The organism is Psychrobacter sp. JB193, from assembly GCF_002285555.1.
GTDB classification, from domain to species: Bacteria; Pseudomonadota; Gammaproteobacteria; order Pseudomonadales; family Moraxellaceae; genus Psychrobacter; species Psychrobacter alimentarius.
The window spans coordinates 461,374-692,059 of sequence record NZ_NRGY01000002.1; the positions used below are offsets into that span (position 1 = coordinate 461,374).

Here is a 230,686-nt window from a genome sequence, read left to right on the forward strand (position 1 = left end):
GTACTTAAATACACATGGCCTGACAGCTCTGTAATAATGGGGGTATTTTCAATAATATCCATCACAGGCCCTTTGATAAAACTAAAATTCAGGTGCTTGTTTTGACTCAGTAGCTCTTTATTGAGGCTGATGAGCATCTCTTGTCCTGTCAGATCAATGTGATTGACCGCTGACATAATCAGAACAATCTCATGGGCGTCTGGATACTGGCGAGTGGCTTGGACGACGCGGTGATGGACAGACTCACTATTACCAAAAAAGATACTCTCATCGATACGTAACATCAATAGGTTGCTAAAGGTCACCACGTTATGGCGGTTAATGTTGCGAAAATGACCAGTCCCTGCCAATTGACCAACAATGGCAACGTGTGGCTTGCTTGATTGCCAAATTAAGCTTGCAAAAGACACCATAAGACCGATGACCAAACCTGTATTGAGACCAAATATCAATACTCCCACGAATGCTGACATAAAGCTTGCGGCATCTAGGCGATCACGTTGCCATGCTGCCTGTAAGGTTGCCACATCAATCAAGCTGATGATAGAAGCCATGATGGTGGCGCCCAATAAAGCATAGGGCAGCGGTGACAGTGCATTACCAAAAGCAATCAAAGCGGCGATCATGACTACCACCGTCACTAGACTTGCCACTGGTGTTTTGGCACCTGAATCTGAATTGATGGCCGTTCGCGAAAATCCGCCAGCGACGGCAAAGCTTTGGAAAAATCCACCTGCCATGTTGGCCAGCCCCAAGCCGGTCAGCTCACGATTGGCATCAAAGGCTTCACCGCGCAGGCGTGCATAATTGTTGGCAACCGAGCTGCTTGAAACAAAGATAATCAAAGCCATTAGCCCTGCACCAGGTAACAAATCTAGCACTTCATCGAAGTTTGGTACATAAGGTAAAGTAAAGCTAGGTAGGCCTTGCGGAATACTACCAATAGTCGCCACGCCTTTTATGGACCAATGCAGGCCGATGCTCAGGACGATGGCAATGACCAATAGGATAAGTGGAAATAAGCGCTCGGCCCATTTGGCATAGGATGATGACAGCCAAGATTGCCACACCCATTTACTACCGTAGCGGTTGGCAACCAAGAGCATAAAAGCGATCACACCGATTAAGAGTGTCAGCGGATGCAGCTGGCGCGCATACATCTGCATACTTGATAAATAACCGATTAAGCCATTGCCTGCGATCGGAATAGCCGTCACGTATTTTAACTGACTGATAAAAATCAATACGGCAGCGCCACTAATAAAACCAGCAGATACCCCGCGACTGATGAATTGCATGATCCAGCCAAGCTTGAGCCGACCTGCCAACCACAATAGCGTACCGACCATCAATGACAGCAAACCTGCCATGAGTGCATATTGCTGAACACCTTGTGATGCATAAGGGTGCAAACTACTGGCAGTCATAATAGCAGTGATCGCAACAGGCCCGACTGCTTGAACGCTACTTGAGCCGATCCAAGCATAAACAGTCACCGGTACGATTGCTGCATACAGCCCATAAACAGGTGGCAATCCTGCCAGTACTGCATAACCTAAGCTTTGGGGAATGACCAACACGCCAACCACCAAGCCTGCGATAATATCAGTTGGCAGGGTAGAGGGTTGGTACTGGCGCAACCAAGCAGGAATCAGACGAGCCAATATAGAAGGCATAATAATATGTCATCACAATAAAAAATGAATTACGTTCAAACCTTAAGTAAACAAGCTATTCAGCTGTTTTGGCACAAAAGCGTTCGTATAATAACTGTAGCACTGCAAACGCATCATCACTGGCGATGCTATAGTAAACCTGCTTACCATCGCGGCGAGTCTTGACGAGCTCATCTTTACGTAAGATACCCAGTTGCTGTGATAAGCTTGGTTGACCAACACCGACTAAGTTCTCAAGCTCACTGACACAAAATTCACCTTGCGTCAGCTGACATAAAAGCAATAAGCGATCAGGGTGCGATAGTGATTTTAGTAATTGGCTGGCTTGCATCGAGGCCTTTCGCATTTGTTCAGAGAGGTCTTTAGGGACGGTATCTGCTGCGTTGGTCAGTATGTTATCTCTAGTGCCATTAGTGGATTTGCTCAATGCTGAAGTAGAAGTAGACAGAGTGAGCTCCTTATGTATAGTATAAAATGTCAGGTTTGTGGATAAAATATATTTAATTATCAATGATATTCAGTGTGACAGCAAGTTATTGTTTTTTACATTATATAAATTGATAAAATGTTTATTGGTGGTTATATTGGTCTGTATAAAGAAAAAGAGTAGGGCAAATAATCTCGATCAAAATCCTATATCATACAGAATACGCTCTTAAAAATTAATATATCGTTTAAAAATAGAGAGGCTGCCATGCAAGTTCATTCTTTCTTACATAGTGACACAGAAACCTACACTCATGTACTCGCGGATACTCAGCAGCAAGTTTGTGCGCTTATCGATCCTGTATTGGATTTCGATGTGAAGTCAGGCCATACCAGCTCCATAAGTGTGGATGAGGTTATCGATTTTGTGCGTGAACAAGGTTGGGAGCTGCTCTACATCATAGAGACCCATGCCCATGCTGATCATTTATCAGCGGCCATGCATGTCAAAGAGGCGCTCGGTGGGCAACTGGTCATCGGTCAGCATATCACTGAAGTGCAAAAAACATTCAAGAAAATTTTTAATTTTGATACCAGTTTTCGTACTGATGCAAGCCAATTTGATATTTTGACCAATGATGGTGATACATTGAAGGTTGGTGATATCCTCATCACAGTGATGCATGTGCCTGGGCATACACAGGCTGATACTGCTTATATAGCGGCTGATGAAGAAAAAACTGTGGTCTTCGTCGGAGACACTTTATTTGCTCCTGACGTAGGGACGGCTCGTTGTGATTTTCCAGGCGGTGATGCCAAAACCCTTTATCAATCCATCCAAAAGCTATTGGCACTGCCAGACGATACGATAATATATCTGTGTCATGACTATCCAAGTGCAGGTCGCAAGCACTGTCCGACGACCACAGTCGCTGCGCAAAAACTGGAAAATATTCATGTCAAAGACGGTATCAATGAAGCAGAGTTTGTGCAGATGCGTGAGCGCCGCGATGCGACTTTGGAGATGCCTCGCTTAATTATTCCAGCGGTACAAATCAATATTGATGCAGGTCACTTACCAAAGCCAGAAGCCAATGGCGTGCGTTATCTAAAAGTACCACTCAACGCCCTTTGATAGGACGTTTGGAGTCAATAGCCATTATATTTGTAGGAGAAACCCCCAATGAGTGAACAAAACGTGCATTTGGTATGCCCACATTGCCAAGCAACCAACCGTGTACCTATGGCAAGACTCAGTGCGACACCGAATTGTGGTAAATGTGGTCAGACCTTACTGACAGGTAATCCTCACGAGTTGAATGCACAAACGGTCAATAAGATTATTCAAAAAAATGAGGTACTGACCATCGTTGATTTTTGGGCAAGCTGGTGTCAACCCTGTCTTATGATGGCACCGCAGTTCAAAGCCGCTGCCAGTCAATTGCCGCAAGTGGTCTTTGCTAAAATACAAACCGATAAATATGAGCAAGCCGCCGCACCTTACAATATTCGTAGCTTGCCAACCATGGTTGCTTTTAAACATGGTAAAGAAGTCGCGCGACAGTCAGGTGCCCTGCCTAGTGACCAAATTGTCCAATGGGTACGCAGTCTCAGGGCTTAGCGCTACATTCATCTTTATAAGCCTGAATACTATAAGTACTATAAGCGTAGACAGTATCCATTAAAAAAGCCAATACATAATCACTGTATTGGCTTTTTATATATTGGTTCTGCGGTAATAACAGCCAATAGCGCTTGAAACCCTATGGAGAAACAACGCTAGAAGGCTACACGATTATAGCAATTATTCACCATAAATCTTAATGCCATTGGCAAAGCTACAACGTTGAATACGAGCAGATTGAACGATTGCATCGCGCTCACCATATAGTCTTGATAGTTTGACATCGCGAGCTTTGGTGTCGTTGCTTTTGCCAACGCCAAAGCTGATATTGGGTGAAATACCCCAACGTCCTGCCGATACCCCAACACCGACACCTGACGTCGATAGCGTTGAGCGCTCATTGTTTGCATCCGCTACATAGCGATTGACGCGAGTGTATTCTTGGTTCAATGCTTGACAGTCATAATTTTGATACGTACTAGGTGGTACGTATTGAGGCGTGACATTACCTGTGGACGCACAGCCTGAGAGACCGAAAACGCCAGCTATTGCCAGTAATGCCCCTGTAGTAAGAGTTTTCATAGCGCCTCCATTAGGCTTCATGTGTAGTTGCATTCAGTTAAGACAGCAAAAATGATGTGATTAAGACATTGAGAATATATCGATTACTGAGTGGTTTTCAATTCTATCAGTGTGACGATTTGTGCCGCTTTGTACTATCTCATTTTCAAAATACTGTTTGATTATCAAAATAAGTTTTCAGGCTTGGTAAAAGCCAATATCACGATTCCGATATATGCCACAGCAGCAATGAGAATGCCTGTTTTTCTTTGACCAGAAGTAGCATGAGGATTAAAGGCTTTTACACTAGCGCTAATCGCCGCAATAAGTAAAACAATTTTGGCAAACACCCACTGTATGGGTGCATTGGCACTCATCAGCTGCATGAGCATGACTGCCCCTGAGACAATAACGAGCGCATAGACAATATGATTGGCAATCTTGATTGCTCGCGGCGCTTGTCTGTTGGCACCCAAGACCAAAGCGCTTTGATATAAAAACAACACAATGGCCAGTACCGCCATGAGCATGTGTAAATGTTTCATTGGATAGGACTTCCTCTAAAAATATGGTGTTCAAGGGTAGCAATAATGTCTTAGGACTATTTGATTAAAACACCGTTTTTAAGCTTTCTTTAAACTTTGTTTTGTCCGGCGCATAATGGACTAGTAGGGCTCTGACCTTGCCACTCTGTCGGTGTATAGGCATGGATAGCCAAGGCATGTACATGACCACCTTGTGATGTCAAAAGGGCATTCACCAAACCATATACTAACTGATGACGAGCAACCAAGCGCTTGCCTTCAAAAGCCTCACTAACCACAGTCAGCTTAAAGTGACTCTCTTTACCTTCAAAATAACCAGCATGATTCATAGATTCATTGATCAGCTCTAGATGTTGTGGTTGCAACGCTTGTAGCTCAGCGTCAAGGGCATCGGCAGTTGGAGTGTTACTCATAATGGTCCTTCAATATAGTTTGCTAAATGAGGTTAGACAATCTGTGATTGATATATGTCAGTTATTATAGCAGACGTCATAAGTATTAGGAGTCGTTGTCACCTCCGTCAGATACCTAAGCGTGCATACAAGACATAAAAAAGCAGAGCACCATCTATAAATGGCGCTCTGCTAGCATTATTTAACAATTTCTAAGGATGTCGATTAACGACGTGCCTTTTGGTATAACGGCATCACTTTAGGCATGAGTGACTGCAAGTTGGCGATACGGTTGCTGCTGGCAGGGTGAGTGCTTAAGAACTCTGGTGGCTCGCCTTGGCTGGCACGCTGCATTTTTTGCCATAAGGTTACAGCCGCTTGTGGGTTGTAGCCTGCACGTGCCATTAGCTCTAGACCGATTTGGTCTGCTTCCGCTTCTTGTGTACGGCTGTGAGGACGACTTAACCCTAAGTCACCCGCGACATTGGCCAGATCAGCTTGACCTTGCGACAAACCAAAGATACTGGCTGCGACACCGATACCTGTTTGTGTAGCGTATTGGCGTGACAGACGCTCACGTGAGTGCTCACGCAGCGCATGTGACATCTCATGACCCATAATCGCTGCAATCTCATCATCAGTCAGATTCAAGCGATCAATGATGCCTGAATAGAACATGATCTTACCGCCTGGCAATACGAACGCGTTTAGCTCATTGGACTTAATGGTATGTACTTCCCATTGCCATTTTGCAGCATCTGGACGATAGACACCAACTTGACCGACCAAACGATTGGCGATGTTTTTCAAACGATTTAGCTGGGCGGTGTTGGTATCGAGTACACGCTTTGCTCTGGCTTCTTGTATCGTCTTGGCATAGCTTTGTGCTGATAGTTGCAATACTTGCTCACTTGAGACCAAAAGTAGCTGCTGGCGATCAACGCCCACAGCGCCAGTACTGGTTGTGCTTGAACAACCTGTCAATGTCAGTGCCGACAATGAAGCGGCCATCACAGTGGTGGTTAGTAATTTTTTCATGATAAGAATCCTCGCTATAAATAATAAAATAAGTTAGACAAAAGGGCGATACAGGCAGTAGATAAAAAGGCAGTCTTTTATTAATGTTTTACTTGCTCTTATCAATCTACCGATACGGTAAAATTTTACCTCAACCGCTATTGCCCATGAGTATAATAATGTTAACAAGCCAAATCCAAGGCAGGAATAGTAACAACGCACCATAGGATTGTAAGTGACGGATAAGAACTTAATCAAAATGCGGTCTTTTTTATGTTTATCGAAAGGATTGATTAGACGGAAGCATCAAGTAATGTCTGAGAAAACCTTTAGGCTTAAATAATGAGATACAATTGAGCGTCAGCTTTGTTATGATGATAAAATAATTGAACAATAATAGATGTTATTAAATCAATCAGTTATGCTGGATGCTCTTATAAATTGGCCATGAAGCTCAAAATATTTCAAATTAATTTTGAAAAAGGTGTTGACACTCTCAGAATATTTGATAGAATAGCCAGCCTATCGAGACGTAGTAGTTGTTAAAAACACTATGATTTGATACTAAGCGGGAATAGCTCAGTGGTAGAGCATAACCTTGCCAAGGTTGGGGTCGAGAGTTCGAATCTCTTTTCCCGCTCCAAATATGGCTTGAAAAAGCACTAAAATCCTCATTTCTTATATTAGAAATGAGGATTTTTTTTGTGCGTAAAATTTAATTGAGTCTGCTGAATTATTATAAAACTAACGTCACAATATCTTGCTTAACCTCTCTAAGTTATTCTCACATTACCATGTTCATCAGCATTTTTTAAGTTTCGTTCCTCTATTCAGTGATCTTGTTTAATTCTATCTTTTCTCTAAAAACTCAACGTATCAGTTTTAGGTAAATATAAGCTTTATACATCTCATAGAAATAAAGTCATTTCTGTAGACCGCTACCTTTGTATTTTATCCTCAAAAATTATGAATCACACGACCAATTTGATCATCATTCAAACGGTTAATGAGTGCTTTTTTTACAAGCAGTGAATAATTATTCATAGCCTTTTTTCGTGTTTCAGTACCTCATAATTTCCTATCATTGTTCATACGATATGGTTTGAAAAGCAGTCTTTTTTCAACCTCAAAAATTTGCTTTTTACAGGGTCAATCTAAGTCATTACTGAAGATACTCGTAAGTTTCCTACTCAATGGTTGTTATTTGTTCATGAGTGGTCATGACCCTTCCGCTTTTACTCTATTAAATACAATATAATGACCGCAGCTACAATGAATACGTTTTATTTACGTGTACGATATATTTTTTGTACCAAAAAAAACAATTGAATAAGATTATTTCACTATTATAACTGGCTTACATTTGCAGTAATACTTTTAAGAATAGCTAACAAATTCTTGCAGGATTTATTTGTTCAGTGCCATGTAAAAATAGTGAAAAATGAGCGTATTCTTACAACAAAAATTTTATTCAAATACAAACCCACTAATAGGAAAGTTATGTCAAATATTAACGAAGCTTTAGAAGAATTGATGACCCTTGATGGCGCGATGGGCGGCTGCATTGTTGACTATATGTCAGGTATGGTATTAGGTATGACTGGCGGCGGTGTTGACTTAGAGTTGGCAGCAGCAGGTAACTCACAAGTGGTAAAAGCGAAAGTAGCTACTATGAAGTCGCTAGATATCAAAGGCGAAATTGAAGACATGTTGATTACACTAGAGTCTCAATTACACATCATTCGTCCAACAGCCAAGCACGAAGATTTGTTCATTTACTTGGTACTTGATAAAGCCAAAGCGAACTTAGCGCTAGCACGTCGTAAAGTACAAGCAGTAGAAAATAAACTAGAAGTATAATCTGCTGGACATTGTTTAAGCTCATGACGAGTCTGTCTAACGAGTACTCCTGATTATTCTCAAATAAAAGCAGCAATAAGGGTCTATTTGTCATGTATCTATCATGCATGACGATGACCTGACTGTGGACAGCTATCGCCGTTTGGTTACGCTTTAAATGTCTTATTAATTGGTGGCAAAATGAAATGTATTGCATATATCAGCAGAACACCTACAAGTGATCGTAGCGTTCGTATGCCTACTGGATTATCAGACATCATCAGCGTCTCTCGCAAGCATAATCCACAATCGCAAATCACTGGCATTATCTCGTATCGAGAAGGGCAGTATCTGCAAATAATTGAAGGGCCTTATGCTGAAGTTGACAAGTTGATGGCCAAAATAGCAGCCGATCCTAGACATGAAGATCTTTGGGTTTTTCTTGATGGGCCTGTGGAGAAACGTAGCTTTGACAGTTGGGCGGTTAATGTCTTTGATTTTGTCGATCAAAATGCTTTGCTCAATACTTTCGTTGAAAATCATATGTCGGTTTTGACAGGTTTTGATGACTATCAAAAAAGTCGTATTCAACCCTTTATCGACATAAAGCAATCTGACGCTGTGCTTGAAAAGCATTATGAAGATAAAGATCTTAGATTGTTGGCTTGGCCTGATTTGAACACAGTCAGTCAGCCTCAATTGGTGATGAACCTGTGCATTAAATTGACCAAAAAACCTTATCCATTCAATGCATTGGTTAATAGTGGTGAATTTGGGGCGCCACATGAAGTCACACAAATGATCAGAGCATTTGACCAGTCGGGCTTATTGAGTATTACTGAATCAGAGCCAGTGAAAGAACAAATCGTTGTTGAAAAAAAGCCTAATAAATTTTATGGTGCCATCAAAAAATTCTTAGGGATGAGGTAAAAAATTGAATTATCAAAAGCTAGCTATCATTGGTGAGGTCGGCGCTGGAAAGACGCAGCTGGTCAAGACACTCAGTGAGATCAGTCCTATTGAAACAGAAGCGAAATCCAGTATCGATATTGGTAAAGAGTTCACCACAGTGGGTATTGATTACGGGCGAATCACCCTTTCTGAGGATATGGCTTTGGGTATCTATGGTGTACCAGGTCAAGAGCGGTTTTCTTTTTTGTGGGAGTTTGTCAATCAATCGCTATGGGGATTGCTCATTTTGATCAAGCATGGTGAGACGCCTGACTATGCCAATTTAGACAAGTTACTGCATTTCTTTGCGCCAGAAAAAAACCAAACCACTTGTATTGTAGGTATCACCCATTGTGAAGGTGCGGACAAGCAAAGCGTCATCGCGCTGGGTCAAGAAATTAGAGTGATGCTGATGCAGCATAATGTGGTCGCGCCCGTGATCAATACAGATCCTAGAAGCAAAGAGTCCGCTGTGTCTCTTCTGTCTTTATTTAATACTCTTAACAACCAAGATTGATGTTCGATATGACTACACCAAACGAAAAATCACCTGCAAAAATCGCATTGTTACGTCACATGAAAGCGTTATGTGAAGCCAACAGAGAAATTATATTGGCAAGCCTTTGTACGACAGATGGGTTTCCTATCAGCTGCTTTTCTATCAGCGATCTGAGCAATCAAGCCGATAAGTTTGCAGCGATGAGTAGTACGCTGTCTGCTCTCAGTGATTCATCTGCGACGCAAATGAAGCAAGGCAAATGCGACATCACGATCGTTGAAGCGACTTCTGGCAACATTTTATTTGTCAAAACAGACTATATCGGTAAGCCATGTGTATTGACGGTGGTTGCACAAAACAGAATGACCTTGGCAGAAGCCAGATACAAAACCAAAAAACTGATGGGCGAAATCGCTGCTATTAGCGAGTAGCGTCCTCACTGAGGCTAGTGTGACATGCTCAACTGGCGCATCAGAAATCATCCCAGTATGGATTGTCACCGAAACGCTCAGCAATAGAGTCAATCAAATAACGGCAACGCTGCGATAAAAACCGGTTTTTTGGATAAACGGCATAGGCATTGAGTGTCGGCAGCTGGTACTGCTGGAGAATGGGCACCAGCTCGCCACGTGCCAATCTTTGATAGGCGATAAAGGTTGGTATAAACGTAATACCATGACCTTTCACTGCCAAATCGACCAAAAACTCACCATTGGTGGCTTTGATTTTGGCATGAATCGTATGGTTATGCTTTTTCCCTTGCGCATCCGTCAGCTCAAGATTGCTGGTCTTGCCCAGACCATATTGCAAAAACTCATGATTGTCTAACGCTTCTAGGGTCTCAGGTGTCCCCATTCTTTTTAGGTAATCGGGGCTGGCGCAAAGCGCGTAACGAATCAATGCAAGACGCTTGGCTTGATAGCTCGAATCTTGCAACTTTTTGATACGGATGGCCAATTCATACCCTTCTTCAATTAGGTCAACATGCCGATCCGAAAAATCCAGCTCAAAATCCAGATTGGGATGCTGGCTGGCGTATTCATCAATCACGTCGTTCAGATGCATAAGGCCAAAGGTCAAAGGTGCGGTTATCTTCAGCGTGCCCTCAACACGTGTGGGTGCGCCACTGGTTTGCTCGTTCAGCGCATCAACGGCACTTAAGATATTGTTCACTTTTTGGTAATACTGCTCACCCGCTTGAGTCAGGTGAGATTGCCGCGTGGTTCTGCTAATAAGCTGACTGCCTAAACGCGTTTCTAACTCTTTGAGACGGCGACTGATGGCAGATTTGGCAATATTTAATTGTTCAGCCGCTTTAGTAATACTCCCTGCTTCCACGATGCGCACGAACATCGCCATATCTTCTAACTGCCCCATCTTAATCGCCTCGTAATTGTTCTAAAATTGAGAACATATATTTGTAATTATTGCTGTTTATCCATTTATAGTCAACGCTTATACTGCCATCATTCTTAACACAATATCTCATCAACACTATTTTTGGACAAACATAATGGACAAATTACAATCATTGAGTGCCCCCATTGGTCGTCTGCTTTTATCGATGATTTTTATTTTTTCAGGTTTTAATAAGATAACAGGATATACAGCAACTCAAGGCTATATGGAGTCAATGGGTGTACCGGGTATGCTATTACCATTAGTCATTGCGCTTGAGCTATTCGGTGGTATTGCGATTTTGCTTGGATTTAAAGCGCGTCTGATTGCGGTGTTGTTTGTTGGATTTAATATTGTCTCAGCGCTTTTGTTTCATCAGTTCTGGATTGATGCCTCACAGATGAATCCGTTTATGAAAAACATTGCCATAGCAGGTGGTTTTCTGATGATTTTTGCTCATGGCCCAGGTGCTTACTCGATAGATAATAGTCATGCTCGCAAAAGCTCAGTATAGTAATTCTAAATAAAAAAGATACGACAATCATGATCTATTGCCAACGATATATTTTCGTAGCCTCTGTCTGCGAAGGCGCAGCAAGCAAGAAAATATGACGTTGGCAGGGCTATATTTATTTTATAGTGAATTGACTATAGTAATCCTCAAACAATACAACAAGCGTTTTATCATCTTATATAAGGAGGCATCATGAGCACACCAATGAAAATTGCCCTAATAATCGGCAGCTTGCGCAAAGCGTCAATCAATCGCAAGTTTGCAGCATATATTGCATCGCAAATGCCAAAGAATGTCATGGTTGAAGAGGTGCATATTGCAGATTTGCCGCTTTATAATCAAGATTATGATGATACAACGATAGACAGCTATGAGCGTGTTCGTCAGCAATTAAAAGCCGCTGATGCGGTATTGATTGTCACACCAGAGCACAATCGTACGATACCCGCCGCACTCAAGAACGTGATTGATATTGTTTCTCGTCCGTATAAAGACAGTGTTTGGCGCGATAAAAAGGTAGCCGTCATGACAGCGTCGCCAAGCAATTATGGCGGTATCAATAGCGGGCTTGATGTACATAAAAGCATGCAAATGCTATCTGCAAAAATGATGATTCACCCAGAAGTGTATCTGAGCCGCGCGACTGAAAGCTTAAACGACGATGGTAGCGTCACTGAACGAACCCAACAATATCTGCAAAAATTTGTTAATGATTTGGTTGCATTCGTAGGAAGTAATGGTGCCTAACTCAATGTCTGACCAAACGCAGGACAGTAACCAATTTCAAGATAAGGGTCGGTCGCCGCCGAGTTTTTGGCAACGCTACCGAGCGCCTGTGCTATTGACTATCGTTGGTGGTGCGATTGATACCATTGGTTTTATCGCCTTATTTGGATTTTTTACAGCGCATGTCACAGGGAACTTGGTGATGGCAGGGAGTGGACTGGTCAAAGGTGAGGATGGCTTATGGATTAAGCTGGCGGCCTTGCCATTATTTGTATTGACCGTGGTGGTGACCAAGACTTTTGTTGATAAGAGTAAAAAACGAAAACTGATATTAAGTCATCTGTTTCTTGCCGAAGCCTTCTTTTTGACCGCATTTATGATTGCAGGTTTGTATTATCAACCTTTTGTAGGGGCGGGTAGTCTTACAGTCGCACTCACAGGTGGGTTGGGTCTGATTGCACTTGCCATACGCAATACGGCAAGTAAGACACTGATCAAACATATGAGTCCAACGGTGCTAATGACAGGTAATACCACGCAGCTTGGTATCAATTTGACCGATTATATCAACAACCGCACACCTGAAAATGCCAAAAAACTGGGTCATAGCTCAGCATTGGTATTTAGCTTTTTGATTGGCGCATTGGTCGGCGCGCTTTTATATCTTGAGCTAAGCTTTTGGGCAGTGGGATTATTCGTATTACCAGTACTGTATTTGGCTGTCTTGGCACGTGATGAAGCGTTTTTGAGCCATGTTGGCTAGGGCGTTCCATGATTCAATCAGTTAAAAGACAAAATTAAGGGTTAAATAGCATCCTTTTAAAAAAACGCCGTGTCGTAAAGATACGGCGTTTTTTTGTCTCTTAAATAGTTAGATTAAGGAGCGGCATTATGAAAGACAGAGTTGTCTTGGTATTGTGGATGCTTGTCGATGTAGGCTCTGACATACGGACAAATAGGTTTTACCCTTAAATGTTTAGCTGCCGCTTCATCTAAGATGGACCTAACCAGATAACTTGCGATGCCTCGCCCACTAAGCTCCTTTGCAACCTCAGTATGAAGATAGGCAATGCCTTTTTCGCCCTGACTGGTGGTAAAAAACTCATAATCTTCGAAGGCGAGATATCCATCAACGTGGATCTCGAAACGCTTTTGTGCTGTATTGTCTATCAGCTCATGGTTCAATTCATTCGGCATAGTTATATTCCTTTATGTAGATTAGATTAAGTATATAGATAAGAGCAAGTCAACCTTTTAGCGACTTAATTAGGCGTGGTAACTTCGTATACTGATTGCTCATTAAGATTATATGACGTTATGCATAGACAAATTGTTCTAAAAATAAGAATAGTTATTTGCATTAATGCTTATTTATCTGCCTGTGCTCAACAATTATAATAGGTTCATTGTTTAGGCAAGGTCATTAATGAATTGTCATATAAGATTAAATTACTGATAAATAAGGATATATCATGAAAAATATCTATCATGCAGCAGATTCTCGTGGCGATGCTAATCATGGCTGGCTTAAAAGCAAGCACACCTTTAGCTTTGCCAATTATCATAATCCTGCACGTATGGGTTTTGGGGTTTTACGTGTCATTAATGATGATTTTGTCATCGGTGGCCAAGGCTTCGGTAAGCATTCACACCGCGACATGGAAATCATCAGTATTCCATTGTCTGGCAAGCTTGGTCATGGTGACAATATCGGCAATGAAGGCATTATTGAGACAGGCGAAATCCAAGTGATGTCAGCAGGTACAGGCATCACTCATAGCGAGATGAATGGCGATGCCAACGAACCTGTGAAGTTTTTACAGATTTGGGTCATCCCTAACAAAATGAACGTCAATCCTCGTTATCAGCAGATCCGTATGGATGACATCATGCAACCAAACGAGTTTAACCAAGTTTTGTCACCGAATGCGGAAGATGCTGGTGTGTGGATTCATCAAAACGCTTGGTTCAGCATGGGTGATTTCGATAAAGGCGTGACGCGGACTTATCACATAAAGGATGCAAATAACGGTGCTTATATTTTTGTCATCAGTGGTAAGGTAGTGGTCAATGGTCAGACTTTGAACACCCGCGATGGTCTTGGTATTTCAGATACTGTCGACTTCACTATGGAAGTAGAAGAAGATGCCAAGGTCTTGGTCATGGATGTGCCGATGTCGTTCTAGGTTGGTTGTATCAAAACGCTAGCATCGTCGTTTATTAAAGATCATTTGAGCACTATTAATTAAGCACTATGACGCAAATACTCATTGCATATTGAGAGGTGAATAATGACAATTAAAACCTTAGAGCCAAGGTTGGCAAGTGTTGGTGGTATCCCTATTGCTCGATTATTACCCAACAAAGGCAATCAACCAATTGGTGCTTGGTGCTTTTTGGATCATGCTGGCCCTGCTGAGTTTGGTGATGATGAGTTAGGTATGCAAGTGGGTCGTCATCCGCATATTAATTTGCAAACCTTTAGTTGGATGCTAAATGGCGAAGTACTGCACAAAGACAGTTTGGGAAATGAGCAAGTCATCACCAAAAACCAAGTCAATGTTATGACCGCAGGTACAGGATTGACGCAAGGCATCAGCCATACCGAGCAAAGCGTCTTTCCAGACACGGGTGGCTCACCAGATGCCGCGCGAGGTCTGAGTATGGTGCAGCTATGGATTGCGCTACCAACCGATCAAAAAATCGAGCGTAGCTTCCATCATTATCCCAAATTGCCTACGTGGCGTGAGGGTGGTGCCGAGATGATCCTCACCACAGGCAGTTATGTCAGTGTGACAGGGGAGCATTATCAAGCACCGACCATACAGTACTCAAAAATGATCGGCATTGATGTGAGATTTTTGGAAGATAGTGACGTCACGCTCAATCTAGAACACGGCTTTGAGTATGGTATCTTGGTCACAGAAGGGCAGATCGAATCTGAAGGCAAAGTATGCGAAAAAGATCAATTGTTTCGCTTCCACGATTCGGATGTGGCCAATAACCGCAGTATCAGACTGTCGGCAAAAAAAGGCACCCGGTTGATGTTTATCGGTGGTGAGCCACTCAACAATAAGGTGCTGCTATGGTGGAACTTTGTAGCCGATAACAAGCAAGAGCTCGAACAGTCTATTATTGACTGGAATAATGGTCATGAACGGTTCGGAGAGGTGGATTCTATGATGAAGCGCCTACCTTCACCAGAACTGCCTAAAGGCTTCAAAGGGTAGTATCAAAAAATAGTATCGTAAATTGCATTTGTTAATTTAACTATCTCATATTCGTATTTGATTAAGTTTTTTTACAAAAAAGAGATATGGGTTTGGGTCAATTACTCCCATAATGAAGCAAATTACAAATGAAGAAAATCAAAAGTACCGTTTAAAGTAACGTGTTAGTCCTATTGATTAACCAGATTTATATCAACAATGTGGAGAAGTATTATGTCAGATTTAAAAACATTACAGCAATTGGCTGAAAAACGTCGCTCAATCTATGCGTTAAATGATCAACTACCCGTGTCTAATGAAGAGGTCGTTCAGGTCGTTGAGCATGCTATTTTGCACACACCATCATCGTTCAACTCACAATCAACGCGTATCGTTGTTTTGTTTGGCGATGACCATAATAAACTATGGGACATGACAGAAGAGACGTTACGTGTCATCGTTGGTGATGAAGAGGCATTCAAATCAACCAAAGAGAAAATTGCTGGTTTTAGAAACGGCGCTGGTACGGTCTTGTTTTTTGAGGATCAAGCGGTTGTCAGAGGCATGCAAGAAGCGGCGCCGCTTTATGCAGAAAACTTCCCAATTTGGTCAACGCAAACCAATGCCATGCATCAGTATGTGATCTGGACAGCATTGGCCAGTATAGAAGTCGGCGCGAATTTACAGCATTACAATCCTGTCATCGATGAAAGAGTGGCTAATGCTTGGAACGTTGATGAAAACTGGGAATTGAAAGCACAAATGGTATTTGGCGGTATTGAGCAACCAGCAGGCGACAAATCATTCAAACCTGTTGAAGAGCGTCTAAAAGTATTTGGTGCGTAATAAAACAAATTGATATAAAAAAAGCGTCGCTCAATGGTTGAGTGGCGCTTTTTTTTATCTAACAACCAACAATAACTACGGTTTGGAGCGCATCAAGCTATTGGCGACCCATGCAGGACCAATCAATAAGAACTGTAAATCTTCAAAGAATGAAGGCTTCTTACCTTCAATTTTATGACCAATAAACTGTCCAATCCAAGCCACGATAAAAATACCTGCCCAGACTTTAAATCCCCATGGTAGTAATGCCATCACTGATAGACAAATTAAGATAAACATACCCATCGCTAAAAAAAGCGGCGTAGATAAGCGCATATAAAACAAGAGTACTAAGGCGCTTAGAACTAAGGTGAACCAGACAGAAAGCGACATACCCATACCCAACAAACTGACAAAGATGGTGGGAACACACAGCCAATGGATTTTTTTGTTGACTAAGTTTTGATGACTGACTGCGTACTCACTGAGCCACTGTTCAAGTGTGCGTTTAGACACTCGTTGTTGACGATTGCGAGACATACTAACCTCCTTGTTAGCCATTGATATGATGAACAGATATTGATTACCATGTCGGTAATCAAACAGTCCTTGGTATCATTTGTAGCATTAATTGAGTATGTCTGCCATTTTATCTAGTAGACGGCACAGTCAAATCTAACCGTACCGCTCAACTTGCTACTCAAATCCAAACGCGTTTTTCTTTAAGTAACCCTTTAACCTTGCTCGCTGCGCTGCCATTCATAAAGACCGATGAAGGCGTTGATTTGATAAATCATGGTTTGAATGGCAAAAATATAATTGCCAGACATGAGGTTGACGATAAGCCAAACAAAATTCACGATGATCCATAACCACCAGTTAAACGAGTAGCGCAAAATCATCGCGGCCTGTGCTGTGATTGAAAGCACAAACGCAATCACATTGATCCAAAAAAAAGAAATGAATCCTAAAAATTTACTGTTATCGTCTTCGACTACCGCATAGCCGTAGCTTGCCAATAAGCTATTGACCGTTGGGAAAAGCGCCAGACCAAGAATAATAAACACAGCAGTGATCAACCAAACTGCTTTGTTGGCAGATTTGGGTATCATGTCACCGTCAGGATCGGTGTGTTTTGACCAATAAAAAATCCCATAAACGTGGGTAAAAAAGTTAAACAAAGGGGCGAGCATTAAACCAACTGCGCCTGAGGTGGCTTGTACCACCACTTCGCCTGCCGTGGCTGCCATCCCAAGACCATTACCCATGACATTTTTGCGAAACGACAGCGAGACCACGCAGACCAATCCGACAAAAGAGACGCCTAAATAGAACATATCAAGTGCGGTGTGGTCGGTGGTGAGCCAAAATCCTGCGGACAAAGCAATAACACCGCAAATGAACCAAATAACAATCCATTGCATAGCCCATTTGCCGGTGATGTTGTCCAATAACTGAATACGCATAGCGCTCTTCCCTAAAAATGAATGTCGATGATTGCCTAATACTAATGAAATCATATAAAAATGAGAGACATTAGTAGTAAGCAATTACCCATGACCTGTTATATTTTTAATTGATTGTCTGGTCGAATATATTTTATGTTTTTTTACCATAGATATGCTGATCAATAAACAGCAATGCTTGCTGGTAGCGCGCATCATAATCAGGCTGGTCGATCATGTGCGGCGCGATATTATGACGCGCAAAGATGTCTACTAAGCGCTGCTCAAAGCGTCCTCGCGCCTCGGGTGTACCCAAAGAGCGCATGCCATCGTCAATCCATGGCGTATTGTTGTCTAGCATAATAGTATGGTCTAAACGGAACTCATCAATACAAGCGGCCACAAACGGATGAGTACGACCTTCATACTCTTCACAGAAAGCTTGTGTGGTCACAAAATCCGTGTCAACGATGGTAACAGGTGCCGTCGCACAGGATTTTGCTTCTCTAATGGCTTGGGAATGATTGAGCACAATAGGGGCATAGTCACTGTACTGCAATCCAACCTCACTACCACCCAAATCTGTACCGACATACAAGCGACCCATCTCAAGTGCAAAGCTGGCACCATAATGATTGGCCAGTTTATGTACTAATGTGGTTTTGCCTGAGCTTTCGCCGCCAACGATGGTGATTGTTTTTGTGTAGTCACCGCGTACTTGTGGGTGCAGTGCTGACCAATGTGCGATAGGATTTTGGGCAATAGCGAGAGTGTCAAACTCAGGTTGTGCTGACGTAGCAACAATCTTCATTGCTAGTGGTGCTTGCTGCTGTGTTGGACTATGAACCAATGGATTGTTGTCCGCCAAAAACAATGCGGTCTCGATGGGTAAGGACAATGTGTCGAGTAAGTGTTGCAACTGAGTACTGCTAGTCGCTGTATCAAAGCTACTATTAGCAAAATACTCATGACAGGGCAGTTCGCTCTCATCTGTAGTGTGAATCTGAATAAATGGCAAATCTGCGCAAGCCATCTGTAGCCAGCGTGCTTTGTCCTGCAAGGTGATGTTAAAATTTGGATGAGGAGAGGGGGTTGTCGTAATGACAATATGCAAGGTTTTTGCCTGCCCTGATGCCTCTAGTATGCTGCGCATGTGTCCTAAATGCAGTGGCTCAAATTGTCCAATCATCAATCCAGTATCATACATAATTATCCTCACTCTAGGCTTATATAGCCTTATTATTATCGATCTTATTAATAAATTATTTTGTTTAAGCTGTTTAACAGCATGGTATAAAGGTTCGAGGGGATTTACAGGTAGGTTATTGTAAATATGACTTAAATTTTGTCTTTATCAGAGAAGTTTTTTTATAACCAAATAAGCAGTTAAGCTATGATGTTTTTATGGACTCATAGCGCATTAAAACGAGAGCCATGTGTTGGATTTGGCTTGTGAATAATAGAGAGTAATGTGTAAGATGGTAAGATTTGAGAAACAAACCTTTAGCTGAAACATTTTGAAATAATTATTTAAAATCAGGGGTTTATGAGGATATATGATAGGTTGAAGCAAGTTTGAGTATCATAAACTCACAAAGGACTTCTATACTATCAACAGATAAATAAAAAATGATTGATATAATTATTCATAAGTTAAGCAGATTAACTGTTTTTAATATTCAACATAAATCCTAAATGGATAAAATTAAAAAAATACAAGTCACAAAATATAATTTATAGAGAGGTATTTGGTTTGGCTAAGTTAGCAAAATTACATCGTTCTCAGAACAATAAGATGATCGCTGGTGTTATGGGCGGTATAGCAGAATATGCAGGCTGGTCACCCACTTGGGTAAGATTGCTGTTTGTGGTTATATCTTCACTAAGTGCGGCAGTACCCGGGATTTTGATCTATATTATATTGTGGATCATTATGCCAAAGGCCAATAGTCAGTCTTACCAATAAGGCAGATTTATTGTAAGAATAGATTTGTTATAAGCACTTCAAGACTAGTTAGGTAAGATCAGTTAAATAGTACGACCAATTGATAAGCAAAGTGATACCAAGGTTAGACTCCAAAAAACAAAAAGCCTGACTCATCAGGATACCAGCGATAGACTTTTCCTCCTGCCCAGATGCTCACGCATTTGGGTATTTTTTTGTTTGTGACTTTTGATGACCTCAACATCAGTTTATTACGGCAAATTGAGCTCTTAGATAGACATTTATGGATACAATGCAAATTTAGTTGACGTAAATATGGATAAAACAGTCAATTTTTAGTAAGGTGAGCAGGCAAATAGAGTCGTTGCCAAATAGGCGATACGAGTGCTATCAACGGTTTATTTAATCATACTCATTCCACAGTGGCTTTACTATGAAAACCCAAACTATGACATCCGAAGCGACAACCCCAATGATACAAGAAAAAGACCCTCAACCGATGACCTTTCAAGATTTAATTCTAACGTTACAGAATTTTTGGGCTGATAAAGGCTGTGTGATTTTGCAGCCCTATGACATGGAAGTCGGTGCCGGTACTTTTCATACTGCAACGTTTTTGCGCTCATTAGGTCCTGAGCGCTGGAACGCCGCTTATGTGCAGCCATCACGTCGCCCAACCGATGGTCGCTATGGTGATAACCCAAACCGTCTACAGCATTATTATCAGTTTCAAGTGGTACTCAAGCCCAATCCGCCTAATATTCAAGAGCTGTATTTGGATTCATTGAGAGCCATTGGTATTGATCCATTGGTGCATGATGTCCGTTTCGTTGAAGACAACTGGGAGTCGCCAACGCTTGGTGCATGGGGTCTTGGTTGGGAGATTTGGCTAAACGGTATGGAAGTGACTCAGTTTACGTATTTCCAGCAAGTAGGCGGCATTGAGTGTTTCCCTGTCACCGGCGAGATTACTTACGGTCTTGAGCGCCTAGCGATGTATGTACAAGGCGTCGATAGCGTTTATGATTTGGTATGGGCAGATGGCGAGTTTGGCCGTGTCACTTATGGCGATGTTTTTCATCAAAACGAAGTGGAGCAGTCGACCTATAACTTTGAGCACGCCGATGTGCCAATGATGGGTGAGATGTTTGACTTTTATGAGCAACAAGCGGATAAGTTGGTTGATGCAGGCTTGCCATTACCTGCTTATGAGATGGTACTAAAAGCGTCACATGCCTTTAACTTACTTGATGCCCGCGGTGCGATTTCAGTCACTGAGCGTCAGCGCTTTATCTTGCGCGTACGTACGCTCGCCCGTAAGGTCGCTTTTGGTTATGTTGAGGCTCGTGCCAAACTTGGTTTCCCATTAGCCGATGAAGCCCATCGTCAAGAAGCGATCGATAAGTATTTGCCAAAAGAAAAGACAGACGCTGCAAACGCCAACAATACTCAAACGACTAACGACAATAAATAGGAGCATCCCATGAGTACTATTCTATTTGAACTGGGGTGTGAAGAGCTACCTCCAAAAAGCTTAAAGCCACTACGTGACGCGCTACAAGCGAGCGTCACTGAGCAATTACGCGAAGCAGAAATCAGCTTTGATAGCATCAAATCATTTGCCGCGCCGCGTCGTTTGGCGATTCAGATTCAAGGCATTAGTGACAAGCAGCCAGATCGTACGGAACAAAAACGCGGGCCTGCCATCAAAGCCGCGTTTGATGGTGATGGCAATCCAACCCGTGCTGCCATGGGTTTTGCTAAAGGCTTAGGCATTGAGGCTAGTGAGCTGATTACTATTAATACCGATAAAGGCGATTATGTAGGCTTTGAGCAAACCATCCATGGTCAAGCCATAACAGAGCTATTGCCTACTATTTTTCAAACCGCGCTTGATAACCTGCCGATTGCAAAACGCATGCGCTCGGGTGCCAGCCGTAATGAGTTCGTTCGTCCCGTCCAGTGGGCGGTGTTGATGCAAGATGATGCAGTTATTCATGCCATTATCCAAGGCCACCAAACAGGTGCGCAAACTCGTGGTCATCGCTTCCATAGCCCTGATTATCATGACATTGCCCACGCCAATGATTATGAATCGTTGCTAGAGGGTTTAAAGGTTGTGGCAGACTTTGATAAGCGCCAAACGCTGATCAAAAACCAAGTCAAAACTTTGGCAGATGAGGTTAATTCCGATGCTATCGTCCCGCAAGACTTGTTAGACGAAGTAACGGCCTTGGTTGATTTTCCAATTGCCCTACGAGCAAGCTTTGAGACACGTTTTTTACAAGTGCCCCAAGAAGCGCTGATCTCGACCATGCAAGCGGACCAAAAGTATTTTTGTTTGACCGATAAAGCAGGCAAGTTGCAACCGTACTTTATTTTTATTACCAATATCATGTCTCAAGATCCGAACCAGATCATCGAAGGTAATGAAAAGGTCGTACGTCCGCGTTTGGCTGATGCCGAGTTCTTCTTTTTACAAGATCAAAAGCAGCCACTGTTTGCACTCACAGAAAGCCTAAAAACCCGAGTATTCCAAGATAAACTCGGTACAATTTGGGACAAGTCTGAGCGTATTGCTAAGTTATCTGCGTTTATTGCCACTTTGCTGCAGCAGCAAGGTCACGACATCAGTGTTGATGAAGCCGTACGTGCTGCTATGTTGTCCAAAGCCGATTTGGCAAGCTCATTGGTAGGCGAATATCCTGAGTTGCAGGGTATCGCTGGTACATACTATGCGCGTTTGGATGGTGAGACAGAAGCCGTTGCCGCCAGTTTGGAAGAACAATATTTGCCTAAGTTTAGTGGTGATGTCTTACCGCAAACGCCAATTGGTATTTGTTTAGCTCTAGCAGACCGTTTGGATACCTTGGTCGGTATTTTTGCGATTGATCAAGCGCCTACTGGGTCAAAAGATCCGTTTAGCTTACGTCGCTCAGCCATTGGTATTTTGCGTATTTTGATTGAAAAACAACTACCCATCAATCTGGTGGCATTGGTTGAGCAAGCAATCAAAGGCTATAGTGACACTAACGGAGGCAGTAAAATTGCCAAAATGGGCGACACCTTCACCCAAGTTATGGCATTCTTAAACTCGCGCTATCGTGCGATGTATACAGAGCAAAGCGTTAGTGTTGATACTATTCAGGCAGTGCAAGCGATTAATCCGCATATGCCGCTTGATTTTGATCAACGTATTCGTGCGGTTCAAGCATTCAGCACGCTGTCACAAGCATCGATGTTGGCGGATTCTAACAAACGCGTTGCTAATATATTGGCCAAATCAGAAGTAAGTGTTTCTGATACGGTTGATGAGACGCTGTTGACCGAGCCTGCCGAACAAAACTTGTATGGAAGCGTACGCCAAGCACAGACAGCAGTTACGCCATTGCTTGAGCAAGCAGACTATACTCAGGTATTGCAAACGCTTGCCAGTTTGGATGAGCCACTGACCGAGTTTTTTGACAATGTCATGGTCAATAGTGAAGATGAGGCACTAAAAAACAATCGCTTGGCATTATTGAAGCAGGTTCGTGCGTTATTCTTAACGGTGGCTGATATCAGTGAGTTGCAGTTGTAATCCTTTAAAAACGCTGCGTTAATCATCAAGTGGTATTTCAAAAGAACTGGTCCTTTGTGGCCAGTTTTTTGATACAGGCTATGACAATAAATGGCTCGTAAAGGTGATAAATCATTAAACTCTCTACTGGTCTCATCATTATACTGTCATCCTTATTAATGGTTACGCTATACTATTAGGACGTTTTGCAGAAGGGTCAATCAAATGATTTCTGTTACTCATAAACGTTTATTCATCGTCAAAGGAGCACTGCCGTGTTTGCCGTTATTATCATCATTCTCGTTATCTGGGCTTCAATGTGGGCATTCTATAAATTTATGTATCCACGTCCTCCCAAGAGCATGATGCCAAAAGAAGGTGATGTGATCACACCGCGGCAGTGTAACTTCTGTGGTAACAGTTTGGCTGAATATCGCGGTGTCCTAGAAACCAATCCAAGTTTGGCGCCAGAGGATGAAAGCGATAGCAAGGTTGATACTCATAAACCTCTCTTCTTTTGCAATTATGAGCATCAAGCAGATTTTCATGCTGGTAAGGTTTACAATCCCCATGCGTAGATGATGTGTTTATGCGCTAGATGATTGTATAAGTATAAAAAAAGCGCTTAGCTGTCGTGAGCTAGGCGCTTATCTGTTAGAGACTGACTATTCGCTTATAAACTGACTGTCCGCTTATAAAATGGATTGAGCGTCTTTTAGGATTTTATTAAGTAAAGCGTCAGATCGGCTGCTTTCTTGCAAACGATCTTCATCATCTCTTTGATTGGCGTGAATTTTTTCATACAAGTTTAAGCAGCATAATACCAAGAGGTTTTCTTGACTGAGACTGGGTGCGTCTTTTCTGAGCTCTTGCGCATAGTCATTAATATAAAAAACTGCTGAACGCAGCTCTTCTTGCTCATGCACAGGACAATAGATAGGGTAAGTAACGCCCGCAATCGAAATATCGACTTTTTTGATTTGAGGCTCAGGGGTATTATTAGTATTGGGTTTAGACTGGGCTGAGACGGTTGTGGAGCCAGCTCCAGTTGCCGCGATCTTTTGTGATTTTGGGTCAGTAGAGCGTGTTTGGTTGGCGGCTAGCTTTTCTTCTGAAGATTTGGGGTGGTTATTGGTCATGATAAATCCTACAATGTCTGGTCAGTAAAATGAGTAATATAAGATATTACTAGGATGAATGGACTGGCTAACCTTCTGCTTGGTCAATACGTGTTAAGCGTTTCAAGACAACTTGCGTTCGCTCAGCGGCCAATTGATTTTTCTTTTGTAAGTCACTATTTTGCTGTTTAATATCGTGATACTGCTGTTTCAATTCTTTGTTATGCTGCTGCAGCTCATTGTTTTGTTGTTTTAATTCGCTGATCTGTTTTTGCAGCTTGTCTTGCTCTTCACCAATCATATGATGCGCTTCTGCAAGATTTTGATAGCGCTTGTCGAGATCATTCAATTGTTTTTTGGCACCGTCACGTTCCGTATGGCTCGTATTGAGCTTGTTTTGTAGTGCGGTCAGCTCTTGGGTATTGGTGACTGGATTTTGTTTGATGCTGCTAAGTTCAGCACTGACAAGCTGATACTGCTTTTTTATGTCGAGTATCGTTTTTTCTAATAGTTTAAGTTGATCATACATAGTCAGTTTTTATCCTTAACAAGTAAGCGTGAATGAATTTTGTTCTCTGCGTTTAATAATGCCATAGGTGACCGCATAATATCTATATCAACAAAGTAATTACACGTATTAGGCTTGGCCTTTTTATATTTATTAGGCGCGCTTTTGTCAGTGACAGGGTACAGCGTCTATTTTCTGTTTTTTAAGCAATAACCACTCATTAGGATATCTATTATGAATGACAATATTTCTGGCTGGAATACTTGGCTGACCGCTTTTGACGACTGGACTGATGTATCTATCAGTGAGGTACATGGCTTGATGACAGGGCTTATGACAGCTTGTAATGCCCCTGATGAAGCAACATGGGCGAAGGTGTTTGAGGAGCTGAGCTTTGCGTCACTACCAGAGGCTGCATTGACCTTGTTGACAGAAGAAGCAGAGGACACTGTATTCCAGCTTAAAGACAAAGATGATGCCTATTCTTATATGCCGCTTATACCGGATGATGAACACGATTTATACGAGCGTGTGATAGCGTTGAAACAGTGGGCGAACGGTTTTATGACTGGTTTTGGCATTACCGACTGTAGCCTCACGAGTGAGGAAAACGAGATGCTATCCGACTTGGCAAAAATTGGTGCCATTCGCCTTGAGGATGACGAAGATTTTGAAGGTGGTGAAGAGTCTTACTTGTACCTCTACGAATTTGCACGTATGGTACCTGTCAGCTTTGCAACTCGTAAGCGCAAACCTGTCAAAGAGATTGCACTTATCTCTGGGCTTGCCATTAATGCCAAAACGACCAAAGAGTTACAAGCAGAAGGCAAATTACCAAAACCAATGCCACCGGTTATTGATATCATGAATCAAAACAATCCATCGTAAATGATGTTATATAGTCAAGCTAAAATAGAAAATAGACGTCAGATAGCTCTTTGCTGAGGCAAAGTTTGCGCGCTTTGAGCGCCAACGTGTTTATAAGTGTTATCTCGGCATCGCTATATGTTTTTTGACGTATATTGACGATAGAATAAAAATAGTAATTTGCGATAAAAGAATAAAAGGAGATAAGGATGATAACTGATCATGACATGCCACATCTGCGCCGCTGCGTAGCGCTGGCTGCCGACGCTCTAGAAGCAGGCGATGAGCCGTTTGGTAGTGTATTGGTTGATGGCGACGGTCAGGTTTTATGTGAGGATCGTAACCGCGCTAACACGGTGGATCCAACTTATCATCCTGAAATCGCTGTAGCAAAATGGGCGGCGCAACACATGACAGTTGCTGCGAGGGCAAAAGCGGTGGTGTATACCTCAGGCGAACACTGTGCAATGTGTGCAGCAGCTCATGCATGGGCAGGTCTTGGACGTATTGTATACGTCAGTTCCTCAAAACAGCTGACCGAATGGATGATGGAGATGAATGTAAAATCCACATCACCTATTAATACTTTTTCTATTCAAGACATTGCGCCAAATATAACTGTATCAGGCCCTGTCGCTGGCTTGGATAAAGAGATAAAAGCATTGCAACAGCGCGCGCTCCAAAGAAGTTAAATTTTTTATCTTATATCGTGATAAGGATATTTTATGACTACAAACAACAGTAATGATAACAGTCAAACCCCGTCCGATACTGCTTATCCCAATCAGAGTCTTGACTGGCTCACGCGTTTGATTGGTTTTGATACGGTCAGTCGCCATTCAAACTTGGCACTTATTGAAGACGTGCAAGCCTACTGTAAGCAATTGGGCCTTGCGGTGGATTTGACTTTTAATGAGGCCAAAAACAAAGCCAATCTATTTGTGACCGTACCCGCTGGTAAAAACGCTGATCAAGTAAATAATGGGCTGGTGCTCTCAGGGCATACGGATGTGGTGCCAATCGATGGTCAAGACTGGACGTCAGAGCCGTTTACTGCAACGATTCGTGGCGACAAGCTCTACGGACGCGGCGCTTGTGATATGAAAGGCTTTATCGCTTGTGCTTTAACACTATTGCCGCAAGCCGTGCAATTATCAAACAGTGGAAAACTACGTCGTCCCTTGCATCTGGCATTGTCGTTCGATGAAGAAGTTGGCTGTTTGGGCGCGCCACTCATACTGGCAGACTTAAAAGCCCGCGGTATTACGCCTGATTATTGTATCGTTGGTGAGCCGACCAACATGGCGATGGTGGTGGCACATAAAGGCATTGCGGTTTATCGTTGCCGTGTGCATGGTAAGTCTGCCCATTCATCCTTGACGATGCAAGGGGTCAATGCCATCAGTTACGCCAGCCGCTTGATTGGCTACGTGGATACGTTGGCAGAAGAGATAAGCGGTCGCGATGACAATGATGCGCTGTTTGATGTGCCTTATTCGACCTTATCCGTTGGTACCATACGAGGCGGTACAGCAACCAATATTGTACCCAACTTGTGCGAGTTCACCTTTGACTATCGTAACCTGCCGCACATGACGCAAGACGATATTTTAGTACCTATTCAAGCGAAGGTTGCAGAGCTCAGCGCACAGATGCAAGCCCGTGCTCCAGAGACGGGCATCGAGCTGGTGCAAGAAGAAAGTGTGCCAGCCATGACCGACAATGATAGCGCTGAGCTGCAAGCGTTGATAGCGGCATTAACTGGAGATGACGAGCGTCATAAAGTGGCTTATGCAACTGAGGGCGGTCAATTTACCAATGCTGGTATTCCAACGATTATTTGTGGGCCGGGTAGTATTGAACAGGCGCATAAGGCAGATGAGTATGTGGCACTGAGCGAAATAGAACGTTGTGACGAATTTTTGCAAAAACTATTAGACAGTTGCACCATCAGGTAGTCTATAAAAATGCCAAACATATGTATATAATATGCATAAGTAAAAGAAATACCGTCTTAATGGCGGTATTTCTTTTTTGGCGATGTGGCTGTTCGTATAAGAACCATTTATATATAACAAAGTAGGGGTTAGCTGATGTCTTGGCATCTGTTTGCAGTATTTTTCGCAAGTACGTTTTTGATTTCCGCGACCCCAGGTCCCAATATGCTACTGGCATTTCAGTACGGCATGAACTATGGTGTGAAGCGAACGTTATGGACGCTGGCAGGTTTGAGCCTTGGACTGTTTGTTTTGTTACTGTCAACGCTGCTCGGATTGGATGTGATCAGTCGTCAATCGCCATGGCTGCTCACGATTATCAAAGCCGTGGGCGCGGCATACTTGATTTATTTGGGTATCAGTTCATGGCGTGATGCGGGCGATGGCAGCCTAATGAGCGATGCTAAAGAGCTAAGTGCAGAGGTAGAGGCCGACTATGCTGCTTCTGAGGGTGCACCTACTAGACCGCAGCTACGTTCTCTCTCTAGCGCTGCCGTGCAAGTAGGTCCCAGTAATCTTACTTTGTTTCGTACGGGTGTTTGGGTCTCTCTATCTAACCCAAAAGCGATTTTGTTCTTTGCAGCCTTTTTCCCTAAGTTTATTAATTTTAGTGCGCCACTATGGCCACAATATATTCTACTGACCATTGGGCTGTTCATGAGTGAGACCATTTGGCAGATCGTATATACCTTGGGTGGCAAAAAGCTAGTAAGTTGGCTCGATGTGGGTGGTCGCTTAGCATGGTTAAATCGTGGTTGCGGCGTCATTTTTGTATTGATTGCAGCCGCTTTGTTAGCTGACGTCATAAAAGATTTTACGATGTAAAAGATATGATTGTTATTTATTTTTTATATTAAAGAAACTTCCTAAAACATTAATATGAAATTGATACTAAATTAATAGTTGACATTGATTTTTAAATCGTTATTATAATCGCATTGATTTATAGGTTTTTATATCGAATAAATCACATCAATCAATTTGCTTTTGTCGCCCTGACATTAGCCATAACCTATGGAGGAATCATCGTGTCCTATATAACTGTTAAGACGTTTTTAAAGATTGAATGTATGAAAAGCATGACAGCAATGATGACTTCTAAAAGGTTTGGCTAAGCCTATAGATCAGTTATTTATTGATACTTTATAATTTAGTGTCTCTAAACAACCTTCTATATCTATTCGTGTTATCCTTCTTTTAAGTTATCTGTGTTGTATGGTTATTTGACTATACTAGGCATTCTGCTGTTTATTGCTTGTCTAACATTTCTCTTTACTGTCTATCAAAAGATAAGCTATGTGAAAACTTAGCTAATGTCTGTCTGCGTGTATGTTGTACACATAGCATCTATGCGGTCATTTTTGGTACGGTAATGTCTTTATTAAAACGTCCATTATAAATTAGCCATGAATTTTTATTGATTTTTAATTAATAAAAATACGGTTTTTTATTGCCTATCATTTCTTAATTGTCGATTTTTCTTATTAAACATTGAGTTTAATTGAGACGGATAAGTAATGTCTAAAGAATTAAATAGGTGAATTAAAAAATATATGGTTTTAAAAATAAAAAATGGAAAAAAAATGAGCATTCAATTAGTATTAAATAAGAATAGCAAACATGGCGTCCCTGTCAAAATATACACCACCGATGTTGAACAAGGTGCCATGCAGCAACTACGCAACTTGGCCCAGTTAGAATTTGTACATTCGCACATTGCTGTCATGCCTGATGTCCATGTTGGCAAAGGTGCTACTGTTGGCAGTGTGATTCCGACCAAATCTGCCATTATACCTGCGGCAGTCGGTGTAGATATTGGCTGTGGTATGAATGCGGTACGATTGTCGCTGACAGCAAGTGATTTGCCTGACAGTCTAAAGTCACTGCGCTTGGTGGTCGAGCAGCAAGTACCTGTTGGCTTTAATATGCATAAGCAAATCCAAGCCAAAAACTCGACGCTTGATCCGCTTGGCAAACGACTGAAACCTATTACCGATAAGCATCCAGGTTTACTCAAAATGCTAAAAGGCTTTGATCGTACGTGGGCCAAGCAGCTGGGTACGCTTGGCGGTGGTAATCATTTCATTGAGCTGTGTTTGGATGAAAACAACGATGTTTGGGTCATGCTGCATTCTGGTAGTCGCGGTATTGGCAACTGTATCGGCCGCTATTTTATCAATCTGGCCAAAAAAGAGCGCCAATCACGCTTTGGTCATGTGCCTGATCGTGATTTGTCGTATTTTGCTGAGGGCTCTGACAGCTTTGCTGATTATGTTGAGGCGGTCGGCTGGGCGCAGGATTACGCGCTAGAGAACCGCCGCGAGATGATGCGGTTGGTGATTAAGGCGTTGCAATCGCCGCAAGCAGGACTGCCACGATTTCAGCTGACCAAAGAAGCCATCAATTGCCATCACAACTACGTCAATGAAGAGGTGCATTTTGGCGAGCAGGTTTATGTGACCCGTAAAGGCGCGATTAGTGCTTACGCAGGTGAGCTTGGCATCATCCCTGGCTCTATGGGCGCAAAATCTTTTATCGTCCGTGGTCTTGGCGCGGCAGAATCGTTTTGCTCATGTTCACACGGGGCAGGTCGGCAGATGAGCCGAGGTAAAGCGGTGCGCGCGTTCACCATTAATGAGCTAAAAGAGCAAACGGATGGCGTCGAATGTCGCAAAGACAAAGGCGTCATCGATGAGATACCGGGCGCGTACAAAGACATTGATGAAGTGATGGCCAACCAACGAGACTTGGTTGAAGTGGTGCATACGCTCAAGCAAGTCATGTGTATTAAAGGCTAATACTAAGCCTGCAAATCATCTTAGCGTCGTCAAACTTGCTTCATGTAATGGACGTACAATTTGCGCTCGTTTTTCTTCACTAATATGGTTTTTGGCATTTGCATTTAAAAAGAATTATAGAATAGGTAATCATATGAGCTTAAAACAAACGTTAAAAAAGGCCAAACAGATTGAGCGGCATTTAGAACAGCAAGCTGAGTCAGGTGCACAGCATTCGATAGTCGTAGTGAAGCCTCGCAATTATTTGGCGCTGAATCCGCTACTCAAAAAAGGCGGTATCCATGAAAAAGAGGACATTGACATCGTCCGCAAAAAGCGTCGTCGTGAGACCAAGCAGCAGCTACGGCAGACGGACTGGTTAGCAAAATAGGAGCGAAAAAATTTTATGAGTTACGCGTTATGATGTTGTTTATTCACTTTAAGAAGCGTACGGTTCTATCATAGTAATATTATAAAAAAGAGTTAGCGTGGCTGGGGTAAATTTTTTACCGCCTCTGTCAGCGTAGACACAGCAAGCAAGGAAAATTTGTATCAGTCACACGTTTAAACTCATATAACTGTTATTCGTATAACCGTTTTATTTTTAGACGACGTTATTTACGATCAAGATTGAACAAATATAAAGGAGGATTTTATGAGATTACTTAATAAAGTGGCACTGGTCACGGGTGCTGCACAAGGCATTGGCAAAGCGATTGCTGAGATTTTTGTTAAAGAAGGCGCAACGGTTATATTTAGTGATATCAATGATGACAAAGGGCAGCGTGCTTGTAATGATATCAATATCAAGCGTCAACAGTGGGGCGAGTCAAAACCAGCACAATATATGCATCTGGATGTTTCAAACGAGAGCGATTGGCAACAAGCTGAGCAGGCTATTAAACAAAAATACCAAGGCTTAGATATCTTAGTTAATAATGCGGGTATTACAGGGTTTTTAGAAACCACAGGCGCTCATGACCCTGAACATTTGGATATGGCAAGCTGGCGTAAGGTGCATCAAGTCAACCTAGATGGCGTGGCGCTAGGATGTAAGGCAGCTATTGCTTTGATGAAAAATCGTTCAACCGATAAAAATAGCAACTCCAGTATCATTAATATCTCCTCACGCTCAGGTATGGTCGGCATTCCGTTAGCAGCTGCTTATGCTTCAAGCAAGGCTGGGGTCAGAAATCATAGTAAATCCGTCGCCTTATATTGCGCGCAAAATGGTTATGATATTCGCTGTAACTCCATTCATCCCGCCGCTATCTATACACCGATGTGGGATGCGATGTTGGGAGAAGGCAATGATCGAGAAGATGCGATTAAGGCAATTAGCAAGGATATCCCGCTCGGTTATATGGGCGATGTCATGGACGTGGCTTATGCCGCGCTCTATTTGGCAAGTGATGAGTCAAAATATGTGACAGGCACTGAGCTGACGATTGATGGTGGTATCTTGGCTGGAAGTACAGCTGCTCCGGCTCAATCAGATTAATGTCATATGGTTTGTAAACCTTAACAAAAAAGGCCGCTCACGATAATTGTGAACGGCCTTTTTGTATTAACTGGTCACTCTAGGGTAAGGGTTACGCCAATACCTCGATTAGCTCACCCTTCACCATATGCGGGCTGACAAAATCAGTAATACGCACGCTGACGATCTTACCGAGTAGCTCATTCATTTGCTCCTCATCGTATGGGAACATAACCGTGCGCGTGTTATCTGCCGTCCCAATTAAGCAATCAGGATGGCGATTGGCGATTTGTTCGACCAAGACGCGCGTGGTAGTACCAACCATCTCATGGGTTTTAGCCAATGTCGAATCAACGATGACCTTTTGAAATTCAGCCAAACGCGCTTTTTTGGTAGTGAAACTGACATCATCCGGCAGCTCTGCCGCTGGCGTGCCTGGACGTTTAGAATAAATAAAGCTATAAGAGTGATCGAAGTTCAACTCTTTTGCCAAGTTCAACGTGTCTTGGAAGTCTTTCTCAGTCTCACCAGGGAAACCAATGATAAAGTCGCTCGACAAATGGATGTCAGGGCGAATGGCCTTAAGTTTGTTGATCTGGTCAATATAAACATCGATGGTGTGGTTACGCTTCATCGCTGCCAAGATAGCGTTTGAGCCGCTTTGTACCGGCAGATGCAAATGTGATACCAGCTCTGGCAACTGCGCATAAGCGTCAATGATGTCATCGGTGAACTCAAGCGGGTGGCTTGTGGTATAACGAATACGTTCAACACCATCGACATGCGACACATAATGCAGTAGCTCAGCGAAACGGCAAATGCTGCCATCGTCTTTTTCGCCGCGATAGCCATTGACGTTTTGTCCCAATAGGTTGATCTCTCGGATACCTTGAGCGGCAAGGCTGTCAATCTCAGCCAATACGTCATCAAGCGGACGCGACAATTCTTCACCGCGCGTATAAGGCACTACGCAAAATGAGCAGTATTTCGAGCAGCCTTCCATAATGGAAACAAAGGCCTTATAGCCTTCTACTCTTGGTTCTGGTAAGAAGTCGAATTTTTCAATACTTGGGAAAGATACGTCGATAGTACCGATACGGTTCTTTGGCGATATATTACGCTGCTCATTTGATTGATCATATAGCTCTGGCAGGCGGTGTAAGGTTTGTGGGCCAAATACCATATCGACATAAGGCGCCCGTTTTTGAATATTGTCGCCTTCTTGCGATGCCACACAGCCACCGACACCGATGACGAGATCAGGACGTTTTTCTTTTAGTTTGCGCCAGCGACCCAGTTCTGAAAAAACTTTTTCTTGTGCTTTTTCACGAATAGAGCAAGTGTTCATCAGCAGAACGTCTGCTTCATCAATATTGTGTGTCACTTCCATGCCGTGCGAGTCACCAAGCACATCAAGCATTTTACCAGAGTCATAAACGTTCATCTGGCAACCTTGGGTGGTTACAAAGACTTTTTTGGTGGTCGTTTGCGTGACAGGCGATTGGGCTGAACTTGCTTCTTTGAGTGCAGTGGCAGCTGGCGCAGCAGCAGTTGTGTTAGCAACAGCGGCGTCATTAATGCGGGGATTAAATACAGTAACACTCATAAGGGAAAGTCCATAATTAACTAAAATATAGCGAGATAGCGGATTAACAAGTGGCGTATTTTATCACAACCCTCTACCAATGTGAAAAATTAGCGTACACAATTGGCCATCAATGTGATGGATTAATTATAACAGTATCAATTGTTTACTGAGCTTCATATCACTTTTGGTAAAAATCGTCTCTGCTATCACTTCTATGTTACACCGCGCTATCGTATTTATTAACAAAAGGTAAAGGTGATGGTTGCAAGTGCAACGAGTATAGTATGATGAGTATCATCACCATAGCGGTATCTGGCAAATCACCGTTTACACATTGTAGAGATATAATAAAGAGAGACAATATGACGAAGTTGCGCGTTGCTTATGGCATTAAGGATAGAGAGATTACCAATCAAAAGGATTGTTCAAAGCGTCTCAACGTAAGTACACTGCGTTTCAGCGCACTGAGCTTGGCAACGGCAATGAGCACACTCGGATTGTCACAAGTGGCTTGTGCAGAGCTGACATGGGGCGATGAAGAAACCTATCAGCCCGAAACCAGTTATCAATCAGAAAGCTATCAGCAAAATACTGGGTATCAACAAGACAATGGTGCAAGCTCATTTACGGCAGCTGCTATTGCAGCCGATCGTGGTGATGTGAACGCGCTTTATAATTATGAACAACAAATGAGTGGTGGATTGTTTGCCATGTATCCGACGTACTGGCGCATGAATCAAGATCTCAATTCACAAAGCTCAGCAGCTGTTTCGCAGTTCGTGCGTCAATATCCAGATACAGTGATGGCAGAAAAACTGGTAGCTGATTTTGCCGAGACCAAAGCGGGATCCAATGATTATGCTTCGGTGCGTCAAGTAGCTAATTTGATCACCAATGCTGATGCGAGCGAGCGCTGTGCAGTAGGACTTGGCTTTAATAATGGCGGTGATACCATGCGCGCTATGGCTGCAAAGTCTGAAGTGTGGCTTACCACCAAAAAGCAGCCGGCCCTATGCGATCAGTTGGCCATGGAGATGAATAATAACGCACTGATTAGCAATCAAGATAGAGCTGCTCGTCTCAAACGCATGCTGCGTATAGGTAAGACAGGAGATATCATGGCATTGTCATCGCGCCTTGGTACACCGATTGCCTATTCAGCATTAAGTGAGATTCAGCTGAACCCGTCGTCTTATTTTAGCCGTTTTAGTCGTGAACCTGCTAGCCAAGCCAACCAGTATTTATATCTCTATGCGCTAGGGCGTCTGGCTGATAAATCTTATCGCGAAGCAGCAATGCAATTGGATTTTGATGTTAAGCAAGACAATCAGCGTTCAGCCAGACTGTTGAATGATGACACGCGCCGTTATGCTTATCGCATCATTGGTGTCAAGCGTATGAATTATAATACCGATGATGGCTTTAATGTTGAGGCAGTTGATTGGTTCCGTAATAGCTTGGACGAAGACTTTAATTTTGAAGAAGCAGAAGACTACGCTCAAGCCGCGATTCGTTTTAGTCGCTGGGATGATGTGGTCGAAGCCATATCTAGAATGGATGCTGAGACGCAAAAACAAAGTCAATGGCAGTATTGGCTTGCCCGTGCTTATGAGCAATCAAGTAACACCAACAAACGCAATACTGCCAAGAAGATGTATCAGAACATTGCAAAAGGCAATGATTACTATGGTCTGATGGCAAAAGATAAAATCGGTCAACGTTTTGATGCCAATCGTTTGGGCGGTAATAACTTACCAAACGTTAGCCCTGCCGACCGTGCGCGTGTCATGCAAGATGCGCACTTTGCCCGTGCTTTTGCTTTGTACAATGCTGATGTTAGTCGTGCCTATGCCAATCGTGAATGGAACTGGGCGGTGAAGCAGGCACGAGACAAGCGCGATGACAATTTATTGATTGCGGCTGCTCGTCAAGCCTATGATATGGGCTGGCTTGACCGTGCAATCTATGCCATTGATAACACGGATAGCGTTAATAGTTTGGCCTTGTCTCACCCGATGCCGCATCAAGATGCAGTCGTGCGTTATAGCCAATCTGCAGGTATTGACCCAGCATGGGCTTATGGCATTATGCGCCAAGAGAGTCGTTTTGTGACCTCAGCGCGCTCAAACGTTGGTGCTAGTGGTCTGATGCAAGTAATGCCTGACACAGCAAAATATATTGCCCGCAACTTGGGTGAGACTTATAGTGCCAGTCGCGCCAATAGTGGTGATACTAACATCCGTTATGGTACTTGGTATATGGGCGATATCTTTGGCAAGTTGAGCCGTCAACCCGTATTGGCGACGGCAGGCTATAATGCAGGACCCAATAATGCCAAGCGCTGGCAGCCTGAGTATGGCTCATTGGCTTCGGATCAATACGTTGAGACGATTGCGTTCCCTGAAACCCGTAATTACGTAAAACATGTGATGGAGAATGCGACTATTTATAGCAGTCTCTTAGGCAATGGTCAACCAATCAGCCAGCGTATGGGTACAGTGCCTGCTTCGTATTAGGGCACTCATACCTTATTAAAATAGCTTTATTAAAGTAGGTTTGTATCAATCAAAAAAGCCATTAGCGAGTACTTGTTAATGGCTTTTTTATATGCAAAGTTAACCTCTAATATGCATGCGTTTTGCTTTGATAAATAACAGATTGGATTTGATAGAATAAGCTAAATAACTTATGCCTTCTGCAGTCTTTAGCGACTGTTTACGTTTCTGCTATAGAATAAAAAAAACGTTTTGTTACCATTGCATCAATCTATACCCATAAAAGGGTAGCCATATTTTTTGTTAGCTATAAGCTTGGTTTATACGCATTGATAGTGTGGATGCTACGACCTAAGCGATAGTCCTTGTCTTATCATTGCTAGATGCCTTCAGCCCTTATGATCAAAAAATATTTTAATCTGTGCACAGTAACAAAAATCGGTCTTCGTCCATCTACTCAGATGCAGGTACGTTCGCCAGTAAATAAGGTAAAAAATCAAGGCCAACTGATGGCGCACTCTACCCTTGAGCGCGTCAGTCAATATCATAAGCGTGTGATAAAGATGAAAGCGCCTAGCAATATTCAGACGACGGTAAGTATTGGCGCATTTTTGATACTACAAAGTATAATGCTTCTGCCAGCACAAGCGGCCAGTGCGGTAAAAACAGGGCAGCGTGTGTTGATGATTGAAATGACGCCCGCGCTTTGTAGTATTCAGCCGACGCGTGCCCGTATGCGTCAGTGTCTTGAAGGTTATTCACTCAATGTATCTGGTCTAGATATGGGTTATGGAGAGCGTTGCGGACGGGGTAGTGAGCCTCGTCTGACGCCATTACAACTAAAAGTCGTCAACCGTGTGATGCCTGATACCACGGTACGCAGCCAAGCGTGGCAACGTTATGGTGTTTGTAGTCCGCTTAGTGCCAGCAGTTATTTTCGCCAAATAACCAACTATGCAGGTGCGTTAAAACTGCCTTCTGAGTTGAACACGGGTAACAGTTATACCGTCTCTAAATCACGCTTTATCAGTCAAATGACTCGTCTCAATAGCGGTATGTCTGCTGCTAGCATTGATCTGATTTGTCAAGCAGGTAGCCGACGCCAGTTAACCTTAACGGATATTCATGTTTGCTACGATGGTAATGACTTCGGTACGTGTCAAAATGTGGTGGATAACTGTGGTAGCAAATTTGTCATTTCAGGTGGCAAATAGTTTTATCCACATCTTTTAAACATAATTTTAATCCTGCTTCTTGCGATGTTTTTGACTTTCTTCTCTAATCGTATTTCTAATGTTTTTTAGCGTATATTCAAATTTTAAATCAAGGAACATTACCTCTATAAGTAGATTTTTTCATTCTTCTTTATAGGCGTCTAATGCCAACCCCTTGATTGCTATCATATTCTTTCCGTATAAAATGTAACAATATAATCAGTGGTAGGTGTCTGATTGTCTCTAGACGATTTGCTGAACGAAGTGCTACACTAGCTCTCGGTTTATGGCTGCCACTATGCAGCAAACAAGTCGATATCTAAAATGATAATCGCACATTCTATAATCATAATTAGGGAGTATTCCATGTCAATGAAACAGCCTTTACGTGTTGCCGTCACTGGTGCCGCTGGTAATATCAGCTACGCGATGCTATTTCGTATTGCATCTGGCGAGATGCTAGGTAAAGATCAGCCAGTTATTTTGCAATTGCTTGAAATCACACCAGCTCTTGACGCCCTAAAGGGTGTGGTTATGGAATTGGAAGATTGTGCTTTCCCATTGTTGGCAGGCGTTGTTCAAACTGATGATGCGACTGTTGCATTCAAAGATATCGATTATGCATTACTGGTTGGCGCACGTCCTCGTGGCCCAGGTATGGAACGTAAAGATTTGCTAGAAGCCAACGCTGCGATTTTCTCAGCACAGGGTAAAGCATTGAATGACGTTGCAAGCCGCGACGTAAAAGTATTGGTTGTGGGTAACCCTGCCAACACTAACGCACTGATCGCTCAGCGTAATGCACCAGATCTTGATCCACGTAACTTCACGGCAATGACGCGTTTGGATCATAATCGTGCGATGGCTCAGTTGGCTGAAAAAACTGACAGCACTGTCAACGACGTTAAAAATATGACAATCTGGGGCAACCATTCCTCTACTCAGTATCCAGACCTAACAGCTTGTACTGTTAACGGTAAGCCAGCGCTAGATTTGGTTGATCGTGACTGGTACGAAAACACTTATATCCCAGACGTACAACAGCGCGGTGCAGCAATCATTAAAGCTCGTGGTGCTTCGTCTGCCGCTTCTGCTGCCAACGCTGCTATCGCACACATGCGTACGTGGGCACTAGGTACCGATGAAAACGATTGGGTGTCTATGGGTGTTTACTCAAACGGCGAATATGGTATTGCGGAAGGCCTCATTTACTCATTCCCTTGCACCTGTAGCAATGGTGATTGGTCTATCGTAGACGGCGTTGATGTGTCATCAGACTTCTCAAAAGAGAAAATGAAAGCCACTGAACAAGAGCTTAGCGAAGAGCGTGATGCAGTAGCGCATCTACTTCCATAAGTAGAAAAAACGCGACAAGTATAAAAAGCCCTCTGAAATATGAGGGCTTTTTTACGTCTGTTCGATACGCAGTAATTGATTGTGTTTTCATATGAAGATTTTTTTAGTTGAACACAATTGATAACCTTAAATGAACGTTGATTAACAGCTTTTAAGACAAAGCTTGCTACAATCAATGAGGTAATTTTAATAATAAGCACTGTTAACCCTGTGCCATCTAAGGAGAAAAATATGTTGGGTGAACCTGAATATAGTATGAACGATTTATTTGCACAATTAGGATTGGAAAGCTCTGACGCCGCTATTGATAGCTTTATTGAAAAAAACCAATTAGCAAAAGAAGAAGAGTTGATAGAGTCCACCATTTGGAACGACAATCAACGCGCTTTCTTAAAGGAAGAGTGGAACAAAGATGCAGCATGGGTAGAGACCATCGATGAGTTGAATGTACGTCTACATCCAGACGCCTAAAAACCAATCGATAAATCAGTTATTAAAAAACCCACACGCTATTTTAGCGGTGGGTTTTTTTATGGATATAAGATAGATGCTTATTTATAAGTCGGTTCAAGAGTTATTTAAACAGCGTTATTGCTGTGAGCGCCACTCAAGCAAATCTACCACATCTTGCTGGATACCTGCTTTGAGCGCATCGAGGCCATCATAGTGGCGCTCGCCATGTAAATAATGCAGGAAGCGTACCTGCAAGGTCAAGCCATATAAATCTGCTTGTAACTCTGGGAAATGTACTTCAAGACGCCAGTTGAGCGCTTTGTCGACAGAAGGTCTGGTGCCAATATTAGCAGTACCAAATAAGCTGTTTGGGCGTAATCCGGCAACGCCTGTTTTACCAACATGCGCTGCTGTGATTAAGCCATCAGGAATCACTTGTCCCTTGTCATCAAGGCTGACAACATCGACAGCAAAGATACCATGCAAGGCAGGTTTTAGACGGTCAAGCTCAATATTGGCCGTGGGAAAGTTCATGGTACGACCTATTTTATCGCCATCAACGACCATTCCTGTAATACTATACTCGCGTCCCAATAAAGCGTTGGCTGCTTTTAAGTCACCTGCTAATAACAAATCACGAATACGGGTGGAGCTAATGCGCGCCGCTTTGCCATCGATATCCGTAATCGTATGCAAGTTAGTCACATGCAAGCCATATTCGCGCAAAAACTGACTGTCGCCGGTTCGATCATGACCGAATCGAAAGTCATCGCCCAATACCAGCGCTTTAACGTTTAAACGCAGTGCTAAAATATCGGCAAACGCCTGCGCTGATAGCGAGCGAAAGTCAGTATCAAAGCCAGCTACGATTAAGGTTTCCACCCCATACTCTGCTAGTAATGATTGCTTTTCTGCAAGGCTAGTAAGGCGGGCAGGTGCTGTATGCGGGGCAAAAAATTCGCGCGGTTGTGGCTCAAATATCATGACTGCTGCGCCAAGATTTTGCGCATCGGCAATGTCACGAACTTGAGTTAGCATCGCTTGGTGACCAAGATGAACACCATCGAAATTGCCGATAGTAAGTACGCAGGGCGCAAGGTCTACTGGGCTAGTATTTGCAGGCAAAACACTTGGCGACGCAATCAGTTGCTCAAGAAAATAGGTGTTCATAAATTTTCAGCTATGATAGATAAGACCGGATAAAAAACACAATCAGACCAAGTAATACAATCAGACTAAGTATTGATGTGTCTAAAGCCAGCCATTATAAAGTAAAATGACTATACTAACATCCTATAGTCTATTCACCAGATAAGTATAAGGGGATCAATCCCATTGTCTCAAAATAATGAGCGGCTCTTGTGATGACTGTGAGGATAAATTAGCCGTATTTAGTAAGTAATGATAAATAATGCCATTCATTATGGAGATGTTATGTCCAATATTGCTTTGAACGTTAAACCTTCTAAACTATCGATAAATAAGCCTGATGACCCCTTTATCGTCCAACGCGCAAGTAAAGACGATTTACCAGAAATCTTAGCTATCTATAACCAAAGTATTGCTGGCAAACAGGCCACCGCCAATCTTGCACCAGTGACGTGTGAAGAGCGTATGGATTGGTTTGAAGAGCATTTAAACAGTGCAACGCGTCCTATTTACATCGTTAGAGCTGAGACAAACAACAGTGATAATACAGGCTTTAAAGCGTTATCGCCCATCGTTGCTTGGGGAAGTTTTAGCGATCTTTATGCTCGTACGGCTTATCATATCAGCACCGAAATCAGTATTTACTTAAATAAAGCAAATCATGGTCAAGGGCTGGGTAGTGCGTTGACAAGTTGGATGCTTACACAAGCGCCAAGCCTTGGTATTCATAATGTTATTGCCTTGATATTTGCTCATAATCAACCAAGCTTAGGACTGTTTCGAAAGCTTGGTTTTGAGCAATGGGGATACATGCCCAAGGTTTGCGACATGCAAGGCTTCATCGCTGATGTGGTTATGCTTGGCAAAGCTGTAGCGTCAAGTACGGAAACCGCAAACACTATAATGCTAGATACGGCAGTGCCAGACGCTATAATTTCAACTACTACAATTTTAGATACGGTAACAGTAGCTAAGGCAATGTCAGACACAAACGGCGAAACCCTTTAGCCTAAAATCTTCCACTGACCATCAATTTTCTGTAACTCGTAAGTTAAGGGGGCAGGTTCACTTTGTCCCCTTAACATCAACTCGCCTACGATGGTGGCACGAGTTTTATCTTCATTATAAGTAGTATCAGTGATGGTGACCCCCTCGACTGTTTGCTCAAAAGCCGATTGAGTCTTGGCAAGCTCTTCCTCAAAGTTTGCCATATCTACTTTGTAATATCCTGCAGATTTTTTGATGTCACCTTGATACAGGCTGTCTAGTGCTTGCTTGACTGTATCCTCTGGCGTACCCGCTTGAGTCGGATTGGTGACCAAGCTTTTCTGCTTATTGGTAGCGGTCAACGGCTGGGTGTCATCAGTCATAGTTTGCTCTGTCGCGTTATCTGCGACTGTTTCATTGGCTGTCGCATCAGTATCGACCCCATCCGTCTGAGTAGAGCTTGCTTCTGAGGTACTAGCAGATGAGGCATCCTCGGTAGTACTGACTGCGTTTGCGCTGTCTGTCTCTGCGTTATCGTTATTGCTACAACCACTTAAAAGTAGTCCAGTGCTCAGAATGCCAGTCGCACATAAGATTGGCAGTCGCTGTAAGCTAAACAGTTTCATTGTCATATCGAACCTCAATTTTCAGTTATGCATCAATACTCGATTATGACAATTATTTGCCTGATAAGGTGTCAATTCTCATACTAAGCTTGTTTTGGTTTCGTAAGCCAATCAGTCTCTTAATCAGCTTACTTGCTGTTATCCGTGTTTGAGATGGCGCGGACGGAAACCCGTCGACAACAGTACTACTCCGTACACCAGTGCGCCCACCGCACACATTATAAGTAGTGCCGCTATACGTCGCCATTGGGCATCGTCAGTTGGGAAGAAGGGTAGCATGACATAAAGTACAGCGACCATGGCACTCGTTGAGATGGCAAACTGGGTAAACAGTTTTTTCCAATGAGGACCGAAGCGAAAAATTTCGCGCTTATGCAAGAAGTAATACAGCAAGCCTGCGTTGACAAATGATGCCCCTGTGGTTGCTAATGCCAAACCGCCATGTAAAGGTATCTCTAAGAAGTAAAATATACCGATAAAGATGACACTAAAGATCATGTTGGCAAAGACAGATATGATGCCGATTTTTACAGGCGTTCTGGTATCTTGACGCGCAAAAAAGGCGGGCGCAAAGATTTTTATCAGCATAAACCCTAGGATGCCACCTGCCATACTGCGTAATGCCAATGAACTCATTTGTGCATCACGTAAAGTAAATTCACCCCGTAAGAATAGCGCTTGCATCAGCACATCTGACAGGATAAATAGCGCAGCCGAAGCAGGCACGCCCACCAATATGATTAAGCGCGCTGCCCAATCAATGGTTTTCTTAAAGCTGACATCGTCTTTTTGAGCCTCACTTTTGGACAGACTTGGCAAAATAACGGTACCAATTGCCACACCAATCAGACCTAATGGTAACTCACTCATACGCTCGGCCGCATAGAGCCAAGAAACCGAACCGCCAATCATCAATGACGCAAAAATCGTATTTAGCATTAAATTGATTTGAGTGACAGAGACACCAAAAATAGCAGGCAGCATGAGCTTTAGGATACGGCGAACGCCTTCATGCTGAAAATCAACCTTTGGCGCAACCAGTAGCTTTTGTTGCCATAACTGCGGTAGTTGGATTAATAGCTGGAGCAAACCTGCGATGGCAACGGCATAGCCAAGCGCCATAATGGGAGTATCAAACATGGGGGCAAAAATTAGCGCGCCACCAATCATACATAAGTTCAATAGCACAGGCGCAAACGCTGGAGCGGCAAACCGTCCATAGCTTTGCAAGATACCACTTGCAAACGCGGTCATAGAAATAAATAGCAAGTAAGGAAAGGTCAAGCGTAGCAATTCAGCGGTAATGGCGAATTTATCAGGTTGGTCGGCAAAGCCTGGGGCAAACAAAGTCACCACCCAAGGCGCGATCAGAATGACCACCACGGTCAGCATAGAGAGAATCAGTAGCAGCGCACCTGACGTCCGACTGACTAAGATCTGTACCTGCTGTAAGTTGTATTTTTCTTTATATTCTGACAAGACAGGGACGAAAGCTTGGCTAAAGGCGCCTTCTGCAAACAGACGTCGCAAAAAATTGGGTATCTTGAAGGCAACCAAAAAGGCATCCATCAGACCACCCGCGCCAAAGACACCTAGCAATACGACATCGCGTACCAGACCTAAAATACGAGACAACATGGTCATACTGCTGACCACCATGGTTGAACGAAATAACCGACTTTTTGCCATGAGAACCTATTTTGCTAATTTGTTTGTCAATGGTTGTTTGCTGCGTGACTGCGACCGAAAAACTGACGAATTATAGCACTTTCATCATGGAGATAAATGGATTGGATGTGGAAATGATTAGCGCCCAGTTTGGGGTTTATTCGTTCGAGTTTTTGGCTATCAAATCACGCAACCTTGGCCACTCAAAATAATCACCAGGATCTGTTTTGCGCCCTGATGCGATATCGCTATGACCCGTCAGATGTCGCCGTGTTTTAGGGTATGCCTGATATATAGCCAAAATAACGTGGGCAAGCGTCTCGTATTGCGTATTGGTAAAGGACACAAAATCTGACCCTTCAAGTTCAATACCGATGCTATAATTATTACAGTCAGGTCGACCAAGATAGCTTGATCTACCTGCATGCCACGCGCGTTCTTCAAAGCTTACAAACTGAGTGATTGCCCCATCACGCTCAATAAATAGATGAGCCGATACTTCTGCGCCTCGAATGGTTTGAAAATAAGGGTGAGCATTCCAATCCAATTGATTGGTAAATAACGCTTTAACATAGTGCATGTCATTGGCATTGCATGCGCCAAACTCATTGGGTGGTAAGCTGATATTATGAATAACAATGGTGTCAATGCTCGTTTCTGTCGGTCTGTTATTCTGGTTCGGTGAGGCAAGCCAAGTGGCCGCTGATAATCTACCAGCGCTAATCGTCATTGGTGATGCTAAGGACATAACGTTCTCTTTTAATAAGTAGTAAACAAGTACCGTGTTGATGCTTTTATTTGATGGACTTGTATAAAAAAATCCGCATGATCTATCGGTTAAAATGGTCAAGGTTGAAGCGGTTTTCAAAATAGTTATATTAGTGATTTATTCAATCCAGCCATTTAGAAAATACGATTACCCAAACTCCTAATTGCGCAAGCAGCGTGTGAATCATAACGTGCGAGGTTTTACCCCATGTCTATAAAACCTATCTTTTCGTCGGTAAATTGTACCTTAACCAAAATTGGTCAGCGAGCACGTTTGCCAGTTGCTATCGCAGGGGTTTTACTTTCTGCTCAATCACAAGCTTTTTTACCGACTCCGCTATCAATAATGACCACAGGGGAGCTCGCAGATGAATCCACTCTTGAGTCGGTAACCGCGCCACAAAAGAATGTAGTCATTGCTAAGGCTGTTGTCCCGTCGTCTAGTAACGTTCAAACAGACGCTCAAAAGTCACTCACTAGCGCAGCGGAATCATTGCTAACTGACTGGCGCACACAGGTGAAAACAGAAAATCTGGCACAGCATACAACATGGCGACGTTTATTGTATTTTTATGATGGTCAAAATCGCGCTCTTACTAAAAAGAAAACAGAGAGCTTGATTGATGACCCAAGCTTCTTTTTAAGTGAGCGTGGTCAACAGGATTCAGGCGCAGAATTGGATGCCATGCTGGTCGCGCTTGCACAAGAATTGACACAGTCTTCTACTACTAATGACAAACGAGCTAACACCCAAGCAAACCGCTCCATTTCATGTCGTTTTCCAGCACGAGTCGCTTGGTTAAAAAATGTATTAACCATTGATGATGCGAGCCTATCAGCTGAATGTCCAGAGCTGGACGAATGGACACAGAAGCTTGCTCCCGAACAGCTGTCGATTATGTTTGCGCAAGAGTATTTGGACAATCCCACCTCGGCTTTTGCTCATACTTTATTGCGTATTGACTCAAAAGCAAGTGTGGCTGATCCAAGTCAAATCCATCATGCTTATGCGCTCAATTATACGGTGGGTGGCAATCCAGCAGACAGTTTTCCTGTGTATGCAGTCAAATCTATGATTGGTGGCTATGACAGTATCATCGAAATAGATCCTTATCCTGAAAGATTTGCCAAATATATACAAGATGATGAGCGTGATGCTTGGACTTATCAATTGAATCTGACACCAAGCGAGGTGCAGCAAATCATCAGGCATGTTTGGGAAACCAAAGACTTGGAATTGCCGTATTACTTCGCTACCGATAATTGTGCGTCTGAGATTCTACGTCTCATCGACGTGGTGCGACCGCAGCAACATTTATTGAGTCAACTGCCTTATGTAGTCGTGCCATCAGATGTGGTGCAATTATTAAATAAGGAAAGTCTACTTGGCAGCACCAATTATACCCCTGCCGATAGCACGTTACGTCAAGCCCAGCTCAATGAGGTGAAGCAGCAGCGTGACCAACTGGGCTATCACAATAGTGCAAAACAAATGATCAATGAGATTAAATCGGCGCAGCTCAACCCAGTGTCAAGTATGTCAGATAATAAACAGACATTGCTACCGCGTTCCATTGCGGTATCGGATAACAACCCAATAGACAGACACCCGTTGCAACTTGGTTATGTAGGTATGGGTCAACGCGGCGATAATAACTATATCGATATTGGTGTGCGGGCAGGCTACCATGATACCCTCGATCGTCCATCAGGATTTCCGCAGTTTTTTGACTTAGAAGGTGCTGCTGCCACCTTACGCTTATATGATAAAGACGACTACTCCTCAAGTCATCGTGACTCTCAGCCAAAAAGCGTGGTCTTGCAAAATGTAACCTTGATTCGCGGCCGCTCTTTTAATCCAATCAATTCTGCCAAAAAAGGCAAGACATGGGGCGCAACAATAGAGGCGACACGTGTCAACGATGGCTCACAAAAAAATGGGACAGATCATTTGGTGGGTAGTGTGGGTTATGAGTCAGGTTGGTCTTGGGCGTTTGGCACACCAAAAGCAAATACAGGTGAGATGCCGCCACAGCTATGCTATACCTTTTTGTCAGGAACCGCACAAACAGGGCGAGGTCTCAATAAAGGCTTTCGCGTCGGTACAGGTATCAATGCTGGATGCCGCTACCAGATTAACAATCAGTTACGTGCGCAGGCTGAATTGCAACTGCCATATTGGTATCATGGCAACAGTAACGAATCCGACGTTCGAGGGCATTACTGGCAGCCGATATCGACGTTAGGGTTGCAGTACGATATCGATAAAAAACAAGCACTGCGTATCAATGCCAGCTATGACTGGCAAGATCGCGTCGCTGATCATGACGATGTACAACTCTCGTATAGACGATACTTTTAGACGTTTGGCTTTTATAGTCGATAATAAATGAAGTTGATACACGATATTATGACGCGAGACTGGTACAAACCTTCCTTGCTGTGCCTGCGCAGACAGGGGCTGCAAAAAATTTATCTCAGTCTCGCTGATACTCTTCTATGTTGATTTGACTATAAATATTTGGCAAAGGTAAGGATGCAGGATGAGCACTCAAAAATTTCTGATTATTGGCCAAGGTGATATTGGCTTACCAGTGACCAATAAACTGGCGCAAAACAATAAAAGCGTCACTGGATTGGCACGTGGTGAGCGTCATCAGTATGATTTGGATGATAAAGCAACATTTATGCAAGTCGATGCATCAACGCTTACTGCTGAGCAATTGCAGGGCTTTACTCATATTGCCATTATTGTGACGCCTGATGAATATTCTGCCAGCGGCTATCACAATAGCTATTTGGCCATCAATCAGCATTTAGCACAACTTAGTGAGACACTTACTGAGCTTGAGCGCATTGTTTTTATCTCGTCAACCGGCGTTTACGGACAAGATAATGGTGAATGGATTGATGAACATACGGTGCCTTTGACACCTAAGCGTGAAGCGTCAAAAGTTATCCTACAAGCAGAACAAATATTACAACAAGGTTTTGGGGATAAGGCGATTATCATTCGTCCCAGCGGTATTTATGGCCGCGCGCGTCTCATGCGCTTGCGTAAGGCCAAAGAGTCACAAAAAGAGCCAGTAGCAGCAGAGCACTGGAGCAACCGTATTATGGATCGTGATTTGGTCACTATCATTACCAATGTATTGACGTGCGATGCACCAAGACCTATTTATCTCGCGACTGATTATAGGCCAGTCACGACTTTTGAGCTGACCACTTGGCTCAGCAAACAGATGGATGAAATACCGCCTACTATCGATCAGACAAAAACAGCTGTCACAGGAAAACGCTTACACAGCAACATTCCATTAGCTTGGCTGGATTATCCTGATTGGCAAGTAGGTTACCGTGATATTTTGCACTATCAAGCATAAAGTAAGTCTAAACTCGGTCCAGTGTGAGTGTTCGGTTTGCTTCGTTTTAAATTTTATTTTTTAGAGAGATTTCATGACTCAGCCTTCTACTTCTGACAATCGCATGCCTCATGCTGACTTTTTTGCAGAAGGCATTAAGCCCGTAGAAGATGAGCGGTCTTGTCTTTTAGCCGATAACAGCTCACCTGCGATTGTACATCCTAATTTTGATCCTGCTCAGTCGCCCGTCGATCCTGCCAGACCGTTAACAGATATCCCTGAACCGACGCGACGACTCAATGAGCAGTTGCGCAGGCTTTATGGGCACTCGGTACGGTTTTATCAGCCTAGTGAAGATAGCTTATCCAAATGGGGGTTGATCGCGTCAGAGGCGTTGTCTGAGCATTTGTCGCTGTTAAAAGCAGCGCACCTTATCGATTTGCCAGCCAGTTTTTATCAAAATCACAGTGAGCAGCCACTATTATCGCCCCTACATGACATGACATTGTTGGATATGTCGGACATACAGCAGGCGCTTCGGGCGTATCCAAAACTGCATCGCTACGGTTTTACCTTGAATGATTTACCAACTGAGGTGGCTGAAATTACAGATAAGCATACTAGCGTTACATCTACCTCTTTACGGGTGCTGACCAAACGTTATAATCCAGATGAGCTGCTCAATAGTCTTTACGCGGATGATTGGCAAGTCATTTTACAGCCACAAGTGTTTGAGACGGGTGAGGGCAGTTTGGCGACTGACATTATGGCTTGTAGCGCTGCCGTGCATGCTTTAAAGCAATGTGGTACGCGTAAAAGTATCAATGACCGTTATAGTGCAGCACAACTTTGTCAACACATACGCAGTTATGTCCTTAGCCAAATCACTCTTGAACCTGCGCAGCGTCATGCGTACCGCCAAATACGAATTTTTGTAGGACATGTTATCGTTGCTGCCTGTCATTTGGGCTGGGATATACAAGTCAGTGCGGATGACCAATGCTATTTCAATGTGTCATCGCGCAATGGCTTGTTGACTCGTTATCCCAATATGCAAGATTATGACATCAATGGTTGGTCAAGCTGATGAGTAATGCGTACAATAACGCAAATTTTTTGCCCTTCTTTTTGCTAATAGGAATGCCATAATGCCAAACACTCAACATTCTCTAAACCCAGACTTTTCTTCTCATGCTTTTATTCAGCTGGCTTTAGACAATCAAGTTTTAAAATTTGGTGAATTTGTACTCAAGTCTGGTCGTATCAGTCCTTATTTTTTTAATGCCGGTCTGCTTGCCACAGGTGAGATGTTGTCGTTATTAGCACGCGGTTATGCAGATGCCTTAGCTGAGCAAATAACTACGAATGAGGGTACTAATCAGCAAGAGCTGGTTATTTTTGGGGCAGCGTACAAAGGTATTCCCTTTGTGGCAGCAACTGCACAAGCACTATGGCTGCATCATGGTATCAATGCCAAGTGGGGTTATAACCGTAAAGAAGCCAAAACCCATGGTGAAGGGGGTAATTTGGTTGGTGCTGATGTCAGTGGCAAAGCCGTCTGGATACTTGATGACGTGATTACCGCAGGTACAGCCATGCGCGAAGTGGTCGAGATTTTAGAGCAAGCAGGCGCAAGTGTTGCGGGTATTATCGTAGCGCTTGATCGTAAAGAAAAGGGTCAGGCTGAGCATTCGGCGATTCAAGAGCTTGCCACGACATTACAAGTGCCTGTGCGTGCTTTGGTCGATATCGATGACTTAATCAGTTATTTGGCAGACGAACATAGTCAGCATAAAGATGCGACACAACTTGCAAAAATGCAGCATTATCGTGAGCAGTACGGCGTATAGTTTGTTGTAGAACGTTTTTATAGGCGACGGCTAGAAGCTGGCAGAACGATCGTGTTAACTGAGTCGCATATATTTGTCTATTTATCATACAACGTAAGTGAGCCTTACCATGAGTCAAGAAAATCAAAAAAAATCCCTAAAAATACTTATTATCATGGATCCAATCGAGCGGGTTAATTATAAAAAAGACACCAGCTTAGCGATGATGTGGGCCGCTCAAGATCGTGGTCACAGTCTGGGTTACTGTCAGATTCATGATTTGTGGTTGAATCGTGGCGAGCTGATGGTGGATACGCAGCCTGTCACCGTCAAACGCGACCCGCAAGATTTTTATACACTAGGTGATAAGTCAACGGGTTTGGTTAGCGACTATGACGTGATTTTGATGCGTAAAGATCCACCTTTTGACATGCGCTTCATTTATGCCACGTATATGCTTGATCATGCCAAAGCGGCAGGTGTGCTAGTGGTCAATGACCCACAAGCGATTCGAGACTGTAATGAGAAATTGTTTGCCACGTGGTTTAGCGATTATATGAGCCCAACGATTGTGACCAGCAAGCAGGCGCATATTCGTCAGTTTATCACCGAGCAACAAGATGTCATCGTCAAGCCATTGGATGGTATGGGCGGTACGGGTATCTTCCGCTTGACCGCTGATAGCCCCAATATTGGCGTGACGCTTGAGATGCTAACGGAGCTTGAAACTCTACCAATCATGGCGCAGCGTTATTTGCCAGAAATCAAAGAAGGCGATAAGCGTGTATTAATCGTCGATGGCGTCGTGATAGATTATAGCTTGGCTCGTATTCCAACCAAAGGCGAGACGCGTGGTAATCTCGCTGCTGGTGGTAGCGGTGTTGCCATGCCTTTGACTGATATTGAGCGCCAAGTGGCAGAAGTGGTAGCCCCCATTGTAAAAGAAAAAGGTCTGATGTTCGTCGGTTTGGATTTAATCGGTGGCCGAATTACTGAAATCAATGTCACCAGTCCGACTTGTGTGCGTGAGATTGACGATCAGTGCGGCACTGACATTGCAACAGACTTTATCATGGCAATCGAAAATAAAATGGCAATTTAAGCCAAATAGCAATGATAGAGTAATTTATCGCTAAGGGATGTGCACAATGGCTAGAAATGATTGTGCTAAGATATTTGGTTATGACGCTTTATTTCAAACATTGTTGGGGTAGAATTTCTGAGCGTCTTGGAAATTGTTAAGACTGATTAATCAAAGCCAAGTCGCGATTGTTCACGGCTTGGATTTTTGTTGTCAACCATGCATAAAGTGCTGTATATCAGCCGATGATTTACTCTATACTATGCGAGTTTTTGTAGGGCCCTTATTCGCCGAGATGTCAGAAGAGTAGGGGATAATAAGTTATTCATATTAATACAGAAAAGACAGGCAGGCGTTCATGAATACACCGCATATATTAATGATGGCTGCTGGCACAGGCGGACACGTGTTTCCAGCGTTGGCCGTGAGTGAAGAGCTTGTCAAACGCGGTGCTGTCATTCATTGGCTCGGAACGCCGCATGGGATGGAAAATGGTCTGGTCGAACCGACAGGTTATCGCTTTCATGCCATCGATATGCAAGGGCTGCGCGGCAAAGGTGTTGGGCGCTTGTTGAAACTGCCAATGACGTTGTTATCAGCCACGATGGCGACGATCAGAATCATCCGTAGCAATCAGATTGATGTGGTGGTTGGTTTTGGTGGTTACGTGACAGCGCCTGGTGGTATCGCGGCTCGCCTCACAAAGACACCACTGATTATCCATGAACAAAATGCCATTGCTGGCATGAGCAATCGTTACTTATCAAAAATCGCCACCAAAGTATTGCAAGCGTTTGAGCATACCTTTGCTCATAGTGAGCTGGATTCAAAAGTTGAAACAGTAGGCAATCCTGTGCGTAATACTATTACGGGTGTCGATGAGCCTAGCGTTCGTTATGATGTGAATGATACATCGCCCCTGAAACTGCTGGTCGTTGGTGGTTCGCTTGGTGCTCAAGCATTGAATGATACTGTACCAAAAGCGCTGGCATTGATAGAGCGTCCTTTTGAAGTGCGCCATCAATGTGGACGTAATAATGAGGCTGCGACACAAGCGGCTTATGATGCGCAGGATTTGAGTCAGCATAAATGCGTGGTCCAGCCCTTTATCAATGACATGGCCGCTGCTTATAATTGGGCAGATATGATTGTTTGCAGAGCAGGGGCATTGACCGTTACTGAAATTCAAAACGTTGGTATGGCTGCTATCTTTGTGCCCCTGCCGCACGCCGTTGATGATCATCAAACGGCGAATGCGCGCACATTAACCATGCATGATGCCGCGATTTTATTACCGCAATCTGAGCTAACACCGCAGCGTTTGAGCGACGAGCTGAGTCAACTGAATCGTCATACCTGTTTGGAGATGGCGAAAAAAGGTCATGCCCTTGCCAATCGTCATGCCAGTAAGCATGTTGCTGATATTATTTGGCAAACCCTATAGCTCGGATGTTTTGCTATTCATGGGGGTCATAACCCATTATTTTGATTTACTAAATTTTATTCGATTTTAACTTATTTGTCTTCAATAAAGAGAACCCTTATGTCTACCCCAGCAAAAGCTCTACCCAAGCGTTTGATTGAAATACCAGAGATGCGCCGCATTCAGCATTTGCATTTTATTGGTATTGGCGGTTCGGGTATGTGTGGAATTGCTGAGGTAATGAATAATCAGGGTTATCAAGTGAGCGGTTCTGATATCAGTGATAGCTTAGTGACCAGACGTCTCGCGCAAATCGGTATCAAGATATCCATCGGTCACGATTCTAAAAACATTGCCAATGCCGATGTCATCGTTGTGTCTTCAGCAATCGATCGTAGCAATCCTGAAGTAAAAGCAGCACTCGAAGCGCGTCTACCAGTCGTACGCCGTGCAGATATGCTTGGCGAATTGATGCGCTATCGCCATGGTATTGCGGTTGCTGGCGCGCATGGTAAAACTACCACAACCAGTTTGCTGACTACGATGATGGCAGAAGGGCAGCTTGATCCGACATATGTGATTGGCGGTAAATTGAATGCTTCTGGCAAAAATGCTGCGCTTGGTAGTAGCCGTTTTTTGGTGGCAGAAGCCGACGAATCTGATGCGTCTTTCTTATCGTTGCGTCCGATGGCCGCGATTGTGACCAACATCGACCAAGATCATATGGAAACCTATGGCAACAGCTTTGACAAATTAAAAGCGGCTTATATTCAGTTTTTACACAATATGCCATTTTATGGTTTGGCGGTGGTCTGCGGTGATGATCCTGATTTATATGCCATGATTGATGATATTGGTCGCCCTGTACTTACTTTTGGTCTAGAACCATTTAATGATGTACAGGCAGTCGACTTGGTAACTGAGGGAACCAAGACACACTTTACCGTATTGCGTCGTGATCGTGATCCTTTACGTTTGACGCTCAACATTCCTGGTACGCACAACGTTTACAATGCGCTTGCTGCGATTACCATGGCGACTGACGAAGGCGTAGATGATGAGGCTATCAAACGCGCTCTGCAGAAATTCCAAGGAGTTGGACGCCGCTTTGAGCAACATGCTTGTGTGGACATAGATGATGGCAATGTCTTATTGATTGACGATTATGGTCATCATCCAAAAGAGGTGGATGCGACCATCAAGGCGGCACGTCAAAGTTTCCCTGACCGCCGATTGGTCATGTTGTTTCAACCGCATCGTTACAGCCGTACACGTGACTGTTATGATGATTTTGTCGAAGTATTGTCAAGCGTTGATGAGCTACTATTATTAGAAGTATATTCGGCTGGTGAAAGTCCAATTACAGGGGCTGATACGAAGTCATTGGCACGTAGTATTCGCTTACGCGGGGAAGTGGAGCCAACGATTATAGATAAAGATAATTTGGCACCTGTGATGCAGCGTTTATTAAAATCCAATGACATGCTTATTACCCAAGGTGCTGGTAACATAGGGCAGATAGCCATCGATTTGGCTGCCAACAATCTCTATATTCAATAAGCTAAAAGACTTTTAGGAACTATCCCCATGACAACGAGTAACGCGCAAAAAAACGTAAACCATGATAATCAATCTAATAGTAATACAGACACGCATATCACACAGGATGCTGCTCTAAACACTGCCAACCACAATGGCAAGAGTGCGAGCCAGTTTGGTAAAGTGGCAGTGGTCTATGGCGGTAGTAGTAACGAACGTAGCGTGTCTTTAGATAGTGGTGCAGCAGTATTGCAGTCGCTACAAAATCAAGGAATTGACGCGACTCATTTTGATCCTAAGGATCAAGATATCACTGAATTACGTGCGTATGATCGCGTATTCAATGTACTGCATGGTCGTGGTGGCGAAGATGGTTTGCTACAAGGCGTGTTGCAATGGTTTGATATTCCACAAACAGGTTCAGGTATTTTAGCTTCTGCATTAGGTATGGATAAAGTACGTACCAAACAGCTATGGCAAGGATGCGGCCTATCAACTGCGCCATTTTCATTGTTGACAGCAGATACTGATTGGCAGCAAGTGGTCAACACGCTTGGGCTGCCCCTAATCATCAAGCCTGTACATGAAGGCTCTAGTATTGGTATGACAAAAGTCAATCATCTCGACGAGCTTCCTGCTGCCTATGCAACAGCGGTACAGTGCGGGGATGCCGTGATGGCAGAGCGCTGGATCACGGGACGAGAATTCACGATTGTTATTATCGATGACGAAGCTTACCCCGTCATTCGTCTTGAACCGGCTGATATCACAAACTTCTACGATTTTGATGCTAAGTATAACCGTAACGATACCAGTTACTATATTCCATGTGGATTGAATGAAGCAGATGAAAAGCATCTACAAGCTTTGAGTCTTGCAGCCTTTCGCGCGGTTGATGCAAAAGGTTGGGGCCGTATTGATGCCATGCAAGATGAAGCAGGCAACTTTTGGCTGCTTGAAATCAATACTGTACCGGGTATGACCAGTCATAGCTTGGTTCCGATGGCAGCTAAAGCCCGCGGCATGGATTTTGACTCTCTGTGCTGGCACATTTTGGCGCAAACACTATAGTTAAGGTTTAAGGTAACTCGTTTACTGTACTAAAAGGCGGCTCATTGAATCAGTTTTACTGAAAAAGACGAACGGTAGAACGGCTTAAAAAAGAAGATACCATAAAGAACCCCATGGCATCCTTAATGGTATCTTTAAATGCAATGATTTATAGTGCATCAATGTGTCGCTAGAGCTGCTATAACACAGCTTCGTGTAAACTTGTGTAAATTCACCGTCACTACGCAGTGTTAGGCTATTGTTTAACCATAAAATACGTTAATATTGTAATTATTGGTCTGTTTTAGTGATATTTATGTTTTATATGAATACTGTTCATAAGTTCTTCATACATTGAGAAAAATGTTACGTTTGAATCAGTATAGCGGTATCATTTATGCCGTTTTTATCAAAGACTTTGATAACATATTGAATCAATAGGCTGCTGCAAAAAAATACTGCATACTTATATCAATAACCTGCATAACTGGTTTATGCAATTACAGAGGCAAAGGTCGTTATGGCTCAAACTGTCAACGAAATAACTGACTTGATGAGTGATAAAACCCGTCGCCCAAAATCTAAGTTTCAAGTACCAACCACACTTAAGTACTTCTTTATGGTGTTAGTGTTAGGATTACTTGTATTGATACTGATGATGGGTGGGAAAGCATTACGTGATGCACCTCCTGCTGCTATTTATGTTAGTAATAAAGGTTTGACAAGTGCAGAGTACCAATCATTGCAGCAAGTCATGGATCAGCAAAAGGTCAGTAGTTTTTTTACCTCTGATTTACAGGCCTTAAGAGACATTGCGACAGGTTTGGCTTGGGTAGATCAGGTCAGTGTTTCTCGTGACTGGCAGCGTGGTATTGTAATTACTGCATTGCCTAAACAAGCGGTAGCCAATTTTGGTACAGAGCGTTTGGTCGATGCAAAAGGGGTTGTTTTTATCCCTGCAGATGATAAAGATCTGACGCAAGAGCAATTTGCTACTTTACAGGGCGAGCTGACACAAGCCCCTGTTATCATGCAGCAAATGCAACAAGTTAATGACTGGTATGCACCGCTTGGTATTCAAGTAGAAGATATTATCTTGTCACCAAGAATGACATGGTTAATTCGATTTGATAATGGATTGCGTGTCATCGTTGATAATGAAAATACCGCACAAAAACTACTGAATTTAAGTCAGCTGCTTGGCAATCAATTAAAAAATCGTCGCGATGACATACAGTCTGTAGATTTGCGTTATAAGAATGGCTTTACCATTGCTTGGAATATGAATCAGCCACAGACTGATGAATCACAGTAGTAGATAGCAAAAATCAGGCATGTAGCAAAGAAAAAGTGCATTTTGATTTGAGCAATTTTGATAGTAATTAGTATTGAACACACAACATCATAGCGTGTTGATAGCGCTTTTTTTAATGATTTAATGGGAACGTCATTCGGTTTCCTGTTTAGCGATAATTTGTCTGGTAACATGAAAAATACTGAAAATCTAGTTGTTGTCCATTTAAGTGCCACGGCAGTTTATGTCGTTATCGGCAACGTTGTCTCTGCAAAAGACATTCGTATTTTAGGCGTAGGGCAGGTTAAAAACAGCGATTTTTATCAAGGTCAAATAAAGCATCGTGAACGACTGCAAGGCGCTATTAAGCAAGCAATACAAGAAGCAGAAGACACTGCTAACTGCCGTGTACATAGCGTGTGGTTGACACTTGCTGCGCCTGAATTGTCTAGTAAAAATAGCGCAGGTGAAGTCCGTGTAGAGGATGAAGTTGTCCGTGCCAAGGATATGGTACAAGCATTATCCAATGCCAAATCTCGTGATTTACCATCAGATTATTATCTCATGCATTGCTGTCAGCAAGGTATTTACGTCGATGATCAAGACTTTATGGTCGATGATGCAATCGAGATGATGGCACACAATATCACTGTCATGTATCACTTAATGATGATGCCAGTGTCTAGTCGTCAGAATATCCAAAAATTACTGCAAAGCTGCGATGTTGGTATCGATCATATCGTGTTTGATGCAGTGACAAGTGCTGAATACAGCTTGATGAGCGATGAGCGCTTGCAAGGAGTTTGTTTGGTTGATATCGGTGCCAGCACCACTAGCATTTGTGTGTACAAAGAAAATAAGCTGATTTTTACGCATTGTATCGCCACAGGCAGTCATGAAGTGACAATGGATATTTCAGCCGACTTCGGTATCTCAATGATTGAAGCAGAAAAGCTTAAAAAGACCCATGGTACAGTTGATATCAATAGCGTCGATCCGAGCTCATTCTTTCTTTTTAAGCCGCAAGGCTCAAACGATGAGATCAATATTGGTGTCTATAACTTAGCACGCATCATTGAAGCACGTTATGTCCAGATATTTACTGAGGTGGCTCGTCAATTGCATGACGCCGACCTGATAGGATATATTGATAAAGGTATCGTATTATCTGGCGGCGGTAGCATGATTAAAGGTATGGTCCCCTTTGCCAAAAAGCTGCTCAAAATGCCAGTGGTATTGACCAATACTCATCCTGCAATCAGTGCTTACAATCATTTTGATAACGATGAATCCTTTAAACAGCTTAATATTCAAGTAAATGATCGCGCTTATCAGACAGCATTTGGTACACTACTCTATAGTCAGAGTGAGCAGTTCCGCCGCAGTGAAAAAAGTGAGCCTGAAGCGATTCAGAAAAACCGAGTGACAGGGGTTTTTCAAAGTGCAGGACAACGTTTTGCGAGCGTACTGAAAAAAATATTGTAGTCGTGTTTTATATTTTTAAATGTTTAGAAGATTGACCCCTTGCAAAATGCATTGAAATAATCTGATCTAAAGATAATGTAATATTGAAAGTAATGCCTTGATCGGTGATGACATATTTTGTCTAAACTGTATGGTTTAATCCATAGCCCTGTTTTATTTAAATACATTTATATATATAGTGTGTCGATAGCGCAACTCATGAGTGCGTTACCACGTATCGACCATTACGCTATTTGCAACTGGAGAATCTTTTTTATGTCAAAATACACCATGCCAGATGATAACCAGCTTCAAAATAACGGCCAAGCGAGCTTCACTGTATTCGGTGTGGGTGGTGGTGGCGGTAATGCGGTTGAGCATATGGTACAACAAGGAATTAGGGGTGTAACCTTTGTCTGTGCTAATACGGATAAACAAGCGCTTGATCGTTTAACTGCGCCGCACAAATTACAACTTGGTGCAAAAACAAATCGTGGTCTTGGTGCAGGGGCAAACCCAGAAGTAGGACGTGAAGCGGCAGAGAGCGAAGAAGAAGCTATCCGTGCCTTACTTGAGCATTCCGATATGGTATTTATCACCGCAGGTATGGGTGGAGGTACAGGTACAGGTGCTGCGCCAGTGGTTGCTCGTATTGCTAAAGAAATGGAAGTTTTGACCGTTGCAGTAGTGACCACACCTTTCAAATTTGAAGGCGGCAAACGTATCAAAGCTGCTAAAGCGGGTATTGAGCAGTTGACCAACTTTGTGGATTCTATCATTACGATTCCAAATGATAAGTTGATGAGTGTCTACGGTAATATCTCTATGCAAGACGCTTTCAAAAAAGCGGATGATGTTTTACTGCACGCCGTTCAGGGTATTGCCGAAACCATCGCTAGCGAAGGTATGATTAACATCGATTTTAATGATATTCGTACGGCAATGACGGCTAAAGGTCATGCAATGATGGGTATTGGTCGTGCAAGCGGTGATGACCGTGCGCGTCAAGCGACTGAAAAAGCCATCAGATCACCACTACTTGACGATTTGCGTTTGGAAAATGCCAAAGGTCTATTGGTCAACGTGATTTCCTCTGAATCATTATCTTTGGATGAAATGAGTAAAATCAGTGCCATAGTCGAAGAAATTACTGATATTGATGACGCTCATATTTTCTATGGTTCTGTGATTGATGAAAAAATGGGAGATGACTTGCACGTGACAGTTATCGCCACTGGTTTAACGTTAGATGAAAATGCTGGTCAAGAACCAGAAGTGGTGGAGCAACCAGTTCCATCGGTTAATAGCACCCAACCTGTCGATCCTAACGTACATACTAGTGCGCTAAACAGTCAAAAACAAGCACAAGCCCAAATTTACCAAGATACCGCAGCACGTTCGAACGCACCTCAAGAGCAGCCTAAAACAAAAACCAACAGTATTCAAGATTATTTAAAGCGTCAACAAAATAAGTAATTCTTATAGAGACACCAAGTATTTTGAACTAAAAAGCCAGCGCTGAGTCGCTGGCTTTTTCATGCTTATAAATAGTAGATAGCATGAAAATTGTCATCAAATGGACATATCTGATGATTTTATTGCATAAAATGTTTCGAAAAGTTGGATATTTATACAAAGAAACATAAATGCTAAGCGCCATAAATCATGAATATATATGACGATAAGTGTTATCAATCAAGGAGATAAGCAAATTAAAGAGTATTAGCTATAGCGAAATGGGGGTAGGTAATGATACACTATGGCAATTGTAACAAAATATGTGAGAAGACAGCCATGAACCAAAGAACCCTAAAAACTGCGATTGCTGTTACAGGTACAGGTCTCCATAGTGGTCAGCCTGTTAACTTAGAGTTTTATCCGCAGCCAGTGGATACTGGTATTGTTTTCGAGCGCTCTGATATCGAAGGCAGTCAGCCAATCCCAGCCAGTGCCTTTTTAGTACAAGATACTATGATGTCGTCAAATCTTGTATTTGGCGGTACTCGTGTCGGCACTGTCGAGCACCTTTTGAGCGCGATTGCTGGACTTGGCATAGATAACCTCTTGATTCGTGTTTCTGCCTCAGAAATACCAATCATGGATGGTAGCGCTGCACCTTTTGTTGGATTGTTACTTGAAGCAGGGTTGTGTGAGCAAGAAGCTGCTAAAAAGTTCATTAGAATTGTTCGGCCTGTACGTGTAAAAGTGGATGATAAATGGGCAGAACTGCGTCCTTATGACGGTTTTGAGCTAAATTTTGAAATCGATTTTGATCATCCCGCTATTGATAAAAACTTTCAGCACGCTCAGCTGCAGTTTTCTACACAAAACTTTATTGAACAATTAAGCTCAGCACGTACCTTTGGTTTTTTGCGTGATATTGAGGCAATGCGCCAAAACAACTTGGCGTTAGGCGGTAGCATGGACAATGCAATCGTCATCGATGAAGCAAACGTATTAAATGAAGAAGGCTTACGCTTCAATGATGAGTTTGTCCGTCACAAAATTTTGGATGCTTTGGGAGATTTATATTTAATCGGTTATCCAATTTTGGGTCGCTTTAATGCTTATAAGTCTGGTCATGCACTAAATAATTTATTGGTGCGTGAAATACTATCTGACCATGATAATTTTGAAATTGTAACTTTTGATGACAATGTAACTTGTCCTATCAAGTATTCACCTTTAGAAGATTTAGCTGTTGAAGGATGAATACAGGAATATACACGAAGTATCGAAACATTTACGCAATATTACATGATCGGGCTATAATTACATTCCTATAATATTCTATTTTTTGAATATATTGTTCGGGTTATTTCGAAAATTATACTTCAGAGTAGAGAATACAAAAGCTGTAGATGGTTTTCAAATCATCTATTGGTAGCATTCATGATACGAATGATGCCAATAGATGATTTTTTTTATTTGTGATATTACAAAACCCCAGCGTTACTCGTTGATTTTCACGATTTTATTTACATAACTTTACATTAGGAAGTTATGATTTTTAATCATTTATTAAGCGTAAAAGGGCTTTTTTGAGATTTTCATCAGTGGTGACATGCTCTGCGGCCTGTGATATAGTCCGCTTTGTGTTTTGGCTAAGGGCCTGATTTTCATTGATTTCAAGAGTTTTTGATTTAGTCATTGATAATGACGATGACTGTTGAATTGAATGATTATGAGTGGAAGTTTTAGCAATTACGACGCGAATTTGTTTGAGTTGTTTAAATGTAATTGATTGCTCTGTTAACACTCGCAAATAAGCACTCTGTAAATAGCGGATATGATTAGCAGCTGTTACAGAGCCAACACTGAGTATGAGTTGCTCAGGAGTAAATCCTACAACCCAACAGGTACTAAGGATTTCTTCAGGTAGACAATCTACCAGTAGCTCTTTTATCTCAGCGGTCATTTTTGTATATAGCCGCATATTGTCAGCAAGAGTTTGTGGTAGCGCACTACCAGCAAAAGCTTGATGATCGATAAGCTTAGCAAGCCGATTAGGCTGTTTTTTTGACATCGCAATGACTCATCTAATAGGTGACAACGTCGATAGACATGCTAAAAGCAATATATAACAAACGATTTACGAGATATCTGACTAGCCTAAGGTAATAAACGCTAGTCACTATAGAAAAAAGAGTGGGCTGTTGTAACAAGGATTTTATCATGTTTATTTTATGATTATATCCTCTAAATTAATTGATGCTTTGTCATGGATGACGAGCGGTCTTGTATTAACAATAGGTAGTAAATTTATGAAACAAGCTTTATTGCTTTTGTCAGTATTGGGAATGGGTATAGCACAGACGAGTGGTGCTGTCGAAACCACCTTTCAACCGAATAATACCTTGAGTCATACCATCACAAATATTTCTGCTTCTGCGAACTACGGTTCTAGTCGTAATATCTATAGCACCAACAGTGGCGCTCATGTATATAGCAACGATGAGATCAGCCAAGCTATTGATAATCTAAGCGCCCATGCTAAGCAAAAAGAATACCAGCTTGCCTCGCTAACCAGCCGTTTGTCTTATGAGCAGCGTCAGCAACAAGCCAGCCGCACCCCTGATAGTAACTCTGCCCCTGCTATTGCAGCAGCAAATGCCGCACGAGTTGCCCTATCTAGAAGTTCTGGTTACTGCGCACGCTACGTACGTAAAGCGCTACAATCAGCCGGTTACGAATTTACGCCTAATCCATCCGCTTATCAGTACGCCTCACGTGGCACTTTGGCCCAAGCAGGCTTCACTAAGATCAGTAACGATATGCAACCACAAGTTGGTGATGTCGTTGTCTTTAACCGCACCTCAAGCCGTCCTCATGGTCATATCCAAATTTTTGATGGCAATACATGGGTGTCTGACTTCCGTCAAAACAGCATCAATCCTTATAGTGGCTCTCATAGCTATACTACATGGCGTGATTCGCAGTACGTTGACGATGCGTCAGACCGTGGTATCTATCTTGCTATGGCGGACAAATAATCAGTTAAATAGCTCTTTAATTCGACCAGTTTCTCCAGGCCTAGTAATGTTTTCGACATTACTAGGCTTTTTTTATTTGAAGTAACGATGTGTGATAGAAGGGAAATTGAAAAAAGATTCTGTGCCTATTGATAAGTAAGGTAATCAAGCGGAAAAAATATGATTAACCTTTAAATTTAGACCAATAATGACGATTATGAAAATCAGGTGGTGAAACATGGCGCGGGGCAAAATATAAAGCCGTCTTATTAAACTTTAAAATAACGCAAGGATGTATGTATTCAACCACCGTGTTATTCAATGCATATTGTTGCTTGGGTAATTGATTCAAAAGTATGCTAAAACGTCGTTCATAACTTGGAATGGTAGAGGCTAACGATGATTTGGTAGATAAAGAGGTATCAACTGGTGAGCGCTGCTGCAAAGACTTATCCTCCCAATAAATGCCTATACGCTCGTGTCTATCCATATGGTACAAAGGGTCAGGCGGCAGTGTTGAAGGGTTGCGATAACTTTCAAACCGATATAGCGCATAACGACCATCTGGACTGGCGTTGATTTCGATATAAGACTCTGCATTTTTTGCGTAGTCGACTTCATTTTTGGCTAAACTGCCTGTAATAAAACATTCAAGGCACGTTTCTTCCCAAAGATAATCAGAGAAGCCTATTTGCTTGGTCTGCCATGCCGGCCAGTTAAGTTTGGCGGCCAAAAAAGGTGTGGGTACGGTAATATAATACGTGAGTTGTAAATGCAATGTTGGTCGTTGCACAATTTCGGCAGTTACTTGAATGCCGATACGACGGAGTTCGTCCACGGCTACCCCGATTTGCTGGGCATCATTGACCAACGTATCAGTGGCCACACAAAGGGTAAAGGTTTGGCTCATAATCTGATCATACTCAAGAACATCAATGAGAAAAAACGACTTATCTTATAACGAGAAACGCTAAGATAAGCTCGCTGTGAAAAATACATATTATAAAAGCCGCGAGCATGATGCAGCGCGGCTTTTAGGTACTATCGTAATGATTTGAATAATAACTCAGCAATCACAGTAGAAATTTATTCAAACCAAGCTTGTCGTTACAAACTACTGAGCGTGACGTGCCAAATTAGACAGTTTTGGGTTGGCATGCGGATTTTTACGCAGTAACAACGCCATACGACCGATTGAGTGAATCAAAGTTGCATTCGCAGCTGCGGCAAGCTCTGCACCAATGACATCACGCTCTTCTTTAGTACCGGCAGGCAGTTTTACTTTAATGAGTTCATGATCTGACAAAGCGCGATCAATCTCCTCTGCGATAGTCGGTGTGACACCTTTATTGCCAATCATGACAATAGGTTTAAGCTCGTGACCAATGCCTCGTAGGCGTTTGATGGTAGCGTTATCGAGTTCCATAGAATTTCCAAAGGTTGGTAAAAAATAAAAGATGATGCTATTGAGCGCAATTAGTGACTATTATAGATAATCTGAGGGCATCTTGCATGATATCAGCAGGATTTTGCACGATTTTACGTGATGAAAATGTTAAACTGAATATTTGGTCACATTATAAACGCTATGCTCTTATAAAGCAGTGTTTTCCCCAATAGAATTTGACCAATTTAAAGTCATCAGATAAATCAATCGCTCAATGAATGGCATATCTAAAATAATTGAGCTGATATCCCATATATTTACTGTCAAAAGTCGTTTTTGACCAATGTACTACTTGACCACGATAGAGTGGTTAATTAACAAAGAGTAGTGTTGGTAAAGCAAGAGGAGCAGGTGTTTTGGCCACGCGTATTGAAAATAAAAAACTGTCAAAAAGTAGTAGTGCTTGGATGAAGGAGCATATTGACGATCATTATGTGCAAAAGGCTCAAAAAGATGGTTACCGCGCTCGTGCCGCCTACAAGTTGTTAGAAATTAATGAAAAAACCAATTTGATTAAAAAGGGCATGACAGTGGTAGATTTGGGGAGTGCACCTGGTAGTTGGTCACAAGTAGCCAGCCAGCTGGTGGGTGAAAAAGGTGTTTTGATTGCCTCTGATATTTTACCCATGGATGCCCTGGCTGATGTAACGTTCATTCAAGGAGACTTTCGTGAGGCTGACGTGTTTGACACGATTATGGCTGAGGTTGGTGATAGGCAAGTTGATGTGGTATTGTCAGATATGGCACCTAACACAGCAGGCAATAGTGCTATCGATCAGCCAAGAATGATGTACTTATGTGAGTTGGCTGTGGAATTTGCTTTGGCAACCTTACCACAAGGTGGCGCGCTTATTATGAAAGTGTTTCAAGGTGAAGGGATGCAAGAATTACGCAAGCAAATGCAGAATGATTTTAGTAAAATTCGTAGTATCAAACCTGGTGCTTCTCGCCCTCGTTCAAAAGAGATGTTTTGGATCGCTATCAAATAGGTTTAAATTCAATAGGTTGTCGTCAAAACAAGCCAAAAAATGAGTTGCCACAACATATACATTATCAATGTTTAAAACCGCTACAATCGTTAACTGAATAAAAGAAAAACTTGCTTGAATTATTCAGGCTAGCACCACATATCATGGTATATTAACTTTGTTTCAAACATATGTTTTAAGCAAAGTCGTCTGATAATAAGCGCTTAATACGTTTATCTGTGATAGATTTATATAACATGAGTTCTGATATTTTTATTAAAGATAAGTAATACGTTTATAGACGTCACGTGTTTAGTAAACACACCAATAAGTAAGGGATGGGAATAACTAGTGAGCGACATGGTAAAAAATACCTTATTGTGGCTGGTGGTAATCGGCGTTTTGGTGCTGGTGTTCAGTGGTTTTGATCAATCATCTGAGCCAGATAGCCTTAACTACTCTGAGTTTGTGACCGCTGTGTCAGAAAAACAAGTAGCCAGTGTGGAAATCGATGGCGAGCAGATCACCGGCGAGAAGAAAAATGGTTCCTCTTTTGAAACCATTAGACCAGCTGTGACTGATGACCAGTTGATGCCAATTCTACGTGAAAATCAAGTCGAGGTTCAAGGAACGGCACCGAAGCGTCAAAGCGTGTTAATGCAGTTACTGATAGCAAGTTTCCCAATTCTTTTGATTATTGGTTTGTTCTTATTCTTCATGCGTAATATGCAAGGCGGCGCTGGCGGTAAAGGCGGTGGCCCTATGAGCTTTGGTAAGTCAAAAGCTAAAATGTTGACTGAAGATCAAATCAAGGTCAATTTTGGAGACGTTGCTGGTTGTGAAGAAGCCAAAGAAGAAGTGGTTGAAGTAGTAGACTTCTTACGCGATCCTGACAAATTTACCAAGCTTGGTGCGACTATTCCGCGTGGTATTTTGATGGTAGGCCCACCAGGTACTGGTAAAACGCTATTGGCCAGAGCCATTGCTGGTGAAGCCAAAGTACCGTTCTTTTCGATTTCAGGTTCTGATTTCGTAGAAATGTTTGTTGGTGTGGGTGCTTCACGTGTACGTGATATGTTTGAACAGGCGAAGAAAAGTGCACCTTGTATTATCTTCATCGATGAGATTGATGCGGTTGGTCGTCATCGTGGTTCTGGAACAGGCGGTGGTAACGATGAGCGTGAGCAAACTTTAAACCAGCTATTGGTTGAGATGGACGGTTTTGAAGGTAACGAAGGCGTTATCATCATTGCTGCGACCAACCGTGCAGACGTACTTGATAAAGCGCTATTACGCCCAGGTCGTTTCGATCGTCAAGTACAAGTGGGGTTGCCTGACATCAAAGGTCGTGAGCAAATTCTAAAAGTACATTTGAGAAAATTGCCAAATACGATTAGTGTAGATGCAAGCTCTCTTGCCCGTGGCACACCAGGATTTAGTGGCGCACAGCTTGCTAACCTTGTGAACGAAGCGGCACTGTTTGCAGCACGTCGTAATAAGACCAGCGTTGACATGAATGATTTTGAAGATGCAAAAGACAAGCTCTATATGGGTCCTGAACGCAAATCTATGGTGATTCGCGAAGAAGAACGCCGAGCGACTGCATATCATGAAGCAGGTCATGCATTGGTTGCGGAGTTATTACCAGGGACTGATCCTGTGCATAAAGTCACTATCATGCCGCGCGGTTTTGCTCTTGGTGTCACATGGCAGCTACCAGAGCACGATCAAACCAGTATGTATAAGTCAAAAATGCTGAGCGATATTGCTATTTTATTTGGTGGCCGTATTGCAGAAGAGGTCTTTATTCATCAGATGTCTACTGGTGCTTCTAATGATTTTGAACGAGCAACCAAGATGGCGCGTGCAATGGTCACTAAGTATGGTATGTCAGACGCACTTGGTATCATGGTTTATGAAGACGATGACAGCTCGCAAGGCTACTTTGGTGGTAGCCGTACGATTTCAGAGGCTACTCAACAAAAGGTAGATGATGAAGTACGCCGTATGCTGGAAGAGCAGTACGATATTGCGCGTGAATTGATTGAAGGTAATCAAGAAAAAATGCATGCGATGGTTGATGCCTTGATGAAATGGGAAACCATTGATCGCGATCAGCTTCAAGATATCTTGGCAGGTGAGGAGCCTCGTCCACCAAGAGTGTATCAACACAACGAAGTGAACTTGTCAAAAAACGATGTGAAAACGTCTGGTTCAACGCCACCACCATTGCCAGCGATGTAGCTTGTAATTGGTGAATGACTCTTAAAGAAGCCCTTTTTAGTAAAGGGCTTTTTTATTGGCATCATTTTATGAAGGATTTAGGACAGAGTAAGATTTACTGGTATCATTAGCATAGAAATTACTTACTGAAATATATTTATAATGGATTGATGATGTCATTATTCGAGTCGCTACCAAAATATGAAATATCTGGTCGCAATAAAACGTTAGATTTGTCCCAGCCCCATGTTATGGGCATACTTAATGTCACGCCAGACTCATTTTCAGATGGCGGACAATTCACTGCTATTGATAAAGCAGTGGCTCATTGTCAGCAGATGATAGCAGACGGCGCGACTATCATTGATATTGGCGGTGAATCTACTCGTCCCAATGCTAATATCGTGGCTACTAATGATGAAATACAACGTGTTGTGCCCGTGGTTCAAGCCATCAGACAACATTGTGGCGACGAGGTTTGGTTATCTGTCGATACCAGTAACCCAGCAGTAATGCAGGCAGCGTTCGATGCTAGTGCAGACATTTGGAATGATGTGAGAGCACTCAAGCGTGAAGGCGCTGTAGCATTAGCTGCTAAGCTAGACATACCTGTGATGCTCATGCACATGCGCGGTGAGCCAACAACCATGAATGATCTTGCGCAATATACAGATGTGGTTCAAGAAGTAACGGTAGAGCTGGCGGCACGCATTGAAAAAGTAACTAGTCTTGGTGTGAAACGCGAAAATATCATTATCGATCCAGGCTTTGGCTTTGCTAAGGATTACGAGCATCATTGTGCACTGTTGAAACACCTCGATGAATTAAAGCCATTAGGGTTGCCTATGATGTTTGGTATTTCACGTAAGCGCTTTTTAGCGGAAGTATTGACCAAAAGTGGTGCTGGTTCAGTGATAACAACACAAGCGGTAGAGCGTGATGCTATTGGAACGGCAGCAGGAATTTTTGCGATACAACAAGGTGCCTGTATCATTCGTACTCACAACGTGTTTATGATGCAGCAAGCAGTAGCGTTGTGGCATCAGTTGTCCGAGTATCACGAAAGCTGACCTTACTTTTGATGCTGAATACTATTAGCCGATATCGTAAGTGTTTACTTTGCCTACGTGATGGTCAAAGTTCCTAACCAACCCTGAGTTTTAATATTCTGTAAATATCCAACATCTTATTATACTTAATACCAATCATAACCTAAACAAATGAGAGTGCTTTGATGACCATAACATCTCAACCAGAACCCACCAACGAACAACGCCGTATTATTTATCAAGCACGTCGTGGCTTAAAAGAATTGGATTTTTATATTGATCCTTATGTGAAAGAACTATACCTAACAGCAGATCCAGCTGAGCAAGAAATATTTGCACAAATGCTAACGCATGAAGATCCTGATTTATTGGATTATTTTACCAACCAAAATCGTCCAGACGATGATGCCATGTGGGCATTGGTAAATAAAATTAAAACCTGGCGTCATACCAAAGACTTAACGTAGTTATACGTCTTTTATTTATAATTGAATCGTGATGTACTATTGCCAGATTGCCAGATTGCCAGTGGTAAGTGCTACCTAGCTCATTGGCTTCACTTTTTATTAGCCCTTAATTATGACTTTGACACCTTCCTTACGCATTGATACAGCCATTCAGCCGACTAGCTCGTTGCGCTTTCTGCTATATGGTGGGCTAGGCAGTATAATGGGGCTGCTAGCATGGCTTGCCCCTTTAGTCTTATGGCAGTATGTGTGTCTACTAATAGTCACTACAGCCGTGACACTCTATCTGGCACTATCACGGCCTATACCACTGCATGTTAGCCAACCACCGCTTAGCCAACGTATTAATAAACACTGGCAATTGCTCATCAGAACAAGTCGTGGTGATGAGCTGTGGCAATCACAATTGGTTGCTGTCCATGGTTATCGATGGGCCGTGAGTCTGGAGCTTATTATCGTAGAGCCTTATAGACGCCCGCTATCAATTACTATCTTTCGCGATCAAGTAAGCGTCAATCAATGGCGTGAGCTGGGTGTTTTAGCCAATATAAGTACTAATAAAATCTAACGCTCAACTCTTCTGTCTCTTTACAACTTCACTCCTTCTTGCGTGAGCTTACGAAGCCCTACATGTCATAACAAAATACCTATCTTGAAGTTAAAAGAGATTTGTTATATTGCATGAGAAGAATACAGCAGATAAACCAGCGTTCTTAGTCGCTGAAGAGCTAGTTATTGACTAGAGATGAATGTTGTAAAGCAAATTTATGGTTTGTCTGTAACAAATACTAGAATAAACAAAGGAGTAGAAAATGAGTTTATTAGGGAATTTAGTGAGCCAAGTTGCCCGCAGCGCGATGAACCCAGAAGACGCACAGCGTAACCCAGTAAACCAACATACCAACGCACGTCGCACTGGAGGTCTTGGTGATATATTGGGTAGTGTATTAGGAGGTGGCAGTCAAGCAGGTGGGTACAATCCTCGACAATACGACCGTCAACCTGATAATAGTTTTGGTTTGGACGATATCATAGGTAGTATTACTGGTAGTAATCAGCGCGGTGGCGTAAGCTCAGGTGCAGGTGGTCTGGGAGATATCTTAGGCAGTGTACTTGGTGGTCAACGCAATAGAGGCGGCTTTGGCGGCAAAGGGATGCTTATTGCTATGCTGATGCCGATGGTACTCACTTGGATTAAAAATAATGGCGGTGTGAGCGGTGCCTTATCAAAAATTACTGGTATGGGATACGATAATCAAGCGCGATCTTGGATGAGTAATCAAGAAGACAATGACAATCTTGATCCAAATGAGGTCAGTCGATTCTTCGATGAAGGTGAGATTCAACAAGTTGCTGCTAATACTGGTGCCAATGAGACAGAAGTGCGTCAAGGTCTTGCTGAGTTGCTTCCCGAGGTGATGAATCAGTTAACGCCTAATGGCAACTTGGATAACGAAACGGAAGCGAATGATGAAATTGATCAAATTATGAGCCAACTGTCTAATCGATTAGGTACTTTAAAATAGTTTCCTGTTTTTAAATCTATCAATATCAGTCAAAAATGCAATGAGAAGAGTACATCTGATGATGTGCTCTTTTTTATTGTTTATCTGCTTGTAGCTTATTTAGAAAAAATATCACTATATATTTATTTTATTCTAAATAAATATATTAAAATAGGTAAACAATAACACAAGAACTAGATAAATCTTATAATATGGTTAAGGAGAGTGCTCATTTCTTGATTTGTGGCCACAGTTATCTTGAGACCATGCTATTAATGGTAAAGGTGCGCTGATCTGATAATCCAATGATCTTATAAGGATACTTAATAATGCCATTCAAGCCCATCCAAGCCGCTATTGCTATCTTAGTTGGTCTGATCATTTGGTTTGTCATTCCAGTTCCGACTGGTGTCACACCAGAAGCATGGCATATGCTGGCACTATTTATTGCTACCATTGTGGCCATTATAGGCAAAGCATTACCCATTGGCGCAATTGCTATTATTGCTGTGACCCTAGTAGCACTCACAGGCGTAACGAGTGATAGTCCAAAACAAGCTATTAGCGATGCATTATCAAGCTATTCAAGTCCTTTAATTTGGCTAATTGGTATTGCTATCATGATATCGCGTGGCTTGATAAAAACTGGCTTGGGTCGGCGTATTGCTTATTATTTTATTTCTATTTTTGGTAAAAAAACCATCGGAGTGGCTTACTCTTTAACAGCCGCTGAACTGATAGTAGCGCCCATTACACCCTCTAATACAGCACGAGGCGGCGGTATTATTCATCCCATTATGAAATCCATCGCACAGAGCTTTCATTCAACTCCCGAGGACGGCACGCAAAACAAGATTGGTCGCTACTTGGCTATGGTTAATTATCACGCCAATCCTATTACTTCTGGTATGTTTATTACCGCTACTGCTCCTAATCCATTAGTTGTAGAACTAGTGAATAAAGCCACAGGTGGTGATATTCAGCTATCTTGGACAACATGGGCGCTCGCGATGTTTGTACCTGGGATGCTCTGTTTGGTGGTGATGCCACTGGTTATCTATATTATCTATCCGCCCGATGTCAAAGTGACGCCTGATGCGAAAGACTTTGCAAAGGATAATTTAGCCGAAATGGGACAAATAAGTACTCAAGAGAAAATCATGCTCGGGGTATTTGGTTTGATGCTGCTATTGTGGGCGAATATACCTGCGCTTATTTTGGGTGAGCAATATAGCGTCGATGCAACCACTACTGCCTTTATTGGATTAGTAGCATTAATCCTGACTGGTGTCCTGACTTGGGATGATATTCTAAAAGAAAAATCTGCATGGGATACCATCGTTTGGTTTGGCGCACTTATTATGATGGCGGCTTATCTTAATAAGCTTGGCTTGATAAGCTGGTTTTCAGGCAATATTGAGTCTCTAATTGGTACCACTGGAGTAGGTTGGGTAGGGGCAGTGACTATTTTGACCTTAGTTTACTTATATATTCATTACTTTTTTGCTAGTACCACGGCCCACATTACAGCGCTATTTGCCGCATTCTATGCAGTAGGACTGACATTAGGGGCGCCGCCGATGTTATATGCGCTAATCTTAGCCGCAGCGGGTAATATTATGATGACACTTACTCATTATGCAACTGGTACCGCACCTGTTATTTTTAACTCTGGTTATGTGACATTAAAAGAGTGGTGGGGTATTGGGGCAATCATGAGCGTGGTTAACTTAGTTATTTGGATAGGTGCCGGTCTCATTTGGTGGAAAGTACTCGGCTATTACTAACTTTGAAAGTTATTGGCTAAAACCGCTCATCTAATGTGTCTAATGTATAATTGAGCGCCTCAAAACAGACATCAGTATTGAATCCTCTGTATTGTAAAAACCGTAGCTGGCGCGCTTTGTCTTTTTGCTCAGTGGGTATGGCATTACCGTACTTCTTAGTACGTGCTATGACTGCCAATTTTAGCCAATCAACACCGTCAACCAAGTTATCTGCACTATCATCGACAAATTCACTGAATTCCTCAGATTCGCTATTTGCCATATCGATTAGCTCATCAATGTTGCCTGGCATAGTGATTTTTTTGCGATAAAACTCTTGTTTGATACGTCCACGCCCTCGGCCTTTGCGAATGTTCTCGCGTATCAGCATTAGCGTAGTGCGATAATCACTCTGGTAGCCTTTTTCTTCAAACTCATCGAGGATCGCATCGACTTTTTCTGGGTTTTGCTCCTTATCAATCAGCTTTTGCTTGAGTTCAGCTTTGCCGTATTCACGGCGCGACAAATAATAAAATGCAAGCCAACGTAAGCGACTTTCCGCTTTAATGGCATCGATGTCTGCTTGACGTTGTTCCGGCGTACGCAAATAAGCCTTGAGGGCAGCCGGTAAATTGTCGGTTTGATGGCTTGTTTCATCGTCATAAGTTGTTTTTGACGCAGTAGCGTATGAGTCGTCTGCTATACGCGACTCTTCACTAGTATCGAGAAGGGAGGCAGTTTCGTTGTCAGTATCATGGACGTTGTGCTTGACCTCTGCCAGCATCTCTTTGATACTTTGTGCTTCAGGTGGCTTATAAGCAGGCACATCGCTAGGCTCCGCGATGAAGTTGGCAGCTGGATGAAAGCGTTTTTTACGTTTCTTAGAATTGAATGCTTTTTTGACATGATGAGAAAGGGTATCAACCGATTCTATCTCGACTGTAGACTTGCTAGTCGAGGAATCGTCTTTGTTTCTCTTATCTGTATAAGTAGGCCGCTTACCAACAGCACTTACTTTTTTATGTGTGTCTTCATCAAAGTGCTTAGAAGGTCTTTTGCGTGTGGCATCGAGAGAACTCGCTGAATCGGTATCCGACTCAGCGAGTATTTCGGCCAGTGTTTTAATTTTCATAATACGTCATGACTGTTGATAGTAAGGAGTTATCAAAAGTCTATTGTACAGGCTCAGAAGCCAATTCTTCATTGGTTTCAACAGCATCAGCGGCCTTACTGTCTTTTTTGGTGCCAAGCTTTTCGTCACGAATTTTATCTTCGATTTCTTTGGCAATGGCAGGGTTTTCTTTCAAAAATAGCACAGAGTTGGCTTTACCTTGGCCGATTTTTTCATCGCCATAGCTGTACCATGAGCCAGCTTTACCAACTGCACCAATCTCAACACCTAAGTCAATAACTTCGGCTAAGTGGTTGGTACCTTCGCCATAGGTAATTTCGAACTCAGCTTGGCGAAATGGTGGTGCCATTTTGTTTTTGATGACTTTAACGCGCGTTTGGTTACCAATGATTTCATCACCATTTTTAACTGCACCGATTCGGCGTATATCCATGCGTACTGACGCGTAGAACTTGAGAGCATTACCACCCGTTGTAGTCTCAGGGCTACCGAACATAACACCAATTTTCATACGAATCTGGTTGATAAACACGACCATGCAATTAGAGCGTTTAGCATTACCTGTAATTTTGCGTAGGGCTTGACTCATGAGACGCGCTTGTAGACCCATATGAGAATCACCCATCTCGCCTTCAATCTCTGCACGTGGCGTCAAAGCCGCAACGGAGTCAATGACAATCATGTCGATAGCACCTGAGCGAACCAACATATCGGTAATCTCAAGAGCTTGCTCACCATTATCAGGCTGTGAAAGTAGTAACTCATCCGTATTCACGCCTAGCTTACGCGCATAAACAGGATCAAGTGCATGTTCAGCATCAATAAAGGCACAAGTACCACCTTGCTTTTGGCACTCTGCAATAGCCTGCAACGTCATGGTAGTTTTACCAGAGCTTTCAGGTCCATAAATCTCAACGATACGGCCTTTTGGTAGTCCACCGATACCAAGAGCAATATCCAAGCCAAGAGAGCCTGTGGAGACTACATCAGCATCAAGGATGGCTGAGTCATCACCAAGGTGCATAATGGTGTTTTTACCGAATTGTTTCTCAATTTGACCTAGTGCCGCTTTAAGGGCTTTGGCTTTATTGTCGTCCATACTGGATTCCTTGTTTGCAATAATTAATTTGGAATTATCGATTTCTATGCTATAAATATAATATTCGTACTATTAAATATAATGCTTCAATAGAACAACAGCTAGTTGAGTTTTAGAGATAGCCAACACTTGGCTAAAGGAAGCGGATAATGATATCAATGGCATAGTTAACAATATCAGATATTTTGCTCTACTATACAGCAAAATCAAATTCTGATAAAAGTAAAACTAAGTTCATTAATAAGTGGAAACTCTCATTTATCATCCTATTGAATAGATGAGGTAATTATAACAAAATCCAAGGTAGTAGTAGGGTATCAAACCAAGTTAAACGACATCAGCTGTCGTATAGTATGTGACTGAGATTTGGTATAAAATTACTATTGGATATTAAATAATTTTGGGTCTGATAATGGTACGGTTTGTCAACAGTTTTATAAGTTGTCCACAATAAATATGATGCCTTTATTTGATTACTGTGAAACATCCTCTAATGTAAAATTATTTTTTAAAAATATTGAAAATAATTTTTTATGATTAGATATTAAGTGTAAGTAATTGATTTTAATTAATTTTTAAATTGTATAAAAAATGAACGATTTTACCTAGTCCTTTATGTTACCTAGGAGAAATCTTGTCAAGTGGTGACTTATACACAGGGTTATCCACAGCTTATGGGGAGAACTCACGAAGCCCTTATAGCGTCAATGTTTGCGCCGATGATGAATTATGAATGTCACGTACAGAGCTTATATTGCGCGCTTGTAAAGCCATGTGTTCGTCAATAATTTGACGAATTTTTGCTATGTTTCACATATGACAGTTTGATGAATTTTTTTAGCTAAAAATATCTATGCCCCACGAATCAAAGGATAGAGCCGTCAAATACATCAATATTCTGCCAGAGAATAGTAACCAGATAGCCAATAAGACAAAAAAAGCGACTAAGTTACTTAGCCGCTCAATAAAACAAGGTCAAAAACACTTTATCAATATCAGTCTTTGATATAAATTAAATCCCATACGCCATGTCCACGATCTAGACCACGACGCTCAAATTTTGTCATTGGACGAAAGTCAGGACGCTCGGTGAAATTGCCTGTACCGGCTTGATTGGTCAAACCTTCAAAACCATCCAAAACTTCAACCATCCAAAAAGCATAGTGCTCCCAATCGGTGGCAGTATGAAACCATCCGCCTTGCTTTAAACTACGCGTCACGATAGACATACGTTCTGGGCTGACGAAACGACGCTTATAATGACGCTTTTTTTGCCATGGATCAGGAAAATAAAGCTGAATACGATCGATATGGTTTTCTGGTAATTGCTTTAGTAATTGGATGGCGTCACCGTTGATGATTTTGACATTGGTTAAGCCTTGAGTACCAGCCATATAGGCGCATTTACCAATACCTGGCTCATGCACTTCGACGCCAACAAAATTGCGCGTAGGTTCAGCTGCTGCCATTTCAATGAATGAATCACCTAAACCAAAACCAATCTCTAAGGTAAGCGGAGCGTCGCTGCCATTCGGGCTATCAGCAAATAATGAGCGTAAATCATCGATACCCTCTAAGTTACCATCACCAAAGCTATTGTTGACCAAATACTCTGCAAACTCTGGAGCAGTTAGTGCCAACTCAGCGTTTTTATTCATGTGCGTGCGTCGCTTCATGAATGTGTTGACAATACGCAGGTGCTTATCGGAAGTAGGTTCTGCGTCAATATCGGCACTGGTATCAATATTGGTAGGTTCGTTAGTGCTATTAAGGTTTTGCTCATCAGCTGGGTTGCTAATGGCGTTATCATTGATATCAGAATGTGGACTCATAGTATTAATAAGGCTTATTTAGGTGGGTAAGATACACTCATTATAAGTGAAATCCATACAAGTGTGAACGTACAATCCTATTGTAGCGTGTTTACAGTCAAACTGTCGCATTTCTCTATCCTATACATAGGTTGGAGCGTTATCATATAATAATCATTGTCAGAGCATTTTTTTAAAAGCTAATAGAGCATATTGCCATGCTATTTATTGAGACGGACTCGCCGCCCCCTTTTTATCAAGAACAATTGACGCCTAAAAAACGTCAGCAATTGGATCAATGGTTTATTGGCCATCGTAGCCAGCACTATTATCTCAAACGCTTTGAGCAATTTGATCGGCAAGGGTATCTATCGCCACAATGGCATTGGGCAGCATTTTTTGTGACTTTTCCTTGGCTGCTCTATCGTAAGCGTTATATGGATGCCATCGTATATAGCGTAGCAGGGTGGTCATTTATTCAGCTTAATATTGCCATTGTGTTGGTCATGTTCGAGTTTGTGGCCATGCCTTATGTTCCTGACATTTATCAGATGGCAGTACGTATAGGGATTGCTGCACTCATTTGGGTGTTTTGGTCGTTTATGGTGGCACGTTGGACGGATGCTTATTATTATCGAATGGCGCGACGTGAAATTGCTGATGCGCTCAATGACCATCCACGAGATGAAGCCATGCAGCAAGCACATTTGCGACGAGAAGGCGGGGTCAGTTTATTTGGTTTGGGATTGGGCTTTGGGCTTTTCGCCTTTGCTTTAATAGTGATTAAGGTGCAGTTTTTGCCTCTAGTTGCTAAGCCAAAAGCAAATGAAGTATTGTTCGACGCTTATGATACAGTCAAAACTGCACAAAATCGGGTGGCATTAATTTATCAGCAAACAGGTCAATGTCCGGTTGATTTGCCTTTGACAATGGGTAGTCAGCAAATACGTATTGATATAGACACCAAAGCTGCAGGTGTTGCCAAAACAGATTGCGCCGTTATTGCAACCATCCAAAACGTGACATTTCCAATACGTTACCTAAATGATCAAACGCTGGTCTTTTATCACCTATCCGATAGTGATGATTGGCGCTGCATGAGTTCACTGAGTAAAAAACAAGCTCCTGAAAGTTGCAGCGCTGATTAGAGGATTCTAGCGATTAATTTTTAGAGTCGGTAGCGATGTCATTGCTGCTATCAGTAGGTGTCGCTTGACTCTTTAATGCATCATAAAACTCGCTTAAATCCATCTTACGAGCTTTATCAATGTCTTCATCAAACAAACTCTCAAGTTCTGCAATTGCTGATTGTGCTGATTCTATCATACTGGCCTCATCATCATAGATGGCTTGCTGGCGCTCAATCAAATCATCGTCATAATCACGGAAGGTTTTTACGGTTTCTCGCGCTTTTTCTGGTGAGATGCCAAGCAGCTGTAGTGACTCTCGCGACATGTCTAAAGATGATAAATAGGTCTCACGCCAAATGTGACGTACGCCAACCTCGCGTAAACGGTAATAATGCTGACGGTCACGAGCGCGTGCTAATACGATAATTTTGGGATAGTTTTTGCGTAGGTATTGAGCCGTTGTAATGGAACGTTCTAAATCATCAATGGCGAGAATAAAGAGGCGGGCTTTTTTGATACCAGCTGCGCGCAATATTTCTGGATTTTTTGGGTCACCGTAATAAACCTGATTACCGAATTTACGGACAAAATCTACGCGATTTGCCGAGCGTTCAATTGCGGTAAACTCGATGTTATGCATACGCAGTACACGACCAATAATCTGACCAACTCGTCCAAAGCCAGCAATGATGACCTGATGCTCATGGTCTGGAATAGCATCATACTCTCGGCTTGGTTTACTCTTAGCAAATAAAGGCTCACCGATTTTTTCTAACAATAAAAATGCCAAGGGCGTTAGCGCCATAGAAATGGTGACGATGAGATTGAGCGTATTGGCAAGCTCTGGTCGCAAAACATTTTGAGCAGTTGCAACACTGAATAAGACAAAGGCAAATTCACCACCTTGAGCCAAAGTCACACCCAGTCTGATACTAGTCGGCCACCGATTGCCCAAAACCTTAGCAATTGCGGCAATGACACCAAACTTGATGACCATAAGTCCTACAGCACAGCCAATAATAAAGAGGGGCTCTGACAAAATGAGCTTGACGTCGGTTAACATACCAACCGACATAAAAAACAAGCCTAACAACAGTCCTTTGAAAGGTTCGATACTGGCTTCTAGCTCATGACGATACTCTGAATCTGCCAGCAATACCCCTGTTAAAAATGCGCCCAATGCCATCGATAGACCAATTTGCCCCATCAAAATAGACACACCCATCACGATAAATAATGCGACAGCTGTGAGTAATTCTGATGCACCGCTCGATGCGACAAACTTAAAAAATGGTCGAATGATATAACGACTAGCAAAGATGAGACCGGCAAAAACGGCAAAAACCTTACCAAAATAAATCAAATCATAGCTTTGTTCACGTACGCCTGATAAAAACGGAATGACAGCCAGTAGTGGAATGACAGCGATATCCTGGAATAATAAAATTGTAAATGCTTCACGGCCATGCGTGCTTGAGAGCTGCTGTTTTTCGGTCAATATCTGAAGTACAAAAGCGGTAGAAGAAAGGGCAAGGCCAAAACCGACGATAAAAGCGGTGTCCAGTTGTAAGCCAAAAAACTGATGTAAAAGCCCCATTAGCAATGTGCCAGTAAGACCGACCTGTAGACCACCCAACACAAATATAGAGCGCCTCAATGCCCAAAGCCGTGATGGCTGAAGTTCAAGACCAATGATGAACAATAGCATGACCACGCCAAACTCAGAAAAATGCAATAGGCTCTCAGCATCGCCCGCTACATCTAAAGCACTTGGTCCCAGTATCAACCCTGTGATGAGATAGCCTAATACAGTTGCAATACCGAAGCGTTTGCCAAGAGGTACAAAGAGCAGCGCTGCGCCCAAGAAAATCGTAGCTTGTAACATTAAATTTGGTGAGCCGGCGGCGGCAGCGAACATTTTGTATCCTTAAGGGTGACGATAAAATAAATAATATAGAATGGTAAAGCTTAAGTCGATGTTACGATAAGCCATCGAATTGAGTTATTTTTTACGGTAAATTTTCCAAATGCCATTATCCGCAAGTGGATTGCTATAAGCATCATTACGGCGCTTACGCGGCGTCTGCCGACTATCTACGATCTTAAAATCAGGTAGGGCATGTACGATAAGCCCTGTACGATAAAAGCGAACGCGCTCTGGCTCTAACATCTCACCTTTACTATCACGGCAAAAAACATACGCGCGTAAATCGATAAATTCACGGTGCGCAACCAAACGTGCTTCCTCATCATTATCAAACACGGCAGACATGCGCGCAATTTCATCAGGCGTATAATTACCGCATTTGTCAGTCAGTGTCCCTACCGAGCCGAAGCTTTTGGATTCTTTGGCGCGTGTCTTGGTCAGATGTAGGCGTTGAACATGATAAATAAACTGCGGTATCTCAAGGCTGGCAGGTAATGGCAGGTAATCAGGTGGCAGATTGGCATCAGGATAAAAAGCCACTGCGCGTTCTAGTAGAGGCTGCCAATCCTGTTGATAAGCCTGCACTTCGGCTAAATTGCCTTCATAAATAGGCATGTCACGAATTTGACGCAAAATATCAGGTGGAAACTGCTCATTACGAAAACGGGCGATGTCTTCTTGTAGCGTTGACAGCAAAACTTTGGCGTGTTTTTTGCCGTCCTTTGACGTAGGGTCTTCGATATGGTCTGGGGCAACAAAGGGCGCTGAGCGTTTAGACATAATAGAAGGTCACCGTAATGATGAATAAAGCGTGTAAGCCTCAAGTATACAGAATTTATATAAAAAATATGACAATAAGACCGATTTTTTCAGCGTTTTTCATGTGCAATTGCAATGACAAAAATGAATGTAACGTGTGCTCAACTCAGATGACGTCTCTTGCAAATTTGCTCTGTTTATTTTAATGATGATGACCCATATGGCTATCCATAATTTCTGTACGTTCTGATATATCACAAACCAGCGCACTGCTATGCGCTTGAGTTTGCGGATGTGACGAGCTTTCAACCTGAATGGTGGCATGATGAATATCAAGGGCAAGCAGTCTTTGCTCAAGATTGGCAATCAATATACTTGAGTCATGAATACTCATGTCGCCATCGACAGTCACATGACAGGATAAAGCGTTTAAACCGCTAGTAATGCTCCAAACATGCAGATCATGGACTTCTTTTACTTGCGGGTGTTCTTGTAGTTCTTGCTCAATCTCGACTAAAGATATGTGAGACGGCGTACCTTCCATGAGAATATGGACGGAGTTACGTACGACACGATACCCACTGACTAATATCAGGACGGCGACGATCACTGAGGCGACTGCATCTGCCCAGACCCACCCAAATCCCATCATCAATAGAGCAGCAATGATGGCAGCAACTGAACCCATCAAATCACTCAATACATGCAAATAAGCACTATGCATATTGAGATTGACAGGTTGTTTTTTACTTGATGGTTGAGTGTCTTCTTTACCATGACTGTGTGTATGATCGCTGTTATTGTGTTGGCTTCGATGCATGAGCCACGCCACCAAGATATTGATCAGCATGCCGACTATCGCCACAATCAGCATACCTTGAGTCGCAATTTCAGGAGGGGAGCTAAAGCGTTTGATGGCTTCATAGAAAATCATTAAAGCAATGACAATCAATGTTGCCCCATTTACCGTCGCAACTAAAATCTCAAAGCGCTTATAACCAAAGGTTTTTTGGTGCGTGGCAGATTTTTCGCCAATTTTAAAAGCCATCAAGGTGACACCAAGTGCTATGGAATCACTCAGCATGTGACCTGCATCAGACAATAACGCTAAGCTTCCTGTAAGCCAGCCACCAATCGCTTCGATGAACATATAACTGGTAATAATAATAAAGCTAAAAAGTAACGTTCGCTGATAGCCTTTCGTATCTCGTGCTGCGACAGACCGTGTAGAGTGTGGCTCATGCTCATGACTGTCATGTGTATCATATCCATCATGCGTATCATCAGAGTGCGGCTGATGTGTATGAGCATCACTTTGATGAGGATTGTTGGATGTAGAGTCTGACTTTTCTGGCGTCATAGCAATACTCAAATTCAAAAGGGTTGGAGGATCTAGTCTACATTGACTCTGCACCGTATAGTGATGCAGCTTTAAGTAGCAGCCTATATCGTGATTATGAATTTAACATAGCTAGGTATCAGAGGTTGTAGTGACGACGTAAAACTCACATCACCAGCCTATAGGGTCAATATCTAAAGTAAGCTTGAGGTATTTGGCGCTTGGAAGCGCGATTGCAGGTTGCCACCACTGGTTTAAGACGCGGTGTAATTGTTGTCGATCCTTAGCTAATAGTAGTACTTGCGCATGGTAGCGGCTGTTTTTTTTACTCATTGGTGCATCGATAGGGCCAAGCACAGCCAGATTATGAGCAGTTGGTAATAGCTCAATGGCATCTTTTAGGGCTTGCGTGGTAGCTGCCATTGTTTTGCCTTCACAGCGTATAAGCGCGGCATGGCTATAAGGAGGCAGGCCCATTATTTTGCGTTCTTGTAGCAATTCACGAGCAAACGACAGATAACCGTCCTTGACTAGTTTTAATAATAGCTCATTCTCAGGTTGCAAGGTTTGAATCAGTACGCGTCCTGCTTTGTCACCACGTCCAGCGCGTCCAGCTACTTGAACCATCAATTGGGCAGTATGCTCAGGTGAGCGAAAATCTGCTGATAAAAACCCGCGATCGGCATTGGGCAAACAAACAAGGGTGACATTGGGGAAATGATGACCTTTGGCAACCATTTGTGTACCGACTAAGATAGCAGGCTTGCCTTCATTGATACGTTGATAAATATTTTCCCAGCTGTTCTTCAACCGTGTGGTGTCACGATCAATCTGAATAATAGGGTAGAGATCTTTACTGGTTTGTGGGTTGGCAAAGATGGCATGTAGGTTTTCGCTCAGTCTGGTGGTCCCCATACCTTTAGCATCTAAGTTTTGACTGCCGCAATCAGGACAGGCAGCAGGGATGTAAGCTTGCCAATCGCAGTGATGACATTTTAAATAAGAATGGCTGTGCTGAGCTTGATTATTATAATGAACCGTTAAATGAGCATCGCAACGAGGACAGTCTGCCTGCCAGCCGCAGGCTTTGCAGAGCAAAACAGGCGCATAGCCACGACGGTTTAAAAAGATCAATACTTGATCGCCTGCCTCTAGCGTTTGACGTATGGCACCAATGAGTGCATCGGTCAGACCAGTGTCATAACGTGCGCCATCGTCAGTGGTTTGCTGATGAGTACTTTGTAGCCGAGCATCAATGAGCTGCATCGTCGCAGGGTTAGCATTACCAGGCCGAGTCAGCAGTTGATACTCTACTAGTTTACCTTCATCGACCAATTTTAGATGCTCAAGAGAAGGCGTGGCTGTACCAAGTACGACAGGTATGTTGTGCTGAAAGCCACGATATAGGGCAACGTCAGCGGCATGATAACGCAACGTGTCTTGCTGCTTATATGAGCCATCATGTGCTTCATCAACGACAATAAGTCCCAGATCTGCAAAAGGATATAGCAGAGCTGAGCGTGTACCAATGATGATTTGTGCATGACCAGTACGGCAGTCTTGCCATCCTTGTAAGCGGTGGGTGTTGTTCATTCCTGAATGTAGTAAGACGATGTGCGCTGCAAATCGACTGGCAAAGCGCGCGCGTGTCTGCGGGGTCAAACCGATCTCTGGCACAAGAATCAAAACCTGCTTTCCTGCTTCTAATACCGCTTGCATCGCTTGCAAATAGACTTCCGTCTTACCACTACCTGTAATGCCATTTAACAAAATACCTGTGTAGCGCTTGGCTTCATGGGCTGCAATAATGGCATCAACGGCACGCTGTTGCTCCGCATTCAGATCCAACGGCATTTTTGCTAATTTGACAGGAGAAGGGGCTTGTTTTGACTCAATATAACGTTCGATGAGTCCTTTGTCTTCGAGTGTCTTCAAGAACTCTCTTTGCATTCCTTCTAGTAACAGAATGTCCTCACTGGCGCCGCGTTCGCCATGCAGCTTTAGCATATCAAATTGCTGTTTTTGCTTTTTGGCATTGGCACGGAAATCATCATCCGTCACATGAGGCAAAATCCGCCAATGGGTGATCAGAAGATCTAAAGGCTTACCTTGTCGCACCAAGCTTGGCAAAATGACGGCTAAGACATCCCCTAATGGATAATGGTAATAGCGCGCCAGCCAATAGGCTAGCTTTAGCATGCTATCGTCTAAGATGGGGTCAGCATCCAAGCACTTATTAATAGGTTTTATCTTATTCAAAGGAACGCTACTGTCTGCCTCAAAAATATGGGCAATGACAATACCGATTAAGGTTTGGCGACCAAATGACACTTCGACACGAGTGCCAATTTTTGGTATCGATGCATTTGGCAACGCGCTCATCTCTGCTGGTAGACTGTAGTCAAATACCCGATAAAGGGGGACGGGCAGAGCAACTTGTACCAACATAAAATACACCCATCGCCTTTAGGCAGTTAAATTTTAGACAATTGCATGATGATTGAGAAGAAATAATAGCAATAAGCCCAAATAGTGATATTTGGGCTTACGTTGAAAAAGGTTACGTAATCTTAAGTATTTGAGCATTTATACGGTAGTGATATCCGTATTAATCAATGTATAGAATGGACTCAATCTCAACCACGCCACCTTTTGGCAATGCAGCTACTTGCACCGCAGCACGGGCTGGATATGGCTCGCTTAAATTGGCAACAAACACTTCATTTAAAACCGCAAAGTCGTTCAAATCGGTTAATGACACATTAAACTTAACCACATCATTCAAGCTACCACCAGCAGCTTCGCAGATGGCTTTGATGTTTTCAAAAACTTGCTCAGCCTGCGCTTTAAAACCTTCTCTTAATTCCATAGTCTCAGGATCAAAACCGAGTTGTCCTGAGATATAGACGGTTTTGTCAACTTTTACGGCTTGTGAATAAGTGCCAACGGCGGCAGGGGCTTTGTCTGTCTGAATGGTTTGACGAGTCATATTATGTCCTTTTTATAGCTTTTGGGTTAATAGTTTTCGGGTTAATAGCTTTTTGGTTTGGTTTACAAAGACGCATTACATGTCTAAAGACGACACTATAAATAAAAATGCGCTTTTCGTCTATTTACCAGTAGCCAAAACAGTTTATCACTGTTTTAGGTCTTTCTAAATGGGGCTTATTTTATATATCGATGCCATTGAATAGTTAATAAAGCCAATCTTATCTTCTAATTACAATTGGTATAGACGTATGATATTCGGGAAGCCAAGTAAGGAGCGCAGTTCACGAATACCCTGTGCTAAGTGATTGCGGCTGCGTACAATGATGTGAACAATAGTGTCACTACTACGCACATCAATGGTTTCAACACCAATATTCAACTGGCGTAAATGATAAATAACCTCAGTGATCTGTTCATCACTTAAAGAAATAGACAATTTCAAATAAGCTGGAAAACGAATCTTTCCTGTATTTTTTATGTCATGTTCACCCGGATCACCTTGCTTGACAGCTTTATCACTGCGCCAGCGTAGCTGTATTACTTGATAAGGGTTGTCTTTGCGAATGTCATCAATAGAGAAACATTTATGTCGATGCACAACCAGACCATGACGTGATAAATGACCAACAATAGGATCACCATAAATGGGATGACAACAATTGGCAAAATCAAGCTCAACGCCAGACGCGTTGACGATTAATTGCTGGGGCTGGGTCATATCTTCGTTATGTTCTTTTGCTTGCAGATCATTTACTTCATCACTAAACAAGCGCGTAACCACCAATTGCGGCAGTAAGGTACCAGAGCTGATTTGCTCGAATAAGGCGTCTTTTTCTGTCAATCCGCGCCATTCTGTAAGATTTTTCCAGTCATTCTCTGTTAAGTCGTCAAGGCTTTTTTGGTAGGTTCTAAGGGCACGATCCAGTGCTTGCTGACCATGATGGCGTTTATCATCAATAGATAAATCTTTAAACCACCGCAAAATCTCTTCACGAGCTTTGTTTGTCACGACAAAGCCAAGCCACTCTGCTTTTGGTTCTGAGTGACTGTTTACCTCAATCTCAATGAGCTGTCCGTTTTTGACCACCGTGCCCAATTTTGCCGCTTTGTCATCGATATTAGCGCCGACTGCCACATTACCGACCATGGGTCCAACGGCATAAGCAAAATCTAGTGCGGTCGCGCCTTGTGGTAACTCATAAGCGCGACCTTGCGGACTGTAGCAGATGATTTTACTAGAATGCAGGTAATCCATCAGCTCATTAATAGTAGAAACAGCTGCTGAAAAATCAGGACTATTTTCATTCAAATTGTCTTCGTCGACCAAGTCTTTCATATTACGTAATGAGGCTTGAATCACCGACTGACTGATATCGGATGCGTGCTCTGCACCAATAACACCAAGTCTGGCCGCGTTTTGCATTTGCTTGGTCAAAATGGTTACTTTTACAACATCATTGTCACGCTCATAAATTAATGTGAGCGACTGACTACCGCCTGGGAGCGGCCTGCGAATATTATCAGCGATATGACTGTCATCAATTTGATATTTTTTAATCAGATAATAAGCCAGCTTGTCACAAGATTCGATATTGTCGAGGACAATCTCAAACGCATAATGACGCAGTAAAGCATTGATCTCACCTCGATTGCGGAAAAACTGACGGTAGATGACCACGCGATTGTCTAAGACCTTGACCAGTCCATTCAATTCTAAATTGGTGAGAACAATATTTAAGTAGCGATGAATGGCTTCTTTTTGAAAGTTACGTCCAAGACCATGTTGCAAAAGCTTATCAGAGATTTTGTTATACATATCCGAGTTGAGATTGCGATAACAAAGCACCTCGATATAATCAGCAATATCATTGAGACCCATTAGACGCGCAAACGGTACATAAAAGTCCAAGGTTTCTTGGGCCGTTGTACGCTGCTTTTCAGGGCGCACAGCGTCAAGCGTGGACATATTGTGTAATCGGTCAGCAAGCTTAATAATCAAGACACGAGGATCGGCCAATGTGGCAGTCAAGATCTTATGAAAAGTCGCGGCTTTATTTTGTTGCTTGTTGTGTGAAGATGATTTGAGTTTGGTCACCCCATCAACCAACCTTGCCACGGCCTTGCCATAGCGCTCTCTAAGCTGCTCATCGCTCACATCAGTATCTTCGACGGTATCATGCAAAATTGCTGCGATAATCGTATCTCGATCTAAGCGAAAACCGGCCAATATTTCAGCCACCGCAATGGGGTGAGTGATATAAGGCTCCCCTGATTTGCGCTTGTCTTTAATATGCGCAACATCACCGAACTCGCACGCATCAACAATATCACGCCGTTCAGCAGCAGTGAGATAACCTACTGAGCGCAGTAAGTTATATTGAGCTTCATCTACCAGATGATGACTGAGTTTGGGTAAGGTTTGACTCATAAAGCAACAATCCTATTTCCATTATCTATTTGTCTAACTGCTTATCAAAGTAATAAACTATCAAGATAAACAGTGACTTAATTGAATGCTGACTACTAAATAGAAGCCTAATGAAAAAGCTAAAGACAGTTAGACCATTCTCTAATTAATCGCAAATCGTATTCAAAGTCAACTGATAAGCGAGTAGGGATGATAAAAACTTAAAAATTCTGCCTCAAAGGTTTATTTTGAGGTATAAATGGCAATTACAACCATCAAAACGATGTCGTTACAACCAAAAAACCACAGCCTGTGCTGTGGTCTCTATCGTCACCATGTATATATCTATAAAACAATCACTTGCTTTATGATGCCATACAGTGGACGTTATCAAAGCGATTTGTTAGAAGCTGTGATCGCCTGACAATGCCAAATCCAGTGAACTGGTTGCAAAGTGATGCTCTGGCTGATTTAAAATATCACGTGTGATTTTACCAGCAGCAATTTCACGCAATGCCAATACGGTAGGCTTGTCGTTATCGACGCTAACCAATGGCTCTGCGATACCTTTAGCCAATTGACGGGCGCGTTTGCTTGCCACTAAAATCAGTTCAAAGCGATTATCAACATTATCTAAGCAATCTTCAATCGTCACTCGTGCCATAAATAGCTACCTCGGTTGTTTTTACCAGTCACGGACACGGGCCGCCACTCAATAAAAATAATATCAAAAATATAAAAAAGTAATAGCCAGACATTATAGCATTTTTTGCGCAGTCGCGTAGTTGCTTTTTATATTCACTTCTCAAATGACTTATGAATAGTAAGCCATACTTTTCTTATTCGTCTGCTTTATCGCTCAGTAGATTGGTAATGGTACGATGATAGCGTTGTTGTTGGCGTTTGAGGGTTTGTCTATCAGCCACGATAATGGCTTTTAGTTCAGCCAAGGCCACCTCAAAGTTGTCATTGATAACCACATAGTCCGCATTTACGTATTGTGCCATCTCAGTGACTGCGCCAGCAAGGCGCTGCTCAATCACCTCTACGCTATCTTGTGCACGGGTTGAGAGACGTTGACGCAGTGTCGTCAGACTGGGCGGTAAAATAAAAACCATAATGGCATCGGCAAACATGTTTCTGATCTGCGTCGCTCCTTGCCAGTCAATCTCCAAAATCACGTCAATACCTGCCGCAAGCTGGGTGCGGACACTTTGCTCAGACGTGCCGTAATAATTGCCAAATACCTCAGCATGCTCCAAGAACTGGCCTGCAATGATACCGTTAGTAAAGCTGTCGACATCAGTGAAATGATAGTGCTGACCATCAATCTCGCCAGGACGTGGTGTGCGAGTGGTATGTGAAATACTGACGGTCAAATCATTGGTGGTGGCAAGCAGCTGTTTTACCAATGAGGTCTTGCCTGTACCCGAGGCGGCGGTGATAATAAATAATGAACCTGTCATACAATATGTCCTAGTAAAAGACCAAAAAATGTCCTAGCGAAGGGCGAAAGGCTGGTAAAAATAAAAATCGCCATCATGTATGGCGATAAGAGTTAAAATCGATGCGTTATTATAAACTGCTTTTGTGACTTTTATTTTAATAAAGCCGCCCTGATTAATTCACTATCCATATACTGGCGTTTAACAATAGAACATTGGTATTTTCAAGGGCAATAAAAGCAAATTATGATAAAGTAGAGCGTTGCTTTTGTTCCAACTTTTACATTGAAGCGGTGTAAAATACGCTTTAACTATAAATTATCTAATGATAGGCCTGTTTATGCAAATTTATCTTGCCAACCCTCGTGGATTTTGTGCTGGTGTGGATCGTGCGATTGCGATTGTGAATGAAGCATTAACGCGTTTTGAGCCACCTATTTATGTTCGCCATGAGGTAGTACATAATAAATTTGTTGTCTCTGATTTGGCAAATCGCGGTGCCGTATTTGTGGAAGAGCTCGACGAAGTACCAGACGGGTCGATTGTTATTTTTTCGGCACATGGTGTGTCAAAAGCCGTTGAAGATGAAGCGGAGCGTCGCGACTTGACAGTATTTGATGCCACTTGTCCGCTAGTCACTAAAGTACATATCGAAGTGGCAAAGTTTGCGCAAGAAGGTATGGATGCGGTACTGATTGGCCATGCTGGGCATCCTGAAGTTGAAGGTACGATGGGTCGCTTTAATCGTCGTCACGGTGGTCAGATTCATCTGGTTGAGGACGAGAGTGATGTCGAAGCACTCAGCGTACAAAATCCTGAGCGCTTAGCATTTGTTACCCAAACCACGTTGTCGATGGATGACACAGCTCGCGTTATTGATGCCTTACGGGGTAAATTTCCTAGTATCCAAGGGCCGCGCAAAGACGATATCTGTTATGCCACCCAAAACCGCCAAGATGCGGTAAAAGATTTGGCCAGTCGCTGTGAAGTGGTCTTGGTTGTGGGCTCACCCAATTCTTCAAACTCCAATCGTCTACGTGAGTTGGCTGAACGTATGAATTGCCGGGCTTATTTGATCGACAATGCTAGCGAGATGAATAGCAGCTGGTTGGAGGGTGTACAAAGTGTTGGCGTGACGGCTGGTGCTTCAGCGCCTGAGGTGCTCATTCAAGAAGTCCTACAGCAGTTGCAAGATTGGGGTGGCGATTTGCCTAGTGAGCTGTCAGGTATCGAAGAAAACGTAATATTTAGCTTACCAAAGGCCCTACGCATTCCTGTCACACAGGTAGGTAAGTAGGGCAAGAGCTTATGTATGTAGAGCTCTAAGCACCTATAATCTGATAAAAAATCTCTAATCAGCCTTCGTTAAAAGTCACCTACTATGGATAAGGTAGAATGAAAAAACAGAAAACCAAGTTTGTATTGGCAGAGGCCACCCTTGAAGAGGTGAACAAACAGTTAAAAATAAATATGTTTGTTATTGTCCTAGTTGCCTTGATACTTCTCCTAAATATCGCAAATTTTATGCAAAGTTATAGTCTTTTTTATGGCTTACTCGTTGTGATTATGATTTTTTTCTTGTTCATTATTATAAAAAGCCGCCAAATTCTTGAGATGAGAAAAAAAGCGCTAACGAGAGTTGAGTAGACTGGCCTCTAAAAGAAAAATATTCAGTCAGGTAGAGCAAACAAGTCCTCTGATTTTTACGGATAAAGAATTACGATACATTTCCCAATAATAGATTTTCATGTCATTTAATAGCAAAGATGCATGAGAAGGCTTTGGTACAAGAACAAGGATGGTCATGCCAGCTTATTACACTTTTATTAAACGCGAACAGCAAGAAAACGGTATCAGTGTCGTACATTATCAGCCAACTAAGCATGCGCAGGGCGCTTGGAATGAGCACGAGCAACATATGGCGCCAGCAACGGGGGTGCTCACCGCTGAGCTAAATGGTTATGCGCCGCAAGACAACATGCGTATTGCTCGCATTAGTCTTGATATTTTAGGCTTGATACCGCTTGATGACTTTACTATTACCACGCGCTGTATTCGACCCGGCAAAACCATTGAATTGATTGAGGCAGTCATGAGTAGTCGCGGCCGTGATGCGATCATCGCACGAGCATGGCGATTGATGACGCAAGATACCAGTGAGATTGCAGGGATTGAGGATCAGCAGTCTGCGCACAAGCCTGAGGATCTATCCGCTTGGGACGGTATGAAAGGCTGGCCAGGGGGATTTATTGAAAGTGTGCGCCTAGTAACCGATACGCAGCGTCGTCCTGGGCGCGGTATGATATGGATCACCAATGATGTCGAGATGGTCGAGGGTATACCAACGGATGATTTAGTACATTTATTGGGTATGGTCGATACCGCCAATGGTGTTGTACCACGGGTTGGTCTTGGCTTATCAAAATTGGAATGGATGTTCCCAAACACCGATTTGCAAATCCACATGCACCGCAAACCTCAAGGTCGCTGGCTAGGTATTGACGCTGTTCAGCAATACGGCGATGATGGTATCGGCTTGACCAGTGCCATACTACATGACACACAAGGCCCGTTTGGTCGTAGTGAGCAAATCCTGACCATTCGACCGATGCCACGTTAGAAGATAAAGAATCAATTATCTAATGATTTTGGAAAATGAAACAAGAAGTTGTAATCAATTAATTATACAAATATTGAGAAAATGGTTTTAATAGTACCAACAAGATAATGTCAATCGACGTAGAGGTTACTATGAAAGCATATACTCAATTTTCAAAAAAGTTGACTGCTATCTGGGAGTTATTGCTAGAAGCTTATTCAGAATAGTTTTTAACGTTATCGTTTTTAGTATCTGCGCTTGGATGTTTATTTCTTGAACATTTCTATGAGAAAAGTAATCACCTAAGAAAAGCACTACCTTGACAAATATGGGTGGTGTTTTTTTATGGGATAAGGTTTTTGTGCTTGAATTTTTTCTCAATGCCCCTATTAGTATAGACAGTTTAACGGTATCGCATATGGCAGGCTCTCTAATATTATGAGCGCGGCTTTAGTGAGTATATCGTTATCTGATAATAGGTCTTTCATAGAATTTAAAGGAGTTTTTATGAGTGAAGCAACTCAAGCTGAAGGTCTGAATCCAGAATTAAAAAAACACACGTTTGAAGCGGAAGTGGCGCAATTGCTGCATTTGGTGACACATTCACTATATTCTAATGCTGATATTTTTGTGCGTGAGCTGGTTTCTAACGCCTCTGATGCCTGCGATAAATTGCGCTTTGAAGCCACCAATGACGATAGCCTATATGAAAATGACGGTGAGCTGCGCATACGTATTGCCGTTGATGAAGAAGCCAAAACCATCACCTTTACCGACAATGGTATTGGTATGAATGAAGCTGATGCCATTGAGAATTTGGGTACGATTGCCAAATCTGGCACCAAAGCATTTTTGGACAAATTATCTGAATCACAAAAACAAGATGGTCAGTTGATCGGACAGTTTGGCGTTGGTTTTTACTCAGGCTTTATCGTGGCCGATACCATCAGTGTTGAATCACGTAAAGCGGGCGAGCCTGCTGATAAAGGCGTGCGCTGGGTATCAGATGGTACTGGTAGCTTTACGGTTGAGCCTATCAACAAAGCAGAACGCGGTACCGCCATCACTTTACATTTAAAAGAAGAATATTCTGAGGGCGAAGACAGCTATCTTGATCGCGGTAAAATCAAACGTTTAGTGAATAAATACTCAGATCATATCAGCTTGCCGATTCAGATGCGTAAAGAAGTTTGGCAAGAAGATGTAAAAGAAGACGAAAACGACGACACGCCAGCTGGTGGCGAGATGGTGCTGACAGATGAGTGGGAAACCATCAATAAAGCCAGCGCGCTATGGACACGTTCAGCATCTGAAATTGAAGATGACGAGTATGTCGATTTCTACAAAAATATTACTTATGACATGGATGCGCCGCTCGCTTGGACGCACAACCGTGTTGAAGGCCGCGTCCAGTATACGCAGTTATTGTATATCCCGAAAAAAGCGCCTGTTGATCTTTATACCCGTGAGCAGCAGCATGGCTTAAAGCTGTACGTTAAACGTGTGTTTATCATGGACGAAGCTGAGCAGCTGCTTCCAATGTATCTGCGCTTTGTTAAAGGCGTAATTGACTCAGCAGATTTGCCGTTGAATGTCAGTCGTGAGCTGCTACAAGAGTCACGTGATGTCAAATCAATCCGTGATGGTAATGCGCGCCGTATTTTGACCTTGCTATCAAGTTTGGCAAATAGCGAAGACAGCGACAAGCAAGAAAAATTCGCTCAGTTCTACGCAGAGTTTGGTGATGTGATCAAAGAAGGTCTTGGCGAAGACATGGGCAATCAAGAGCGTATTGCCAAACTGCTTCGTTATGCGACCAGCACGCAAGACGGTCTTGAGACCAGCTTTGAAGACTATAAAGCTCGTATGAAGGAAGGCCAAAAAGCCATCTATTATCTAACCGCAGATAACTTAGCAGCGGCAAAAAACAGTCCGCAACTTGAGCTGTTTAAGAAAAAAGGCATCGAAGTTATCTTGATGACCAGCCGTGTTGATGAATGGGCAATGAATTTCTTAACCCAGTTCGATGAGACACCGCTACAGAACATCGCCAAAGGCGCTGTAGATTTGGGTGACTTGCAAGACGAGGCTGAAAAAGCGGAAGCCGAAAAAGCCCAAGAGACATTGAAACCTGTGGTTGATAAGCTAAAAACGGCTTTAGGCGGCCGTGCTAAAGATGTGAAAGTATCGACACGTCTGGTCGATAGCCCAGCGTGTTTGGTGGTTGGAGAAGGTGAGTTATCACCGCAAATGATCCAGATGCTTAAGCAAATGGGGCAGGATGTACCAGCAAGCAAACCAACGCTTGAAGTGAACCCTGATCATCCATTGATCAAAAAACTTGAAAGCAGTGAGCAGTTTGATGATCTTGCTCAAGTCATCTTTGATCAGGCTTTATTAGCAGACGGTGGTCAGTTAGAAGATCCAGCGGCTTATCTGAAGCGCGTCAATGAGTTGTTGATGAGATAATATATCGTCTTGAATCAAAAAAGAGGTCTTACATATAAGACCTCCTTTTTTTGTCGGTCTCTATATTAATTTAAGCAAATTTTACAAATCAGCCTTATCCTCTTAACCGACAATCCGTTACAATCGCGATAGATTAGCGAGCTAAAATAAAAGCTTGTATTGTTCGCTATTTGCCACCATTTCCTAGTGAATTAAATATGAAATTAATGTCTACCAACCACGTAGAAGTTATTAATCAATAACGTTATACAGTGGCTGTATGGAGACACTTATAATTGACTCACTTTATCTTCTTGACTGGCTAGAGGTCTAAGTCTTTGTCACTTGCGTCGCTAAAAACCGTATCACTTCAGCGTTTTTCGCTCAATTTCGCTGCCAATATTATTGCAACGTTGTGGATGCTGGTCGGGTCAACACGGGCATTTTCTTGGGTAAAACCGACCTTTATTCAATTTGCTGTATTTGCTCTATTGGCGCTTGGCAGCAATGTGCTTTTTTCGTGGCTTGCGGCTGAAAGCGGTAGCCTCTTTAATGAGCAAGGATTGGTCAGTTATCTGATTTGGCCGATGATTATTCTGTTAGGCGGCATCATTTTGGCACGCCGCGCAAGCAATCAATCGCTGGTTTTTGTGCCTGTGATTCTGTGGTTGGTTGCTGATACTTTATCAGCACTTCTACAGAGCCTAATGCAGCTTTTGGGCAGTTATGGCTGGTTACCTGATTGGAGTTACTCGTTTTTACCAATTTTATTTTTGGTGCTGTTTTTATGGCAAACGCTAGCCTTATTATGGATTTTTTCTCGCCGCTTACGTATACCGTGGTGGGAGCGGATTATTGTGTTGGTGGGTGCGGTTGCACTCCTAACTATCTGGCAGCGTAATGTCGCTGATCAGCCTATATTCAAACAGACGCCAGTAACCCCTGTCTTAGAAGAAACGGCGTTTTATGAGCAGCCTCGACTGTTACAACAAGCATTAAACAGTATTGATGCGGGTGTTTTGGGCAGAACAGATTGGTATTTTATGGGCGTTGCAGGTTTCTCTGAACAAGATGTCTTTCGTTCTGAGATCAACAAGGTGCGCGAATTGTTTGATGTACGTTTTGGTACCAGCGGCCATTCTTTGGCGTTGGTCAATAATACCTATAGTTGGTTAGATGAGCCAATCGCGACCAAGACCAGTATTTTGCGAGGCTTAAAAAAAATTGGTCAGCAAATGAATGCGGATGAAGATGTATTGTTTCTCACTTTATCTTCACATGGTAATCAGGACATCATTCAATTGGCCAATCCGCCACTTGTGATGGAAAATCTAGATGCTGCATGGTTACGTGAGGCGCTTGACGACTCTGGCATTCGTTGGCGCGTGATTGTCGTATCTGCCTGTTATTCAGGTTCATTCATTGATGAGCTGGCGTCTCCAACCACGGTGGTCATTACGGCATCAGCCGCTGATAGACCGTCATTTGGTTGTACCAACACCGCTGAAATGACGTATTTTGGGCAAGCGTTCTTTGCTGAGAGTCTGCGCAGCAATACCAGTTTTGAAGCTGCTTTTAAGGACGCAAGAGTACGTGTGCATGAGCGCGAGGAGCTGATGGGGTTTGAACCATCAGAGCCGCAGATGGCCGTTGGTAGTCTTATGGAAACAGCACTTCCTGCATTCGAACAAGTGCTGTTTGATAAAACAAGACCCCCTGTAGCAAGCGTGATTAATAATGAGGCAGCCACGATTAACGTATTGCCTGAAGGCGCTTCTTCTCAGTCAGCGGATACTACTGTAGCTACAACGGACTGATGATTCAAAAGTATCTAAAATCTTAACATTGTCGGTATTATCTTATAAGTGCTTCTTATAAGTCATTGTGTATTTTACTTTGGATAAAAAGGATGTCACTCATGAAAAAGTCTTACAGTCATCGCTTGTCTGCCAATAGCCAACTCACACAAAAAAGTGTGAATCGCTGCTTTAATGGTGAACAGCACTATTATAGTCATCAATCAACCGCCACCAAAACACCTATGACGTTCAGTATTTACTTGCCTGATGAAGCACTCACAGGTCAGCGCTGTCCTGCTATCTTATACTTGTCAGGTTTGACGTGTAATGCCGATAACGTCACTCATAAAGCGCATTTTCAACAGAGATGTAGCGAGCTTGGCATGATCTTCATTGCACCCGATACTTCCCCGCGTAGCGTGCCAGCATCAGACGAAGCAGAAACCGTAGAGGTTCCTAATGATGAGCGCTATTTTGTCGGTCAAGGGGCAGGGTATTATGTCGACGCGACAGAAGCACCTTGGGCAGACAACTTCAACATGGAGAGTTATATCGTTGAAGAGCTGTATGATTTGTTACGTTCAGAGTTTCCCATTGATACGATTGGCATCACAGGGCACTCGATGGGTGGTCATGGGGCACTATTACTAGGATTTAAGTTTCCCAGCAAATTTGTTAGCGTGTCGGCGCTATCGCCTGTCTGTGCCGCCAGTGAGTCAGCATGGGGACAAGCGGCTTATACTGAGTACTTTGGTGATGATAAGTCATTGTGGGCGCAAGCAGATGCTTCAAAGATGATTGAAAAAGTCGGTCGGCAGTATGCGAGTATCTTGGTCGATCAAGGGGCAGCCGATAACTTTTTAGCAGAAGGTCAATTGCAAACGTCTACATTACAAGACGCTTGTGAAAAATCCAAGCAGCCCTTAACACTGCGTTATCAAGGTGGGCATGACCACAGTTATTATTTTATTCAAACCGTGATTAACGACCATATCGATCATCATTGGCGTATGGCGCAGCTTCGCTAGATTTTTAATTAAGTCTTAATATGATGTTTTTTTTGTTGTATCGTTTGATTTAAAAAAGGTAAGTCTTATGGCAAGTTATCAAGATTTGGCCGCAGTAGATTTAAAAGATCAATCATCGGATTCTAGTGATTCTGAATCTACGCTCGCTACCATGCAAGCGGACATGGACGCAGCTTTGAAAGATAAACAGCATGCTGATATTGGTACTCATTCCAATGAGAAGCTGACAAGTTCAGTGCAATCAAGTGATATGATTGAGCAGTCAACGAATGAGGCTGGGAATAGAGTGCTGGATGAGACTCAGGTCTCACGAGTAATAGAGATGGCGTGGGAAGACAGAACGCCATTTGGTGCCATTGAACATAGCTATGGTCTTAGTGAGCCTGACGTTATTAAGCTCATGCGACAAGAGCTCAAGCCGTCGTCTTTTCGCTTATGGCGTCAACGAGTCAGTAACCGTGCGACCAAACACGAAGCAAAGCGCTCTTTTGAGGTTGGCCGAGCATATTGTAAGACACAATATAAGCCGCGCTAGTCATTTAAGCATAAAACGGTTCGTATCTTTGATATGATCTGAATATTAAAAGCGCTTCCGTCAGTTATAACATTCTTTATATTTTGCTCGTCTTTTATTTAAACATGAATTAGGTAGATCCTTATGATCAGTTCTTCAAAACCTTATCTTATCGCACCTTCGATACTGTCAGCCGATTTTGCACGTTTGGGCGAAGAAGTTGAAAAAGTACTGGAATCGGGCGCTGATGTGATTCATTTCGATGTCATGGACAACCATTACGTGCCGAATCTGACATTTGGTAGTATGATTTGTAAAGCACTGCGTGACTATGGAATTGATGCGCCTATCGACGTACATCTGATGGTCTCGCCTGTTGATAGTATGATTGAGCAGTTCTTAGAAGCAGGCGCGAGCATTATTACTTTTCATCCAGAAGCCAGCGCGCACGTTGATCGTTCTTTACAGCTGATTAAAGATGGCGGGGCAGAATGTGGCTTGGTATTAAATCCAGCAACGCCATTACATCATTTAGATTATGTTATGGATAAGGTCGATCAAATCCTACTCATGAGCGTCAATCCTGGATATGGTGGGCAGTCATTTATTGAGAGCACTTTAGATAAAGTTCGCCAAGTCCGTCAACGTATTGTTACTAGCGGTCGAGACATCAGGTTAGAAGTCGATGGTGGTATCAAGGCCAGTAATATTCGTGCAATTGCTGAAGCAGGCGCGGATATGTTTGTCGCTGGTTCTGCAATTTTCAACCAAGAAGATTATAAAGCTGCTATCGATGCGATGCGTGAAGAGTTGGCACTGGTTAGGGCTGATCAGTAACATCGGTATCATTAAAATACGCGGTGTACTCGTCATTTATACGATGGTAGGTTATGTAAAGGTAAACTATGAACACAAACAACCCCGTTCCCTCGTCAGTGCGCTCTGAGCCAATCACAGATACTAGGCCGCATCGTAGCTTAGTACCAAAAGGGATTACGATTGGCTTGGCTATTTTTGCGCTTGTGCTAAGTTTAGCAGGCTATGGTTTTCGCTTAATGATTGGCGATGACGTTGGCGTCGTATTGCGTCATGCTGCTGTAGTCATACCTACCTTTGTGCTTGGCATCCCATTGTTTTTTTGGCTTGGCTCGCGAGTGCTTAATAAAGTTAAAGGCCTGCATATTGAAACCAGAAATGCGCTGACGCTTGGCTGGTTGACTGCTTGTGTGTCAATGTTGTGGTTGATGGGGAGTTATAGTTGACATCACGATCAGCAAAAATAATGTGCATTCATAAATATAGCGTTGTTATTTTTTTATGAGCTATCTTTTACACTTTTTTTAATCATTGAGCCATACCTTATAAGTATGGCTGGAATCTTATATGCGAATCGTACCAGCTAGTATTGCCAAAATTATCTACCCAAAAGACTTACCCAATGGCTTGTTTACTAGTTTGATTATAGCTTGCCTATTCATGGGCTTAGCATCGCTGCGTCATGGTACAAGTTTTCAAGACTGGCTAAATGTGATTGAAAATTGGCTCATTATGCTACTGATATTCCCTACCGCTACTGCCACTGTGGCACTACCATTCAAATATCGTGATCCAACCTTTGAGTTAAAATTGACGTATTACCTTGGCATGTTTGTCGCATTTTTATTCACCTTAGCCAAACTAAGATACTGGCGTTGAGTTTGGATAGCCTCTCAAACGCATTACTTATATAGAAGACTTGTGTGACAAACCTTGAAATCCAAGGTCAAAGCGTCCATTGTATGAGTAAGACAGTTTTACCCGCGTTACTAAAAGACGAAAGATTTAAGACGAGAAATTTGCTGAATGGATTTTTGTAGTGAATAGATTTTTTGCCATTACCAATTCGTTTGCAAGTATCAGACGGGACAATAAGGAACAAATGAATGCCATACGATATCGATAATGATATAGAAGTAGATAACGAGAGTACCGATCAATTTGCAGGATTTGCGAAAGAGACCACCCTTGAGCTGGTAGAGGCTGAAGATGGTAAATTGTTATTGCGTGACGCTGAACAAGATGAGGCACCGCTGATGACTATTGATTTTTCCGATAAGTTAAAAGAGCTACTGGGTAGTGATACGCAAGCCATTGGTCAACATATGATTCATGCGGCGATTCAGGTCATCATGCAAAAACAGATGAGTAAGTGGCATGCTCATGTCTATGATAAAGAGCCAACACATTATAGTTAAGCTTGATGAGCTTCTGATGTGTCTTTTGAAGCAGTGATATATTTATAACTTATAGCCAAAAAAAAGGGTTTATCTATTGATAAACCCTTTTTTTTGTTCAAACAACGCTATTTTTAAAACAGCAATTATTTGATTTTAGCTTCTTTAAAGATCACATGCTGGCGTACTTTTGGATCAAATTTTTTGATTTCCATTTTGCCAGGCATAGTGCGCTTGTTTTTAGTAGTGGTGTAGTAATACCCAGTACCCGCTGTTGATACTAATTTAATTTTATCTCTCATGATAGCTTTCCTGTAAATGAGGGGTCTTAAAACGATAGGTATGCGTCTCAAGTAATAAGTTGCTACCTATGTGGTAGCAGAAAAGCAGCTTTAATAACGAAAATTATCATTATTTATAAGCTGCTAATAGTTACTTAAACTTTTTGACCTTGTGCGCGTAGATCCGCTAACACTTTATCGATACCTAGTTTGTCAATGATGCGCATACCTTTGGTAGACACACGTAGACGTACAAAACGATTTTCAGACTCTACCCAAAAACGATGGTTGTGTAGGTTTGGTAGAAAGCGACGACGGGTTTTGTTGTTTGCGTGCGAAACATTATTACCCACCATAGGGCGCTTTCCAGTCACTTGGCAAACTCGAGACATGGCGAACTCCTAATCTATGAGGTATGAGTTTTTCTCATACCAGTCTGGGCAAGTTGCACGTTTTTGCGGCATGGACACAGCAAGCGGCAGCTTTGCACCAAACAAAACTATATGAAGGTTGAGCTGATATGACTGCTATCTAAAGGCAAATAACAGGCTAACCAATTCAGAAAATTTTAAAGCCGACATTTATACCATAAAACAGATGAATACTCAAATATTTTTATAATTACTGCCGATCTAAAGGATGGCTATTATACCCTGAAATAAGCGCTCTATGTTGTTGATTGTTTAATAGTAACCATTAATTTTTAGTTGTAAGTTATAACAAAAGTCAGTAAAGTTGCTGTTATATATTTAATACAATCTGTTAATACAACTAGCATCAATGTAAACCTATGTATCATTACCAATCTAATATGATTCTGTGTACTGATATTTACCTATTTGCTCAAATAAATTACTGCTTATGCGGAGTCTCAAAATGTCATATAGCTCATTACCTGCTTCCAAGCTATTTCAGCTGACTGCACTAACCTTATCACTGACTTTGGCTGGATGCGGCGGTGGCGATGGTACTGATACAATTGCCCCCGAGCCTGATACGGGTGTGACTCAGCCTGGGACGGGGGATGGTGGTTCTACTATTGATACTCTCAATATAGCTACTAGTAATCTGGTTGATATAAATAGCAATCCAGTTACTTCAATCGGTTTAGACGGTGCTTACTATGAGGTTTTAATAACTGACGAAAAAAATGAACCTGTCGCAGGGGCTAAAGTGAGCTTTGCTATCGATGCTACAGGGGTGATGTTGTCACAAACTACGTCAGGCTCAGTACTAACAGATAGTGAAGGCTTCGCTCGTATATTCTTAAAGCCAACGGGAACTGAAGTATCAGGAGCTTATACTATTTCTGCGACCGCAACCTTTGCAGGTAATACAGCGACTGTAGATAAAACTTTTTCAGTTCAATCGACCAAAGTTAGCCTAAGTGCTTTTTCTGTTGAGAGTGTCAATCTATCATCAGGTGCGCAGACTGCATTGTCTTTGATCGTCTCTGATGCAGAAGGAAATATATTGAATGGTGTGTCAGTTAATCTTAATGCGAGTTGTGGACAGATTCCAGCACAAATAACTTCTGATGCTAATGGTATGGTAGAGGTGGTTTATAAATCGATTAATGATGATGATACCCTTTGTAGTGGTCCTGTGACAATATCTGCAAACGTAGGTAATGCAGTACGATCTACCAATATTACTGTGCAGGCTCCTGAGGCAACCTCAATTGTATATACCTCTAATCCATTAACACTTGGCATTGCAAATAGTGGCTCTTCTGCGACAGGAGAGGTTGAGTTTACGGTTTATTCTAATAAAACGCCTCTTGCCAATGCCGATGTGGTTTTATCCTTAGAAAAATCACCACTGGGTCTATCCTTTGGCGTATTAGGTAATCGTTCTAACATTCCTGCTAGGACTGATGAAAATGGTAATGTGTCTGTCAATATTTATCCTGGGTCTACACCAGGGCCTGTGGAGATTAAGGCTTCACTTTCTCGAGATGGTCGTATCAATGCATTATCTAAAGGTATATCGATCGCTAGCTCGCGCGTGACGCAAGATGGTTTAAGTATCTCACAAGAGAAAAACGTTTTAGATTGGAGTATGGATGGCGATAGCACTAACATCACTATTAGAATGGTAGATCGTAATGGGAACTCAGTACCAGATGGTACAGTGGTAAACTTAACGGCTGAAGGTGGTAAAGTCTCTCCTGCTAGCTGTACCACTACTGATGGCGTTTGTAATGTGACTTTCTCAACCCAAAACCCAAGACCAGGTGATGGACGTGTGAGTATTTTAGCTGTAGCAGAAGGCGAAAAAGCTTATATTGATAACAATGCCAATAACGCATGGGATGAGGGGGTAGATACCTTTGTTCATAATATTGGTGATACCTTCCGTGATGACAATGAAAACGGTACATTTGAAGCTGGTGAATTTACTTATCCATTGACTACACAAGCAAGCGGTATGTGTGAGAATAATTTGGATAGATTTATACAACTTAAATTCCCAACATACAGTCAATCAAAAAAAGACAGTTTTGAACAGAGTTTTATTTCAAACTTTGTATCGCCAAATAAAGCCAATACATGTAACTCAGGATTGGATGCTATTGTACGTTATCAAACTACTCAGTTATTGTCTGACGGTAGTAATGCGCGTTTTACCTTATTAAACAATCTAGGTAATATGCTGACGACACAAGTGATCAGTGGCTCAGCAACGATGGTTAATGTTCGTACGAATAGCGGTGGTTTCTACGACCTAAACCCAATGCCTTCTGGTACGACTATTGCTGCAACCGCTGTTGACAAAACAGACAGTAATGATAAAAGTTGTACAGTAGAGCAAGTTGGAGGTTTCAGTAAAGTCCCTGCTTTGGTGAACACAGGCGCTCTCGGTCAAAACTTAGGAACCATCAGCAACTATACGTTGGATGGTTGTGCAGCAGGGGACTACTTTAGAATCTCTGCTACTGCACCGAATAGTAACGTCACGACTAAGACTTATATTATTCAATAAGTTCACATAGTAACCAGTTAGTTATAAAACCCTCAACGCCACGTTGGGGGTTTTTGCATTACCCTTTTAAATAACTAAATCACTTTAAATAACCAAAAACAACCAACGCGCTCAGCAAAACATTGCAAAAAAGATTAAAATAATCGGTTTACTATGCTGACAACAGTTTTTCAGCGATCAGTCATTATTTTTTAATTGGGCGTATTATGTCAGACACTATCAAGACGGTTCCATCATCGGATATCGAGTCAAACACTATTTCTAGTGCTTTACCTACCACTGATGCTAGCGACACGGCGACACTGTTGATCAAATGCAAAGATCAAGCGGGTATCGTACAAGCGGTTTCTGAGTTTATCCATCGCTATGGTGCGAATATTATTACGCTTGATCAGTATTCAACGGCGCATGAAGGCGGTCAATATTTTATGCGTTTAGAATTTGCTTTGGCAGGATTGAGCGAGATTATTGACAATTTTGAGGTCAGCTTTGGACATACGGTTGCCAAACGCCACAATATGGATTGGCGTCTCCATAACAATGCTATTAAGACCAAAGTGGGTATTTTGGTATCCAAGTTCGATCACGCATTGCTAGATTTATTATGGCGTCATCAGCGCGGTTTGCTGGACTGTGAGATTACCTGTGTGGTCAGCAACCATCCTGACTTGCGTCAAGCCGTAAAAAATTTCGGTATTAAATTTCACCATGTGGCTGTCAATAAAAACAATAAAGAGCAGGCAGAAGAGCAGATTCATAAACTGATGGAAGGTAATGATTTGCTTGTACTAGCGCGTTATATGCAGATACTGTCGCCTGATTTTGTGAAGCGCTGGCCGATGCAAGTGATCAATATTCACCATTCGTTCTTGCCTGCCTTTGTTGGCGCAGACCCTTACCGTCAAGCTTATGATAAAGGGGTGAAACTGATTGGTGCCACCGCGCATTATGTCACCGCTGAGCTTGATCAAGGGCCTATTATCGAGCAAGATGTTCACCGCGTGACCCATCGTCAAGGCGTGACAGAATTGCGAGCCATTGGTCGTGATATCGAGCGCAACGTCTTGGCGCGTGCTGTGAACTGGCATGTGCAAAATCGAGTGATTGTCGCAGGTAATAAGACCGTGGTTTTTAATTAAAGCAGCGTTTGATTATAATGAACTTTCTAAAATCTCATCTTATTTTTAGATAATACCAAAGCGGCAGTCAGTACTCGTATGAGACACAATTGGCTGCCGCTTTTTTTATTGGCCAACACCTAGCAATAGCTCTAGCACAAACTTGCTACCGACAAAGCCAATTGCCAATAAGACAAAGGCATAAATAGTGATATTAGCCGCACGCTTGCCACGCCAGCCAGCATGCCAATTGCCAACCAGTAACGTACCGAATAATAACCAAGACAAAAGGCTAAAGACGGTTTTGTGTACGATATGCTGCGCCATCAGGTCGTCTACATAGATAAAACCAATGCCCAACGCAATACTCAATAAAACAAACCCTACCAAAAGCATATCGAATAATAAACCCTCCATACTTTGCAGGGATGGTAGCTTATTCACCCAAAATCGATGAATGGTATGATGCTTGAGCTCGCGTATTTGTAAGCGCAAAAACAGTGCTTGTATTGCTGCCATGAGCAGGACACAGTAAGCTGCGAAAGACAGTAAGATATGTGCTTCTAGCCCTGCACTGATATTGATGATCGGCTGATAGGGCGCGCGTCCAATGTAGCCAATGGTCATACCTAGGAGTGCTGTTGGTGCCGCTAAGATGCCCAAGCTGATAATAGGCCGGTACAGAGAAAACAAGACGTAAAAGAATAAAAAAAACAAACTGATCAAGCTAATGACGTTGAATAAATTAAAATTCAAACCATAAAGCGTAACAACGTATGGGTAGAGCAGCAGCGCATGTGCGACCATACCGACCATCAGTAACCCCAAACCAATGCCTTTACGAACAGGTTTGTCCTGAGTCAGCGCCCAACCAAGGTAAACACTGACTAAGATATAAGCTAGACTAGCAAGTAAGAATGCAAAGTGCACAGATATAAAGCCTCATCTCATATTGAGCGCACAATGGCTGCTCAATGCAATGCGAAAGTGGTATTATCGGAATGATTAGAATAATTGTCCAATTTATCATAAAATGGTGATCAATTGAGTACCATCTTACGTATTCCTTATAAATGCTCAGCTCTGTCCATCTGAACTCAACCCAGTATGCGTCAGTGACAGCTCAAATATCCAAACCTTTTGCAAAACGATGATAATTGTTAGATCATCTTAATGCTATAGTGTTGATAATAGACTGTTTTTTGTAATACCGTTTCTAAAAACCAAATCTAATATATTATTGCGCATGCCCTTGCATTATTGGTAAGCCATTTGATTGGTTTTACTAAAAAAGATTTTAACAAAGAATTATTTTAACTGATTTTAACTGAGAGTTATTTATGTTTGATACCTTAACAGAACGTTTATCGTCGAGCCTCCGTAATATTGTGGGGACTGGACAACTGACTGAAGACAATATCAAAGACACCTTGCGTGAAGTACGTATGGCATTGTTAGAAGCTGACGTGGCGTTACCTGTCACGCGCGACTTTGTTAAGCGTGTTAAAGAGCAGGCGCTGGGTGCTGAAGTCTTAAAAGAGTTGGCACCAGGACAAGCATTTGTCAAAATCGTCCATGACGAGCTGACCGAAATGATGGGCAGTGCTAACCAACAACTAGAGATGACCGGTAAGCCACCAGTCGTTTATCTACTAGCGGGTTTGCAAGGTGCGGGTAAAACGACGACTGCTGGTAAATTGGCTAAATTTTTACAAGAGCGTCATAAGAAAAAAGTTATGCTGGTTTCAGCTGATGTCTATCGTCCAGCCGCCATCAAACAGCTTGAGCAAGTAGCAGGTCAGGTTGATGCCAAGTTTGTGAACTCAAGCACTGACGAAAATCCGATTGATATCGCACTACGTGCCATTGAAGAAGCCAAAATTCAGTATCAAGATATTCTAATCATTGATACGGCAGGTCGCTTGCACATCGATGACAACATGATGGATGAGATTAAAGCGCTAACGGCGGCGGTCAATCCTTCTGAAACCTTGTTTGTCGTCGATGCCATGACTGGTCAAGATGCGGCCAATACAGCCAAAGCGTTCAATGATGCCTTGCCATTGACTGGTGTTATCTTAACCAAGACTGACGGCGATGCTCGCGGCGGTGCGGCACTTTCTGTACGTGCCATCACAGGTAAACCGATTAAATTCTTGGGGCGCGGCGAAAAGTTGGATGCCTTAGAGCTGTTCCATCCTGAGCGTATTGCCCAGCGTATTCTTGGTATGGGTGACGTACTGAGTTTGGTCGAAGAAGTTGAACAAAAAATTGACCGTGATAAAGCCGAAAAAATGGCGAAAAAGATGCAGAAGGGCGGCGATTTTGACCTTGAAGATCTATTGACCCAGTTCCAGCAAATGAAAAGCATGGGCGGTATGGCAGGCTTTTTAGATAAGATGCCAGGTATGGGTGGTTCTGACATGCAAAAAGCGGTCGAAGATGCCAAACCAGAAGAAAAAGTGCGTGAAATGGAAGCGCTGATTAATTCTATGACCCCATTTGAGCGTAAGAACCCTGATAAGATCAATCCAAGCCGTAAGCGCCGTATTGCTGCGGGTTCTGGTCGTGAGATTCAAGACGTCAATCGTTTGCTCAAACAGCACAAGCAAATGGCCAAAATGATGAAGATGATCTCAAAACCTGAAGGCATCAGTAAAATGATGAAGTCCATGCAAGGACTAATGGGCGGCGGCGGCAGTGCTGGCGGTGGCGGCGGTCCTCTATTTGGTGGCGGTCAGCAAGGCGGCGCTAAAGACGTCAATCCAGAGCAAATGGCAAAACAAATGGGGCTTGATCCTAACAATATGCCAAGCACTGAAGAGATGCAAAAGCAAATACAGGACATGCAAAATCAAGCGCCTAAGAAGTTTAAAACCCGTTTTTAATACTTCCATAAGTAATATCTACATTTAAGTCTTTTGATCCTTGTTTCTAATAAAAACCTCAAAGCGGAGATTGTTTTGAGGTTTTTTTTACGTTTGTCTGATTTGGAGAGATTCTTATGGATAAAGTATGAAAAAAGCAGAAAGTGATAAAAATAGCCTGCCCTAAATGCTATGATAGGAGCTGATTTATTTATGAAGCCAGTGCTTTTTTTATAATGCCGTGCTTTTTTTAATACCGATAGTATAGGCCGAGAGTATGAAGTTTTTAGCCATGGATACCGTGTTCGATCAGTGCTCGGTCGCAGTTTTAGATTCGAATGGTCACGTACTAGCGAGTCATACCGAAACAGGCAAACGCCAACAAACCCAGCAAATCCTTCCTATGATTGATGCTGCGCTGTCAGAGGCTCAGTTAAAACTTGCCGATATAACTGCCCTTATATTTAACCGAGGGCCTGGTGCCTTTAGTGGTATACGCATCAATACCGCAGTGGTGCAAGCGCTATCTGTGGCGCATGATATTCCTTGCGTGGGTGTCTCAAGCTTACAAGCGATAGCGCAGCGAGCCTATCAGCAATATGGTTTGACGCAGGTATATAGCGCGCTCGACGCTCGTATGCAGCAAGTTTATTTTGGTCAATATGCATTGGCAGATGACAGTCTGACAGACTATCTTGTCATGCAGCCAGTATTGGTTGGTGATGGAGATAGTACGGAGCAGTTGCTAGACTATGACAGTCAGACAGCACTTAATCTGCCTATCGTTGGCAATGGTTCGATACTATTAAACGCTCGCAGTGAACAGATATGTCATGAAGAGGTCTGGCCAGATGCGGTGGTTATAGGACAGCTGGGTATTGCTCAATTTATTACCTCGGGCGGTACGGATGCGGCCAATGCACTACCCAAGTATTTGCGCAATCAAGCATGGAAAACGTTAAAAGAGCAAGGTAAAGCTTAATCATTGTCATCGTCGTTGCCCCTCAAAAATATTAGAACATACTAAAAACTATACTGAACAATCGGTATATCTTTGTCTAGGAAAGCCATCGTGGATATTATTTTATTACTTCAAGCTGTCATCATGGGTATCGTTGAAGGTATCACTGAGTTTTTACCCATCTCAAGTACAGGCTATTTGATTCTATCGGCAGATGTGATGGGCTTTTGGACCAAAGAAAAAGTGGATCTGTTTGTCGTTGTGGTGCAGCTTGGCGCTATATTGGCGGTTATCTATGATTACTGGGGTAGATTGTGGCAGGCGCTCATGGGTTTGTTGACTGGCAAAGCAGAAGGCATGGCCAATCCAAGACAGCTGGGGCTTAGCTTAATTGTAGCGACTATCCCCGTCATGATCGTAGGCTTCACCTTTGCTGATGAGATCAAAACCTATTTATTCAATCCGATTGTGGTCGCCATCATGCTCATTCTTGGGGGACTATTGATATTTTATGTTGAGAAACGCCCTAAAGAAATCATTGCGCAAGAAGCGGAAGATGTCAGTTTAAAAACAGCATTGCTCATCGGTCTTTTTCAATGTATTGCCCTAATACCAGGCACATCGCGTTCAGGCGCCACTATCATTGGTGCACTATGGCTTGGCGTATCGCGCAAGGCATCCGCAGAGTTTTCTTTCTTTCTGGGTATTCCTGTCATTGTCGGTGCCGCACTATTGGACTTACTCAAACACGGTGATGTGCTGAGCAGCAGTGAAGATTGGATAGTGTTAGCGATAGGAACGATAGTGTCTTTTGTGGTGGCACTATTATGTATTCGCTTATTGGTCGCTTGGGTGAGTCGCCGTGATTTTACTATCTTTGCGTGGTTACGTATTATTACGGGTGTTATCGTATTGATCGCAGCATGGGGCTTTGGTTATCAAATGACGGGTTAGATCGTCACTCCCTTTGTCGTCTTATTTTCTATAATCAATGTAGAATAAAGACGATATATTAATCATAGTCATGTAAATAACAACGTGCTACTGGTATACATTTTCTTTGCTCACGGCGTGTTTTGCGCTTCAGAGGCAATGAAGATTAACGCCAGTGGCACTGTTTTTTGAGTGTTTTTATTGTCTGTCGCAAAAGAGGTGGCTATCATGACCCGTGTACAACAAGAATCATGCGCCTTTATGCGCTGCCAACTTATCTACGTCAACGAATCGCAGCAAATACAGATTGAAAGTCTCAAAGCTCTGATAGCAGAGCATAAATTGCCCATTGTTTTGGAAACTGAGCAGTCCATAGAGAAACTGACTCAAAAGCGCCGTCAACAATTGAGTCAGACGTCAACTCAGCCCATACTATTACTAGATGATAAAAACGCGTTGTCGTGGCTTAGTAACGGATTAAGCGTGGCGCCTGAATGGGATAAACTACAAAGGCGTATAGTAAGCGCTGGTCGCAAATCAGAGTTATTATTGCAAGCCGCCAAAATCACTTCGGATAGCAAAGTCATTGATGCCACTGCTGGTTTTGGACACGACAGTTTGATATTGGCCAGTACGGGTGCGCAAGTGGTGATGCTTGAACAGCAACCCTTGATGGCTATGCTACTGCTAGTAGAACAGCAACGCATGAGTACAGTAGCAAATTGGCAAAAACTTATGTCACGTTTGCAGATTATATATACTGATGCCCTCAGTTATTTTGCAAGTGTGAACAGCGCGCCTATATCTGAAAGTAATCGGGCAGTCGATGTGGTATATTTAGATCCTATGTTTCCAGAAGACAGCTACCAAGATAGCAAGACAGGAAAGGGTGCTAAAGTTGGCAAACACATGCAAGCCTTGCATCAACTGGCTCATCCACCCACCTTAGATGAGGAGAAGCAGTTGCTACAAAGCGCGCTCGCTGTGGTCGGTTATAATGAGCAGACATCAGGTCGAGTGGTTGTCAAACGTCCCCAGTTTGCGCCGCAACTTGCTCACCAATCACCAAATGAGTGCTGGCACAACGAAGCGGTGCGTTTTGATGGTTATTTTGTCTCATAGCCATTTTGTATGATGGCGGTTCCGCTTTAAAACAATAAATGGATGTATTGAACAAGACTACGTTAATTTAGGAGCAAGACATGTCAGCGCTGATTATTTGGGTGATGGGTGCCGTTTTATTAGTCATCAATATTATGCTGCGTACTCAAATTCTTCGGCTAGAAGCGCGTCTAAAAGCGCTGAGTAACCCGCAAGAGCAACTGGCATTTTTGCGTCAACAAGCCGCCAAAAAAGAAAAAATTGCCGCCATCAAATCATTGCGCAAACAATATCCTGAAATATCACTGATAGAAGCAAATCGCTTATGGCAGAAAATATAGGGACCAGCACACAATGATACAAGACCCTTCATCTATGACGCTTACCGATAAGCTCTACGCTTATATGCAACTGACACGTTTTGACAAACCTGTCGGTATTGAGCTATTGCTGTGGCCAACGCTATGGGGAGTGATGCTAGCGGCAATGGGTAAAGCGCAGCAGCAAGCGATGCCAGCAGGTTTGCCCACGCTTAAAATATTTGTACTATTTGCGCTAGGTGCAGTATTTATGCGAGCAGCAGGCTGCGCCATTAATGATTTTGCTGATCGTAAAGTCGATGGTTATGTGACGCGTACAAAAAATCGACCACTGGCCGATGGTCGTTTGTCCGCAAAAGAAGCCATTGCTGCCTTCTTTGTGTTGGTTATCTTAAGCGTCAGTTTGTTGTTGTTTTTGCCTATTGAAGTGTTCTATTGGTCATTCGGTGCCATCATACTGGCATTTATTTACCCCTTTATGAAACGCTATACCCAGTTGCCACAAGTATTTTTGGCAGCTGCGTTTGGGTGGGCAATACCGATGGCCTATGTGGCGGTGCAAGGTACGCCAGATATTTGGTGCTGGTTATTATTCTTTGCTTATATGTGCTGGACAGTGGCGTATGACACTCAGTATGCAATGGCTGACCGCGATGATGATTTAAAAATTGGTATCAAATCGACGGCGATATTATTTGGTCGTTATGATGTAATTATCATCTCTATCTTACAGATGTTGTTTTTGCTCATCATGGGCGCAGTATTGTGGCATTACTTTGAGCCAACCAGCTTGAGTATGATTCCAATATTTGGCTTGGGATTGATAGCGATGATGTTTGCTAAGCAAAATAGTGCTTGTGCCAGTCGCCAAGCGATCCCATGCTTCAAGGCATTTTTGGCCAATATTTGGGTAGGGCGTTATGCCTTTGCAATCATAGCCATTGCCTGCATGTGGACCACTTTTAATGGATAGGTTCTCAAAGCTAAAGAGGACAAGAGTGCCGAGCGCAGGCATGTCTACTGTTGATTATGAGGCAAAATTGGCGGCGCAAGGATTGACACGTCAACAAGTCATCGCAACTGAACGTAAACTGGCAAAGTTCGCCAATATCATGGATTCGCTGATACGTGTCCCTTTTACCAAACAAGGAATTGGGGCTGATTCTGCGCTTTCTACTATTCCATTGGCAGGAGACTTGGCAGGATTAGCATTGACCAGTTATGCATTTATATTGGGTCGGCAGTTGGGTGTGCCTGCACACAAAATGACCCCCGCTGTTAGGTTAGCACTTATTGATATGGTCGTTGGCATTGTGCCTGGTATTGGCACATTATTAGACATCTTCATTCGCCCTAGTCGTAAGACACTCGACATCGTCCATCAACATTTACAAGATGAGTATGGCATTACAGATGTGATGCATATGGATCGACCATTCTTACATCAATCGTTAGAAGACAAACAGCAGCAAGCTGGCTTTTGGCGCAATCCATTCGTTGCTTGGCTGTACTTGCACATCCCCGATATTCTTGGACTCATGTTTATTGTGACGATTGGCTGGGGTCTGTGGGCAGGTATCAGCTGGCTTGTTGGTTTATTTGGAACCACCACTGGGTTTGGTTGATCATAATTGAAGTATGGTTGGTTCATTCTATCCAAGACTATAGCAAAGGCAGCCACGTTATCGACGTGTGCTGCCTTTTTGCATAACAATTGGACTGGATAAGCGTTGGTACCAATTTGCTTTATTGATATTATTCCGCAACAACTTCAGCATCAGCGCTGACAGCCTCAAAACTTGTGATTTTATTGTTTTGAATGAGATCAATCGTGCCACCACCTGCGTGACTGACCAGCTGAGTATTGCCATCGCTTGAGCGATAGGTAGGATTATTGCCTTGACCCTCAGGTGCTGTAAGTGTCATTTTTGGTTTGTTGGGTAGTGTCACGATAGCATTGAGCAAGCCTGCTGCTGACGTCTCAAATACGACAGATAATGACTCTCCTGCAGCACTTTTATAACGCACATCAGTAATCTGTGCGCCTTTGATCGCTTGTTCAGGACTCGGTGCGGCACTTGCATTCGTTGAGGAAGTATCCGTAGCCTCAAGATTGTCTTCTAATTGGGTTAGGCTGACATCGCGCTCTGTATCTGCTGACGAAGCAGTATCCTCATTTGCATTATTATCTTTAGGATCAGCGACATTGATATTGGTCGTCACGGGTGTTGTCTGCTCTTTTGTTTCTACTGGCGTCTCTTCAGCTACTTCAGGCTCTGGTGTTTTTTGGCAGGCTGTGAGGATTAGCGCACTTAAAAAAACCGCAGGCACTATCTGATAGTAACGTTTGAGTTTTGAGGTATTGGAAGCATGAATATTCATGATTATTTTTTTCCATTGAGTGCTTTATGAGAATAATGAGATAAATTGGGTTTAGCTATCTGTTGAATTTGGATATGTCTTATTAGGTATTGACGGTAATGATGAGTCTGCGCTGGCCGCCATCATTTCTATGCTCGCATAAATAAACACCTTGCCACATTCCTAGACCCAACCTGCCATTGATAAGCGGTACTGTTAAACTGACTCCAAGCATCATGCTTTTAAAATGGGCGGGTAAGTCGTCTGAGCCTTCTAATGTGTGACGATACTCTGTCTGATCGGCTGGCGCGATTTTATGTAGCCAGTCTTCGGTATCTAGTCTAACATCAGGATCCGCATTTTCATTGATAGCAAGGCTGGCTGAGGTGTGCTGTAAAAACAGATGCACCAAACCAGCACAAAAAGCATCAGGTATTATGCTGTCAATCGCTTGTTCAAGCATTGGCGTAATGATATGAATACCACGTGCATGGGCAGGCAAAGTAAGGGTGGTTTGATGGTAGGGCATGTAGCATTTCTCATTATTATCATCAGCTTTATAATGAATACTACAAGATAGTCACCGTGGTTGAAAGCGATGACTCAAATCAATCTAAACAAGCGGCGTCTGCAAACGGACACGATTTGGCGCAAGCCGCGCAAGCATGGCTTCTGATAAAGGGGCAAACGTCCCTGTCATCATATCTACCAATGCATCGGCACATATGGGTGCTAGAGCATAGCCTTTCGCACCCATTGCACTCATGACCCACATTCGATCGCTATCGCTCAATCGTCCGACAATCGGATGATAATCAGGCGTTTGCGTACGAACGCCCGCGCGCCCTTGCCATAAACTGGTATCTGTCGGAATGATAGCGCTCATCTCAGGTATAGCGGTAACGAGCTTGTCGCGGCTAATCTGGTGCTCTTCATGACGAATATGAGTATCAATATTATTGCGTATAAAGCTGGCACCCAATAAAAAATGAGGCTGGTGAGCTGCCCTATTATCGAATGAGTCGTCGTTCGTTTGCGCGGTAAATAACGTACAGTAACCGCTATATTTGAGCGGTATTTTTGGTAAGTGAGAGAGCTGTTCTCTCGTAGGCGTAAACCAAGAAAGTTGACCACGAATCTTGCGGCAATCAAAAATACGCTTGTCGATGTCATGACTCTCAAAAGCGGCGCAAATCACGACGTTATCAGCGTCGATTGTAAGGGCAGCGTTGTCTTTATTGTGTCCTTGAATCGAGATCTGAGTTTCTGTTTCATTAACACTATCGACAGTCAGCTGCTGAAAGCGGATGAGCGGATGCAACAATATAATCTGCTTTAAGGTTTGTGGATTGACCAAACCTGCGTGTGGTAAATACAAGTTTGTCGCCAAATCTTGCTCTTTTAACCCACTGAAATTTCGCGCTGCCTCAGGTGATAACGTCGTTGCCATATCGTCAGGATAATCTGCGATTTGCTCTGTGCCGATATTGGCTTTCATAAGCAAATCAAGAGCGCCCGTCGATTCAATTACGGACGATATGCTTTCTGATTGGGCCATGTCATTAAACTGTCGGTATACTCTACTGCTGTAGAGATAACCAATAGTGTGCAGATGCTCATCGACATGATGAATGGGTGTCATTTTGGGCGCAAGTAAGGCACGAGGGTTGCCTGATGCGCCTGCTAAAGGTGCAGACTTATCTACTAGCGTGACTTGAATGGCGCGATTGGCCAGCGACCAAGCGACGAATAATCCTGAGACACCAGCCCCAATGACAATGCTATGAGATTCAGATAGAACGCTGTGAGACTCAGATAGAATGACGTTATCACTAATATCAACTTCTATGGCATCACACGCTATATCTGATTTGATGGCATTACTCTCTGAACATGCAGCGTTCGTCATGATTGCTGTGAGCATTTCACGCTTTCGACCAAACCCTTTTACCTTGCTAATTTCAAAACCAGACGCACGTAGGGCACGCTTGACCACGCCTGCGCAGCTATAAGTTGCAGCAGTTGTACTTGGACGCGATAAACGTTGTACTTGCGCAAAGATGTTCTCAGCCCATAGCGTGCTGTTACAAGAAGGGGCAAACCCATCCAAAAACCAAGCATCCACAAAGGGCGTAGGCTCAATTGATTTATCAGAATATAGCTTAGTTAAGCTGGTAGCTGCATCACCAAACCACATATCGACAGTCAGATTATCAGTAAAAAAATTCAAACGATGACAGCCTGCAACAAGGGGCGGATAAGCGTCTAGAAATGGCGTAATCAGTTCTGTTAGCTCGGGCGCGCGCTGTCCCCATAAAGCGAGTATTTTTGTCAGGTCTGTAATGGGTATGGGGTGTTTTTCAGTGGTGATAAAGTGCAGGCGAGCAGTGGCTAAGTGTGGGTGTGTATCGCGTAGATGACGCCAAAGCAGCCACGTTGCCAACAGATTTAGCCCTGTCCCAAAACCCAGTTCGGCTATCGTAAAACTTTGCTGCGGCGCAAGTTTTGATAATCGTTCTGGTAATTGGTTGTGCGCCAAAAATACGTGACGCGTTTCTGCTAGACCATCTGCATGTGAGAAGTACACATCCCCAAACTCACCTGATACAGGCACCTTATTGCCCGTATCATCCGTTTGCCAGTCGATGTTGGCTGGCGTAATGACGCTCAATGTTTCATCAGTTTGGGTAGTAGACATGGCAAGTTTCTTAGCAGCATGAGGCGTTTAAAAAAGAAGAGTACGTTTTATAAAGTGGCAGGTTGTCGTGTGTCGGTTGTTCGATTAAAAGCGATCTATATCACAAGCAATCAGGACTACCAACGGTCACGACGTACAAATACAAGCCAAGAGATAAAAATACCAACCAATAAGCTGATCAAAACGGTAAAGGCACCATATAAAAACAGTTGTCCTTTGCTCTCATAAACCAAAACATTGGCTTGCGTCTGCAAGTCATTCACTTCGCGTTGAAGCTGAGCATTACGGCTTAAAAGCTCTTGATTGGCATCAGAAAGCGCTTGGGTGGACGGCTGTAGCTGCGTCGCTAACAACGTATTATTGGTGCTGGCGGGTGTACTGGCAGTTGTTGCTTGTTGTCCTGCTGGCACTGGCGTCGTTGATGCTGAAACGGCCGCAGAATCATCAATAGCGTTCGTCGTCGGAGCAGCATTTACTGATACGGCCATGAATAGCATGACGCTTGTCACACCAGTTTTATAAACAGTAAGATAAGTGCGAGGGTTTAGTAGCCATTGACTCACGATGCCGCTACCTTTACTGATGATGTACTGTCAGTCGTATCATGGGGTGCTGGCAGGGTTTGAACAAACGGTTTGACATCGACATGACTGTAGACACCATCACGCAAGTAAGGCTCAGCGCCTGCCCATTTTTTTGCTGCATCAAGCGATTCAAAGTCAGCAATAATTAGGCTGCCTGACATCTCGCTTTTACCATGTTCAATGGGTGTTGGGCCAGCAAGAATAAGGCGCTGTTCGCGACCCAGTGCCTGCAAACGCTCAACGTGTTCGGCGCGTGTTATTTGACGCTGCGCACTACTGTCTGCAACGTCATGACCAATAATGGCAAATAAGGACATAGTACTTCCTCAGTAGGTAATAAAAATAAAGCGCCATTTCTTTTAGTAATATTTGCAATCAATATTCGTGATTAATCATTGTCACTATTAGAATTTAGAAATGGCGTATTATTATAAGATAATAATTACTTGACGGTCTTGTCAGTCAATGCTGGGTTGAGATGTTTTTTCAATACCAAAAACTGGACAACGACAAACACTAGCATAATCGGAATCCAGCCATAGGTTTTGAAGTTAATCCACGCCTCATCTGACATCATAAATGCTGTGATATAATGTAATACGCCCATAAAGGCGAAAAATACAGCCCAAGCAATGGTCAGCTTTTTCCAGCCACTCAATGTGAGTGTAAACATTTCTTTCATTGCAAGCTGCATCAAAGGTTTGTTGATAGCGGCACTGACGAAGAGAGTAAAAGCGAAAATACCGTTAATGATGGGTGATTTCCAGCGCAGATAGATATCGTCGCGCAAGAGCAACGTACCACCACAGAATAAAATGGTGAGTAGCAAGACAACCCATTGCTGCTTGTCGAATTTGCCTTTTTGGCGCACAAAATGGATAGCATAGATGACAATAGTGGCAATGAGTAATGCGCCAGCTGCCGCTAAAATACCGCTATGGCGAGCGGCAATGAAAAAAGCAATTAAAGGAATGAAGTCTAGTAAGGCTTTCATAACAGATAGGATGTCCAACAAAAACGTATGGGGTAGTTTACACGTCTACTGCGCCAAAAAAAAGCAATCAACACTATAATCATCTTATATGCTGTGCCTTAACCGCCTATCATGTACTTTAATGATAATATATTCATTATTAACATCTACTTAGATTGACACTATCTTCAAAATTTTAAGGTCAGCTTTATGAAAATCGATTTACATTGTCACAGTACTTGCTCTGATGGTACCTATGCACCAGCAGAAGTGGTACAGCGTGCCCGCGCGGCTGGCGTCAATGTATTGGCATTGACTGACCATGATACGCTGGCAGGTATTGATGAGGCGAGCGAGACGGCGAAAGCCTGCAACATCCAACTCATCAATGGCGTTGAAATAAGCTGTGAGCATACACTGACTGGTGGTTATGGTAAAAATAAATCCACCAATAAAATCATACATGTGCTTGGGCTTGATTTTGCCGATCGTGAAAAAATGCATAAAACTTTGCAGCAGCTGCAAGACAGCCGAGCATCGCGTGGACAGCAGATGACAGAAAAGCTCAGTGCGTTATTAGAGGTCAGTTATGATGAGCTATGGCAAGCCATACTTGATAAAGCCGGTGGTAACCCACAAGCAGTAGGGCGCGCTCACATTGGTCAAGTACTCTTTGAACACGGTCATGTCAAAACGGTACAAAAAGCCTTTGATAAATATTTGGCTGATAATAAGCCTGCCTATGTCGCTATCGAAGCGCTAACCATGGAGCATGGTATTGAATTGATACATGCTTGTGGTGGAAAAGCTGTGTTGGCGCATCCAACGCGTTATCAACTTTCAGCGACAAGAGTGCGTAAGCTTATTGAAGAGTTCGCACAGCTTGGCGGTGATGGTTGTGAGTTACCTGCCAGTAGTGAACCTGTTAGTACCCGTAAAATGGTTGACCGTAGTATCGCTGAACACAATCTGGTTGCCTCTATAGGTAGTGACTTTCATGGAAGTAACATGCCATGGCGACGGTTGGGTGATGTGCCAAAACTCAACCCAGAGCAGCAGGGTATCTGGCAGTCGTTTGCCGCTTTGTCTTAGGCAAGTCTATAGCGCGACAGGCATACTGCTACTTGCATGACAAGCCGCTTTCAATCCCAAACGCCGCACCCTTTAACGTAGGCTGTCATGCATTGGCGCACCCATCAATCAAATGAAGAGTTGGCTTAGATTTTTATAAGCCTTATTCTTAATCTACTACATTAATCGTAGGTTGTTTCTCACGGTCCGCGGTATCCTTTATGGCTATATCAATATCTCATCTAGGCTACAAAAAACTCTCGCGAGTAATTTTTGAGTGGCAAGCTGCTGATAGGGCGTCGCTATTGGCATTGTTTGTCTTAATGGAAGTCTTTTCACATTGGCTTTGGTGTTTGTTTGTTTGGTGGCAGCGCGATGTTTATGTGTCTTCTGTCGACATGGATCTGCTTTATCCTTCATGGATCGGGGTGACCCTGACAGGAATCTTCTTTTTTTGGATGGCAAGCCGCTTGTCGCCCTTGAGAAAAGACGGTCATTCGCTACATAAATGGCAAGCTGTTTTGGTAGCGGTCTACAGTATTTATATTGCTGTGGTTATTTTAGTCATGGGTCATAGTAGCTTGGTGTCAGGTGTGTCGTTGGTTGGTGGAGCGATGCTCGCGATGATGCTCATACGCCGGCGCTATGTATGGAAAGCGTTTTTGGGTCATATCGTCTTGATTGTGGTATTTACTGTTTTTCCTTATTTTGGATTTGTATTGCCCACTTTGCGTCAGACGGCCGCCACTAACGCTAATGCGTTTCCTGTCGTGACCTATACTTATATGGGCTATAGCGCAGTCACGTCAGTTGAAAGTAGTATCTATAATTCTATTTTGCAAAACAGTAAGTTAAGCTGGGAGACGTTGAGTCAATTGCGTTTTTCTTCTGCATTTTTTTGGCGTGCCACTCACCTTTATATGGCATTGCCCAAAGCTATTTTTATTGTTTATACCTTTCGTACCTTACTGCTTATATTGGATGCCAGTAAAAAAGAGATACTGCAGCATGCCAATCAAGATGAGCTGACACAGCTCCAAAGTCGCCGCTATGGTTTGATGCAAATGAAAGAAGCCTTAATCGCCATAAAAGATCAGCAAGATTTCAGCGTCATTTTATTGGATTTGGATTGGTTTAAAGAGATCAATGATAAGTATGGCCACGAAGTTGGTGATCGTGTTTTAGCGGAGGTGGCACAGACACTATTGCAGTCATTAGCTGAGGAAACGATTATTAGCCGTTATGGCGGTGAAGAGTTTTTGATTGTGTTGCCCGATACAAAACATGATAGCGCGATGCTCATTGCTGAACAAATACGTCTCAGCATCGCCAATCAGATCATTACTGTTGAGGATGATATCACTTTCAATGTCACCACCAGTTTGGGGCTGTATACGCTGACGCACGAGGAGCGTAACTGCATCAAGCAAACGCAGGAAATATTGGCTCAACAAGAAGCGCCCCACACTGCTATAGAGACGAAGAAAGCTAAACCACGTGCGATCAAGTTCACACGCGATCAAGTCAATCACCCAGCCTCTATCGATCAGCCTCCTCATGACATTTGCCAGCGTCTCATTCGTGCAGCAGACAAAGCGCTGTATGAAGCCAAAGGCCGTGGTCGCAATCAAGTGGTCAGTGCCAATGAGATGTGTGACTCAGAAGAAGGAGTGGCAACTTCTCTTTATGGTACGTAATCTAAATCCGCTATGATGAGTTTTAGGTAGTTAATTGCTGTACCACGCTTGCTAAGACGCTGGTCGCAAAGCTACCCGTTGTCAACGTAAAGCTCAGTACCAATGTCTCCTCATCATCCCAATGCCAAGATAGTGCCTCGATAGGCAGACGTAGCGCGCGTCGTTGCGCTTTTATATCGCGTTTCTCTAAGCCTGTTGCCAGTTGTGATAGTAGCGGATTGTTTTGGACAGTGCTGTTTTCGATGGTGGCTGCTGTAGCGCTGACCTTGTCATTAGCCGTACCCCATAAGACGCCCGTTGGATGGATATCACCGCTGTTAAGACGCGCGCGTAACGTGTCATCTATCTCTTCGCTAGTAAATATCGATCCCGACCCATCTAAGTTAAATACTTCACCTGCTAGACCTTGGTTCCAACTGCCATCACGGACTCGCGCTGCCAATATCTCATTAAATATCAAGCTACGGGCTGCGGACAGCTCCATGGTGTTCTGCTCACGTGGTGCACGCTTGCGTTTGCTCTTCTTGGGTTGTGGTCTTGCCTCGCGCGGTGGACGCGCAAACAGTGCCAATGCTTCTCTCACATTATTGCCTTCACGACCAAAACGCTGTGGCCCAAAGTAGTTGGGAACGCCAGTTGCACTGATGGTTTTTAAATGTTGTTCGAGGTGCTGCTTGGCAAGGCGTGTTTGCTCTGGCGTTTTAGTTGCTAATTCTTCACATTGAACATTACGCAAAGTAATAATAAATTCATTGGCTCTATGCGTGCCGCGGTTCAGTTTTTTATTGTGCCAATGCTGGGCAAGAATGATAACCGACTCATTGTCGCCGATATCCTCTGGAGCAAATTCAGTCGTGGGCAATTGCTTTTTTGGTATTCGTAGGCTAAACCACTGCGTTGTCACTGCATGACGGTCTTTGAGTCCTGAATAACCCACATCACGTAATGGAATGTCAGCCCACTCTGACAATAATTTGGCAAGGTAAGCGGTATTCACGCCTGACTTTTGAATATGTAGCCATAAATGCTCACCATCATTAGTAAATTCCAACGGCAGTATTTCATTGACGATAAAGTCTGTGGCGTGGGTTTTATAACTCGCTTGTGCTAACGGTGGTTTGACTGGCTGCGGCAATTGCGAGGTATCTGTAGCAGTTGTGATATCTATACTTGAGATATCGTATTCCGCCTCTGTGAAAGCGGAGGGAGAGTTGGTCGTCATTTTTATATTTTCGTCTCGAAAAGTCATAACTAAGTCTTTTATTTTAAGAAGATGTTTTAAAGGGGCGCGATAAAGGCATGAGAAAACAGTAAAGAATTACGTTTTGCAACGTAGGGAACATACAAAAAAACAGGCTGCGCTAATGGATATTGATATCATCAATGACAATGCTGTTATAGATGTAGCCTTACTTCATTTTAGACGACTGTCTTTAATATGCACTTATCAAACAATAATTATAACCGTTAGGGAAAACTTATGAGCAATGCAATGATTCAAACCATCACTATCAGTAAATCGGACATCCCAGTTGGGGGTATGAAATCTTACAAACAAGATGATGATAGTATCATCTTAATCACGCGTAATGAGGACAAGTTTAGCGCATTTGACGGTAAATGTCCGCATGCAGGTGCAGACTTAGGCGAAGGGCTGCGCTGTGGTAACCGCGTAGTCTGTCCATGGCATCATGGTACTTTTGACAGTCGAGATGGCACGCTACTAGAGCCAGTGGCGATGGAAGGCCTGACTCAGTATAAGCTGACAGAGAATGGTGATAGCCTAGTAGTGGACACCTCTTCAAAAATAAACAAGCAAATTAATAATGACCAATTGACCGACACCCAGACTATTATTGTGGGCGGTGGCGGCGCTGGATTTATGACAGCGGATCAACTGCGTAAAATGGGCTATGGCGGTAAAATCACACTTATCAGTGCTGATAACACTGCACCTTACAATCGCCCGTTATTATCCAAAGCTTTTTTGGCAGGCAAGATGGGTGAAGACAAGCTCCTGTTGGGCGGTGCGGATTGGGCTAGCAAAAATAATATTGAACTGCGTTTAAATCAAGTCGTCAGTGAGGTGTTGCCAAATGAGTGCAGCATTGTGATGACAGACAGTGATGGCAATAGCGAGCAACAGACGGCTGACTTTCTAATAGTAGCGACAGGCGCAGAACCCAAAAAACCTGCCTTTAAAGGGGCGGATCTTGACGGCGTATATACCCTGCGCAGTATGGATGACGCAAAGACCATCCAAGCTGATAGTGATGGTAAGCATGTGGTGATCGTTGGGACAGGATTTATCGGTATGGAGACGGCTTCGGCATTGATACAAGCAGGTAGTGCCGCTTCTGTCACCATCGTGGGTCGCAGTCGCCGCGTTATGGGTAACATCGTCTCTGAAGCGGTCAGTAATGCCTTGATCAATCTGCACGAAGAAAAAGGCGTTAAATTCGCATTTGGCGCTGGAGTTGAGACGATTGAGGATAAGGGTGGTTCAGTCAGTGGTGTCACGTTATCAGATGGTAGTACGCTTGCAGCCGATATCGTTATTTTAGGTACTGGGGTAGCGCCACGTACTGATCTATTAAACGCGGTCAATGATCCCGATGGCGTACAAGTCGATGGTCATTTGCAGTTGCGTGATGGTGTCTATGCGTTAGGGGATATTGCTAAAGCACCGACTCAAATGGGACGTATGCGTATTGAGCATTGGCGAGTGGCATTGCAGCATGGATTGGTGACGGCAGCTGCGATATTGAATGATGAGACTGTCGATTCACTCGAAGATCGCATTCCTTTCTTTTGGACGGCACAATATGGCAAAAGCCTACGCTATAGCGGTCATGCGGCAACGCCAGACAAGGGTATCTTATTCGGTGCACCTAATGATCTTGATTACATCGAATACTATTTCGATGATGAAGGCGCGGACACGCGCGCTAGTGCAGCAAGCTCACTTGGGCGTGATAAAGAACTGATTGCATTCTCTGAACTGCTCCGCCGTGGTCATGCGCCAACGCGAGCACAAATCAATGCTGGGTTCGATATTATTGAGCAAGCGAATGCCTTGTTGTCCTAGTATTTGGCAGACAATACGTATTACTATTAAGGCTGGCCTGATAACTTAGGTCAGCTTTTTTAATAAGTAAAAAACAAAAGGATAAAAAATGAATCAAGCATCTGTATTTTTACGGCAGGCCAGTGCTGATGACATTGAGGCATTAGAGCAGCTACTTAACCGCTGTTACCGTCAGACAGAAGGCTGGACCAATGAAGCTGACTTAATCGGTGGCATTCGAATTACCCCCAAGGAGCTGGCAAACACCATTGCCAATCCCAAACATTATCTTTTTGTGTATCCAAAGACGACGACAGGCGAGCGGGATGCAGAGGAAACAGGGGAGTTGTTTGGCTGCATTGCGGTCGATATGAAAGTTGATGCTGACGCGAACAAAAGTGCCTATATTGGTATGTTTGCCGTCCATCCTGAGCTGCAAGGACAGGGCGTTGGTCATCAAATATTGCAAGCCGCAGAGACATTTGCAGAGCGCCATTTGCAGTCAGACATACAAGTGACGCATAAAAATCCTGCGCGTCTTACCATGTCTATATTAAGTCATCGGCCTGAGCTGTTGGCTTATTATCAGCGCCGTGGCTACAAGCTTAATGGTCGTAAGATGCCGTTTCCAAATGATGGTAATAACGGTGAGCCCAAACGTCAAGATTTGGAATTATTAGAATTAGAAAAAATCGTTAGCGAGTAGCGCCTATCGTTGATGTTCTATAAAAGACACATATTGCTGGGGTATATTTTACGCAGTCTCTGTCACCGAAGGCACAGCAAGCAAGAAAAATGTATACCAGTAGCACATTGTCATGTGTGTTTTTATATAAAACGGGTTATATCTTTATCGACCCCAAAAATGACCAAAAGTCATGAATAGCCCGATGTTTAGTAATATAAATGCCACGATGATTAAGCGCTTAAACCAGTTAAACGCTGGTAGGCGTGTGGCATTATCATCAGACATGAGGTAAGCAAAAAAGAACAATAAGCTTGCCGCCAGCGTCATGATGCCAAGGCCAATCGGCAATATAAAAAGGTAGACCTGCCACACAATTATCTCTCAACAGTCATTGTTAGTCGTATCATAGCAGTAACAGGATTGCGCTGTCAGTATAGTCACTCCACTATAAAATGTTATGGCATTAACCTTGTTTGAAGTATGACGTATATCTCTGCACTCGGTCGCCTCATAACACTTTCAAATTGAATCGACGATACGAGTAGTTTTTAAACCTGTCCTCAAATTAAAAAATGGGCAAGGCTGCAATCCAAAGAAATAGCATGAAATTAGATTGGGTTTTGAACGTTAATTATATATAGTTCAGGTAACTTTATAACCATAGTGAAAGTGACGTGAAGCAGGTAAAAAAACTGACCGTGATAGCGTTATTGATTCCACTATCTACGGCATGTTCGAGTCCGCCTTCCGAAAGCATCGTTGAGGGACTCATCATCGCTCAATATAAGCAAGGCGATCAGATAGTGAGTGAGGCTGTGGCAAATGCAGGCAATGATAAAACAGCAATAGCCATGAGCAATATGATGGAGCGCATGATGCCAAAGCTTGAACGTATCGAAAATATCAATTGTGATACGACAGAAGGCTGGAATACTTATATGTGTACAGCGGATATCACACAGACGATTGCTGGTACTAGCCGAATCGATAAGACGCGCTTTAAATTGTCTAAAGTAAATGGTGAGTGGGCTTTGGACGATTAAAAATATACTCGTGTGATCTGTCGCTTTTTAATTTTCTTATGTCGTTAAGGATATCTATGACTCTCTCTTTTATCCCTAAAAAATTATTTAAGACATCCGCTTTACCAGCTTCATTTCTTTTTTTGCCTTGTCTAATCTATCCTGCCGTGGCGCAAACGTATCAAATCCAAGGTTTTTCGGATGATTATGATGCCGTTATTAAACCTATAAACGATGAAGACAGCGAAGCAAATAGTGTCATCAATATTATCGATACCAAGACCGAAAAAATCTTGATTAGCCAACCTGCTGACATCGACATAGATTATGAGCTAGATAACGGCCAAGAGCGTCAGCTGGGTAAAAAAATCAGCGCCAATATTGTCAGTATCCCGTACGGGGAACACAGCGTATTGATCTATGAGGATTTTAACTTTGATGGGCAAAGAGACTTGGCACTGAAAGATGGACGCAATGGCTGCTACGGTGGGCCTTCTTATCAAGTGTATTTAAAGAAAGGCGCTACATTCGCTCATAGCGAAGCTTTTACCGAATTGGCACAAGGGTATTGCGGGTTTTTTGACGTTGATGAAGACAGCCAAACCTTGAGTACCATGACCAAAAGTGGGGCGGCGTGGCATCAATATTCAAAGTATAAAGTGATCGATAATCAACCCGTAGCTGTCCATATCATCGAGGAAAAGTATAACGATAGAGGATTGGTTTCTATCACTGAAAAAACAGAAGTCAATGGCAAAATGCTGGTAGAGAACTATGAAATGCTACCACCGACTGACCACTCAGAAGAAAGTGAGATATCTTCTTTTGTTTACAGGTTTGATTTGGAAAACGGTAAAAAAATGGTGTTAGATAGCAATTATAGTGATGACACTGACGGCGAGCAGCTGTTTTATGTGTTTGCAGACAAACGCGGTAGAGTTGAGCTGTTTTATGATGGTCGGTTCGACTATGATGCATCAACGCAAACGCTTAGTTTTATCAATAAGCCTGTGCGTTATCAAATCAACCAAAAAGGCATCACAGTAAAACAGTCTAATAAAACCACTTTGTTAAAATCGCAGCCTAGAAGTCAACATGGCAGCTTGGACAATCTTGCTCAGTTTAAGAATGTCAGAGTTAGATAAGTGTAATCGAATAAATGATAGCCATTCTGCCACCTAAACAATCGCACGGCGTCTATAAAATAACAAGCCAGGAATAGACAAGCCAAGCACCAAACCAGACGTCACAAACAATGCCTCAAACAAATACACCATCATTTGACTAAACAACTCGTCCGAAAAACCAAAATAGCCAATCTGCACCATACTGACCATCGCTTTATAAGCAGCAATACCGGGCATCATACAGATGACACTGGGCGAGATAAGTGCTTTGGGCGGTAAGGTATACTTCTTAGAAAAATACACGCCCAAGAAGCTGGCAAGCATCGCCCCAAAAAAGCTGGCGATCACAAGATGGACATACTGATGCACAAGTGCCGTCTTGAGTCCAAATCCAAAAGCCGTCATGAGCAGGCACGGCAAAATATAGCGTTTGGGTACGCTAAACATCAGCGTCCAACCAAGTGTAATGATGCAGGCAAGCACAACCGTTTCAATGAACCACATCTCAAAACCCCCAGTGCTGTATTCTGAGTAAAACCAGTGCCATCACGATACCAACGCACGCTGATAAGGTCAGCATATAGGTAAACACCGCACGACCAATGCCAATATTGACATAGCCCTTTAAAATATCTGAGAAAGAGTTGATCAAAGGAAAGCTCGGTATCAGTAGCAATACGCTAGAGGCCACGGCAATGTCAGCATTATTACCAATATCAAAATAATAGGTCGTCGCGCCAATGAGCGAGGCAATAAAAGCGGTCACAATGACGGTGATAAAAGGGTTAAAGTGATGCTTGGACAGATAGATACGGGTGAACATCGCCACCATACCTGCGATAAAGGTCACCGCCGTAATCGACCAACTACCGCCATTTAAATAAGCGAACGCGGCACAAGATGAGCCCACGAATATGCCGACTAACCACGTCGGATACACGGTTTTATCCAGCTCATCAAATGCAAGCGTGGTGCGGTCAATCAAATTATCATTATCAACAGTGGCTTCTGTCTTATTGATGATTTGCTGAATTTGTACCAATAAATTGACATTGATGCTTTGGTTGATCGTGTCTCTGGTGGTGGTGATACAGCGCTCATCACAGATGGTCGTCAGGGTAATGGCGTTGAAGTTCAGCGAGCATTCGACGCTGTTCATACCTAAAGCAAGTCCCAAGCGTTTGGATAAGTCCACCACCACGGCAGACTCAGCGCCATACTGCATAAGGAGTAAGCCGCAGCGCACGCAGAGTCGAGTGATACGCTGCTGCTTGACGTAGCTGATAGAAGTCATTGGTGAGATACGCAGATTGGTTGACGATTGATACGCTATTATAAAGGGTCTGGGCGATGATAGGGGACGGTTTGAATAAGGTAATCGCATAACTTGAGATATTTATTTAGGTAAGGCGGGTATATTATGTTTCTTAGATTTTAATTTATTCAGGTCTTCAATGTTGATTAAAAAACTAAGCAAGTTGATTGCTATGATGATGACTTTTACGCTCATCACATCTTGTAGCGACTTATTTTCTGCAAATTATATTGGTGATTTGGGTGGTGTTCCCGTTGATCTACCTAAAAACTTCGTACATTTGGTTGAGTATGACGGCGACCCTGCATGGGGCAAAAAACGGGAAGGTCCAAAACCTACACGCAGCTATGACTCAAAGATCAATAGCTTTGGCTTTGATGTGCGTTATACCGATAACACCATACTCGATAAAAGCAATAAGAGCCTTAAGCGCGCTTATGATGAAGAAAAAAACTTACCGAATGATCCTTGGGTATCGGTCAATGTCTCCTCTGGAGACAGGTATTATGGGTCAGGCGGTATCCACCGTATGGGCCACGGAACGATTAGTGCAAGTGAAGTAAAACCAGTTTATAGGTATGCAAAGCTTGATAACGATCAATACGGATTGGAAGTTTACGCCCAGCCAGGTATCGATCCAAAGACTAACACACCATGGCGCGAAGACAGAGATGCAGAGGATGTGTTTATTCAGCGAGATAAGACGGGGCAGATTATAACTTACATAAAGTGCAGTAATAGAGATGTGCCAAGGCCGCCTTGTGGTCACAAATTTGATTTAGAGTCACAGATGGCATTGGATCTTAATGTACAGTATTCTCGACACAATATTGCTGATTGGCAACACATTGAGCAGGTAGTCAGACAACAGGTTTTAAACTTTCGTAAGACGTCGTAATTTTTGCTATCAAACTTAACCTAGGAGTATGGAGAATAGGATGCATATTGTTATCTTAACACTCACTTTTACTTTACCCGGATGTGGCTCGTTGAAAGAAAAGCGTCAACGTATGGGCGGCTTGCATGAGCGTTTCGGTCGTAGTCCAAGTGTGGCAGTATGTGAAAGCGGTGAGCGTGATCGGCATGACGCGAGCGAATGGACGTTTGTGATCGTTGGACTGTCCAAACGCGAGATCGAGTCGCAGTGTCGTGAGATTGAAGAGAAGATAGAGCGTATTGTGGATGCGCGGGTGATGAATGTTGAGAGGGAGTTTATTTAGGTTAGTATTGGGTAAGGTTCGTTTAACGCTCTCCACATTCTCTAAGAGAGACCTTCTTTCAAGTCATTAGTGCTATTCAGCCACATTTTAATAGGGATTTCACTTCCTGAGTTTTCTTCGATTTTTTCATTTAAAAGCTCTACTATCCATTTTCTTATTTCTTCTCTTTTTCCTTCAATCTCATTGATTACAGGGTGTATTAAAATAGAGTGAACGAATTGTCTACGATATCTCTCATCTTCGATTTTTGTCCATATTACTTCTCTTAAAATAATTTTGTCGACTAATATAAGAATGTCTTTATCGTTACTATTTGAAATTTTATGCTCAAAATATCGTAAGAAAATAGAAGAAACATCATCCGAATTTATATCAACGTGCTTATAATTTTCTATGCTTTCAATAACGAATTCATAAAATCTTTCATAAGGCTCTGTCCCGAATCGATACCAGCTATCAATAGATGGTCTGCGTTTTGAAGTGTTTATTTCTCGTCTAATAAATTGCTTGACGTGGTTTTGTAGCTGTTGGGCTAAGTCTTCTCTATTACTGTTTTCAAAGATGTTGCAGTAAAAACTAATATTATTTAACTCGGATTTTTGGATTTTAGTACATGCTAAATAATATAGACGCTCACAGAAATTCTGTTGCAGTTCTAGGCTATGAAACTCATTCATAACTTGCTCGTAAGCTAATTCATCTTGGAGCTTAGTCTCTGATAAGACGTCTCTCTTCAGTAGATCTTGTATAGACTCTTTTGAGATATCATGATTGGGCTAAGCATACTTATAATATGCTTAGCCCAATCATCAAACAAAAATAAAGGGTAAAACGCATCTAGACAATGCCTAAAAGACTTGAGCTCATCACTTTGCTTTAAAAAATCATCATCCGACATTATGAAGTTGTTATTCTCATCATAAAATAAGTCTAAGGTAACTTTAAAAGAACGCTCACTATCATCTAGCGGTATTTCCGGTTGAAACTCATCTATCCATCGAATAACTAAAAGGTTTCTTAGTACATGCTCTTTACTGGTTTTGCTAAGGGAATCTATGTTCTCGATGATTTGTTGATAATTATTGAATACCTTATTATAAAACCTTAAGTTTTTGACCTTTATTGTACGATAGAATAGTTGCATGACATCTAACGTAAGCTCATCTGTAATAAAAGTTTCTAGTATGTCTAGGTTATCATCAAGAATAAGAACTTCATCAAGTACTTTTTCCTTATATTCTTGAAATTGCTCACTCGCTTTAGCGTCATGTAGAATTATAATAACTTGGCAGTTTTTCTCTAGCTTTAGATCGTTGACTAAACCCATAACATCTTTAAGTGATAGACTATCTGAAATTCTTTCAACATCATCAATGCAGATAACAGTATTAGATACTAAGCTAGAAAGAGCACTAGTTATGAGGCTCTTACCTATATTTAGACTTAGTCCTTTTCCTTGGATGCTAGACAGATCAACAGTATCTAGGGCTTTATTAAATAGTGATTTAGCTCCTTGCATTCTGTCTTCTGACTGATCAACTTTATGAGTTTTAACTGCTATTTCATACTTTAAAGACTCTAAAGAGTCAATGCCGAATAGAGATACATAAGCATATTTTCTTAGTTTAAATTGATCATAATGTTTTGTCTTAAAATTATTCCAAAATTGTGTTTTACCAATACCCCATTCGCCAGTCAGTGCAATAGCAAATGAGCTTTTTTTATCAATTAAATCTAAAAGTCGTTTCTCAAGATTTGCTACATTTGCCATTGCTTATTACCTTACATATGTTCTTGTAATATCAGTTATATTAACACCAAACCCTAAATTCTGTCCGCTAAAAAAGACCCTCATGACAGAATAGCTTTTTATCACTCATTCAATAATTTCTATTATCTTACGTCTTTGAGCCTATAAATATTCTAAAACAATAATACCGAACTAGAAATATGTTTATTCAATCAATTATACTTGAGGATTAATATACTTATAAAGGACCGTCATGACCATCACCACTATCCAGCTATTTACTTTTATCATTGCTGTATTCATATTTATCATGACGCCGGGTCCTGGTGTGTTTGCCACGATTGCCAAAGCCATGACACAAGGGTCTTGGGCGGCGCTGCCTTTAATCATTGGCCTTGCCGCAGGGGATACTATTTACATGGTATTCTCAGCTTATGGACTGAGCGCATTGGCAAGCAATTTCAATACACTGTTTACTATCGTTAAGTTTGTAGGTGCAGGTTATTTGTTTTACTTGGCATACAAGATGTGGACGACGGTGCCAAGTGAAATTATCACTGGAGATATAGCATCAAAAAGTAAAAATGAGGGATTAAAAAGTGTGATGTCAGGGTTTTTGGTTTCCATTAGCAATCCAAAAGTTATTTTATTCTATATCAGCTTGTTGCCTAGCTTTTTTCCAGTAACCAGTCTTACAGGAGTAGATATTACAATTCTATGTCTGGTTATTTTTAGCTGTGCCATTATTGCGATGATGATGTATGCCTTTATGGCGAGTTACGCGCAAAAACGTCTAAAAAGCCCTAAAGCCCGTCAGAAATTTAACCGAGTAGGATCTTCATTTATGGGTTTGGCTGGCACATGGTTGATAGCGAAGGGTTAGGTTTATAATTAAAATAATTCGAGTAATCCTAAAATGACACCTAATAGCAAACATATTCCAAAGAATAAAAATTTATACTTGGAAATTTTAAAACGACTTGAATCATGGTGTTTTTCATCATGGCTCTCAAATGTTTCAGTATTGTCTAATTCTTTTGTAGTAAATAATGCAACTGCTATTGGGGTTTCGTTATAAAGTTTATAGTACGCGACTTGAGTACCTATCAATAAGATATACTTACCTTTATAACTACATAATTCATAGTGGAACATGGTATCTTCGTATGCATCTTGAATATAGGCGATACCTAATGTTCTATCTATGTTAGTAATGATACCGTAACTTGGATCAGGACCCATTTTAACCTCTTTAGTCTGTATGTTGAGGGAATTATGTGTTACCTAACAATATGTTTTTACTTAATATTGAATTTTTGGGTTTCTTACTTGAAGCTAACCTATTGGTTCTTTTTAAGCCATTGTTCATGTAGCTCCATGAACAGTGAAACTCTATTTTCCAAATCTTCAATTTTTGTAAATATTTCTTTAGGAATATCATCAAAAAAACTTTCAAGATATTCTATGAGTAATGTTGGCACTAGGAATGCTATTGCAGTCAAAGGTTGAGGCCTTGGAGTATCCCAATCAAAATTAGGTATGAATTTCCCGTCGCTATTAGTATCTAAATGATGGAACATTAAGTCGCTCCAACTCCCATGAATTTCGTTCGAAGTCATAGAAAAATGAGACAAATATAATTTATCTAAACCTAGTGCTTTAGTTTTCTCAAAAAAGTTTTTATTCCCCCAGTTCCTTTCAGTTTTATGATCCATATCAAGCTCAATATTTGACTTTGCGAACAAGTTTTCAATCGAAGATATCATTCTGTCCTCAATTGGTAGTACCATATTATTCCTTTGAGCAATAAGTGACTTAATTTCAGTGTAGAGCCTTTTATCAGTTTTAAGTGAGTTAAGCTTATAAGATATTATTGTCTTTTCGTCATGGTTTTTGATTAAATACCTAGTATTTACAATACACTCAAAAGCCAGTCTTGTGAAAATCTGAACAAACTCTCCCTTTTGTTCACAAACATTGTCTAATACACCACAAATTAATTTATATAGTCTTACAAGGTTTCCTCCAATAACGGCTTGATCGTCATTCCATGTAAATTCATTATTATCATATAAGCTAACTAATAAAGTAATATAACTTCCGACCTCAATGAGTAGATCAATAGAGACTTCAACGAAATGCCCTTCATGCTTATATAATTCAAGATTAAAATTAATCTCTGTTCTTTTAATATCCATATTAAAACCTCGAAAATTTAATTTTAACCTCAATCTCAAGATTGATATATAAAAGACTTAGTAGTTCAGAGAATTATAGACTATTAACCAAAAAAAAGGCCACTCCCGAAAGAGTCGCCTTTTATAAATAACTCACTAATTGGTCTTAGCTTACGTCTTTTAACCCTTGCTCCAGCATTGGCTTTAAGAATTCACCCGTATATGAGCCTTTCACTTCTGCCACTTCTTCAGGCGTGCCTTCAGCAATGATGAGTCCACCGCCTTTACCGCCTTCAGGACCCAGATCAATTACCCAATCGGCTGTTTTTATTACATCGAGGTTATGCTCAATGACCACGATGGTATTGCCTTTGTCGCGTAGAGTATGCAGGATATGGAGCAGCTTATAGATATCATGGAAATGCAAGCCCGTGGTTGGCTCATCCAAGATATAGAGCGTCTGTCCCGTATCGCGTTTGGCAAGCTCACGTGCCAATTTGACACGCTGCGCTTCACCGCCTGATAGGGTTGGAGCGGACTGACCCAAGCGAATATAACCAAGACCGACATCCATGAGCGCCTGCAGACGACGATAAATCGCTGGAATCGCTGAAAAGAACTCAGTCGCATCTTCCACCGTCATATCAAGTACATCGGCAATGCTTTTGCCTTTGTAGTGAATCTCTAAGGTTTCGCGGTTATAACGCTTGCCTTCACAAGTGTCACACGGCACGTACATGTCTGGCAAGAAATGCATTTCAACTTTGATGAGACCATCGCCTTGACACATCTCACAGCGTCCGCCTTTGACGTTGAAACTAAAGCGACCTGGCTTGTAACCACGAGCGCGTGCTTCTTGCGTTTGGGCAAACATTTCACGAACAGGGGTAAACACGCCTGTATAGGTGGCTGGGTTTGAACGCGGCGTACGACCGATAGGGCTTTGGTCGATATCGACCATTTTATCCAAATGCTCAAGACCGCTGATGCTCTCATGCTTGTCAGCGATCAGCGTTGACGCATTGTTTAACTGCGTCGCTGCCAATGGCATCAAAGTACGGTTGATAAGCGTTGATTTACCCGAACCTGATACGCCTGTCACACAGGTCATGATACCGACTGGTATGGACAGGTCGACATCGTGTAAGTTATTGCCGGATGCGCCTTTTAGTTCAATCATCATTGGTACTTTTTTGGCTTTGGCCTTACCTTTGACTTCCATATCCATGGTTTTGGCTTGATGACGAATAGCTGGAATCTCAATCTGTCTCTTACCAGACATGTATTGTCCAGTGAGCGATTCTTTATTCGCCATGATATCATCGATAGTACCTTGCGCGATGACGTGACCACCGTGTACGCCAGCACCGATACCGATATCAATGACATGATCCGCTTGGCGAATAGCGTCTTCATCATGTTCAACGACTAGTACGGTATTACCCAAGTCACGTAGACGCGTCAAGGTTTTTAGCAAGCGATCATTGTCACGTTGATGCAGACCAATTGATGGCTCATCAAGTACATACATAACGCCCATGAGACCCGCACCGATTTGGCTAGCAAGTCTGATACGCTGGGCTTCACCGCCTGATAAGGTCTCGGCAGAGCGAGCAAGCGTCAGATAATCCAAACCAACACTCACAAGGAAGTTTAAACGCTCGTTGATCTCTTTAAAGATTTTCTCAGCGACTTCCCCTTTATGACCGCCAATCTTAAGCGTTTTATAATAATCCGCAGCGTCACCGATAGACAATTTAACGATTTCGGCGATGGTTTGGTCATCGACACGCACGTTGCGCGAGATTTCATTCAAACGCGCGCCATCACAGACATTACAGGTAGTGTCTGCCAAGTATTTGGCCAGCTCATCACGCACCAGATTGCTCTGCGTTTTGGCGTAACGGCGTTCTAGATAAGGCAATACGCCTTCGAACGGCACGGTCTTATTGGTTTTGCGGCCTCGCTCATCGGTAAAGTTAAAGGTAAGTTTTTCTTTACCAGAGCCATGCATGAGGATGTCTTGCTGCACTTTTGGCAAGTCATGCCATGGCGCATCCATGTCAATCTTAAAATGATTGCAGACCGTAGACAGCAAGCCAAAGTAATAGGCATGACGCTTGTCCCAACCATTAATGGCGCCTTGGTTAAGCGATTTTTCATGATGAGTAATGAGTTTTTCGGCAGCAAAATACTGACGTTTACCTAGACCATCACAGCTTGGACACGCCCCGTATGGGTTGTTAAAACTGAACATACGTGGCTCAAGCTCAGGCACTGCTCGGTCACAGATAGGGCATGAGTGCTTGGCTGACATGACTTGATTGTCATCACCACCTTCTTTTGGATTGCCATCCATAAAGTGCAGCGTAACCAGTCCTTGACCCAAACGTAGTGCCGTCTCTAAACTCTCTGCAACGCGGTTACCTAAGTCATCACGGACTTTAAAGCGATCTACCACGACTTCGATGGTATGTTTTTTCTTTTTATCGAGTGTTGGTAGCTCATCGGTATCGTACACGTCGCCATCGACACGTACACGGACAAAACCTTGACCAATCAGCTGCTCAAGTAAAACAGTATGCTCGCCTTTACGCTCACGAATCACGGGTGCCAAGATCATAATCTTGGTGTCATCGGGCAATGCCATGACTTGATCGACCATTTCGGTGACTGACTGTGCGACCATGGGTTCACCATGTTCAGGACAATATGGCGTGCCGATACGCGCATAGAGCAGACGCAAATAGTCGTAAATTTCGGTAATGGTTCCCACCGTTGAGCGTGGGTTATGGTTGGTCGATTTTTGCTCAATCGCAATCGCAGGTGATAAACCTTCGATACTATCGACCTCAGGCTTTTCCATTTGCGAGAGAAACTGACGTGCATACGCCGACAAGCTCTCGACATAACGGCGTTGTCCTTCAGCATAAAGCGTATCAAATGCTAGCGAAGACTTGCCTGATCCAGATAGGCCAGTGATTACCACAAATTTGTCTCGGGGAATGTCTAAGTCGATATTTTTTAGATTGTGGGTGCGTGCACCACGTATTGCAATATGGTCATGTGCCATCGTTTATGGGTTTCCTATTTGCTAAAATGGTATGTAAAAAGATGTCGAAAATATAAAAGGGTCAATGAAGATACATTCATTGATCAATCAAAAGTATGAATGGTTGTTTTTATTTTAATTTTACTGAACGAATTTAAATCAAATAAGGGTTAAGTAACAGGAGGTGTTTGTTATAGATTTAAACAAACAGTGTCATTTTATCGGGGTATTTGTCATAGGCAGTATGTGGCAATAATGCTTACGACGCCTTACTTTATGGTCATGATGGATGCATTATTCAAGGTGTGATGACGTACCAAAGGCACTTGGTAACAAAATTATTCTTTTACGTTTATGGTTTGGCATAGGTCTAAGCGTGGGCGTTGTATTGGGCATGGTATAAAGACAAAAGTCTCGGCAACATGGCGACGAATACCTTATACTAGGGAGCTTGATTTTTAGGGTGATGCCTTGATAAAGCAGCAGTGCCAGTGTTAAACCAGCAATGTAAAGCCAGTAGTGTTAAACCAGCGATGATCAATCAGTGAGGCAAGTATGAATAGCGTAGAAAAGCGAGCAATCCTCGGGGTCGGCGGTATTTTTGCCTTGCGGATGATTGGCTTGTTTATGATTGTGCCCGTGTTTTCTGTCTACGGTAATAATTATGCGCATGCCACCCCGTTTTTGATTGGTTTGGCAGTTGGTATTTATGGTCTAGGACAGGCAATATTTCAGATACCGATGAGTCTGGCGGCTGATAAGTTTCCGCGTAAACCCATTATATTTTTGGGGTTAATCTTATTTGCTGTCGGCGGTATGATTGCGGCAAATGCGACAGATATCTATGAGGTTATCATTGGTCGTGCGCTGGCAGGTAGTGGTGCGGTCTCTGCTGTATTGATGGCACTATTGGCAGATGTGACACGCGAGGAGATGCGTACTAAAGCAATGGCGACAATGGGTTTGACCATTGGTACCTCTATTATGCTTGCTTTTGCTTTTGGCCCCTTGTTGGTAGGTGCGCTTGGTATCTCGGGGTTGTTTTGGCTGACCTCAGGTTTCGCTGTCTTAGCCATGCTGCTATTGCTCATGGTTCCCACGCCTTTGCGTGTGCTCAAGCACAATCTAGACAACAAGTCGATTCGTGAGCAGTTAGCGACTGTCCTTAAGATAGGCGATTTAAACCGCTTACACATCGGTGTCTTTGCGCTACATCTAACCATGACCGCGATATTCGTCATACTACCGCACCAGCTCAAGGACGTCATGGGTTTGTCGGTGAGTCAGCAAGGCATGGTTTATTTGCCGCTCTTGTTTGTTGGTTTCGCAGTGGCGATTCCTTTTATCATCATTGCCGAAAAAAAACGTAAAATGCGCCAAGTATTTTTGAGCGCCATTGCAGTAATGACTGCAGCCTTGGCATTTCTTGCCTTTGGTAGTCAGATTGGTGTTGGTATTATTTTTGGATTGCTGCTGTATTTTATGGGGTTTAATCTGCTTGAGGCCACGATTCCTTCCTGGATCTCTAAGCGTGCGCCCGTTGCCAATAAAGCGACGGCGATGGGGTTAAATTCATCGAGTCAGTTTTTAGGCGCGTTTGTTGGTGGTGCGATGGGCGGGTTGTTACTGAGTCAGCCCAATTTGGTGGCATGGGGCCTGCTGGCAGTTGTCATGGGCGCTGCGCTACTTTTGATTATACCAATTGCTCAACCGCCTTATTTGTCCAGCACGACGGTGACGATTCCCAAAAACATCAATATACAAGAGTGGTCACGCCAGATATTGGCGGTAGAAGGAGTGGATGAGCTGGTGGTTATGGCAAAAGAGCAGGTCGCTTATCTAAAACTCGATAAGGCACAATTGACCGATGATTCACGACAAGCACTGTCACATTTGGCACAAAGTCCACTAGATATCTAATATACCATATCTCTTTGCTGCACCATTTTAGGTTGATAAAAATCAGAATAAATAGGTAGAACTGAATAGACAATAACCGTACAGATAGCCATTATCAATCAGTAAACACTAAATACTTATCTTTATCTAAAAGGAATTAATATGAGTAAGTTTAAAAGGCTTTCTAGTGGCACGATGGTTGGTAGAAACATGGTTAATAAAAACGTGATTGGCAAAAAAAATGTCACTCGCACAATGACCAAGATTGTAATAGGTTGTGGGCTATCAGCTACGTTATTGATTTCTGGCTGCGCCACACAAAATATCCAGGCCTATCAGAACACTACGCCGACGCTCGATATGCATGAGTTTTTCTCAGGTAAAATTGATGGTTGGGGAATGTTTCAAGGTCGTAATGGCGAGGTCAAAAAACGGTTTTATGTCGATATCAATGCGACTCACGAAGGAGATAACGTCATCGTTTTGGATGAAAAATTCTCGTGGGCGGACGGGTCAAAATCGCAGCGTATATGGCGACTGACTGAGCAAAGTAATGGCGTCTGGGTTGGGACAGCAGGAGATGTCATCGGCGAAGCAACAGGAGAAGTAGTCGGTAATACCTTGCATTGGAATTACGTATTGGCTTTGCCTGTTGAGGACAAAACCTACCAAGTCGATTTTGACGATTGGATGTATCTTATCAATGACGGTGTCATGCTCAATCGCTCAGTGATGAAAAAATTTGGGGTAGAGTTGGGCAGTGTGACTCTAAGCATGCATCGCAAAGATCCTGCCACAAAATAACGTAATAATTAGGATTTTACTTAGAAATGATAAAGGTTGATGGTGTTCATTAATCGCTTAAAATGTCAAAATAGTGGCACTTTCATTTTTTAGCCTTTAAATATAATGATATACATATCTAAGCGACATACATTGTCGTCTCCAGCTGATGGTCTGTAGATATTTGAACAAAAATTGGTTAAAGTAACGTCATATCATTAATAGAATTTACGGGTTCTATTAAATAATATTTGAGTAAATTATTCATAAATAAAAGGACGGTATCATGCGCGGAGTTAATAAAGTTATCATCATCGGTAACCTTGGAGCAGATCCTGAGGCACGTCAATTTAGTAATGGCGGTAGCGTGACCAATATTTCGGTTGCGACGTCAGAGCAATGGACAGACAAGCAAAGCGGCGAAAAAAGAGAAGCGACAGAATGGCATCGTATCTCACTATTTAATCGTCTGGGCGAAATCGCTGCACAGTATTTGCGTAAAGGTAGTAAAGTCTATATCGAAGGCAGTTTGCGTACTCGTAAATATCAAGATCCAAATGGTCAAGATCGTTATATTACAGAGATTCGTGCTGAGCAAATGCAAATGTTAGACGGTCAGAGTGGCGGTCAAGACAGCAGTAATTTTGGTGGTCAAAACCAAGGGCAAGGTGGTTATGGCAATCAAGGCGGCCAAAGCAACCAAAATAACTTTGGTCAACAAGCCAATAATCAGCAAGGCGGCTATAATCAAGCAGTTGGGGCGAGCCAAGGTGGCCAAAATAGCTTTAATAACCAAAATGCGCCTGCTCAGCAAAACCAGTTTAACCAACCGACTCAACAACGTCCCGCACAGTCGAAGCCTACTGCCATGCCGGATGGTCCTGTAGACGATGACATCCCGTTTTAAATCATACAATAATAGAATATTGTATTTATAGATATTTAGCTCATTGGTAATATTGCCAATGAGCTATTTTTTTAAATACGATTTGCTTAGAAAAACAAGACTCTGCTATTGCAGAGTTTTTTAACGCCTAATGATAAATAATATGAAAATATTTGATTTTAAGTAATTAATAAAATTTATATAGAAAGAAATAAGTTTATATATTTCTTCAAAATTAATAATTTATAGAACATTTGTCTGATTTAGTCCAAATACCCGTCTTCTCTTATAAGTATATGTCCATACATATTTATAGATTATTTAATATCACTAAAAGATAATAAGTGTTTTATATAAGAAAGATGACAAATATTGCATTGGTGTTTTTTAATAAATTTTGGCTTGAAATTTATAAAAAGTACCTTTCATACGCTATATCAACCGTCTATTCCATTGGTTTCAATTAATGCTAGTAGTTTATTAAAAGTGGTTGATATAATCCTTGTAAATGAAGAGGTTAGAAAATATAAAGATAAATATTTTTATAAAAGTGTTTTTTAGGGGTAATGAAAACCTACTGTTTTACCATTTAGTGCTAAAACGTAAAATTTATTGGGTGAGAGGTTTACGATAAAGCGATACTCTCTTTATCGTTATTGGCAGGGATAAAGCATGAATAGTAGTGATGTGTTTGTGAAAACGGATTTGGGAAGAGATGAAGTAAAGTCTCAAGGTCTGGGTATATTACCGCGAGAAGCAAGAACATTACTCATCATGATTGATGGTAAGAGAGATTATCAAAGCTATCTTTATGCACTAAACCAGAGCAAGATGTTTGCAAGTTTTGGCGGCATAACATCGTTACTCGAATTGCTTTTAGAGCTTGAGTATATTGAGATCGTTAGTGCCAACAGTACCTCGATAGACACTCAAACCCAACCAATAAGCCAGTCCTCTGATATCAGTATCGAGTCAGCCGTTGATCGTGCTTTCAATAATAAATCTCCCAAAAGAATGAAAGCAATTGGCAATATTTTTAAAACTAAGTTATCTGCGGCAAGATATGAAAACATAAAGTCAGATTTGGCAGTTTATATAGAAAGAAATGCATCTGCGGCAGAGGCTTGGGGCTATTTACTCTTGCTAGAGCAATGTGTGAATAACTCACAACTGTTGATTTTGGCACAAGAGATACAACGTAAAAGTCATGGCGATCTATCGCTTGGTATGACCAGTTTTATAAAGCGAATTGAGCAATAGTATTGGGGCTATTTCAATCTCAGCTCTATAGTACTTCTAATGGATCTAGTGATCGCCAAAAATAGATAAAAAGTACTTTATAGTTAAATATAAGCATTAAACCTCTTGAGTCAGCTAGAGATTTTTTATAGATTTATGTTTATTTTATTATAAATAAACTATTTAAAATTAGAGAGAAATCATGATTGCCAAATAATGATCTATAAAAATTTATTTTATTTACTTATGTTTGCTTTTTAGTTTTTTTGTTATGTGGTCATAATAGTGCGCTATTGATTTATGATAAGTTTTTGTTTATATTAACGAGCATCATAAAAATGATAATTAATAATTTCATATATTTAATATTTTAGTGGTTTATTCATTCTTTTAGAAATGAATGAATAATTATTTATCAGTGCTTAATAGCGATTAATATATCTATTAAGTTGATCTTTATTTCATTTTACAGTTGGATTTATTATGAGCAAGAATAACGTAATCGACTTGGACAACCTAAATGTAGATGAGCTACGCGCCATCACAGAAAACGCTCAGCAACTTATTGCCAAAAAGCAACATCAGCGTTTGTATGATGCTTATATGCAGTTCGAGAAAATTTCAGAAGACAGCAATGCGACTATCGAAGAGATTTTGAAAGCGGGCGAAAAGCTAGAGAAAAAGCGCAGTATCAAATATCGTAACGCAGATAACAATGAAGAGACTTGGACAGGACGTGGTCGTAAGCCAACTTGGTTGGTTGAAGCGTTAACGGCAGGTCGTGATCTTGAAGATTTTGCAGTGTAATAGATAATATTGATGCCATCACTTAGGTAGTCATAGGCTACCTTATCTATAAAGTTAATGGACACAGCTTAGGTGTAACCAGTAAATTTTATTGTACGCAGTGATAGCGTTTATAATAGACGAAGCCAGTATCTTTATTGCCAGTATTTTGGCAAAAAAGATACTGGCTTTTTTTCTGTCATCTGTATGCCATTGTTTGTTATGATAATGACGTTTTCGTCTCATAGAAGAGTTATGCCACTGTGCCCCAAGTTTCTGCATCGTCTCATAAGCGTCCTCGCAAGTTATGGTGGCTAGTTGGGATTATATTGTTTGCACTATTTGCTATCTTGCAAATGCCAGCATCGTGGCTACTAGAGAAGTACGCGCCTGATACGCCTTATGTGCAGCACGTGTCTGGTAACTTATGGCAAGGCTCAGTTATTTGGCAAATACCTGTGTCAGCGATACCACTCACAGGGACGGCAAAATGGTCATGGCAGCCGTGGCATCTATTATTGGGCAAGTTAGGTGCTGAGGTTGATATTCAAGCGGACCAAACCCGATTAAACGGACAAGTAAAAGTAGGGGTTAACTCGTGGCAAGTTGATAATATGAGCGGTAAAATTGCCCCTGAAACGCTAGCCAGTGTGGTTGATTGGCAGCTGCCCAATACACCCATTCAAGTCAACAACGTATCATTGCAACGTCAGTCTGGCTCAAGTGCAGCAGACAATGAGTCTAATAAGGCGCTAGCTGGATTTACTCAAGCAGACGGTCAGTTGACGTGGGTTGGCGGTGAAGTTGGCTATCCGAGCGGTGGTAAGATTTTTTATATTACCATGCCAGTGATGCGAGCTGAGCTGAGTGCCGAGCAGAAAAACAATCAGAACCTGCTGCATATCAATTTGCTCAACAACCAAGATAAACGTTTGGGTGACTTATATGTTGATGGCGATATGATGTTAGATGTCAGTTTGACCCAGCGTCTATTAGAAAATATGCCTGAGTATAAGGGGCAAGCACCGCAAGACACACCAGTCGTCAGCGTACGTCAGCCACTATCGGCTGGACTGGGGATACCCTAAATGATGAATGTATCTGCGAACCTCAAGCCTGTTATTAAAATGCTCAATCGCTTCTCAGGTTGGTTGCTATTATTGACCATCGCTTGGTTGTGCTGGACAGCCGCGCGATTATTGTGGCTATTATTAGCGCCACCATTAGCGCCCGCATTGCCGTTAGCGACTTTGCAAAACACGCCTAGTGCCAACACTGATTCTGGTAGTGTATTCGCTATTTTCGCTGAGCCTGATCCCATTGCTGCTGCCGTACAGCCACCACCCAATATTGGTCTGAAAGGGGTATTACTGGCCATACCGGAGAGCCTGTCTTCAGCCATGCTGGATGTTAACGGTGAAGTAAAAAACTATCGCATTGGCGATCGCTTAAAAGACAGTGGCTATACTTTAATTGCAGTCGACTGGAATGAGATTGTCATTGCCGATGCAAATGAAAAACAAACCGTCATTCAGATGCCAGAAGCCATGCCATTAGACCAAAGCGATATGATAGCAGGCGGCATTAGCAATCAGCGTTTGCCGAATAATAACATGCTGCCTACCACGCCTCAGTCTATGGAAAATATGACGCCTGAAGCCCCCGAAACGGGTGAGACAACCAGTCCGCAATCTGCGATAGAAGAAGCCGTTACGGCATTACAGGATAATCCTGCCAGTTATCTGAGCAGAATGGGTGTCATGGCATCTGGTGAGAGCTATCAAGTGACGGCAGCGATGCCTGCTAAATTGCGTAATCGTCTAGGCCTTGAACCAGGCGATCAAGTGTTGACGGTCAATGGTCAGAGCGTGGGTAGCAATCCTGCACAAGATGCTGGTGTGCTCCAACAGATACAGCAATCGGGCGAGGCGCAGATAGAAGTGCGCCGCGGTGAGCAAGTGATTACGATTCGTCAGCAGTTTTAGATAAATGCAATGATATTAAGTATCCTATTTAAAAGAAACAAGACTTTGATTAGTGCTATTGTAAGCCACCTGCTAATGGACCACTTTTAGCACACAATAAGGTTAGTACATCCTAAGCGACATCATTTTGGGTAAACATGAATATGGTAAGTTCTCGTAATTTTTCAGTCACGCCTTTGCACCATGTATTACAGCGTTTGATGCGCCTGTGTCGTCCACTTTGCATTGCAGTGCCACTATGGGTTGCTGGTACTGGTCTTGCAAGTGCTGAAAGCTGGAAAGTCAACTTACAAGATGCTGATATCAAAGCTTTTATCAATGAAGTTGCGACCATCACTGACCAGAACTTTGTTCTTGATCCACGTATCAATGGTAATGTGACAGTGATCTCTAACAAAGCCTTATCACGGGATGAGATTTATCAGCTGTTTTTGAGTGTGATGCAAGTAAATGGGGTAGCGGCAATTGATTCGGGTACGACAATCAAATTGGTGCCAGACAATGTTGCCAAACAATCTGGCGTGGCCGTGGATTTGCGTGGTAATAGTGTCGGCGAGACGCTAGCAACGCGCGTTATTTATTTGACCAACACCCAAGCAGCAGAAGTGCTGGGTGTTATTCGACCATTAATGCCACAATCTGCCCATGCGGCTGCCGTACCAGGCGTCAATGCTTTGGTCTTGTCTGATCGTGCTGACAGTCTCAACCAATTAACAGCGCTTATTCGCGATTTAGACAGCAACGTCAATGACAGTTTGCACGTGATACCGTTACGCCATGTCGATGCCGAACGCATGATGGACTTAATCAGCTCGCTAGTGATGACAACGGGCGGTGGGCAAGCACAAGGCAGTAGCAACCAGCTTAAGGTTATTGCTGATGCGTCGAGTGACCGACTGTTGGTTAAGGGCAGTCCTGAGATGATTGCCAAAGTACAAGAAATGGTCAATCAGTTAGATACCACGCCCTCAAGGCGTTTGAGTGGGTTGCGTGTTTTTCGATTAAAGTATGCCAGTGCGTCTCATATTGCAGAAATGCTACGTGGGTTACTTGCCAATCAATCCATCAATAGCGCTGGGGCAGCTTCTTCATTAGAATCAGCATCATTGAATGATACGCCTAGTACAGGTGCTGCATTAACTGGCGAGACGGGTGGTATCAATACCAGTGCCGCCAGTTCAATCGCTGCTAGCCCAAGTTCAAGTGGAGGCAGTGGGTCGGATGTGGGTGGTCGACCCTTTAGTATCATCGCGGATGAAACTCAAAATGCGGTCATCGTCAATGCCGCACCTGAGCTGATGTTTGAAATCGAAGACGCCGTTAATCAGCTAGACAATCGCCGTGCGCAAGTCTTAATTCAAGCCGCTATCGTAGAAGTGTCTGGTGATGATGCGACCCAGCTTGGGGTACAGTGGGCACTTGGTAACGCCAATAGTGGCTATGGTGTGGTTAACTTTAACAATGTGGGCGCAAGTGCCGCTTCGCTTGCCGCTGCCGCTTTATCTGGTGGTGGATCAGCCAGTATCAGTGCAGCAGCAGGTTCGATAGCAGGTGCTCTGATTGGTATTGGCGATAGTAGCAAAGACAGTCGAGGAAATACCCAGTTTTATGGGGCTATCTTGCAAGCGCTTGATTCCTCTACCAGTGCAAATCTGCTGTCTATGCCGTCTATTCTGACATTAGATAATGAAAAGGCCAGCATTCTAGTTGGTCAAAACGTGCCGTTTGTGACAGGTTCTTTCACTACCAGCGGCAATAACTCAAATAACCCCTTCCAGACCATCGATCGCCAAGACATTGGTATTAATCTGAACGTTATTCCGCATATTGGGGATAATGGCACGGTACGGTTGGAAGTCTCACAAGAAGTGTCATCAGTTGTACCAGGCAGCACAGGCAATGCTAGCGGCTTAATTACCAATAAAAGCCTTATCAATACGACCATCTTAGCCGATGATCAACAGACCATTGCGCTAGGGGGACTTATGCGCGATAACACCACCACGCGTCAACAAAAAGTACCGGGTTTGGGTAATGTACCAGTTATTGGTCGATTATTTCGCTCTGACAATGATTCCACTCAAAAAAGCAATTTGATTATATTTTTACAGCCAACCATCCTTCGTGATGGCGGTGCAGTCGCTAGCGTTACAGAACGCAAGTTCAATCAAATGCGTGTACTACAGCTAGTTATTGACAAGAACGGTACTATCAAACAATTACCGTTGAGTGGTACAGAAGGGTGGAATGGTGATGTCAGTGCAGATTACGAACTAATGCCACTGAACCCCCTTGTTCCTAAGCGAGATCAAACACCACGGGCAGCACCTCAGGGTTTTACCAAAGTAGATGCGCCAAGCACTGGCATAACAACCTATCCTCTAAATCGATAAGCATGCACCATACGGTTTTTCATAACTCGTATATAAAATGACAATGTCTTAATTTTATCTCTCAAATGTACGGCTTATTTAACTCATAATATTCCGTACATTAGCTTGCGTATTCATAACATAGAAAAACATAGCGATTCTTATATCTTAGTATACTAAATATTATTTGAATACTTAGTGTAAATCGTTGTAGATAAAATTTACAGGCTATTATGGGAATATAAAGGTCATGGCAATGGAAATCAGAAATGTTAAAAAATGGGTTATGTTAGCGGGCGCTGCGACAGCATTATTGATTATCCCAAGACGTAGTAGTCAGAAAGCCAGTATAAAGCCTTCTATTGAACTTACCAAAAAGAAAAATGATAAAAAAACTGCCGAACACGATTAAATAATTGCGATATACTGCTAAAAATAGGTAGCCATATATTTTTATTTGTAAAAATATATTGTACTGATAATAAAGTAACTGTTTATAGATAGTTTTTTATTTAATGTTTCTAAAAGATAATAAATAATGAAGTGTTCAATTAAAAAATAAAAATTTGAAGTCTATGAATGACTCCTGTAGGTTTTTCTACTATGTCTAAAATGAATGAAACTAGTCCCTATCCACTAATTGATACTCATACACATTTTGATGCACCAGTGTTTGATGAGGATAGGGCGCTGCTCACACAAAAAGCTTATAAGAATGGCGTCCAGCATTTGATATTGGTCGGCTACTTGTATCAGCATTTTGAACGTATGTACAAGACCAGGCAGCGCTATAGTAATCAATCGAATAATAAAGAGCAGATCAAAACGCTATCACCGCACTCTACGCAACAAGACGTTAGTCAGGATGAGGCAAGTACCAACATTCATATTGCTTTGGGCTTGCATCCTTTTTATATTGAGCAGCATAGCGATGCCCACCTCGAAGATATGGCAAAAATGATTGCTAAAGATCGACCCATAGCGATTGGAGAGATTGGGTTAGATACGTTTACCGCGGCCATGAAGGTGCCAGAGGTGTTCGCCAAGCAGGAGCGGTTTTTTAAAGCGCAATTGGATATCGCAGTAGCACATCAGTTACCAGTGATGTTGCATATTCGTAAGGCACACGCAGAAGCATTGGCGATATTAAAAGCGCATGATTATAACGCCCATAAATTTGGTGGCATCGCCCATAGTTTTAGTGGCGGTGTACAAGAAGCAAAAGCATTTGTAAAACTGGGTTTTAAACTTGGTGTGACGGGACAGGTAACCAATCCTAACGCCAAAAAATTGCGCTCAGCAATTCAAGCTGCTGTTCAAGAGTATGGCATTGAGTGTTTGGTGATTGAGACAGATTGTCCAGATATGATACCTGTTATGTGCCGGACAACGATAAAAGACTCATCAACACTTGAGCAAGGCTTACAGCAAAAAGACAGTAGTGCACTTATTCAAGATAGAAATGTACCAAGTAACCTACCATGGGTACTAAAAAGCTTGAGTGAGTTGCTCGATATTTCATCTGATGTGCTTGCTAAGCAGTTATGGTCTAACAGTTGCGCAGCTTTACAAATGACATGGAATTATCCAAAATGAGTGATAGTACTATTAATGGTTGTCGCTAATCGTTAAAGTAATTGTAAAGAATAACTGCGTTAATATAAGAGAGTATATAATTGGTATGAGTGAAACACGACAATTTGAGCCATTACTGACAGTGCCTGTCGCTACTGAGAATGCCGTTATAGAAGACGTTGATGAAGCCAACAGTGATCAATATGATCGTCGTTTTCAGGGTACAAAAACGCTTTATGGACAGTCGTCAGTTGATATATTTGCAGCCTCCCATGTTTATATTATTGGTGTAGGAGGGGTCGGTACTTGGGCAGCAGAAGCCTTGGCTCGAACGGCAGTAGGTACTATTACTTTAATTGATTTGGACGTATTGGTCGCCTCAAACGTTAATCGGCAGCTACCAGCATTGGACAGTACCTTTGGCCAAAGTAAAATTGCAGCGATGGCATCACGTATGCGCGAGATCAATCCTAAAGTGACCTTAAATTTAATAGATGACTTCTTGACAGTAGATAATGTAGAAACGCTATTGCCAAGCCGTCAAGACGCAAAAACAGCTGCTGCTCAGGGTAAGCCTATTGTGGTGTTAGACTGTGTAGACGATATGAATGCTAAATTGGCCATTGCCCTTCATTGCCGTTTTAATAAGCTCAAGCTGGTTTGTGCAGGTGGAGCAGGTGGTAAAATTGACCCAAGTCAAATTAGAGTCAGTGATCTACGCGAGAGTTATCAAGATCCATTACTGGCCAAACTACGCAACAAGCTACGTCACGAAAAAGGTATCAACAGTACACTAAAAGAAAAATTCGGTATCAAATGTGTTTATTCTACAGAGCCCCCTCGCGTGGATAAGAGCTGTCAGACAGGTGGACTGCACTGCGGTGGTTATGGCTCAGCAGTGGTTGTCACATCGGTGGTAGCGATGATAATGGTAAGCGAAGCATTACAATTGCTGATAGCACAGGCAAACATAAAATCGGGTGTCTGATATTATTTAAGGGAGTCTATCTTGTCTATACTTAACTCACCTAGACACAGTTACCCAGTGGCGGTAGATGAGGCAGAGCGTATCAATAAGCTGAAAAAATACCAAGTGCTCAATGATAATGATGAGCCAGCATTTAGACGCCTTGTTGATCTTGCAGGGCTGTTTTTTGATATGCCTATCATTACTATTGCCTTCATGGATGAGGAGACGCAGTATCTAAAATCAGCTCATGGACTTGGGGGTATTTGCCGGACACCACGTGAGATATCTATTTGTAACTATACGATGCTGTCTGATGAAGTCTTTATTGTGCCAGATTTGGCTCAAGACAGTCGTTTTAGCCAAAATCCATTGGTGACAGAAACGCCTTATTTACGATTTTATGCTGGCGCGCCCATTATTTTGCATGAAGATAATATCACCTATCGTTTAGGTTCTTTATGCGTAATGGATACGAAGCCTAATTATAGCTTTGACGAACAACAGGCAAAGATATTGGCTCAATTTGCAATGATAGCTGCAGATGCCTTGCAACTACAGGACAAGCAGCGTGATGCCAAACGTGCCAATGAGATGAAATCAGACTTTTTGGCCAATATGAGCCATGAAATCCGTACACCGATGAACGGTATTATTGGTATGGTGGAGATGCTAGGCGACACCGATCTTAGTGTTGAACAGCAAGAATATATAAATAATATAAAAGTATCTAATGAACACTTGATGTCAATTATCAATGGTATTCTAGACTTATCCAAAGTAGAGTCTGGAAAAATGACGATTGACACGGTACCAGTCAATTTATCGGCTTTATGCAATGAAGTTGTTAGTCTCTTTGCGATTAAAGCACGGCAACGTGGATTAATTTTGGATTATCATTATACGGAGTCCTTATCACCTTATATAAAGGGAGATCCTGTCCGCCTTAAACAAATTTTGGCGAATCTTGTCAATAACGCAATTAAGTTTACGCGTGAAGGTGGGCGCGTGAGTATCGATGTTAAGCATTTGTTAAACTGCGATGATGAAGACATAGATACAAACACGGACTCCGACGATGTCATGACACTGTGTATTGAAGTAAAAGATACGGGCGTTGGGATCAAAGCAGATTCGTTAGAAGCAATATTTGATGCCTATGATCAAGCAAATAAGTTCACACATCGCCTTTATGGTGGAACTGGTCTTGGACTCTCTGTCTGTAAGTCTTTAGTCGGCTTAATGGGTGGTTACATCGAGGTAGATAGTGAAGTTGGTGTGGGTACTACGTTTAGCGTCTTGCTGCCTTTGACTATCATAAGTGCAAACCAATACGAAACGTGGCAAGCGTCAAACGACTTTACTTTGATTGAACCCAGTCATGAACGAGCCGGTCATATCTTATTGGTAGAGGATGATACAGTGAATGCCATTATCGCCAAAAAGGCTTTGACCAATAGTGGGCATATGGTCACACATGTCACAGATGGACAGCAAGCTATTGATATGTTTGCTTTATTCCCTAACCGCTACGATGTGATTTTGATGGATCATCATATGCCTATCTTGGATGGCGTACAGGCCACCATCAAACTGCATGAGCTGTATGATCCTAAGTCACTGCCGCCTATTATTGCTTTGACTGCCAATGCGATGGATGGTGAACGCGAAAAGTACTTAAAGGTTGGTATGCAAGATTACTGTACCAAACCTTTTAAACAAGAACAGCTCAATGCATTGGTCCAGTATTGGCTTATCCAAAAGCAGCTAGATGAAGACGAAGAAGAATAATGTTTTAACATTAGCTAATGATGAGAGCTGCAAACGTATATCATGAGATGATTCTGTTGGCTGCTATAGAGAATTTATAGACACAGCAGTAATGATCATTATAAATACAAAAAAGCTGAACCGCTTTATAAGGGGTTCAGCTTTTTTATGGAAAAATAAATAGTGACTGTCTTATAGAAATCCATGGTTTTGAGACAATGCTCTCAAAACCATGCTCTTGAAACAATGTTTTGACCGCTATCTATTCTTTTGTAGATATTAAGCTTTATATACGCTGGGCTTCATAAATACTTAGTTGACACGAGTTTGGTAGTCACCAGTACGGGTATCAACACGTACCACTTCACCTTGCTGCACAAATAATGGTACACGTACCACAGCACCCGTCTCTAGCTTAGCAGGTTTACCGCCGCCGCCTGAGGTATCACCGCGTACACCAGGATCGGTTTCAGTGATTTGTAGCTCAACAAAGTTAGGCGGGGTGACTGACAAAGGCGCGCCATTGAACAAAGTAATGGTACATAATGCATTACTGTTCTCTTTTAGCCATTGTGGTGCATCACCAATGGCACTTTTATCCGCTTGGATTTGCTCAAAGCTTTCAGGGTGCATGAAATGCCAAAACTCACCATCGTTATATAGATAGTTCATTTCCGTATCCATCACATCAGCGGCTTCTAAGCTGTCACCTGATTTGAACGTTTGTTCTAACACTTTACCACTACGAAGATTACGCAACTTGACGCGGTTAAAGGCTTGACCTTTACCAGGTTTGACAAACTCGTTTTCAAGAATGGCGCACGGATTGCCATCGAGCATAACTTTTAGACCAGCTTTAAATTCATTAGTAGAAAAACTTGCCACAAGAGACTCCTAGGGGTTGTAAATATGATGATAAGTAGCGCTTACTGTACAAAAAGCTGCTGTTACGCCAAGTGCTTAAAGGGTAACGGGTATACTTTGATAGGGTACACCTTAAGGGCGTATAATACCGCCTTTTAGGCACAGATAGTAGGCTGTCATGATAAACCATTTAATCACACAAAAAAACTGGCAAACGCAATTATCCGAAGCCATTACTTCCATCGACGAGCTATTACATCTCTTAAAGCTCGAATCATTACGTGCGGATGTCTATGTGCCTAAGCATTTTGAGCTGCGCGTGCCACGTGATTTTGTGGCAAAAATGAGAGTTGGTGATCGCAATGATCCTTTATTAAAACAAGTCTTGCCAGATAAGCAGGAGCAAATAAACGTAACAGGCTATGTGGCTGACCCACTAAGTGAAAATACGCAAAACCCAGTCAAAGGTATGCTACATAAATACCAGTCAAGGGTGTTATTGACCATTACGGGTGCTTGTGCGATTCATTGTCGTTATTGCTTCCGCCAACATTTTGACTATAGTGCCAATATGCCCACAGCGGATGCAAAAGAAAACATCGTCAACTATATCACGGCGCATCCTGACATTAATGAGGTAATCTTGAGTGGTGGGGATCCATTAAACGTCACAAACAGGCGTTTATTCGCTTGGTTAGATACGCTAGAGTCCATACCGCAATTGACTACCATTCGGCTGCATACTCGCTTACCGTTGGTGATTCCAGCCCGTCTAGATGAAGCATTACTAGAAAGGTTGTCCCAAAGTCGCTGCCATATTGTGATGGTGATTCATTGTAACCATGCCAATGAAATTGATGCATTTACCTCGGAGCAGTTGCAACGCGTTCGTAGCGCAGGAATTACTTTATTAAACCAAGCTGTCCTATTAGCAGGAATTAATGATAGCATCGAGGTACAAAAAAAATTAAGTCAACGTTTGTTTTCCGCAGGTGTTTTGCCTTATTATCTGCATGTACTAGACAAAGTTGCTGGCGCAGCTCACTTTGATAGTGACGAGCAGACGGCAGTTGAGCTTTATTGGTCGCTGTTAGCAGTGCTACCAGGTTATCTTGTACCAAAGTTGGTCAGAGAGCTACCAAATAGGCGCTTTAAGGTACCAATCGATATTTACAATAGATCGTAATGTAAACACGGTAGTTTATTAAAAAACGTATAAAAAAATAATGATTGTGGTAGCGTAGGAGAGTCATTGTTTTTGAATGCATTTTCTATTTTAATTATCAGTTTTATATGTGATTTATAAAGGTTGGCTGGCAGGTGTTTTTGATGGTTTTAACGTAGGATATTTAGGGATGATCAGATATAGACACTCATTTTATCCAGCCAAAACCAGCTCGGTTTGTGACAAGTAAAATAGTGTTAGGTATTGGATGATACGCAGATACTGTCTGCGATTCTATTGAAGTTCGATTAAAATCTGTCTTATTTTATGGAAAAAATGAGGCCATACCCTAGTTCTTAGGAATACCGATGATAACTTTATCAACGTTTCAAGAATATCTGTCTTCTAAAAAGTCCATTTCTCAAGCGCAGCCACCTTCTATGAGTCAATCGGCCAATGGTCAAGAGCACTATTTGCTCAAACTGTTGGCAACTTTGCCTTCTCAAACGCCTATACAGCAAGCAGAACAGCTAGAAAAGATACTCACCGTATTACGTGAGGTCAATATCAAGGAGCAACAACGTCTCAAACTACTAGCGCAAGTGATAGATGCCTCAGATCAACTCATTGCCACGCTAAGACAACACTATATTTATGAGACTGGTGCGCTAAATGACGTGCCGTTGTCTCATATGGCTCAGGTAAAGTCATTATATTATCTCATTATTATGGCTTATGACAGAGTGATACATGATAAGCAAGCATTGCTACAAAACCGGAAGAAGCCTCCTTCTAGCAAAGTCTGGAAACGATATTTCAAGGTGAATAATGATTCATCGGTATTGCTTGCTACTGCTATTTATCAGACGTTGTTAATGTACCAAAAATTACTGGGCGAAGAGGTGATCTGTTATCAAAAACCATCACCTTATTTGTGGTACAAAACTAATCGGTTATATGCTCTTGCTCATCAACATCACGTGTTGACTGTTAATCATATTGAGACTACAGGCAGTTTGCGTGCCAGTAATATACATCAATTGTATTGTCAAATTTGTCTGCACAGTTTGTTAAATATGCGTGCCATGCAACGCCAGACTGTTTTGCTTGTCCAACGCTTATTGCCTGAATGGGGCAAATATATTGTTGCAACGATAGAGCCAAAAACTGAGACACGGGTATTCGTTGATTTACATAGTGATAAGCCGCCTGCCTATTTAACGGCCAACTCTGATATCAATCCTTATGAAGATCACCATCATTGCTTGTTTATAGAGCTTGGACCATTGCTCGCGTATTTTGAAGCACGCGTGCAAGCTTTGATTGTAGAGGGTAGTGAAGGCGCTGAATGCTATTTGTTAAATAAACTATCGATGACAATGAGGTATCGATATTTGCAAACACCGCTCACACCAGCGACCAAATATGTTATCAAAAAAGAAGCTGTACTAATCACGGGCTTCAATAATATTCATTATCGCGTTAGTGGTTCACAAAGTTTTGCCAATCTGATTGCTGTGAATGATTTGCCAGAGGAGCAGCGCCCTCGCTATGAGACAGTCAAGCATAAGCGGGGCGGCGATGAAACCGTCATTCACGAGATTTTAAGTAATAGTGACACGTCTTTATTTCGCAGATTACAATTGGTATTCCCAGCAGATCATTCGCAGGCGACAAATAAAGAAGCTATATTAAATAAAGACACCATATCAAACTATGGTGAGATAGTGACAGATAGTGGCATTGCCCAGCTTAAAAAGTTGCCCAATCAAGAAGGCGTTGATCTAGGCATTGTTGACCCTAAGTGGACGATGACAGCACCGCTATTAGTATCTACTATGAGTCTTTTTTTAATTTGTCGTTCTGATAGAAATGCATCAACTGATTGGTCAATAGGCGTGGCACGCTGGTTGAATCCTGATGACAAAAACCTAGAAGTTGAGTGGCAGGTGCTTGGACATGCAGTCGTTGCTTGCGGCATACGTTTGGAAGGCAGAGAAACACGCAGTCAACATTTTGTACCAGCATTTATCCTTGGTGGGGATGAGCAGCTGCAAACGGCAGGTACACTAATAGTGCCGACCGCTTACTTCCAACCGAATGACAGAGTAACGATGCGTATCAACAATAAACAAACGCCTTTGCGTTTGGAAAAAAGAGTATTATTCACGGATGAATTTAGCCAGTATGAGATAGTAAAAATATAATTGGCTTGTTTTATCATAAAAATAGAGACGCAGACATGTGTAAAAATTATTACTTATATTTTTGTTTAAATAGTCTGACTAAACAATGCAGCGGGTAAGTTAACCTGCAACCCATTAGATTATTGTCTATAATGACGATGATGGTTACCCTAATCTATGTGATACCTTTGGCTCCTGAGCCTGACATTTTAAATCGAAAAAAATATCAGAATCACAAGAGCCGCTAAGCCCATTCTTGATAGTACGCTCTATATGATTGTATTTTTGGAAAAGGTGTATGGTATCTAACGTCCGATATGAAAATAACATCACAAGATTCAAAAGGCTTCTTTATGCGCACTCAATCCATCTTAAATCTATTAGTCATCGATGATGACCAGCTTTATGCTGAACGTCTCGTAAGTTTACTAGAGGGGTATTATGACACCGTAAATTTGGGATTTTTGGATGACAAAGAGGAGTTTTTGAAGGCGTTACGGCAGCCTTGGGACACTTTGGTATTCGGTAAAGCTTATGATATGAGCTTTACGGATGCGGTAGGCATTATCCAAGAGCAAGGCGTGGATCTGCCCATGATTTGCCTACTGACCGAAGAGGTGTCAGCGACAGCCAATAACGAGCAAGGTTTGCCTAGCGTTATCAGTGGCATCATGGTGAAAGCGCTGCGAGCTGATCAAGAAATGGCAGTGGTGATGTCTATTTGTTTGCAGCATGATAATTTGCGCAGTCGCCGCGAACTCAAAAATTTACGGCATGTCATCTCTGAAGCGGAGCAGCGCGCCAATGTATTGATCAAAAACTCTAAAAGTGCGGTTGCTTATATCGATCAAGGGGTTCATATTTTCGCTAACGACCCTTATCTTCAGCTTTTTGGCTTTAATTCAATGAGTGAGGCCATCGGTGTGCCCATTATTGATCTGATTGCAGGCGGCGATAACGTTAAAGGTTTTAAGCAGTTTTTACGTCAATTTGATAAAGGCAGTCGGCAAGAAGTAGAGTTTAAGTTTGAAAGTGTGCGTACAGACGGTAGCACCTTTGAAGCAAAATTGCAGCTGGCGGCAGCGACTTTAGAAGGCGAGCCTGTGACTCAGGTTATTATCCAACAAAACCACAATAATAGTGCAGAAGTGGCTAAGCGTTTAGCGGCAGCTGAACGTCAGGACAGTTTGACTGGGATTGATAACCGCCGCGGTTTTGAAGAGCAAATAGAAATCGTATACCAGCAGGCGCAGCAAGGGTTACTGACTGCAGCATTATTATATGTTCAGCTGGATAATGTCGGTAAAATTAGTAGCAGTTTGGGATTGCAAGGTATCGATGCGACCGTCAAACAGGTGGCTTATACATTGGATGAGATGGTGTCAGATGGGTATGTGAGTCGTTTTAGCGATACCGCTTTTACTATATTGGTAGAGAATAAGACAACGTCAGAGTTAGAAGATCTGGCAGAAAATATCGGTTCTCGAATTGGCGATATGCTGATTGAAGTAGATAAGCGTACGATCAGTACCACCGTCAGTATTGGTATTACCAAGATAGAAAGAAATACCGCAGAACCTGCTATCTTACTAGAACGTGCGATACATGCCATTAGTCAAATCATGATAGAAACTTCCAATCATGGTGGTACGTATCATCTGTACGATCCAAGCGAGCATGCCAATAGTGACGATCATGCTCTTGCTGAGTCATTGATTGATGCCATTGCCAACAACCGCTTTGAGCTGTCGTTCCAGCCGATATACGACATCAATCATGATCGCAGTGACTTTTTTGAAGTATACCTACGTCTGCCATTAGCAGATGCAGACAATACAGTATTGACCCCTGATCAATTCATGGCTGTTGCCAAGTCACACAAATTGCTCGAAAAAATAGATCGTTGGGTATTGATCAATGCTTGCAAAAAAATCAATGATATTCGCAAAGTCAGTCCTCAAGCCAGATTGCTTATACAATTGACTAGTGCCTCTTTAATCGATAAGAAGTTACCGGATATTGTGAGTCAACTTATAAAAGCAGTAGGGGGTGCTTCTGGTATGCTGACCATACAGTTTGGTGAAAACGATATCTCAGACCATTTGACCTTAGCAAAAAATCAGTTCATCGCTCTAAATCAAGTTGGTTGTCAGATTGGCATCAATAATTTTGGTTCTTCTGCTAAGTCGGTAGAAATTGTCAGCTTTGTGCAGCCTGATATGGTACGTTTGGCTCATAACTATGTAGAAGGTATTGAGTCAGCGGAAAACCTAGAAGCGGTCAAATCTCTTATTGGTCGTACCAATGAGGTTAAGGTTGATGTACTCATGCCTTATATTGAAGATGCAGCGACGATGTCCGTTGCATGGAGTGTGGGTGCGCGCTATTTACAAGGTTATTATTTAGAAGAGCCGAGCACCACGATCAAGCTTGCGAGTTAACGGTTTTTTGTGTGCTTATGGTCTAGATTATCGTGACGCTATGAGCATTTTCTATTGATATGAATGCCTATAGACAACGCTATGTGTTTATAGGCGACTAGGATTGACTTGATACTATTTATATTTACTCCTACGTTGTAGCCGGTAGTATTTATCGTAGCTGACACCCATCAACCAAAGATTGTTAAAATGCCTATCTCTAGTAAATGTTACATCAGTGGTCTTTTTTCTGCCATTTTATTACTGACTGCGTGCGACCATACACCACCTGACCACCGCGCCCCTGTCACATTACCTGTGTATACCAAAGGTGATGTACGTAAAGGGGCTACCATCTATAAAGAAGCTTGTGGCCAATGTCATCAGCTCAATGCAGGTCTCAACAAAAAAGGCCCGCAGTTGATGAATATATACGGTGCACCAGCTGCTCAGTTAAAAGATTATACTTACAGTGAAGGGTTGGCGCAGTCCGGTTGGGTATGGAATGCAGAAACGCTAGATCCCTATATTGCCGATGCCCAAAAAGCGATGCCAAATTCAAAAATGCTCTCAGATCCTATGCCAGATATCAAAGAGCGTACTGATTTGATCGCATATTTATCAACGCTTCGCGCCGCAGCACCAGTAGTAGAAAATAATAAAAACAACTCCTGATCTACCATACTATCCCTATAAAAATGAGCCAATACATTACTATGACCGATTCAGCGACCGACTATCTTCACAATCAGCAGAAAATTGCCCAGATGATGATACAGTTAAACCAAATTGTGCTGGATAAGCCGCAAGCAGTCAAACTGGCGCTCAGTGGCATATTGGCAGGTGGGCACATATTACTGCAAGACTTGCCAGGTATGGGAAAGACGACTCTGGCACAAGGGTTGGCACAACTGCTGGGATTGAGTTTTAGTCGAGTTCAGTTCACCAACGATATGTTGCCAGCAGATATTTTAGGGATGAGTATCTACGATCAAAGCAAACAAAAATTTGAGTTTAGATCAGGACCTATTTTTACGCAACTGTTACTTGCTGATGAAATCAATCGCTCTAGCCCTAAAACACAAAGCGCGCTGTTAGAAGCGATGGAAGAGCGACAAGTCACGCAAGACGGGCAAACTTATCGCTTACCGCAGCCCTTTTTTGTGATTGCAACGCAAAACCCCTTACAGCAAGCAGGCGTGTACCCTTTGCCAGAGTCGCAGCTTGATCGGTTCTTATTGTGCTTATCACTAGGGTATCCTTCTCCTACAGCGGAGCGTGAGCTGTTAAAAGGTCAGGACCGCCGTGAGCTGTTAAAAGATTTGGATGCTATGCTTGATACAGAGACTGTGATATTGGCTCAGCAAGGGGTCAAACAAGTTTATGTTGCTGATGTGGTGTTGGACTATCTACAGCGTTTGGTGGCAAAAACTCGCTCAAGCCAAGAGTATCACGGTCTCTCACCACGTGGGGTATTGTCGTTACAGCGCGCGGCTCAAGCCCATGCATATGTCTCTGGTCATATGGAGATAACACCTGAAGACATCCAAGCGGTGTTTGCCGCAGTCACTGATCATCGTTTAGGTCAGCGTTTTATACCGGCACATGTAACAGGTGGGGGACAAGCGCCGCTGACTATCGCTCAACGTATCTTGGCAGAAGTACCTGTTATTGCCTAAAAACCTATTTAGCAAATATGACTATTCAAAATGTTTGCTGAATGCTCGTAGCTCTTTTAATTCTATGGTGAGGATAGGGCAACTATGCGCCTTTTGCCAAAAGCCTTAACGGCTCCTATCACGTCGATATTACGCCGTTGGTTTGACGCGCGGGCACCCAAAAGTGATAGCGCAACACTCAATTTACGTAATATCTATATCTTCTTTAGCCGTGAAGGATTGTTGTTTGCGGTCTTATTAATCATCACTTTCATTGCTGGTATCAACTATGGCAACAATTTGGTACTAGGACTGTGTTTTTATCTTGTGAGCATTTGGTTGATTAGCTTTCATGTGACGTTTGCGCACATCTCAGGATTAAAAGTGGTTCTACTAGAAGTGACGATGACAGAAGCAGGTACGCCTGCTTGGGTCACATTGCAACTACATAGTGATAGTAGGCAACCAAGGTGGCAGCTCTTATTTAGTTTTGAGCAATCCGATAAAAAAACTATAAAATCTACGGACAAAAAAAGCCAAAACAACCATGAGGATCAGCGTTCTGTACTGGTCACTCAGCTTCAAGGCGAGCAAACAATTCGCCTGCCTGTTCAGACAAATTTTCGCGGCGTGCTTGAACTGCCACGATTAACCATCAAAACGGTATATCCTTTAGGTATCATGCGCGCATGGTCTTATGTGTATTTTGCCCGCACCGCTTGGGTGTATCCGAAGCCAGAAGTATTTGATTGGCAAACGTACTATTCGGAGGCAAGCCTAGAAGATTTGCCAACGGGCGGCCAATATCGACAAGGTCAAGATGAGTTTGAGCGTCTCGATAATTACCGAGAAGGGGAGTCGCTTGCGCGTGTTTCTTGGGGTCATGTTGCGCGCGGTCAAGGTATGTTTACCAAGCATTTTTCTGATCCTGTCGGTCATGAGCAAACCTTGGACTATATGGATATGCCAGCTGCACACCATGAACAAAAGCTTTCACAGCTGGCGTATGGCGCGATGGCACTGGGTCAATTGGGCGTGCCATTTAGAATGCGCTTACCACATGATGCGCCCTCGGCAACCCCACTTGGTGAAGGCGACAACTTTGCGCAAACGTGCTTACTCAGATTGGCGAAAGCACCATGACGGATTCTCAACGCTTAGCTAAGCGCTCTTTGGTTCACTCGTCTACAGATAGCGTAAACGCTGCCAGTTTTGAGCATTTGGCAGTCGGTCGATATATCGCTATTCAGGATAATCTTGTCAATAGTGATAGATGGTACCGCAAATTATTGGCGTTGCCAGCCTACTATTGGGTGCTACTGGCTCAAGTCATCGTTGTTTTGCCTCATGCCGCTCACTTGCCATTGTGGTTGATAGGCTTTGCCGTCGTCAGTATTTGTGCTCAGTTACCAAACATAAAGGCGCGATTTAAAGAGAGACGGCGTTTAAAGCGTGTGTATCAAGGCATGCAAATGCTGGGTTTCTTGCTGGGATTGGCAGGGTTGTGGCTGACTTACAATACCGCATTTGGACTGGATATGGGTGTGGCGTTTCTAGTGCTGTGCCTCGTCAGTAAGCTGTGGGAGTTATATAAGCGCCGTGATGCGTATGTATTATTAAATCTATCCTTGTTTGTGCTTGCTGCGCTGTTTTTGATGGATCAAGGGTTGGCAACGACGCTAGAAGTGGTCATCGGCGTGATTGTCGTGTTATTGGCATTTATTGCGCTCAATGATGATGGCAATGCTCGCGGCGACGGTCGTCTGCGTACGCTCGGCGTTTTGGGTATTGGGGCATTGCCGCTATTGATTGTGCTGTTTTTGTTTTTTCCTCGGCTGCCACCTTTATGGTCAGTGCAGCTATCAAGTGGACAGGCGACCACTGGTGTATCTGACAGCATGTCGCCGGGTGATTTTGCCAATTTGGGACAATCCACTGAATTGGCTTTTCGAGTAGAATTTGCGGATAATCGTCCACCGCAGCAGGAGCTGTATTGGCGAGGATTGGTGTTTAGTGATTTTGATGGTATTACTTGGCGGCCAAGCTCGCAACAAAGACAATGGCGAGCGTCACCGCAGATGCCGACTTGGATTGAAAATGCCTTTGCCACGGTGCCTGACGCAGCAAAACAGTCACCTACAAATTATACGGTAGTTTTAGAGCCTACTCAGCAAAACTGGCTATTTGGGCTTGATTATCCCTTTACTCAGCGGCAAGACGTCAGTGTGACATCAAACTTTACCTTACGAAAAGATGAGCCCGTTACTCAGCAGCTGCGTTATGAGGCATTACAGTTCACGCCAATGCAGATCGATCCTATTTTGACTGATGAGCTGCGGCAACTCAATCTTGCATTGCCAGCTGAGGGTAACCCCAAAGCGCGGGCATTGGCCAAGGAGTTACTTGCACAGTCTGGGTCAGATCCTATTCGTTATATGAATGCTATCGAGCGCTGGATCAATCAAACCGAATTTCGCTATACGCTATCACCGCCGCGATTGAATGATGATCGCATTGATGAGTTTTTATTCGACACCAAAGCGGGGTTTTGTGAGCATTATTCCTCAAGCTTTACTTTTATGTTGCGAGCCGCAGGGATTCCAGCGCGGGTCGTGGCTGGATATCAAGGTGGCGAGCTGAGCCGCGGTGGTAATGTCTGGGAAGTAAGACAAAAAGATGCCCACGCTTGGACAGAGGTTTGGCTTGAAGGCCAAGGTTGGGTAAGGGTTGATCCAACAAGCTTTGTCGCGCCTGAACGCGTAGAGCAGGGGATGAAGGCGATAACAGAGTCACGAGGCGCGGCAATGTTTGGTGATGGCGCTGGCGCTCAAATCAGTTATCAGCAGTATCAGATGCTACAAGCCTTGCGGCGCTTATCCGATCAGGCCAGTTACTACTGGCAGAAAGATGTGGTTGGTTATGACCAAGATAAGCAGGCTGATTCGCTATTGAAATGGTTTAATATTCGCTCAGTCATAGGGCAGATTGTTTGGTTGGCAACCAGTGCTGTTGTTGTGATGGCTGTCTTGGTATTGCTGATTTGGCAGCGCCGCCGTAAACGCTGGCATCCAGCAGACAAGCCACTGGCTCAGCTCTCAAAGCGTTTGAGTAAACGCGATAAGTTGCTGGCGCGAGCAGACGATGAAGCGCCGCTTTCTTGGCTTGATCGTGTGACAGCAACGATGGATGGTCAACAGCATCAGGTACATACGCAGACTGATACTGATCACCATCATCAGCCGATAAATAGAGCGGATTTAGACACGCTACAAGCAAAAATTACGTCTATCAAGCAAGATTATCGACAGCTGCGCTATGGACGATTGAGTACATTAGATCATAGTCATGCTGAATACAAACACATACTGGCGCAGTTAAAAAAGAACGTGCGAGAATTGCTTTAACGGTTTGAAAGATAAGAGGGGTAAGTCATGGCGATATATGTGGACTTTGTCTGTATAGAATTTAGGGGCCATAAATGGTGTCATATGTTGGCCGATACCTTACAAGAATTGCATGAGTTTGCGGCATTGATTGACGTGGACAAGCGCCTGTTTCATCGTAACGCCAGCTATCCTCACTATGATGTGACGGTACAAATGCGAGAAACTGCAATCGAGTACGGCGCACAACCTGCCGATAGAAGAAAAATTATTGAATGTGCGAAGAAGCTAAAAATAGAATTACATAGTGATGTAACTTAATGGCATTTTAAGCCAAATGTGCTGCTAAATAATCCACGAGCAGCCTGATTTTTGGCGATAAGTGACGGTTGTGCGGATAAATGGCCCAAATACTTTCTTCAGGTTCTCTATAGCTGTCCAATATACTAACGAGCTCGCCTGATGCCAAATATTTTTGTACATAATAGTCAGGTAACTGGACAATACCTAGACTTTTTAATGCCGCATCAACCAAGCCATGACCGCTGTTATATTGCACGGTTCCTGTTACCTGTAGATTTTTTTCTTCGCCTTTTTGAACAAAATGCCAATAATCGCGTGTGCCTAATAGACAATTATGCTGACCAAGATCCTTTAACGTACGCGGCACACCGTATTGGCTAAGATAAGCTGGTGTTGCACAGACAAAGTTGGTGCGACGACTGAGTTTTTTTGCCATCATCATCGAATCGCTTAATTTGCCAATCCGAATGGCCAAATCATAACCACCCTCAACCAAGTCTATTTTTTGATTACTCAAAAAAGCAGTCACTTCGATATCAGGATACTGCACCATAAAATCATTGAGTAGCGGGACGATTTGTTGTTCGCCATAAGTCACAGGAGCCGTCAGTTTGATCCGACCTTGCGGCTTTGATTGCAAATTACTGACTGCTTGCTCGGCGGCGTCCAAGCCATCGAGCACACCGCGGCAATGCTGATAAAACACACGGCCTTCTTCTGAGAGAGATACTTTGCGCGTTGTGCGGTACAGGAGTTTAATGTTCAGGCGCTTCTCCAACGCACTGATCTGTCGACTGACTTGCGCTGTAGATATTCCAAGCTCTTTTGCCGCGCGCGTAAAGCTTTCGTACTCTGCCACATAAACGAATTCGCTAATACCATCCCAGCGCATGATTATTACCTGTGTGTAAAAGATATTTGCAAATATAGCATATTGTTATCGTTACAGAAAAAACTATAATGGTCTTTATCATGGCAAAGAGAACAAATCCATTGCCTCGCCGCTTGCCTACACTGGGTGAGCAAGATAAGCTAGCGGAATGATCATTTGAACATAAAATCGATACATTGATAGTTAAAAGCGATGATAGTCACAGGCGACTGGTATAAATGCTACTTGCTTGCTGCTAATCTAGAGGCGGCGCAACATTCATTCCAACCGCCCTTAAAGTGAATCGACTATTCCCCATAAAAACAACCCATTAAAAAGAGAATATGCATATGTCAGATAAATTTATCAAATCTAAAGCCGCCATTGCGTGGGGCCCGAATGAGCCACTGTCTATCGAAGAAGTGGATGTCATGCTACCCAAAAAGGGCGAAGTGTTGGTCAAAATCGTGGCAAGTGGCGTGTGCCATACGGATGCGTTCACCTTGTCTGGTGAAGATCCAGAAGGCGTTTTTCCAGCAATCCTAGGTCACGAAGGCGGCGGTATTGTTGAGCAAATCGGCGAAGGTGTGACCAGCGTGCAAGTTGGCGATCACGTAATTCCTCTGTACACAGCAGAGTGCGGCGTTTGTAAAATGTGCCGCTCAGGCAAAACCAATCTATGCTCTGCAGTGCGCGAAACCCAAGGTAAAGGCTTGATGCCAGACGGCACTACGCGCTTTTATAAAGATGGTGAGCCAATTTATCATTATATGGGCTGCTCAACTTTTTCTGAATATACCGTTTTACCAGAGATTTCTTTGGCCAAAGTTAACAAAGAAGCCCCGTTAGAAGAGGTTTGCTTGCTTGGTTGCGGTGTGACTACCGGCATGGGCGCGGTCATGAATACGGCCAAAGTCGAAGCGGGTGCAACGGTGGCTATCTTTGGTTTGGGCGGTATTGGATTGTCAGCCATCATTGGTGCTGAGATGGCAAAAGCCAGCCGTATAATTGCCATTGATATCAATGAAAGCAAGTTTGAGCTGGCCAAAAAATTGGGTGCAACCGACTGCATCAACCCAAAAGATTACGACAAGCCAATCCAAGAAGTCATTGTTGAATTAACCGATGGCGGTGTTGATTATTCATTTGAATGTATTGGCAACGTCGACGTCATGCGCTCAGCGCTTGAGTGCTGCCACAAAGGGTGGGGCGAGTCCGTCATCATCGGTGTGGCAGGTGCGGGGCAAGAAATCTCTACCCGTCCATTCCAGTTGGTTACCGGTCGCGTGTGGAGAGGTTCAGCATTTGGCGGTGTGAAAGGCCGTTCAGAATTACCAGGCTATGTTGAGCGTTATTTGGCAGGTGAAATCCCACTGCAAGATTTTATTACGCATACCATGCCATTAGAGGGCATCAATGACGCGTTTGACTTGATGCACAAAGGCGAGAGTATTCGTTCTGTGGTTCATTTTGCAGAGTAAAAGGTAGCCAACGTACAACGTACCAGAATCACAAAACAAAAATGCTACTCCAATAATAAGGGTAGCATTTTTTTTGAAAGATATTTTGAATGACTGTTTTTTAAAAGTTATAAAGTTGCTGGGCTAAGGTAAAGTTAATATAGCCAGTCCTATATAATATAGATACGTCGATTAGTACGCGCTACTAGAACAAATTTTCCTTGCTTGCTATGCCTTCGCAGACAGAGGCGGCGAAAATATATCGTTGGCAGTCCAGTATCATTGCTGTATCTTCTTTATTCAGGATTAATGATACCTAACTGACCAATATTAAATGAGCAGAGTCACCAGTTCCCAATTAGTTATTGAAACTCTTTACTACTGATTATTTGCTCTGCAAGGCTTAACAGGTCTGATGCCACAAAGTTAGGCTCTGGCACATTGGCTGCTGGTAGCATGGTGTTATGTGGTCTTGTAACAAAGGCGGATTGACAACCAGCTACTTGCGCACCAATGGTATCCCAAAGATGACAGGCGACCAGACACAAATCGGATATGTCCACTGCCAGTGTATCGGCGACCAATTGATAGGTTTCAGGTGCAGGCTTGAATTTACTGACCGCCTCAATACTAAAATGATGCTCAAAAAAATCGCTTAACCCTGCTTTTTCTAGTGGCGTGGGTGACGCGCTGCTCGGAGAGTTGGTTAAGGTCACCAATCGAAATCCAGCCTCACGCAAGCGAGTGAGGGCTGGTATAGCATCAGCATGGGCAGGCATATTGCCCATACGCTCTTTTAACTCATCAATATCGCTTTCTGTCAGTGTTATCTGATAAATATCGGCAATCATACTTAATGCGCCGACACCAATGTCACCAAAAGGTGTATAAAGACCAGACAACGTCATGGTTTGTGAATACAGCACGAGTTGGGCAAACCACTCTCTAAAAATAGCCTGATCATCAAAAAGACGAGTGAATAAAGGGGTTAGTGTAGTGATATCGAGCAGTGTCTCATTAACATCGAATACAAGGATGTTTGGACTGTGAGTCGAAGACATAAATAAGCCTTTTTATTTTAAACAATGGATTAGTCAGACATAGTGGCCAATTGCTCTAAAATACTTATGTAGTTATCGACGCCTTGGGCACCGCTAACCAGATGACGCTCATTAAAGATAATCGCTGGCACACTTTGAATACCTTGCTGTTGCCAATGCTGCTCTTCTGTACGAACTTCTTTTGCAAAAAACTGACCTTCCAACACCGCCAAGGCCTCACTACGATCAAGTCCTATCTCTGCTGCAATGTCAGCTAGCACGTTGATATCAGAGATATTTCTATTGTTGGTAAAATGCGCCTCAAACAGTGCTTGTTTTAACTTGTGCATACGTCCTTGCTGATCAGCGAAATGTAAAAGCTGATGCAGATTAAAGGTATTGTGCATACGCGTGTCGTCATTGAAATTAAACTCAAAACCCACCTCTCTTCCAGCTTCCGTCATTCTCTCACGGCTGGTATCAGACTCTTCTTTGGTAGAGCCATACTTTTCAATAATGTGCTCACGTAGGTTTTGTCCCTCGCTTGGCATACTCGAATTTAACTCAAATGGATGCCAGTGAATGCTATGAGCGGTGTTCGTTTGTTTTAGAGCTTCTGCCAGCTGGCGATAGCCAATGACGCACCAAGGACACACAACATCAGAGACGATGTCTATGCGTAAGGGTTTTTCTGATGGTTTCATAATGCCTCGCAGGATTTGTTTTTTATTTTAGATAGCTATCGTTTAATGCTTTAAATGATATAAAGTTTTAAGCCATGCTAGGAGAATGTTGAAGCGATTGCAATATAGGCTAAGTGACGACTTCAGTTACCTACTGTAATTTTGGTAACGAGCACCGCAACCGCAGTACAACGACAAGGTAAGTAGTCATCATTGCATTGACCTGCTAAGAGTCAGCGCGTTTTTGGTGATTAGATATCGTGAACTAAATGATGCACAGTAAGACGAAAAAAACGAAGATATTGGTATCTTAAGACGACTTTGGATTAAAAACTACACTCTAATGACTACAAAGTCAGAACAAAATAACTCGTCTGTTCAGTCATAATAAATTCATTAATACGGTTGTGAAAAGCGTTTATAGCCATTCTTTTATGTTTACCTGCCAGCGAGAAGCCAGCATGACTACCTTAACACTAACAATAAATAAGCGGGATTATCAATTCGATAATCTCGACACACGAACGACATTGCTCGATGTCTGTCGTCAACATTTACAAATTACTGGACCAAAAAAAGGCTGTGACCACGGTCAGTGTGGTGCCTGCACAATGCTCATCAATGGGCAGCGAGTCAATTCTTGCCTGACCCTTGCAGTAATGCATGAAGGTGATGAGATTACAACGATTGAAGGTATCGGTATGCCTGAATCGTTGTCAGCATTGCAGCAAGCCTTTGCTGATAATGATGCCTTTCAGTGCGGCTACTGCACACCAGGACAGATTTGTTCGGCAACGGCTTTGATAGAAGAGGTCAAGCAAAATTGGCCAAGCTATGTGACAGCCGACTTAAAAAATCCTGATGGGCTGCTCGTACAAGAGATTGCAGAGCGTATGAGTGGCAATATTTGTCGCTGTTCTGCCTACCCCAATATTATTAAAGCCATCTCGCAAGTGCTTGAAAGCCAAGTTTCAGAAAAGTCTACCACAGACGTTTCTACAACCAATGCAAAGAATGGATCACAGGTTACAGGTATTTGGTCCCCGCCACCAAGCCAGACTCAGCTTGGTAATGCCTCAAACCGTCAGCAAGCAGCCAACACACAAGGAGGGCGCTCATGAGACGCTTTGAATATAGCCGTGCAGATGCACCCGAGCAAGCTGCTATGTCAGCGAGTCCCAAAGATGCCTCTTTTATCGCGGGCGGCACCAACTTATTAGACTTAATGAAGCTTGAGATTGAAACGCCTACCAAACTTGTAGATGTAACACGCCTAACGTTAAAGCAAGTAGAAACCACAGACGAAGGTGGATTGCGCATCGGTACGCTGGTTACCAATAGTGATTTGGCAGGTCATCCTGACGTGATTGCCAATTATCCTGTATTGTCACGAGCTATTTTGGCCGGAGCTACAGGGCAATTGCGTAATAAGGCAACCACAGGCGGTAACTTCTTGCAGCGCACGCGTTGCTATTATTTTTATCAGACAGACAGCCCATGCAATAAGCGTGAACCCGGCACAGGTTGTCCAGCTATCAACGGCGAGAACCGTGCCCTTGCTATCTTAGGTACTAGCGACGCTTGTATCGCTCAGCACCCATCTGACATGGCAGTTGCTATGCGTCTGCTCGATGCAAAGATTGAGACGGTCAAGGCAGATGGCAGCACGCGTATTATTCCTGTTAGCGAGTTTTACTGTCTACCAAAAGACACACCGCATATTGAAAATGTCTTAGAGAGTGGCGAGCTTATCACGCATGTCGTACTACCAGCGCCTATCAAAGGTATGCATACTTATGACAAAGTACGTGACCGTGCCTCCTATGCATTTGCGCTAGTATCATGTGCTGCTGTCATAGAGGTTGGTGATGATGGTCATTTAACCACTGTACGTTTGGCCTTTGGTGGCATTGGTACCGAACCATGGCGCAACGAAGCTGTTGAAGCCTTGTTAGTAGATACAGATGGTAATGATGAGGTGATCAAGCAGGCCGCCGACTTGCTATTGCAAGGCGCAAAAGGCAATGGGCAAAACGATTTTAAAATATCACTGACACGTCGTTTATTAAAGCAAGTCATTCAGCGTGCGTTAGCTGGCGAAGGAGCATAATCATGTCATTATTAGACTCAGTACTTCCATCAGAACCTACTAAAAAAATGACGATGAATGAGCCGGTTGACTCTTCGTTTACTAATACAACAAATAACCTGGTGGGCAAAGCGATCAACCGTGTTGATGGCCCATTAAAAGTGAGCGGTCAAGCGCCTTATTCGGCAGAAATTTATCGTGACAATCAAGCTTATGGTGTTTTGGTAAGTGCCAAAATCGCTAAAGGGCACGTCGAAAGTATCGATAGCAGTGCTTTAGATGACATCCCAGGTATTATTAAAGTGGTCACCGACCCTAAGCATTTTTTGCGTAATCCACAGCAAGGGACAGCAACCAAAGCCCCCACTCAAGGCGCTAGCGAGATTTTTTATCATGGTCAGCCCATTGCCGTTGTGGTCGCTGAAACATTTGAAGCAGCAACAGAAGGCGCTCAAGCAGTTCGTGTAACTTACAAAGATGAGACTGAACAAGCAGCTTTGGATTTTGCTAAAGAGTTATCCAATGCTCATGAAGTAAATGAAAAAGAAGGGTCAGACAAGAATGCAGTGAACGGCGACCCAGAGCAAGGTTTGGCAGATTCGCCCGTGACCATTGAGCGTTTTTATCATACCCCCAACCAAACCAGTGCTGCGATGGAGCCGCACGCGACCTTGGCGTATTGGGAAGAGGATAAACTGATTCTTTATACGTCGAATCAGATGATTGCATCATGTAAGCAGCAAATCATGGATGCCCTAGATTTGAATAAAGATCAGGTACAAATGATTGCTCATTACGTTGGTGGCGGTTTTGGTAGCAAATTAGGCATTGCCCCTGAGTCGATCGCTGCTGCTATTGCCGCTAAAGAGTTGGACCGTCCAGTATTGGTTTGTATGACTCGTCCGCAAGTTATGGAGGCGACGGTCAAACGCTCAAACACTCGTCAGCGTATTGCCATTGGCTGTGATGAACAGGGGGTGATTAACACGTTGATTCATGACTCAATCAGTAGCAACTTACCTGATGAAGGGTTCTTTGAGCCTTCTGCTTTGTCGACCCATTATTTGTACCGCGGCGAAAACCGCCAAGTAAATTATCAACAAGTTGATATGAACCAATTGCTTTCAGGCTCTATGCGTGCGCCTGGTGAGGCCGTCGGAATGATTGCGCTTGAGTGTGCCATGGATGAGCTTGCTATGCAATTGGATATTGACCCAATTGAGCTACGCCGCCGTAATGAGCCTGAAAAAGACCCCAGTCAAGATATTCCGTTTTCGACGCGTCAACTGATTGCCTGTATGGAGCAAGGCGCTGAGAAATTTGGCTGGAGCGAGCGCAACACCAAACCGGCCAGTCAGTTGGAGGGTGATTGGTGGATAGGTACTGGTATGGCCGCATCCTCTCGCGGCAACTCGCTACAGCAATCAGAAGCGCGAGCAACGCTACAAGTAGATACGTCAAAAGAGCTTGGCGTTAAAGCTGTGATTGAAACAGACATGACGGATATTGGTACGGGTTCTTATACGGTGTTTTCGCAAGTGGCAGCCGATTTACTAGGCTTGCCCATCGACCATATTGAGATGAAATTGGGTGATAGCGAATTGCCACCAGCGTCTGGTTCGGGTGGTAGCTTCGGTGCAGCAAGTTCTGGTAGTAGTATTTATCTTGCCTGTGAGCAGCTACGTGACATGATAGCCGCAAAAGTTGGCCTTTATGCAGATACGATTCAGCTTGATAACGGGTATATCAAGCAAGTCGGTACGCATAATCCGAGCAAGACAGATACCGCGATTGAGACAGTCAAAGGACAAGCAGAAAGTCTCAAAGACAAAATATCTGAAAAGACAGGGTTTGCACTACCAAAGTCAGATACTAGCAAATACGATTTTGACGCCTCGAAATCTTATGCTTTAGCAGAAGTGATCGCTGACTATGATGAGCAAAAGCTGAGCGCAAAAGGTCAAATCAAACCGGGCAAAAATGGCAAAAGTCATCGCCAAGCTTCTTTTGGTGCCAACTTTGCAGAAGTTGCCGTACATAAGGTCACAGGTGAGATTCGGGTTAAGCGTATGACAGGAGCCTTCGCAGCAGGTCGTATCCTTAACCACAATACGGCCACGTCACAATGTTATGGCGGCATGGTGTTCGGTATTGGTTCAGCCTTGATGGAAGAGGTCATTCATGACAAGCGCGATGGTCGTTTGTGTAATCACGATCTCGCTGAGTATCACGTGCCAGTCAATGCGGATGTACCACAATTGGACGTCATCTTAGTAGAAGAAGATGATCCATATACCAACCCAATGCACATTAAAGGTATTGGTGAGACCGCCATTTCGGGTGCGGCTGCCGCGATTGCCAATGCTGTCTACAATGCAGTTGGCGTTAGGGTATATGAATTCCCGATTACGCTTGATAAATTACTTTACGAGATGCCAGAGTAATTTTTTATACGTTTAAACAAAAACCCGCTTTATTGGCGGGTTTTTATAACTTAAATATTGACTAAAATAGGTCAAAAAAGAGGCATTATGAATCAAATTGCTGACATTCTTAAGCTGGCAGGCGAGGCTCAGCAGCAAAATGTCGATGCTGTATTGGCAACGGTTGTCCACACCGAAGGATCGGCATATCGCCGTGCTGGTGCGATGATGCTGATCTGTGAGGATGGGCGTTCCGTTGGGATGATCAGTGGTGGTTGTTTGGAGCCACATATTATCAAACGGGCATTTTGGCTCACGCGTCATGGTGCCAACGTCCAAGTCTATCAAACAGGCGAAGACATTGAGTACACAGACAATGGAGAAGCAAAAGAAACAGAGCAAAGCGCTCACGTAGCGAACGATGAGTTTTTGGGCGATAACACATCTAATGATTGGGAAGATGACATCAACGAGCTGGATGAGATGAATTTTGGTCTAGGCTGTAATGGTCGGGTTCATGTGTTGTTCGAGCGTTTAGCAAGTGCAAAACCATTGTTAGAAACGATTACTCAAGTTCGCCGTACTCAAGAGCCTGTCATCATTGCTACTTTGATTCGCTCTGACAGTGGACAGCACATGCCTGATTTACAAATTGGTATGCGCATTGCTCTGAATGAAGCCAGTGAGTCAGGACAGTTAAGCGTTATTATGCCTGAGCAAGCGTCATCTCTCACGGAACCTACTGTGTCAAGCACACTTGCCAATATGATTGACGCATTAGCGGAATATGAGATATCTGATAAAAACACTGAGTACGTCGTTTTGAAAGATGAAGACGTATCAACAGAGTGGCTCATACAGCGATTGCAGCCACAAATCCGTTTGCTCGTTTGCGGAGCAGGTAACGATGTGATGCCACTGGTCACGATGGCAAAACTGCAAGATTGGCATGTGACGGTTGTAGATAGCCGTGCGCAATATGCGACGCGTGCGCGATTTTCTCAGGCAGATGTTGTGATGCATTTGCCATTAGAGGAGACGGAGAAACTGCTTGAATTGAGTCGTAATGCTGCCGTTGCTTTGATGTCGCACAGCCTGAGTCAAGACCGTGCGCGTTTGGATGTGTTGTTAGAGCATCCCGAGCAGTATCAATATTTAGGGCAATTGGGTCCGAGCTATCGTACTGAGCGTCTGATTAACGAGATTAGCGCCACTAAGGCTGATCCTCAAACTTTGGTCAATGGTATTCGTAAGATACATTATCCTATCGGTTATAAATTAGGCGGTGATGGACCTGAAGCGTTGGCGCTTGGGATTTTGGCACAGATCAATGCAGTGATGCATGAGCAATCGCCACCTGCCGAATTTTCAAAATCTGAAATTGCTTCTTCTGCGTTTGCAAATGCTTGATCATTCACTGACATCCAATCATGCCGTTATTATATTGGCAAGCGGGCTTAGTCAGCGTTTAGGTCAAGTAAAGCAACTGCTGAGTAAAGAGGGCGAAGCGCTTATCCGTGTTATGCTCAAACTGGCAGTGACTACGCAGCCGCAAGCCATTATCTTGATTATACCTGATCATCATCAAGCGATAACGGATGCTGTTACTGACTTGGCTACACAATATCCTATTATTCGAATGGTTGTAAATCCACAGCCCGAAACGGGAATGGCACACAGTTTGTATTTGGGCATTGAGGCATTAGGTGACGCAAACGTGCCGGTTGAGCGAGTATTAATCATGGGTATCGATCAGATACGACTTGATAAATTACATCTGGCGGCACTGCTGGCTGGTAAACAGCCTGTGGTGGCGAGCGGGTATTCTAGCTGGGCGCATACGGACAAAAGGTACTTAGATGATGATGCTTTAGTCAATTCATCAGCAAAAACTATCGCTGGATTGCCATTAGTTATTGATGAGGGTCTGCTTAAACAATGGCAATCATCATTGACGGGTGACAAAGGGCTGCGCCACTTCATCAGAAGGCTGCTACCAAGTCAGATAAGTACAGTGACCAATGTCCAGCTCAGCTATGATATCGATACGCCCGAGCAGCTGGCTTATGCCCAGCAAAAAGGCTGGCTTGACTGAATCAAAATAGTATCAATCTTAAGAGACAAACATGTCCCATATGATAGAAACAGACCGTTTATGCCTTAGACAGTGGCAAGCAAGTGATTTTGCAATATTTGCGGAAATAAATGCCGATCCTGAGGTGATGAAATACTTTCCCAAGTTGTTATCAAGCACGGTGAGCGATACGATTGCCAAAAAATGCCAGCAACTGATTGAAGACAAAGGCTGGGGGTTGTGGGCGGTCGGTTTAAAAAATGGTGTAGAAAAACAGGATGCTTTTATCGGCTTTGTCGGTTTAAACGAGACACATGCAGATATGTCGTTTGCGCCTGCTGTCGAAATCGCTTGGCGACTTCACAAAGATTACTGGGGACAAGGCTATGCGACCGAAGCTGCGCGTGCAGCGTTAGGTTTTGCTTTTACTGAGCTGGTACTTGATGAGGTTGTCTCGTTTACCGCGGTCATTAATAAACGCTCGCAACTCATTATGCAACGCATTGGTATGACAAAGATGCAGGACAATTTTTATCATCCTGCGCTGGCTGTGAATCATCGACTTGCCGAGCATGTACTGTACAAGATAACTCGGCAACAATGGCAAAGCACAGTCAGCTCTTGATTCTGTTTGCTGACAGCTTGTACGCTATTTAACCTGCATTACCCCGAGAAAATGTCAAAATATGCCCCTTAAATGGCATCTCAAGATAAGTTGTATTTTCTGGGCGGACGTGACGATTGCTAAAACCAAACTCGGTCATTTTATGAGTCAGTTTGTTTTTACGGCCACGACCAGGGTCAACAACGATGACTTCACACTTTGGCAGCGCATGACGCTCGATAAATTCGGCCAAAATATCGATATGTTGGTCTTCATACAGTAGATCGCTACCGATAATGATATCGAATTTCCCAAGATGACTATTGTCCTCTGCCCAATCTAAGCGCTCAAAATTGATTTCTTTATTATTATTCAGCGTGGTGTTGCGATCGAGGAAATATTCTACCGTTGGATGATAGTCAGTCGCTGTGATATCGGCATGTCGGTGATTGAGCAGCAAGCTGGATAACGCCATGCCGCAGCCTACCTCCAATATTCTTTTGCCCGCAATGTCATAATTGAGCATATGATTGGCAAGTACCAAACTAGATGGCCATATCACCCCAAACATCGGCCAAGAGGCAGAGCAGATACCTAAGTTTAACGCCTCATCATCAGGATCGCTAAATTGTTGATTGTCACGTAACGTACAAATGTGAATGTCGGTGTTGCCAATTTCAATCGTTTGATAACGCACGCGCACAGTGGTCAGCGAAGTCATAAACTGTCCTAAAAAATAAGCAAGAATGCAAGGTTTGGCAAAGGTTGCCACTTTCGATGAGGGTAGTCGGTAAGGATATGATTTGAATATTTGAAATTTTTATTAGAAGGAAAAAATAGGTTTAATAGTGGGTACAGTATGACTTAACCTTTGCTAAGCTTTTGTTAATTTTCAGCGTATTCTTATTACTAAGCAAATTACTTTACTAAGCAAGTTACTACGCAGAGATTGATTATCACAGAAGAGCGAGTAACTCTTGGTACCCATCAAAAGACAGCTGATATGTTGAGAGTTAGTTAATAAACCTTAGGCCAGATGTCTTTAGTGCCCATACCAATTCTACAAAAGCACGACTATTGGTTAAAGGTTCGCCATCGATGATAAGTACGTAGCCTGCACCATCAATCCATAAAAACACAAAGCTGGTTTCAGGAATGAGTAAATCGACTTGCTGAAAAAACGAGATGGCTTGGCTTTCTACTGCCCATCCGCGCTGCTTTTGCCGGAGCATAAAGCCTGAAAAATCAGCGGCTGCCACACTTAGCATGTCCGCTTCTTCTTGACTATAACCAATGCGTGCCAAACAAAATCCTTCGTCAGAGCCAATGGCGGCACGACGTTTACCTGATAAGCTGGCAACCACATAAGGCAAAAATTGATCCAGTGGCAGATTGGGAGCAGGTAAGAGAAGGGATAGTTTTTCAATCAAACCTTGTTCTATAAAGCGCTGTAACCACGTATCTGAATAGCGCGCAAGCCAATCTGCGGCAAGCAAGGTCTGGGGAGAAGACAGCAGGTTTTGTAATGACAGCTGCTCATCAGTGGGTTCACTTTGTGAAAATGCCTCAAAAATACCCGCTGGTGTCAGAGTTAGATAGGTTTTATCAGCATTTAAATAAGAAGACATAGTGGCTACCATTGGGATAAAAGTGTGAGATAACAAATGAATTAGGGGTGAACGGTTTGATCAAGATGCTGCTGACAGTGGTTCCAGCGCTCATCAAATTGCCAGTCGCTTTTTCCCAAACGAAACCAAACCAAAGAGAAAGCAAGGCGGTCATGGCGCGCGATACAATGAGCAAAAAATTCATTTTCGATTTGTTCTATCGTGCCCCAGTCTTTGCTATCCCGCGCTTGCATCAGCTCGCTTGTGATGTCTTTGGATATCTCTTTGGCATCGTCGCTACTGATACGTAATCGCTGTTTTTGGTCATTGAGTGAAGGCGAGACCAAAACACTCCAGCGGGTCGCTAGCATGCTGTTGCGTTGAATATATCTTTTTTTATCAATACAATCTCGAAACCCTTGCTGTACATACGGATACAAACGATCCTTGATACGCGTAAAAAGATTATTTACATCATAGGGAATGTCATACCAGCAACCATAAAAAAAGTCAGCAACCGCCCCTTGTAGTGGTTCTTTTTCAGTCAGGAGTAGAGCAGTATTAATACGTTGTTCATGAAAATGACGGTTGTTGGGTGCCAAAAATACTTTACGCGAGTACAAACGAAATACTCGGTGTATTTCCTTCTCATTTTCTTTGATCAGATCGACATCAGACATAATTAATAGCATCCTCTCAATCATAGCCACTGTGACCGCTTTGGCTGGTATGAGTACAATAGACTATGATTCAACGTAGAAAAAACTTATCAATGAATGGCTAGTCGAGCAAGGTTTGCATCAAGTCGATCATAAATTCGCCATCTTCTTCACTCATGGCCTCAAACCCTTCAGGCATACCAAGCTCAGCCAGGGCCTCTTTGCCATCATCATCGTTATGCAAATTGAGAATGGCCTCGATAAAAATCTGTGTATCAGGAAACCCTTCTTTGATGAGCAGCACATGGCTAATATCAGCCAGATCGCTTTCGATAAGGACGGACAATTGGGTTTTGGTTAAGCGTGAAAAGCTATGAAAAATCTCTGCCAAGAAAAAAGCGGCTTGTGACTCTCCTTTGATAACCTTACGCGCGGCTGCTTGGTAGGTTTCGGTGATGTCCCAACTCAGATCAGCTTCTTCAAGATCCACCGCTTCTAATAATCGTAAGCCGATCAATTTGACATCGCGGTTGTCTGCCATGGCGATAGTCGCGCCCGCCTGAATGTCTTCTAAGCGACTGATATCGCTATTTGCAGCCGACGCAATGATCATTTCATCAGACTTGCCGATGGGACGAGCGACGGCGCGATATCCTTTTTCACGGATCAAAGTGGCTGCGTCAAAAGGATTGGCATAAATGATTTGAATGTCACCTGCATCGATGATCTGTGTTTGCTCAGCATGTGACGCTGGTATGTTCAGATGCATATTGAGATTGGCACGTTTTTGTATCAAGGTGTTGAACATGTGCCAGCCTGCAAAACGTTCAGGCGAGAAATCAGGGGCGATTAACATATTGTGTGTCGTCATGATTTAGCCTTCCTCATTTTGTTTCATTTGGGCATACTGAGTCATCGCCGCATCAATTTTGCTGCGTGATGGCTTGCGGCGTACTGAGGTGTAGCCGACGGTTTCACCGCGACGAATGTTTGGCACGACCGTCGCATAGACCCAATAATGGCTGCCATCTTTGCATAAATTTTTGACATAGCCATGCCATTTTTGTCCAGAAGCAGCGGTCTGCCATAGGTCTGTATACGCCGCTTTTGGCATGTCAGGATGACGCAAAATGTAGTGCTGCTGGCCGATTAATTCATCGATATCGTAGCCACTAATCTCAACAAAGGCATCGTTGACGTGCGTGATAACACCGTTTAAATCCGTGCGCGATACAATCAGCTTGCCATCAGGATAGGCACGTTCGACGCCAGTATCATAGACCGTGCGCGAGTGGCCATCATAGTAGGTCAAGGTAACCTGCTCGGCAGGCACATCAGGCTTGTGTGCATCAGGGATGGGAGCGCCCATAGTATATCCTTCAGTTATCGTTATGTTCATCATGATTAAAAAAGCAATCTGCTGGGGTGTTTATCGATAAAAACCTAAAAACACTTATCAGATAAGTTTTGCAAGGGCTTCTGAGGCGCGTTTGATGTCTAAAAAAATCAAACCGAGCTTCGCATTTGGTTTTGCCATGATGGTGAGTACCGCTTCTTCTCCCGATGACGTCATAATCACGTAACCCTTTTCCCCTTGAATCATAATACGGTCGATACTACCGCGCGCCAACTCGCGACCAGCGCGATCACCCAATGACAATAAAGCCGCTGACATCGCGCCAACGCGGTCTTCGTCAATGCCAGTTGGCAGTGCTGAGGCGATCATAAGACCATCGTTAGAAATTAGGGCAGATGCTTCAACATCCGCTGATGAGCTGTTTAAATCTTCCAAAATTTGCTGGAACGAATCTGTACGCATATCGCTTTCTCTGTACTGGTTGTCGGTTTGTATTTATAAAATAATAGCGTTAGCCAAAAATACCCTCATTATTAATAGGGTATTGTAATTCCTTACTAATAATATTGATATAGTAATTTTCAATTTAATTGAAAAATTTCGATATTTTTTACCGTTTATCTTTTATTCATTACCTTTGAGTATATTATTTATAAGAGAAAGCTGAGAGAAAATAAGGAGTTATATGAGTAGGGTGTAGATCACTGTAGGACTTGTATTCGCTCTCCTTACCACCTAATTTTAGCAATATAGTTAGTTCAGAATACAATCGATGCGTGATGCGTTATGGGGCTAAATACGGTATTGGCTTTAAAGTAAATTCACTGTGGCCTAGCAAAAATGTACGGTTTTGTGTAAATAAAAAGCCCCAATCATTTAGTGACTGGGACTTTTTGAATGACTATGGTCAGTCCAATATAAAATACATACAGTGCTACCAACGTCATATTTTCTCGCTTGCTAAACCTTCGCAGACAGAGGCTACAAAAATATATCGTTAGCAGTCCATTATCATTGTTGTACCTTTTTTATTTAGGACTCGATATATGCATAAAACGCTATTGATCATACTTTTTTGCGCCATTGACCTTGAGACATTATGCCTGCAATAGGATTGAGTCCTATTTGATATGCCAGATCGGCAGGGCGGGTAATGTCCCATAGCACCAAATCGGCATCGCAGCCAACTTCTATCCGACCTTTTTGAGTTAACCCTAAGGCTTGTGCCGCATGAATGGTTGCACCTGCCAATACTTCTTCAGGGGTGAGGTAAAACAAGGTGCAGCCCATGTTCATTGCTAATAACAGCGAGGTCAATGGTGACGTACCAGGATTGCAATCGGTTGAAATAGCCATCGGTACGTTGTGTTTTCGCAGGGCATCAATCGGTGGCAGCTTAGTGTCGCGCAAGGTATAAAATGCGCCGGGTAACAGCACCGCCACCGTATTGCTGGCCGCCATTTTTTTGATATCGTTCTCCGACAGGTGTTCTAAGTGGTCACTGGATAATCCCTGATACTCCGCAACCAACGCGCTACCGCCTATGTCTGAGAGCTGCTCAGCATGCAGTTTAACTGGCAAATCTAACGAGCGCGCGACTTCAAAAACGCGTCTGATTTGTTCGCTACTGAACGCAATATTTTCACAAAACCCATCAACCGCATCAACCAATCCTTCTGCATGCAAGATTGGCAGCCACGTGCAGACTTGTTCGATATAGTCGTCCGCACGGGCTTTGTACTCAGGCGGTAAGGCATGGGCAGCCAGATAAGTCGTACTTACATGAATGTTGTGTTTTTTACCAAGCTGGCGCGCAACGGTGAGCATTTTGCGTTCAGTGTCCAAATCCAAGCCATAGCCAGATTTGATTTCGATACTGGTCACACCTTCTTTGATGAGTGCAAGCAGGCGTTTTTCACTTTGGATAAATAACGCTTCAATACTAGCCGCGCGGGTGGCGCTGACGGTTGCGACAATACCGCCACCTTGAGCGGCGATGTCTTGATAACTGGCACCGTGCAAACGGGCTTCAAACTCATTACTGCGGTTGCCGCCGTAAACGATGTGAGTGTGACAGTCGATCAATCCAGGGGTTAGCCAATGACCATCTGCGTCTGTGACTTGGTTCTCTTGATAATGAAGCAGATGAGTAGCGATTTGCTCATGAGCCCCAACCCATGCAATCTTGCCGTCTTTAATACCGATGGCGGCGTTCTCTAACTGACCGTATGGGGTACTATCAGCATGCTCATTGGTATCGATACCAAAACCATACTGTGCTGAAAACGTGGCAATATTGGCATTGATAATAAGGTGATCAAACGAGGTTATAGTGTCATCACTGAGTTGCTGTGTGTGTGAGTTGGGCATAATAAGCTCCTGCTTCATACTGATCGTCAGGTGAAATACGAAAATACTGAGCGGGACTGGAGTAAATTTTGATCGCTTTTGTTTGCGAAGGCACAGCAAACAAGAAAAACTTGTACCAGTCCTGCATTCTAATGTCGCATATCAATGTTATTGAGTATCGACTATAACGTGAGCAGATGTTGCTCGCTAATGGTCGCCAGCAGTCGAGCAGCGACCTTACAACTGCGATTATCGACATCAAACGTAGGATTGATTTCAGCAAGGTCTGCTACTTTTACTTTGCCCGACGCCATGATACGTTTGACAGCGCGCTCAACAAAGCTGAGCTCAATGCCATAAGCGGCTGGTGCACTGACGCCAGGGACAACGCTTGATGGTAGGCAGTCCATATCAATAGTCATATAGAGTACATCGACTTTACTGATAAACGTATCAATTTGCTCGGCGAGGCTATCCCATGTCTGCTGATGACAGTCTTCATCACTAATAATATGTACGCCTAATTGTTCGGCACGATCAAAGAGGGCAGCTGTGTTCGAAAATCGGCTGACACCAATGCAGCAATAATGAAACGGCTGCTCGTGAGCGTCAAGATGCTCGGAAATTTGGCGAAACGGTGTGCCAGAAGTCGCCACATCAGACTGACGAATATCAAGGTGCGCATCAAAGTTGATAATCCCAATAGTCGGCGCTGTGTGTGTGCTGACAGTCGTACCGTTTGTCTTTTCTAACGCTTGCCACAATCCCAAAAAACTGCCATAAGCAATGGCATGGCCACCGCCAAGTCCGATGGGTAGGCCGCCTTGTTCAATAATGTGGCTGACCTTATCGGCATATTTGATCTGAGCTTGCTCAAGTGTACTCTCGGCAAGGCCATCGTTGTCATGACAATGAATATCGCCAGCATCACCAAGTAATGAGTGCAGTTGACTCTCAAAACGTTGTTGCAGTTCAGAAATAACTGGCAGCGCAGCAAATGCCTGACGAATCAAAGGCGGCGCTGCTTTGGCACCCACACGCCCCTGATTGCGTCTAACGCCCTGATCACAGGCAAAGCCAATCACCCCAATGTGTTGCTGCTCATAAGGTTCAGCAAGCTGATACCAATAGCGGGCGCGGTCGGTCTCAAATGGCTCTGCGCGCCCTGTCCATCGGTTCATATCGGCGACAGTGTGGCTAACTGCTGCTATGGTCATCAAAGACCTCCTTTTTCTAACATAAACTTGACGACTTTTTATTTTGATTCGTACCAATCGCTGCGCAGTTCTTGCCAATGCTCAGCAAGCGTACCGTCTAAAACCAGCTGTTTTGCCGCTTCAATATCAGGCGCAAGGTAGCGGTCTTTATCATAAAAGGTAACTTGTTCGCGTAGCTTTTTATGTGCTACTGCTAAAGGCTCTGACGTCTCAAGCCCACGATGGAAGTCGATACCTTGACCTGCTGCTAGTAGCTCAATACCGATGATGGTGGCCGTGTTTTGTGCCATCTCATATAGGCGGCGTGCGCAATAGGTTGCCATCGAGACATGGTCTTCTTGATTGGCAGACGTTGGGATACTATCCACACTGCCTGGATGAGCGATAGATTTATTCTCTGAGGCAAGCGCTGCTGCGGTGACGTGAGCAATCATAAAGCCTGAATTCACCCCAGCGTTATCAACCAAGAATGGTGGTAAGCCACCCGATAAAGTTGCATCAATTAGCAACGCAACTCGGCGCTCAGACATAGAACCAATCTCGGCGATTGCCAAAGCTAAAATATCAGCGGCAAAGGCAACGGGTTCAGCATGGAAGTTACCGCCTGATATAGCGACCGGACCATCTTCGTTATTAAAAATAAGCGGATTGTCTGTTACCGCATTTGATTCGATGAGCAAGGTTTTGCCTGCTTGATTGATGATGTCAAGACAAGCACCCATGACCTGAGGCTGACAGCGTAAGCAATAAGGATCTTGTACTCGATCGTCTTGTTCACCATCATGCGAGGCACGAATAGCACTGCCTTTGATAAGCTCGCGGTGTGCTTTGGCGATTTCAATTTGACCATGATGACCACGTACGTCATGAATACGAGCATCAAACGGCGCATCCGAGCCTTTTGCCGCATCGATAGACAGTGAGCCGACGATGGTTGCTGTCTCAAGCAAATCACGCGCTAAGAAATAGCCACGTAGTGCCAGCGCCGTTGATACTTGCGTACCATTAATAAGGGCAAGACCTTCTTTGGCAGCTAGTGTGATTGGCTCAAGTCCATGCTGAGCTAATGCATCAGCGGCAAGAATCTTTTTGCCATCGACATAGACGTGACCTTCGCCCATCATCGCAAGTGTCATGTGTGACAAGGGAGCCAAGTCACCAGACGCGCCAACGGAACCTTTGGCTGGGATATTGGGTGTAATCTGATTGTTGATTAAGCCAAGTAAGCTATCAACCACCTCACGACGTACGCCAGACACCCCTTGTGCTAGGCTAGCAACTTTCATTACCATGATGAGACGAACCACGTTGTCTGGCAACGCGTCACCTGTACCCACTGAGTGAGAGACAATCAAGTTACGCTGAAGCAGCTCAAGTTGATCGTCACTGATACGTGTCTTCGCTAGTAGACCAAAACCCGTGTTGATCCCATAAGCGCTTTTGTCGCGGGCAATGATGGTACGTACATCTTCGTGTGACGCATCTATCGCCTCATAAGCGCTGTCAGGCAAGGTCAGAACGACTGGATGATCGTAGATATCGCGTAGCATCTCAAAGCTAAGCTGGCGAGGGTGTAGGGTTAGTTGTTTGATAGCAGTCATGAGGATAATCCTAATTTTATAAGGGATATTAATAATATTTTTTATTGATACAAGGTTTATAGCAAATACAATTTAGATAGAAGATAAGTGTTACTGGGATAAATTTTGCAAAGCTTCTGGCTTGTTTTAACCAATCCAGTTCATATACATGGCCAGCTGTCCAAAGGCGGCAGCCAACAAGATGCTCAGAACCACACGTTCAAACCAAATGATAACCATCTTGCCCACAGAGAGGGGAATCTCGGTCGCCAGTACACACGGAATCATAGCGGAAAAAAACAGCACACTACTAATGGAGATAACGCCAGCCACATAACGTGTCAACATATCAGCTTCACTCAGCAGTAGAGCAGGCAAGAACATTTCAGCCAATCCCGCTGACATACCTTTGGCCGCCACAAGTGGTTCTGGCAATCCGCCTAACCACGTAAATGGATAGAGCAGCAATCCTAAGGCGTCAAACACTGGCGTATACTTTGCCAACAGCAGACCCGTCAGGCCGACCGCGATAATAGAAGGCACAATGGCTGCTGCCATGATCAATCCATCACGAAAGTTGGACCATAAAATATGCTTGAGGTCGGTGGCGCGACGAGACGTGGATAGACCCAAATCAAACGCTGCTGCTAAACGTTTGCCCCGTTCGTGATTGAGGTCTGGACGATCAACTTTGTCATCAAAGAGGCTGATGGGTGGAATACGAGCGGTAATGGCAGTGACGATAAAGGTAATCACCAGCGTTGACCAAAAAAACAGATTCCAAAATTCCATCAGACCAAGTGTTTTTCCCACAATCACCATAAATGCGGCCGATACCGTAGAAAAGCCTGTCGCGATAATAATGGCTTCACGCGCGGAATACTGTTTTTGTAGATATACTCGATTGGTGATCAGTAGACCAATCGAGTAGCTACCCACAAAAGAAGCCACCGCATCGATGGCAGATGCGCCAGGCGTTTTCCAGATAGGTTTCATAATAGGTTGCATCAATACACCCACCATCTCAAGCAAACCAAAACCGACCAAGAATGCCAAAATTAAGGCGCCAAGCGGCACAATCATACCGACAGGTAAGGCCAGTTTTTCAAATAAAAACGGCAACATATCCGCTTCCATCATAAAGGCAGGCGCTGTACCTGTGATGTACATTACTGCCAAAATAAGACCTAAAATCTTAAATACAGTTAAAATTTTATGCGTGATATTTTTACGCCATGAGCCATCTATAAAAGGCTTGCTAACCCCAAAAATCATCAATAAAAACAGCAAAGTGACAGATAAGGTGTGCTGCTGATTGACAAGATAGGTCGCGCCATGATCGAACAAGATCGTGCTTTTTTCGCCGATGGTAAAAGGCACAAAAAACATTACAAGTCCAATGGTACTAAATACAATAAGCTGTATCAGTGCTAAAGACTTGGATAACAGTTTTTCAGGTGGAGGCGTTGTCCCATCATTGAGGTGGGCAGCCGTATTTTGTTCAATCATGTTATCCTCCTTGATAAAATGTTTTGGATGCTTTATTTGATCATCATTTGATCATGGGTAAGTTGAGACCATAATCTTTTGCCGTTTTAATCGCCAACTCATAGCCTGCATCTGCATGACGCATGACACCTGAGCCGCAGTCATTAACCAGTACACGTGACAAGCGTTTGGCGGCTGCATCTGTACCATCAGCGACGATGACCATGCCTGAATGCTGCGAATAACCCATGCCAACACCGCCACCATGATGCAATGATACCCACGTGGCGCCGCCCGCGACATTGAGCATACCGTTTAGGAGCGCCCAGTCAGAGACTGCGTCTGAGCCATCTTTCATGCTTTCGGTTTCGCGGTTTGGACTGGCAACAGAGCCGGTGTCCAAATGGTCACGACCGATGACGATAGGGCCTTTTAGTTCGCCGTTTTTGACCATCTCATTAAACGCCAGACCTGCTTTGTCACGTTCGCCAAGACCTAACCAGCAGATACGGGCAGGTAATCCTTGGAACTGAATGCGCTCTTTTGCCATATCAAGCCAGCGATGAATATGTTGGTTTTCAGGGAACAATTCTTTAATTTTTTGATCCGTTTTATAGATGTCTTCTGGATCACCAGAGAGCGCTACCCAGCGGAAAGGGCCTTTGCCTTGGCAGAAGAGTGGACGAATATAAGCAGGAACGAATCCTGGGAAGTTAAAGGCGTCTTTGACCCCTTCATCAAACGCCACCTGACGGATATTATTGCCATAATCAGTCGCTGGAATATCCATCGCTTGTAGATCTAAAATCGCCTGTACGTGTGTGGCGCAAGACGCTGCTGCCGCTTTGGTGAGTGCGGCGTGTTGCTCTGGATCTTCTTGTGCGGCCTTCCATTCTTCAACCGTCCAGCCACTTGGCAGATAGCCATTGAATAAGTCATGGGCTGAAGTTTGATCGGTGACCAAATCAGGTTTCATGCCGCCAGCACGAGCGCGTTTGACCATCTCAGGCAAGATGTCTGCGGCATTACCAAGTAGAGCGATTGAGACGGCTTCACCCGCGTCAGTATGCTGCTTAATCAATTCATAAGCATGGTCAAGATCGTCCGCTTGTTTATCGACATAACCAGTACGCAGGCGGAAATCGATACTAGACTGCTGGCACTCGATGTTCAATGAGGTTGCGCCAGCAAAGGTTGCCGCTAGTGGCTGTGCGCCGCCCATACCGCCAAGTCCCGCAGTCAAAATCCAGCGTCCTTTCCAGCTGCCATCATAATGCTGACGACCTGCCTCAACGAAGGTTTCGTAAGTACCTTGCACGATGCCTTGCGTACCAATATAAATCCAGCTACCTGCTGTCATTTGACCGTACATAAACAAGTCTTTGCGATCAAGCTCATTGAAGTGCTCCCACGTTGCCCAGCGCGGTACAAGGTTTGAGTTGGCAATCAAGACACGCGGTGCGTTTTCATGCGTTTGAAAAACGCCGACGGGTTTTCCTGACTGCACCAACAACGTCTCGTCATCTTCTAATTCTTTTAATGACGCTAGGATTTGATCATAGCTTTCCCAGTTACGAGCAGCGCGTCCAATACCACCATACACCACAAGACTTTTTGGGTTTTCAGCGACATCAGGATGCAGGTTGTTTTGTAGCATGCGATAAGGCGCTTCGGTCAGCCAGCTTTTGCAATGAAGGGTGCTGCCAGTGGGGGCAGCAATATCACGACTTTCATCACGGCGGGTAAATTCGTTGTTTTTCACTTCTGCGTTTTCGCTGATTCCATTATCGGTCGTCATGATCGTTCCTTGTGTTATCAATACAGTTTTATTAATGCAGGTTTTGAGTGCGATTATTTGAGGTTACTCATAAGTTGTATATACAAATTATCAAAGATACTTTTTTCATGCAAGGATTTTTTTATAAAAATTAGAGTTAATGAAAAAAGGAGCATAACTGATAGAGTGATATGAATAAGAGTTCGCATGATTGTCATGATATTATGGCGCTACTCTTATTAGCGGAACTGACGGTTTAAAACGAATATGACAAAAACAATCCCAGCGTATCAGCGGATTAAAAATGCGATATTAGACAACATCCATTCTGGTAAATGGCAAGCAGGCAAAGCGATCTCGACAGAAATGGCACTAGCAAAAGAGTTTGGTGTATCACGGATGACGGTCAACCGTGCGCTAAAAGAATTGAGCGAAGAGCGGGTATTGGAGCGTCGGCAGGGGTCAGGCACATTTGTCGCCCAGCAGCAGTTTAATCATACCTTTGTAGAAGTACGCAATATCGCTCAGGATTTAAAATCCGCCAATCGTGATTATCAAGCGCAGGTGGTAAGCAAACGTGCCATTACCGCCAATATGCTGGATGATGAGCTGCGCCGTAAGTTTGGTATTGAGACAGCAGAGACATTGTCCGCCCACAGTAAGAATGATGACGTGGCGAATAGCGCTGACGCGACTGTATTGTATGAAGTAAAAATTATTCACTTTGCCGATGGTCAGCCGATTCAGTTTGAAGAGCGCTGGGTCGATGCCAAAAAAGTCCCTGAATTTATTGAGCAAGATTTTAGCGTGGTCAATACCAGCGATTACTTGATTGCCAAAAGCCCACTAGAGCGCGGTAGCTACACCATTCGTGCATTGGCAGCACCAGAGGAGATTGCGACTTTTTTGAAAATCGCACCGCAGTCGCCAACGTTGGTACTGCGTCGCCAGACCTACTCAGCGGGTCAAGTCGTCACCTTTGTAAAAATGTGGCATGCTGGCGATCGTTATCAATTTTCAGGCGAGCTTTGATAAATTGACGCATACTCACTATTTTTGTACGTTTATTCTTTCTGAAGTACGCTACTATATGAACACGTTGCGGTCTAGGCGGTCGTTATAGGCTCAAAATTTGCTATAAAATCGTCTAAACGATTAAAATAATTTAGAAACAGTATTGAAAAATATACTGAGAACCCTTAAATCGGGCAACCAAAGCAAAATAATACGATTCAGATATGTATTGTGATATCTGTCTGCGTAAGGTTTAGATTATTTGCTGGCATTATGACATTGATATAACAGTCTCGACTCATCCATTCACTCTTATAAGGACGTCCTATGAAACGTCGTACTCTCTTAGCCCTTGCTGCTAGTACAGTCCTACTTGCCGCTTGTGGTCAGTCAACTACTACTGAAACTGATACCAAAGCGGCGGACAGTACCGCGACAGGCGGTTCTGATTTGCTGCAACGTATCAATAACGGTGGCACTATCAACGTCGGTACAGAGGGCACTTACCCTCCATTCACGTATCATGACGAGAGTGGCAAGCTCACAGGTTACGATGTAGAAGTGACACGTGCCGTTGCTGAAAAATTGGGCGTCGATGTTGAGTTTAAAGAAACTCAATGGGATGCGATGCTGGCAGGTTTGGACTCAAAACGTTTCGATATGGTGGCTAACCAAGTTAGCTTGACCACGCCAGAGCGTCAAGCGAAGTATGACAAAACTACAGCTTATAGCTGGTCAGGCGCGGTTGTCTTGGCACCGACCGATGACAACCGTTATAGCTCTTGGGAAGGTCTAAAAGGCCTACGTACCGCTCAATCGCTCAGCAGTAACTATGGTGAGTTGGCCCAGCGTTATGGCGCAGAAATCGTCCCTGTCGATGGTATGGCGCAAGCCGTTCAGTTGGTCAAACAAGACCGTGCTGACTTTACGATGAATGACAATCTGGCAGTATTGGATTATCTAAAAAAATTCCCAGATTCAGGTCTTGAGATTAAGCTGACTGCGCCTGCTAGTGAGCAAACTGGCTCAGGTTTGGTACTTATCAAAGGCGATGATGCTGTAGTAGCAAAATTGGATGAAGCGATGGCAGAGCTGCAGGCTGATGGCACGCTGACCAAATTGAGCGAAGAGTTCTTTGGTGCTGATATAAGTAAACAAAAATAATGCTAGGATCTATAATGTCAGTGTCGTGGTTAGCTGAATTATTGGCGTTGTTGCCATTTATGAGCCCTGATCGGGCGCAAATTGTCATCTCGTCTTTTTGGCCAATGCTCAAAGGTGGTATTTATTATTCGATACCACTGGCATTGATTTCATTTACGATTGGTATGATCATTGCGCTGACAGTGGCTTTGATTCGTATCGTGCCACGTGCTGGCTGGTTCCATCAGATCATTTATAGGCTTGCTCGTATCTATGTGTCTGCCATTCGCGGGACACCAATGCTGGTGCAGCTATTTATTATTTTCTACGGACTGCCAAGCGTTGGGGTCAAGCTTGATCCTTTTCCCTCCGCCATTATTGCCTTTTCACTAAATATTGGTGCCTACGCCTCAGAGACGGTACGTGCGTCGATTTTGTCGATTCCAAAAGGACAGTGGGAAGCAGGTTCGACGGTTGGACTTACGTATCTGCAAACGTTTCGTCATGTCATTTTGCCGCAAGCGCTTCGGGTATCCGTACCACCATTATCCAATACATTTATCAGTTTGGTGAAAGACACGTCGTTGGCCTCATTGGTCTTGGTGACAGAGCTGTTCAAACAAGCGCAGATTATCACTGCCCGTAACTATGAGTTTATGCTGGTTTATACCGAAGCGGCGATTATTTATTGGGGTATTTGTCTGTTCCTCACCTTTATCCAAGGTAAGCTTGAAACCAGACTGGATCGTTATGTGGCGAAGTAAAAGCCTATAAACGGTACGAGTATATTTGTCATCACGTGTTATTGCGATTAGCAAAGCAGCTATCAGTACAACAGGAATCTTCATGATCAAAGTCACTAATATTCATAAAGCCTTTGGTAGCAATCAGGTGCTAAAGGGCATCGATTTGACCATTAATAAAGGCAAGGTGGTCGTCATATTAGGGCCTTCAGGATCAGGGAAGACCACTTTTTTACGCTGTCTTAATGCATTAGAGATTCCTGATAAAGGAGTCATTGCGTTTGACGATGGTAGCCTAACCGTTGACTTTGCTACTAAGCCTAAGAAAAACACTTTGCTGGCGTTACAACGTAAGTCAGGTATGGTGTTTCAGTCTTATAATTTGTTTCCCCATAAGACGGCGCTTGAAAATCTGATGCTTGGGCCGACAGTGGTACAAGGACAAAGTAAAGCGCAAGCACGTGAACAGGCGCTGGTATTGCTCAATAAAGTCGGTCTGTCAGATAAAGCTGATCTTTATCCGTTTCAGTTGTCTGGTGGTCAGCAGCAGCGTGTCGGTATTGCACGCGCACTGGCGATTGAACCTTCATTATTATTGTTTGATGAGCCAACCTCTGCGCTGGATCCAGAGCTGGTACAGGATGTCCTTGAGAGTATGAAGCAGCTGGCCTCTGAAGGCTGGACAATGGTTGTGGTGACACACGAGATAAACTTTGCTCGTGATGTGGCGGATCATGTGGTCTTGATTGAAGATGGGGTGGTTGTCGAAGAGGGCAGTGCCAAGCAATTATTTGAGGACTCGCGCCATCCACGTACGCAAGCATTCTTACAGCGTATTGAGCAGTAAACTGTTTATACTGTTATAACGTACTTAGTTATAAAAAAATCATCAGTCGCTTGGCTGGTGATTTTTTTTGTCTATCATTTGAGCTTAATGATTATAGTAGGAGGTAAATTAATATCTATAGCAGGGCTATTCTTTTGTTTTTTCCATAATTGAAAGGTTCATAATAATCGTTAGTGAGAACTTGAACATCAAGCAGTAGGCTGACGATCTCCTCGTTTTGACTTGCTAAAATAGTCACAATGTACTGTATGGTTTACCTATCTAGTAGATTAATCACTTTCTATCTCAATGTCTAACATCTATAACCAGTCTTGTTTGAGCAAGCTCATCAAGATATTGGTCTATGATTTGGGTATTTTCTTTATCCAAATGTGCATCCCATTCATCTAGCATGACAACTGTACTTTGGTCGTCCTCTCTAATTTCTTGAATTTGCTTGATGAGTTGTTGTCCTGTTGAGCCTTTATGGGTTTGATCTGTTTTGTAATTAAAATACAAATTGTGCTTGGCAGGCAAATAGTACGCTTGTTCTTGGTAGTGGTCTTTTAGCTTAAGCAACATACAAGACTTACCAACACCATTACTACCAATCAGCGTTACCCTCCCTTTCTTGGGCAACTGTGTTGAATTAAAAATCTCTCCTGTTTGCTTCACACGTATTTGGTCTGCCTGAATGTAGGTATCTAAATCCACATTGGTAGGTTGTAAAACCTCCAAAATACCATCTAGCATCGTTTTAATAACGCCGATACTGGTATGGTAGCCAATCAAGGCATAGCACATTTGCAATAGCTGAATTTGTCTTGGCAGCGTGGCAATTAGCACCGCCATCGTCGCGGCGTCATTCCAATTTTTATTAAAAATAAAGCCGGTGACTACAAAAACAGGCAGCATGAGTATGATCATGCCTAGGCTTGAATTGATATGCTGGATAGAGGTGGATTTGACACTATTATTCTTTGCGGTCGCAAAGCTTTTTTGAACGATATTATTATAGAGCGTGTAATTATGCTTGTTGAAAATAACAACGTTATCCCAACTGTCAAAAAGTTTAGCGGTTAAGTTCAACCGTGATTGCTGATCTGTTTTGGCAGCGGTTTTTAAAGTATGTCGTCTGAAATGCACAAACATAGAAGCAAAGACAATACCTACTGCATAACCAAGCATTAATGTACTATCTAAAAACCAAGCAATAACGAGCACATTAAATAAGACATTAAAAACCAACGCTGAAATGTCAAAGATACTATCAATGACGGTTTCAAGCGTATAGTTGCTTTCCTGAACAAGTGTTGTCGTTGCTGTACTCTGTAACTCATCGCTTGATAAAAAATAGGTCTTACCTAAAAAAACAGTATGGAAGGTATCGTTGTATAGCTTATGAGCGTCGTACTTAGCGCGCTCCGTATTGGTGACACAGAAATACGCAGGTACATAAACGACCACCAAAGAGGCAGCAAATAGCAGCATATAAGGAAATAAAGGCCCATTTTCAGCAAAACTTTGTGCCAATCGAGCAATAAAATACGTTGATGACGCTACAATAATTTGCTGAATTACTAAAAATATTAATGCTATACGCAGATACTTGTTTGAGATAACTTTATAAATCAAGATTTTTCAATATTCCTTAAGACTGACACACATAAATCTAGCAAATAACAGATGCTTACTGACGTACAATCTGCTGGTTAACTTTTATGGCTCTTTAAGTAGACTCTCAAGTGTTTAAAAATAATGATCAGAAAATCTGGCTATGGATACAACTCTTTATTAATAGACTATTATCGATTAAAATAAGTAATTCTACAATGGAAATAATACTTTTTAATGTCAGAGTCAACTTTAATAATCAGCTCTTATTACCCCAATAGAGACTTGAGTCTCCAGAGCAAATGACTGACAATCAAGCTAGATTAAGGTTTAAATATTTAGAGTATTGATGACGGAAATAATAATTTTTTAATTATAAGTGTCGATAATAGTCAACATACTCATTACAAAGTGATTCATCTGTCAGGATAAATATAATGAAAATTGAAATACGTCATGCCGAGCCAGAAGATGCAGACGCGTTGCAAGCCATTCATGCCGATGAGGCCTTATATACAAATACTTTGCAGTTGCCTATGCCGTCCAAGACCCTATGGCGCAAGCGACTGGCAGATATACCTGACAATATGCATATGTTAGTGGCTGAAATTGAAGGTGAAGTGGTGGGAAGTCTCGGGCTTCAGATTATGACATCAAAGCGTCAACGCCATGTAGCAAGCTTTGGGGTCAGTGTAAAAACAGCTTCACAAGGCAAAGGTGTGGGTCGAGCGCTTATAAACGCAGCGCTGGATTTGGCTGATAATTGGTTAGATATAAGGCGTATCGAGATTACTACTTATACTGACAACACTGGAGCCATCAGTTTATATAAAAGCTTGGGCTTTGTAATAGAAGGTGAGATGGTGGATTATGCTTATCGCAACGGTGAGTATGTCAATGCTTATCAGATGGCAAGAATTCGAAAAGTTAAAAATGGATAACACTGATAAATATCGTTTCTAAAATAGCTTACTTCCGTATTATTGATAAATATAAAAAGCCACCGTAAAAAATATTTACCCTAATAGTTAACTATGGAGTGCCACATGTTTTTTACGCGTAAGGCAACCCAGAGTGATGTATCAGATATTGCTCACATTCACTTTGAAAGTTGGAATGCTACGTATTCGAACCTTTTACCTAAAACGTATAGAGACAAAGAAAATAACTTATCTCAAAAAATGGAAATGTGGGAGAAGCTGCTACCTAGATCTGATGTGAATACATGGATAGTATATGATGCTGAGGATACAACTGTAGGGTTTATTTCTTACTTTAAGAAAGATCACAAATGTGAAATAACTACTTTGTATCTTTTACCGCAATACCAAAATTTAGGGATAGGTACTAAGTTAATGAACGCAGTCCTAATTGACGCTTCTCAATATAATAGCTGCTCTAGTCTATCTTTATGGGTGTTAAGAACCAATCTATCTGCGATCAGGTTCTATGAGAAATTTGGTTTTGAGTCTGACGGCCAATGTGACGAAGAGCTATATGAGGACGCCAAAATAATAGATATTAGAATGGTAAAGCCACTTTAGTATCTATTATTTTAAATGTATCCAGTGGCTGTATAGTGACTAGCAGAGTTATTAAATTAGGAATAAAGAGAATATCTTTTAACTTGAAAGGTTTAACTAATGAATAAAATATTAAGCTCAATGGTTATAGCTTTTATTCTTACTGGGTGTGCGTCTACTAAAGTTGCGTAACTCATTTTTATAAGTTATCAATGTATGCAATAAATCTATTCTCAAGATTAGGATGCGCTCTAATCAATCCACAAAAAGTAGTCTTTTTCTCGGCTGTCATTTTTTCGAATAAAGCAGACTTTTTCGGCCTGCGTTCTTGGTTGATGCTGAGCATTGGCACCGCAGTCTTTTGATCGCTGTTTGATCCATTGAATCTGTTCTTGCTTTAAGTCAGCTTCCATATGCTCATCGTATAACCGTCTGACTTCATTTCGCGTGATTCTATAGCTTTTATTTAACGCTTTATCGGATGCAGTATATTTACTATCAATAAGAGCCGCTTGCGAAACCAATGGTATATAGGTCGAGTTTTCTTTATAAGTGACGGAACTACCATCTAACGTCCACTCATTGCCTGCACGTATCTTTTTATCGATAGGGTTTATAAAGCCTTTGATACCGTTACCTTCAAACTGATAACCCTGAAAGCCACATGGCGTCACGCCATCGTTACATAAGCTATGCTTGGTCTTGGCAGGGTAAAGTTTGACGCTATAGGGCGACTTATTATCGATACTCTTATCGTATGGTTTTATATGCCACAAGCGCTGCAAATCAGGGGCAACCAGTAGCATGTTATCGCACGTCACACTGCCTTCTTCGCAATCTTCATAAAGGTTGAGGCGTTGCCCTTGTACGTCCATTCCTAATACAAAGTTTGCTTCTACAGGTATTACTGCTGCACTAAAAGACGCGGCTAATAAAAGACTGACACTAACGCCAGCCTGTTTTAATAAGCGAAACCTACATCGGTGAAAGACACGCATCATGGGTTCATACCTGCTGTAAAAAGTTCGTGAGCAAACGTTTGGCCCCTTCAGTTGCAAAGGATTCAGGATGAAATTGCACCCCTTGAATGGGATAGTCTTTGTGCTGTAGTCCCATAATCTCGTCACCAGCCAGTGCCGATTCACTCAAGCTGAGAGTGTTATGATCGTCATTGGCGACGACAGCAGTGACTGTCAAACACTCTGGCAACGTATTTGCTTGCACCATGAGTGAGTGATAACGCATGATCTCAAGCTCTTGTGGCAAGTCTTGGTAGATACCAGTACCATTATGGCGAATCGATGAGACCTTGCCATGCATCGGTAGGCTGGCACGAACCACGTCGCCGCCAAACACATGGGCGATGCCCTGCATCCCTAAGCAAACGCCCAATAATGGCGTCGTCTTGCCCATGACTTCGATCACCTCGCTACACACACCAAAATAAGCAGGATCGTCTGGCGCACCAGGGCCGGGCGAGATAATGATTCGATCCAAGTTCATCGCTTGCACATCGGCTAAAGTAATCTCGTTATTGCGTTTGACGATGACATTTGCCGCTTGACTGTCATCCATGGTTTGTAAAATCTCACCAATGTATTGATAAAGATTAAAAGTAAACGAGTCGTAGTTGTCGATAATTAAAACATTCATGATTGATAAACTCTTTGTGAAATGTGGTCAATTTATGGGTTCATAAAGCTGTCTAAGACCACTTTCATCGCTGACAGTTTACGCTGAATTTCTAAATACTCATCGGCTGGATTGGAGTCGTAGACGTTGCCACCGCACGTTTGTGCGTAGGCGGACTCACCATTGATAAACAGACTGCGAATAGGAATGGCAAAAATGCAGTCACCGTTAAAATTGAACGAGCCTAATGCACCACCGTAAGCACCGCGACCGTCTGGTTCCAGCTCGTTGATCACTTTGATGGCCTCAATTTTTGGCGCCCCTGATAGAGTGCCTGCAGGGAAATTGCTGGCAAGCGCACTGAACATATCTTCATTGGGATGTAAGATACCAACGATTTCAGAAGAGATATGCTGTACGTGAGAGAAGCGCTTGATGTCCATCAAACTGCGCACTTTTACTGTACCAAATTGTGCCACACGGCCAATATCATTGCGATGCAGATCGACCAGCATATTGTGCTCAGCAATCTCTTTGGCATCATTGAGCAAGGCGCGGGCAAGTTTGCGATCTTCGATCACATCGACGCCACGCTTGGCCGTCCCTGCTAAAGGATAGGTTTCCATCTCGCCTTGACGCAAGCGGAACAATAACTCAGGAGATGCCCCAATAATGCATTGCTGGCTAAATTTCATAAAGTACATATGCGGTGATGGGTTGACGGTACGCAGTTTTTCATAAATGGGCATCTTGTCGCCAGCGATACGGTATTTAGACTTAAACCCCACTTCACACTGAAAGATACGTCCAGAAACGATGTCTTCTTTGACTTGCATGACTGCTTTTGCATGTTCTTCTTGACTCATGCCATCACCTAAGAATTCGACGCTGGGCGGCTTATAGTTTGGTATGGGTGCATCAAGTAGGTTTTTGATTTGCTCGATGCGATTGTCTTGCTGAGCGGTCGGGTAATAAAAATAGAAAATCTCACCTGTCATTTTGTCCAGCGTCAAACCATCTAAATACACCCCAAACTTGAACGGTTCAAAACCTTCGCTCGACTTAGCATTGAGACTGGGCTCAAAGAAATTCACACAGTCGTAACCCAAATAGCCGACCAGACCGCCACTTTGATCGCGCGCAATTACATGCTGCGGGGTGATCTTACGCAGCAGCTCATAGGGATTGTCAGTTTGATAATGCGTGGTTTCTGCCGTTTTATTGTCAGTAATGGCAAGCGTGGTGCGATCAATAGCTGCAATGGTCATAATCGGATCAAAACCAATGGCATGATGGCGTGAAATATGACTGTCTTCGCCCAGTGACTCAAGCAAATAGCAGGTATCAAACTCGCGCTCAATACGTTTGAATAGCGCAAAGAAATCGATATCTTGCGTCAGTTTTATGCGTTGCGGCTTACTAGGGATATCAATCAATGCTGGCTGTACAGGTGTAGCATGAAAAGAGCTCATAACGACTTCCGGAATAGTTCAAATGGGTAATAAATAAAATAAGAGAAACGGGGAGAGTATGGTTTAGCCCCTTACTGACTCTGTCTGTGTGTGGCTAGTAAAGCGCTGACATCATGGTGTTGAATGGCTTTGGCTCCTCGTGAGACGGTCGCAATACCAACGCCCAATTGCTCAGAAATATCACGCTGGGTGACACCGCGTTCGAGCAAGTCAAAAATACGGATACGATTCGCAATCTCGTGCTGCTCTTTCTCCGTCAGTAGCGCTGTCAATAATACTTCGATATCAGACTTGTCGTGACAAGTGGCTAAATGGGTCAGAAGGCTTTGATAGGGATCAGTATTCATAATATTGGGTCTTAATAAAAAAGAATAACTATCTTGTATCAGTATTCTAGTACAGTAGTACAAAAAACGCAAGTGATAAGCAAACTGGAGTACTATGCCAATAGTGGCTGAAAAGGTGTTCTGGTAGTAATTAGATGAGCGAGAGCATCAATAAAAGGAAGGTGGTCGGTGTTTGGCTTTAAAACCCAGGCCTTTACACCGTATCGACAATCACTGGCCGACCTTGATGATTTAGGACGGTGACATCAACGTTATAGAGCGCTTTCATGGTCTCTTTGGTCAGAACATCGACGGGCTTGCCAACCGCCATCACTTGTCCTGCTTTCATCGTGACTACGGTATCAGCAAATTGTGCCGCTTGATTGATATCATGGAGAACAATCACCACGGTTTTTTGTTGACTATGACTGACCTCTCGTAGCTCACGCATCAAACGGCCCGCATGATACATGTCCAAGTTATTAAGCGGTTCATCTAGCAACAAATAAGGCGTATCTTGGCAAACGATCATCGCAATCAATACTCGTTGGCGCTGACCACCCGACAAGGTTGATAAAAACCGATCAGCCAAAGAAGTCAGCTCAAAGCGCTCGATGATTTCTTGTACTTTTTGCTGGTCACTAGCAGTGGGCTGCCCTTGATGATAAGGATAGCGCCCGAACATCAATAGCTCATGCACACGCAATCGCCCTTGGACATGGTTTTCTTGTCCAAGCATCGCAACCGTTTTAGATAATGTTCTCGCATGGCAAGTGGCAATATCGTGTTCGCCGAAGCAGACTTGTCCTGACTGTATAGGTTGCAAGCGTGACATAACAGAAAATAAAGTAGATTTACCCGCGCCATTGGGGCCAATCAATGCGATGACTTGCGCGCTTGGCAAAGATAATGTTACATCATTTAAGATTTGCTGTTTGCCAATATGGTACGAGATATTATCTATTTTAATCATAGGGATTCTTGTTTTAGCGAATAGTAAAAATTTTACGTTGATAATGAGTTCTTCAGTACTAACGACACGGTACTTGTGGCGATTGGTGTTGGCGACTGTTGTGGCGGCTATTTTTAATGACGCTACCTTTAACGATGTTTAGTCATAAAAATCAATAATAAAAATACCAGACCGCCTGCTAGCTCAATGACAACCGACAGTACGCCTGCCATGCCCAGTATTTGCTCAAATATGGTTTGACCAAGCACCAGACAAATCATCGCAACTAAGCTGACCAATATTAATCGCTCACTATGATACATATTGCGAGCAAGACGATTGGTAAGAGCACAAACCAACAAACCAAAAAAGGTCACTGGTCCGACGAGTGCAGTAGCTGTAGCGACTAATACTGCGATGACGGTAAGCAGACCAAAGGCCAGACGTTGATAGTTAATGCCAAGATTGGTGGCTTGTGCTTTGCCTAGCATTAATACATCGCATTGATAACGCCAACGCCAAACAAACAAGCCCGTGATGCCGCAGATAACCACGCTGATGCCAAGCAGTTGTGAATTCACAGTATTAAATTGGGCGTAGCTGGCCGACTGTACCACGACGAAATCATCAGGATTAATCAGCCGTGCAATCAAGGCTGACAAACTACGAAACAACACACCAAAGATAACACCTACCAATATCAGGCGCGTCAAATCTTGGCTGGTTTTTGAAAATAACAGTTGAAACAACAACATGGATGCGCCAAACATGAGAAAAATCTCAAGCATAAATTTGGCAATAGGATCGATACTGGTGAAACTGATAGCACCCAAGAAAAAAACCAGCACGCTTTGCAGCAAGACATATAGGGAGTCGAAGCCCAATAGAGAAGGCGTCAAAATAGGATTGTGTGTCAAGGTTTGAAACAGTAAGGTTGACACGCCGATAGCGTATCCGACCACCATCAAAGCCAGCAGTTTTTTACCGCGTAGGGGTAGGGCAAAATCCCAATATCCATTAACGTTGAGTGTTAAAAATAACGTCATCGCAATCACTAATATGATAGAGGCGACGGACTTTGGATGATCAACTATTAACGCCCAAAACCGGGTAAGGTGTTTTTGCCAAGTGGGAAAAGCGCCATGATGCTTGTCTGTGTCGCTCTTTTGTGCAGCGCTAGGCGTAGACGATGAAAACATGGATAAATCCTATAGTGTCACGCTTATCTAATCAGATAAAAGGACAATGACAGTCATAAAATAAGTCATAAGACCTCAAATAATAAGGTCTATGCATAGAGTATTTGCTATGCGATGTCGAACGAATCAGGTATTACAATCACTGATAAACGATTCATTCGCTGAGTACCGCAAAAAACATAGTTATTGCTCAGCAGGGGCACGCAGCAGCAACCATAAGAACAGCACCGTACCGACCACGCCAAACACAGTCGCGACAGGCACTTCAAATGGATAACGAATAGAGCGTCCGATAATATCGCACAGTAGGACGGCTGATGCCCCCAACAAGGCGACGGCTGGTAAACTGCGACGTAACTTATCCCCCATCAATCGGCTGACGATATTGGGCACCACCAACCCAATAAAGGGAATCATACCAACAGTCACCACGACCACCGCACTCATCATGGCCACCATACCAACACCAAGCCAAGTGACTTGGCGCTTGCTAATGCCTAGGTTCAGCGCGATGTTGTCACCAAGCCCGACGATGGTCAGTTTATCAGCGATAATATAAGCAAGAACGCACAACCCACCAGTCAGCCATAGCAATTCATAACGACCTGCTAAAACACCTGAAAAATCTCCAAACTGCCAAACGCTGAGCATCTGTAATGTCTCGGTTTGATATGCAATAAAGGTCGTCACAGCCTCAATAATACCGCCAAAAACGATGCCAATGAGTGGAATCATTAAAAAATCAGTGGGCGGAATACGGTGAATGAGCGCCATAAAAACCATCATGCCAATGACGGCCGAAAAGGTAGCCACGCCCATTTTTATGATGAGGGCGCTCGCTGGGAACAATAGGCTGACTACCAATAACCCAAGAGCTGCACTTTGGGTAGCACCGACCATAGAAGGCTCAACGAAGCGGTTTTTTAGTACCACTTGGATGATCATTCCAGCCACTGCCATTGCAACCCCTGTCAATATAATGGCAAGGGTACGTGGTATCCGGCTGACAAGAAGAAGCGAGCTATCAGAATTGGCGCTATGGTTGAGTAAGCTGTGAAAAATACCTGACCACGAAAAATCTGCCACGCCGATAGATAAACTCAATAAAACCAAAAGCCCCATAAAAATGAGGCTACCTAGGTTGATTAACCAAGGTGGTATGGCGGCACGTCGAGGTTTGGTAATTAAGGCTTTATCAGCCTCTCTTTGCCAGTTGGATGAAGCTGCTGACAAAGGTGAGCTGGGTTTCACGCTGGTATGAGCACGATGTGAAAATAACGACATAGTGGCTACTGGCTTAGAAAGTGAAAGATTGTAACTAAAGTTTAGAGCCATGGCTCAAACAGTAATTACGTTTATTTGGCAGCAGCAAACGCATCTTTAATCGTGGTCAAATCTTTAATCCACTGGTAATAGCCACCAAAAGCAAGATAAGAATCTGGGCTAAGGTAGACCACTTGGTCCTTACTCCACGCATTGGTTTGCGCAACCAATGGATTGTCTAATACGGCTTTGGCACCTGCACCATCTTCACCAATGGCGGCACTACGATCAATGATAAATAACCAGTCTGGATTGGTCTTTTGTAAATACTCAAAAGAGACAGGCTGACCATGACTGGCATCTTTAATCTGATTATCTGCCATAGGTACACCCAGTACGGTATGTATGAAGCCGAAACGTGATTTTTCACCATAAGCGGACATTTTATTGCCATTGACCATCACAACCAAGCCTGTCCCTTTATCCTTGGTCAAGACTTTAGTTTCATCAATAAGGCTGTCAATGTCTCCTTGCAATTTTGCCGCTTGATCACTTTTGCCAAACAAAGCACCCAAGTCATGCAAACGCTGTTTACTGGATTCATAGATTTTTGTTGTATCAATGGTCATATCAAGTGTTGGAGCGATACTTGACAAGGCATCATATTTTTCGGCCATACGTGAGCCAACTAAAATAGCTTGTGGCTTCATCGCGTTCAACGCTTCAAGATCCGGCTCAAAAACAGTACCGACACTTTTGGGTTCAGGCTGTGTTTTTGCCTGTAAATTATCTAATCTCAGGTTGCTTGGCATACCATCAACGGCCACATCAAGTGCGGCCAAATCTTGTAACAGACTCATGTCATAAACAACAAAGGGTGAAGGGTTGATCGCCAAATCAACCTTTCCTTTTACCGTGTCTACTGAGACAGTTTGAGCAGAAACAGCATCATTATTAGCAACATTCGAGGCGGCATCAGCAGTCGGGTTTTCAGTGTTGGCATCTGCAGGCTCAGAATCGTTAGACTCAGGTGAACTACAGCCTGTCACACTAACCGTTGCTATGAGTGCTGTTATAACCACAGTCAATAACGGACGCTTGAATAAAGGAAGCGGGGAGCGATTAGAAAACAAAGTAAGAGACATAGATAACTCGGCATATCGGATAGTTAGGCAATAGGTGAATAACGTATTTGCCAATAAAAATAAAAAAATCTGCTTGGTATGATGTAAAACGAAGCAAGATCAGAAATAGGGTGTTAAGAATTATTGGTTCTATTGTTAAAGTTTGCTGCCGCTCATATTTTTAGTAACTTAAAGATCTGAACCTAACAATAGGGACAACGAATCAGTGGCCATGATAGATTAATTGAGATTCATTATCAACGGTAATGATAATGATTTTTATTAACACTACGAACGTTATTTTTTTATGTTATTGTTAAATAGAAAGTTTTGATAAAATAACAGAATTTTAATGTACTGCTTTTCTTTAACACATTCAGACTGTATTCGATATTAATGGTAGGTTTGAGTAAATTATCATAAATTATTATTGATAATAATTATCGTTTGCATTATTATCTACACCATTCTATTTTGGTTAATTAATATTAGGGTGTTATGAGTTCAACGGATTTAGAAGCGCCATCACGTAAACTGTTATTCGCAGCTATCATTATAGTTTTGGCGTTGCATGTGTTGACGGTGATCGCATTAGCGGCTATCAAAACTCCTGAATTAAAAGTTGAAAATAAAAATGACGCATCACCTATTGAGATAGAGCTTGTATCGTTACCAGCTGAAACGGCGACACCAGTGGCAGAAGTAAAGGCTGCTCCTAAGGAGGAACCGAGACCTCCAGTTGTAGAGCAGCCGCAGCCAGAACCTAAGCCTGTCGAACAACCTAAGCCAAAAACCCCAGCAAAGCCGGTAGTGACAGAAACGAAGGTTCAGCCTAAAGCAACGCCTAAAGAACCAGTAAAAAAACAAGAAACTAAAGAAAAGCCAAAAGAGCCATTGGTAGATCCCAAGATCGCTGAGGCTGCTGCGAATGAGCAACGCAAACTCATCGCTGCACAAGCAGAAAGAGCCGCTCAACAAGCGCAGGCGCAAGCTGCTCGCGAAGCCCAAGCAAATCGTGACGCGCAAGCGCAAGCTGCTCGTGAGGCTCAAGCCCAAGCTGCGAGAGATGCACAGGCTGCTAGAGCTGCGGCAGAGGCAAAAGCTGCAAAAGAAGCAGCCGCGCGTGCACAGGCCGAAGCCGCCGCTAAAGCAGCAGCTGCGGCCAGTAATACACCAGTGAATTTTACTGCGACCAATGCCAACTGGGCATCTGCACCAAACTTCAGCTTCCCTGATCGCGCAGCACGTAGAGCCAGCCCAGGTGATGTGTTAGAAGTGGTCTTGGTGTTAAGAGTGAATAAGCAGGGCGGTATTGATAGTGTCAATGTTGCTAAGTCATCAGGTAATACGCTACTAGACAAAGAAGCCCAGCGCCAAGTACGTTCTGGTAAATTTAAACCATTTATGAAAAATGGTGTACCAGTTGTCGGCAACGTGACACTACCGATTGCTTATAAAGTACCATAAATACAAAATCATAATAACAGCCACTATATGCGTGGCTGAAATATATGCAGTAAATCAAAAGCAAAAAATACTCAAGTCATAGCAATGAAATAACAAATCAAGGAGTCTGACATGGACTTTATGCAATACTGGCAATATAGCGACATGGTGACAAAAAGCCTGTTCTTTGTGCTCTTAGTCCTGTCCATCGTATCGTGGGTCACTGGTATCATTCGTGTACTACAAAGTCGTAAACTGGCGACGAGTGTGGCAGATGATTTGAGTCAGCAAATCCAGCCAACACAAGCAAACCTAGCAGATTCAGATGCGGCGACACGTCGTTTGGTTACTGAACAGACCTTGCTTAAGCATATTGGTCGTTATCGTTTTGCTAGTGAGCGTGGGTTGCCTATTCTTGGAACCACAGCCGCAATTGCTCCATTTATCGGTTTGTTCGGTACCGTATGGGGTATTTTCCACGCATTACATAATATCGGTATGAGCGGACAAGCAGGGTTGGGTCAAGTAGCAGCGCCAGTCGGTGAGGCACTTATCATGACAGGTCTTGGTATCGCGGTTGCCATTCCAGCAGTGGTATTCTATAACCTTGCTGTACGTATTAATCGCCGTGTGATGTACCATGCTAATGATAGAGCACATGATCTATTGGCAAGCTCTGCTCGAATGGTAGACAGCGCACAGGCCTCAATAACTACTAAATCTGCCGTGAGTCAAAATCCAATCGTAAAAGAGTCACATGCAAGTGCTGAAAATATCCAGCAGACCAGTCATTATCGTAACTCAGCCTCATCACAGCCTTAATAATGAGTAACCAGTAAGGCTGTCAGTTAAGAAAAAACAAAGCCAGCGCACAAGGGCTGGCTGTATTGAGAATAACCAAACGTATTGAGAATAATTATGGCATTTCAATTGGGTGATGATGACGTTCAAAGTATGAATGAGATGAACCTCATTCCACTTATCGATATCATGCTGGTATTGATGATTATATTTTTATTGACGGCTACTGTGCTAAATCCAACAGTACCATTAGACTTGCCAAAAACCAGTGCAGTGGTGAACGATACGCCACCAGAAGCCATTCAAATCAGCATCGATAAAGACGCAGGAATATTCTGGGATAGCGATCCGATCAGTATGGAAGAGCTTGAAACACGACTGCAACAGCAAAGCGTGGCTGGCAAAGACCCTTCTGTACAATTACGTGCTGATAAAGAAAGTAAATATGACACGGTCGCTCAAGTACTAGCTGCAACCAGTCAGGCTGGACTCACGAAGGTTGCCTTTGTTAACGAATAAAGTCTACTCAGGCGTATGATTGGCAAAGCACCATACATAATAGGATAGATGCTGTCATAGTTTTTATACGACTAAAGTTTTTATACCAATAAGCTGATCAGCATCACTAATAAGCTTATCAATAAAAAAATTACTAGAATAACAAGAAGAAAAATTAGAATAATAAATCTCTCCTTCCACCTCGCTTGGGTAACCTTGTGAGGTTTCCTTTATTGTAGCGTACGGCAATGGTTTCGTCGCTTTATGATAAGAGCATTGTAAAAGTATGAAGGTATAATCTGAATCGACTGGGTCATCAAATAATAACCATAAAGACTTTACGTTACCAACCATAGCCAAATGGACGATAGCCATAACCAAAATGACTGGGCCCATAGCCAAATGGATAAGGCGAGCGCAGATAGTCAAGGTCACGCTGACGAATATAATAGTAGCGCCCTTGAGAGTACGCTTCTTCTAGCTTCTCGATACCTTCAAGGGGACAAACAGGTTGCCAATCGTAACCTTCGCGTCCAAGCTTATAAGCATTAAGCTCAGTACAGTAATTTTTGAGCCCCTGCTGACGTCCTTGTTCCCACTGCATACGATTGGGCGTTGCGCCGCCGACGCTTGCACAGCTATTGGCATAATGTCCAAAATAAGCGCCTGAGCGTCCTCGCAAACCATCTGCATAACCAACTTCTTGCCAGTTACTCTCTTGACACTGCTGCGGCGTCAGACTTTGGGTCGTCGCACAACCTGATAAAGTTAATACGGCAGCGCCCATAAGAGATAAGGTAATGCCAGAGTGAACAGTGAGTTTATCAAGCAGTTTGCTAGCGAAACCAGCAGTCGATGAGTTTTGTTTAATAAGATAATTCATAATAAACCTGCGCGCGTTTAAAATTATGGTTTATCATAGCACTTTTTGCTAGCGACAACTTTTTATATCTGATTATTATATTTGTTTTTAGTTGCTCTAAGTATTTGATATGACAATATAAATATCAGCCAAGGCACAGATAAGAGCGCGAGGTTTCCACTGATTATGCAGATAGGCTGCTTGATTTTTAATAGTTAGCGCTCATTATAAACCTCTACATACCAATCATTTATCTATTCACCGCTCTTTACATGTATAGCTGTGTCAGCTGGGTAGTTGTATTTTTAGCAGTAGTTTCATTTAGTTAAAAGGTCAGACCATCATGGGAATATTGATTGGCGTTATCATTGTACTATTCGTATTAGGGAGTATGATGGCGCTCAAACCTAACGGTATCGATCAGCGTTTGGATAATCTGCGCATGACAGCGCGTCGTTTGCAGCTGAATCCAAAGCTGGTTACTTGTCCTGATTGGATAAAAGGCCGTGACAATGAATACGGGCGCGGCATGATGGGGCAGTACTGCTTAGTATTAGAAAACACGCAGTTGCCGCATACACGCTACCAAGTAATTGATGGACAGTGGCGCCCAGACAGCAGTTTTGTAGATACAACTAAAGATGATATCAAGCTCAATATTCCAAGTGCTATCCGTTCTACTCAAAGTAGTCCAGACACTGCTATTAAGAAGACCAATTTTAGCTTGGATAAAGTGCCGCTAGACTTACCAGTGAGTATCGAGCCTTCCGTCAAAGGACTATTAACTAAGGCAAATAGCATCATTATTTATTGGGAAGATATTGCTTACGTGCGTCCATCGACTAACCCAAAATATCAGCAAAAAGCGATTGAATCCGATTTATTAGCATTAAAGGCAAACCTCGAAAAATGGGCATTACAGATGCGAAAAACAACGGCAAAGTAGTAAATGGTTTTTTAATCTCCATTTATAGACAATAAGCAAGTGCTTCTTGCAAACGCTGAGTTCATTTATTGTTGACAGCTGAACGTTTAGCAGTGTAACGTCTTTATAACTCTATTTTTACTCTATGGTTATTGTTTGTGTTATAACCATTTTCATAAGCAGCTGATTACTACAACAATTAATGGGCGATTATAAATTGCCATGCTGCTGAATTTATCCTTACTTTTAATTTACTTATATTATGGTGTCGTCACATATGGCAAAAACCACAACCAAAAAAAGTTCAGCATCTGCTGCTGACAGCCCAAAGGGCAAGTCTTTGGTGATTGTAGAATCACCAGCCAAGGCAAAAACGATTAATAAATATCTTGGTGATGACTTTATTGTACGCTCAAGTATTGGCCACGTTCGCGATTTGCCAGTGGGTGCTAGCAAAAGCGCCAAAAAACCGACGGCGTCCAAAAAAGATGAAAGCCTGAGCAAAGAAGAAAAAGCGCAACAAGCGTTGGTGCGCCGCATGGGTATTGACCCAGAGCATGATTGGGCAGCAGTCTATGAAGTCCTGCCAAACAAGACCAAGGTGATTAAAGAGCTAAAAGCGTTGGCCAAAGACGCTGACCAAATCTATCTTGCAACGGATATGGATAGAGAAGGAGAGGCGATCGCTTGGCATCTAAAAGAAGTCATTGGCGGCCCTGATAGTAAATATCAGCGTGTTGTCTTTAATGAGATTACCAAATCTGCGATTCAAAATGCCTTTAAACAGCCGTCAAAGCTCGATATCGATCGTGTTAATGCGCAGCAAGCGCGTCGGTTCTTAGATCGAGTGGTTGGCTTTATGGTATCGCCACTCTTATGGCAAAAAATTGCTCGAGGCCTGTCGGCAGGTCGCGTACAGTCAGTTGCTATGCGCCTGGTTGTTGAGCGTGAGCATGAAATTCGCGCCTTTATTCCAGAAGAGTATTGGCAGATTCATGCAGACACGCATGTCGCTAACAGCAAAAAAGATGCCGAGAAAATTGGCATTCGCTTAGAGGCGACCAAACAAGCTGGTAAGCCACTCAAACTGGTCAATAAAGAGCAGACAGATAAAGTATTAGACGTTCTAAAAGCCAGTGAGTTTATTGTCAAAGAGCGTGAAGAAAAACCCACGCAGTCACGTCCAAGCGCGCCATTTATTACCTCAACTTTGCAACAGGCAGCCAGTACACGATTGGGTTTTTCGGTTAAGAAAACCATGATATTGGCACAGCGTTTGTATGAAGCGGGTCACATCACTTACATGCGTACTGACTCGACCTTTTTATCGGGCGATGCATTGGCTGCCGTGCGTGGTTATATTGAAGACAGCTATGGCACAAAATATGTGCCAGAAAAGCCCAATTTTTATGGCAACAAACAAGGCGCTCAAGAGGCCCATGAAGCCATTCGTCCTTCTAATGTCAATATGAAGTCAACCCAGCTAAAAGGGGTTGAGCGTGATGCCATTCGTTTGTATGAGCTGATTTGGCGTCAGTTTGTGGCTTGTCAGATGCTACCAGCAAAATACTTGTCAGTGAATTTGTTTGTTGGTGCAAACGACGTTGAGCTAAAAGCGCGCGGCCGTACTCTGGTGTTCGATGGTTATACCAAAGTCATGCCACCGGCCAAAACAGACGATACGTTGTTGCCTGATGTCAAAAAAGGCGATCACTTAACGCTTGATAAGCTTGATCCAAGCCAACATTTCACTAAGCCATCACCGCGTTATACGGAAGCCAGCTTGGTAAAAGAGCTTGAGAAAAAAGGTATCGGTCGTCCATCGACTTATGCTTCTATTATCTCGACCATTCAAGATCGCGGTTATGTCAAACTTGAAAACAAGCGCTTATTTGCCGAAAAAATGGGTGATATCGTCACTGACAGATTGACCGCCAGCTTTCCAGACTTGATGGATTATACCTTTACGGCTGCGTTAGAAGACAAGCTCGATCATGTAGCAGAAGGCGAGCAAGATTGGAAGGACGTACTGGATAACTTTTACGGGGAGTTTAAAACAACCCTTGAGCACGCCAAAGAAAAAGACGGCATGCGTCCTAATGATCCGACCGACGTACCAGATGTGCACTGTGATATTTGTGATCGTCCGATGCAATTGCGTACTGGCTCAACAGGGGTGTTTTTAGGGTGTACTGGCTATAACTTACCGCCAAAAGAGCGTTGTAAAGGCACTAAGAATTTGATGCCAGTCGAGGCTTTTGCCAATCTTGATGAAAGCGACGTGGCTGATGAAACGGCTGAAGTTAAAGACTTGATGGAGAAAAAGCGTTGCCCGAAATGCGGTACGGCAATGAATGGTTATATTGTCGATGGTGGTCTCAAGCTGCACGTCTGCGGCAATAATCCTGATTGTGATGGCTACATCTTAGAAGAAGGCAAGTTTGAAGTACCAGGTTCTGACGCGCCAACGATCGATTGTAATAAGTGTGACGGACAGATGGAGCTAAAGACAGGGCGTTTCGGTCCTTATTTTGCTTGTCAAAAATGTGACAATACACGTAAAGTACTAAAAACAGGCGAAGCTGCACCGCCGCGTATGGATCCGATTCATCTGCCAGAGTTAAAATCGACCAAGCATGATGATTATTTTATCTTACGTGAAGGCGCTGCTGGTATGTTCTTGGCGGCATCTAATTTCCCAAAAGTTCGAGAAACACGTCCGCCAAAGCTTGCTGAGCTAAGAGAAATTAAAGATAAAATGGAAGATAAGTTCCAGTATTTGTTTGAAGGGCCAGATGAAGATCCTGAAGGCAATCCAACGATTTTGCGCTGGTCTCGTAAGAAAAAAGAGCAATATATTGGTTCTGAGAAAAACGGTAAAGCCACACGTTGGGGCGTTTACTGGCGCAAAGGTGAATGGGTAGAAGAATAATTTTTCTATCGACAATAAAAAAACCTCTTAGCATGACTAAGAGGTTTTTTTTGTCTAAAAATATGAATAATGATTATGCTTTTTCGATAATACCACAAGCGACGCGGTCACCAGCATTACCAGCAGGCTGGCTCTTATAGTCATCAGCATTGGCATGGACAATAAATGCTAGACGATTGACGCTATATTTACCCGCTTCAGCCGCTGAGATTTTTTTATTCACATAGTTGATAGTAGCAACACCATCTTCATTGGCTGTCAAGTTTGGTAGATCACCAGCATGACCATTCATGTCATCTGGATTTGAATGCGGCTTATTGTCTGGATTGAAGTGACCACCTGCTGCTTTACCCATATCTGCACAGCTACCTGTTTCATGAATATGCAAAGCAACGGTTTTGCCTGGTTGTAAGTTCATGAGCTTACCATATACCTGAACACCGCCATCGACTGGACGCAAGAACATTTGTCCTACCTCTTTTTCTTTACCATCTACAGTCTTAATCGTTGACTTTAGAGCAGGTTGATTTAAAGGGTTACCCGTTTGCATTTGATTTTCGACAGTTTGGCAACCTGTCATTGCCAACGCTGAACCGCATAGTAGCGCACTTGCAAGCATCGTCTTATTCATTGTTATCTCCATTTATATTTAATTTAATCGTTATGATGAGTATATTTAGCGATAGTTTTATCTGAAATATTCAAAAATTACTTAACTTCCCGATCAGTATAGCTAAGGATAAGAAGTAGATATTCATCAAAAGCGCAACAATCAGTTAATAAATGTAAATAACGTATGGGTTTGAATAGTCTATAAAATAATGTCGTATGAGAAGAAATGCTATTACGTATTACTATACTGATTCTATAAAAGATATTTTGATATGGTGCATAAAAAAAGCCGCCCATCACTGTGATGAGCGGCTCTTATGTTTCAAGCATTGACTATCGAATAATCAATCAGTTATGTAGTGCTTTACCTGACGTTTTATCGACCGTCACTTTGGCAGGTTTTAATGGTTTTGGCATACTGACCAAAGCAACTTTTAATATCTCGTCAATCGTTGCCACAGGTTGGATGGTCAAACCCGCTTTTACATTGTCAGGGATATCGGCTAAGTCACGCTCGTTTTCTGCTGGAATCAATACATGCTTGATACCGCCGCGATGGGCTGCAAGTAGCTTTTCTTTGAGACCGCCAATACGCAGGATTTTACCACGCAAGGTAATCTCACCTGTCATCGCGATATCTGGACGAATGGCGATCCCCGTCAAGGCAGATACAAGTGCTGTCGTCAGTGCGCCACCAGCAGAAGGCCCATCTTTTGGTGTGGCACCTTCTGGCATATGAACATGGACATCTTTTGTTTTAAATGTCTCATAGTCAATACCAAGGAGATCACCGCGAGCACGAACCACGCTCATGGCAGCGCGAATAGACTCTTTCATCACGTCACCCAGTGAACCCGTAAAACTAAGCTCACCTTTGCCTTGCATGGCAACCGCTTCGATGGTCAATAACTCCCCACCAACTTGTGTCCACGCTAGACCAGTAATACGACCAATCTCTGGCTCTTCTTCCGCCAGCCCATAGTCATACTGATGGACGCCTAGATAGTCATCGATGTTTTTGTCATCGACCACGACCAGCTGACGCTCTGCTTTCTTCGGAGCGCGGGCGCCATGCGCTTCGACTGAACCGCGAACCACTTTACGGCAGATTTTATTGACTTCACGCTCAAGGTTACGTACACCTGCTTCACGCGTATAACTACGCACGATACTGTGCAGCGCTGCTTCAACAATCTCAATTTCACCCTCTTTGAGACCATTTTGCTTAATTGCCTTTGGCACCAGATATTTTTGGGCAATATTGACTTTTTCTTCTTCGGTATAGCCCGGTAGACGAATGACTTCCATACGGTCAAGCAGTGCTGGCGGAATATCCATGCTGTTAGCAGTACAGATAAACATCACTTGTGACAGATCTAAGTCCATATCCAAATAATGGTCGTTAAACGTGTCATTCTGTGAAGGATCTAATACTTCGAGCAATGCCGATGCTGGATCGCCGCGGAAGTCTTGCGCCATTTTGTCTACTTCATCAAGTAAAAACAGTGGGTTTTTGACTTCTACCTTCGCAAGTGATTGCACGATTTTACCTGGCATCGCGCCGATATAGGTACGGCGATGACCACGAATCTCGGCTTCATCACGCACGCCGCCAAGCGCCATACGTACAAACTTACGACCTGTGGCACGAGCGATCGATTCACCTAGTGAGGTTTTACCCACACCTGGAGGGCCGACAAGGCAAAGAATCGGACCACGGAGTTTTTTCACGCGTGACTGTACGGCGAGGTACTCTAAGATGCGGTCTTTTACATCTTGTAGTCCATAATGATCTTCATCTAAGACGGTTTTGGCTTTGTCTAAATTGATCGAAACCTTGGTCGTCGCATTCCACGGCGTATCCAAAATCCATTCAATATAGTTACGCACTACGGAAGATTCACTTGACGCAGGCGGCATCATTTTAAGCTTTTTAAGCTCTTGATCTGCTTTTTTGCGCACATCTTCTGGCAAGTCAGCATCTTCTAAGCGCTGCTCAAGCTCAGCCACGTCATCTTCGCCATCGAATGCACCGTCATTCATGTCTGACAGCTCATTTTTAATGGCTTTCATCTTCTCATTTAAGAAGTACTCACGCTGATTGTCTTCCATTTGCTGACGGACAGCGTCTTGGATATCTTGTTCGATGTTTTGTTCGGCACTTTGCTTAACCAAATATTCGGTCAAGGTATTGATGTGCGTTTTGATATCGTCTTCTTCTAAGAAAGACTGTTTGATATCAAGATCCATCGAGACACGGGTTGAGATGAAGTAGACCAATTCAAGCAAATCATCGATACGCTTCGCCACACGAGTCAGCTCACGGGCATTACGCAAGCGTGCATCTGCATAGCCTTCAAACAATGTGGTCAAAGCTTGTATGGTGTTTTGTTGTTGTCTCTCATCCATACTCACATCGAGATCAGCACGTGTAAATCTTGCCATCAATAGCTCATCGTGGTTTTCGATGTTATCGACGCGCGCACGATACTGACCTTCAATCAATACTTTGATGCAGTTTTCATCACTGTCATGTGGCATGGTGCTGACAATGCGGCAAACCGTACCATATTGATATAGGTTTTCTTGATCAATATCTTCAGTCAGTGAGTCTTTTTGGGCAACGACCAATACTTTATTGCCGTATTCGGCCTGTGCCAACTCGACCGCTTTTACTGATGGTGCGCGGCCTACAAATAAGGCGATTTGCATGTGCGGATAGACGACGACATCTCGCAGGGCGAGTAACGGTAAATAGTCTTCCGCCTTACTGTCTTTGTCACTGTCATCAAGATTATTATTTTTGACAGTAGCAGACGCTGACTCTGATGTAGTATCAGATGAGATGTCTTGCTCGTTGTCTTCTGCAACAGTAGATGAAACGTCGACATCGATGTCGATATTGTCTTGTGCTATTTTATGTTCACTCATAGATTCTTCCTCGTTCACCAGACTTGTAAAGTCAAGTTCGTGGTTCATGTTAGATAAATGGTGCTCGCAAAAAAAATTGCAAGTCTCATGAGCAAAGTGACCAGCTTATCTTTTTAAAATAATCCTATTTAAGTGGCTATTGTCACGCGTATCGTCATCAGTTTTATCGATGATAAACCAAAGGCAATGCGAGTAAATCATTAATATAGTTGAATTATCATAAAATCGATGTGCTGGACGCATTGGTAGCAATCTACTATTGCCACAAATGTTTTGATCTACTAATCGAATAGGAAATAAACGCTACAAAACATGTATGGCAGCAGTTCGATGCCTTTTTAGTATGTTACATACAGCGTTGCCTAGCTGACAACTATTGGGTTCTATACATAGGTTTTGTAGGCAAAATAAGGTAAACTGACGCGCGTCTAAAACCGGGCTTTTAGCGCAAAATGTGTTTGAGCACTTTTTGGACAACCAAACCCTATTTATAAATGCTACAACATTTGTAGGTTACAACCAGATCAGATAGAAAAAGGCACAACATATGGCAATCAATGCGGTACTGCTGGCAGTCATCATCATGCTAGGACTGTCACTTTCGCGAGTGCACGTGGTGCTCAGTTTATTAATTGGGGCATTGGCAGGTGGCCTGCTGGCAGGTCTTGGTATCACAGATACTTTAGCAGCTTTTCAAGAAGGCATTCGCAACGGGGCACAGATTGCACTTTCATACGCACTGTTAGGGGCGTTTGCGGTCGCTATTGCACATTCTGGATTACCGCAATCATTGGCGGGCGCTGTTATTAAGCGTATCGATGCAGGCGGTACCAGTGGTGTGATTAAGTATATGCTGTTTGCAGGCCTCATCACCATGAGCTGTTTTAGCCAAAACTTAATCCCTATTCATATTGCTTTTATTCCACTGCTTGTACCACCGTTACTGCTTGCTTTTAATCGCATGCACATTGACAGACGTCTGATTGCTTGTTTGTTGACCTTTGGTCTTGTGACAACTTATATGTTTATTCCGTATGGTTTTGGCGATATTTATCTTAATCAGATTATGCTAAAAAACGTTGGGGAAGCAGGTGTTGATATTGCCAATATCTCTGTGGTCAAGGCAATGGCAATTCCAGCTTTGGGTATGTTGATTGGTTTGCTGACGGCGGTCTTTATTAGTTATCGCAAACCGCGTCAATACCAGCAAGTAGCAATAGATCAAAAAGCTCATGATGCGGTAGTAGAGGGCGATGCGCTTAGTAAAACAGCTGCTGATGCGCAAACACAAAGCAAGTTAAAAACACTGGTAGCCTTGGCTGCTATCGTGACTGCTTTCGTCGTGCAGTTATATACTGACTCGCTACTACTTGGCTCGATGTTTGGCTTTGGTGTCTTTATGGCGACTGGAGTTGTGAAGTGGCGTGATGCTGATGGTGTCTTTAATGACGGTATCAAGCTGATGGCGATGATTGGCTTTATCATGATTACGGCGCAGGGTTTTGCTGAAGTCATGAAAGCCACTGAGCAGATTCAGCCACTCGTTGATGGTGCCGCGTCACTGTTCGGTGGTAATAAAGCGATGGCGGCGTTTATCATGCTGCTGATTGGTCTGATTGTGACGATGGGCATCGGCTCGTCTTTTTCGACCATTCCTATTTTGGCCGCGATTTATGTGCCGTTATGCGTCTCTTTAGGGTTCTCACCATTGGCTACGGTTGCGATTATCGGTACGGCTGGCGCGCTGGGTGATGCAGGTTCGCCTGCGTCAGATTCGACACTGGGGCCAACCTCTGGTCTTAATATCGATGGACAGCATGACCATATCAAAGACAGTGTAGTGCCGACTTTCTTACACTATAATATTCCGCTACTGGTCTTCGGTTGGATAGCGGCGATGGTGTTGTAAAGTTTCAGCTATTGCTTAAAAAGCGCTCGCATAATAAAAGTGCCTCTGCTTTTATGGCAAGCAGAGGCACTTTTTTATGGACTGAGGTTTTACTTTTTAAGTATCAGATCTAGCAGTAGCAAACACGCCAAGCCAAAACAGATAAAAAAGAAAGCCAAAAACGAAGCCGCCAACCATAAAATGAGCCATAACAAAGCTTCAGGTGCATGTATCAGCATTAAGCCAAAAAAGAACAGCGGCAGTGTAGTGACAATAAACATGCACACAAACTTCCAGTAGCTTTTAATGTAAACATCAAGTGCCAGCAGCGCGCCCCCATGTAAGCACATTACTACCAGTAAGCTGATGACCAAGCCAAAGTTATATCCTTCCTGCTGGGATGGCTCTAACACCATTGGATTTGGAGTATTACCTGCCATGATGATTTTGATAACAGCAGCGACCCACAGCAGGAAGAATATCATGCGTACAGGTTCACTGCGTAAGTAATGTCGTGCAGTCTTGGTAGACAGGTGAGATAGGTTCATGGGTCACTTATGGATTATCAATGTTTGGGAAGTGAGTTATTTGTATAAGTCGTTATTCAAATCTTCATCAAAATCTTTTAGTTCCCTACTCAGTCCTTGCAAAAACGCATCACTTTGCGCGAGCAACGCATTTAAGCGTTCTTCATTGACGAGCCTTGTCATCTCATCAGCGCTAAACGGCTGCTCTTGACTATAGTAACGTCGCTCTCTAGCGTCCTCATTACCTAACGTTTGCAAATATTCATCCACATTATCCGCGCTAGAGTCTTTTTCAGAATTTTTATCGTCTTTCATCGAAACCACCTTATGCCGTTTGGCGTAATTAAGCCATCTAATGGCACATCCCAAGGTTGACGCGCTAATTGCTCAACCATTTGAAAATCATAACACCAGCCTACCTTTAACGGTTTCTTGACCCCTGAGCGATAGCTGTTACCAAGTGTCGTATCATAGAACCCGCCACCCATGCCCATACGGTTGCCGTTCAAATCTACCGCGACTAACGGGCAGATAATCACATCTAACTCTGACGCCCATAGCAGGCGGCGATGATGGTTTTGTTTCATACCCAAGCGATGAATGCGGGTTGGTATGTTTAATAATTTGGAATGATAAATTGGTACAAAACGCAATCGTTTATCGTCATGGCCTAATGAACCGACGACAGGCAAATAAGGAAAATAGCCTAAGCATTCACACCAATCTAATAGTGGCTGAGTGGGCAGCTCGCCAAATCCATCATAATATAAGCCAACGCGAGCATTGATTGGCAGTCGCTGTTGTAATTTGGTTAAGTGTAGACTGGCTGCTTGTGCCAAATTTCTACGTGCGCCATCACTTAACTGGCGACGCTGGCGAGTAAATAATCGCCTAGGTGGGTTGGTAGTAGTCATATTTCACCAGTTTTTAGATTCTTGATTAAAAATGTAGAACATTTTTTGAGATTGTAGTAAAACAGAGTCATAGAATCCTTTCAACATTAAAAATATTCACTTCAGGAGACAGCATGAGAGTTAAGCTTAAACATAGAAGTGAATGCGATAACTATTATAAAAAAGTTCTTGATAGAACTGGTTTAATACAAGGCAGTACTTATCAAGTCATAGAGATCCAGAAAGAGTCATATCGCATTGATGGAGAAGACGGTGTAGGACCTTGTCTTTATGACAAACGTATTTTTGATATTGTAGATCCAAGTATTCCTGAAGGGTATATCTATCAATTTTCTTATGAAGATGAGGAGCACAGTCATGAAGATGACGAAGGATTTATATGGCGAAACTCTGTAGAGGATTACAACATTACACCAAAGTGTTTTGCCCAGCGTGCATTTTTTGACTTTTATCACGATGGTAGAGAAGAACAAGTTGCCATTTATAATGAATATATTAGAGAATTAAAGGATACGAAATGACGATGAGAGTTTAGTTTTAATTGTTATAAGGTCTTTTAAATCGCGCATAAACCTAAATGCGTTTACCATAAAGCCATGCTATCATAACGCCACTTTATATCGTATTCTCCTTTATGTGCAGCGGATGTTGCATTTTTTAGAGCAGTCATAAAACAACAAACCATCAAAGAGGGTAGTTATGTCGACACAGAATCAGGCAACTCGTACCGAAAAAGACACTATGGGCAACGTAGAAGTCCCAGCTGACGCTTATTGGGGTGCCCAAACTCAGCGTAGCCGCGAAAACTTCAAAATCGGTGGCGAGACATTGCCGCGTCCAATGATTGAAGCGATGGCGTTGGTCAAAAAAGCCGCTGCCATCACCAATGCAAGCCTAGAGCGTATCGACGGCGACAAGCGTGACTTAATCGTACAAGCTGCTGACGAAATCATCAATGGTGGTCTGGTCGATCAGTTCCCATTGGTCGTATGGCAGACAGGTTCTGGCACACAGTCAAACATGAACATGAACGAAGTACTTGCCAACCGTGCCAATGAAATCGCGGGTTCTGAGCGCGGCAGCTACACGCCAATTCACCCAAATGACCATGTAAACCACGCGCAATCTACCAATGACAGCTTCCCAACGGCGATTCGTGTGGCGGCTGCTCGTCAAATCAATAGCTTATTGATTCCAGCAGTACAAGCATTACGCGATACCTTAGACAAGAAAGCAAAAGAATTCGATAGCATCGTAAAAATCGGTCGTACGCATTTGCAAGACGCTACGCCTTTGACCCTAGGCCAAGAGTTCAGCGGCTATGTGAGCCAGCTTGACCATTCATTGACTCGTATCGACAATGCGTTACAAGGTCTATATGAGTTGCCACTAGGTGGTACTGCGGTTGGTACTGGTCTAAACGCTCATCCTGATTATGCAGTAAAATCAGCTGAGCAACTATCAACTTTGACTGGCTTGCCGTTCGTCACATCTCCAAATAAGTTTGAAGCACTTGCCGCTCGTGATGCCGAAGTATTCGCTTCTGGCGCACTAAAAACATTGGCAGCGAGCTTAAACAAAATTGCGAACGATGTACGTTGGTTGGCATCTGGCCCTCGTTGTGGTCTTGGCGAGTTGACCATTCCTGAGAACGAGCCAGGCTCTTCTATCATGCCGGGTAAAGTAAACCCAACGCAATCAGAAGCAATGACGATGGTTGTCGCGCAAGTCATGGGTAATGACGTGACTATCAGCATGGCTGGCGCATCAGGTAACTTTGAGCTAAACGTATATAAGCCAGTGATCGCCTTTAACTTATTGCAATCCATCAAGCTACTTGGTGATGCGTGCAACAGCTTTAATGAGAACTGTGCCGTCGGTATCGAGCCAGTAAAAGACAAAATCGATGACTTCTTGCACAACTCATTGATGCTAGTGACTTCATTGAACCGTCATGTTGGTTATGAAAACGCTGCGAAAATCGCTAAGACGGCTTACAAAGAAAACAAAACCTTGAAGCAAGTTGCGGTTGAGCTAGAGCTATTAACTGAAGCGCAGTTCGATGAGTGGGTCATTCCTGCTGATATGGTACATCCTAAGTAAGCTATCTAATAGTTTTTTAGAATAGTAAAAAGACCTTGCCAAGTGGTGAGGTCTTTTTTTATTGGTTATTATGACTACATTGAATACTTTTTATTTAATATCTACAAATTTGGATCAATGCTTTTATGAAAATATACGTTATTTTTAGGTATGAAAATATCTGACAGCTTCCAATTATCATGTAACATAACACTAAATGTGAAGTCTTCGTCTGAGGCTTTTATATAGCTACCATTACCCAGTTCAAACAACTGAATTGAACACAAGCCTCTTATCCAGCACGTCAATATAAAATTTAAATCGTTGTCAGAAATATAATTGATGTTAAGTTTAACCAGTTCTTGCAGTCTTTTTTCAACGTTGCTTAAACCGAAGAGGAATTCATTTTCAACATTTTCTAAGCTAAAGACATGCATACCAAAACCCAACCAGCTCATGCCGTATTCTTTTTGAGGTCTTGTAGATAGTTTAATATAGAGCATTCTTAAAAATTTAACAAAATCATTTTCAACTGATAAATAGTCTTCAATCTTTTCGACACCAAACCTTTCTATAAAGTTTGATATATTTGTCCACTGTCTATCGTTCAATACTTCATCATCTTCAAATCTAGAAATTTCATAATAACTAAAGCTCATAGTCATTTTTCTCCTCTAAGCTATTGTAATTAGATCAGAAAAAGTAATAGATATTATTAAGGTGAATTCTACAAAAAAGCCGAGCAAACTGCTCGGCCTTTTTACAATAGTTCAAACTTACTTAAAACTTATAAAGCAAACCAAGCGTCGTCGTTGCATCCGTACGTGAGTTGACCATTGGACTGTCATATTGCTCATTTGGCAAATAACTCAAGCTTTGGTTGGCAAATCCTGCCCAGTTTTCATTGAAGTCATAGTTGGCGCTGATATTGATATACGGGTTCAGACTGTTGTTAGACTTATACGGTTCAACGCCTGATTTTGCTGATTCTGCTTCGGTCACGCCATAATAGTAGTCGTTGTAATCTTCATCGAAGTACTCAAAACCAAAGCTTGGATAGATGGTGAGTTTATCTGCGCTGATTCTACCAATATAAGTCAAGCGCGCCGTGTTACCACCACTTTTATCCAAAACGTCTGTCGCTATTTGGGCACGAAACGCACCGATAGGCGTACGGCGCTGATAGCTCACACCTGCCGACGCTGAGATTTTACGCTCGTCCAATTCTGCCAAATTGCCACTGGCATCATCAGGATCAAAACTGTTGCCAGACGGTTGCGCATAGACTGACAACTGATTGGTGCCGTCATTGATTAGATACGCACCCGCTTGTGCCCCGCGTGCGTAGACTCTATTGTTGTCATAAAATACGCTTGGCAACACACGGAACTCGGCATTGTCATCTAAATCATAGGCAGACTTGACGGCCATGACATTGACACCCACGCTGAGGACAGCATCTTTGTCAGTGGGCAGGTTTTTATCAAGAAAAGGAATGGCACTAGAAACGCTAGCCACACTGAATAATGCAGTAGCGGTTAACACGCTGAGTGAGGCGCGCGTATAGATATTGGGTCGCGCTGCAAGTTTAAACATAATCAAGTCTCGTGATTGAGTGGGAATGGTCGAATAGTACCACTAAGCAGAAATAATGGGGTAGGGTAAGTTAAATGAGTATGCGGTTTTTATAACATTTCAGCAATGATAAATAAGTATGACCGTTTACTCAATGGTTTTTAGCACTTCTACGATTTGATAATGGATATCTTGCCACCACCAGACAAAGCCAACACTGATCAATAGCATCACAATCCATGGAAGTAGTGTCCAAAATAATGACGGCTTTGCTTGGGTTTCGTGGCTGATCGCTGTGTTATGCACCGTACTAAAATTCGTCTCTAAAGTACTGGTATCAAACTCAGCGTTGGGATCAGATGGGTAAGACGTATCGGCATCAGAGGGCTGATCAATATAATGGGTTTGATAAGTGTCTTGGTCATCAGCTCGATACGGGCTTGGTTCGTTCATCGGGTAAGGATGTTGAGGGATGGGCATATTTTGCTGTGCAATGATCATGCGTTGACGATAGGCGATAGCAAATGCCAACGCAATTATTAAGCCTGTCACGGCACCACCGATATGGCCTGCATTATCAATGCCCGGTACAGCAAAGCCATATACCAAGTTAATACCCATAATAAAGAGTAAGCTTCTTAAGTTGAGCATCAAACCATTGACCGATATCTTAAAAAATGCCGCTACCAATAAAGCCGCACCGATACCCATAATACCGCCAGATGCCCCAGCCGACAGTCCCGCTTGCCCATTTCCGTCCAAAATACCTTGCCATGTCACATAGCTGTTGAGTAAGTTGCCACCGATGGCTGCCAACAAAAACAATGCCAAAAACTTGGCTGAACCAAACATCGGCTCAGCGATTTGTCCAAAAAAATACATGGCAAAGCCATTAAATAATAAATGCATGAGACCAATGTGCAAAAACGCGCTACTGACCAAGCGCCATGGCTCATCACCCATGGTAAAAGGCAGTGCATTAGCGCCCCACTTGATCAGCATTTCAGTCGATGGATTATTGGCATCCGCGCCGCTTAGGACTTGTACGACAAATAGCCCGATAAAGCTGATCAATAATAAAGTAGTGACAGGTGCTGTTTTTAATAATTGTTGGATGGTCATAAAAGCTAAAATTCAGTAAAGATTGTAGGATAAGTATAAAGGGTCTTGTCAGAAGATGTTATCTATTAACTAGCAAGCAAGCATTGCAGTCAATTCAAAATAAAAGTGGTATATATAGTGATCGTGTTCTACTGGTAAAAATTTTTCTCGCTGGCTGCTTACAAGCGTGACAGAGGCTTCGAAAAATTTACCCCAGTAAAACCGCACTCTGTTTGAAAGTGATTGATTATATTTCAGAAAGATTTATTTTTAAAAATGGTCTGTTTTGAGATTCTCATAAGTACCCTTCACCAAGATATTGTCCGTGACGGTATTGATATCGGTATGACCACAAAACGCCATGGATATATCACATTCTTTGTAGATGATCTCAAGTGCACGGCGCACGCCATCTTCACCATAAGCGCCCAACCCATAAAGAAAAGCGCGACCGATCATGGTACCTTTAGCGCCTAGAGATATGGCTTTTAATACATCTTGACCGGAGCGAACACCGCTATCGAGCCATACTTCGATATTGCTGTTTTCGGCATGAACCGCTTGTACGATGTCTGCAAGGGCAGAGATAGAGGAGAGTGCCCCATCTAATTGACGACCACCATGGTTTGACACCACCAATGCATCCGCGCCGCTGCGTGCTGCCATGATGGCATCTTCAGGTTCCATAATACCTTTGATAATCAGCTTGCCGCTCCACATATCTTTGATACGAGCCACGTCGTCCCAGCTAAGAGCAGGATCAAACTGCTCTGCTGTCCACGCCGACAGCGAAGACAGATCCTCAACATCTTTTGCATGACCGACGATATTGCCGAACGTGCGCCTCTTAGTCCCAAGCATATTGAGACACCACTCAGGCTTGGTCATCAGATTCAGAATATTGGTCAGCGTTGGTTTGGGCGGCGCAGAGAGACCGTTTTTGATATCTTTATGCCGTTGTCCAAGCACTTGTAAGTCAGCAGTTAAGATGAGCGCAGAGCAATTTGCTTCCTTAGCACGGCGAATCAAATTGGCCATAAACGCCTGATCACGCATCACATACAGCTGAAACCAGAACGGCTTACTGGTATGGGCAGCGATATCTTCGATAGAGCAAATGCTCATGGTAGACAAAGAGAAGGGCACGCCAAACTTCTCTGCTGCTTGCGCGGCTTTGATTTCGCCATCCGCCCACATCATGCCTGTAAACCCAGTAGGCGCAATAGCGACTGGCATTTTGACCCGCTCACCGATCATGGTCGTTTCCAGACTACGGTTTTCCATGTTGACCAACACGCGTTGGCGCAGCTTAATCCGATCAAAATCGCTTTCATTGTTACGATACGTGGTCTCAGTCCATGAGCCTGAATCCACATAATCATAAAACATACGCGGCACTTTGCGCTCAGCAATCTGACGTAAGTCTTCGATGTCTGTTACTTTTTCTAGATTCTTCATAGCTGTTTCACCTCGGTGTTTTATCAATCAAGCGTCTTTTATTATGATGTTAGCAGTTGCTGTAAATCCATGACCGAAAAAGGATAGTCTAAGCGTTTTGATGACGTCAAAATAACAGGAATATTCGTGGCAAAGATCATCATCAGCGTCTCATCAAAGTCGGTAATATCGATTTTTTCATAGTCAATCGGTTGTACCGCTTGAAACCGATGGATAAGTTGCTCAGCAATGTCACACAAATGACAACCTACAGTACCCAGTAGCCACCATTTATCGATTTTTTCAGGTGTGCCAAGATGAGGATTTTCGGCGATGATACGTGCTCGCAGTGCAGTCATATAGTTATCATGTGCGGTGTCAATGGGCATATTTATTCTCTTATCTTAAGACTCATTAGAAAGTATTTGCGCTAAAAAAATCAATTAAAAAACCTAAATAATGTTTACCCTTTACGACATGATAAAGAAATGGGGTAAATAATGACAGCGATTGTGAGATTAGGTAAGATGATCTGCAGTTTTAGTTTACTGATTTATAATCATTGCCTTATCGCTTATTATTGATCGTGTTCTTTTATCGATAGTGCTCTTTTATCAAAAGTAACTTCTTATTGGTAATGGCTTACTTTATCTTATTGCGCTTTATCTTATTATTTTTTTAATCACTTGGATATCTCACATGGCAAGTTTTAGCAAATTTATCAAACGACTATTATTGGCATTGATAATGATAGTCGTCGCATTCCATGTGTTGGTTGCTGGATTACTGTTGATTTGGAAGACTCAGCCTATTAATAATAGTATGTTTATGCTGACACATCGCCTAACCGGTGGCACGGTCACACAGACTTGGGCAGAGTATGATGCCATTGCAAAATCTGCCAAACAAGCCGCGATAGTGAGTGAAGATTCGACGTTTAGCCAGCATAATGGTTTTGATTTCAAAGGCATTGAAGCAGCACGTAAGAAAAACGAAGAGACAGGTAAAATGTCTGCTGGCGGTTCAACCATCACTCAGCAGCTCGCAAAAAACCTATTTTTGACCTCTCATCGCTCATACGTTCGTAAAGGTGAGGAGGCCGTGATTACTTTGATGCTCGAAACGTTTTGGGACAAACAGCGCATCCTAACCGCTTATCTCAATGTGGCAGAGTTTGGTAATGGCATCTATGGTATCGAAGCTGCCGCTCAGCACTATTTTGACAAATCTGCTGCCAAACTGAATCGCGATGAATCTGCTTTGCTTATTGCTATGCTGACCAATCCAAAATATTATCAAGACAATCAAGGTGATAGACGTCTACGTAACAAACAGCGTATTATTAAAAAACGTATGAAAAATGCAATCTTACCGCAGTCGGATTGATTGTTTAGTTGTACTCATCTTGAACAACATAGATTGTGGACAGCAACGGTATGTTTTGTCATAAATAACTGCTATAAAAAAGGGTAATGCAACCACACCAAAAAGTAACAACGCATAAAAACAGTGCAAAAAATGATGGCGTATTGATAACGTAAAAGGAGTAGTGACGTGACAGATGTGTACGATCAGAAAAATAAGAATGAGGATGTGAATAACGCTATCAGGACTAATGAAACAATGAATATAAATGATGTTACTGACGTAAATAATGATATTGATACAGAAAGTCGTGGTAAAGAGTTGGCTGAGGTCGAGTGGCAACGCTCAGAAGATGGCAGCTATTCACCCAGCAGCTATATCAATCGCGACTTGTCATTATTACAGTTCCATTTGCGTGTCTTGGCACAGGCCGCCAGTCCACACCATCCGCTGCTTGAGCGTTTATTTTTCTTAATGATTTTTTCCTCAAATATCGATGAGTTTTTTGAGATTCGTGTGGCGGGTATCATGCAAAAGTTTAGCATGGGAGATGTGTCGACCAGCGCTCATGGTATGCGTCCTAGCGAGTTGCTCAATGAAATCTCTACCATTACCCACGATGCTATTGATGAGCAATATCGTATTCTTAACGAAGATATTTTGCCCGCCCTTGCCCTTGAGGACATTCGTTACCTAAAGCGTGATGAGCTCAATGCTGAGCAGTCCGCTTGGATGAAGCGTTACTTCATTGAGCAAGTATCGCCCGTATTGACACCGATTAGCATTGATCCTGCGCATCCGTTTCCGCGTCTGGTTAATAAAAGCTTAAACTTCATCGCAACCTTGGAAGGCAAAGACGCTTTTGGTCGTGATATCAATCTAGCCATTGTGCCAGCCCCGCGCAGTCTGCCGCGAGTAATTCGTCTGCCGGACGAATTGACAGGTGGTAAAGAGCATCATGTAATGTTATCAGCCATTATTCATGAACATATTGGTGACTTGTTCCCTGGCATGAGCGTAACAGGCTGCCATCAGTTCAGACTGACACGTAATGCTGACTTGGATTTGGCTGATGATGTTGAGGACATCGCAAAAGCGCTAGAAGGCGAACTAGAGAACCGTCGTTTTGGTGATAAAGTACGTTTGGAAGTTACCACTGATTGCCCCGTACACATCAGTGATTACTTACTTGATGAGTTCGAGTTACATGACAATCAATTGTACCGAGTCAATGGCCCTGTCAATTTAACGCGCTTATTGTTTGATTTTAATATTCCTGCGCTGCGTTATCAGCCCTTTACTCATGTCGTGCCAAAAGAGTTCCGCCGTGAGATGGACAAGCTGGATAAGGCGACAAGCATGTTTGCGGCCATGCGTAAAAGCGATGTGCTGGTACACCATCCGTTCCATGCGTTTTCGCCCATTATCAATTTGCTGTGGCAAGCGGCGAGCGATCCAAAAGTACTCGCCATCAAGCAAACGCTGTATCGCTCAGGCACCAATTCAGAAATTGTCAAAGCATTAGCAGCCGCGGCTCGTAACGGTAAAGAAGTGACTGCCGTTATCGAGCTGCGCGCGCGCTTCGATGAGGCCTCAAATATCGCTGTAGCAAACTATTTACAAGAAGCGGGCGCGATTGTTGTGTATGGAATCGTTGGCTACAAGACGCATGCCAAGCTGATGCTTATCGTGCGCCGTGAGGATGACCGCATTCGCCGTTATGTTCATTTAGGCACAGGTAACTATCATGCCGCTAATGCTAAAGTGTATACCGATTATGGGTTGTTTAGCGCAGATCCTGACATCTCAGAAGATATACACAAAATCTTCCAAGAGCTGACAGGTATGGGTAAACCTGCCAACCTTAAAAAACTACTGCATGCCCCTTTTACATTACATGAAAAACTCATGAGCTTTATCGACGATGAAATTGCTCATGCAAAGGTCGGCAAACGCGCGCATATTATCATCAAAGCCAATGCCTTAACTGAGCGTCGATTGATTGGCAAGCTATATGATGCTTCACAAGCAGGGGTCAAGGTTGAGCTGATTCTGCGCTCTATGTGCTGCCTACGTCCGCAAGTCAAAGGCTTGTCCGAAAACATCACGGTGCGCTCTGTGATTGGTCGCTTTTTAGAGCATACACGTATTTATTACTTTTATAATAATGGAGCAGAGCGTTTATACTGCGGTAGTGCTGATTGGATGGATCGTAACTTATTCCACCGTGTGGAAGTGGCGTTTCCGATTGAAAATAAAAAGTTGTTTAAGCAAGTGTATGAAGACGGCCTACTCAATTACCTACACGACAACACACAATCGTGGGCACTGAATGGCAATGGCATCTGGCAACAGATACAGCCAGCAGCTGGAGAAGTTCCGCACACAGCGCAAGCGCATTTGCTCAAAACCATCAATAGTGTAGAAGAGCCGACCACTTATGCTCAATAATAATGATCTAATTTGAGGTGGTTATTAAAGGTCATAATTAAATAATTACCTTCAATATCAAAAGTTTACTTCTCTAACCGAGCGTTGTGATTTTCAACGCTCGGTTTTTTATTTTACAAAAACATTGGCTGTCAAAGTTACAAACTGTCTTGTAACCTCACATTTATTCACATATTGATACGGCACCACACTGGTAGCAACCATAATATTCTCCCTATACTACACAGAGTAAATAGTAGATTTGTCAAAGCAGCATTCGTCTACTGACTATGTTTTAAAAGATTCGTAGATCTACCACTATAGTTCAAAAACGATATATAAAATCATAAATTTAGCAATAATAACAATAGGAACAGATTATGAGTAATACTAATACTAATACTAATAATGATAGCTCAGATATTGATAAAGCAGCGGCGCAAGCAGACAGTCAGAAAATTGCAGAGAACCTTGAAGAAACCAAAGAAGTAAACAAGCCTGAATCGTTAAGCGAAGAAGAGCAAACACCATTTATTGAAGATGACTTGCGTACAGACAAATAGCTTTACTGGTTTTTTCTTAAGTAATTTTCTTTTAAATGTAGTGTGAGATTTAACCATTTAATGAAAGTTTGCGCTATAAAACTGAGGAGCGAATGATGTCAATCAATAGTCATCCAAACGATGAAGAAGCCGTACCAGTTAGAGATCCAGCTGCGTCGCACATCGATAATTCTAAAGACAGTTATGAAGGTCGAAAATATCACCCAAATATCGATGGACCTGAGCAAGATTCACAAGAAACAGATGAGATATATGTAGATCCTCGTAAAGAAGAAGACTTACCCGCAGGTGGCAAAAATGTTGCCGATTTAAACGCTTATGATTTAAGTCAAAAAGGTAATGAATAACAAAAGCGTATGATGAGCCATGCATGTGATAAGTCATAAAAGTGCGCGAGTATTTTAAACGTATGAACAATCAGATCTAATAATAATGATAAGGATATAATAATGGAAACCAAAGACCCTGCTTTAACTAAATCTCGAATTGCAGAAACCGAGGCGCATCAAACAGTTGACGAAAGCCATATTGGGAATACTCATCCTAGTAATCATGATGAGATTGATGAAAATCTCACTGAGAATAAAGGCACAGATACCTTTACAGAAGATGTGATTGATTCAGAACATGTGAATGATAATGACAACCCAGCTCGCCAACCTGATCGTCGTGATCAAGACAGCAATGGCTTTGATGACAATATTAATGAAGATACTGTTGGGAGTGAAGCCCCTGATAGCTACAATGTTAATGACATAAATCGTTATGCCAATATTGATAATGCTCAGACACGCGTACTAAATCCTGATCAAAAGAATAGCAACAGATAACGAAGAATAGGATTTCGGTAAGAAGCCATATCAACATGGAATACATACTAAGGAATAAAGATGAGCTTACCCGATGATGATAAACAAGAAAAGAATACTGGCCATCAGTTAAAAGATGCGGATGACAATAATGGTATTGTTCCTGACGATGCATTGCAAAAAGTAAACCCAGCAGCGGCTGAGAGAGCGACTGAAGATCATGACCCGCACCATATTGCCAAAGACCATAAGCAGTACGATAGTCCATTGATGGAAAGTGATAAGTAACCGTGCACTATCTAGCAGTCTCTCTATTTTGTAGTATAACCAATTCATTATGCACTGATATATAAAAGGTATAGTCACCATTTCGAATACGTCGTTCGAGATAGTGACTGTACATTTTTTAGTTACATTAATAATAAACTAGCTGAGTGTGAGCTAGGCAGGTGCGCCACTATGAAAACGTAACTCAGTATCGGGGCTTGATATCAGTTCCGCCTCTACTTCTTTAAAGAAGGCCACGCGCTCATCGATACTATCTTCTGACAGCGATTGCGCCAATGCCAGATAATCCTCAAAATGACGACTCTCTGACTTTAGTAAGTAGCGATAATATTTTGCCAAACGCTCGTCATTGATCACTTCCGCTAACGCTGCAAACCGTTCGCACGAACGTGCTTCGATAAATGCGCCAATGATGAGAATATCTATCATGGCTGCTGGCTCGTAAGTACGCTTATGTTTTAGCATTCCTTTGGCATAACGCCCAGCACTGAGGTATTCCCAGTCTTGTCCTCGATCATTCATGATACCGAGCACTTGCTCATAATGTAGCATCTCTTCTCTGATCAATTGCGCCAGTTTACACTGCAAATCATAAGAAAACTCATAGCGGAACATCATATTCATTGCGGTACCAGCTGCCTTTTTTTCACAGTTGGCATGATCCTGTATGATCAAAGGCAAATTTGCAATCGCTGCATCGACCCAAGACTGCGTGGTTCTAGCGCCCAAAAAGTCATAAACAAAAGACAAATCTACTTTGATGGGCGTGCGCAGTTTTGCGATATCGACACTATCTTCTGCTATATCATTGCTGGTATCAACTGCGTTATTCATACCATTGTTAGTGACGTTAACAGGTTCAGGCCTTACATTTTTGCTTTCTTTATTCATAGTATTGGTCATAGTTGAATGTATTTATGTCGTAATCGGGTGCAAATATTGAGCAAAGTATATTTCAGCAGGAATTGCGTTATCGATAATAATTCGCTTTATATCTATATATTAATTTTCGACCGAAGAGTACGGGTAAAACTCTTTAGGACAGATGATGCATAGAGTATCATTAATATACAACCCCAATATTTACTTGGTGAATGGTGTTTTCTTGTTTATTTCTTTATTTGATAGTAGGATGAGATTTTGCTTTATTGTACTTAATTTTATTAACGACGTACTTCAATTGCCAGTCATATAGACTGATTAATAGTCATGCAATAGGGAATGGTACATATTATAGCAATTGCCACTGCGATATAAATAGCAGACAGCAGGATGAGATCTGCTTATATTTATGTGAGTCAGAGCAATAGGTGTCATCTAAAGTAGAAACCACCGTCAAATATTTAATAGGGTAGTAGCAATTCGTATTAATACACTTCATGAATAGATAAGGATAACAACATGAGTCAGTCTTCTAACGCCAATCGTATTCAAAAAGGCATTCTTGCCATCGACCAGCAGCTATATGACTTTATTGAAAACGAAGTACTGCCAAAAGTCGGTGTTGATTCAGAGAGTTATTGGTCAGGTTTTGAAAAAGTTATTAAAGAGTTTACGCCACGTAATAAGGCTTTGTTAGAAACCCGCGACAAAATCCAAGCACAAATTGATCAGTGGCATCTACAACACCCTGCCACGGATGGTCAAATCGATTATCCTGCCTATAAAACGTTCTTGCAAGATATTGGTTACTTACTGCCAGAAGGCGATGATTTTGCGGTTAGTACAGAAAATGTCGATGACGAAATTGCACATATTGCAGGACCTCAGTTGGTCGTACCAGTACGTAATGCTCGCTATGCTCTAAATGCCACCAATGCACGCTGGGGCAGCTTATATGATGCCTTATATGGTACAGACGTTATTAGCAATGATAATGGTCAAGAAGCGAAGGGCAGCTACAATCCAACTCGCGGTGCTGCTGTTGTTGCTTACGCCAAACAGTTTTTAGATGACAATTTTGCTTTAGCATCAGGCTCATACGTTGATGTAACAGGCTTTAAAGTGGCTGATGGTCAACTTGAAGTGGTTCAAGGCGATAGTCGTACGTCATTAAAAGATTCTGCGCAGTTTGTTGGTTTTGTTGATGAAGCAGAAAATCCAACAGGTATTTTGCTAAAAAATAATGGCCTGCATGTAGAGATTCAGATCGATGCCAGCCATCCAGTCGGTAAAGACGATCCGGCTAATATCAATGATGTGCTCCTTGAGTCAGCGATTACCGCAATTCAAGATTGTGAAGACTCAGTTGCTGCGGTCGATGCAGAGGAAAAAGTAGAGGTATATCGCAACTGGTTTGGTTTGATGAATGGCGACTTACAAGAGACCTTCGAAAAAGGCGGCAAGACTCGTACACGTAAGCAAAACCCAGACCGTGAATATAATACACCAGACGGCGGCAAGCTTATCTTGCCAGGTCGCTCATTGCTATTGATCCGTAATGTCGGTCATTTAATGCAAAACCCTGCTATTTTAGTCGATTTGGGTAATGGCTTAGAGGAAATCTTCGAAGGTCTGATGGATGGCTTGGTTACTCCACTATTGTCACTCAATGATCTTAACGGTAGAAACGAGTTATCGAATTCACGTAAGGGTTCTATGTATATCGTTAAACCAAAAATGCATGGTCCAGAAGAAGTCAAAATGGCCAATGATTTTTTTAATGCCTCAGAGGATTTATTAGGCTTAAAACGTCACAGTCTTAAAATTGGAATTATGGATGAAGAGCGCCGCATGACGGTCAATCTAAAAGAGGCCATTCGCCAAGCGAAAGAGCGTGTAATCTTTATTAATACAGGCTTTTTAGACCGTACTGGTGATGAGATGCATACCAGTATGAATGCAGGTCCATTTGTGCCAAAAGGGGAGATGAAATCACAAGCTTGGCAACCAGCCTACGAGCAATGGAACGTCGACATTGGTTTAGAGACAGGTCTACAGGGGCATGCTCAGATTGGTAAAGGAATGTGGGCAAAGCCTGACGAGATGAAAGAGATGATGGAGACCAAAATGGCGCATCCTCAATCGGGCGCTACGACGGCTTGGGTACCATCACCCACAGGGGCAACCTTGCATAGTATCCATTATCACCAAGTAAATGTTGCTGACGTACAGGATCGCCTAAAGTCGCGTGAGCGTGCAAGTTTGGATGATATCTTGACCATTCCATTGGCAAAAGACACCAATTGGACAGAAGAGCAAAAACAGCAAGAATTGGAAAACAATGCGCAAGGGATTTTGGGTTACGTTGTACGCTGGGTCAATCAAGGGGTTGGATGCTCTAAAGTACCCGATATCGATGATGTGGGGCTAATGGAAGACAGAGCGACTCTGCGCATCTCAAGTCAGCATATTGCCAACTGGTTGCATCATGGCGTGGTGAGCGAGCAGCAGGTGATGGAGACGATGAAGCGCATGGCCAAAGTCGTTGATGAGCAAAATGCAACCGACAGCGAGTATCAACCAATGGCAGACAATTTTGATGGCTCTTATGCTTTTAAGGCCGCTTGTGATTTGATATTTAAAGGACGCGCGCAACCTAGTGGTTACACTGAGCCACTATTGCATCAAGCTCGTCTCGATTTGAAGGCAAACTGCTAAGCTTATTTCCCTTTATTGCGCCTAATAATAAAATATATCGTTTTTGTTAGCGCTATTTATTCGTAGATAAATAGCGCATTATTTACGATGGTAAGGTATATTCGTTAAGGTGGTTTCAATTTATTAGTAATAATATTAATCAATAGAATCCTTATCTAGTTGACTGGATAGGGATTTTTTTTGGCGCTTTGATTATTGAGTGATAATTTTACGATGATAAATTGATAAGTTTAAAAAGCGAAAAAATATGTTGCAAATTATGTCAAAGTTGTTATGCTTGTACTCGAAGTATGAGTTTGGTAACGGATGTTACGCAACAGACCGATAAAGACCTAAGTTTACATGGCAGTTACTTTTTTAATCCCAGTTATGTAAGTCATGGTTTTTTTCATCTTACTGTAATAGAACTTCGCCACACTTGTTTCTGACTAATCTCGGTAGCCAGTTACACATTATATCTTTGAGGATTTGTGACGATACCATTGTGAGCACCAGCTAATAATAGCTCGCTTATTACTAAAATTGTAAAGTGGAGATACCCCATGAAAAAACTACTTTTAGCTACAGCAGTTGCTGCCCTATCTGTATCTGCAGCCAATGCAGCTCCGACTGTCTATGGTAAAGCATTCTTAGCTGCTGACTATGTGAACGCTGACTTTGATTCACGTGTTGTTGGTGGAGATGATTTTGATGAAGATACAGTAGAAATCAACTCTCATTCTTCACGTTTGGGTTTCAAAGGTTCTGAAGCCATGACTGCTAACACTGACGTTATCTATCAGTTAGAGTATGGCACAAGCATCGATGGTGATAATGCAACGTTTTCTAATCGTGATACATATCTAGGTATCAACAACAAGCAATTTGGTGAGTTCCGTGTTGGTAAAAACCAATCTAGCTTAGACAAAATTAACAACGTTATTGTTAACCAAGGCTACTGGGATAACCTAGGCACTAACGAAATGGAAGACGATGTTGTTGAAGCGTTAAACATGGCAGATAGTAGCCGTATCAATAGTTCAGTTCTTTGGACTGCGCCTAAGTATGATGGTCTACCATTGCAAATGTTTGCAATGTACAACTCTGATGATGACGACTTCAATAATAATTCTGGCTTTGGCGTTGCTGCTATGTTTGATCAAGGCACAGGCTTCACTGCTGGTGTAGCGTATGACAAAGATCAAAACATCAATGGTGATATCATCCGTGGTACTGCTACTGTTGATCTAGGTAAATACATCGCAGCGCCTGTAACAGTTGGTGCTCTGTATCAAGTAGCTGATTATGATTATGATCGTGATACTACAAAGGAAAAAGGTTTGGTTCTTAGCGCTATCATGGGCTTAACTAACTTTGCTCGTCCAGCAAATATCTATACACAGTACAACAAAACTAACAACTTGAATGGTTGGGATGGTGCAGATTCAGATCAGATCGTTGTTGGTGGTCAGTACTTCTTTAAAGACAACATCATTGCGCATGCCTATGCTGGTATAAACAGTGCTGATGATCTTAAGACACTTAACACAGACAGTGGTATGGTAGTTACTAGAGGCGATGCTGAAGTAGTTGTCGTTGGTACTGGTCTAGAATACAAATTCTAATCTAACCATTAGAATCTGCTTATAAAAACTCATCCTTCGGGGTGAGTTTTTTTTTGTTATGCCTGTTTCCAATAGTGAATACGTTATAATAGCGACGGGTTGAAAACGAAGAGTTTTAAAGAGTTTGTGTTTTGCCCTATATTTTATGACGTATTTTTAGTAAAATCCTTCTTTACCAATTACCGACAGAATACTATGACCAAGTTTATATTTGTGACCGGTGGGGTAGTGTCCTCACTAGGAAAAGGTATCACCGCAGCCTCTCTTGCAGCGGTCTTAGAAGCACGTGGCGTGACCGTCACAATGACCAAGATGGATCCGTATATCAACGTTGATCCAGGTACGATGAGCCCGTTTCAGCATGGCGAAGTATTTGTCACCGAAGATGGTGCAGAGACGGATTTAGATTTGGGTTATTACGAGCGCTTTTTACGTCATTCAAAAATGAGTAAGAGCAACAACTTCACCAGTGGTCGTATCTACCAAAATGTTCTCAATAAAGAGCGTCGTGGCGAATATCTTGGTGGTACGGTACAAGTTATCCCTCACATCACCGATGAGATTAAAAATAAAATCTTAGCCAGTGGTGAAGGTTACGACATTGCTATCATCGAGATTGGTGGTACTGTCGGTGACATCGAATCGTTACCTTTTATGGAAGCGGTACGTCAAATGCAAGTAGAGCTTGGTCGTAATAGAGCCATGCTCATGCATCTAACGCTGGTTCCTTATATTGCAAGTGCAGGCGAAACCAAAACCAAACCAACGCAGCATTCAGTAAAAGAATTGCGTTCTATTGGTTTGCAGCCAGATATCTTAATCTGCCGCTCTGATCACCATATCTCGCAAGACAACCGCCGTAAGATTGCTTTATTTACCAACGTTGAAGAGCGTGCAGTCATCATGTGTGAAGACGCACAGAGCATCTATCAAATACCGCGCACCCTTCATGAGCAAGATCTTGATGATCTAATCTGTGAGCGCTTTGGTCTTAATGTGCCAGAAGCAGATTTGAGCGATTGGGATAAAGTAGTCGAAGCTCAGCTCAATCCTGAAGAGACAGTAACCGTGGCAATGGTTGGTAAGTATGTCGAGCTGCCTGATGCTTATAAGTCTATTAACGAGGCGTTGTTACATGCAGGTATCACTCATAAGCTTGACGTAAAAATCGACTATATCGATGCTGAGCTTTTAGAAAGCGATGACAGTCTGTTTGCTCGTTTGAGCCACGCTGATGCAATCTTAGTACCAGGTGGATTTGGTGAACGTGGTACCAATGGCAAAATAAAAGCCATTACTTATGCACGTGAAAACAAGGTTCCCTATCTAGGAATCTGCCTTGGTATGCAGTTGGCTGTGATTGAGTACGCTCGTAATGTGCTTAAAATTGATGCCAACTCTTCTGAGTTTGATCGCAAAACCGCAGAGCCTATTATCGGTCTTATCACTGAATGGTTAGATGAGCGCGGTGAGCTACAGATTCGCAGCGATGATTCTGATCTTGGTGGTACAATGCGTCTGGGCGCGCAGCAAGCCGAATTGGTTTCTGGTAGCAAGCTAAGCCAAATTTATGGTGCTAACAATATCACTGAGCGTCACCGTCATCGTTATGAGATGAACAACCGCTACATAGAGCCACTAGAGCAATCAGGTATGACGATTTCAGGGTACTCTGCTAAGCAGCATTTAGTAGAGTCTGTAGAGATTCCTGAGCATCCATGGTTTATCGCGGTACAGTTCCATCCAGAATTTACCAGCTCACCACGCGGTGGTCATCCACTGTTTAACAGCTTTGCAAAAGCGGCAAAAAACTTCAGCGACACTAAGTAATTGTAGAATATAAACAACCCTTAGAATTGTATCGCTCTATGTATATTAAAAAAGACTGATCTTCGGATTGGTCTTTTTTTGTGGGTGTATTTTTGTATTTGTATCTGGGACAGAGGTTTTGACTTTAAATCAGCAATAATGGCGAATATTGGGTAATTACGCTTGT

General features: G+C 42.9%; 214 protein-coding genes and 1 tRNA gene (1 of these 215 cut by a window edge). 129 read left to right on the forward strand and 86 right to left on the reverse strand.

Annotated features, from left to right (window positions below):
• Together CIK80_RS09690 and CIK80_RS09695 are read right to left on the reverse strand one after the other, a co-directional pair.
• A protein-coding gene (locus CIK80_RS09690; RefSeq protein ID WP_095569828.1) for a SulP family inorganic anion transporter crosses the window boundary here: on the reverse strand, positions 1 to 1,676 show its 5' portion. Its footprint begins 34 nt before the window's first position; the window shows 1,676 of its 1,710 coding nt (coding positions 1-1,676); the start codon lies at positions 1,674 to 1,676; its stop codon lies beyond the left edge, outside the window.
• 55 nt (positions 1,677 to 1,731) lie between these two features.
• A complete protein-coding gene (locus CIK80_RS09695) occupies positions 1,732 to 2,022 on the reverse strand; it encodes a metalloregulator ArsR/SmtB family transcription factor (protein WP_062846005.1) in 291 nt (96 codons plus the stop codon).
• A gap of 348 nt (positions 2,023 to 2,370) precedes the next feature.
• On the opposite strand from CIK80_RS09695, the gene CIK80_RS09700 reads away from it, so the two are divergent.
• A complete protein-coding gene (locus CIK80_RS09700) occupies positions 2,371 to 3,237 on the forward strand; it encodes an MBL fold metallo-hydrolase (RefSeq protein ID WP_095569829.1) in 867 nt (288 codons plus the stop codon).
• Positions 3,238 to 3,285: 48 nt separating this feature from the next.
• Positions 3,286 to 3,723, forward strand: coding sequence for a thioredoxin TrxC (gene trxC / locus CIK80_RS09705; protein ID WP_095569830.1), 438 nt, complete (start codon positions 3,286 to 3,288; stop codon positions 3,721 to 3,723).
• 183 nt (positions 3,724 to 3,906) lie between these two features.
• Here trxC and CIK80_RS09710 read toward each other — a convergent pair whose 3' ends face one another.
• The 4 genes from CIK80_RS09710 to CIK80_RS09725 all read right to left on the reverse strand — a co-directional run bounded on the left by CIK80_RS09710 (position 3,907) and on the right by CIK80_RS09725 (position 6,262).
• Entirely contained in the window at positions 3,907 to 4,308 is a 402-nt protein-coding gene (locus CIK80_RS09710) for a hypothetical protein (RefSeq protein ID WP_062845396.1), read from the reverse strand.
• 164 nt (positions 4,309 to 4,472) lie between these two features.
• Entirely contained in the window at positions 4,473 to 4,832 is a 360-nt protein-coding gene (locus CIK80_RS09715) for a SirB2 family protein (RefSeq protein ID WP_095569831.1), read from the reverse strand.
• Positions 4,833 to 4,921: 89 nt separating this feature from the next.
• On the reverse strand, positions 4,922 to 5,245 hold the full coding sequence (locus CIK80_RS09720; protein WP_095569832.1) for a BolA family protein: 324 nt from the start codon (positions 5,243 to 5,245) through the stop codon (positions 4,922 to 4,924).
• A 204-nt stretch (positions 5,246 to 5,449) separates the two neighbouring features.
• Entirely contained in the window at positions 5,450 to 6,262 is an 813-nt protein-coding gene (locus tag CIK80_RS09725) for a M48 family metallopeptidase (RefSeq protein WP_095569833.1), read from the reverse strand.
• Between the two features lie 547 nt (positions 6,263 to 6,809).
• Between CIK80_RS09725 and CIK80_RS09730 the strand changes: the two genes are divergently transcribed.
• The 5 genes from CIK80_RS09730 to CIK80_RS09750 all read left to right on the forward strand — a co-directional run bounded on the left by CIK80_RS09730 (position 6,810) and on the right by CIK80_RS09750 (position 9,961).
• Positions 6,810 to 6,884: transfer RNA gene (locus CIK80_RS09730), tRNA-Gly, on the forward strand.
• 857 nt (positions 6,885 to 7,741) lie between these two features.
• Entirely contained in the window at positions 7,742 to 8,101 is a 360-nt protein-coding gene (locus CIK80_RS09735) for a hypothetical protein (RefSeq protein WP_062845392.1), read from the forward strand.
• A gap of 180 nt (positions 8,102 to 8,281) precedes the next feature.
• Positions 8,282 to 9,010 carry a BLUF domain-containing protein gene (locus CIK80_RS09740; RefSeq protein ID WP_095569834.1) on the forward strand — a complete coding sequence of 243 codons (729 nt, stop codon included), beginning with the start codon at positions 8,282 to 8,284 and terminating at the stop codon, positions 9,008 to 9,010.
• Between the two features lie 4 nt (positions 9,011 to 9,014).
• Positions 9,015 to 9,548 carry a hypothetical protein gene (locus CIK80_RS09745; protein ID WP_062845390.1) on the forward strand — a complete coding sequence of 178 codons (534 nt, stop codon included), beginning with the start codon at positions 9,015 to 9,017 and terminating at the stop codon, positions 9,546 to 9,548.
• 8 nt (positions 9,549 to 9,556) lie between these two features.
• A complete protein-coding gene (locus CIK80_RS09750) occupies positions 9,557 to 9,961 on the forward strand; it encodes a hypothetical protein (RefSeq protein ID WP_131392753.1) in 405 nt (134 codons plus the stop codon).
• Positions 9,962 to 10,001: 40 nt separating this feature from the next.
• Here the strand turns inward: CIK80_RS09750 and CIK80_RS09755 are convergent, their stop codons facing one another.
• A complete protein-coding gene (locus CIK80_RS09755) occupies positions 10,002 to 10,907 on the reverse strand; it encodes a LysR family transcriptional regulator (RefSeq protein WP_095569836.1) in 906 nt (301 codons plus the stop codon).
• Between the two features lie 136 nt (positions 10,908 to 11,043).
• Here CIK80_RS09755 and CIK80_RS09760 point away from each other — a divergent pair, with 136 nt between their 5' ends.
• From CIK80_RS09760 to CIK80_RS09770, 3 genes are all read left to right on the forward strand, one after another.
• Positions 11,044 to 11,442 (forward strand): DoxX family protein, encoded by a 399-nt coding sequence (locus CIK80_RS09760; protein WP_095569837.1) that lies wholly within the window; start codon positions 11,044 to 11,046, stop codon positions 11,440 to 11,442.
• Positions 11,443 to 11,634: 192 nt separating this feature from the next.
• A complete protein-coding gene (locus CIK80_RS09765) occupies positions 11,635 to 12,189 on the forward strand; it encodes an NAD(P)H-dependent oxidoreductase (RefSeq protein ID WP_095569838.1) in 555 nt (184 codons plus the stop codon).
• A gap of 4 nt (positions 12,190 to 12,193) precedes the next feature.
• Positions 12,194 to 12,931: a YoaK family protein gene (locus tag CIK80_RS09770; RefSeq protein ID WP_095570373.1), complete on the forward strand. Its 738-nt coding sequence runs from the start codon at positions 12,194 to 12,196 to the stop codon at positions 12,929 to 12,931.
• 113 nt (positions 12,932 to 13,044) lie between these two features.
• Here CIK80_RS09770 and CIK80_RS09775 read toward each other — a convergent pair whose 3' ends face one another.
• Positions 13,045 to 13,365, reverse strand: a complete 321-nt coding sequence (locus tag CIK80_RS09775; RefSeq protein ID WP_095569839.1) for a GNAT family N-acetyltransferase — start codon at positions 13,363 to 13,365, stop codon at positions 13,045 to 13,047.
• 275 nt (positions 13,366 to 13,640) lie between these two features.
• Here CIK80_RS09775 and CIK80_RS09780 point away from each other — a divergent pair, with 275 nt between their 5' ends.
• The 3 genes from CIK80_RS09780 (at position 13,641) to CIK80_RS09790 (ending at position 16,223) form a co-directional block, all read left to right on the forward strand.
• Positions 13,641 to 14,354: a pirin family protein gene (locus CIK80_RS09780; protein WP_095569840.1), complete on the forward strand. Its 714-nt coding sequence runs from the start codon at positions 13,641 to 13,643 to the stop codon at positions 14,352 to 14,354.
• Between the two features lie 105 nt (positions 14,355 to 14,459).
• Positions 14,460 to 15,398 carry a pirin family protein gene (locus CIK80_RS09785; protein ID WP_095569841.1) on the forward strand — a complete coding sequence of 313 codons (939 nt, stop codon included), beginning with the start codon at positions 14,460 to 14,462 and terminating at the stop codon, positions 15,396 to 15,398.
• Between the two features lie 213 nt (positions 15,399 to 15,611).
• The gene (locus CIK80_RS09790) at positions 15,612 to 16,223 is read left to right on the forward strand and encodes a nitroreductase family protein (RefSeq protein ID WP_095569842.1); all 612 of its coding nucleotides are present in this window, start codon (positions 15,612 to 15,614) and stop codon (positions 16,221 to 16,223) included.
• Between the two features lie 75 nt (positions 16,224 to 16,298).
• Here CIK80_RS09790 and CIK80_RS09795 read toward each other — a convergent pair whose 3' ends face one another.
• The 3 genes from CIK80_RS09795 to nadR all read right to left on the reverse strand — a co-directional run bounded on the left by CIK80_RS09795 (position 16,299) and on the right by nadR (position 18,854).
• On the reverse strand, positions 16,299 to 16,742 hold the full coding sequence (locus CIK80_RS09795) for an Mpo1-like protein (protein WP_062845381.1): 444 nt from the start codon (positions 16,740 to 16,742) through the stop codon (positions 16,299 to 16,301).
• A gap of 194 nt (positions 16,743 to 16,936) precedes the next feature.
• Entirely contained in the window at positions 16,937 to 17,668 is a 732-nt protein-coding gene (pnuC, locus tag CIK80_RS09800; RefSeq protein ID WP_095569843.1) for a nicotinamide riboside transporter PnuC, read from the reverse strand.
• Between the two features lie 133 nt (positions 17,669 to 17,801).
• Positions 17,802 to 18,854, reverse strand: a complete 1,053-nt coding sequence (gene nadR, locus CIK80_RS09805) for a multifunctional transcriptional regulator/nicotinamide-nucleotide adenylyltransferase/ribosylnicotinamide kinase NadR (protein WP_095569844.1) — start codon at positions 18,852 to 18,854, stop codon at positions 17,802 to 17,804.
• Between the two features lie 546 nt (positions 18,855 to 19,400).
• Here nadR and CIK80_RS09810 point away from each other — a divergent pair.
• The 4 genes from CIK80_RS09810 (at position 19,401) to CIK80_RS09825 (ending at position 23,729) form a co-directional block, all read left to right on the forward strand.
• Positions 19,401 to 19,613 carry a PspC domain-containing protein gene (locus CIK80_RS09810; RefSeq protein WP_062845378.1) on the forward strand — a complete coding sequence of 71 codons (213 nt, stop codon included), beginning with the start codon at positions 19,401 to 19,403 and terminating at the stop codon, positions 19,611 to 19,613.
• 478 nt (positions 19,614 to 20,091) lie between these two features.
• A complete protein-coding gene (gene glyQ / locus CIK80_RS09815) occupies positions 20,092 to 21,066 on the forward strand; it encodes a glycine--tRNA ligase subunit alpha (protein WP_095570374.1) in 975 nt (324 codons plus the stop codon).
• Positions 21,067 to 21,075: 9 nt separating this feature from the next.
• On the forward strand, positions 21,076 to 23,172 hold the full coding sequence (gene glyS / locus CIK80_RS09820) for a glycine--tRNA ligase subunit beta (RefSeq protein WP_095569845.1): 2,097 nt from the start codon (positions 21,076 to 21,078) through the stop codon (positions 23,170 to 23,172).
• A 254-nt stretch (positions 23,173 to 23,426) separates the two neighbouring features.
• On the forward strand, positions 23,427 to 23,729 hold the full coding sequence (locus tag CIK80_RS09825) for a hypothetical protein (RefSeq protein WP_257011735.1): 303 nt from the start codon (positions 23,427 to 23,429) through the stop codon (positions 23,727 to 23,729).
• A 114-nt stretch (positions 23,730 to 23,843) separates the two neighbouring features.
• Here CIK80_RS09825 and CIK80_RS09830 read toward each other — a convergent pair whose 3' ends face one another.
• Both CIK80_RS09830 and CIK80_RS09835 read right to left on the reverse strand, forming a co-directional pair.
• Complete coding sequence (locus CIK80_RS09830; protein WP_095569846.1) at positions 23,844 to 24,290, reverse strand: cell division protein ZapA; 447 nt, start codon at positions 24,288 to 24,290, stop codon at positions 23,844 to 23,846.
• Between the two features lie 67 nt (positions 24,291 to 24,357).
• Positions 24,358 to 24,798: a hypothetical protein gene (locus CIK80_RS09835; protein WP_095569847.1), complete on the reverse strand. Its 441-nt coding sequence runs from the start codon at positions 24,796 to 24,798 to the stop codon at positions 24,358 to 24,360.
• A 213-nt stretch (positions 24,799 to 25,011) separates the two neighbouring features.
• On the opposite strand from CIK80_RS09835, the gene CIK80_RS09840 reads away from it, so the two are divergent.
• The 7 genes from CIK80_RS09840 to CIK80_RS09870 all read left to right on the forward strand — a co-directional run bounded on the left by CIK80_RS09840 (position 25,012) and on the right by CIK80_RS09870 (position 31,919).
• Positions 25,012 to 25,665, forward strand: coding sequence for a UPF0149 family protein (locus CIK80_RS09840; protein ID WP_095569848.1), 654 nt, complete (start codon positions 25,012 to 25,014; stop codon positions 25,663 to 25,665).
• A gap of 188 nt (positions 25,666 to 25,853) precedes the next feature.
• Positions 25,854 to 26,336, forward strand: coding sequence for a deaminase (locus tag CIK80_RS09845; protein WP_095569849.1), 483 nt, complete (start codon positions 25,854 to 25,856; stop codon positions 26,334 to 26,336).
• Positions 26,337 to 26,369: 33 nt separating this feature from the next.
• Complete coding sequence (argE, locus tag CIK80_RS09850) at positions 26,370 to 27,602, forward strand: acetylornithine deacetylase (RefSeq protein ID WP_095569850.1); 1,233 nt, start codon at positions 26,370 to 26,372, stop codon at positions 27,600 to 27,602.
• A 135-nt stretch (positions 27,603 to 27,737) separates the two neighbouring features.
• Positions 27,738 to 28,466, forward strand: coding sequence for a LysE family translocator (locus CIK80_RS09855; RefSeq protein WP_095569851.1), 729 nt, complete (start codon positions 27,738 to 27,740; stop codon positions 28,464 to 28,466).
• 758 nt (positions 28,467 to 29,224) lie between these two features.
• A complete protein-coding gene (locus CIK80_RS09860; RefSeq protein WP_095569852.1) occupies positions 29,225 to 30,439 on the forward strand; it encodes an RtcB family protein in 1,215 nt (404 codons plus the stop codon).
• Between the two features lie 133 nt (positions 30,440 to 30,572).
• Positions 30,573 to 30,809 (forward strand): hypothetical protein, encoded by a 237-nt coding sequence (locus CIK80_RS09865; RefSeq protein WP_095569853.1) that lies wholly within the window; start codon positions 30,573 to 30,575, stop codon positions 30,807 to 30,809.
• A gap of 264 nt (positions 30,810 to 31,073) precedes the next feature.
• Entirely contained in the window at positions 31,074 to 31,919 is an 846-nt protein-coding gene (locus tag CIK80_RS09870; RefSeq protein WP_095569854.1) for an SDR family oxidoreductase, read from the forward strand.
• A 91-nt stretch (positions 31,920 to 32,010) separates the two neighbouring features.
• On the opposite strand, the gene miaB is transcribed toward CIK80_RS09870, so the two are convergent.
• Positions 32,011 to 33,504: a tRNA (N6-isopentenyl adenosine(37)-C2)-methylthiotransferase MiaB gene (gene miaB / locus CIK80_RS09875; RefSeq protein WP_095569855.1), complete on the reverse strand. Its 1,494-nt coding sequence runs from the start codon at positions 33,502 to 33,504 to the stop codon at positions 32,011 to 32,013.
• Between the two features lie 344 nt (positions 33,505 to 33,848).
• On the opposite strand from miaB, the gene CIK80_RS09880 reads away from it, so the two are divergent.
• The 4 genes from CIK80_RS09880 to CIK80_RS09895 all read left to right on the forward strand — a co-directional run bounded on the left by CIK80_RS09880 (position 33,849) and on the right by CIK80_RS09895 (position 39,022).
• Positions 33,849 to 36,002 carry a lytic transglycosylase domain-containing protein gene (locus CIK80_RS09880; protein ID WP_095569856.1) on the forward strand — a complete coding sequence of 718 codons (2,154 nt, stop codon included), beginning with the start codon at positions 33,849 to 33,851 and terminating at the stop codon, positions 36,000 to 36,002.
• Between the two features lie 488 nt (positions 36,003 to 36,490).
• Positions 36,491 to 37,195, forward strand: coding sequence for a hypothetical protein (locus CIK80_RS09885; RefSeq protein WP_257011736.1), 705 nt, complete (start codon positions 36,491 to 36,493; stop codon positions 37,193 to 37,195).
• Positions 37,196 to 37,561: 366 nt separating this feature from the next.
• Positions 37,562 to 38,551, forward strand: a complete 990-nt coding sequence (locus tag CIK80_RS09890) for a malate dehydrogenase (protein WP_179288363.1) — start codon at positions 37,562 to 37,564, stop codon at positions 38,549 to 38,551.
• 231 nt (positions 38,552 to 38,782) lie between these two features.
• Positions 38,783 to 39,022: a DUF2789 domain-containing protein gene (locus CIK80_RS09895; RefSeq protein ID WP_095569857.1), complete on the forward strand. Its 240-nt coding sequence runs from the start codon at positions 38,783 to 38,785 to the stop codon at positions 39,020 to 39,022.
• Positions 39,023 to 39,139: 117 nt separating this feature from the next.
• On the opposite strand, the gene ribF is transcribed toward CIK80_RS09895, so the two are convergent.
• Positions 39,140 to 40,174, reverse strand: coding sequence for a riboflavin biosynthesis protein RibF (gene ribF, locus CIK80_RS09900; protein ID WP_095569858.1), 1,035 nt, complete (start codon positions 40,172 to 40,174; stop codon positions 39,140 to 39,142).
• Positions 40,175 to 40,438: 264 nt separating this feature from the next.
• On the opposite strand from ribF, the gene CIK80_RS09905 reads away from it, so the two are divergent.
• Complete coding sequence (locus CIK80_RS09905) at positions 40,439 to 41,161, forward strand: GNAT family N-acetyltransferase (protein ID WP_095569859.1); 723 nt, start codon at positions 40,439 to 40,441, stop codon at positions 41,159 to 41,161.
• Here CIK80_RS09905 and CIK80_RS09910 read toward each other — a convergent pair.
• From CIK80_RS09910 to ampD, 3 genes are all read right to left on the reverse strand, one after another.
• Complete coding sequence (locus tag CIK80_RS09910; RefSeq protein ID WP_095569860.1) at positions 41,158 to 41,772, reverse strand: hypothetical protein; 615 nt, start codon at positions 41,770 to 41,772, stop codon at positions 41,158 to 41,160. The genes CIK80_RS09905 and CIK80_RS09910 overlap by 4 nt on opposite strands.
• Positions 41,773 to 41,904: 132 nt before the next feature.
• Entirely contained in the window at positions 41,905 to 43,455 is a 1,551-nt protein-coding gene (gene murJ / locus CIK80_RS09915; protein ID WP_062845362.1) for a murein biosynthesis integral membrane protein MurJ, read from the reverse strand.
• 136 nt (positions 43,456 to 43,591) lie between these two features.
• A complete protein-coding gene (gene ampD / locus CIK80_RS09920; protein WP_095569861.1) occupies positions 43,592 to 44,182 on the reverse strand; it encodes a 1,6-anhydro-N-acetylmuramyl-L-alanine amidase AmpD in 591 nt (196 codons plus the stop codon).
• Positions 44,183 to 44,410: 228 nt separating this feature from the next.
• Between ampD and CIK80_RS09925 the strand changes: the two genes are divergently transcribed.
• The 12 genes from CIK80_RS09925 (at position 44,411) to lpxC (ending at position 59,956) form a co-directional block, all read left to right on the forward strand.
• On the forward strand, positions 44,411 to 46,564 hold the full coding sequence (locus CIK80_RS09925) for a DUF4105 domain-containing protein (protein WP_095569862.1): 2,154 nt from the start codon (positions 44,411 to 44,413) through the stop codon (positions 46,562 to 46,564).
• Positions 46,565 to 46,745: 181 nt separating this feature from the next.
• On the forward strand, positions 46,746 to 47,585 hold the full coding sequence (locus CIK80_RS09930) for an SDR family oxidoreductase (RefSeq protein WP_095569863.1): 840 nt from the start codon (positions 46,746 to 46,748) through the stop codon (positions 47,583 to 47,585).
• Between the two features lie 73 nt (positions 47,586 to 47,658).
• Positions 47,659 to 48,651 carry a hypothetical protein gene (locus CIK80_RS09935; RefSeq protein WP_095569864.1) on the forward strand — a complete coding sequence of 331 codons (993 nt, stop codon included), beginning with the start codon at positions 47,659 to 47,661 and terminating at the stop codon, positions 48,649 to 48,651.
• A 61-nt stretch (positions 48,652 to 48,712) separates the two neighbouring features.
• Complete coding sequence (gene pyrE / locus CIK80_RS09940; RefSeq protein WP_095569865.1) at positions 48,713 to 49,414, forward strand: orotate phosphoribosyltransferase; 702 nt, start codon at positions 48,713 to 48,715, stop codon at positions 49,412 to 49,414.
• Positions 49,415 to 49,523: 109 nt separating this feature from the next.
• Positions 49,524 to 50,495, forward strand: coding sequence for a glutathione synthase (gshB, locus tag CIK80_RS09945; RefSeq protein ID WP_095569866.1), 972 nt, complete (start codon positions 49,524 to 49,526; stop codon positions 50,493 to 50,495).
• A gap of 337 nt (positions 50,496 to 50,832) precedes the next feature.
• Positions 50,833 to 51,918 (forward strand): undecaprenyldiphospho-muramoylpentapeptide beta-N-acetylglucosaminyltransferase, encoded by a 1,086-nt coding sequence (gene murG / locus CIK80_RS09950; RefSeq protein ID WP_095569867.1) that lies wholly within the window; start codon positions 50,833 to 50,835, stop codon positions 51,916 to 51,918.
• A gap of 99 nt (positions 51,919 to 52,017) precedes the next feature.
• Complete coding sequence (murC, locus tag CIK80_RS09955; protein ID WP_095569868.1) at positions 52,018 to 53,457, forward strand: UDP-N-acetylmuramate--L-alanine ligase; 1,440 nt, start codon at positions 52,018 to 52,020, stop codon at positions 53,455 to 53,457.
• A gap of 27 nt (positions 53,458 to 53,484) precedes the next feature.
• Positions 53,485 to 54,507 (forward strand): D-alanine--D-alanine ligase, encoded by a 1,023-nt coding sequence (locus CIK80_RS09960; RefSeq protein ID WP_095569869.1) that lies wholly within the window; start codon positions 53,485 to 53,487, stop codon positions 54,505 to 54,507.
• A 499-nt stretch (positions 54,508 to 55,006) separates the two neighbouring features.
• Positions 55,007 to 55,801, forward strand: a complete 795-nt coding sequence (locus CIK80_RS09965; protein ID WP_062845353.1) for a cell division protein FtsQ/DivIB — start codon at positions 55,007 to 55,009, stop codon at positions 55,799 to 55,801.
• Positions 55,802 to 55,972: 171 nt separating this feature from the next.
• On the forward strand, positions 55,973 to 57,265 hold the full coding sequence (ftsA, locus tag CIK80_RS09970) for a cell division protein FtsA (RefSeq protein ID WP_218830327.1): 1,293 nt from the start codon (positions 55,973 to 55,975) through the stop codon (positions 57,263 to 57,265).
• A 255-nt stretch (positions 57,266 to 57,520) separates the two neighbouring features.
• Positions 57,521 to 58,720 (forward strand): cell division protein FtsZ, encoded by a 1,200-nt coding sequence (ftsZ, locus tag CIK80_RS09975; protein ID WP_062845998.1) that lies wholly within the window; start codon positions 57,521 to 57,523, stop codon positions 58,718 to 58,720.
• A 318-nt stretch (positions 58,721 to 59,038) separates the two neighbouring features.
• Positions 59,039 to 59,956: a UDP-3-O-acyl-N-acetylglucosamine deacetylase gene (gene lpxC / locus CIK80_RS09980; protein ID WP_179288364.1), complete on the forward strand. Its 918-nt coding sequence runs from the start codon at positions 59,039 to 59,041 to the stop codon at positions 59,954 to 59,956.
• Between the two features lie 298 nt (positions 59,957 to 60,254).
• Here the strand turns inward: lpxC and CIK80_RS09985 are convergent, their stop codons facing one another.
• Entirely contained in the window at positions 60,255 to 60,770 is a 516-nt protein-coding gene (locus tag CIK80_RS09985) for a hypothetical protein (protein ID WP_095569872.1), read from the reverse strand.
• A 238-nt stretch (positions 60,771 to 61,008) separates the two neighbouring features.
• Here CIK80_RS09985 and CIK80_RS09990 point away from each other — a divergent pair, with 238 nt between their 5' ends.
• Positions 61,009 to 61,737 (forward strand): CHAP domain-containing protein, encoded by a 729-nt coding sequence (locus tag CIK80_RS09990; RefSeq protein WP_062845349.1) that lies wholly within the window; start codon positions 61,009 to 61,011, stop codon positions 61,735 to 61,737.
• Between the two features lie 163 nt (positions 61,738 to 61,900).
• On the opposite strand, the gene CIK80_RS09995 is transcribed toward CIK80_RS09990, so the two are convergent.
• Both CIK80_RS09995 and CIK80_RS10000 read right to left on the reverse strand, forming a co-directional pair.
• Positions 61,901 to 62,626 (reverse strand): hypothetical protein, encoded by a 726-nt coding sequence (locus CIK80_RS09995; RefSeq protein ID WP_095569873.1) that lies wholly within the window; start codon positions 62,624 to 62,626, stop codon positions 61,901 to 61,903.
• A 204-nt stretch (positions 62,627 to 62,830) separates the two neighbouring features.
• Positions 62,831 to 63,142, reverse strand: coding sequence for a YhbY family RNA-binding protein (locus CIK80_RS10000; protein ID WP_062845347.1), 312 nt, complete (start codon positions 63,140 to 63,142; stop codon positions 62,831 to 62,833).
• Between the two features lie 377 nt (positions 63,143 to 63,519).
• Between CIK80_RS10000 and CIK80_RS10005 the strand changes: the two genes are divergently transcribed.
• The 7 genes from CIK80_RS10005 (at position 63,520) to CIK80_RS10035 (ending at position 71,162) form a co-directional block, all read left to right on the forward strand.
• A complete protein-coding gene (locus CIK80_RS10005; RefSeq protein WP_062845346.1) occupies positions 63,520 to 64,152 on the forward strand; it encodes an SAM-dependent methyltransferase in 633 nt (210 codons plus the stop codon).
• A 330-nt stretch (positions 64,153 to 64,482) separates the two neighbouring features.
• On the forward strand, positions 64,483 to 66,375 hold the full coding sequence (gene ftsH, locus CIK80_RS10010; protein WP_062845345.1) for an ATP-dependent zinc metalloprotease FtsH: 1,893 nt from the start codon (positions 64,483 to 64,485) through the stop codon (positions 66,373 to 66,375).
• 152 nt (positions 66,376 to 66,527) lie between these two features.
• On the forward strand, positions 66,528 to 67,424 hold the full coding sequence (gene folP, locus CIK80_RS10015; RefSeq protein WP_095569874.1) for a dihydropteroate synthase: 897 nt from the start codon (positions 66,528 to 66,530) through the stop codon (positions 67,422 to 67,424).
• Positions 67,425 to 67,588: 164 nt separating this feature from the next.
• A complete protein-coding gene (locus CIK80_RS10020; RefSeq protein ID WP_095569875.1) occupies positions 67,589 to 67,870 on the forward strand; it encodes a succinate dehydrogenase assembly factor 2 in 282 nt (93 codons plus the stop codon).
• Between the two features lie 112 nt (positions 67,871 to 67,982).
• On the forward strand, positions 67,983 to 68,438 hold the full coding sequence (locus tag CIK80_RS10025) for a hypothetical protein (RefSeq protein ID WP_095569876.1): 456 nt from the start codon (positions 67,983 to 67,985) through the stop codon (positions 68,436 to 68,438).
• 244 nt (positions 68,439 to 68,682) lie between these two features.
• Positions 68,683 to 69,396 (forward strand): YidB family protein, encoded by a 714-nt coding sequence (locus tag CIK80_RS10030; protein WP_095569877.1) that lies wholly within the window; start codon positions 68,683 to 68,685, stop codon positions 69,394 to 69,396.
• Positions 69,397 to 69,704: 308 nt separating this feature from the next.
• The gene (locus tag CIK80_RS10035; protein WP_062845340.1) at positions 69,705 to 71,162 is read left to right on the forward strand and encodes an anion permease; all 1,458 of its coding nucleotides are present in this window, start codon (positions 69,705 to 69,707) and stop codon (positions 71,160 to 71,162) included.
• Between the two features lie 16 nt (positions 71,163 to 71,178).
• Here the strand turns inward: CIK80_RS10035 and CIK80_RS10040 are convergent, their stop codons facing one another.
• The 3 genes from CIK80_RS10040 to trmB form a co-directional block, all read right to left on the reverse strand.
• Positions 71,179 to 72,273: a regulatory protein RecX gene (locus tag CIK80_RS10040; RefSeq protein ID WP_095569878.1), complete on the reverse strand. Its 1,095-nt coding sequence runs from the start codon at positions 72,271 to 72,273 to the stop codon at positions 71,179 to 71,181.
• A gap of 40 nt (positions 72,274 to 72,313) precedes the next feature.
• Positions 72,314 to 73,372 (reverse strand): recombinase RecA, encoded by a 1,059-nt coding sequence (recA, locus tag CIK80_RS10045; protein WP_062845338.1) that lies wholly within the window; start codon positions 73,370 to 73,372, stop codon positions 72,314 to 72,316.
• 995 nt (positions 73,373 to 74,367) lie between these two features.
• Positions 74,368 to 75,204 carry a tRNA (guanosine(46)-N7)-methyltransferase TrmB gene (gene trmB / locus CIK80_RS10050; protein WP_062845337.1) on the reverse strand — a complete coding sequence of 279 codons (837 nt, stop codon included), beginning with the start codon at positions 75,202 to 75,204 and terminating at the stop codon, positions 74,368 to 74,370.
• Between the two features lie 197 nt (positions 75,205 to 75,401).
• Here trmB and CIK80_RS10055 point away from each other — a divergent pair, with 197 nt between their 5' ends.
• A complete protein-coding gene (locus CIK80_RS10055) occupies positions 75,402 to 76,331 on the forward strand; it encodes a DUF2628 domain-containing protein (RefSeq protein ID WP_062845336.1) in 930 nt (309 codons plus the stop codon).
• A gap of 13 nt (positions 76,332 to 76,344) precedes the next feature.
• Here CIK80_RS10055 and CIK80_RS10060 read toward each other — a convergent pair whose 3' ends face one another.
• From CIK80_RS10060 to gmk, 8 genes are all read right to left on the reverse strand, one after another.
• Complete coding sequence (locus CIK80_RS10060) at positions 76,345 to 78,231, reverse strand: monovalent cation:proton antiporter-2 (CPA2) family protein (protein ID WP_095569879.1); 1,887 nt, start codon at positions 78,229 to 78,231, stop codon at positions 76,345 to 76,347.
• Positions 78,232 to 78,315: 84 nt separating this feature from the next.
• Complete coding sequence (locus CIK80_RS10065; RefSeq protein ID WP_095569880.1) at positions 78,316 to 79,020, reverse strand: hypothetical protein; 705 nt, start codon at positions 79,018 to 79,020, stop codon at positions 78,316 to 78,318.
• A gap of 181 nt (positions 79,021 to 79,201) precedes the next feature.
• Positions 79,202 to 80,359 carry a cation diffusion facilitator family transporter gene (locus tag CIK80_RS10070; RefSeq protein ID WP_095569881.1) on the reverse strand — a complete coding sequence of 386 codons (1,158 nt, stop codon included), beginning with the start codon at positions 80,357 to 80,359 and terminating at the stop codon, positions 79,202 to 79,204.
• 150 nt (positions 80,360 to 80,509) lie between these two features.
• Positions 80,510 to 82,786, reverse strand: a complete 2,277-nt coding sequence (locus CIK80_RS10075; protein WP_095569882.1) for a primosomal protein N' — start codon at positions 82,784 to 82,786, stop codon at positions 80,510 to 80,512.
• Positions 82,787 to 82,946: 160 nt separating this feature from the next.
• Entirely contained in the window at positions 82,947 to 83,327 is a 381-nt protein-coding gene (locus CIK80_RS10080; RefSeq protein ID WP_062845331.1) for a RidA family protein, read from the reverse strand.
• Between the two features lie 231 nt (positions 83,328 to 83,558).
• Complete coding sequence (locus tag CIK80_RS10085; protein ID WP_062845330.1) at positions 83,559 to 85,757, reverse strand: HD domain-containing protein; 2,199 nt, start codon at positions 85,755 to 85,757, stop codon at positions 83,559 to 83,561.
• 382 nt (positions 85,758 to 86,139) lie between these two features.
• Positions 86,140 to 86,400, reverse strand: coding sequence for a DNA-directed RNA polymerase subunit omega (rpoZ, locus tag CIK80_RS10090; protein ID WP_062845329.1), 261 nt, complete (start codon positions 86,398 to 86,400; stop codon positions 86,140 to 86,142).
• Between the two features lie 175 nt (positions 86,401 to 86,575).
• Positions 86,576 to 87,202 (reverse strand): guanylate kinase, encoded by a 627-nt coding sequence (gene gmk / locus CIK80_RS10095; protein ID WP_095569883.1) that lies wholly within the window; start codon positions 87,200 to 87,202, stop codon positions 86,576 to 86,578.
• A 319-nt stretch (positions 87,203 to 87,521) separates the two neighbouring features.
• Between gmk and ispH the strand changes: the two genes are divergently transcribed.
• The 11 genes from ispH (at position 87,522) to CIK80_RS10150 (ending at position 97,803) form a co-directional block, all read left to right on the forward strand.
• On the forward strand, positions 87,522 to 88,478 hold the full coding sequence (gene ispH / locus CIK80_RS10100; RefSeq protein ID WP_062845327.1) for a 4-hydroxy-3-methylbut-2-enyl diphosphate reductase: 957 nt from the start codon (positions 87,522 to 87,524) through the stop codon (positions 88,476 to 88,478).
• A gap of 98 nt (positions 88,479 to 88,576) precedes the next feature.
• A complete protein-coding gene (locus CIK80_RS10105; RefSeq protein WP_095569884.1) occupies positions 88,577 to 88,828 on the forward strand; it encodes a hypothetical protein in 252 nt (83 codons plus the stop codon).
• 157 nt (positions 88,829 to 88,985) lie between these two features.
• Positions 88,986 to 89,801 carry a thioesterase family protein gene (locus CIK80_RS10110; protein WP_095569885.1) on the forward strand — a complete coding sequence of 272 codons (816 nt, stop codon included), beginning with the start codon at positions 88,986 to 88,988 and terminating at the stop codon, positions 89,799 to 89,801.
• Between the two features lie 486 nt (positions 89,802 to 90,287).
• Entirely contained in the window at positions 90,288 to 92,249 is a 1,962-nt protein-coding gene (gene htpG, locus CIK80_RS10115) for a molecular chaperone HtpG (RefSeq protein WP_095569886.1), read from the forward strand.
• Between the two features lie 317 nt (positions 92,250 to 92,566).
• Positions 92,567 to 94,045, forward strand: a complete 1,479-nt coding sequence (locus CIK80_RS10120) for a C13 family peptidase (RefSeq protein ID WP_095569887.1) — start codon at positions 92,567 to 92,569, stop codon at positions 94,043 to 94,045.
• 101 nt (positions 94,046 to 94,146) lie between these two features.
• Entirely contained in the window at positions 94,147 to 95,055 is a 909-nt protein-coding gene (fghA, locus tag CIK80_RS10125) for an S-formylglutathione hydrolase (RefSeq protein WP_095569888.1), read from the forward strand.
• 250 nt (positions 95,056 to 95,305) lie between these two features.
• Complete coding sequence (locus tag CIK80_RS15560) at positions 95,306 to 95,590, forward strand: TIGR03643 family protein (RefSeq protein WP_275542326.1); 285 nt, start codon at positions 95,306 to 95,308, stop codon at positions 95,588 to 95,590.
• A gap of 123 nt (positions 95,591 to 95,713) precedes the next feature.
• The gene (gene rpe / locus CIK80_RS10135; protein ID WP_095569890.1) at positions 95,714 to 96,406 is read left to right on the forward strand and encodes a ribulose-phosphate 3-epimerase; all 693 of its coding nucleotides are present in this window, start codon (positions 95,714 to 95,716) and stop codon (positions 96,404 to 96,406) included.
• 68 nt (positions 96,407 to 96,474) lie between these two features.
• Positions 96,475 to 96,831 (forward strand): hypothetical protein, encoded by a 357-nt coding sequence (locus tag CIK80_RS10140; RefSeq protein ID WP_179288365.1) that lies wholly within the window; start codon positions 96,475 to 96,477, stop codon positions 96,829 to 96,831.
• A 121-nt stretch (positions 96,832 to 96,952) separates the two neighbouring features.
• Complete coding sequence (locus CIK80_RS10145; RefSeq protein WP_062845318.1) at positions 96,953 to 97,264, forward strand: hypothetical protein; 312 nt, start codon at positions 96,953 to 96,955, stop codon at positions 97,262 to 97,264.
• A gap of 227 nt (positions 97,265 to 97,491) precedes the next feature.
• The gene (locus tag CIK80_RS10150) at positions 97,492 to 97,803 is read left to right on the forward strand and encodes a hypothetical protein (protein ID WP_095569891.1); all 312 of its coding nucleotides are present in this window, start codon (positions 97,492 to 97,494) and stop codon (positions 97,801 to 97,803) included.
• Between the two features lie 125 nt (positions 97,804 to 97,928).
• Here the strand turns inward: CIK80_RS10150 and rpmG are convergent, their stop codons facing one another.
• Both rpmG and rpmB read right to left on the reverse strand, forming a co-directional pair.
• Entirely contained in the window at positions 97,929 to 98,084 is a 156-nt protein-coding gene (gene rpmG / locus CIK80_RS10155) for a 50S ribosomal protein L33 (RefSeq protein WP_010201403.1), read from the reverse strand.
• 134 nt (positions 98,085 to 98,218) lie between these two features.
• Positions 98,219 to 98,455: a 50S ribosomal protein L28 gene (gene rpmB / locus CIK80_RS10160; protein ID WP_057761372.1), complete on the reverse strand. Its 237-nt coding sequence runs from the start codon at positions 98,453 to 98,455 to the stop codon at positions 98,219 to 98,221.
• A gap of 484 nt (positions 98,456 to 98,939) precedes the next feature.
• On the opposite strand from rpmB, the gene CIK80_RS10165 reads away from it, so the two are divergent.
• Together CIK80_RS10165 and purU are read left to right on the forward strand one after the other, a co-directional pair.
• A complete protein-coding gene (locus tag CIK80_RS10165; protein ID WP_062845316.1) occupies positions 98,940 to 101,048 on the forward strand; it encodes a hypothetical protein in 2,109 nt (702 codons plus the stop codon).
• 206 nt (positions 101,049 to 101,254) lie between these two features.
• Positions 101,255 to 102,187: a formyltetrahydrofolate deformylase gene (gene purU, locus CIK80_RS10170; protein WP_257011737.1), complete on the forward strand. Its 933-nt coding sequence runs from the start codon at positions 101,255 to 101,257 to the stop codon at positions 102,185 to 102,187.
• A 105-nt stretch (positions 102,188 to 102,292) separates the two neighbouring features.
• On the opposite strand, the gene ccsA is transcribed toward purU, so the two are convergent.
• Positions 102,293 to 103,096, reverse strand: a complete 804-nt coding sequence (gene ccsA / locus CIK80_RS10175) for a cytochrome c biogenesis protein CcsA (RefSeq protein WP_095569892.1) — start codon at positions 103,094 to 103,096, stop codon at positions 102,293 to 102,295.
• Between the two features lie 410 nt (positions 103,097 to 103,506).
• Between ccsA and ffh the strand changes: the two genes are divergently transcribed.
• The 7 genes from ffh to CIK80_RS10210 all read left to right on the forward strand — a co-directional run bounded on the left by ffh (position 103,507) and on the right by CIK80_RS10210 (position 109,973).
• Positions 103,507 to 105,054, forward strand: coding sequence for a signal recognition particle protein (ffh, locus tag CIK80_RS10180; RefSeq protein ID WP_095569893.1), 1,548 nt, complete (start codon positions 103,507 to 103,509; stop codon positions 105,052 to 105,054).
• Positions 105,055 to 105,310: 256 nt separating this feature from the next.
• Positions 105,311 to 106,015 carry a tRNA (adenosine(37)-N6)-threonylcarbamoyltransferase complex dimerization subunit type 1 TsaB gene (gene tsaB, locus CIK80_RS10185; RefSeq protein WP_095569894.1) on the forward strand — a complete coding sequence of 235 codons (705 nt, stop codon included), beginning with the start codon at positions 105,311 to 105,313 and terminating at the stop codon, positions 106,013 to 106,015.
• Between the two features lie 90 nt (positions 106,016 to 106,105).
• Positions 106,106 to 106,948, forward strand: a complete 843-nt coding sequence (locus CIK80_RS10190; protein WP_095569895.1) for an undecaprenyl-diphosphate phosphatase — start codon at positions 106,106 to 106,108, stop codon at positions 106,946 to 106,948.
• A gap of 207 nt (positions 106,949 to 107,155) precedes the next feature.
• The gene (locus tag CIK80_RS10195) at positions 107,156 to 108,049 is read left to right on the forward strand and encodes a class I SAM-dependent methyltransferase (protein WP_095569896.1); all 894 of its coding nucleotides are present in this window, start codon (positions 107,156 to 107,158) and stop codon (positions 108,047 to 108,049) included.
• 80 nt (positions 108,050 to 108,129) lie between these two features.
• Positions 108,130 to 108,369: a hypothetical protein gene (locus tag CIK80_RS10200; RefSeq protein WP_095569897.1), complete on the forward strand. Its 240-nt coding sequence runs from the start codon at positions 108,130 to 108,132 to the stop codon at positions 108,367 to 108,369.
• Between the two features lie 34 nt (positions 108,370 to 108,403).
• Positions 108,404 to 109,321, forward strand: coding sequence for a 4-hydroxybenzoate octaprenyltransferase (gene ubiA / locus CIK80_RS10205; protein WP_095570379.1), 918 nt, complete (start codon positions 108,404 to 108,406; stop codon positions 109,319 to 109,321).
• A gap of 40 nt (positions 109,322 to 109,361) precedes the next feature.
• The gene (locus tag CIK80_RS10210) at positions 109,362 to 109,973 is read left to right on the forward strand and encodes a DUF4112 domain-containing protein (protein WP_257011738.1); all 612 of its coding nucleotides are present in this window, start codon (positions 109,362 to 109,364) and stop codon (positions 109,971 to 109,973) included.
• 130 nt (positions 109,974 to 110,103) lie between these two features.
• Here the strand turns inward: CIK80_RS10210 and CIK80_RS10215 are convergent, their stop codons facing one another.
• The 6 genes from CIK80_RS10215 to ispZ all read right to left on the reverse strand — a co-directional run bounded on the left by CIK80_RS10215 (position 110,104) and on the right by ispZ (position 114,985).
• Entirely contained in the window at positions 110,104 to 110,730 is a 627-nt protein-coding gene (locus CIK80_RS10215; RefSeq protein ID WP_095569899.1) for a hypothetical protein, read from the reverse strand.
• Between the two features lie 82 nt (positions 110,731 to 110,812).
• Positions 110,813 to 111,238: a secondary thiamine-phosphate synthase enzyme YjbQ gene (locus tag CIK80_RS10220; protein ID WP_095569900.1), complete on the reverse strand. Its 426-nt coding sequence runs from the start codon at positions 111,236 to 111,238 to the stop codon at positions 110,813 to 110,815.
• Positions 111,239 to 111,322: 84 nt separating this feature from the next.
• Positions 111,323 to 113,407, reverse strand: a complete 2,085-nt coding sequence (mnmD, locus tag CIK80_RS10225; RefSeq protein WP_095569901.1) for a tRNA (5-methylaminomethyl-2-thiouridine)(34)-methyltransferase MnmD — start codon at positions 113,405 to 113,407, stop codon at positions 111,323 to 111,325.
• A gap of 116 nt (positions 113,408 to 113,523) precedes the next feature.
• Positions 113,524 to 113,970 (reverse strand): hypothetical protein, encoded by a 447-nt coding sequence (locus tag CIK80_RS10230; RefSeq protein WP_257011739.1) that lies wholly within the window; start codon positions 113,968 to 113,970, stop codon positions 113,524 to 113,526.
• Entirely contained in the window at positions 113,967 to 114,308 is a 342-nt protein-coding gene (locus CIK80_RS10235) for a YciI family protein (RefSeq protein WP_095569902.1), read from the reverse strand. The genes CIK80_RS10230 and CIK80_RS10235 overlap by 4 nt, the downstream gene beginning before the upstream one ends.
• Before the next feature lie 125 nt (positions 114,309 to 114,433).
• Positions 114,434 to 114,985 carry a septation protein IspZ gene (gene ispZ, locus CIK80_RS10240; RefSeq protein ID WP_095569903.1) on the reverse strand — a complete coding sequence of 184 codons (552 nt, stop codon included), beginning with the start codon at positions 114,983 to 114,985 and terminating at the stop codon, positions 114,434 to 114,436.
• Between the two features lie 189 nt (positions 114,986 to 115,174).
• Here ispZ and CIK80_RS10245 point away from each other — a divergent pair, with 189 nt between their 5' ends.
• A complete protein-coding gene (locus CIK80_RS10245; protein ID WP_095569904.1) occupies positions 115,175 to 116,056 on the forward strand; it encodes a PHP domain-containing protein in 882 nt (293 codons plus the stop codon).
• A 200-nt stretch (positions 116,057 to 116,256) separates the two neighbouring features.
• Positions 116,257 to 117,732 (forward strand): diguanylate cyclase, encoded by a 1,476-nt coding sequence (locus CIK80_RS10250; RefSeq protein ID WP_095569905.1) that lies wholly within the window; start codon positions 116,257 to 116,259, stop codon positions 117,730 to 117,732.
• Positions 117,733 to 117,754: 22 nt separating this feature from the next.
• Here CIK80_RS10250 and CIK80_RS10255 read toward each other — a convergent pair whose 3' ends face one another.
• Complete coding sequence (locus CIK80_RS10255) at positions 117,755 to 118,981, reverse strand: tRNA pseudouridine(13) synthase TruD (RefSeq protein WP_257011740.1); 1,227 nt, start codon at positions 118,979 to 118,981, stop codon at positions 117,755 to 117,757.
• Between the two features lie 231 nt (positions 118,982 to 119,212).
• Here CIK80_RS10255 and CIK80_RS10260 point away from each other — a divergent pair, with 231 nt between their 5' ends.
• Positions 119,213 to 120,820: an FAD-dependent oxidoreductase gene (locus tag CIK80_RS10260; protein ID WP_095569906.1), complete on the forward strand. Its 1,608-nt coding sequence runs from the start codon at positions 119,213 to 119,215 to the stop codon at positions 120,818 to 120,820.
• 88 nt (positions 120,821 to 120,908) lie between these two features.
• Positions 120,909 to 121,505, forward strand: coding sequence for a GNAT family N-acetyltransferase (locus tag CIK80_RS10265; RefSeq protein ID WP_095569907.1), 597 nt, complete (start codon positions 120,909 to 120,911; stop codon positions 121,503 to 121,505).
• A 144-nt stretch (positions 121,506 to 121,649) separates the two neighbouring features.
• On the opposite strand, the gene CIK80_RS10270 is transcribed toward CIK80_RS10265, so the two are convergent.
• Entirely contained in the window at positions 121,650 to 121,859 is a 210-nt protein-coding gene (locus tag CIK80_RS10270) for a hypothetical protein (protein ID WP_257011741.1), read from the reverse strand.
• Between the two features lie 302 nt (positions 121,860 to 122,161).
• Here CIK80_RS10270 and CIK80_RS10275 point away from each other — a divergent pair, with 302 nt between their 5' ends.
• Positions 122,162 to 122,530 (forward strand): hypothetical protein, encoded by a 369-nt coding sequence (locus CIK80_RS10275; protein ID WP_257011742.1) that lies wholly within the window; start codon positions 122,162 to 122,164, stop codon positions 122,528 to 122,530.
• A gap of 56 nt (positions 122,531 to 122,586) precedes the next feature.
• Positions 122,587 to 123,654 carry a hypothetical protein gene (locus CIK80_RS10280; protein WP_095569909.1) on the forward strand — a complete coding sequence of 356 codons (1,068 nt, stop codon included), beginning with the start codon at positions 122,587 to 122,589 and terminating at the stop codon, positions 123,652 to 123,654.
• Between the two features lie 33 nt (positions 123,655 to 123,687).
• Here the strand turns inward: CIK80_RS10280 and CIK80_RS10285 are convergent, their stop codons facing one another.
• A complete protein-coding gene (locus CIK80_RS10285) occupies positions 123,688 to 124,140 on the reverse strand; it encodes a threonine/serine exporter family protein (RefSeq protein WP_062845298.1) in 453 nt (150 codons plus the stop codon).
• Position 124,141: 1 nt separating this feature from the next.
• A complete protein-coding gene (locus CIK80_RS10290; RefSeq protein WP_095569910.1) occupies positions 124,142 to 124,930 on the reverse strand; it encodes a threonine/serine exporter family protein in 789 nt (262 codons plus the stop codon).
• A 193-nt stretch (positions 124,931 to 125,123) separates the two neighbouring features.
• On the opposite strand from CIK80_RS10290, the gene CIK80_RS10295 reads away from it, so the two are divergent.
• Both CIK80_RS10295 and CIK80_RS10300 read left to right on the forward strand, forming a co-directional pair.
• The gene (locus tag CIK80_RS10295; RefSeq protein ID WP_095570383.1) at positions 125,124 to 125,849 is read left to right on the forward strand and encodes a hypothetical protein; all 726 of its coding nucleotides are present in this window, start codon (positions 125,124 to 125,126) and stop codon (positions 125,847 to 125,849) included.
• A gap of 40 nt (positions 125,850 to 125,889) precedes the next feature.
• Complete coding sequence (locus CIK80_RS10300; RefSeq protein WP_095569911.1) at positions 125,890 to 126,171, forward strand: DUF503 domain-containing protein; 282 nt, start codon at positions 125,890 to 125,892, stop codon at positions 126,169 to 126,171.
• A gap of 41 nt (positions 126,172 to 126,212) precedes the next feature.
• On the opposite strand, the gene CIK80_RS10305 is transcribed toward CIK80_RS10300, so the two are convergent.
• Together CIK80_RS10305 and CIK80_RS10310 are read right to left on the reverse strand one after the other, a co-directional pair.
• Positions 126,213 to 126,848, reverse strand: coding sequence for a hypothetical protein (locus CIK80_RS10305; RefSeq protein WP_095569912.1), 636 nt, complete (start codon positions 126,846 to 126,848; stop codon positions 126,213 to 126,215).
• 56 nt (positions 126,849 to 126,904) lie between these two features.
• Positions 126,905 to 127,942 carry an NTPase gene (locus tag CIK80_RS10310; protein WP_095569913.1) on the reverse strand — a complete coding sequence of 346 codons (1,038 nt, stop codon included), beginning with the start codon at positions 127,940 to 127,942 and terminating at the stop codon, positions 126,905 to 126,907.
• Between the two features lie 232 nt (positions 127,943 to 128,174).
• Here CIK80_RS10310 and CIK80_RS10315 point away from each other — a divergent pair, with 232 nt between their 5' ends.
• On the forward strand, positions 128,175 to 128,804 hold the full coding sequence (locus tag CIK80_RS10315; protein WP_095569914.1) for a LysE family translocator: 630 nt from the start codon (positions 128,175 to 128,177) through the stop codon (positions 128,802 to 128,804).
• Positions 128,805 to 128,812: 8 nt separating this feature from the next.
• On the opposite strand, the gene CIK80_RS10320 is transcribed toward CIK80_RS10315, so the two are convergent.
• The 3 genes from CIK80_RS10320 to uvrA all read right to left on the reverse strand — a co-directional run bounded on the left by CIK80_RS10320 (position 128,813) and on the right by uvrA (position 133,171).
• On the reverse strand, positions 128,813 to 129,163 hold the full coding sequence (locus CIK80_RS10320) for a hypothetical protein (protein WP_095569915.1): 351 nt from the start codon (positions 129,161 to 129,163) through the stop codon (positions 128,813 to 128,815).
• 98 nt (positions 129,164 to 129,261) lie between these two features.
• Positions 129,262 to 130,119 carry a DUF5677 domain-containing protein gene (locus tag CIK80_RS10325; RefSeq protein ID WP_095569916.1) on the reverse strand — a complete coding sequence of 286 codons (858 nt, stop codon included), beginning with the start codon at positions 130,117 to 130,119 and terminating at the stop codon, positions 129,262 to 129,264.
• Positions 130,120 to 130,264: 145 nt separating this feature from the next.
• Complete coding sequence (gene uvrA, locus CIK80_RS10330) at positions 130,265 to 133,171, reverse strand: excinuclease ABC subunit UvrA (RefSeq protein WP_062845293.1); 2,907 nt, start codon at positions 133,169 to 133,171, stop codon at positions 130,265 to 130,267.
• Positions 133,172 to 133,705: 534 nt separating this feature from the next.
• Between uvrA and CIK80_RS10335 the strand changes: the two genes are divergently transcribed.
• The 12 genes from CIK80_RS10335 to CIK80_RS10385 all read left to right on the forward strand — a co-directional run bounded on the left by CIK80_RS10335 (position 133,706) and on the right by CIK80_RS10385 (position 147,433).
• Positions 133,706 to 135,070 carry an MFS transporter gene (locus CIK80_RS10335; protein WP_095569917.1) on the forward strand — a complete coding sequence of 455 codons (1,365 nt, stop codon included), beginning with the start codon at positions 133,706 to 133,708 and terminating at the stop codon, positions 135,068 to 135,070.
• Positions 135,071 to 135,211: 141 nt separating this feature from the next.
• Complete coding sequence (locus tag CIK80_RS10340) at positions 135,212 to 135,853, forward strand: DUF3833 domain-containing protein (RefSeq protein WP_257011743.1); 642 nt, start codon at positions 135,212 to 135,214, stop codon at positions 135,851 to 135,853.
• A 265-nt stretch (positions 135,854 to 136,118) separates the two neighbouring features.
• Positions 136,119 to 136,739: a single-stranded DNA-binding protein gene (ssb, locus tag CIK80_RS10345; RefSeq protein WP_062845291.1), complete on the forward strand. Its 621-nt coding sequence runs from the start codon at positions 136,119 to 136,121 to the stop codon at positions 136,737 to 136,739.
• A 651-nt stretch (positions 136,740 to 137,390) separates the two neighbouring features.
• Positions 137,391 to 137,978: a hypothetical protein gene (locus CIK80_RS10350; RefSeq protein WP_095569918.1), complete on the forward strand. Its 588-nt coding sequence runs from the start codon at positions 137,391 to 137,393 to the stop codon at positions 137,976 to 137,978.
• Positions 137,979 to 138,440: 462 nt separating this feature from the next.
• The gene (locus CIK80_RS10355) at positions 138,441 to 138,764 is read left to right on the forward strand and encodes an H-NS histone family protein (RefSeq protein ID WP_062845289.1); all 324 of its coding nucleotides are present in this window, start codon (positions 138,441 to 138,443) and stop codon (positions 138,762 to 138,764) included.
• A 242-nt stretch (positions 138,765 to 139,006) separates the two neighbouring features.
• On the forward strand, positions 139,007 to 139,831 hold the full coding sequence (gene gspN / locus CIK80_RS10360) for a type II secretion system protein N (RefSeq protein WP_095569919.1): 825 nt from the start codon (positions 139,007 to 139,009) through the stop codon (positions 139,829 to 139,831).
• Positions 139,832 to 140,728 carry a type II secretion system protein N gene (locus CIK80_RS10365; RefSeq protein ID WP_095569920.1) on the forward strand — a complete coding sequence of 299 codons (897 nt, stop codon included), beginning with the start codon at positions 139,832 to 139,834 and terminating at the stop codon, positions 140,726 to 140,728.
• Between the two features lie 143 nt (positions 140,729 to 140,871).
• Positions 140,872 to 143,121, forward strand: coding sequence for a type II secretion system secretin GspD (gene gspD, locus CIK80_RS10370; RefSeq protein ID WP_095570385.1), 2,250 nt, complete (start codon positions 140,872 to 140,874; stop codon positions 143,119 to 143,121).
• A 229-nt stretch (positions 143,122 to 143,350) separates the two neighbouring features.
• Positions 143,351 to 143,512: a hypothetical protein gene (locus tag CIK80_RS15340; RefSeq protein ID WP_179288366.1), complete on the forward strand. Its 162-nt coding sequence runs from the start codon at positions 143,351 to 143,353 to the stop codon at positions 143,510 to 143,512.
• A gap of 191 nt (positions 143,513 to 143,703) precedes the next feature.
• Complete coding sequence (locus CIK80_RS10375; protein WP_257011744.1) at positions 143,704 to 144,696, forward strand: TatD family hydrolase; 993 nt, start codon at positions 143,704 to 143,706, stop codon at positions 144,694 to 144,696.
• 85 nt (positions 144,697 to 144,781) lie between these two features.
• A complete protein-coding gene (locus CIK80_RS10380) occupies positions 144,782 to 145,663 on the forward strand; it encodes a ThiF family adenylyltransferase (protein ID WP_095569922.1) in 882 nt (293 codons plus the stop codon).
• A gap of 21 nt (positions 145,664 to 145,684) precedes the next feature.
• On the forward strand, positions 145,685 to 147,433 hold the full coding sequence (locus tag CIK80_RS10385; protein WP_257011745.1) for a GAF domain-containing hybrid sensor histidine kinase/response regulator: 1,749 nt from the start codon (positions 145,685 to 145,687) through the stop codon (positions 147,431 to 147,433).
• A 291-nt stretch (positions 147,434 to 147,724) separates the two neighbouring features.
• On the opposite strand, the gene efp is transcribed toward CIK80_RS10385, so the two are convergent.
• Positions 147,725 to 148,297: an elongation factor P gene (gene efp / locus CIK80_RS10390; RefSeq protein WP_062845283.1), complete on the reverse strand. Its 573-nt coding sequence runs from the start codon at positions 148,295 to 148,297 to the stop codon at positions 147,725 to 147,727.
• Positions 148,298 to 148,454: 157 nt separating this feature from the next.
• On the opposite strand from efp, the gene epmB reads away from it, so the two are divergent.
• The 8 genes from epmB to CIK80_RS10430 all read left to right on the forward strand — a co-directional run bounded on the left by epmB (position 148,455) and on the right by CIK80_RS10430 (position 159,409).
• Positions 148,455 to 149,462 carry an EF-P beta-lysylation protein EpmB gene (gene epmB, locus CIK80_RS10395; RefSeq protein WP_095569924.1) on the forward strand — a complete coding sequence of 336 codons (1,008 nt, stop codon included), beginning with the start codon at positions 148,455 to 148,457 and terminating at the stop codon, positions 149,460 to 149,462.
• A gap of 347 nt (positions 149,463 to 149,809) precedes the next feature.
• Positions 149,810 to 151,648 carry a hypothetical protein gene (locus CIK80_RS10400; protein ID WP_095569925.1) on the forward strand — a complete coding sequence of 613 codons (1,839 nt, stop codon included), beginning with the start codon at positions 149,810 to 149,812 and terminating at the stop codon, positions 151,646 to 151,648.
• A gap of 332 nt (positions 151,649 to 151,980) precedes the next feature.
• Positions 151,981 to 154,068: an EAL domain-containing protein gene (locus CIK80_RS10405; RefSeq protein WP_095569926.1), complete on the forward strand. Its 2,088-nt coding sequence runs from the start codon at positions 151,981 to 151,983 to the stop codon at positions 154,066 to 154,068.
• Between the two features lie 189 nt (positions 154,069 to 154,257).
• Entirely contained in the window at positions 154,258 to 154,722 is a 465-nt protein-coding gene (locus CIK80_RS10410; RefSeq protein WP_095569927.1) for a c-type cytochrome, read from the forward strand.
• Positions 154,723 to 154,763: 41 nt separating this feature from the next.
• Entirely contained in the window at positions 154,764 to 155,726 is a 963-nt protein-coding gene (locus CIK80_RS10415; protein ID WP_257011746.1) for a MoxR family ATPase, read from the forward strand.
• 84 nt (positions 155,727 to 155,810) lie between these two features.
• Entirely contained in the window at positions 155,811 to 156,848 is a 1,038-nt protein-coding gene (locus CIK80_RS10420; RefSeq protein ID WP_095569929.1) for a DUF58 domain-containing protein, read from the forward strand.
• Positions 156,845 to 159,109, forward strand: a complete 2,265-nt coding sequence (locus tag CIK80_RS10425) for a DUF3488 and transglutaminase-like domain-containing protein (RefSeq protein ID WP_095569930.1) — start codon at positions 156,845 to 156,847, stop codon at positions 159,107 to 159,109. The genes CIK80_RS10420 and CIK80_RS10425 overlap by 4 nt, the downstream gene beginning before the upstream one ends.
• Positions 159,110 to 159,136: 27 nt before the next feature.
• Complete coding sequence (locus CIK80_RS10430) at positions 159,137 to 159,409, forward strand: DUF4031 domain-containing protein (RefSeq protein ID WP_095569931.1); 273 nt, start codon at positions 159,137 to 159,139, stop codon at positions 159,407 to 159,409.
• 7 nt (positions 159,410 to 159,416) lie between these two features.
• On the opposite strand, the gene CIK80_RS10435 is transcribed toward CIK80_RS10430, so the two are convergent.
• The gene (locus CIK80_RS10435) at positions 159,417 to 160,283 is read right to left on the reverse strand and encodes a LysR family transcriptional regulator (RefSeq protein WP_095569932.1); all 867 of its coding nucleotides are present in this window, start codon (positions 160,281 to 160,283) and stop codon (positions 159,417 to 159,419) included.
• Positions 160,284 to 160,612: 329 nt separating this feature from the next.
• Here CIK80_RS10435 and CIK80_RS10440 point away from each other — a divergent pair, with 329 nt between their 5' ends.
• A complete protein-coding gene (locus tag CIK80_RS10440) occupies positions 160,613 to 161,743 on the forward strand; it encodes an S-(hydroxymethyl)glutathione dehydrogenase/class III alcohol dehydrogenase (RefSeq protein WP_095569933.1) in 1,131 nt (376 codons plus the stop codon).
• A 341-nt stretch (positions 161,744 to 162,084) separates the two neighbouring features.
• Here the strand turns inward: CIK80_RS10440 and CIK80_RS10445 are convergent, their stop codons facing one another.
• Both CIK80_RS10445 and CIK80_RS10450 read right to left on the reverse strand, forming a co-directional pair.
• On the reverse strand, positions 162,085 to 162,783 hold the full coding sequence (locus tag CIK80_RS10445; RefSeq protein ID WP_095569934.1) for a haloacid dehalogenase type II: 699 nt from the start codon (positions 162,781 to 162,783) through the stop codon (positions 162,085 to 162,087).
• Between the two features lie 29 nt (positions 162,784 to 162,812).
• Positions 162,813 to 163,466: a DsbA family oxidoreductase gene (locus tag CIK80_RS10450; RefSeq protein WP_095569935.1), complete on the reverse strand. Its 654-nt coding sequence runs from the start codon at positions 163,464 to 163,466 to the stop codon at positions 162,813 to 162,815.
• Positions 163,467 to 163,906: 440 nt separating this feature from the next.
• On the opposite strand from CIK80_RS10450, the gene CIK80_RS10455 reads away from it, so the two are divergent.
• The 6 genes from CIK80_RS10455 (at position 163,907) to CIK80_RS10480 (ending at position 170,656) form a co-directional block, all read left to right on the forward strand.
• Positions 163,907 to 164,566: a 2Fe-2S iron-sulfur cluster-binding protein gene (locus CIK80_RS10455; protein ID WP_095569936.1), complete on the forward strand. Its 660-nt coding sequence runs from the start codon at positions 163,907 to 163,909 to the stop codon at positions 164,564 to 164,566.
• On the forward strand, positions 164,563 to 165,555 hold the full coding sequence (locus tag CIK80_RS10460; protein WP_095569937.1) for a xanthine dehydrogenase family protein subunit M: 993 nt from the start codon (positions 164,563 to 164,565) through the stop codon (positions 165,553 to 165,555). The genes CIK80_RS10455 and CIK80_RS10460 overlap by 4 nt, the downstream gene beginning before the upstream one ends.
• Positions 165,556 to 165,557: 2 nt before the next feature.
• Positions 165,558 to 167,978 carry a xanthine dehydrogenase family protein molybdopterin-binding subunit gene (locus tag CIK80_RS10465; protein ID WP_095569938.1) on the forward strand — a complete coding sequence of 807 codons (2,421 nt, stop codon included), beginning with the start codon at positions 165,558 to 165,560 and terminating at the stop codon, positions 167,976 to 167,978.
• 87 nt (positions 167,979 to 168,065) lie between these two features.
• Positions 168,066 to 169,367: an XdhC/CoxI family protein gene (locus CIK80_RS10470; protein WP_095569939.1), complete on the forward strand. Its 1,302-nt coding sequence runs from the start codon at positions 168,066 to 168,068 to the stop codon at positions 169,365 to 169,367.
• On the forward strand, positions 169,360 to 170,052 hold the full coding sequence (locus CIK80_RS10475; protein WP_095569940.1) for a nucleotidyltransferase family protein: 693 nt from the start codon (positions 169,360 to 169,362) through the stop codon (positions 170,050 to 170,052). Before CIK80_RS10470 ends, CIK80_RS10475 begins: the two co-directional genes overlap by 8 nt.
• Before the next feature lie 40 nt (positions 170,053 to 170,092).
• On the forward strand, positions 170,093 to 170,656 hold the full coding sequence (locus CIK80_RS10480) for a GNAT family N-acetyltransferase (protein ID WP_179288395.1): 564 nt from the start codon (positions 170,093 to 170,095) through the stop codon (positions 170,654 to 170,656).
• 28 nt (positions 170,657 to 170,684) lie between these two features.
• On the opposite strand, the gene CIK80_RS10485 is transcribed toward CIK80_RS10480, so the two are convergent.
• The 11 genes from CIK80_RS10485 to hutU all read right to left on the reverse strand — a co-directional run bounded on the left by CIK80_RS10485 (position 170,685) and on the right by hutU (position 182,690).
• Positions 170,685 to 171,356, reverse strand: a complete 672-nt coding sequence (locus tag CIK80_RS10485; protein WP_095569942.1) for a methyltransferase domain-containing protein — start codon at positions 171,354 to 171,356, stop codon at positions 170,685 to 170,687.
• Positions 171,357 to 171,648: 292 nt separating this feature from the next.
• Positions 171,649 to 172,263 carry a hypothetical protein gene (locus CIK80_RS10490; protein WP_062845264.1) on the reverse strand — a complete coding sequence of 205 codons (615 nt, stop codon included), beginning with the start codon at positions 172,261 to 172,263 and terminating at the stop codon, positions 171,649 to 171,651.
• Between the two features lie 41 nt (positions 172,264 to 172,304).
• Positions 172,305 to 172,922 carry a hypothetical protein gene (locus CIK80_RS10495; RefSeq protein WP_095569943.1) on the reverse strand — a complete coding sequence of 206 codons (618 nt, stop codon included), beginning with the start codon at positions 172,920 to 172,922 and terminating at the stop codon, positions 172,305 to 172,307.
• Between the two features lie 100 nt (positions 172,923 to 173,022).
• A complete protein-coding gene (locus tag CIK80_RS10500; RefSeq protein WP_095569944.1) occupies positions 173,023 to 173,772 on the reverse strand; it encodes a PhnD/SsuA/transferrin family substrate-binding protein in 750 nt (249 codons plus the stop codon).
• A 3-nt stretch (positions 173,773 to 173,775) separates the two neighbouring features.
• Complete coding sequence (locus tag CIK80_RS10505) at positions 173,776 to 174,270, reverse strand: PAS domain-containing protein (RefSeq protein WP_095569945.1); 495 nt, start codon at positions 174,268 to 174,270, stop codon at positions 173,776 to 173,778.
• Positions 174,271 to 174,357: 87 nt separating this feature from the next.
• On the reverse strand, positions 174,358 to 174,720 hold the full coding sequence (locus CIK80_RS10510) for a roadblock/LC7 domain-containing protein (protein WP_062845260.1): 363 nt from the start codon (positions 174,718 to 174,720) through the stop codon (positions 174,358 to 174,360).
• Positions 174,721 to 175,323: 603 nt separating this feature from the next.
• Positions 175,324 to 176,628: an imidazolonepropionase gene (gene hutI / locus CIK80_RS10515; protein WP_179288367.1), complete on the reverse strand. Its 1,305-nt coding sequence runs from the start codon at positions 176,626 to 176,628 to the stop codon at positions 175,324 to 175,326.
• 161 nt (positions 176,629 to 176,789) lie between these two features.
• The gene (gene hutG, locus CIK80_RS10520) at positions 176,790 to 177,824 is read right to left on the reverse strand and encodes a formimidoylglutamase (RefSeq protein ID WP_095569947.1); all 1,035 of its coding nucleotides are present in this window, start codon (positions 177,822 to 177,824) and stop codon (positions 176,790 to 176,792) included.
• Between the two features lie 38 nt (positions 177,825 to 177,862).
• The gene (gene hutH / locus CIK80_RS10525; RefSeq protein ID WP_095569948.1) at positions 177,863 to 179,425 is read right to left on the reverse strand and encodes a histidine ammonia-lyase; all 1,563 of its coding nucleotides are present in this window, start codon (positions 179,423 to 179,425) and stop codon (positions 177,863 to 177,865) included.
• A gap of 126 nt (positions 179,426 to 179,551) precedes the next feature.
• A complete protein-coding gene (locus tag CIK80_RS10530; RefSeq protein WP_095569949.1) occupies positions 179,552 to 180,913 on the reverse strand; it encodes a YjiH family protein in 1,362 nt (453 codons plus the stop codon).
• A 43-nt stretch (positions 180,914 to 180,956) separates the two neighbouring features.
• Complete coding sequence (gene hutU / locus CIK80_RS10535; RefSeq protein WP_095569950.1) at positions 180,957 to 182,690, reverse strand: urocanate hydratase; 1,734 nt, start codon at positions 182,688 to 182,690, stop codon at positions 180,957 to 180,959.
• Between the two features lie 246 nt (positions 182,691 to 182,936).
• On the opposite strand from hutU, the gene CIK80_RS10540 reads away from it, so the two are divergent.
• The 4 genes from CIK80_RS10540 to CIK80_RS10555 all read left to right on the forward strand — a co-directional run bounded on the left by CIK80_RS10540 (position 182,937) and on the right by CIK80_RS10555 (position 186,416).
• Positions 182,937 to 183,701: a UTRA domain-containing protein gene (locus tag CIK80_RS10540; RefSeq protein WP_095569951.1), complete on the forward strand. Its 765-nt coding sequence runs from the start codon at positions 182,937 to 182,939 to the stop codon at positions 183,699 to 183,701.
• A gap of 309 nt (positions 183,702 to 184,010) precedes the next feature.
• A complete protein-coding gene (locus CIK80_RS10545) occupies positions 184,011 to 184,847 on the forward strand; it encodes an amino acid ABC transporter substrate-binding protein (RefSeq protein ID WP_095569952.1) in 837 nt (278 codons plus the stop codon).
• Between the two features lie 59 nt (positions 184,848 to 184,906).
• Positions 184,907 to 185,590 carry an amino acid ABC transporter permease gene (locus CIK80_RS10550; RefSeq protein WP_179207221.1) on the forward strand — a complete coding sequence of 228 codons (684 nt, stop codon included), beginning with the start codon at positions 184,907 to 184,909 and terminating at the stop codon, positions 185,588 to 185,590.
• Between the two features lie 82 nt (positions 185,591 to 185,672).
• Positions 185,673 to 186,416, forward strand: a complete 744-nt coding sequence (locus CIK80_RS10555) for an amino acid ABC transporter ATP-binding protein (protein ID WP_095569953.1) — start codon at positions 185,673 to 185,675, stop codon at positions 186,414 to 186,416.
• A gap of 285 nt (positions 186,417 to 186,701) precedes the next feature.
• Here the strand turns inward: CIK80_RS10555 and CIK80_RS10560 are convergent, their stop codons facing one another.
• Complete coding sequence (locus CIK80_RS10560) at positions 186,702 to 188,030, reverse strand: hypothetical protein (protein WP_095569954.1); 1,329 nt, start codon at positions 188,028 to 188,030, stop codon at positions 186,702 to 186,704.
• Between the two features lie 416 nt (positions 188,031 to 188,446).
• Here CIK80_RS10560 and CIK80_RS10565 point away from each other — a divergent pair, with 416 nt between their 5' ends.
• Entirely contained in the window at positions 188,447 to 188,950 is a 504-nt protein-coding gene (locus tag CIK80_RS10565) for a GNAT family N-acetyltransferase (RefSeq protein ID WP_179288368.1), read from the forward strand.
• 105 nt (positions 188,951 to 189,055) lie between these two features.
• The gene (locus tag CIK80_RS10570; protein WP_095569956.1) at positions 189,056 to 189,553 is read left to right on the forward strand and encodes a GNAT family N-acetyltransferase; all 498 of its coding nucleotides are present in this window, start codon (positions 189,056 to 189,058) and stop codon (positions 189,551 to 189,553) included.
• 230 nt (positions 189,554 to 189,783) lie between these two features.
• On the opposite strand, the gene CIK80_RS10575 is transcribed toward CIK80_RS10570, so the two are convergent.
• The 8 genes from CIK80_RS10575 to CIK80_RS10610 form a co-directional block, all read right to left on the reverse strand.
• Positions 189,784 to 190,533: a lysozyme inhibitor LprI family protein gene (locus tag CIK80_RS10575; RefSeq protein WP_095569957.1), complete on the reverse strand. Its 750-nt coding sequence runs from the start codon at positions 190,531 to 190,533 to the stop codon at positions 189,784 to 189,786.
• 4 nt (positions 190,534 to 190,537) lie between these two features.
• The gene (locus CIK80_RS10580) at positions 190,538 to 191,185 is read right to left on the reverse strand and encodes an aminodeoxychorismate/anthranilate synthase component II (protein WP_095569958.1); all 648 of its coding nucleotides are present in this window, start codon (positions 191,183 to 191,185) and stop codon (positions 190,538 to 190,540) included.
• Positions 191,186 to 191,217: 32 nt separating this feature from the next.
• Positions 191,218 to 192,636, reverse strand: a complete 1,419-nt coding sequence (locus CIK80_RS10585) for an anthranilate synthase component I family protein (RefSeq protein WP_095569959.1) — start codon at positions 192,634 to 192,636, stop codon at positions 191,218 to 191,220.
• 71 nt (positions 192,637 to 192,707) lie between these two features.
• Complete coding sequence (locus CIK80_RS10590) at positions 192,708 to 192,983, reverse strand: Trp family transcriptional regulator (protein WP_095569960.1); 276 nt, start codon at positions 192,981 to 192,983, stop codon at positions 192,708 to 192,710.
• Positions 192,984 to 193,176: 193 nt separating this feature from the next.
• The gene (locus CIK80_RS10595) at positions 193,177 to 193,935 is read right to left on the reverse strand and encodes an ATP-binding cassette domain-containing protein (RefSeq protein ID WP_095569961.1); all 759 of its coding nucleotides are present in this window, start codon (positions 193,933 to 193,935) and stop codon (positions 193,177 to 193,179) included.
• A gap of 128 nt (positions 193,936 to 194,063) precedes the next feature.
• Entirely contained in the window at positions 194,064 to 195,113 is a 1,050-nt protein-coding gene (locus tag CIK80_RS10600) for an iron chelate uptake ABC transporter family permease subunit (RefSeq protein ID WP_095569962.1), read from the reverse strand.
• 183 nt (positions 195,114 to 195,296) lie between these two features.
• Positions 195,297 to 196,397: an iron chelate uptake ABC transporter family permease subunit gene (locus CIK80_RS10605; RefSeq protein ID WP_095569963.1), complete on the reverse strand. Its 1,101-nt coding sequence runs from the start codon at positions 196,395 to 196,397 to the stop codon at positions 195,297 to 195,299.
• A gap of 71 nt (positions 196,398 to 196,468) precedes the next feature.
• Positions 196,469 to 197,521, reverse strand: coding sequence for a siderophore ABC transporter substrate-binding protein (locus CIK80_RS10610; protein ID WP_062845242.1), 1,053 nt, complete (start codon positions 197,519 to 197,521; stop codon positions 196,469 to 196,471).
• 477 nt (positions 197,522 to 197,998) lie between these two features.
• Between CIK80_RS10610 and CIK80_RS10615 the strand changes: the two genes are divergently transcribed.
• From CIK80_RS10615 to CIK80_RS10625, 3 genes are all read left to right on the forward strand, one after another.
• On the forward strand, positions 197,999 to 198,967 hold the full coding sequence (locus tag CIK80_RS10615; RefSeq protein WP_095569964.1) for an energy transducer TonB: 969 nt from the start codon (positions 197,999 to 198,001) through the stop codon (positions 198,965 to 198,967).
• A gap of 111 nt (positions 198,968 to 199,078) precedes the next feature.
• On the forward strand, positions 199,079 to 199,768 hold the full coding sequence (locus CIK80_RS10620) for a MotA/TolQ/ExbB proton channel family protein (protein ID WP_095569965.1): 690 nt from the start codon (positions 199,079 to 199,081) through the stop codon (positions 199,766 to 199,768).
• Positions 199,769 to 199,864: 96 nt separating this feature from the next.
• The gene (locus CIK80_RS10625; protein WP_062845239.1) at positions 199,865 to 200,266 is read left to right on the forward strand and encodes a biopolymer transporter ExbD; all 402 of its coding nucleotides are present in this window, start codon (positions 199,865 to 199,867) and stop codon (positions 200,264 to 200,266) included.
• 322 nt (positions 200,267 to 200,588) lie between these two features.
• On the opposite strand, the gene CIK80_RS10635 is transcribed toward CIK80_RS10625, so the two are convergent.
• Positions 200,589 to 201,128 carry a DUF2799 domain-containing protein gene (locus CIK80_RS10635; protein WP_095569967.1) on the reverse strand — a complete coding sequence of 180 codons (540 nt, stop codon included), beginning with the start codon at positions 201,126 to 201,128 and terminating at the stop codon, positions 200,589 to 200,591.
• Between the two features lie 322 nt (positions 201,129 to 201,450).
• Here CIK80_RS10635 and CIK80_RS10640 point away from each other — a divergent pair, with 322 nt between their 5' ends.
• Entirely contained in the window at positions 201,451 to 202,053 is a 603-nt protein-coding gene (locus CIK80_RS10640; RefSeq protein ID WP_095569968.1) for a hypothetical protein, read from the forward strand.
• Positions 202,054 to 202,309: 256 nt separating this feature from the next.
• Positions 202,310 to 204,964 (forward strand): type I DNA topoisomerase, encoded by a 2,655-nt coding sequence (topA, locus tag CIK80_RS10645; protein ID WP_179288369.1) that lies wholly within the window; start codon positions 202,310 to 202,312, stop codon positions 204,962 to 204,964.
• A 73-nt stretch (positions 204,965 to 205,037) separates the two neighbouring features.
• On the opposite strand, the gene CIK80_RS10650 is transcribed toward topA, so the two are convergent.
• Positions 205,038 to 205,595, reverse strand: coding sequence for a superoxide dismutase family protein (locus CIK80_RS10650; protein WP_062845235.1), 558 nt, complete (start codon positions 205,593 to 205,595; stop codon positions 205,038 to 205,040).
• A gap of 329 nt (positions 205,596 to 205,924) precedes the next feature.
• Complete coding sequence (gene lon / locus CIK80_RS10655) at positions 205,925 to 208,507, reverse strand: endopeptidase La (RefSeq protein WP_062845234.1); 2,583 nt, start codon at positions 208,505 to 208,507, stop codon at positions 205,925 to 205,927.
• A 547-nt stretch (positions 208,508 to 209,054) separates the two neighbouring features.
• Here lon and CIK80_RS10660 point away from each other — a divergent pair.
• A complete protein-coding gene (locus CIK80_RS10660; RefSeq protein ID WP_095569970.1) occupies positions 209,055 to 210,416 on the forward strand; it encodes a Na+/H+ antiporter NhaC family protein in 1,362 nt (453 codons plus the stop codon).
• 89 nt (positions 210,417 to 210,505) lie between these two features.
• Here CIK80_RS10660 and CIK80_RS10665 read toward each other — a convergent pair whose 3' ends face one another.
• The 3 genes from CIK80_RS10665 to CIK80_RS10675 are packed head-to-tail and all read right to left on the reverse strand — an operon-like array spanning position 210,506 to position 211,836.
• Positions 210,506 to 210,943: a hypothetical protein gene (locus tag CIK80_RS10665; protein WP_095569971.1), complete on the reverse strand. Its 438-nt coding sequence runs from the start codon at positions 210,941 to 210,943 to the stop codon at positions 210,506 to 210,508.
• A 36-nt stretch (positions 210,944 to 210,979) separates the two neighbouring features.
• Positions 210,980 to 211,237: a hypothetical protein gene (locus CIK80_RS10670; protein WP_095569972.1), complete on the reverse strand. Its 258-nt coding sequence runs from the start codon at positions 211,235 to 211,237 to the stop codon at positions 210,980 to 210,982.
• Complete coding sequence (locus CIK80_RS10675; RefSeq protein ID WP_095569973.1) at positions 211,234 to 211,836, reverse strand: 5-formyltetrahydrofolate cyclo-ligase; 603 nt, start codon at positions 211,834 to 211,836, stop codon at positions 211,234 to 211,236. The genes CIK80_RS10670 and CIK80_RS10675 overlap by 4 nt, the downstream gene beginning before the upstream one ends.
• 113 nt (positions 211,837 to 211,949) lie before the next feature.
• Here CIK80_RS10675 and CIK80_RS10680 point away from each other — a divergent pair, with 113 nt between their 5' ends.
• The gene (locus CIK80_RS10680) at positions 211,950 to 212,357 is read left to right on the forward strand and encodes a hypothetical protein (RefSeq protein WP_095569974.1); all 408 of its coding nucleotides are present in this window, start codon (positions 211,950 to 211,952) and stop codon (positions 212,355 to 212,357) included.
• 178 nt (positions 212,358 to 212,535) lie between these two features.
• Positions 212,536 to 213,939 carry a class II fumarate hydratase gene (gene fumC / locus CIK80_RS10685; protein ID WP_095569975.1) on the forward strand — a complete coding sequence of 468 codons (1,404 nt, stop codon included), beginning with the start codon at positions 212,536 to 212,538 and terminating at the stop codon, positions 213,937 to 213,939.
• A 101-nt stretch (positions 213,940 to 214,040) separates the two neighbouring features.
• On the opposite strand, the gene CIK80_RS10690 is transcribed toward fumC, so the two are convergent.
• From CIK80_RS10690 to CIK80_RS10710, 5 genes are all read right to left on the reverse strand, one after another.
• Positions 214,041 to 214,583, reverse strand: coding sequence for a hypothetical protein (locus CIK80_RS10690; protein WP_095569976.1), 543 nt, complete (start codon positions 214,581 to 214,583; stop codon positions 214,041 to 214,043).
• 115 nt (positions 214,584 to 214,698) lie between these two features.
• Positions 214,699 to 215,514, reverse strand: a complete 816-nt coding sequence (locus tag CIK80_RS10695) for a MipA/OmpV family protein (RefSeq protein WP_095569977.1) — start codon at positions 215,512 to 215,514, stop codon at positions 214,699 to 214,701.
• Positions 215,515 to 215,640: 126 nt separating this feature from the next.
• Positions 215,641 to 216,615 carry a rhomboid family intramembrane serine protease gene (locus tag CIK80_RS10700; protein WP_095569978.1) on the reverse strand — a complete coding sequence of 325 codons (975 nt, stop codon included), beginning with the start codon at positions 216,613 to 216,615 and terminating at the stop codon, positions 215,641 to 215,643.
• Between the two features lie 249 nt (positions 216,616 to 216,864).
• Complete coding sequence (locus tag CIK80_RS10705; protein ID WP_095569979.1) at positions 216,865 to 218,052, reverse strand: alpha-hydroxy acid oxidase; 1,188 nt, start codon at positions 218,050 to 218,052, stop codon at positions 216,865 to 216,867.
• A gap of 41 nt (positions 218,053 to 218,093) precedes the next feature.
• Positions 218,094 to 218,420: a glutaredoxin family protein gene (locus CIK80_RS10710; protein WP_257011747.1), complete on the reverse strand. Its 327-nt coding sequence runs from the start codon at positions 218,418 to 218,420 to the stop codon at positions 218,094 to 218,096.
• 310 nt (positions 218,421 to 218,730) lie between these two features.
• Between CIK80_RS10710 and mtgA the strand changes: the two genes are divergently transcribed.
• The 6 genes from mtgA (at position 218,731) to CIK80_RS10740 (ending at position 223,486) form a co-directional block, all read left to right on the forward strand.
• Positions 218,731 to 219,417, forward strand: a complete 687-nt coding sequence (mtgA, locus tag CIK80_RS10715) for a monofunctional biosynthetic peptidoglycan transglycosylase (protein ID WP_095569980.1) — start codon at positions 218,731 to 218,733, stop codon at positions 219,415 to 219,417.
• A 237-nt stretch (positions 219,418 to 219,654) separates the two neighbouring features.
• Positions 219,655 to 221,847: a polyphosphate kinase 1 gene (gene ppk1, locus CIK80_RS10720; protein WP_257011777.1), complete on the forward strand. Its 2,193-nt coding sequence runs from the start codon at positions 219,655 to 219,657 to the stop codon at positions 221,845 to 221,847.
• A 359-nt stretch (positions 221,848 to 222,206) separates the two neighbouring features.
• Complete coding sequence (locus CIK80_RS10725) at positions 222,207 to 222,389, forward strand: hypothetical protein (protein ID WP_095569981.1); 183 nt, start codon at positions 222,207 to 222,209, stop codon at positions 222,387 to 222,389.
• A gap of 95 nt (positions 222,390 to 222,484) precedes the next feature.
• A complete protein-coding gene (locus CIK80_RS10730) occupies positions 222,485 to 222,736 on the forward strand; it encodes a hypothetical protein (RefSeq protein ID WP_257011748.1) in 252 nt (83 codons plus the stop codon).
• Between the two features lie 102 nt (positions 222,737 to 222,838).
• Complete coding sequence (locus CIK80_RS10735) at positions 222,839 to 223,219, forward strand: hypothetical protein (RefSeq protein WP_095569983.1); 381 nt, start codon at positions 222,839 to 222,841, stop codon at positions 223,217 to 223,219.
• A gap of 60 nt (positions 223,220 to 223,279) precedes the next feature.
• Positions 223,280 to 223,486: a hypothetical protein gene (locus tag CIK80_RS10740; RefSeq protein ID WP_095569984.1), complete on the forward strand. Its 207-nt coding sequence runs from the start codon at positions 223,280 to 223,282 to the stop codon at positions 223,484 to 223,486.
• A gap of 153 nt (positions 223,487 to 223,639) precedes the next feature.
• On the opposite strand, the gene CIK80_RS10745 is transcribed toward CIK80_RS10740, so the two are convergent.
• A complete protein-coding gene (locus CIK80_RS10745; protein ID WP_179288397.1) occupies positions 223,640 to 224,320 on the reverse strand; it encodes a tRNA-(ms[2]io[6]A)-hydroxylase in 681 nt (226 codons plus the stop codon).
• 567 nt (positions 224,321 to 224,887) lie between these two features.
• Between CIK80_RS10745 and CIK80_RS10750 the strand changes: the two genes are divergently transcribed.
• The 3 genes from CIK80_RS10750 to CIK80_RS10760 all read left to right on the forward strand — a co-directional run bounded on the left by CIK80_RS10750 (position 224,888) and on the right by CIK80_RS10760 (position 230,520).
• A complete protein-coding gene (locus CIK80_RS10750; protein ID WP_095569985.1) occupies positions 224,888 to 227,086 on the forward strand; it encodes a malate synthase G in 2,199 nt (732 codons plus the stop codon).
• A gap of 542 nt (positions 227,087 to 227,628) precedes the next feature.
• A complete protein-coding gene (locus tag CIK80_RS10755; protein WP_095569986.1) occupies positions 227,629 to 228,690 on the forward strand; it encodes a porin in 1,062 nt (353 codons plus the stop codon).
• A gap of 195 nt (positions 228,691 to 228,885) precedes the next feature.
• Positions 228,886 to 230,520, forward strand: a complete 1,635-nt coding sequence (locus tag CIK80_RS10760) for a CTP synthase (protein ID WP_062845217.1) — start codon at positions 228,886 to 228,888, stop codon at positions 230,518 to 230,520.
• Positions 230,521 to 230,686 lie beyond the last annotated feature (166 nt).

What these genes read in the sequence shown, in the direction of transcription:
- CIK80_RS09695 (WP_062846005.1), bottom strand. Translation starts at nt 2,022, where the DNA reads ATGCGAAAGGCCTCGATGCAAGCCAGCCAATTACTAAAATCACTATCG.
- CIK80_RS09700 (WP_095569829.1), top strand. Translation starts at nt 2,371, where the DNA reads ATGCAAGTTCATTCTTTCTTACATAGTGACACAGAAACCTACACTCAT.
- trxC (WP_095569830.1), top strand. Translation starts at nt 3,286, where the DNA reads ATGAGTGAACAAAACGTGCATTTGGTATGCCCACATTGCCAAGCAACC.
- CIK80_RS09710 (WP_062845396.1), bottom strand. Translation starts at nt 4,308, where the DNA reads ATGAAAACTCTTACTACAGGGGCATTACTGGCAATAGCTGGCGTTTTC.
- CIK80_RS09715 (WP_095569831.1), bottom strand. Translation starts at nt 4,832, where the DNA reads ATGAAACATTTACACATGCTCATGGCGGTACTGGCCATTGTGTTGTTT.
- CIK80_RS09720 (WP_095569832.1), bottom strand. Translation starts at nt 5,245, where the DNA reads ATGAGTAACACTCCAACTGCCGATGCCCTTGACGCTGAGCTACAAGCG.
- CIK80_RS09725 (WP_095569833.1), bottom strand. Translation starts at nt 6,262, where the DNA reads ATGAAAAAATTACTAACCACCACTGTGATGGCCGCTTCATTGTCGGCA.
- CIK80_RS09735 (WP_062845392.1), top strand. Translation starts at nt 7,742, where the DNA reads ATGTCAAATATTAACGAAGCTTTAGAAGAATTGATGACCCTTGATGGC.
- CIK80_RS09740 (WP_095569834.1), top strand. Translation starts at nt 8,282, where the DNA reads ATGAAATGTATTGCATATATCAGCAGAACACCTACAAGTGATCGTAGC.
- CIK80_RS09750 (WP_131392753.1), top strand. Translation starts at nt 9,557, where the DNA reads ATGACTACACCAAACGAAAAATCACCTGCAAAAATCGCATTGTTACGT.
- CIK80_RS09755 (WP_095569836.1), bottom strand. Translation starts at nt 10,907, where the DNA reads ATGGGGCAGTTAGAAGATATGGCGATGTTCGTGCGCATCGTGGAAGCA.
- CIK80_RS09760 (WP_095569837.1), top strand. Translation starts at nt 11,044, where the DNA reads ATGGACAAATTACAATCATTGAGTGCCCCCATTGGTCGTCTGCTTTTA.
- CIK80_RS09765 (WP_095569838.1), top strand. Translation starts at nt 11,635, where the DNA reads ATGAGCACACCAATGAAAATTGCCCTAATAATCGGCAGCTTGCGCAAA.
- CIK80_RS09770 (WP_095570373.1), top strand. Translation starts at nt 12,194, where the DNA reads ATGTCTGACCAAACGCAGGACAGTAACCAATTTCAAGATAAGGGTCGG.
- CIK80_RS09775 (WP_095569839.1), bottom strand. Translation starts at nt 13,365, where the DNA reads ATGCCGAATGAATTGAACCATGAGCTGATAGACAATACAGCACAAAAG.
- CIK80_RS09780 (WP_095569840.1), top strand. Translation starts at nt 13,641, where the DNA reads ATGAAAAATATCTATCATGCAGCAGATTCTCGTGGCGATGCTAATCAT.
- CIK80_RS09785 (WP_095569841.1), top strand. Translation starts at nt 14,460, where the DNA reads ATGACAATTAAAACCTTAGAGCCAAGGTTGGCAAGTGTTGGTGGTATC.
- CIK80_RS09790 (WP_095569842.1), top strand. Translation starts at nt 15,612, where the DNA reads ATGTCAGATTTAAAAACATTACAGCAATTGGCTGAAAAACGTCGCTCA.
- CIK80_RS09795 (WP_062845381.1), bottom strand. Translation starts at nt 16,742, where the DNA reads ATGTCTCGCAATCGTCAACAACGAGTGTCTAAACGCACACTTGAACAG.
- pnuC (WP_095569843.1), bottom strand. Translation starts at nt 17,668, where the DNA reads ATGCGTATTCAGTTATTGGACAACATCACCGGCAAATGGGCTATGCAA.
- nadR (WP_095569844.1), bottom strand. Translation starts at nt 18,854, where the DNA reads ATGTATGATACTGGATTGATGATTGGACAATTTGAGCCACTGCATTTA.
- glyQ (WP_095570374.1), top strand. Translation starts at nt 20,092, where the DNA reads ATGACCTTTCAAGATTTAATTCTAACGTTACAGAATTTTTGGGCTGAT.
- glyS (WP_095569845.1), top strand. Translation starts at nt 21,076, where the DNA reads ATGAGTACTATTCTATTTGAACTGGGGTGTGAAGAGCTACCTCCAAAA.
- CIK80_RS09830 (WP_095569846.1), bottom strand. Translation starts at nt 24,290, where the DNA reads ATGACCAATAACCACCCCAAATCTTCAGAAGAAAAGCTAGCCGCCAAC.
- CIK80_RS09835 (WP_095569847.1), bottom strand. Translation starts at nt 24,798, where the DNA reads ATGTATGATCAACTTAAACTATTAGAAAAAACGATACTCGACATAAAA.
- CIK80_RS09840 (WP_095569848.1), top strand. Translation starts at nt 25,012, where the DNA reads ATGAATGACAATATTTCTGGCTGGAATACTTGGCTGACCGCTTTTGAC.
- CIK80_RS09845 (WP_095569849.1), top strand. Translation starts at nt 25,854, where the DNA reads ATGATAACTGATCATGACATGCCACATCTGCGCCGCTGCGTAGCGCTG.
- argE (WP_095569850.1), top strand. Translation starts at nt 26,370, where the DNA reads ATGACTACAAACAACAGTAATGATAACAGTCAAACCCCGTCCGATACT.
- CIK80_RS09855 (WP_095569851.1), top strand. Translation starts at nt 27,738, where the DNA reads ATGTCTTGGCATCTGTTTGCAGTATTTTTCGCAAGTACGTTTTTGATT.
- CIK80_RS09860 (WP_095569852.1), top strand. Translation starts at nt 29,225, where the DNA reads ATGAGCATTCAATTAGTATTAAATAAGAATAGCAAACATGGCGTCCCT.
- CIK80_RS09865 (WP_095569853.1), top strand. Translation starts at nt 30,573, where the DNA reads ATGAGCTTAAAACAAACGTTAAAAAAGGCCAAACAGATTGAGCGGCAT.
- CIK80_RS09870 (WP_095569854.1), top strand. Translation starts at nt 31,074, where the DNA reads ATGAGATTACTTAATAAAGTGGCACTGGTCACGGGTGCTGCACAAGGC.
- miaB (WP_095569855.1), bottom strand. Translation starts at nt 33,504, where the DNA reads ATGAGTGTTACTGTATTTAATCCCCGCATTAATGACGCCGCTGTTGCT.
- CIK80_RS09880 (WP_095569856.1), top strand. Translation starts at nt 33,849, where the DNA reads ATGACGAAGTTGCGCGTTGCTTATGGCATTAAGGATAGAGAGATTACC.
- CIK80_RS09885 (WP_257011736.1), top strand. Translation starts at nt 36,491, where the DNA reads ATGGCGCACTCTACCCTTGAGCGCGTCAGTCAATATCATAAGCGTGTG.
- CIK80_RS09890 (WP_179288363.1), top strand. Translation starts at nt 37,562, where the DNA reads ATGTCAATGAAACAGCCTTTACGTGTTGCCGTCACTGGTGCCGCTGGT.
- CIK80_RS09895 (WP_095569857.1), top strand. Translation starts at nt 38,783, where the DNA reads ATGTTGGGTGAACCTGAATATAGTATGAACGATTTATTTGCACAATTA.
- ribF (WP_095569858.1), bottom strand. Translation starts at nt 40,174, where the DNA reads ATGAACACCTATTTTCTTGAGCAACTGATTGCGTCGCCAAGTGTTTTG.
- CIK80_RS09905 (WP_095569859.1), top strand. Translation starts at nt 40,439, where the DNA reads ATGTCCAATATTGCTTTGAACGTTAAACCTTCTAAACTATCGATAAAT.
- CIK80_RS09910 (WP_095569860.1), bottom strand. Translation starts at nt 41,772, where the DNA reads ATGACAATGAAACTGTTTAGCTTACAGCGACTGCCAATCTTATGTGCG.
- murJ (WP_062845362.1), bottom strand. Translation starts at nt 43,455, where the DNA reads ATGGCAAAAAGTCGGTTATTTCGTTCAACCATGGTGGTCAGCAGTATG.
- ampD (WP_095569861.1), bottom strand. Translation starts at nt 44,182, where the DNA reads ATGTCCTTAGCATCACCAATGACGATTAGCGCTGGTAGATTATCAGCG.
- CIK80_RS09925 (WP_095569862.1), top strand. Translation starts at nt 44,411, where the DNA reads ATGTCTATAAAACCTATCTTTTCGTCGGTAAATTGTACCTTAACCAAA.
- CIK80_RS09930 (WP_095569863.1), top strand. Translation starts at nt 46,746, where the DNA reads ATGAGCACTCAAAAATTTCTGATTATTGGCCAAGGTGATATTGGCTTA.
- CIK80_RS09935 (WP_095569864.1), top strand. Translation starts at nt 47,659, where the DNA reads ATGACTCAGCCTTCTACTTCTGACAATCGCATGCCTCATGCTGACTTT.
- pyrE (WP_095569865.1), top strand. Translation starts at nt 48,713, where the DNA reads ATGCCAAACACTCAACATTCTCTAAACCCAGACTTTTCTTCTCATGCT.
- gshB (WP_095569866.1), top strand. Translation starts at nt 49,524, where the DNA reads ATGAGTCAAGAAAATCAAAAAAAATCCCTAAAAATACTTATTATCATG.
- murG (WP_095569867.1), top strand. Translation starts at nt 50,833, where the DNA reads ATGAATACACCGCATATATTAATGATGGCTGCTGGCACAGGCGGACAC.
- murC (WP_095569868.1), top strand. Translation starts at nt 52,018, where the DNA reads ATGTCTACCCCAGCAAAAGCTCTACCCAAGCGTTTGATTGAAATACCA.
- CIK80_RS09960 (WP_095569869.1), top strand. Translation starts at nt 53,485, where the DNA reads ATGACAACGAGTAACGCGCAAAAAAACGTAAACCATGATAATCAATCT.
- CIK80_RS09965 (WP_062845353.1), top strand. Translation starts at nt 55,007, where the DNA reads ATGGCTCAAACTGTCAACGAAATAACTGACTTGATGAGTGATAAAACC.
- ftsA (WP_218830327.1), top strand. Translation starts at nt 55,973, where the DNA reads ATGAAAAATACTGAAAATCTAGTTGTTGTCCATTTAAGTGCCACGGCA.
- ftsZ (WP_062845998.1), top strand. Translation starts at nt 57,521, where the DNA reads ATGTCAAAATACACCATGCCAGATGATAACCAGCTTCAAAATAACGGC.
- lpxC (WP_179288364.1), top strand. Translation starts at nt 59,039, where the DNA reads ATGAACCAAAGAACCCTAAAAACTGCGATTGCTGTTACAGGTACAGGT.
- CIK80_RS09985 (WP_095569872.1), bottom strand. Translation starts at nt 60,770, where the DNA reads ATGTCAAAAAAACAGCCTAATCGGCTTGCTAAGCTTATCGATCATCAA.
- CIK80_RS09990 (WP_062845349.1), top strand. Translation starts at nt 61,009, where the DNA reads ATGAAACAAGCTTTATTGCTTTTGTCAGTATTGGGAATGGGTATAGCA.
- CIK80_RS09995 (WP_095569873.1), bottom strand. Translation starts at nt 62,626, where the DNA reads ATGAGCCAAACCTTTACCCTTTGTGTGGCCACTGATACGTTGGTCAAT.
- CIK80_RS10000 (WP_062845347.1), bottom strand. Translation starts at nt 63,142, where the DNA reads ATGGAACTCGATAACGCTACCATCAAACGCCTACGAGGCATTGGTCAC.
- folP (WP_095569874.1), top strand. Translation starts at nt 66,528, where the DNA reads ATGTCATTATTCGAGTCGCTACCAAAATATGAAATATCTGGTCGCAAT.
- CIK80_RS10020 (WP_095569875.1), top strand. Translation starts at nt 67,589, where the DNA reads ATGACCATAACATCTCAACCAGAACCCACCAACGAACAACGCCGTATT.
- CIK80_RS10025 (WP_095569876.1), top strand. Translation starts at nt 67,983, where the DNA reads ATGACTTTGACACCTTCCTTACGCATTGATACAGCCATTCAGCCGACT.
- CIK80_RS10030 (WP_095569877.1), top strand. Translation starts at nt 68,683, where the DNA reads ATGAGTTTATTAGGGAATTTAGTGAGCCAAGTTGCCCGCAGCGCGATG.
- CIK80_RS10035 (WP_062845340.1), top strand. Translation starts at nt 69,705, where the DNA reads ATGCCATTCAAGCCCATCCAAGCCGCTATTGCTATCTTAGTTGGTCTG.
- CIK80_RS10040 (WP_095569878.1), bottom strand. Translation starts at nt 72,273, where the DNA reads ATGAAAATTAAAACACTGGCCGAAATACTCGCTGAGTCGGATACCGAT.
- recA (WP_062845338.1), bottom strand. Translation starts at nt 73,372, where the DNA reads ATGGACGACAATAAAGCCAAAGCCCTTAAAGCGGCACTAGGTCAAATT.
- trmB (WP_062845337.1), bottom strand. Translation starts at nt 75,204, where the DNA reads ATGAGTCCACATTCTGATATCAATGATAACGCCATTAGCAACCCAGCT.
- CIK80_RS10055 (WP_062845336.1), top strand. Translation starts at nt 75,402, where the DNA reads ATGCTATTTATTGAGACGGACTCGCCGCCCCCTTTTTATCAAGAACAA.
- CIK80_RS10060 (WP_095569879.1), bottom strand. Translation starts at nt 78,231, where the DNA reads ATGTTCGCTGCCGCCGCCGGCTCACCAAATTTAATGTTACAAGCTACG.
- CIK80_RS10065 (WP_095569880.1), bottom strand. Translation starts at nt 79,020, where the DNA reads ATGTCTAAACGCTCAGCGCCCTTTGTTGCCCCAGACCATATCGAAGAC.
- CIK80_RS10070 (WP_095569881.1), bottom strand. Translation starts at nt 80,359, where the DNA reads ATGACGCCAGAAAAGTCAGACTCTACATCCAACAATCCTCATCAAAGT.
- CIK80_RS10075 (WP_095569882.1), bottom strand. Translation starts at nt 82,786, where the DNA reads ATGTTGGTACAAGTTGCTCTGCCCGTCCCCCTTTATCGGGTATTTGAC.
- CIK80_RS10080 (WP_062845331.1), bottom strand. Translation starts at nt 83,327, where the DNA reads ATGACTCGTCAAACCATTCAGACAGACAAAGCCCCTGCCGCCGTTGGC.
- CIK80_RS10085 (WP_062845330.1), bottom strand. Translation starts at nt 85,757, where the DNA reads ATGAGTCAAACCTTACCCAAACTCAGTCATCATCTGGTAGATGAAGCT.
- rpoZ (WP_062845329.1), bottom strand. Translation starts at nt 86,400, where the DNA reads ATGGCACGAGTGACGATTGAAGATTGCTTAGATAATGTTGATAATCGC.
- gmk (WP_095569883.1), bottom strand. Translation starts at nt 87,202, where the DNA reads ATGACAGGTTCATTATTTATTATCACCGCCGCCTCGGGTACAGGCAAG.
- ispH (WP_062845327.1), top strand. Translation starts at nt 87,522, where the DNA reads ATGCAAATTTATCTTGCCAACCCTCGTGGATTTTGTGCTGGTGTGGAT.
- CIK80_RS10105 (WP_095569884.1), top strand. Translation starts at nt 88,577, where the DNA reads ATGAAAAAACAGAAAACCAAGTTTGTATTGGCAGAGGCCACCCTTGAA.
- CIK80_RS10110 (WP_095569885.1), top strand. Translation starts at nt 88,986, where the DNA reads ATGCCAGCTTATTACACTTTTATTAAACGCGAACAGCAAGAAAACGGT.
- htpG (WP_095569886.1), top strand. Translation starts at nt 90,288, where the DNA reads ATGAGTGAAGCAACTCAAGCTGAAGGTCTGAATCCAGAATTAAAAAAA.
- fghA (WP_095569888.1), top strand. Translation starts at nt 94,147, where the DNA reads ATGAAAAAGTCTTACAGTCATCGCTTGTCTGCCAATAGCCAACTCACA.
- CIK80_RS15560 (WP_275542326.1), top strand. Translation starts at nt 95,306, where the DNA reads ATGATTGAGCAGTCAACGAATGAGGCTGGGAATAGAGTGCTGGATGAG.
- rpe (WP_095569890.1), top strand. Translation starts at nt 95,714, where the DNA reads ATGATCAGTTCTTCAAAACCTTATCTTATCGCACCTTCGATACTGTCA.
- CIK80_RS10140 (WP_179288365.1), top strand. Translation starts at nt 96,475, where the DNA reads ATGAACACAAACAACCCCGTTCCCTCGTCAGTGCGCTCTGAGCCAATC.
- CIK80_RS10145 (WP_062845318.1), top strand. Translation starts at nt 96,953, where the DNA reads ATGCGAATCGTACCAGCTAGTATTGCCAAAATTATCTACCCAAAAGAC.
- CIK80_RS10150 (WP_095569891.1), top strand. Translation starts at nt 97,492, where the DNA reads ATGCCATACGATATCGATAATGATATAGAAGTAGATAACGAGAGTACC.
- rpmG (WP_010201403.1), bottom strand. Translation starts at nt 98,084, where the DNA reads ATGAGAGATAAAATTAAATTAGTATCAACAGCGGGTACTGGGTATTAC.
- rpmB (WP_057761372.1), bottom strand. Translation starts at nt 98,455, where the DNA reads ATGTCTCGAGTTTGCCAAGTGACTGGAAAGCGCCCTATGGTGGGTAAT.
- CIK80_RS10165 (WP_062845316.1), top strand. Translation starts at nt 98,940, where the DNA reads ATGTCATATAGCTCATTACCTGCTTCCAAGCTATTTCAGCTGACTGCA.
- purU (WP_257011737.1), top strand. Translation starts at nt 101,255, where the DNA reads ATGTCAGACACTATCAAGACGGTTCCATCATCGGATATCGAGTCAAAC.
- ffh (WP_095569893.1), top strand. Translation starts at nt 103,507, where the DNA reads ATGTTTGATACCTTAACAGAACGTTTATCGTCGAGCCTCCGTAATATT.
- tsaB (WP_095569894.1), top strand. Translation starts at nt 105,311, where the DNA reads ATGAAGTTTTTAGCCATGGATACCGTGTTCGATCAGTGCTCGGTCGCA.
- CIK80_RS10195 (WP_095569896.1), top strand. Translation starts at nt 107,156, where the DNA reads ATGACCCGTGTACAACAAGAATCATGCGCCTTTATGCGCTGCCAACTT.
- CIK80_RS10200 (WP_095569897.1), top strand. Translation starts at nt 108,130, where the DNA reads ATGTCAGCGCTGATTATTTGGGTGATGGGTGCCGTTTTATTAGTCATC.
- ubiA (WP_095570379.1), top strand. Translation starts at nt 108,404, where the DNA reads ATGACGCTTACCGATAAGCTCTACGCTTATATGCAACTGACACGTTTT.
- CIK80_RS10210 (WP_257011738.1), top strand. Translation starts at nt 109,362, where the DNA reads ATGTCTACTGTTGATTATGAGGCAAAATTGGCGGCGCAAGGATTGACA.
- CIK80_RS10215 (WP_095569899.1), bottom strand. Translation starts at nt 110,730, where the DNA reads ATGAATATTCATGCTTCCAATACCTCAAAACTCAAACGTTACTATCAG.
- CIK80_RS10220 (WP_095569900.1), bottom strand. Translation starts at nt 111,238, where the DNA reads ATGCCCTACCATCAAACCACCCTTACTTTGCCTGCCCATGCACGTGGT.
- mnmD (WP_095569901.1), bottom strand. Translation starts at nt 113,407, where the DNA reads ATGTCTACTACCCAAACTGATGAAACATTGAGCGTCATTACGCCAGCC.
- CIK80_RS10235 (WP_095569902.1), bottom strand. Translation starts at nt 114,308, where the DNA reads ATGTCCTTATTTGCCATTATTGGTCATGACGTTGCAGACAGTAGTGCG.
- ispZ (WP_095569903.1), bottom strand. Translation starts at nt 114,985, where the DNA reads ATGAAAGCCTTACTAGACTTCATTCCTTTAATTGCTTTTTTCATTGCC.
- CIK80_RS10245 (WP_095569904.1), top strand. Translation starts at nt 115,175, where the DNA reads ATGAAAATCGATTTACATTGTCACAGTACTTGCTCTGATGGTACCTAT.
- CIK80_RS10250 (WP_095569905.1), top strand. Translation starts at nt 116,257, where the DNA reads ATGGCTATATCAATATCTCATCTAGGCTACAAAAAACTCTCGCGAGTA.
- CIK80_RS10255 (WP_257011740.1), bottom strand. Translation starts at nt 118,981, where the DNA reads ATGACTTTTCGAGACGAAAATATAAAAATGACGACCAACTCTCCCTCC.
- CIK80_RS10260 (WP_095569906.1), top strand. Translation starts at nt 119,213, where the DNA reads ATGAGCAATGCAATGATTCAAACCATCACTATCAGTAAATCGGACATC.
- CIK80_RS10265 (WP_095569907.1), top strand. Translation starts at nt 120,909, where the DNA reads ATGAATCAAGCATCTGTATTTTTACGGCAGGCCAGTGCTGATGACATT.
- CIK80_RS10280 (WP_095569909.1), top strand. Translation starts at nt 122,587, where the DNA reads ATGACTCTCTCTTTTATCCCTAAAAAATTATTTAAGACATCCGCTTTA.
- CIK80_RS10285 (WP_062845298.1), bottom strand. Translation starts at nt 124,140, where the DNA reads ATGTGGTTCATTGAAACGGTTGTGCTTGCCTGCATCATTACACTTGGT.
- CIK80_RS10290 (WP_095569910.1), bottom strand. Translation starts at nt 124,930, where the DNA reads ATGACTTCTATCAGCTACGTCAAGCAGCAGCGTATCACTCGACTCTGC.
- CIK80_RS10295 (WP_095570383.1), top strand. Translation starts at nt 125,124, where the DNA reads ATGATGATGACTTTTACGCTCATCACATCTTGTAGCGACTTATTTTCT.
- CIK80_RS10300 (WP_095569911.1), top strand. Translation starts at nt 125,890, where the DNA reads ATGCATATTGTTATCTTAACACTCACTTTTACTTTACCCGGATGTGGC.
- CIK80_RS10305 (WP_095569912.1), bottom strand. Translation starts at nt 126,848, where the DNA reads ATGAATGAGTTTCATAGCCTAGAACTGCAACAGAATTTCTGTGAGCGT.
- CIK80_RS10310 (WP_095569913.1), bottom strand. Translation starts at nt 127,942, where the DNA reads ATGGCAAATGTAGCAAATCTTGAGAAACGACTTTTAGATTTAATTGAT.
- CIK80_RS10315 (WP_095569914.1), top strand. Translation starts at nt 128,175, where the DNA reads ATGACCATCACCACTATCCAGCTATTTACTTTTATCATTGCTGTATTC.
- CIK80_RS10320 (WP_095569915.1), bottom strand. Translation starts at nt 129,163, where the DNA reads ATGGGTCCTGATCCAAGTTACGGTATCATTACTAACATAGATAGAACA.
- CIK80_RS10325 (WP_095569916.1), bottom strand. Translation starts at nt 130,119, where the DNA reads ATGGATATTAAAAGAACAGAGATTAATTTTAATCTTGAATTATATAAG.
- uvrA (WP_062845293.1), bottom strand. Translation starts at nt 133,171, where the DNA reads ATGGCACATGACCATATTGCAATACGTGGTGCACGCACCCACAATCTA.
- CIK80_RS10335 (WP_095569917.1), top strand. Translation starts at nt 133,706, where the DNA reads ATGAATAGCGTAGAAAAGCGAGCAATCCTCGGGGTCGGCGGTATTTTT.
- CIK80_RS10340 (WP_257011743.1), top strand. Translation starts at nt 135,212, where the DNA reads ATGAGTAAGTTTAAAAGGCTTTCTAGTGGCACGATGGTTGGTAGAAAC.
- ssb (WP_062845291.1), top strand. Translation starts at nt 136,119, where the DNA reads ATGCGCGGAGTTAATAAAGTTATCATCATCGGTAACCTTGGAGCAGAT.
- CIK80_RS10350 (WP_095569918.1), top strand. Translation starts at nt 137,391, where the DNA reads ATGAATAGTAGTGATGTGTTTGTGAAAACGGATTTGGGAAGAGATGAA.
- CIK80_RS10355 (WP_062845289.1), top strand. Translation starts at nt 138,441, where the DNA reads ATGAGCAAGAATAACGTAATCGACTTGGACAACCTAAATGTAGATGAG.
- CIK80_RS10365 (WP_095569920.1), top strand. Translation starts at nt 139,832, where the DNA reads ATGATGAATGTATCTGCGAACCTCAAGCCTGTTATTAAAATGCTCAAT.
- gspD (WP_095570385.1), top strand. Translation starts at nt 140,872, where the DNA reads ATGGTAAGTTCTCGTAATTTTTCAGTCACGCCTTTGCACCATGTATTA.
- CIK80_RS15340 (WP_179288366.1), top strand. Translation starts at nt 143,351, where the DNA reads ATGGCAATGGAAATCAGAAATGTTAAAAAATGGGTTATGTTAGCGGGC.
- CIK80_RS10375 (WP_257011744.1), top strand. Translation starts at nt 143,704, where the DNA reads ATGTCTAAAATGAATGAAACTAGTCCCTATCCACTAATTGATACTCAT.
- CIK80_RS10380 (WP_095569922.1), top strand. Translation starts at nt 144,782, where the DNA reads ATGAGTGAAACACGACAATTTGAGCCATTACTGACAGTGCCTGTCGCT.
- epmB (WP_095569924.1), top strand. Translation starts at nt 148,455, where the DNA reads ATGATAAACCATTTAATCACACAAAAAAACTGGCAAACGCAATTATCC.
- CIK80_RS10400 (WP_095569925.1), top strand. Translation starts at nt 149,810, where the DNA reads ATGATAACTTTATCAACGTTTCAAGAATATCTGTCTTCTAAAAAGTCC.
- CIK80_RS10405 (WP_095569926.1), top strand. Translation starts at nt 151,981, where the DNA reads ATGCGCACTCAATCCATCTTAAATCTATTAGTCATCGATGATGACCAG.
- CIK80_RS10410 (WP_095569927.1), top strand. Translation starts at nt 154,258, where the DNA reads ATGCCTATCTCTAGTAAATGTTACATCAGTGGTCTTTTTTCTGCCATT.
- CIK80_RS10415 (WP_257011746.1), top strand. Translation starts at nt 154,764, where the DNA reads ATGACCGATTCAGCGACCGACTATCTTCACAATCAGCAGAAAATTGCC.
- CIK80_RS10420 (WP_095569929.1), top strand. Translation starts at nt 155,811, where the DNA reads ATGCGCCTTTTGCCAAAAGCCTTAACGGCTCCTATCACGTCGATATTA.
- CIK80_RS10425 (WP_095569930.1), top strand. Translation starts at nt 156,845, where the DNA reads ATGACGGATTCTCAACGCTTAGCTAAGCGCTCTTTGGTTCACTCGTCT.
- CIK80_RS10430 (WP_095569931.1), top strand. Translation starts at nt 159,137, where the DNA reads ATGGCGATATATGTGGACTTTGTCTGTATAGAATTTAGGGGCCATAAA.
- CIK80_RS10435 (WP_095569932.1), bottom strand. Translation starts at nt 160,283, where the DNA reads ATGCGCTGGGATGGTATTAGCGAATTCGTTTATGTGGCAGAGTACGAA.
- CIK80_RS10440 (WP_095569933.1), top strand. Translation starts at nt 160,613, where the DNA reads ATGTCAGATAAATTTATCAAATCTAAAGCCGCCATTGCGTGGGGCCCG.
- CIK80_RS10445 (WP_095569934.1), bottom strand. Translation starts at nt 162,783, where the DNA reads ATGTCTTCGACTCACAGTCCAAACATCCTTGTATTCGATGTTAATGAG.
- CIK80_RS10450 (WP_095569935.1), bottom strand. Translation starts at nt 163,466, where the DNA reads ATGAAACCATCAGAAAAACCCTTACGCATAGACATCGTCTCTGATGTT.
- CIK80_RS10455 (WP_095569936.1), top strand. Translation starts at nt 163,907, where the DNA reads ATGACTACCTTAACACTAACAATAAATAAGCGGGATTATCAATTCGAT.
- CIK80_RS10460 (WP_095569937.1), top strand. Translation starts at nt 164,563, where the DNA reads ATGAGACGCTTTGAATATAGCCGTGCAGATGCACCCGAGCAAGCTGCT.
- CIK80_RS10465 (WP_095569938.1), top strand. Translation starts at nt 165,558, where the DNA reads ATGTCATTATTAGACTCAGTACTTCCATCAGAACCTACTAAAAAAATG.
- CIK80_RS10470 (WP_095569939.1), top strand. Translation starts at nt 168,066, where the DNA reads ATGAATCAAATTGCTGACATTCTTAAGCTGGCAGGCGAGGCTCAGCAG.
- CIK80_RS10475 (WP_095569940.1), top strand. Translation starts at nt 169,360, where the DNA reads ATGCTTGATCATTCACTGACATCCAATCATGCCGTTATTATATTGGCA.
- CIK80_RS10480 (WP_179288395.1), top strand. Translation starts at nt 170,093, where the DNA reads ATGATAGAAACAGACCGTTTATGCCTTAGACAGTGGCAAGCAAGTGAT.
- CIK80_RS10485 (WP_095569942.1), bottom strand. Translation starts at nt 171,356, where the DNA reads ATGACTTCGCTGACCACTGTGCGCGTGCGTTATCAAACGATTGAAATT.
- CIK80_RS10490 (WP_062845264.1), bottom strand. Translation starts at nt 172,263, where the DNA reads ATGTCTTCTTATTTAAATGCTGATAAAACCTATCTAACTCTGACACCA.
- CIK80_RS10495 (WP_095569943.1), bottom strand. Translation starts at nt 172,922, where the DNA reads ATGTCTGATGTCGATCTGATCAAAGAAAATGAGAAGGAAATACACCGA.
- CIK80_RS10500 (WP_095569944.1), bottom strand. Translation starts at nt 173,772, where the DNA reads ATGACGACACACAATATGTTAATCGCCCCTGATTTCTCGCCTGAACGT.
- CIK80_RS10505 (WP_095569945.1), bottom strand. Translation starts at nt 174,270, where the DNA reads ATGGGCGCTCCCATCCCTGATGCACACAAGCCTGATGTGCCTGCCGAG.
- CIK80_RS10510 (WP_062845260.1), bottom strand. Translation starts at nt 174,720, where the DNA reads ATGCGTACAGATTCGTTCCAGCAAATTTTGGAAGATTTAAACAGCTCA.
- hutI (WP_179288367.1), bottom strand. Translation starts at nt 176,628, where the DNA reads ATGCCCAACTCACACACACAGCAACTCAGTGATGACACTATAACCTCG.
- hutG (WP_095569947.1), bottom strand. Translation starts at nt 177,824, where the DNA reads ATGACCATAGCAGCAGTTAGCCACACTGTCGCCGATATGAACCGATGG.
- hutH (WP_095569948.1), bottom strand. Translation starts at nt 179,425, where the DNA reads ATGACTGCTATCAAACAACTAACCCTACACCCTCGCCAGCTTAGCTTT.
- CIK80_RS10530 (WP_095569949.1), bottom strand. Translation starts at nt 180,913, where the DNA reads ATGATTGAACAAAATACGGCTGCCCACCTCAATGATGGGACAACGCCT.
- hutU (WP_095569950.1), bottom strand. Translation starts at nt 182,690, where the DNA reads ATGACGACCGATAATGGAATCAGCGAAAACGCAGAAGTGAAAAACAAC.
- CIK80_RS10540 (WP_095569951.1), top strand. Translation starts at nt 182,937, where the DNA reads ATGACAAAAACAATCCCAGCGTATCAGCGGATTAAAAATGCGATATTA.
- CIK80_RS10545 (WP_095569952.1), top strand. Translation starts at nt 184,011, where the DNA reads ATGAAACGTCGTACTCTCTTAGCCCTTGCTGCTAGTACAGTCCTACTT.
- CIK80_RS10550 (WP_179207221.1), top strand. Translation starts at nt 184,907, where the DNA reads ATGAGCCCTGATCGGGCGCAAATTGTCATCTCGTCTTTTTGGCCAATG.
- CIK80_RS10555 (WP_095569953.1), top strand. Translation starts at nt 185,673, where the DNA reads ATGATCAAAGTCACTAATATTCATAAAGCCTTTGGTAGCAATCAGGTG.
- CIK80_RS10565 (WP_179288368.1), top strand. Translation starts at nt 188,447, where the DNA reads ATGAAAATTGAAATACGTCATGCCGAGCCAGAAGATGCAGACGCGTTG.
- CIK80_RS10570 (WP_095569956.1), top strand. Translation starts at nt 189,056, where the DNA reads ATGTTTTTTACGCGTAAGGCAACCCAGAGTGATGTATCAGATATTGCT.
- CIK80_RS10575 (WP_095569957.1), bottom strand. Translation starts at nt 190,533, where the DNA reads ATGATGCGTGTCTTTCACCGATGTAGGTTTCGCTTATTAAAACAGGCT.
- CIK80_RS10580 (WP_095569958.1), bottom strand. Translation starts at nt 191,185, where the DNA reads ATGAATGTTTTAATTATCGACAACTACGACTCGTTTACTTTTAATCTT.
- CIK80_RS10585 (WP_095569959.1), bottom strand. Translation starts at nt 192,636, where the DNA reads ATGAGCTCTTTTCATGCTACACCTGTACAGCCAGCATTGATTGATATC.
- CIK80_RS10590 (WP_095569960.1), bottom strand. Translation starts at nt 192,983, where the DNA reads ATGAATACTGATCCCTATCAAAGCCTTCTGACCCATTTAGCCACTTGT.
- CIK80_RS10595 (WP_095569961.1), bottom strand. Translation starts at nt 193,935, where the DNA reads ATGATTAAAATAGATAATATCTCGTACCATATTGGCAAACAGCAAATC.
- CIK80_RS10600 (WP_095569962.1), bottom strand. Translation starts at nt 195,113, where the DNA reads ATGTTTTCATCGTCTACGCCTAGCGCTGCACAAAAGAGCGACACAGAC.
- CIK80_RS10605 (WP_095569963.1), bottom strand. Translation starts at nt 196,397, where the DNA reads ATGTCGTTATTTTCACATCGTGCTCATACCAGCGTGAAACCCAGCTCA.
- CIK80_RS10610 (WP_062845242.1), bottom strand. Translation starts at nt 197,521, where the DNA reads ATGTCTCTTACTTTGTTTTCTAATCGCTCCCCGCTTCCTTTATTCAAG.
- CIK80_RS10615 (WP_095569964.1), top strand. Translation starts at nt 197,999, where the DNA reads ATGAGTTCAACGGATTTAGAAGCGCCATCACGTAAACTGTTATTCGCA.
- CIK80_RS10620 (WP_095569965.1), top strand. Translation starts at nt 199,079, where the DNA reads ATGGACTTTATGCAATACTGGCAATATAGCGACATGGTGACAAAAAGC.
- CIK80_RS10625 (WP_062845239.1), top strand. Translation starts at nt 199,865, where the DNA reads ATGGCATTTCAATTGGGTGATGATGACGTTCAAAGTATGAATGAGATG.
- CIK80_RS10635 (WP_095569967.1), bottom strand. Translation starts at nt 201,128, where the DNA reads ATGAATTATCTTATTAAACAAAACTCATCGACTGCTGGTTTCGCTAGC.
- CIK80_RS10640 (WP_095569968.1), top strand. Translation starts at nt 201,451, where the DNA reads ATGGGAATATTGATTGGCGTTATCATTGTACTATTCGTATTAGGGAGT.
- topA (WP_179288369.1), top strand. Translation starts at nt 202,310, where the DNA reads ATGGCAAAAACCACAACCAAAAAAAGTTCAGCATCTGCTGCTGACAGC.
- CIK80_RS10650 (WP_062845235.1), bottom strand. Translation starts at nt 205,595, where the DNA reads ATGAATAAGACGATGCTTGCAAGTGCGCTACTATGCGGTTCAGCGTTG.
- lon (WP_062845234.1), bottom strand. Translation starts at nt 208,507, where the DNA reads ATGAGTGAACATAAAATAGCACAAGACAATATCGACATCGATGTCGAC.
- CIK80_RS10660 (WP_095569970.1), top strand. Translation starts at nt 209,055, where the DNA reads ATGGCAATCAATGCGGTACTGCTGGCAGTCATCATCATGCTAGGACTG.
- CIK80_RS10665 (WP_095569971.1), bottom strand. Translation starts at nt 210,943, where the DNA reads ATGAACCTATCTCACCTGTCTACCAAGACTGCACGACATTACTTACGC.
- CIK80_RS10670 (WP_095569972.1), bottom strand. Translation starts at nt 211,237, where the DNA reads ATGAAAGACGATAAAAATTCTGAAAAAGACTCTAGCGCGGATAATGTG.
- CIK80_RS10675 (WP_095569973.1), bottom strand. Translation starts at nt 211,836, where the DNA reads ATGACTACTACCAACCCACCTAGGCGATTATTTACTCGCCAGCGTCGC.
- CIK80_RS10680 (WP_095569974.1), top strand. Translation starts at nt 211,950, where the DNA reads ATGAGAGTTAAGCTTAAACATAGAAGTGAATGCGATAACTATTATAAA.
- fumC (WP_095569975.1), top strand. Translation starts at nt 212,536, where the DNA reads ATGTCGACACAGAATCAGGCAACTCGTACCGAAAAAGACACTATGGGC.
- CIK80_RS10690 (WP_095569976.1), bottom strand. Translation starts at nt 214,583, where the DNA reads ATGACTATGAGCTTTAGTTATTATGAAATTTCTAGATTTGAAGATGAT.
- CIK80_RS10695 (WP_095569977.1), bottom strand. Translation starts at nt 215,514, where the DNA reads ATGTTTAAACTTGCAGCGCGACCCAATATCTATACGCGCGCCTCACTC.
- CIK80_RS10700 (WP_095569978.1), bottom strand. Translation starts at nt 216,615, where the DNA reads ATGACCATCCAACAATTATTAAAAACAGCACCTGTCACTACTTTATTA.
- CIK80_RS10705 (WP_095569979.1), bottom strand. Translation starts at nt 218,052, where the DNA reads ATGAAGAATCTAGAAAAAGTAACAGACATCGAAGACTTACGTCAGATT.
- CIK80_RS10710 (WP_257011747.1), bottom strand. Translation starts at nt 218,420, where the DNA reads ATGCCCATTGACACCGCACATGATAACTATATGACTGCACTGCGAGCA.
- mtgA (WP_095569980.1), top strand. Translation starts at nt 218,731, where the DNA reads ATGGCAAGTTTTAGCAAATTTATCAAACGACTATTATTGGCATTGATA.
- ppk1 (WP_257011777.1), top strand. Translation starts at nt 219,655, where the DNA reads ATGAATATAAATGATGTTACTGACGTAAATAATGATATTGATACAGAA.
- CIK80_RS10725 (WP_095569981.1), top strand. Translation starts at nt 222,207, where the DNA reads ATGAGTAATACTAATACTAATACTAATAATGATAGCTCAGATATTGAT.
- CIK80_RS10730 (WP_257011748.1), top strand. Translation starts at nt 222,485, where the DNA reads ATGTCAATCAATAGTCATCCAAACGATGAAGAAGCCGTACCAGTTAGA.
- CIK80_RS10735 (WP_095569983.1), top strand. Translation starts at nt 222,839, where the DNA reads ATGGAAACCAAAGACCCTGCTTTAACTAAATCTCGAATTGCAGAAACC.
- CIK80_RS10740 (WP_095569984.1), top strand. Translation starts at nt 223,280, where the DNA reads ATGAGCTTACCCGATGATGATAAACAAGAAAAGAATACTGGCCATCAG.
- CIK80_RS10745 (WP_179288397.1), bottom strand. Translation starts at nt 224,320, where the DNA reads ATGAATAACGCAGTTGATACCAGCAATGATATAGCAGAAGATAGTGTC.
- CIK80_RS10750 (WP_095569985.1), top strand. Translation starts at nt 224,888, where the DNA reads ATGAGTCAGTCTTCTAACGCCAATCGTATTCAAAAAGGCATTCTTGCC.
- CIK80_RS10755 (WP_095569986.1), top strand. Translation starts at nt 227,629, where the DNA reads ATGAAAAAACTACTTTTAGCTACAGCAGTTGCTGCCCTATCTGTATCT.
- CIK80_RS10760 (WP_062845217.1), top strand. Translation starts at nt 228,886, where the DNA reads ATGACCAAGTTTATATTTGTGACCGGTGGGGTAGTGTCCTCACTAGGA.